The following is a 230,686-nucleotide window of genomic DNA, read 5'->3' on the forward strand; positions in this document are numbered from 1 at the left end:
TGCTGTGAAATTTTTAGGTACTGCAGTGATGGGGGTATTAGAATCATATGTTTTAGAAGAGATTAGCGGCGATATGCAGCAGGTAGCTAAACAGGTTGGTGAAATGATAAGCACGCACTTATCGTACGGTTTTTGAACATGTCCGGATATTGATTGTTATTTTTAGCACACTATTCCCATCATGAGGTGACATTTTTATGAATAATGGATGATGGCAGATATATGTTACTAGGTAGATGGTATAATATATTTGTAGACAGAGCATATTTACGAGAAGGGGGAGAAGAACCCTTCCATTTTATGAAAGTAAACTCTGCCTTTCACAATTAATGAAAGAATGGGAGTGGAATTTTTATGAAAGCAGCCAGAATTTATGCGGAAAAAGATGTCCGTGTGGAGGATGTTGATGTAAAAGAAGTCGGAGCCAAAGACGTAAAGGTAGAAGTCGCTTGGGCAGGAATCTGTGGTTCAGATTTACACGCTTATTCTCACTTTGTCGGTATCCCTACAGAAGCGCACCCAATATCAAATAGACAAGTTCCGTTAACATTGGGACATGAGTTTAGCGGGACGGTAACAGAAGTTGGAAGCGATGTTACCTCATTTAAACCAGGTGATCGAGTTTGTATTGAGCCTAACCTTCGCTGCGGGGAATGTACAGAATGCCGTGAAGGAAATTATCATTTATGCAGAAACAGTAATGCTGCCTTTATTGGTCTTGCAGATGATGGCGGATTTGCAGAATACTGTGTATTCGAGGAACAACACTGTCATCGTATCCCGGATAATATGACATTGGAACAGGCAGCTCTTGTAGAGCCGACTGCAGTAACGTACCGCGGTGTCGAATTAGCAAATGTGAAAGCGGGCGATGCGGTATTGGTAACTGGAGCAGGTCCAATTGGGTTATTAACTGTGTTAACTGCACGGGCAGCCGGTGCAAGTAAGGTTTTTATCAGTGATGTTTCCAAAGAACGTTTAGCATTAGCAGAATCGTTTGGGTTTGTAACAACCTTAAATCCTGCGGAAGACGATGTGATTGGAAGAATCATGGAAGATACAAATGGAGACGGTGTTGATGTCGCTTTAGAATGCGCAGGTGTGCAGCCGACATTTGATACGTGTCTGGAAGCAATTAAACGCACAGGTACAGTTTGTGTGCTGGCTATTTTTGGTCAAAATCCGGAGATAAATGCATTTGCTTCTACCATTAAAGAAGCAAATATTAAATTCTCTCTTGCTTATTCGAATATCTACGATCGTGTTATCAATTTAATTGCAAGCGGACAAGTTCCAGCTGAAAAAGTAGTGACGAATAAAATAAATTTGGACAATATCGTAGAAGAAGGCTTTGAATTATTGCTTAATGATAAGAGCCAGTCTAAGGTTTTGGTTAGTGCAAAATAAAAGAATGATGGAAATGAAAGGCCCACAGGTGTATCGCATCTGTGGGCTTTATCGATTATTTTACTTCAATAGCTGGATTTTTTTGTAATAAATGCTGAATAAAAGTTTCCTTATCTTAATATATCCTTCTTCATCAATAGCAAATCAGCAATTACCTCAAGGAGCACGTCCATACGGGCAAGCTCTTTTTTTAATATCTTAAAGTGAAGGGAGGAAAGTCACATGGCGAAAATTTACTTGGACCCCGGACATGGCGGAAGTGATACAGGAGCGGCAGGGCAGGGATTACAGGAAAAAAGAGTAACGTTGGCGATTGCTTTGAAGATAAGAAATATCCTGAATAATCGTTATCAGGGGCATCAAATCCGGATGAGCCGTACAACCGACCGGACAGTGTCATTGTCTGCACGTACCAATGATGCAAATCAGTGGGGTGCCGATTACTATGTATCCGTTCATATTAATGCAGGGGGAGGCAGAGGGTACGAGGATTATATCTATACCAGCCTTTCTAACCGAGGAACAACAGGAAGATACCGGCAGATGATGCATGACGAGATTATGAAGCAGGTGAACTTTCAAAATCGAGGCAGAAAGCAGGCCAATTTTCATGTGTTGCGGGAAACAGCAATGCCAGCTGTTTTAACAGAAAATGGTTTTATCGACAATGCGGCGGATGCGGCAAAGTTAAAATCAGATTCCTTTTTAGAACAAATTGCGTTAGGTCATGCAAGAGGTATTGCGAAGGTACTTCAATTATCTTCTAAAAGCAGTTCCGGTTCTTCGGGTAATTCCAATAATAACCAAGGAAACGCTTCTAGTGGAGCAAATCAAACGAATTCCATTGTTGATTATTTGAAATCCATCGGAGAAGATTCCAGCTTTTCGAATCGTTCCAGGCTGGCCAGATCTTATGGTATTCAGAATTATACGGGGACTGCTGCGCAAAATACACGGTTATTAAGAGCAATTCGATCTGGAGGAACTTCTGGTAATACGTCTTCCAGTTCATCAGCCAAGCGAGTTCATCTACCAGCTTCTGCGTCTACATGGCGCACATATCGGTTAAATGTTACCCCTGTGAAGAAAAACAGTGACTGGAAGTTAACTCCAGCAGCATTTGGCGGCTTGACCTATGATATTTTGGCAGAGCCATACCCCAATGTGGTAACAATTCAAACAGGAAGAGGAAGACGTAATATTTATATTGGACCGGATACGAGTGCGCGCAGATTGTAAAGTGAAACGTCATTCAGCTCCTTAGCTGAATGACGTTTCGTTTTATCACTATTCTTCTTGGTCCAGGAAGTATTTTTTAGCAGGTACCAAATCATCATCTAATTCGTAAACAAGCGGTACGCCTGTAGGAATCGATACATCCGAGATATCCTCATCACTGATATTTTCAAGGTATTTCATCAGACCTCTTAAACTATTTCCGTGTGCTGCAATAATGACGCTTTTACCCGCTTTGACAACGGGTTTGATTTCTTCTTCCCAGTAAGGGATAACCCGCTCAATAGTGGTTTGTAAGCTTTCACCGAGAGGAATGTCTTTCTCTTGCAGTTCGTTATATTTCGCTTCATGACCTGGATAGCGCTCATCTTCTTTTTCTAACAGCGGAGGAGCTGTGTCGAAACTGCGGCGCCAGATATGCACCTGCTCATCGCCGTATTTTTCTGCTGTCTCCTGTTTGTTTAATCCTTGTAAAGCACCATAATGGCGTTCGTTTAACTTCCAGGATTTAAGAACAGGGATCCATAAGTTATCGGTTTCCTCTAATACATAATTTAGTGTCTTAATTGCTCTTTTTAAATAAGACGTATAAGCCACATCAAACTGGAACCCATGCTGTTGTAAGGCTTGTCCGGCATGTCTTGCATCGGCAGCGCCATGATCAGTTAAATCGACATCTGTCCAGCCGGTGAAGAGGTTGGATAAATTCCATTCACTCTGTCCATGTCTAATCAGTACAAGTTTCATATATCATCCCTCACAATCTTTATATATATATAACATACCACTGGACAGAGAATTTTACACGTCATGCAAGGTGATATTTCCTATAAAAGGATGTTCAAAAAAACCAATACGAATGGAGCGGTGAATTCTTTAGTTGACGTGCTTGTTCCGACGGGGCGGAGACGTCGCGTTCTTAACCGGTTTGGTTCTATTTAACGGACTTTTTGAAATTTTTTTGTTATTTTAACAGAACTAGAACCAATGAACGATTCAAAAACCGTTCATATATTAGTGATGGATAAAATGCATTTGCAGAAAGTGGAGAATGCAGATAAGCTAATAAAAAAAGATTTGGAGGTGATGCTGATGATAAAGTTAAATTCAATAGAAAAAATACGGAAACAATTTGATACGATCCTATTAGATGGCGCATTAGCTACGGAGCTGGAAAAGCTGGGCTGTAATCTGGAAGATCCTTTGTGGTCAGCCCGTGTGTTACTTGATGAGCCGGAAAAAATCAGAAAAGTTCACTATGCTTATTTTAAAGCGGGTGCTGATATTGGTATTACGGCAAGTTACCAAGCAAGTATAGAAGGCTTCAAACAGCGCGAAATCAGTGAAGAAGAAGCAAAAACGTTAATAAGAAAGACTGTAGAACTTACGCAGCAGGCGCGGTCTGATTATTGGCAGGAAAATGCGGATATGAATCGTCCCTATCCATTGGTTGCTGGATCTGTCGGGCCGTATGGAGCTTATCTTGCAGATGGTTCCGAGTATGTTGGAAATTACGGGGTTAGTGATCGGCTTTTATACGATTTTCATAGACCTCGCATAGAGGCACTCGTGGAAGCAGGTGCGGATTTATTAGCTGTTGAAACGATACCTTCCCTGCAAGAAGCGAAAGTGGTCAGTGAATTGCTGCAAGAATTTCCGGATATAGCAGCATGGGTGACATTTACGCTGAAAGATGCTGCACATATTAGTGAAGGGAATGCTTTAAAAGAATGCGCGGAGATTTTAAACGATTACAGTCAGATTGTTGCGCTGGGTGTGAACTGTGTGTCAACAGAATTGGTCCATGATGCTGTTCAGGAATTAAAAGAAAATACATCAAAACCTGTTATCATTTACCCGAACTCTGGTGAAGACTATGATCCAGAGACTAAGAATTGGTATGGAAGCAAGCCTATGCAAATAAATACAGCAGCTGCAGATTGGGCTGTAGCAGGGGCAACCATTATTGGCGGATGTTGCCGGACTGGGCCAGAAGATATTCGAGAAATTCGCAAAATGATACGAAAAAAGTAACCTATTTGAATATCCTCTCATAGCAGTTTTCTGCGGCTGCTATGAGAGCTAATCATCCGCTTTTTCATGACACCTCTTGACAGCAGGATAAATAAGCTGTATAGTTACCTAGGTTAATAATTACCCAAGTTAATCAAATACGGAGGTCAGCAAATGGAAGGATTATTTCGGCACTATATACGTGTACATCGCCTGTTAACCAAGCATTTAAATGATCTTTTGGAAAAATATCAGCTTTCTTATTCTTTGTGGCAAGTGATTATTTATCTGGAAGATAGCGGGAAGTCAACGCTTGTTGATATATCTAATTATTATCAAGTCGAAAAGCCAGGTATTACAAGACGTGTGCACCGACTGCAGGAGACAGGATTGATTAGAGAAGTTCCAAGTACAAACCGGCGAGAGAAAGTGATTGAACTGACCTCGGAAGGAAAGCGTGTGTATCAAGTGTGCAGAAAAGAAATCACCGCATTGGAACACAGTTTTACCCAAGGGTTAACAGAAGAAGATAAGCAAATTGCTTTTCAATTTTTAAGGAGAATTGAAAATAATATTGAACGTAAAGAAGGGTTTCGTAGTGAGTAATGAATCGAAGTTATGGACAAAAGATTTTATTATCGTGTCCGCTATTAATTTTTTATTGACGTTAGTTTTCTATCTGCTTGTTGTGGTAATGGGTGTTTACGCAGCAGAAGAATTTAATGCGTCTGCAAGCCAATCAGGGTTAGTCGTCGGTATATTTATTGTCGGGGCGCTTGTCGGACGTCTAGTTATCGGCCGTTATATTAATAAAATTGGTCAGAAAACGACTTTATTTATCGGAGTTATTATATTTATTTTAGCTACCTCGTTATATTTCTTTAATTTTGGAATTGGCTTTTTACTAATTAACCGATTTATCCATGGTATTGGACTTGGATTTGGAAGTACAGCAACCGGTACGATTGTGGCACAAATCATTCCCGCTGAACGAAAAGGCGAGGGAATCGGTTACTATAGTATGAGTGCGACGCTGTCCACTGCATTAGGGCCGTTTGTTGGTTTGTATATGAGTCAGCATACCAGTATGCAAGGTATCTTTCTGCTTTGTTTAGCCATCGCTATATTCAGTTTTCTAACCGCCTTCTTCGTGAGAGTGCCAGTTGTTCATGAAACCGAAGCTGAAAAAGAAGAGAAAGGATTCCAAATTTCACATTATGTAGAGCCTAGGGCTGTGCCAATTGCGATTATTACGCTTATTTTGGCTTTATGTTATTCCAGTGTGCTGTCCTTCCTCAACTCATATGCAATTGAGTTAGACCTTGTCAGTGTTGCCAGTGTATTCTTCCTTGTTTATTCGATTGCGGTATTGTTGTCTCGTCCATTTACAGGCCGCCTGATTGATTTAAAAGGTGCTAATATCGTGATGTACCCGGCATTTGTTCTGTTCACGATTGGTATGATTCTGTTAGGTTTTGCTGAGAGCGGGTTTACCATGTTATTAGCAGGAGTTCTAATCGGGCTTGGCTTTGGTAATATGCAATCCTGCACGCAGGCCATTGCAATCAAGATGACACCGACGCATCGTATGGGGTTAGCAACATCCACTTTCTTTATCTTCCTGGACGGCGGATTAGGATTTGGACCATATTTACTCGGATTTGTCACACCACTTACAGGATACAGCAGTCTTTATATTATATTAGGTATCGTTGTACTAGTAACGACCGGATTATATACCATGTTACACGGTAAAAAAGATTCTCAGGAGCAACAAACATTAGCATATTAACTAATAAAGAAACTTCATTCTGCGGATATTTTCTCTGCAGAATGAAGTTTCTTTGTAACTGATATATTCATATTATGAATTTAATCTCTTTTTCTTAAATTCAATGTATAATTATGTAAGGTTTTATAGTATAATGAACTCAAGAAACCTGTTTACTGCTATATAGAAATAAATCCTTACAGTTGTAGGGAGGTATTGTTGTTTCTTGCGTAGAAATTAGAAAATTCGGATATTATATCTGAATTTAAATAGATGGCTTGCATAACAACTGAAGAGGACAGGCTTTATTTCAAAGAATTATATCATCCAATCGTAAACATCGCAGACGTGTTATCACTTATAACATGGAACCATTCCATATATGAACAACATATAAAGATGGGGTTGAAGCGGTGTTTTTTTATATATCCATTTTCCGATACGAAAGAGGATGGACGGATTTGATTCTTATTAGCAGTAAGCCAGTGCGTTGTTTAATGTTGAAGGAGGCGTGTTTATGTCATTTCAAAACACCTATGAACAATGGAAAAAGGAAGAGTCTCTGGACAAAGAATTGAAAGCAGAGCTGGAAAGTTTATTAAACAATGAGGCGGAATTAGAAGACGCTTTCTCAAAACCTTTAGAATTTGGAACTGCTGGTATGCGTGGCATATTGGGGCCGGGAATTAACCGGATGAACATTTATACGGTGCGGCAAGCTACAGAGGGTTTGGCCCGGTTTATGGAAAGTACTTCAGGAGCGAGCAAATCGAGAGGAGTGGCGATTGCTTATGATTCCAGACACAAGTCACCTGAATTTGCGTTGGAAGCTGCTAAAACACTTGCAAATCATGGTATTCCATCCTACGTATTTGAATCATTACGGCCGACGCCAGAGCTGTCCTTTGCGGTGAGGCACTTGAATGCTTTGACAGGAATCATGATTACGGCATCGCATAACCCGGCAAACTACAATGGTTATAAAGTTTATGGCGAAAGCGGAGGACAGATGGCGCCAAAAGATGCGGATGCATTGACATCGTATGTACGCGCTGTAGAGAATCCATTGCAGATAGACGTATTGCCGGAAGATGAGGCAAAAGAAAAAGGATTGCTGCAAATTATTGGCGAAGAAGTAGATAATGCTTACTTACAGGAAATAGATACGGTAACGATTAATAGAGAACTGGTAAGAGAAGAAGGAAAAGATTTAAAGCTTGTTTTCACCCCGCTGCATGGTGCTGGGAAAATGCTCGGAGAAAAAGCACTGGAGCAAGCCGGCTTTACCGGATTTTCATTTGTTCCGGAACAAAGCGTTGCTGATCCGGATTTCACTACAGTTGAATCTCCAAATCCGGAAGAGCATTCCGCGTTTGAATATGCTATTGCAACAGGTGAAAAAGAGGGAGCGGATTTGCTGGTTGCAACTGATCCGGACGCCGATCGTATGGGCGTCGCTGTCAAAATGCCCGATGAAACATACAAAGTGCTCAGCGGGAACCAAATTGGGGCGTTAATGCAGGATTACATTTTAAAAGCACGGCAAGAAGCAAGGACATTGCCGGAAAATGCCGTGGTATTAAAATCTATTGTTTCCAGTGAACTTTCTACTGCTATTGCTGAAAAATACAACACCAAAATGGTGGATGTGCTTACGGGTTTTAAATTTATCGCTGAAAAAATTCAAGCATACCAGGAAGACGGCTCACAAACATTTTTATTTGGTTTTGAAGAGAGTTATGGCTACCTGGTAAAACCGTTTGTCAGAGATAAAGATGCGATTCAGGCTCTTGTGCTGATAGCGGAAGTAGCTGCTTACTACAAACAAAAAGGTGAAAACTTGTATGATGCACTGGGAGACATTTTTGAAGAATACGGATACTTCCAAGAAAAAACCATTTCTATAACGATGAGCGGCTTGGAAGGGTCAGCGAAAATAGCAGCCTTAATGAAGCAGCTGCGCGAAGAACCTCCGACAACTTTCGGCGGTGCAAATGTGGTTAGTACAGAGGATTATAAATTACAGGAAAAAGTATATGCAGACGGAACAGTGACAACGATGAATACTCCTTCCTCCGATGTATTAAAGTACTTCTTGGAAGATGATAGCTGGATAGCTGCACGTCCGTCCGGGACAGAACCTAAAATTAAATTCTATATCGGTGTAAAAGCTGGAAGTGACGAAGCGGCAGAAGAAAAAATCAAAGTTTATTCAGCAGCCATTTCTGAAATAACCAATGTAACCAACTGAAAATAACTTTAGGAACAAGTTTTAATGGGTGGTGAATGGAGAAATGCAAACAAACGAGTATTTGGAATTGGAAATAGAGGACGCAGTAAAAAGATTCCATACAGGTGAAAATTTTTACAGCCAGCATATTTTTGGATATCACCAGATCGAGCAGGACGGGGAGACAGGTTTTGTCTTCCGCGTCTGGGCTCCGAATGCACAACAGGTATGGCTGGTCGGAACGTTTAATGATTGGGACGAATCTTTGCCGATGCAAAAAAATGAATCCTATGGCTATTGGGAAGTGTTCACCGTGAAACCTGCCGAAAATGATTTATACAAATACAAAGTCCGGCAGGCAGATGGAAGGGAAGTTCACAAAATTGATCCATTTGCATTTGCATTCGAGAAAAGACCGGGTAATGCAGCTGTTATCCATCATGTCCAGGAGAAAAAATGGAAGGACGGCTTATGGTACGGAAGAAAAAAACGTTCTAATTATTTTAAGCGTCCCATAAATATTTATGAGGTACATGCCAGCTCCTGGAAACATCATGAGGATGGCACGCCTTATTCTTTTGCAGATTTAAAGAAAGAATTAATTCCTTACGTGAAGGAAATGGGGTACACCCATATTGAATTTATGCCATTAATGGAACACCCTCTTGGAGCTTCTTGGGGGTACCAATTGATAGGTTATTTTGCTTTAAGTTCTTATTACGGTAAACCAGAAGAATTTCAGGATTTTGTAGAGGAGTGCCATAGAAATAATATAGGCGTGTTTGTGGATTGGGTTCCCGGCCACTGTTGTATTAATGATGATGCTTTGCCGAAATATGACGGCACACCGCAATTTGAATACGAAAATCCGGACCGGGCAGCAAATATCCGCTGGGGATCGGTTAATTTTGACTTAGGCAAACCAGAAGTACAATCCTTTCTTATTTCCAGTGCGCTGTTCTGGTTAGAGATGTATCATATTGACGGTATTCGTGTGGATGCTGTGTCCAGTATGCTTTATTTAGATTATGATGATGGTCCTTGGGAACCGAATCATGAAGGTGGAAACCGGAACTATGAGGGCTACTATTTTCTGCAGAAACTGAATGCAGTTGTCAAACTGGCCCATCCAGAGGCAATTATGATTGCAGAAGAAAGTTCATCCGATACGCAGATTACCGGATTAGTTGAAACAGGTGCGCTAGGTTTTGACTATAAGTGGAATATGGGGTGGATGAATGATGTGCTTACATTCTATGAAATGGATCCAGTTTTTAGAAAAGATCATTTTAACTTAATTACCTTCTCTTTTATGTATATGATGCAGGAAAACTTTATTTTGCCCCTTTCTCACGATGAAGTTGTTCATGGGAAAAAGAGTTTGATGCATAAGATGTGGGGAGACAGATATAAACAATTTGCACAATTGCGTAATTTGTATACGTATAAGATGACACATCCAGGAAAAAAACTTTTGTTCATGGGCAGTGAGTGGGGACAATTCTTAGAATGGAAATATGATGAAGAATTAGAATGGCGTGATTTAGATGACACGCTTAACAAAAGCATGCAGCATTTTACTTCCAGTTTAAATACATTGTATAAAGAGCAACCGGCATTGTGGGAGCTGGAAGAAAGTTATGACACCATTTCCATTATTGATGCAGACAATCGAGACGAATCTGTCCTCAGTTTTATTCGAAAAAGTAAGAAGAAAAAAGATTTTCTGATTATTATTTTGAATATGACACCTGTAGAGCGTCATGATTTTCCTATTGGTGTCCCTTTTGAAGGGAGCTATAAAGAAATATGGAATACAGAAATGGAAGCATTTGGAGGGACCTGGGAAGTGCATAATCCGGATCAACTGACAGAGGAAGTTCGTTTTAAAGAGTATCCATATCGAATTAAAACCGTTGTACCGGCACTGGGCGCATTAATTTTACAGCCAGATACTATCAAAATACCGCGAACACGCCCATCTGCTAAGTAGTTTTTCATCATGGAATATATCCTTTTTAGCGGCTCTTAATCGGGTTGCTAGAAAGATATTATATAGAAACCAAGATTTACTTTTGCAATCCGTTTGGAAGAAGGAATCGAAAGGGGGAAAGGTGAAAGGCTGCTTTCACCGAATATATGAAAAATGAGATGCTAGCAATGATTCTTGCGGGAGGAAAGGGATCGCGATTAGGAAAACTGACAAAAAATATCGCAAAACCGGCCGCACCCTTTGGAGGAAGATATCGTATTATTGATTTTACCTTAAGTAACTGTGCCAATTCCGGTATAAAAAATGTAGGGGTGGTAACACAATACCAGCCGCTGGCGTTAAACAATCATGTCGATAATGGGACAAGCTGGGGGTTGGATGGAATCAATTCTGGCGTAACCATTTTGCAGCCCTATGCCGGGTCAGAAGGCGGTAAATGGTTTGAAGGGACAGCACATGCTATTTATCAGAACATTGCTTATATTGATGAGATGAACCCCGAATATTTGCTTGTATTATCCGGAGATCATATTTATAAGATGGATTATGAAGAAATGCTGGAGACGCATAAGGCGAATGATGCTGCTTTAACCGTCGCTGTGCTGGAGGTTCCTGAAAAAGAAGCATCCCGTTTTGGAATCATGAATACAGATGAGAATGACCGGATTATTGAATTTGAAGAAAAGCCGGAAAATCCGAAGAGTAATCTGGCATCCATGGGCATCTATATTTTTAACTGGGCCAGGTTGCGTGAGGTTCTGTTAAGCAGCTATTCGAAAGATGACCATATGCTGGATTTTGGGAAGCATGTTATTCCTTCTTACTTAGAAGGCGGAGAAAATGTATTTGTGTATCAGTTTTCTGGTTATTGGAAGGATGTCGGAACGATTGATTCACTCTGGGAAGCAAACATGGAGTTTATTAATCCGGAGATGAATTTGGATATTCGTGATAAAACATGGCGTGTATATTCCAGAAATACGATTTCGCCTCCAAATTTCTTAACGGATACAGCTTCTGTCACAGATTCTTTAATTGTAGACGGCTGTTATGTGGCAGGACATATTGAAAATAGTATTCTATCCAATGACGTACAGGTGAAAGAGGGTTCGAGTATTATTGATAGTTTCGTTATGCCGGGAGCAAGTATCGGAAAAAATGTGAGCATCCGCCGGGCAATTATTGGAGAAGATGCCGTTGTCGGTGATAATACGGTAATTGACGGCACAGATGAGGTTGGGGTAGTAGGCTATTCTGAAGTGATTGGAGTGACGAGAGATGAGGACTAATAAAATTTGTGCCATTTTAGGGAATATTCAACGCTATAATGCTTTACTTCCATTAACCAATGAGAGACCATTAGCAACCCTGCCGTTTGCCTGTAAATACAGATTGATTGATTTCCCGTTGTCCAGTATTGTGAACGCCAATATAAATACGGTATACATGATTTTTAATGAAGGGGAGACGCAATCTGTATTTGACCATATCGGCGGAGGAAAAGAATGGAACCTGGATGGTGTCCATAATCGTTTTTTTATCCATCTGTACCAGGACTTTTTGAAATTAAAGGCGCATAATCAGAGTTATTACCGCCCGCTGATCGATTATCTTGAAAAGTCTAAATCCGAATATACCGTATATATGAGCAGTAAAATGATTTGTAATATTGATTTGCGTGCTGTTTTAAAAATTCATCAGCAGCAAAACAATGAAATGACCATCGTTTACAAAAAGGTGGAATCAGAAAAAATCTGCCAGACAGATGCTGTATTATCCCTGACAGATAATGGCCAGATTACGGAAGTGCGCCCATATATGGAGCATCTGCAGACTGCGGAACAAGAGAATCTCTGCATGGATATTTATATTGTGCAGACAGACTGGCTGATTCGGGAACTAAAAGAAGGACAGCATGAAGGAATGCCTGCGGATATTCAGGATTTCCTGCGCAAAAAAATTCATACTGTCAAAAGTTCCAGCTATGAGCATACCGGTTATCTAAGTAATATATTTGATATTCATTCATACTATAACGCATCACTTGATATGTTGAATCAGCAAAAGTTTAGTTCCCTTTTATATTCGAACCAAAAAATATATACAAAATTAAAAAATGAAGTACCAACGTATTATTCAGAGTCTTCAGAAGTGAATAACAGCCAATTCGCAACCGGCTGCATTGTGGAAGGGAAAGTGCAAGGCTCCTCTATTTCCCGAGGCACCGTAATAGATAAAGGAACAGAAGTGATCGATTCGATTGTTATGCCAAGTGCAAAAATATGTACGGGGGCAAAGATAAAAAATGCCATTTTGGATAAGGAAGTTGTCGTCGATCCGGGCGTACAAATCATCGGAACTAAAGACAACCCAATTGTTATTGAAAAATATCAGCATGTGACCAATGATATGCTTGCTAACGGAGTAGCAGTCAGTGATTTAGAGAGATAAGAAGGAGGAAAAGTATGAAATTATTATTTGCCAGTGCGGAGTGTGCTCCTTTTTTCAAGACAGGCGGACTCGGAGATGTAATTGGTGCGCTCCCAAAAGAATTAGTAAAAAAAGATGTGGAAGCGGCAGTTGTTCTGCCGCTTCATAAAAGCATGCCGGATAAATATAGGGAGCGCCTCGAACATATAGCCTCTTTTTCTATTGATGTAGGATGGAGAAGCCAGTTTTGTGGCGTTGAACGCTTAGAATTAGACCAGGTCACCTACTATTTTATCGATAATTTATACTACTTTAACCGGGATGATCTATATGGTTTTTATGATGATGGCGAACGTTTTGCTTTCTTTCAATTGGCATTGATTGAAATGATGGAAGTGATTGATTACATTCCGGATATTATTCATGTGCATGATTTTCATACGGCGATGGTGCCATTTCTCTTGAAAGAAAAATATCATTGGGTAAAAGCTTATCAAGACATCCAAACGGTTTTAACGATTCATAATATTGAATTTCAAGGACGCTATCATCCGGAAGTGCTGTCTGATTTATTCGGAGTCGGCGACAGGAAATATCAAGACGGAACGATTCGCTTTGAGGATGACATTAATTTTCTGAAATCCGGTATTGTATATGCGGACAAAGTAAATACGGTCAGCCATTCTTATGCAAGAGAAATTCAAACCAGTGAATTTGGGAATGGTTTAGAAGGCATACTCAGACAAGAACGGCAAAAACTGTCCGGTATTGTAAATGGGATAGACTATGACATGAATGATCCAGAAACTGATCCGGCACTTAAACTTCCTTATTCTGCGGCGGACTTAACAGGTAAAAAAGCTTGTAAGAAAGAGCTGCAGGAAATAATGGGGCTTCCTGTGAAGGCGGATGTTCCGATTATTGCTGTAGTCAGCCGTTTGACCCACCAGAAAGGTTTTCACCTTGTCCTGGAAGAATTAGAGAACTTATTACAATATGACGTCCAATTTGTGCTGCTGGGAACTGGAGATCCTTCCTTAGAACATCCATTTCAGTTGGTTTCTGAGTGGTATCCGAATAAGTGTGCGGTAAATATTACATTTGATGTGACACTGGCACAAAAAATATATGCGGGTGCGGATATCTTTCTAATGCCTTCGAAATTTGAACCATGCGGATTATCACAGCTTATTTCGATGCGCTATGGCACGCTGCCGGTTATTCATGAAATAGGCGGTCTGAAAGATACAGTAGAACCATATAATCCCATTGAAAAAACAGGAACTGGGTTTGGCTTCTCTTTATTTACGCCATACTATATGATGGAAGCTTTGAAAAAAGCAGTGCATGTTTTCCAAGAGGAGCAGGATGTATGGGAGAACCTTGTGCAAACTGCGATGGTGCAAGATTTCAGCTGGGAACTTTCAAGTGATAAGTACCATTTGCTTTATAAAGAACTTTTATAAAGCAGCGTATGTGCAAAAAAGGTGCGATTTTAAATGGGCTAAAAACATATCAGCATCGGTTTAAGTGCGATAAGTGACTTTTCCAAGAAAAAAGCCAGAAGCAGGATTAGATTTTTGTTTTTGGGGTAGAAGTACTTAAAGTGTCACTTAGATAATGCAGAGAAGGAGCTTAATACATGGCTTTAGATAAAGAAACGTTTAAAAAAGAGTTAAGACAGAGGTTAAGAGAGAATTATGCGATGGAGCTGGAGGACGCGGCAAAACAGGAGATTTTTTATACGCTGGGAGCTTTGGTAAAAGCACGCTATGCAGATGCTTGGGGCGATACATGGAAGGAATATGTGGACAAAAAAAAGAAACAGGTTTATTATTTTTCGATTGAATTTCTGCCGGGGAGAATGCTGAAAAATAATCTATTAAATCTAGGTATGTTAGATACAGCGAGAGAAGCTTTGGCAGAGCTGGGAATAGATTTAGACAATCTGGCAGAAGTAGAAAAAGACATGGCATTAGGAAATGGCGGCCTTGGAAGATTGGCTTCTTGCTTTATGGATTCTATCGCTTCCTGTGGACTTCCGGGAAACGGAAACGGTATTCGTTATGATTATGGCCTTTTCAAACAACGTTTTGTGGATGGCTATCAGGTAGAACTCCCTGATGAATGGTTACAGGGCGGTAATATTTGGGAGATTCGCAGAGAAAGCAAGGCAGTAGAGGTCCGAGTCGGCGGACATGTTTATTTGGCTGACAATGGAAGAGGTAAATTGAAACCGATATATGAAAACGAGCAAATCCTTCGAGCTGTTCCTTATGATACTGGAATGGTCGGCTATGAAAACAATGTTGTGAACACATTGCGTTTGTGGTCTGTAGAAATTCCTGCTTCGGAAGAGGATAAATATCAAAGTATACAGGGACGCAGAGAGTTGGAAGATTTAACAGCGGTGCTGTATCCGGATGATTCCAATGAGCAGGGGCGGTTAATCCGGCTTACACAGGAGTATTTCTTTGTATCAGCAGGAATCCAAAGTATTATCCGCCATTATAAAAAACGGATACAGCAGCCGATTTCGAAGCTGAGCGAATATGTCTCCATTCATATCAACGATACCCATCCTGCTTTATGTGTTCCAGAGATGATGCGGATTTTAATTGATGAAGAAGAATTGTCCTGGGAGCAGGCTTGGGATGTTACGGTTAAAGTTATGAGTTACACTAACCATACCATTTTAGCAGAAGCATTGGAAAAATGGTCGATAGATCTGATGAAACGTACTTTGCCGCGTATGTATCAAATTATAGAAGAAATTGATGCGCGATATGTACACACTATGCAGGAATTACATCCGTATGACTTGGTAGAAAATACGCGGATTATTCGTGACGGGCAGGTGCATATGGCACACTTATCTATTATCGGAAGCCATAGTACCAATGGGGTGGCAAAATTGCACTCGGATTTATTAAAAACAGTTGTTCTGCATGATTTCTATATTATTTATCCAGATCGGTTTAATAATAAAACGAACGGGATCGCGCAGCGCAGATGGTCACAAATTGTGAATGAACCAATGTCACACGTGCTGGATGAAGCAATAGGCAAGACATGGCGAAAAGATCCAGGTGATTTGAAGTTGTTGATGAATTATCAATCGGATCAGACTGTTCTGGAAAAATTAGCGCAAGCCAAGAAAATGAACAAACAAGCATTGGCTGATTATATTTTGGAAACAACGGAAATTGATGTTTCCGCAGATGCTATCTTTGATGTACAAATTAAACGGCTGCATGCATATAAACGTCAGCTATTGAATTTATTGCATATTATCAAGCTGTATCAGGATTTAAAAGAGAATCCAGATTTAGATATGCAAAAACGCGTGTTTATTTTCGGAGCGAAGGCAGCACCAAGCTATCATTATGCGAAAGTAATTATTAAATGTATTAACGAAGCTGCACAGTTAATCAATAATGATCCCGACGTGAATGATCAGATAAAAATTGTTTTCTTGCCGAATTATAATGTCAGTTTAGCAGAGAAAATTATCCCGGCGGCAGATGTCAGTGAACAAATCTCGCTTGCATCGAAGGAAGCTTCCGGTACAAGTAATATGAAGCTGATGTTGAATGGCGCCATTACGCTCGCTACGTTGGATGGAGCTAATGTGGAAATCCGGGACGCAGTTGGTGATGATAATATTTATATCTTCGGACTCACAGAGAAAGAGGTTTATGCATATTATGAAAACCAGGAATATTCTGCCCAGAGAATGTATGATGAGAATCCGGTTATCCGTCGTGTGTTAAACGCATTTATTGATGGTACCATTCCAAACATTGTTTATGAAGGCAGAGAAATTTTTGATTCGCTCATTAAGTATAATGATGAATACTTCCTTCTGCGAGACTTTGATTCTTATGTGAAGGCACAGGAAGAAATAGATAAAGCTTACGGAGATCAAACTTTCTGGCAGCAAATGAGTTTGATTAATATCGCTAATGCCGGCAGGTTTTCTTCTGATGAGACTGTCCGTCGTTATGCGGAGGATATATGGAAGGTTGAGCCAAAAGATTCATTTGTGACAGAGGATGTTCAAAAAGTTCAACAAAAATGACACGGCGAATTTCTGCGTTGACGCATTTTTTCCGATACTCACGTATTAAAAGGCATAGAGGAACTTCTGTTAAAACCGTCCACGTCCTGTGGACAACACAGAAGTCATCACATCACGCGCAAGTCCGTTCGTAAAAAATGCATCGCCTTGAACTTCTTAGTCATTTTTATCAAACTTTTTGAACTTGTATTTAACAGAGAAAGGATAGGACTATGCCGCATGTTTATTATAATTCATGGTTAAGTGCGTATAAAAAACCGTTTGGAGCAGTTCGGCCTGAAGATCAGGTTTGCTTTCAGGTGGACGTCCATGAAAATCAAGTAATCGATGTACAATGCAGGATTCGAAAAGAAAATGGAACACAGGAGGAAAAAATCTATTCCATGAAAGATGCGGGGGATCATTGTTTCTCCTGTATCTATACGCCCCATGAAGGAAAAGGTCTTTATTTTTACTATTTTTCGATAACGTGGAAAGAAGATAACGGTGAGGAACTGACCGCATTTTGGGGGGCAAGCGAGGTAAAAGGAGAAGGGAAGCTGTATGAGGAGCAACACGAAGTTATTCCCTACCAGCTGACCTGCTTTGAAAAGAAAGAAAAAACCCCTGATTGGTATCGGGAGGCTGTCTTTTATCAGATTTTTCCCGATCGTTTTTATAATGGTAATCCAGATGGGAAAGTAAATGCCCCGAAGCGGAATAGTTTTATTTATGGAGATACCCGTGATACGCCATTGTATGTTCGCGGATTAAAAGGAGAAATTCTCCGCTGGGATTTCTATGGTGGAAATTTAGAAGGAATTCGACAGAAGATACCTTATCTAAAAACGTTAGGTATCAATGCCATCTATTTAAACCCAATTTTTCAAGCTGCAAGCAATCATCGTTATGATACAGCAAATTATATGAAAGTCGACCCGATGCTTGGCGATGAGACATTATTTCAGGAAATTATAGACAACCTGCATGCAGAAGGAATTCATGTTATTTTGGATGGCGTGTTCAGCCATGTAGGAAGGAACAGTGTCTATTTTAATTACGACGGCACTTATGGTGAAGATAAAGGAGCGTATCGAAACCGGAACAGCCGTTATTATCCTTGGTTTACATTCAGTGAATATCCTGATAAATATGCATCGTGGTGGGGCATTGATGATCTGCCGGAAGTGGATAAGTTCAATCAGGAATTTCAAGATTATATTTATCGAGAGGATGATAGTGTTCTTGATAAATGGAGTAAACTGGGTGTAGACGGCTGGCGTTTGGATGTTGCCGATGAACTTCCGGATGCATTCATAGCCGGCATTCGCCATAAGCTGAACCAATATCCAGAACAAGTGCTTATCGGGGAGGTTTGGGAGGATGCTTCCAATAAAATTTCCTATGATGAGCGAAGAGAATACATTTTAGGGAATCATCTGCATGGTGTGATGAATTATCCTTTCCGAAACACAGTGTTAGACTTGCTGCAATTGGAAAAATCCCCCAAAGAGCTTGCGCAGAGATTGACACAGCTGCATGAAAATTATCCGGAAGATATTTTCTTCAATAATCTGAATAATATTGGCACGCACGATACAAAACGAATTTATACATTTCTGGGAGAAGATAGGGAGAGATTGAAGCTTGCCCTAAGCTTTTTATTGATTGCTCCGGGTATCCCTTGCCTTTATTATGGCGATGAAGCTGGTTTGACTGGAGAGCAGGATCCGGATAACCGTAAATTTTTCCCCTGGGAAGATATAGATCAAGATATTTTTAAGCATTGTCAAAAATGGGTTACGGAAAGAAAACAAAATAACACATTAAAATATGGTGATTTTATTCTTTTCCATACGGAGGATGTATTGGGAATCCTTCGTTTTACAGATGAAGCATATACCATCTACGTGATGAATCCGCATGATGAAGCGAAATCTTGTCATTTTAACGATCTTCACTTTTTACGGGAGATACCGTTAACGGATGAAATGGTACAGGATATTTTTAAAGATATCATGATAGATGGAAAAAGTGATTTTTTTGTAACGGGGAAGAGGTAGAGGAATAGATAGAAGCCGGCTGTATAGATGTTATTCTTACAGCCGGCTTTGCTAATTACTCTTTTACTTGTTCAAATCCTTGTTCTTCCAAAGATTCTACAGCATCATCAAGTTTTAAATTTTCTTCTTCATTGTCTATAACTTCATCTAGCCCTGGAAGCTCAGAAAGGTCAGCGCCTGCGAAATCAATTGTAATTGTTTCAATAAATTGATCTTCTTCAAAATCGAGATTATATTCCAGACCTTCAATGCCTTGTAAAGGTTCGGCAGAAGGAACAAGGAGAGCTTCTGCTTCTTCTTGTGATTCAATGCCTTCGATACTGTCGTAGGAAGTGACACTCCGGCTGGACTGTTCGGTGATTTCGCCATCATCTGCAACAAAGGTTGTTTCAATCGAATTATTGCCTTCCTCTAATTGATACGTTACCGTTTCTTGATCAGAACTACATGCTGTTAAGATAAGAGAGAATATCAATAAGACAATCAGACCGGTTGCGATGAATCTATTTTTCTTTGCCATTTTCGTTTCTCCTATTCTTATGTAATTAAGGCAATCGTATCGGATTAAAACAGGAAAGTCAAAAGGAGAAGTAAGGAATAGAAGGAGAACATAATGAAAATGACTGCCGTTATAATTCAGACAATAAATCAACTGCAGCTATAATTATTTTTATGTTGCAAAAGAGAATCATTTATCAAACCATAAAAAGCAGAAAACCCGTATCTGTATGAAGGTACGGATTTTCTGTTTTATTATGACTGTTTCAAAATCTTTTTCTTATTATTAATATAGACAGCGTGCAGAATAATAGGAAAAGGCAAAGCAGCGTCAGCTCATTAAGAAGGCAGTTTAAGCTGTTCTTTGACAATCTGTTTGTGTCGATTTTATTGAAAAGTCCTTGTGTGAAGTTATTGTAAGTTATTTAAATAGAAGATGAAGTATTGGTAAGGATTCAGTAAAATCGCTCCATTCTTAAAAGAAGTATGTTTTAATGTAATGGAAAGAAGGGAGGAATCCTTTGGATTAACAAGACTCTCTGAATTGGGAAAAGTATACTCATATAGATGATTACCGGACTGGAAATCTTAGATTAACTTCATTTCAAGGAGGGGCTTATATTGACAAAAGTATTTGGACACCGCGGTATGATGGGAGTTTATCCAGAAAACACGCTGCTAGGCTTTGAGAAGGCGCTAGAAGCTGGTGTAGATGGGTTGGAAATAGATGTACACTTGACCAAAGATGGCGAATTTGTTGTGATGCATGATGCAACATTAAATCGGACCACAAACGGAAGCGGGCCTATATCAGAATATACCTTTTCAGAAATTCGGGAATTACAATGGAACGATTCCTATTTTTCATCCTTTCCAACTTATGAGGAATGTTGGGAGGAAGAGAAAATTCCCTCCTTAACGGAAGTACTTGTGTTAGTTTATTCCTACCCAGAGGTTGCGTTGAATATTGAATTGAAAACATATGCATATTTGTATGAAAATATAGAACAGAAATTAGTTGAAGAAATTACTAAGTTTCCTGATATGAAGAATCGGGTGATTTACTCCAGCTTTCACCTGCCAACATTGATTCGTTTGCGTTATATTGATCCAGAAGCACGGCTGGCATGGATTTTGAATCAGCCGGTCTCCCATCCGGAAGATTATATGGATATGCTTGGATTGGAAGCTTTACATGTGGATGTAGAAATGTTTTTAAAACATATTTATCATTGGCGTAAGTGGAAGAAGTTATTGCGTGTATGGACTGTCAATGATAAAGACACTTTGAAACAATTATTGGATGTAAAAGTGAAAGCCATTGTGACAGACTTCCCTGATCGTGCTATTTTTTATCGGTGTGAGCGCTATGCTATGGCGTAGAATCTTACTTGGTGCTGTCATTGCTGTATTTATCCTGTCTGGTTTTTTTGAAGCTGAACCGGAGATACAGCAAACGAGAGCTCCGTATGAAGCAGATCCGTTGTATGTCAATGCAGCAGGAATACCGGAAACAAGCGCTGCAGCTGCAGATGTAGAAATTATTGCACGTCGAGGGGCGAATAATATCTTTAATGAACATACTTTGACTGCTTATGAAATTGCTGCGGATGCGGAAGTGGATTCGCTGGAGATTGATTTGCGGATGACGAAAGACCATGAATTAATTGCACTTCATGATGCTGCCTTAGACCGCACAACAACAGGAACGGGACCTCCAGAATCACGGACATTGGAGGAAATAAAGCAATTAAATACCGTAGCTGTGTTTGGGGAGGAAACGTATACTGAACCTGTCCCTGCTTTGGAAGAAATATTTGCGAAGTTTGAACAAAAAGAGCATTACTATATTGAAACACGTCTGGTAGATGGCGACACGAAAATGGAAGAACCGTTTATTGACTTGTTGCAAGAGCATGATTTATTGAATCCGGAGTATGTAAGTTTTCAGTCATTTTCTAAGAGAAGTCTTCAAAAAATGCAGGAACTGGCACCGGAAATTCGAACAACGCTTTTGTATAACGCAAACAAATTTAATTTAAAAGATGCACTGGCAGCTGATGCAGATGTGATTGGGCTAGAATCAAGAAATGTTACACGGGATAATGTGGATGCACTCCATCAGCAAGGAAAAGAAGTGCATGTGTTTTTCACAGATGAAAAAACACAGCTTGCGGAACAGCAGCGTGTTATCGCGTATGGGGTGGATGGTGTTTTTACGGATGATATTGATTTCACAAAGCAGGTAGTCAATAATGCGGCACAAGTTTTGTTACACAGTCGTTAGCTGTGATATAGAAGGAATTTGTAGCTAATGGCTATTGGTTTAAAGTGAAAGCGATTTATATTTTTTGGACAGGAATCCAGATTTCCGTTTTGTATCAAGGATACTTTTATAATCTTATAAGCTTCAACAAGCTCTTAACTAGATATTGGGAACCATTCTGTATAAACCTGTCTCCATGGTAAGTGTCCCAGATTGTCGTATTAAAATCTCCACTCTCCAAGTAAATGACTTCTTTGTACTCTGCAACGTAAAAACCATCTTTTTCGACAAAACGATATTTTATTTCAAGATCTTTCTTAATTGAATTTTGGAAAATAATCCTTAGATAAGTTTTGAGAGAATCCCCCCATATATTTTACTGTACTAGGGAAGGTATGATGTAAGTCCTGAAAAGCTCTAGAGTACAAATTAGGAGATTGGTAACTATATTTTAATACTGTATCAATGACTTTTGTTACTATCCCGCAGTTCGAATGCTGCTAATGTTGATTGACACCTGTGCGTGTACATATTCACACAGAGGAGTGTCAGCAAGGAAGGAAACCATCCGTTAAAAATGGTCCCCTGAGGAACAAGCAATTTATGTTTCCTAATGATAATTCATTTCTTTATCTAAATGCTCCCTAATATAATCGATAGCAGCATTCATTAAATTAAGCGTATCCATGCAATAACCACCTCTTCTTATGAAGAATAGCAATTAAAATGATCTGTTACCCGACAATGTAAATTCCGTTTTAACGATAAAGGCAGTGAAACAGTTTGTTATTCAGAAAAAGCATCCGAATATTGAACAACACCACTAACCTGATTTAGAGCACCCTTTTTCAATTCCAATGCCATAAATGCTTCATCAGGAACTTCGAAAGGTGCTTTAATTTCCCATAAGCTGGTTGGTTTAAAGCCGAAGCGAGGATAGTAATTGGCATGCCCGAGTACAATGACAGAGTGGTAACCGACTGCTTCTGCTTGCTCTAATCCTTCTTCCATCAACATAGACCCCACACCCCTATTCTGATAATCTGGATGAACAGAGATTGGCGCTAGGGCTAGAGATGCTGTTGTTTGTTCTTTGTTCTCAATACTTATTTTTGAAAAAAGAATTTGACCAATGATATCGTTTTGTTGATTGACTGCGACGATAGACAGTTCAGGGATGAAAGCATTGGATTTGCGAATACGATCTACAAGAAAATGCTCCTGGTGATCGCTCATTACCTCGTTTCGGAAAGTTTGTTCAATAAGTGCTTCTGTTTTTGGATAATCTTTTGGTTGTTCTTGGCGAGTTTTAATATTCAAGGGAATCCCTCTTTCTTATAGAATCATTTGTAAGTATAATTTATTATATATTTTGCGGAATAAATAAGAAAGGGTAAATGATGGAGAGGGGCTGGTAAGGTGGAAAAATATCGGGGACTCCAATACGGGTTTCCTCTTTTTTACGTCACTTCATTCAAGAAATAAAGCAAGTCACAGGTGAGCGATTTGTGGACTGCTATTTGCACGGCTCTTTAGCGATGGGGAGTTTCCAACCGGCAAATAGTGATATTGATTTATTAGTGGTGTTGAATAAGACATTGAATAAACAGCAAAAGCATCAACTGACTGCGTTATTTCTTCGCAGATCAAATCATCCTTATCCGGTGGAAATTAGTTTTTTATTAGAAGGTCAGCTAAAGGAATGGCGGCATCCTTTTCCGTATCTATTTCACTTTAGTGAAGACTGGAGAGAACGGGTGGAATTATATAAAGACCAAGTGATAGAGGATAATGCGGGAGTGGATGCAGATTTAGCTGCCCATATAGGTGCTCTTTTGAAAAGGGGAATGACGTTGGAGGGTCCTCTTGCAATAAGTATATTTCCCGAAGTGCCAAGAGCTGATTATATTTCATCTATACAAGCTGATTATAGAGAATGTCTCCTGAGTTATATCGATAAACCTGTCTATGCTTTGCTGAATATGCTGCGCTTCTACTGGTATTTAAAAGAGGACTGTATTTTATCGAAACAGGAAGCAAGAGAAAGAGCGTATGGAATATTTCCGGAGAAGAAGCGTTCAACATTAAAAAGTCTGCTGCATCATTAGGCAGAGGAAGCGGATAAACGAACGATAAAGAAACAGGAATTAATGGCTTTAAAAGATGATGTGGAAAAAAGAATTACAACGTTGATGGGAAGATGCCATTTGTGATAAATTCAAAGACAATGTGATGATATGAGATATTCTGTTGGCGATGCTACATTTAATTAATTACGAATGAAAGTCAGGCATAGGAGGAATATTTGATGAAAGAACAATATCCAGTAATAAAAGGTGCGGAGCCTTTTCAATTTGAGGGAAGCCGTACAGGTATTCTTGTCAGCCATGGTTTTACCGGAGCGCCGCAAAGTATGTATCCTATTGGAAAAGCTTTTGCAGATGCAGGATACACAGTGTGTGGTCCAAGGTTAAAAGGACATGGAACTGCTCCGGAAGATTTAGAAAAATGTACGTATCAGGATTGGGTAGCGTCTATCGATGAAGCATATGCTTGGCTTCAAGAAAGATGTGATCAGATTTTTATGCTTGGTTTATCCATGGGAGGCACATTAACCCTTCATACAGCGGAGAAATACCCGCTTGCCGGAATCATTCCCATCAATGCAGCCATAGATGTTCCAGCAATGTATGAAAACCAAAGTGTGCGTTTTATTGATGATGATGGTCCAGATATTAAAAAAGCAGATGTTATGGAGATAACGTACGATAAAATGCCGGTTCAGTCTGTTGAAGAATTAAAAAAATTGGCCAAGGTAACGAAAGACAATTTAAAGGAAATAACCTGCCCGGCACTTATTTTTGTATCTGAAGAAGACCATGTGGTGTCTCCGGATAATTCCCGGGCGATACTGGAAAACATCTCTTCCCGACAAAAAGAAATGATTACATTGGAAGAAAGTTATCATGTAGCGACATTGGATAATGATCAAGATGTCATCATTTCGGAATCCTTGCGTGCATTGCAGTCATGGTTGTAAAGATTTTCAACGTAAGTACGTTACTTTATTGAAAAACGGATGACTCCGGCTAGGAGTCATCCGTTTTTACGATCTTAAAAGCAAATGTTTGTGCATTCGCATTTTAAGACGATTGCGTTTGATTCTGTCCTCCGCTATTACTTTGATTCATAGCTTGGCCGCCTGCAGAAAGCATGTCCTGCAATGGTTCAGCCATGTTTTTCATAGTGGAGCTATTCATGGAATTGGAAAGTTTTTGTGACATGTTTTGAAATGATCCATTCTGTACGCTCCTGCTTATTCCATAAGCTGCTGCGCCTGCTACACCTGCAGCAATTAGTGATGAGGTCATTCCTTTTTTATTATTCATCATTTATTATCATCCCTATCCATTTAGAATGTGAATCAACAACGGTACTTAGTTTTGGGTTTAATTTGAAAAATATACGGGGGCTTTTGATTTTATTTATATTTCGATTATAGGTTGTTTATATCGGGTATGAGGGGAAATGATTTTTTAGGAAGTGGTTAAATAACGCACGAAAAAGAACGTTTGTTTGATTTCCGTTTAATTCTATGTTATTCTAATTACAGAACATACATTCGATTAAGTCATCAAATCCACTCTGTGAAAGGACTTGATTACCTTGCAGATTCAAAATCCGCATGATAAGATTTTTAAAGGAACGTTTTCTAATGTGGACGTTGCCAAAGATTTCATCACTCATTTTTTACCTCCAGTCGTTCACGAAAACATGGATATGACATCCATTCAACCCCAGAAAGACAGCTTTATCAGTCCGGATCTTCAAGAATATTTTTCTGATTTATTGTTCAAGACGAAAATCCATGATTAACCCGCTTATGTATATTTTCTGTTTGAGCACAAAAGCTATCACGATTACTATACTTCTTTGCAGCTGCTGCGCTATATGGTGGAGATATGGGAAACCAAACAGGATAACAAATCAGAAAATAAACTGCCCATCATCCTGCCGGTTGTTTTGTATCATGGCATAGCAGATTGGCATGCCGGCACTTCTCTTCATCATCTTTTGGAAGGATACCAGAGTTTCCCGCCAGAACTGCAGAAATATGTTCCTGATTATACATTCTTTCTGTATGATGTATCCGATTATGAAGAAGAAGATGTTCAATTGAATGTGTTCCTAAACATTATTCTGATGGTGTTTCGGGATATCCGGGAAGAGGATGTCCAGGTTTTATTGAATACCATTTATCAATCCATCGATTATTTGCAGCAATTAGAGGACCAACAGACAGCAATGCAATTCCTTGAGACATTGTTTTATTATATTTTCCGTGTCAACCGTCATCTTACAAAGAGACAATATTATGATATAATCAACCATATAGAAAACACTTATCAAGAAGGGAGCGAATTGGCAATGACGTTAGCAGAGATTTTTCGGAATGAAGGGAAAGAAGCAGGTAGAGCAGAAGGAAAAGCAGAGGCTCTGGCTAGTACTGCTGTTCAATTAATTGCAAAATTTGTAGCTCCACTTTCAGAAGATATCCAAAAACAGGTATACGAACAGGAAATAAGTACGCTGGAAACAATCATAGATCATATTGATGAATTGGAAACATTAGAGGATGTTCAACAATATTTGAAATAAAAAAACACGGGGGCTCCCGTGTTTTTTATGAAGTTCGCTGGTTCTATTCGTCAAAATAATAATAGGAATCTGCTGGCAAGATGTTTCAAATTGGCAGTATTCTAACAGATCCTGTCAGCAGAAGGAGTCCCTTGGTTTTGGTACGGAAAGACCAAATAATGGACGTAAAAATAAAGCAAGGAAGGTTCCTGCAAGAGCCACTACGCCCCAAATATAACCATGTGCGCTAAAGGAAGCAATACCGCTGAAATAAGCACCAATATTACAGCCAAATGCTAGACGAGCTCCGTATCCCATCAAAAGACCGCCAATAATAGATGCGGAGGTGTTTCCTATCGTAATCTTCGTAAATTTAAATAGTCCGCCTGCTGCAGAGGCAATAAAAGCTCCTAAGATAACACCGAAATTAAGAACGGTTGTCGTATCCGCAAAAATGGAAGCATGGAGCGCTTCTGTATTGCCAGCCCAGTAGCCCCAACTTTCTACGTTAAAGCCAAGTGCTTCTGCAGCTTTTGAACCCCACAGTGTAAATGCTGCTGTTACACCCCATGGACTGTCGCGAGTAAGCAACGTAAGCGCGTTTAAAATAGCTAATGCAGCAGCCGCTGCAAATAGAGGCCAAGACCCCCGGAAAATGCGTTTCCATCCTTTTTCAGAAGGAAGTGCCGCCATTTTAGGAGGCTTCCGTTTTTTCTCAATGAAAATCGTTATGCCGGCAATAACGGCAAAAATCAATAGAGAAACGGCCCATGCGCCACCATAACCAAGTCCGGTGGAAGTTGCAAGGGAAAAAGGTTCTGCTGCTGGTAAATCGTCCATCCAGAATGTGAAGTGAGCAGCACCGATAGTTGATCCAATAATGAAAAACAGTAACGTGATAAACATAACAGTTCTACCGCCACCAACCGCATAAAGTGTGCCAGAAGCACATCCGCCTCCTAACTGCATGCCAATGCCGAACATAAAGGCGCCGACAATCAGGCTAACGCCAATCGGTGAAATATTACCTTCAGGCGTTCCACCGAAAAAGGAATATCCTAATGCTAAAATAGGTGCAAATAATGTACATGCAATTGCCAGCATGAACATATGTGCCCGAAGAGATTGCCCGTTACCTACCGAAGCTAGTCTCCGGAAAGCAGAAGTAAATCCGAAACGTGCGTGAAACAATGTATATCCAAGGAGTAAACCAATCAACAGCAACAGTGGTTGCACGATATGTTGTGTAGCTGCTAAATAAATTGTCAAAATGAATGTAACAATAAGACCGCCTGCAACCAGTTTTTTCTGTGGCTGGTTCAGTTTAGGTGCTTCTTCCGTTGTTACCGATTGTTCCGAAACGGGCTGTGCCAAAGTAGACATATACAACACCTCTAATTCCTATCAGTTTAGTTAGTTATGATTTTATAGTGTATGCTTTTTTATGAGAAATGTCAATAGACTAGTTTTATTTGGAGTCAGGTGGAGGAAATTTTCAAGTGTTTTAGGGAGGATTAGCTAGAATGAGGAAAACACTGATGGATGGAATTAAATAATAAAGGTACATTTCTATCATTGTATACAAAGTATCTTTATAACAATAATCACATACACTTGTGAAACAATGAGCATAATAAACGTTGGGTTGAAATTGAATTTACTATAGAGCCAGCATAGCCTAAAATAGTATGTATTAGGAGGCGAACAAGTAATGCATATCGATGAAAGAAGTAATCAACTGCTACAAGAATTAATTAATAATCCGGAAGCAACAGCAAAGTCACTTGAATCTAAGATGGGTATTAATCAACGACAAATAAAATATAGTCTTGAAAAAATAAATACCTATTTAATGGCTGTCTATCATGTGCAAATTGAACGTACTCCTAAAGGGCAATTTATTATACCAGGGGAAATCACAAACATGTTTTCATCAGAAAACAGTGGTCTCTCTTATGTGTTATCAGAAAATGAAAGGGTTCACATCCTACTGATCATCATTTTAAACCGTTCACAGGATTTGTCACTTACGCATTTAACAGAGGTACTAGATTTTAGTAAAAATACAATATCAAAAGTTATTAAGCAAGCCAAAGAAAAACTTAAACCTTATCAAATCGAATTGAATTATTCGAGGATAGAGGGCTATCAGTTTATAGGAGGTGAGTATGAAAAAAGGCGTTTACTATTTGATATTATTCAACAGTACGTAAAAAACAGAAAAGACAGGGAACTGTTAGAGCAGTATGGAGAAATTGATTCAGAAGATGTGAATGTATATTACCGTAAGTTAGAGCAATGCGAAAAAACGCTCGGTTATACTTTTTCTGACAATATGATTACGACAGTAGCATATTGCTTAGCAGTTTGGCAAAATCGTGTGAAGCAAGGAAAGACAGTGCAAGCAAATGAAATGAGTAAGTTTGATTTAGCGGATACAAAAGAATTTTATACCGTAGAGAAAGTATTTCATGAGCTTCGCTTTATTAATGAAAGTGAACTGCATTATGTAACACTGCAGCTGATGATTATGAATGTGTTTTCTGCTAACAGCTTTTATACTAGCGAATCGATGAACACCATTAAACATGCATTACAGGAAATGTTAGATGAATTTGAAAGAGTGAGTGTTATTGACGTTCCTCACAAGGAATTATTGGTAGAAAAATTATATATTCATATGAAACCTGCATACTACCGTATTAAATATGATCTTATAGATAATTCGTCATTAGCTCTAAAATTTGATCAGAATCTTACCAATATTCATCGCGTTACAAAATTAATTGTTGAACCAATTGAAAACGCTTTAAACAAAAAAGTTCCAGAAAGTGAAATGGTTTATTTAACCATTATTATTGGTGGCTGGCTGAGACAACATGGGATTGACTTTAACAAAAAGATTCTGGCAGCTGTAGTTTGTCCGAATGGTCATTCTGTTTCCGCTATGATTCATGTAACGTTAACATCCATATTTAAAGAGTTTCTATTTTTAAATCCGATGTCGATTCGGGAATTCTCTAATTATGAAGGAGAAGTAGATATTGTTTTTACAACAGATAAATTGGATACCGATGTAAAACAATTCCTGGTAGAACCGATTATGGGTGAAGCGGAGATTAGAAAATTACAATCAACTGTTTTCAACGATTTGTATGGGTTCTCCTTTTCAAATATTGATATGGATTCCATTATGAGCATCATTGAAGAACATGCGGATATAAAAAATCGAATGAAACTCATGGACAGTTTAAATAAATATTTACTGGAGCAAGATTCAACTGCTGCTTCATCCAATCGTTATGATACAGAAAAGACATTAGATGATTTATTAACTGCTGATACCATCCAATTGGATGACAGAGCAAAAACGTGGGAAGAAGCAATCTGGCGGGCTGCTGAACCGCTTTTGGACAGCAGGTATATCGAAAAGCCCTATGTGGATGCCGTTATGGAGAATTGCAAAAGAAATTCCGACTATATAATGCTGGCCGGTCAAATCGCAATTCCTCATGCCAAGCCGGAAGAGGGTGTGTTGAAACTCGGTATGAGTCTATTAAAACTGAAAGACCCTGTCGAATTCCCCAATGGGAAACGTATCAATTTGATTTGTTTTATTGCCGCAGAGGATAAAGAAAAGCATATTAATTCATTACTTCAGCTTAGAAGACTTGCAGAGGACGAGGTTATAGTCAAGCAAATAAAAAAGGCAAACTCTGAAGAAGCCATAGAAGGAATGATTAACCATTTTGTAAACGAGGTGATTTAGCGTGACACAAGTTATAAATATATCAGAGAATGCCGTTTTTACAGAATTAAAAGCATCTGACAAAGAAGAAGCTTTAAAAATAATGGCTCGGGCTTTTTCCGAAAACGGATTTGTAAATGAAGGATATTATCAAAGTATTTTAGATAGAGAAAAGAAAGCTCCTACAGGAATAGAAGCGTATGATTATGGTATTGCGATACCACATACGGATCCGCGATTTGTGAACCAGGATTCTATAGGGGTGGCTGTTTTAAAAGAACCTGTCATTTTTAACAATATGGTCAATGTAGATGAAATGATAGAAGTAAAAGTAATCTTTTTATTAGGATTATCAAAGAGTACAAAACATTTAAATATACTACGCCAGATTATGGATTTAATCAAAGAGGAAGGCGAGTTAAAGAAAATGATCGCCATGCCTCAAGATGAGCTTTATAACTATTTACAAAATCATTTAAAATCAGAATAAAATTGGAGGAATCTAAAATGAAAAAAGATATTATTTTTGCGTGCTCAAGCGGGATTGCAACATCAACAGTAGTGGCTGAGAAAGTACAAGAGTTTTGTAAAGAACATGGTATTGACGTGAATGCCCGGCAAGCTACAGTAGGTGAACTGTCTGGATTAGATGGTTCTGTTGACGTATTTGTAGTTACTTCCGATGTTGGAGGCGGTTATAATACACCAATTGTGAATGCGCTGCCTATTCTTACCGGAGTAGGGGAACAAGAAGTGTTGGAACAAATTGTTTCTATCCTAAAAGAACAATAGAAAAATGAAAATAAAGGTCAACGCTAAAATCTATGATTAAAAACAGTATAAACACGGAAATGAAACAAGTTGGCGAATGGTTTTTGAAAACAGCTGTTTACATTGAATTCACATCCAGTTTATCAATCATAGATTTTAGTAAAAACCTGATAAAATACGCAAGAATATAGCGTTATAATGGTATGTAATTGCTTGTAATTGGTATTTTGAGGTTTTAATTCAATTTATTTCCAAAAAGGTTTTTTAAAAAAGGAGATGAAAATGATGGGACAATCAATAGTCGATGCTTTTCAATACATTCTTAGTTTTGGGCCTGAAGTTATGTTACCGATTATTATATTCATTATGGGTATTGCTTTTCGGGTTAGTTTCGGTAAAGCATTGAAATCTGCCTTAACGATTGGAATTGGCTTTGTAGGGATATTTTTAATACTGGATTTGCTGACAGAAAGTCTTGGCCCAGCAATCGAAGCGATGATAGATAACTCGGGAGTCAATCTTCCTGTTATGGACACAGGCTGGCCTCCACTAGCAGCAATTGCTTTTGCATCACCAATTGCTCCGATTGTTATCATATTGACCATCGTTATCAACGTAGCCATGTTGTTATTGAAATGGACCAAAACAGTTGACGTTGATTTATGGAACTATTGGCATTTTGCTTTTGCTGGCTCCTTAGTTTATATAGCGACAGGAAGTATTATTTTTGGGTTGCTTGGTGCGGCAATTGCTACTATTATCACTTTTAAACTCGCAGATTGGTCTGCTCCGTATATTCATAAAAGAATGGGGTTACCGGGAGTCTCCTTACCGACACTATCATCCGCAATTTATTTCCCGGTCGGAATTTTAGGAGATAGAATTATTAATTCAATCCCTGGTCTTAACAAATTAAATGCGGATCCTGAGTCTATTAAAAAACGTTTTGGTGTATTTGGAGAACCAATGATGATCGGGGTCATTTTAGGTATTATTATTGGAATAATCGCACAGTTTGAAATTAGAAGTATTATCGAATTGGGAATCAATTTAGGGGCGGTTATGTTTATTATGCCTCGGATGGTTAAAATTTTGATGGAAGGGTTAATCCCGTTATCAGAAGCTATACGTAACTTTTTACAGAAACGATTCCCTAATCAAAAAGATTTAAATATCGGTCTTGATATCGCAGTTATTATTGGTAACCCTGCTGTTGTTTCTACTGCTCTTTTGCTGGTACCGATTACGATATTATTAGCCGTTATTCTTCCAGGTGTCATCATCATGCCATTAGGAGATCTACCATTCATTGTTGTTCCATTGGCAATGGTTCTGGTTGCTACCAATAAAAATATCATACGGTCAGCCATTATCGGTATACCAATGATTATCGTCTCTCTCTATTTTGCATCTAATTTAGCTCCACTTGTTACGAATGTAGCAGAAAGTATTCAATATGAGTTTCCAGAAGGTGCAACATCCATGATTAATAGCTTTCTAGATGGAGGAAATCCGGTTCGGTACTGGCTTGTTATGTTAGCACAAGGAAGTTGGATTGCTATTATAACTATCCCCGTTGTAGCAATTATCATCTGGTGGATATATAAATTAACCAGAAAAGATTTTGATGAAAACGGTGAGCTGAAAGAATAGAAATGTATTCATAGCAAGAAAGTTATTTGAAGAGGAAAGGAGATATGACCATGAAAGCATCTGTTTTTTATGGAAAAGATGATATTCGTTTTGAAGAAGTAGACAAGCCGGAGATAGGCACTAATGAACTGCTGATTCAAATGAAGACATGTGGACTTTGCGGTACGGATATTCATAAAGTATTGGAAGAATCCGTGCCTTCAGGTTCTGTATTGGGGCATGAATATGCAGGGGAAGTCATTGCAGTTGGAGAAGAAGTGTCTGATTTCGCCTTGGGAGATCGTGTGACCGGCGGGATTCACGTTCCTTGTTTTACGTGTGAACAGTGCTCCAGAGGGCATTATACCCTATGTCCGGAATTCAAAAAGACAAATATTGATCCGGGCGGATTTGCAGAGTATGTCCGAATTCCAGAAGAGCATGTAAAAGATTTACTTTATAAGATTCCAGAAGGCATGAGCTATGCTGAAGCTTCACTGACTGAGCCGGTTGCTTGTTGTATTCACGGACAGAAGGCAGTGGATATTCATGCTGGGGACAGCGTGCTGGTAATGGGAGCAGGACCAATCGGTTTGATTCACTCACAGCTGCTAAAAAATAAATTAGTGAAAGAAGTGGTGGTAACCGATGTCTCTGATCATCGCCTGAATAATGCTTATGATTTCGGTGCCGACGCAACTATCAATACAGCAGAACATGATCTGGAAACGTATCTGCAGGAACAAAACCATCCGGGATTCAATATCGTGATTATTGCTGCAGGCGTATCGGCGTTGCTGTCTCAGGCAATGAACGTGCTAAAAAGAGGCGGAACAGTGGTTTGTTTCTCTCCATTTGGCGTAAAACCAAATGTGGAAATTGATGCGAGCATGTTTTTCCGGGATGAGAAATCGATTGTGGGAACTTATAGTGTTTCTCCATATGAATTTGAAGAAGCTATCTTGGCAATACAACAGGGCGTGATCGATTCAGAAGCATTGATCACCCATCAAATGCCTTTATCAGATTTAGGTGAAGCAATTGCATTAACACAAGATAAAACAGAGAACGTTCTAAAAATTGTATTAGAAAATAAATAGAGAGGGGATTGTATATGGCTTATCAAGCAATGGATACATTTTTAAAAGCATTAGAGGAAAGGAATTTTGTTGCTCCGGCAATGAATACGACGAATTTAGAAATGACAATAGCAATTGTGGAAGCAGCGGAAGAAACAGGCTGTCCCGTCATGGTTCAGATTGCGCCAACCAATGTAAAGCTATCAGGTTATGACTATATTGCAGAAATTGTCAAAAAAGCTGCAGAGAACGTATCGGTTCCAGTGACATTGCATTTGGATCACGGCATGAGTTTCGAGGATGTGAAGAAGGCTGTCGATGCAGGATTTGCTTCTGTTATGATTGATGCATCTACTTTAGACTATGAAGAAAATATCAATCTAACAAAAGAAGTTGTGGAATATTGTCATCAGCGCGGTGTTCTGGTAGAAGCTGAATTAGGAGAACTGAGCGGGAAAGAAGACGACCATGTGGCAGAAGATGCCGCACAAACAGATGCTTCATTATGTAAAGACTTTGCAGAAAGAACAGGGATTGATTTGCTGGCTGTTTCCATTGGAAATATTCATGGTATTGATCAGGCTCCAGAGTTGAATTTCCAATTACTGCAGGAAATCAAAGATAATGTAGAAGTGCCTTTAGTCATCCATGGCGGCTCCGGAATCCCTGATGAGGCGCTCGCTAAATTAAAAGACTACGGTGTAAGAAAAGTAAATTTAGCAAGCGATTTGCGAAAAGCATTTATTACAGCTGTCGGGAAGCGTTATGAGGCAAATAACAATGAGTATAATTTAATTTCCGTGTTGTTAGATGCACAAAAAGCTGTTAAAGAAACAGCGGTACCTAAATTCAAGGCGTTGAATGGGTAAAGAAATGTATATTGTTAGCATTGATGTTGGGACAACCAATACAAAAGTTTGTTTATATGAGCTTCCCGAGTTTCGTTTGCGAGAAATCGAGAAATTTGCGACGTCTCAGACGTTTGAAAACGGCCAGACAGATGTTGATGCTGAACAAATTTGGAGTGAAGTGCTTCAGGCATTAAAAAATTTAAGTAATAAAGTAGAGAATCCGCAGCAGATTAAACAGATTACGGTTTCAAGCTTTGCGCAAACAGTTGTGCTGCAAGACAGCCAAGGAAAGGTGATTACACCGACGATTGCCTGGTTTGATCCCAGAACCAAAAAGGAAGCGGAAGAAGTGAAGGACACCTTCGGGGAAGAAAAGCTGTATCATCGAACGGGGATTAATGCGCATTCCAATCAAAGTTTAACCAAATTATTATGGCTGAAGCATCATAAGCAGCTTGCTTTTCAAAGGATGGATAAATGGACCTGCATGTCAGGCTTTATCGCATCCCGGCTAACAGGTATTTGTGCAACAGATTGGAGTTTAGCTTCCAGAACACTGCTTTTCGATATAAATGAGAAAGTGTGGGCGGACGATCTTATAGAAACGTTTGGTTTGGATAAAGAAACTTTTCCGGAGCTGGTAGAATCGGGAGCTCAGATTGCTTCTATAAAGGATTCTATTTCGCAGGAGACCGGCTTATCAAAAGATGTGAGCATTTCCATCTCTGGGCATGATCATATGGCTGGATCGATTAGTACAGGTCTGCAGAAGAAAACAGAGATATTGAATTCGACTGGAACGACAGAAGGATTGCTGCTGCTTGGAGAAGAGCCTCATTTATCGGATGCGTTTCGAAATTTTGCCATTTCAAATGGAAGTTACGTAATCGATTTGGAGTATACACTGTATGGATCGATGCCGACTGCCGGTCAAAGTTTTACTTGGATTGCCAATGCATTGAATCGAAGTTTGGAAGATATTCCTGGTATGTGTCAGGAAATCCTGGAGGAATATGAGAACGATTTTGCTGCCATGATGGATAGAATGCAGGTTTTTATTCCTCATTTAAGAGGAAGCGGTCCACCAATTCGAAGCAGTACTTCTAAAGTCATGATTTATGGTGCTACGGATCAGACAACAGACCATGATATTCTTTTTTCCATGATAGCCGGGCTGTGCTTTGAATTAAAGCAATTAAAAGATGTTTATGAAACGCATGCAGAATCCAATATCCCTCGAATGAAAGTGATTGGCCCTGCAGTGAAAAATCCGCTTTGGCTGCAGCTGAAAGCAGATATTCTGCAATCGGATATCCTTGCGTATGAGATTGAAGAAGCTGTTGCCAAAGGGGGAGCCATGCTAAGTGCATCAAAGCAGGGGCTTGTTGATACGCTGCCGAAACAAGAAACAAAAACGTACACACCGAATAAAGACAGGGAAAAAGCGCTTGAGGATTTTTACAAACAGTTTTATTTACCGCTCTATCATTTAAAAAATCAGTTTGAAGGTAAGGGATGACGGAATGGAAGCTTTAACTTTTTACGGTATGGAAGACCTTCGTTATGAGCAAAGAGAGAAACCAGTGCTGCAAAAAGAAGATGAAGTGATAATAGAAGTCAAGTATGCGGGGATTTGCGGATCCGATTTATCCAGGTACAAAAAGATTGGTCCACTGACTCCGGGAAATATTTTCGGGCATGAATGTTCAGGCGTTGTTACGGAAACAGGAAGAAAGGTAACAAATGTACAAGCAGGAGATCGTGTTGCGGTATGTCCGCAATTGCCATGTGGGAAGTGTGAAGCCTGTCAATCAGGATACTTCGCAGCATGTCCGGATTTACTCGTGATAGGAGCGAAAAAGCCAGGCTGTTTTGCATCTTTTACAAAAATGCCTGCGGAGAATGTGTTAATATTACCGGATCATGTTTCTTTTGAGGAAGCAGCTTTGATAGAACCATCCTCCGTTGTATTGCACGGTCTTTTCCAAACCCGAATGCAGCCTGGGAAAACAGTGGCTGTTTTTGGCTGTGGTAATATTGGATTACTTGCTTGTCAGTGGGCTAAATTATTTGGAGCAGATAAAGTTGTAGCCATTGATATTGATGCAGATAAACTGCAATTAGCTCAAGAGCTGGGAGCGGATGAAATTATCCAACCTGACAAAAGTGTGTCCACTTATGCGCAATTAATGCAACTTACGAATGACGCTGGCGTTGATTTAGCGATGGAAGCTGCCGGCTCCGTTCAAACGTCAGAAGAAGTATTTGCAGCACCCAAAAAAGGTGGAGAGGTTTTATTCCTTGGTATTCCGTATAGTGATATTATGTTAAAAAGATTTTATTTTGAGCGGATTGTCAGACAGGAATTAACAGTACGAGGAGCCTGGAATGCAGTATCAGCACCTTTTCCAGGAAGAGAGTTTACAACAACACTCCAATTTCTTAGAGAAGGAAAGTTGAAAACCAAACCGATGATATCGCATTACTTGCCTTTACAAGAAGGACCGGATATTTTTCACAAAATAACTAGCGGTAAAGAGAAGGCGATGAAGGTTTTGTTTGAAGTAGGGAAGTAGATGGATAGAAAAGTGGTGAAGTAGAAAAGTTTATTTTTATTTCACCACTTTTTTTATTTATCACGGAGAACCGCCCGTAAAACTCCCGCCTCAAAATAAAGAGCGAAAATAAATTTATTTAGGCGGGGGATAACGGGCGCTAACTCCCTGAATCACTTAGGCTAATTCAGTGGGAGAAGAGCGAAGACTCTCACTGAATGAAGTTTCGTTTTATAATGACGATACCTATTTCCATGAACAAGAAAATATTCAAAGTATTATCGCGAATTTAATAAAATGCTGGTTTAAAAAACATTTTAAAACTATATTTCTAAAGGAAAGGTGATTGGATGTTTGAAAGAATACATGAGGTCGTCATAGAAGCTGGAGAATATATAGTAAATAAAGTACATTCAGATTTCACTGTTGAAACAAAAGAGAGCGATATTGATTTAGTTACGGAAATAGATAAACAAACGGAAGAATTTATTACGAACGAAATAAAAAAGAATTTCCCTGCTCATGCTGTTTTTGGAGAAGAAACAGTAGAAGATATCGGGCGTGATAGAATGATTGACATGTTAGCAACACACCCCAATCTATGGATAATAGATCCAATTGATGGAAGCCCAATTATGTACATGGACTGCCAGGATATACGATTTCGGTAGCCTTATATTGTGAAGGGATCGCAGCTTACGGCATTATTTACGACCCTGTAGCAAAAGAATTATTTGTTGCTGAACGTGGAAAAGGAGCGACGTTGAATGGGGAAGTAATTGCTGTAAGCGAACATTCTTCTTTAACGGAAAGTCTTGTTTCAACAGCGCTTCCAGCAAATAACTTAAAAGCCCGTAATAATGGGTTGAAAGAACATATGAAAATAGCCCCTATTACGAGGGATATCCGTATTTTAGGTTCATCTGCCTTGCAGTGTGCTTACGTTGCTGCTGGAAGGTTGGATGCATTTTGGGTTTGGGGAGTAAATATTTGGGATATTGCTGCAGGCAGATTGATAGTAGAAGAAGCAGGGGGAAGTATCTATCAATTGAATGGAAGCGAGATTCGATTTGAGTTTCCGCATTTCACCTGTACCAATGGAGAGATTGATAAGGAATGGAAGGAAACGTTTGCTTCTATACATGATTTTTGAGGGCTGCAGGAAACGTGGCTCATATCTCAATTCATCTGTTTTGAACAGGACAATTGTTTAAGTAGAAGTAATTGTGATTATTAATTACTATTGAGGAGGCAATGTTTTGAAAAAGCAAATTTTAAAAACACCATTTTTGGAAGAAATAATCAATGTTTGTAGTACGATTTACAAACTGGGTTGGGCAGAGAACCATGCTGGTAATTTAAGCTATAGAATGACAGCTCAAGAAGTGGAAGCTTATATAGGTAAAGAATGGGGAGGTACTAGAAAATATAATCTTGAAAAACCATGTTCAAAGCTCGGGAATCAATTTTTCTTGGTTACTGCTTCGGGGAGTCCTTTCAGAAATGTAAGGCATGATCCTGAGGTACATTTGGGAATCATTCATCTTAATGAAAAAGGAAGTACCTATGAGATTATTTGGGGATTCCGAGACGGGCGGCAACCGACAAGTGAACTACCGACGCACCTCCTCTGCCATCATGAAAGGTTACAAGTAGATCCAAATAATAGAATTGTTCTTCACTGTCATCCAACCTATACGATTGCGATGACATTTATACACAACTTAGAACAGGAAGCCTTCATTAAAACGATGTGGTCGCTAAACTCTGAATGTGTCCTAGTCTTTCCAGAAGGAATTGGTTTACTGCCATGGATGGTATGCGGAAACGGGCAAATTGGATGGGAATCGGCAATGAAGATGAAGGAATTTCGTATTGTTCTTTGGCCGCATCATGGTATCTTTGCATGTGGACAATCAACTGATCAAGCATTAGGATTGATTGAGACTGTTGAAAAAGCTGCACATGTATACATACTAACAGAAGGGAAAACGAATCAATGCATGACAGATGAACAAATTGTAGAATTAGCTCATGCATTTGACTTAAAGCCGCGAGAAGGGATTATTGAAGAGAACAAATAATGGTTATTTATATTATATCAAATGCGAAAGAATTTAAATTTTAACGTAGAAAAATAACGCGTGATGAAGAGAAAGCGATGAAAGTAAGTGGATAGAAATAAGCCAGAGAAATGGAATATAGGCCCCTAAAAGGATGAAATGTCTTCTTTTTTTAGGGGCTATTTTAATGGGATAACTGTGGTTTCTTTTCTATTGATGACCTTAATAGAATCTAAGCCAGCAATAATCGTTTTTTCAATACGGTAGTGCAATTAGACAAAAGTTTTCACTAATTTCCCTTCACTGCCAACCATTTTGATTTTAGAAATTACCATTTCTATTGCAGCATCTTTTGCTTTTTGTAAATATTGTCTTGGATCTAAATGGTCAGGATTTTCTTTGAAATGATCAGCAATTGCTTGGGAATAAGCGTTTTTCAGCTCTGTAGAAACATTTACTTTAGCCATTCCAAGTGAAACACAATGACGGACATCTTTATCAGATACTGCTGATCCACCGTGTAATACCAAAGGAACATCGACAAGCTCTGCTATTTGTTGGATACGCTTAAAATCAATATCTGGATCTCCTTTATAGATGCCGTGTGCTGTTCCGATTGCTGGAGCGAGTGTAGGTACGCCTGTTTGTTCAACGAACGTAACACATTCTTCAGGCATTGCTTTTTGAGCGTCTTTTTCGTCTACAACGATATCATCTTCCACGCCGCCGACTTTACCTAACTCTGCTTCAATGTTCACTCCCAACGATTTAGCTAGATCAACCACTTCTTTCGTTCTTGCTATATTTTCCTCAAATGGATGCATGGAAGCATCAATCATGACAGAAGTATAGCCTGCACGGACGCATTGTTTAATTAACTCATAATCTGTGCAGTGGTCAAGATGTAAACCAACTGGTACCTCATAATAGTTCGATGCAGCTGTTGCCACTTCGACAATATTTTTTGCGCCCAATGATTTCACTGTCCCCATTGTTGTTTGCAAAATCACAGGTGAATCTAGCCGTGCTGCACCTTCCAGCACCCAAAAGATACTGTCAAAAGAGTGGACGTTAAATGCAACAATACCATAACCTTCTTTTTTTGCTTTATTTAACATTGGTGTTGTAGAGTATAAAGTCATAGAAATCTCTCCTTCATGATTTTTTTAAAGTTCTTCAAATGTAACTTGTTCTTGCAGTTTTTCAGCGTCGTTCCTGTCAATATGCGGATACCAATATAAACAATTTGAAGCGGCAAAACTACTTGCCTCTACTAGAGCTGTTTTGATGTCTTTATGCGATTGAAATGCTTCTAACAATTTGCCAAGAAAAATGTCCCCGGAAGCTGTTGCATTCTTTGCTGTTATTTTTGGTAAGGTAATGCGATAGCTTTTTCCATCAATTTTTGCAATCGAACCGTCCCCGCCTAATGTAATAATGATATTTTTCAAGGACGTATCATGCTTTAAAAGGTTAATAATGTCTTCTGTCGTATCTGCTGTTTTCTTTTTGAGCTCTAAATACTCGGATTCATTCACTTTTAACAACCACGGTTTTGCTTCGACACTTTGAGATAAAGCTTCACCACTGCTGTCTACCACACATTTTGCTCCTTTTGCCTGCAAAGAAATAATTAAATCCTGATAAAAGGATGGAGGTAAACCATCTGGAAGCGACCCGGAAAAAACAACATAATCTTCTGATTTTACCGATTCCAATAAAGATTTTTCAAATGCTTGTTTTTCAGATGCAGAGATAGCCGGTCCTTTTTCATTAATTAAGTGCGCATGTCCTTTTTCGTTATCGACAATAATGGAACAGATACGTGTATTTTCTTTAATAGGTGTTACGGTCGTAGAGATATGCTGGTCATTTGCCAAGGTTTGCAAATGTTCGCCAATATAACCTCCCAAAAAAGCATGTGCTGTGAAAGCGCTGTTTGGATTTTGAAAAGAAAAAGAACGAATCACATTAAATCCTTTTCCTCCTAATAATTCCTTTGTCTGATGTGACCTGCTGACACCGTTAACATTAAATTTATCTAAAAAGATGGTTCGGTCTAATGCCGGGTTCGGACAAACAACATGTAACAAACGATCACCTCAATTTCATGTTTGATAAGTTTATCATACGATTTAATGCAAAAAAAAGCAAAGAAAAAATTAAATGAAGCAAAAAAATAATTAAAAAATATTTGCATTATTTTGCTTTGTGTCTTATAATCATTATAAAGCGTTTGCAAGGAAGAATCCTTTAGGAGGTGTTTACATGCTCTCACAAGATCGCCAAGAAATTATTATGCAATATCTGCAAACCAATAAAAGTGTAAGAATTGCAGATTTAAGTAATGATTTAGGAGTAACTCGCGAAACCGTCCGCAAGGATCTCTATGAAATGGAACAAGAAGGCGTTGTTCGAAAAGTTCATGGAGGAGCGATACTCAATAAAGCCAATTTAGAAACAAAGTATGTAACAAGAAAAACAGTGAATGAAGAGGAAAAGAAAGCAATCGCTAAAAAGGCCGCTGATCTTGTAGAAGATGGGGATACCATTTATATAGACTATGGAACAACTGCTTTATACTTTTCCAGAGAAATCAATAGCAAAAAAGATTTAACGATTATTACAAATTCTCTGCCGATTGCCCAGGAGTTGATTGATTACTCTGATTTTGAAGTGATCATTATTGGAGGAAATGTAAGAAAGAATGAAAACTCTTTATTCGGGCCAATTGCCTATCGCGGTATAGAAAAAATCTTCGTAGATAAAGGATTTTTTGGTATAGGTGGTTTAGATTTGCAGGCAGGTTACACCAATATGCATATGGGAGAATCTGAGGTTTCCAGGTTGATGATGAAGCATAGCCAGATAAAAATAATGATGGCGGATTTCTCTAAATTTCACTCTACTTCTATGAACCAGGTAGCCGCTATTGATGAAGTCGATATTTTGATTACAGACACATCGTCTGATACAGAAATGGTAGAAACCATCCAATCACTGCAAACAAAAGTCTATACGATTGAAGCTGAGGAGAGTGATACAGATGAATAATTACCTTGATAAAGAATTAATTTTGCTAAATAGCAGAGCAGATTCCACACCTGCTATTTTTGAAGAGATTGGAAGCGTTATGATAAAGCAAGGCTATGCGAACAGCGACTATGTAGAGGGATTAAAAGCAAGAGAGAAAGAATTCCCAACAGGAGTTCCGACAGGCGTTATTGGGGTAGCACTTCCGCATACAGACGCAAGCTATGTAAACGATAGCAAAATCGGTTTAATGACGCTTGAGAATCCGGTTTCTTTTCGGATTATGGGGAGTGATTCGGATGAGATTGAAGTGAAAGTCGTCTTTTTACTGGGATGTTCCGATGGAGAAGAACATATTCAAGTACTGCAAAAGATAGTAGAACTGGTGCAGCAGCAAGCATTTTTAGATCAATTATTGCAGCTTGAAACAGTAGATGAAGCGTATCAATTACTTGAAGCAAATTTAGATTTGTAAAAAATATCATTTAATAAAATTAGGAGGAATTTCAAATGAAAAAAGTATTAGTAGCATGTGGTGGAGCAGTAGCAACTTCAACGGTAGCAGCAAATAAAATCAAAGCATTATTAAAGGAAAATAACATTGAAGCAGATGTATCACAATGTCGTGTAAGTGAATTAGGATCAAAAGTTAATGGAACGGACCTGATTGTGACAACAGCCAAGGTAGATAAAGATTATGGCGTTCCGGTTGTTCATGGATTGGCATTTATCTCAGGAGTAGGGTTAGACAAAACAAAAAAAGAAATTTTAGAGGTTCTGCAGTAGAGCAATCTCTTCACTAAAAGGAGGAAGTTCCGTCCATGCAAATCTTACAGTATATACTAGACCTTGGTCCGACCGTTATGCTTCCGTTAGTTATTTTTATATTGGGAATTTGCTTAAAACAGGGTATTGGTAAATCCCTTCGTTCGGGGATAACTATTGGTGTCGGGTTCGTCGGAATTAATTTGGTCATCGGTCTCTTAACAGATAATTTAGGTCCAGCTGCACAAGAAATGGCAGATCGCTTTAATTTAGGTCTTTCCGTTGTTGATGTCGGCTGGCCTGGAGCTTCTCCGATGGCGTGGTCATCAACAATTGCAATGATTGCTATTCCTGTAGCTATCCTTGTAAACGTACTGATGCTTGTAACGAAAATGACACGTGTAGTCAATGTCGATATTTGGAATATCTGGCATATGACGTTTACAGGAGCTATTATTTTGACGGCAACCGGAAACTTTTGGTTTGCCATTGTGGGTGTTGTAGTTCACGCCGCCTTTATTTACAAGTTAGGTGATTGGTTTGCACCAACCGTAAATAAACACTTTGGCTTGGAAGGTATAGCGATTCCGCATGGTTCTGGGACATGGTCCGCTCCATTTGCAGTCGTTATTGACGCGATTATCGAAAAGATTCCAGGGTTAAAGAAAGTAAATATCAATTCCAATAAGATTGAAGAGCGTTTTGGTGTTGTTGGAGAACCCGTTGTTATTGGTGCTGTATTAGGTGTCGTTATTGGATTTTTGGCAGGCTATCCTGTATCAGACGTATTGCAGCTTGGTATTCAGATGGCAACTGTTATGGTATTGATGCCGACCGTTGTTAAATTTATTATGGAAGGTTTAATGCCGATAGCGGAAGCTGCGCAGGCTATATTGGACAAACGTTTCCAAGGGCAGCAATACTATATTGGTTTAGATCCAGCATTACTTTTAGGTAATTCCCAAGTGGTAGCAGCAAGCTTAATTTTCGTACCATTAACATTGGTTATTGCTGTTTTGATTCCCGGCAACCAGGTTTTGCCGTTTGGTGATTTGGCAACGATTGGTTTCTTCGTAGCGATGGCAGTGGGAGTTCATAAAGGAAACTTATTCCGAACCGTTATTTCCGGTGCATTTATTATGACGATTACCATCTGGATAGCCAATATGATGGTGGATGTGCATACGAAGCTCGCAACAGATACGGGAAACGTGACAAGTGGCCAAGTTGCTTCCTTGGACCAAGGCGGTGCGCCAATCACATTTATTTTGAAAGAATTATTCCAGCTTCAAAATTTAGTTCCATTACTCGTTATCGGCGGAATTTATGTGTTTAGTATCATCTTTACGTACGTTCAATTTAAAAGAGATAAAATATAAGGAAATTTGTAGATAGGAGATGTCGTTGAAATGAAGGCGTTAGTGCTGGAAAGTAAAGCAAACTTCTCCGTAAAGGATATGGAAATACCAGTTATTGAGCCCAATCAAGTGTTAGTAAAAGTATCTTATGTAGGAATCTGTGGTTCCGATTTAGCCCGTTATTTTGATGGGAAAGTTCATAATTACCCTACTATTCTAGGTCATGAATTTTCAGGCATTATTACAGAAGTAGGCAGCGAAGTGCAAGGATTAGTAGAAGGGAATCGTGTCGCAGTCGCTCCATTAGTTCCGTGTGAACAATGTTCCAGCTGTGCAAGCGGTCATCCGGCGCTTTGTGAGAATTATAGTTTTATTGGTTCCCGGGAGCAGGGCGCAATGGCTGAATACGTTGCAGTTAATGCCAAAAATATCCTGCCTTTACCAGAGGAGATTACCGATCAGGAAGCGGCCTTGATTGAGCCATTAACAGTTGCTATCCACGGGATTGAAAAAGTTAATATCCACGCCGGAGCAAGCGTCGTTGTTTTCGGGGCAGGAACCATTGGTATGATGTCACTGCTCGCATTACAGGCAAAAGGCGTTGGAGAAATAACAGTGATTGATATTGATAATGCAAAACTGGAATTGGCGAAAAAATTAGGCGCCACAGTAACCGTCAATTCAACAGAAGTGGATTTGGATGCATATTTTAAAGAAAATCAAAGACCGGCAATCGTGGTAGAAACAGCAGGTGTTCCGCAAACACAAGTTCAGTCATTACGTGTAGTAGAGAAGCTTGGTCAGGTCGTATATGTTGGTACAGCCAAGAAAGAGATTACGTTCCCGGCGGATGTATTTGAAAGAATTCTAAGAGCAGAATTAAAAGTATATGGTTCTTGGATGTCCTATTCCGTTCCTTTTCCGGGATTTGAATGGACTGCGGCTTTACAATATATGAAGGACGGAAAAATTGATGTCAAACCGTTGATTCATGAAGTGAACCCGCTGGAGGTCAAGGAAGAACCTTTTGAGAAAATGATTGATCCGGATAATCATTCGATTAAGTTTTTGTATGATGTGAGAGAGTAGGGAGGAGAGCCTTGAAGGTTACATTTTGTTTGTAACTTTCAAGGCTTTTAATATTAAACATGCATGTACTATTGTTTTTGGATAATAAGTCCAATTTCAAGTTCTATTAATTAGCATGCTCTGGTCGCTACATTATCATTACCTCAAAACATTGGAAATGAAACGAAAGTCGAACTATTAACTAAGAAAGGGGGGGGTTAAAACACTGGATTTTAGCACCATATTCTGTGTTTTTGGTTCTGATTCGTATTGATTTACAGCTCTGAAGAATAGAATTTTTTGAACTAAATTTCTCCCTAAAGTATACCGAATATAGAATCATATCATTAAATACCTTCATCAAATTATATAGAGCGAAGATTTTTAAATTGCTACGAGAAAAGACAAAGAGAAGCAGTGATAAAAAGAAATAGAAAAATAAAGTTGTCACAATTTTAGAAGATAATAAATTGAATTTTGTTCTGATCGCATAGGAGGATGCTTCTATCTTATTGTTCTTGGAAGTGGATAAAGACGGCACCTTTTTTTTAGAAAAACACAGTAATGTACATTAAATGTTCTATGTATTTCAATGAAAACGAATACATATAGAGATTTTAAGATGCTAGAATGAAATCAAAGGAGGGCGAGAAGTGGTACTAAGTGATCGAGAAAAAGAGATATTGAAAGATCTAATCAGTAACCCCAGTATTACTAGTATGGCATTGGAGCATAGGCACCAATTAACTCGTCGTCAGCTAGGCTATAGCATAAATAAAATTAATGAGTGGATTATGTCTCAAAATCTTCCATTAATAGAGAGAACAAGGAGAGGCCAATTTATTATTAATCAGACTGTGTTCTCCAAAATAAATACAAATTATGAAATGAGGGATTTCCAAACCAATGCATACACTAGACATCAACGTATTCAACTGATTTTGATGATGCTAATTGGTTCAAAAGAAGACCTTTCGTTAAACCATTTTGCTGTAGAAATGAAAGTCAGCAAGAACACAATAATAACGGATCTTAAAGAAGTTCAGGAGTACTTGGACAAATATCAATTAAAGTTGGTTTATACAAGAAAAAATGGCTATATTATTGATGGAGATGAACTCCAATCTCGGAATTTTTTAATTCATATAACACAGCAATTGATTCGAGTAAGTAATGGAAAGCGAGATATTCAGAAAGTTACTGGAATCCCAAATACACTGCTCGATGAATTTAATAGAAGAATAGAAAAGATAGAAGGCAGACTAAATATACGCTTTACAGATGAAAAACTGAATGCTATGCCATATATTTTAATCTTCACATTAAGGAGAATCGAAAATGGAAACACAATGGATTGCTTCTATGAAAATGACAGGGAATTGCTGGAGACAAAAGTATACCAAGTTATCCAGGAAGAATTGTCTGATTTAGAACTTCCTTTAAATGAGCAATTATTTATTGCGCTACAATTTCTTACAGCAAATGTTTATTTCTCAGAGCATGAAGCGGAAGAAATAATACCGGGTTTGATTCCAGCTATTGATAATATGGTCCGTTTATTTGAGAAAAGCACATGTATTTCTTTTCAGGATCGCAATCAATTATTAGAAAAATTATTGCAGCATATTCAACCTGCTTATTATCGCATTAAATACGATTTAAGTGAGGGTTTTGAAGCACTGGATTTCCAAAGTAAAGAGTTTATAGAGTTCCATCATTTTGTACAGCGATCTATCAACCCATTGGAAAAAGTAATTGGTCATACTATACCTGAAGAGGAAGCTACCTATATAACGATGCTTATCGGTGGCTGGATGAACAGACAGGGAGAAACTATCGAAGGAAGAACAAAAGCAGTCGTTGTTTGTCCGCAAGGGGTATCTGTATCTAAACTAATATTTAATGAGTTAAGTGAATTATTTCCAGAGTTTATCTTTTTGGATCATCTTTCAATTAGGGAATTCCAAAATTATTATTTTGATTATGATATCGTCTTTTCTACCACCATATTAGACGTTGATAAAAAAGTGTTTGTTTGTAATGTTTTTCAAAATCAGGAGGAAAAAGAAAGGTTACGTAAACAAGTAATGATGGAAATTCATGACTTTGTTGCTAGCGATGTAGATATGAATTATTTGTTAAACATCATTAAAAATTATGCCAAAATCCATGATGAGAAAGCATTAAAGGTTGAATTAAAAAATTATATCGATCGTGATGATAATGAAAAAATTATGAAACGGGAAATATTGAAAGATGAAATAAATTTAAATGAATTAATTGTTCCAGACCATATTATCCTAAGAAACATTGCAGTTTCTTGGGAGGAGGCGTTGGAAATCGCAGCTGCTCCATTATTAAAAAAGAAGTATATTACCGAAGAATATGTACAAGCAATGATTGCAAATACAAAGGATCCTTATATTGTAATTAGTCCGAATGTAGCGATTCCACATGCTTCGCCAGAACAGGGAGTGAACAAGTTGTCTATGAGCTTGTTGCTGATTCGTAAAGGAGTCACTTTCTTAGATAAATATGTGATTCATGCGATTGTTGTGATTGCTGCAGTTGATAAGGAACAGCATATTCTTCCTTTATCACAGCTAGTCAAATTTTTAGCAGACCCAGTACGAAAAAAAGAATTTTTTCAATGTAAAACAAAGGCAGAGGTAATGAAGCTTTTAAATCATTTCCTTCAATCATCTCAAAAAGGTTAACATGACTAGGTTTATGAGTGGGGATGATGGAAGGGAAGGGAATCTTGAAATGTATTTTGAAGGAGAGAATGCGAATGGTTGAGTTAATTGTAAATACAAAATTAGATGCAAAAACAGATGAGGAGGTTATTAGTTCATTAAGTCAGCAAATGGAAAAGAAAGGATACGTAAAACCTACTTATAAAAACGCTGTGCTTGCAAGAGAACGGGAGCTTCCTACAGGGCTTAAAGGTGAAAGTATTGGAATTGCGATTCCCCACACGGATAATAACCATGTGAATCAATTATCCGTTTCTATTGCAACGTTAGCTAACCCTGTAACATTTCAGTTAATGGAAGACCCGTCACAAAATGTAGATGTAGAAGTTGTTTTTTTATTAGCTGTTAGTGAACCTAAAGATCAAACCATGTTACTAAAAGCAGTTATGGGAATTTTAAAAGATAATACATTGTTAACAAGCATTAGAAATGCTGAAAGTGAAGAAACACTAAAAGTATTATTAGACCAATCTATTTTAGCAAAAAAATAAATAAGCGAGGGATACATGATGAAAATATTTAAAGTATTATCAATTTGTGGGTCAGGAACAGTAACATCGTCGATGGTGGCATCTAAAATTGAAGATGAGATGGAAGAAAGAGGTATTAAAATTACAACAAATACTGGAAAGCCAACCGAAGCACTTGGCTACGCACAAAGTGGGCAATATGATTTGATTGCTCATACTAGTCCATTGCCAGATGGCGATTATGGAATTCCAACCATCAGTTCTATTAGCTGCTTAACAGGGATGGGAGAAGAAGAATTTTTTGACGAAGTAGAAGAAGCTTTAAGAAAGCTAGGTAACTGATTTGTTGATTCAGTATTTCTAGCAACTGATATTCTTATAAAGAAACATTGGGTAAGTATAGATAATAGTCTTGTCCATAGAGTTTATAAGCTGACATTATATGAGGAAATTATCCTTACAGAATAAAGCTTTCCATGTATTGAGAAAATCGTTTGAAGAAAGGAAGTTAGTAATATGTTAGAAACAATTCAAGCTGTTTTTGATGCTTTTGGTGCTCCGGTATTTGTACCTATCATCATCATTATTATTGCAGCACTATTGAAGGTACCTTTAAAGAAAGCCTTCATGGCTGGTTTGTATGCAGGTATTGGACTCCAGGGCTTTATGTTAGTAATTAATTCATTTACACCAATAATTGCTCCTGTTATCCAGAGCATGGTAGAAACAACAGGTCTAAATTTGCCAGCATTTGATGTCGGTTGGCAGGCAACGTCTATTGTTGCATTTTCTACGCAACCGGGGATGTTATTTCTTGCAGTCGGTTTGATATTACAAACTGTATTATTCTTAGTTAAATGGACAGATGTATTTCAGCCATCTGATTTATGGAATAACTATTCTTATGCAATTTGGGGATCCATGGTTTATATTGTAACAGATAATATGGTATTAGCCTTAGGATGTATGATTTTACTAAATCTGTATAGCTTACTGAATGCGGAAATAATGGCACGCAGATGGTCTACTTATTATGGTTATCCTAATACAACCATAATTGCTATGCATAATATTGAATCTACAATATTTGGAATTGTGATTGACCCACTATTAAATAAATTAGGTTTTAACAAAGTGAAAATTAACCCACAAACATTACAAAAACGATTAGGTGTGTTTGGAGAACCGATAACTTTAGGGTTTTTCCTTGGTACATTTATTGGAATATTGGGAAATATCCAAAGTTTATCATCGATTGATTCATGGGGATCTATCTTGATTACAGGTATTGCAACAAGTGCAGTTATGGCGATATTCCCTAAGGTTGCAGGAATTTTTTCCAATGCATTCACACCAATCACAGATGCTGCAAGAAAATCGACAATGAAACGTGAGAAAGGTTCTAAACGTGAATGGTATTTAGGTATTAACGATGCTGTTGGTTTTGGTGAACCAGCAACATTAACTTCAGGACTTTTACTCATACCTATAATTGTTGCAATGGCTTTAATTCTTCCAGGAAACGAAGTAATTCCAGTGGTGGATTTAATTGCAATTCCATTTATGGTTCAAGGTCTTGTATCTATCACAAATGGAAATATGCTTAAAGTTGTTTTCAACGGAATGATTTGGTTCAGTTTAGGTCTGTATATGTGTACTTATACAGCGTCATTATTCACAGACATTGCAACGGATGTCGGTATTTCGCTTCCAGCTGGAGCATTGTTAATTACCAGTTTTAACATTTTAGGTAAACCATTGATGGGATTAATTTTCCTAGCTTTCTTATCTCAAAGTATTCTTTGGATTACTGTAACAGTGGTCGTGTACTTTATTCTATGGTTCTTATTCAAAAAGAACAAAACAGCTATCTATGATTATTTAGATCGTCAAGCTGTAAAAAATGATCCAGTAGAAACAAACAATACCTGATGGATGAATGAATAAGTCGTAACTCAGGTGGATGAAAGGAATGAAAGACATTGAGAAAAAAAATGAAAGCAGCAGTATTACATTCTTTAGGTGTCATCAAAACAGAAGAGATTGATGTTCCTCAAATTAATGAAGATGAAGTTTTAATTAAGGTGAAATATACAGGAATATGTGGTTCAGATGTACCTCGGGCAATGATTAGCGGAGCCAGAAAATATCCTCTTGTTCTGGGACATGAATTTTCTGGAGTTATTGAAGAAGTTGGTGAAAATGTCACTGAATTAAAACCAGCTGAACGTGTCGTTGTTGCTCCTTTAGTACCCTGTGGAAAATGTGATCATTGTAAAGCTAGCAACTACGGTCTTTGTAACAATTACAATATTATTGGTACAGGAAGTAATGGTGGATTTGCAGAGTATGTAAAAGTTCCACAGGAACATGTGCTGAAAATTGATGATTCTTTGAGTTTTGAGACAGCAGCAGGCATTGAACCGGCTACTATTGGGTATCATGGTTTGCAAAAAGCTAATATTCAGCCTGGTGAGACAGTTGTTATTATGGGCTGCGGTTCTATTGGGCAATTGACAATGCAATGGGCAAAGATTTTTGGTGCATCTACAGTAATTGTTGTCGATATCTTTGATGATAAATTAGAGACAGCTAAAGAACTTGGAGCAGATATCACTATAAATGCTAAAGAAGTGGATGCTGTAGAAATAATCAGGGAAATGACGAATGGAGGAGCAGAGGTTGTTGTTGAAACTGCCGGGACAGTAATTACCCAACAGCAATCCATTTTAATTTCTAAGAAAAAAGGACGCATTGTTTTTCTGGGTATTACCCATAAAGGTCTGGAATTATCCAAAGAGGCGATGAATCATATTATGCGGGGAGAGTTAACAATTCAAGGCTCCTGGAATTCGTATACTCCGCCGTACCCAGGAATTGCATGGAAGGCAACACTTGATTTTATGACTAGTGGCGAGCTTAAATTCAAAGAAATGATATCTCATAAAATTCAAGTAGATGAACTGGGAGATTATCTTAAACAGATGGCAGACCGTACACTAGAATTTAATAAAGTACTCGTATCTTTTGAAGATGAAATAATAAGTTACAAAAGGAGATAGTGAATATGCTAGAGAGATTAAAAGAAGAAGTTTTGGAAGCAAATCTTGGATTACCGAAGCATAATTTAGTTACTTTTACTTGGGGAAACGTCAGTGGTTATGATCCTGAAACGGGTTACGTTGTTATTAAACCAAGTGGTGTAGAATATGAAAAGCTGGCATTAAATGATTTAGTTGTACTTGACTTAGATGGAAATATTATAGAAGGAGATTTGCGTCCATCCTCTGATACCAATACACATTTGATTTTATACAAAGAATTCCCAGAAATCGGTGGTATTGTTCATACGCATTCTACTTGGGCTACCAGTTGGTCACAAGCCAAAAAGGATTTACCTGCATTTGGAACAACGCATGCAGATACATTTTATTCAAAGGTTCCATGTACAAGGAATTTAACAGCTGAAGAAGTAGAGCGTGATTATGAATTAGAGACAGGCAATGTAATTGTAGAAACATTTAAGGAAAAAAATATTAATCCTCTTGAAGTACCAGCAACACTTGTGCACAGTCATGGTCCGTTTGCTTGGGCAAAAACACCGATGAAAGCGTTGGAAAACGCAGTAGTTTTAGAAGAAACATGTCGTATGGCGTTTAATACTTTGATGTTAGATAAGAATACAGGAGAAATAGAACAATATTTACTAGACAAGCATTATTTGCGGAAGCATGGAGAGCAAGCTTATTATGGTCAATAAATATAGCTTGAGATGTGTTATTAAGCGATAGTTGCAAGAAATTTGCTTACTGAATTTATGAAGAAAGGAGGAAATTTGTATGCTGTTAAAAAAAGAAAGACAGCAAATTGTAGAGTATGGAATAAAGCTGATTAAAAGCGGATTGACGACTGGTACAGGTGGAAACATCAGCATTTATAACCCAGAGGAAGAGTTGATGGCAATTAGCCCAAGTGGAATTGATTACTTTCGAACAAACCCTGAAGATATTGTTGTGGCAAAATTATCAGGGGAAATCGCTGATGGTGACAGGAAACCATCTAGTGAATTGAATATGCATCGTATTTTTTATCAGAAGAGAAAAGATATTCGGGCAGTTGTTCATACGCACTCCACATACAGTACAACATTAGCAACCTTACGCTGGAATTTGCCAGCATCGAATTATTATTTAGCTATTGCAGGAGGAAATAATGTTAAATGTGCTGAGTATGCATCATTTGGTACCTGGGATCTTGCAGAGAAGGCTTATGAAGCGATGCAAAATCGATATGCTTGTTTTTTAGCAAATCATGGCTTGTTAACAGGATCTAAAGATTTATCGAATGCTTTTTCCATTGCTGAAGAAATTGAGCGTTGTGCAGAAACGTATTATCGAGCGAAATCAATTGGTGAGCCCGTACTGTTAAGTGATGAAGAGATGGAATTTATGCTGGAGAAATTCCCGACATATGGACAAAAGACATCTCAAATATTGAAGTAAGGTAGTACATTTCAACTGCTGTATTATCTTACAGTTAAATCACATCTAATAATCCGCTCTTTCTCAGATATGGATCGGGTTATTAGAATGTTGATTATGCATCAGGCTGATGAAAAGTTACATTTTCTTTGTTAATATAAATACAGAATTTATATTCGAATAAGTCCCCTAATTCGACCTATAAAAGGACTTACTAATCTTGCAAATGCAAAATTAATGTGATAGTTTCTTTAAAGCAATATTTTTCTATCTCTTTCCGTCCACAAAATCATTGATGTGATATTCATTCAGCCCCAAAAAGACAGCTTTATCGGTCATGAGCTTCAAGATATTTCTCTGATTTGCTATTCTAAACGAAAATACAGCATGAATCCGCTTATGTGTACCTTTTTCGAGTAGAAAAGCTATAATGATTAATTTATATGGCTATGGCTACTGCGATATATGGTCGAGATATGGGAAATCTAACAGAATCAAGACAAACCTGTCACGTTACCGTTTGTTGTCCTAATTGTTCTATATCATGGCAATATAAATGACGTGTTGCTGTTTCATTCAGTAATTTTTTACCTCAAGACTTGAGAAATATGTACCTGAATTGCCTATATGATGTATCTAATTAACAAGATAAAGATGTGCAATTGAATGTGTTCTTGCGAATCGTCCTGCTGGTATCCAAGTCGTATTGAATATCATTTATCAAGACGTCGATTATCGAGACTTCCCTATTTTTCTATCTAACTACACTTTTCCAAGCCCTTTACAGCAACTCACTTAAAAAATTAAATTAACTAAATCACTTATTTTAAATAAAATTCGTACCTTTGAACCGATATCATGAGAAAAATAGTAAAAGAAACAAAACTTACTCCTCCGACAGTCAGCAGTATTGTCAAGGAATTAATTGAGAAGGGGTTTGTTATTGAAAAGGAGCTGGGGGCTTCTCAAGACGGGAGAAAACCAACCTTGCTCTACGTGAACAGCAGTGCGTTTTATGTCGTGGGAGTAGGCGCAGGACTAGAAACAATCCGCGGAAGCTATCTATGAACCTGCGATAGCAAGTGAACAAGAATATATTGAGTTTTTTCAAGAAATTGCGGAAATCACAGGCATTGGTTTGACCAATTTAATTCATGTTTTGAAACCGGATAAAATGCATACGCATCAGGAATACGATGCCATTATTTATGATTTAGATTCCACCTACAGGTATGAGTAATTCAGGTAGACACTTCATTTACTGCATTTTAAGATAAAATATAGATATAGTCTCTTATCAACTCTTTAATTTCAGAAAGGATGAAGCAAATTGGAAAAAATAATCGAAAATGATTGGTTAAAAGTTGAGGTAGAAAGCAAGGGAGCAGAAATACGTGCAGTAGAACATAAAAAGAATAATTTAAATTATATGTGGACAGGTGACAGTGCTTATTGGGGGCGCGTTGCACCAGTATTATTTCCAATTGTTGGACAATTAAAAGGAGATCAATATCAAGTAGATGGAGAAAAATATAACATGTCTCAGCACGGATTCTTAAGAGATGTTGAATTTGTGCTAAGCTCCCATTCAAAGGAGTATGTTTCTTTTGAGATAGCTTCGGAGGGACATTTTCAAGATGTTTATCCATATGAATTTAAAGTGACAATTACGTATACACTTCATCGGGATGCTCTAACAGTTGATTGGAAAATAGAGAACAAAAATAGGGAAGAGATGTATTTTTCGGTTGGTGCACATCCTGCTTTTCGCATTCCTCTTGTCGAAAATGAAGGATTAAAAGATTACCAATTGAAATTTAAACCAGCTCCAAATAAAGATGTAGTAGAATATGGGCTGGAAAATGCTTTAGTTTCTGAAAAAGGAATACTTAATCAGCTTCCTGATATTACACTTCAGCCGGATTTATTTGCCAATGATGCAATCATATATAGTAATATTGATAGCATAGAACTTACTTCCATAAAGTCTGGTTACGGTGTAGAGATAGTGTTCCCTGGCTTTCCCTTTGTAGGAATCTGGTCTAAATATAATATAGAAAATAATACAATAGCGCCCTTTGTCTGTGTGGAACCTTGGTATGGAATTGCGGATATACATGATACTACAGGTGATTTAAAAGAAAAATTTGGCGTGAATCGATTAGATGCCAATGATGTTTTTCAAAAGGCATATTCGATAACGTTTAAATAAAATAATTGAACATAACGGGAATCCCCAACTAAAGGAAATTTCACTTTATCATAAGAGGAAACAAAAAATGCATGAATAAGCATCCAGCTTTATTTCATGCGTTTTTGTATAATATTATACGTTTAGTATCGGGTAACTTTCCATTTTTTCAATTTCTCATAGCTTTTTTACTTCTATTCATGTAAAATAAATACAATTACTTTTTGTTACATTATTGTGAAAAAACAGACTTTAAAACAAAGGGGGATTGAAGAGAATGGAAAGAGTACAGGTGATTGTTGATGCGATTAATAGTGCAGTATGGGGACCGGTTACACTCATATTGATTGTAGGGACAGGGATCTTTTTAACTTTTCGACTCGGCTTTATACAGGTAAGAGAATTGCCTTACGCACTTAAGTTAACTTTTAAAAAAGGTGATAAAAGCCAAAAAGGGGATATATCCCATTTCCAGTCATTGATGATTGCTATGGCAGCAACGCTCGGGATAGGTAATATGACCGGCGTGGCTTCCGCTATATTGCTCGGTGGAGTAGGTGCTTTATTTTGGATGTGGCTGGCTGCTTTTTTTGGTATGGCTACGAAATATGGGGAAGCCATTTTAGCTGTGAAGTATCGTACCGTGAACCATAAAGGAGAAATTTCCGGCGGGCCGATGTATTATATTGAAAAAGGTTTAGGATGGAGATGGCTGGCTGTCTTATTTGCAATGTTCGGTTTTCTGGCATCCTTTGGAATAGGGAATATGACACAATCAAATACTGTTGCCGGTTCCTTGCAAGCTACTTTTAATATTAACCCATGGGTTACTGGTATCGTATTGATGTTGCTTACAGCTTTAGTTTTGCTTGGTGGAATTAAAGGAATTGGAAGGGTTACTGCCATATTTGTACCTTTTTTGGCTTTATTCTATCTAATCGGCGGACTTATCATTGTGGTTTTAAATATTACCGAAGTTCCTGCTGCGTTTGCTGTGATTTTTGAAGCAGCATTTAACCCGGAAGCTGTCGGCGGCGGAGCTATTGGTTTAGCGATTCGATATGGTATTGCCCGGGGGGTTTTCTCCAATGAAGCTGGCCTTGGATCGGCTCCAATTGCAGCGGCGGCAGCGAAGACGGATTATCCTGGAAGACAAGCGTTGGTATCCATGACGGGAACATTTCTGGATACGATTGTTGTTTGTACCATTACAGGCCTTGTTATCGTGATGAGCGGGCTTCATTTACAATTTGGCGGAGATGCAGCACCGGTGATTACTGGAGAAGCATTTGACTTTTTCTTGCCGGGAGTAGGTAACTATATTGTTGTATTCGGCCTTATTTTCTTTGCTTATTCAACTATTCTTGGCTGGTCTTATTATGGAGAGAAATGTTTCGGTTATATTTTTGGTGATCGAAATACCATCTATTATAAAATTATCTTTTGTCTTATTGTATTGTTTGGTGCGGTTCAGTCAGTGCAATTAGTATGGGATATTGCAGACATTTTCAATGGATTAATGGCAGCTCCTAACTTGATAGCGCTTTGTTTATTATCAAGCGTGATTGTATCAGAAACAAATAAGTTTAGAGAGGTACGGAAAAAAGAGAAAGAGGAAGAAAAGGAGCGGAAGTTGGCTAGTTAACAGCTACAGTTATAAGTGTTGAATGATAAATTGATAGTAATTTTTTACCGGCCATATAAATGAAAAAAACTATAGTAAAATCAATGAGTACAAGAAGTGACTTCTAGAGCTGTGGGAGTCACTTTTTATTATTAATATTTAAGTTAACTTGATTTGTAATCCTTATAATCATATTGGCACTATAATACAAAAAAGAGGCATCAAATTATAAATATTTATCCTGTTTTTTGATTTAAACTAAAAAATAACAATAAATTAACAATAAGATAACAATAACTTATTTTAATTTTTATGTTAAAAATTTCTTTAACAATAATGCAAGCGCTTTAAATAAAATGTATTATTGGGCTTAAAAGTGATATTTTGCTTATTGTCTACAAGGAGGGCGAAAAAATGAAACTCTGTTACAACCAAGCTACAACATTAGAGAATTCCAATCTTGCCAAAGATCTCGAATACTGTGAAAAGCATGGCTACGACTATATCGAAATACGCACGATGGATAAATTACCGGAATACTTACAGGAGCATTCGATGGAAGAATTACAAGATTATTTTCAAAGCCACCATATTAAACCCATTGCTTTAAATGCGCTGGTATATTTTAATAACCGCGAGGGCGAGGAACAAGTCATCGAAGAATTTAAAACGATGGTGGATAATGCAAGTAAGCTAGGAGCTGCTTATGTGGTCGTGGTGCCGTTAGTAACTGATCAAGCGCTTCTTAAGGAGGATATTAAAACGAGTGCAGTCAACATGTTGAACCAATTCGCGGATATAGCAGAAGTACAAGACGTGAAGGTGGCATTGGAATTTGTTGGACATCCGGAATGTACAATCAATACCTTTGAACAGGCTTATGATATTATTGATACGGTAGATAGAAAAAGTGTTGGTTTAGTATTTGACTGTTTTCACTTTCATGCAATGAATTCAGATTTTGAATTTTTGAAGAAGGCGGATGGAGAGAAAATCTTTATTTTACATATTGATGATACAGAGGATTATCCTGTCGGAGTACTTCGAGACGAGCACCGTGTCTGGCCGGGTGAAGGTATCATTGATTTGGAGAAGTTATTGGAGACAGTAAAAGAGATTGGTTACAAAGAAGATATTGTTTCTGTTGAATTGTTCCGTCCGGAGTATTATCAAATGCCTGCGGAGGAAGTGATTCGAAAAGCAAAAGAAACGACACTGGAATCTATCGCAACTAGCATTCATTCATAGATTAGATGAGGAGGAGTATACATGGTACAAAAAGTGCAGATTGCAAAAACAGATTTAGTTGTTAACCCAATCGGATTAGGTACTAATGCAGTTGGAGGTCATAATTTATACCCGAATCTTAAGGACGAACAAGGAATGGATATGGTTCGAGATGCCATCAATCATGGCGTCGATTTTTTAGATACTGCTTTTATTTATGGACCAGGTTATTCGGAAGAGTTAGTAGGAAAAGTTGTCAAAGATATGGGCAAACGTCAAGATGTAGTGATTGCGACAAAGGCTGCTCATAAGTTTGTAGATGGAGGGGTACAGTTTGATAATTCCCCGGCATTTTTAAAACAAACTGTAGATGATGCATTAAACCGCATGCAAACAGATTATATTGATTTATTTTATATCCACAATCCGGATGAAAATACGCCTAAAGATGAGGCCGTTGGTTCATTGAAAGAATTAAAGGATGCAGGGAAAATTCGGTCGATTGGTGTTTCCAATTTTTCATTGGATCAATTAAAAGAGGCAAACAAAGATGGATATGTTGACGTCGTCCAAGATTTATATAATTTGATCCAACGAGATGCAGAGCAAACATTTTTTGATTACACAAAAGAAAATGATATCTCCTTTATTCCATTTTTCCCGCTTGCTTCTGGATTATTAGCAGGCAAATATAATGAAAATACGACGTTTCCGGAGGGGGATTTACGTAATGGTTTTGATCATTTTCAAGGAGAGGCATTCCGTAAGAACCTTGCTAGGATAGAGAAGCTGCGAGAGATTGCTATAGCTAAACAGGTGGAAATTCCTCATTTAGTATTAGCTTGGTATTTGGCTAATGATGCCATCGATATCGTTATTCCTGGAGCAAAGAATGGCTCACAAGTGCAAAATAATTTACAAACATTAGATGTTGCTATTTCAGATGAAGAGTATAAAGCAATTAGTGATATTTTTGCTTTATAAGCTGCTGGATGAAATAAACGGCTGTTACTTATCAATTAGGTAACAGCTTCTGTTTGTTCTTATATAAAAGGATAGAAATCTTGTTATCAAAATGAACCGTGATATTTTTAAATTTGCTTGACGACACTTGAATCCAGTTGCTATTAAAACGTTTCTTGTCTTTTTATTATGTGCTCCAGATCTTTTTGACTGAATGGGAAAGGTTGTATAAAAGGATGAAAAATCTATTTGAAGGAAAAAAAGATTTAAATAAATATGTTACTTCTATTTCAATATATGGAGCGGAATTTCGAGTTTACTATTGGGGCGGGTGGCAGCGTCATTTTGGTACTAAAGCGCATGTACACAGCTTTTTTGAAGTATCTTATGTCCTTGGGGGAACTGGCAAATACCAGGAAAGAGAGGTTAGTTACTCACTGGCTCCGCACTCCCTTATTTTGACGCGGCCTAATCATGAACATAAACTTTCCAGTGAAAAAGGAATGTATTATTTATATTTTGCATTTGAATTAAAAGAAAGTGAATCAGTTAATGAATGGAGGAACTATATACAAGATTTACAGCAAGAAGCGCAGCCTGTCATCCATTCTCAAGCAGAAACGATCCATTCTTATTTATGGAAAGCCCTCTATCAGTCTGCGATAGATGTAGAACATAGATGGAAAGAAGACATGCTTAAACAACTTGCTTCTAATTTATTGCCTGCTATATTCGATTCCTTTTACCCATTACCAAAACAGGAATCCGGTTTAAAAGATGATGATGATTTTGATGAAAGAAAGGTTTTAGTCTATCGAGTGAATCTCTATATAAAGGACAATCTGCAAAAAAATCTCAAAATATCAGAGGTTGCAGATGATTTTTATGTTTCTAAGCGCCATTTATCCCGTTTAGTCAGAGCGGAGACTGGGAAGACATTCACAGAAATTTTACAGGAAGAACGTCTTAGTTTGGCTACGGAATATTTACGAGGGACCAACATGTCGATTAAGGACATTGCAAGAGAATGTGGGTTTTCCAGCCTGCACTATTTTACAAAAGTATTTACGCAAATTATACGAACTCCTCCTGCTAAATATAGAAAAATATATCAAAGTACATTAGAAACTGAATTTAAAGAAAACTAGTCAAGTTAATAAAAACCTTCATTTTATAGATTTTTAGCCATTGTTGTTCGTTTGATCCAATTTAATACAGATGATAATGAAAATGGTTAGCTCCGTATTTTCTCTGTGATTCCCCTGACTAACATGTCATAGCGATCATATTAACTTGGTAAAATTATTGTTTGAACATCCGCATGCAGAAAACCCCATAGACGGTTATTATTCTATGGGAGAACTTTTTCTTTGCCAATATTTAAGTTTAGGAAGGTTTTCTTTCAGCATCATTCGTACTTGATTTTCTTGATATGCAGGATTGATTTGAAGCATATTTTTCACACATTCATCAACTAGTTCATCAAAATTATCTTCATTATATTGATGGACTCCTTCTAGAAAACACCATTTGCAAAAGTCTTCGTTGAAATGACCATTTTCATCTTTACTAATGTATTTATCTTCTTCCAGAGGAATTCCGCATACTTGACAGATAAGTGCTCTAGGCGATCCTAAAAGTGTATTAATTGAAATATTAAAAGTCTTTGAAATCAGTTTAAGCGTTTCAATATTCGGTTCAGTCTCCCCATTTTCCCATCTACTGATAGCCTGTCTTGTGATCATTAACTTTTCAGCCATCTCATGCTGAGTTAGGTTATGAGTAATTCGTAAATCTTTTAATCCTTTATTTATTTCCATAGTGATGCCTCCTTCTTCTTTCTTAACATAAGTATACTATTTCAATAGACAAATAAAAGCAACTAACAGTGGCATGGACAAAAATTCTCTCACTTCAAAATAGAAAGTAAAAATAACCTATTTGTTTTAGTTATGAATATAAATTCGCTTTCTGTGTGTCCTAAAAATGCAAAAGAATGGCTGAATTATGCAAATACAATTCTAATTACTTTCTCTATAATATACCAATACACATGATTACTTGATGGGTATATATTTGTCATCTATTAGTTACCAATTTTAAATTAATAATCGATTTCAAGTAGAAAGACAGTATATTCTTAGTAAAAAGAAACGTACCACTTATTAATAAAAGATATGAATTTCTTTTATATAGTCTTTGAAATTGGAAGGGTCTGCTTTTGGTTTTGTGAACAAGAGTGAGGTAATTTTTTTATAAAAAGAAAGCGCATTCAATTTAATATAATGTTTTTCAATACGAAAAGATTTCATAAGTGGTATTTCTGAAAGTAATCAATATGTTAATCCAATATATGAAGGGTAGGTCACTTTTATGGTATTAAGAATAGGGATTATTGGAACAGGAGCAATTGGTCAGGATCATATCCATCGAATCACGTATTCTCTGACCGGTGGTGAAATTGTTGCTGTAACGGATGTAAACAGTGAACAGGCGCATGCAGTTGTAGAACGCGAAGGTCTTCAAGCGAAGGTGTATGAAAACGGTCATGATTTGATTCAAGCGAATGAGGTAGATGCATTATTAGTCACATCTTGGGGACCGACGCACGAAGAGTTTGTGCTTTCATCTATTGCAGCTGGGAAGCCTGTTTTTTGTGAAAAACCGCTTGCTACAACAGCTGAAGGTTGTAAGAAAATTGTTGAAGCGGAAATAGAATATGGGAAGCAACTGGTACAGGTAGGGTTTATGAGACGGTTTGACAAAGGATATCGTACACTGAAACAGGCTGTCGAAAATAATAAAGTTGGTAGACCATTGATGTTACATTGTGCACACAGAGCACCTTCTGTTACAAATTTTAATGGGGATATGGCAATTACGGATTCTTTTGTGCATGAAATTGATGTTTTAAGGTGGTTGATTCAGGATGATTATGTTTCTACACAAGTTATCCAGCCAAGAAGAACAAATCTCGCTGAGGAGGGATTGCAAGACCCAATTATTATCTTATTAGAAACAAAGAAAGGAATTCGGATTGATACAGAAATTTTTGTTAACTGCCAATATGGATATGATATCCAATGTCAAGTTGTTGGAGAGACAGGTATAGCTAATTTACCAGAACCGTTGAGCATCCAAACACGTAGTCAGGCTAAACTTTCTACAGATATTCTAGTGAATTGGAAAGAACGTTTTATGGAAGCATATGATGTCGAACTACAAGAGTGGATCAATTCTACAGTAAAAGGTGAAGTCCACGGTCCGTCTGCATGGGATGGCTATGTAGTAGCAGTAACAACGGATGCAAGCATTGAAGCTCGAAAAACAGGAGAAATCATTCCAATAGAAATGCCAGAACAGCCTGCTTTTTATCAACACGCTAACACAAAATATACTGTTTAAGGTTTAGAAAAGAAAAAATATTAGCTTATATTTTTTAACCTCCTTATTCAGCGGATATTTTCCTTCTATGTTTTAAGATGATGAAGTATCAAATAATGTATATAAGAAATATATCTTAAATAGAAAGAGGAGGAATTTTATTTGGATTTATATAAATTTGTTTCGGGGAAAAAAGTGTTAAATCAAAATGCTCACCATTTAGTGTTAAACGAAGCGGCATTTCATGTTCATTATTGGGGAGTAGTACCAAAACATTATAATACTTCTTTGCACAAACATTCTTTTTTGGAAATTTGCTATGTAATGGGTGGAGAAGGCATTTATCTAGAGAAAGACTGTGTATATACACTGTATAAAGATACTATCTTCTTTTCAAGACCTGAAGTATTGCATCAAATCAAAAGTGAAGAAGGGTTAGAGCTTGTATATGTTGCATTTGAACTAATTGAATCGGAATCAAGTGAAGCTTGGACGGATATGATGGAGAAAGTGAAGCGTTGTCAACAATCTGTTATCGAGATGCAGGAAGATACCTCAGCTAATCTTCTCTGGAGAGCGTTACTTATTGAAGCAATGAAACCAAAAAACGATTTTACGGAAAATATGTTATCTAATATAGCTGCTTCACTTATTATCTCTTTATTGCAAATGTTTGCTCCTAATACGCAAGCGAATAGTCAAATAGATATTTCTGAAAGTTCCTCTTCTTTGCTTACTCAAGCAAAATTATTTATTAAAGATAATTTTGCTAATGATTTAAAGCTTTCGCATGTTGCAAATCATCTACACATATCAGGGAGACACTTGTCTCGGGTATTTGTATCAGAATTAGGTGTTAATTTCTCCAAATATGTTCAAAAAGAACGAATGAAGCGAGCTGCAACATTATTAAAAACAACTGATTTATCTATCAAAGATATTGCTAGAGAAACAGGATTTATCGATATACATTATTTTACAAGAGTCTTTACCGATACGATGCGAGAGCCTCCAGGTCGTTTTCGGACACTGTATATGGACTCTGAAAAAGTAATATACACGGATAAATAGATTGTAGTATAGCTTATCATTTGTATAGAAAAGGAGATGAATATGTCTTTAAAATCCAAAAATAATACAAAAGTAGTCTGGATAATATAAAGACATGCATCATTTATTATCTTATAATGACAACTGTTAATCACTTTTTGGTTACTTTTTGGTTGCTTTTTAGTTATCTTGAGATGTTGTTTTATTTATTTGAAAAAATAATCAATGAATATGAGGAGGTAAGTAAACATCACTCATTTGGAATGAAAGGAGGGCAGTGTTTCATTAAGTATAAAATGTAGTTTCGAAATGATAACGCTTTAATATATTTAATATAAAAGGAGATGAATAACATGCGTTTAGCATATGATCCATCACACTATCGGGATAATACCAATTTGCGAGATACAATTGAGAATGTTGCTAGATTAGGTTATGAGTATGTAGAGTTATCACCTCGTCAAGATTTTATCTGGTTTAATGAATATCCGAAAGTTGATAAGCATTTGATTAAAGATTTAAAGAGATATTGCTCAGATGCCGGTGTGAAAATTTCCTCTGTACTTCCGGTTCAGCAATGGTCTTCTCCTATAGAAGAAGTGAGGGAAGCAGCAGTGAGGAATTGGAAGCGCTGTATTGAGATCACCTCGGAATTAGGTGTCGATTTAATGAATACGGAATTTGCAGGAGATAAAACACGTCCAATAGAAAGTGAAGCAGCATTTGTGAAATCAATGGATGAGCTTATGCCAATTTTTGAAAAAGAAGGGATACGTTTAAATTTGCAATCGCATCCCCATGATTTTATTGAGTTAAATACGGAAGCAGTCCGTATGATCCGTGCATTGGATAGAGATTGGATCAAATTGGTCTATTCTGTGCCTCATGCTTTCTTTTATGATGATGGTATTGGGGACGTAGAGCAGCATTTGGAGGAAGCTGGTGATTTACTGGATCATATATTAATTGCAGATACGCTTAATCATAAAGCGGCATTTGGTTTGCGCTATATTGTAAATCCCCCAGGTGCTAATGTAACAGTTCACCAACATTTGAATCCTGGTGAAGGAGAAGTAGATTTTGATGTGTTGTACAAGAAATTAAGAGAAATGAAGTTTGATGGTATTGTAACAAATGCGGTATTTTCTTATCCTGATCGGCCTGAATGGTCTAATGAAGTAACTTTAAAATCTATTAAAGAAGGTTTAAACCTTTAATTACTTAAACTCTACTAAAGTTTAAAAGAGATTTATCAAAGTTTTATTCAGTCGGGAGAGAAGACCCGACTGAATGAAGTTTTACCTTATTATTGTAAGCGCAAACAAAATTAAAAAAGGTGGGAGAGAAGGAAAGTTCCTTCATCATTTATGTTAAATAATAATCGCTCATATATTGTATTTATCGCAATGGTAGCTTCTTTAGGAGGACTTCTTTTCGGGTACGACACGGCAGTAATTGCCGGTGCAGAACAATCTATTCAATTGTATCTGATTGATAGTCTAGGATTAGGGTCGTTAGCTCATGGATTTACTGTTTCCAGTGCCTTGGTAGGGTGTATCTTAGGTGCATTGCTATCCGGATGGTTATCTAATGGAATCGGACGACGTAATACGCTTGTTATTGCAGCTATTTTATTTTTCCTATCCGCATTGGGATCTGCTTACCCGGAATTAATCTTTTTCACGGCAGGAGAGCCAAGTCATGCATTATTAGCTACATTTAATTTTTATCGAATCATTGGCGGTGTCGGAGTTGGTTTAGCATCAGCGATAGCACCAGTTTACATTAGTGAAATGAGCCCTGCAAATATCAGGGGGAAGATGGTAATTATTTATAATATGGCTGTTGTATTTGGACAAACAGTTGTATATATCGTTAACTGGGCAATTGCTAATGGTCAAACCGCGGCATGGATAAATGATACAGGCTGGAGGTTTATGTTTGCCTCGGAATTAATTCCAGCTGCATTGTTCTTCCTACTGCTGCTATTTATCCCAGAAACACCTAGATATCTAGCTTTAAATCATGACTATGATAAGGCTTATAATATATTAGAAAAACTAAATGGTTCCAAACAAATAGCTAGCGAAACACTACAAGATATAAAAACATCATTAGAAACCAAAACAGAAAAAGTTGGACTATTTTATTATGGTAAACGCGTTTTAATTGTTGGTATGACGATTGCAATGTTATGTCAGTTTATCGGTATAAATATTATTCTGTATTATGCGCCACGTATTTTTGAAAGTCTTGGTGCAGGTCAATCAGCTGCGATGCTGCAAACGATATTTGTTGGGGCTATTGGCATTGTCGTTTCATTTATTGCTATTTGGCTTATTGAAAGACAAGGCAGAAAATTCCTGTTGATGTTCGGTGCTGCAGGGTGTGCCATTTGTTTAAGCGCAGTATCTATCCTTTTCTTTGCAGGAATTGAAGGAGTAAGTACATTACTATTTATTCTAGGATTTGTTGCTATATTCCAAATGACTTGGGGACCAGTTGCTTGGGTGATGGTTTCAGAGATTTTTCCAAATAAAATCAGAGGAAAAGCTGTTGCAATTTCAGTTATGCTACTGTGGACTGCTAACTGGATAGCTTCTACGACTTTCCCGCCGTTAAATGATATGTTTGGTCCTGGAGCATTTCTCATTTATGGGTTGATAAGTACGTTTGCTTTCTTCTTCATGTGGAAATTTGTTCCTGAGACAAAGAATAAATCGTTAGAAGAAATTGAAGAAATATGGACTGGTAAGAAAAATGATAACCTGAAAAATCAGATAAATTAAATATTAGGAATGAATAAAATATACAAGGAGTGTGTAAAGATGATTAATGGAGAAAATAAGATTTCTAGACCTTTACGTTGGGGAATGGTAGGCGGTGGAAGAACAGGACAAGTAGGATATAAACATCGTACTGGCGCATTGCGGGATAAGACCTATGATTTAGTTGCCGGAGCTTTTGATATTGATGCAGAACGTGGAAGAGATTTTGGGGTGAATCTTGGAGTGGATAGTAACCGTTGCTATCCAGACTTTCAAACCATGTTTGCTGAGGAAGCTAACCTGAATGAAGGAATAGAAGTGGTTTCCATTGCAACGCCAAATGGCACGCATTATGAAATCACAATGGCAGCCCTGCATGCTGGTCTTCATGTAATCTGTGAAAAGCCATTGGTTTTCACAACGAAAGAAGCAGTAGAGATAAAACAGTTAGCTGAAGAAAAAGGGCTAATTGTTGGAGTAACCTATGGTTTTTCAGGAAACATTATGCTCCTGCAAATGCGTGCCATGATTGAGCAAGGTAAAATTGGAGACATTCATTTAGTAGATTTACAGTATACACATGGTTACGCTGCAACCGGTGATGGAGATAAAAAGAATGCAGCACAAAAATGGCGTGTTGATCCAAAAATTGCTGGACCAAGCTTTGTTCTCGGGGATCTTTCTACGCATACGTACTACATGTCACAGTTGATTATGCCAGAAATGAAAATTAAAAAGCTATTATGTGACCGTCAAAGCTTTGTTGGAAGCCGCTATCCATTAGAAGATAACGCCTATGTATTAATGCATTATGAAAATGGTGCTGTGGGAAGAATGTGGACATCTGCTGTCGATGCTGGATGTATGGACGGACAGCGTATTCGTATTGTTGGTTCGAAAGCGAGTTTAGAATGGTGGGACAGTAAACCAAATGAATTGCGTTATGAGTTGCAAGGCGAACCAATCCAAACATTGGTACGGGGAACAGAGTATCTAGATGACTTAACCAGCGAATATGAGCGTTTAGGAACTTTGCATCAGGAAGGATTATCCGATGCCTGGGCAAATATTTATTTGAGAATCGCAATCGCCATTGACGCGAAAAAACGAGGCGATGAAGAAATATTAGATAAACTAATTTATCCGGATATTGATGCTGGAATAGCCGGAGTTCAATGGATTGAAAATTGTGTACGTTCTGCTGATAATGGATCCGTTTGGGTTGAATATGAAACAGAAGAAAGTGTACATGCATAATTAATGATAGTCATGAAAAATGAAGAAGTGCATATAAGTAATAGATTTTCATTTAAAAAGAAAGATATGGTATTACACCTATCTTACGTGACAAGTTGTTTAGGCTATTTCAATTTGAAAAAATATTAGATAGTGTATAGTGATACAGAAATGGTGCTGATGAAACGGGAAGCAGGTAGCTGGTTACCTGTTTCCCGTTTCAATTTAAAGTATATATCATTCAAACGAAAATGAAGGAAAAATTGAGATGAAGAAAGGGAATTATATATAATGATGAAATTAGCGTTATGTACGGATGTATTGGGCGATTTATCTTTTACGGATATGTTGGATAAAGTGAAGGAGTATGGAATAGAAGCAGTAGAATTGACTGCAGGAGGCTGGTCTCCTTGTCCACATGTCCCTACAAATGAATTATTGGAAGATGAAAAAAAGTTAGAGGAATTTAAACAGGAATTAAAGCAACGTCATATTGAAATCGCTGCATTGAATTGCTCAGGTAATCCTCTTAGCCCTGGCGAGTTAGGAGAAAATCATACAAAAACAACCTACCAGACGGTTGATTTAGCTGAAAAGCTTGGTGTGAAAAAAATTGTAATGATGAGTGGGTTGCCAGGCGGCGGCCCGGAAGATAAATTCCCGAATTGGATTACTTCCACGGTTTCGTGGCCTGAATATATGCCGTCTGTATTAGAATATCAATGGAATGAAGTCGCTATTCCCTGGTGGAAGGAATTTGCCGACTATGCTCAAAAACATGGAATAGAGAAGATTGCATTAGAAGCATTCCCCAGCCAATTAGTTTATAGTGCTTCCACCTTGTTAAAGTTAAGGGGAGCTGTTGGGGATATTATTGGGATTAACTTGGACCCGTCTCACTTATTTATCATGGGTGCGGATCCGATTGCGGCTATTCGTCCGCTAGAAGGGGCTATTTATCATGTTCATGGAAAGGATGCCCGGATTGAGAGCAGATTAGCTGATGTAGATGGTTTATTAGAATCACTTCCAGTTACAGCGACAAAGGACAGAACGTGGAATTATGTAGCGGTAGGCTGTGGTCATGATCATCAATGGTGGAAGGAATTTTTCTCTAATCTAAGTATGGTAGGCTATGAAGGGTACGTTTCGCTGGAAATGGAAGATTTAACGATGAGTGTGGATGCTGGTCTTCGTACGTCGATTGATTCCTTGGAAGCAACTCTAATAAAATAAAAAATATGTACTTTTACTAAAACTGGATAAACATGTAATTCAAGACATACAAAATAGGATAGATACCTGATTACAATTGAAAGAGCTGGTTTTTAGAAATCGAGTTGAAAAACTGGGTGGATAAGACAGTTTTTAACAGGCAAAGTTAAAGTGAATCCGAATATGAAAAGCTGTTCCTAAGAAATCTTGTTGTGAAACTTGATGGATAGGACAGCTTTTTTGATAATTATTCCGAAGCATGTGGGGTAAATAGATTGATTCACATAATAAATAAGGATCAAATTTGATTAGTCATGTTTATTATCTTGCTTTTAGATGTTGACTGTAGAATCCAAAAAAAGGTCAGCAAATTATAAATACTTCTAGACACTCTTCTTTTAAACTGAAAATAGAGAAATCTGTTTCATATAACTTCCATATTTAGCTGTCTGTAAAATTATAAAAAGATAATTGGAAAGTAGGTTATCAATGACAAAATCAATGAATAGGAATAAAAATTTATTTATGTTGGTTTCATTTTTATTATGGTTTCCACAGTTTATGTATGTTCCTACGTTATCTCCGTATATGGAGCATACAGGGATACCATATTCTTTTATTGGAATCATTTTAGGTAGTTACGGATTGACCCAATTATTGTTTAGACTGCCAATCGGAATAACATCCGACATCATAAAATTAAGAAAGCCATTTATTCTTTTTGGTATGTTCATCAGCATGCTTAGCTGTTTTATTTTTCTAACGATGGACGGGGCTGGCTGGTTATTGTTTGCACGTGCGTTGGCTGGACTTGCAGCTGCGTCCTGGGTTGCATTTACCGTCTTATATCCTATTTACTTTTCAGAGGATAAGGTTCATGTAGCAATGGGGAGTATTTCCTTTATTGTCGTGCTGGCTCAATTTCTAGGAATGAGCTTTAGCGGTTATATTGTAGAAGCGTGGGGATGGAAAGCACCATTTTGGATTGGCAGCGTGTTCAGCGTGATTGGATGGGGGCTTGCCTTCTTTATTTATGAACCGAAAAATAAAAAAGTCTCTGAACCAATGAGGGTAAAAGGGTTAATACATATTATCCGCGAAGCCTCGTTATTGAAAGTGTCGCTGCTCTCTATACTGGCTCATAGTATTATTTTCTCGACGATGTTTGGATTCACATCAACTTTTGCATTACAGGCAGGTTTTGAAGCAAGTGAGATTACATGGATCGTAGCTGCATTTATGGTGCCGCATGCGATTGCGACGCTTTTTATGGGGAATATTATTATCCCCCGCTTAGGAGAGGGAAAATCCTTGATGGCTGCCTTTATGCTTGTAACGATATCTACCGTGCTTATTCCATTTGCACAGCTAAAGAGTCTCTTTTTGATTAACCAGGGGCTACAAGGCTTTTCCTTAGGAATGATTTTCCCGTTGCTATTAGGTATGTCGATACAATCAATCCAACCTGCCAAAAGAGCAACAGCAATGGGAGCGTACCAGTCCATCTATGCAATAGGTATATTTGTTGGTCCATTTTTAGTAGGAATCGTTAATTCACAGTTTGGTATTTCGTCTGGATTCTATTTTGCAGGCGGATTTGGACTGGTAGCTACGTTGCTTGTCATCATTTGGTATAGAGAAAAGATATTTACTCGTCTTTCAATAAAAAATAAAGAATCAAAGAAACACCATGCTATTTAAAATCACTAGTATTCTAAGATAGGAGGTAGAAAGAATCATGACCATAAAAATATCAGGTGCACCATGCTGCTGGGGTGTAGATGATCCTAAAAATCCTTATCTTCCAAATTGGAAAGATGTTTTAAGAGAAGCGCATCTCGCTGGTTTTTCAGGGATTGAAACAGGACCATACGGATATTTACCTTTGGATAAAACTATTTTAAAAGAAGAATTAGAAAAAAATCAACTCACCATTGTAGCAGGAACTATTTTTGATGATTTAGTTTCAGAGACTAATTTGCCGAATCTGCTTAACCAAGTAGATGATATTTGTACGTTGATGACACAACTACCGCAAGATCAAGCGGAAGTTAATCAAAAGCTGAAAACACCCTATTTAGTTGTTATCGATTGGGGGCATGAAGAAAGGGATTATGCAGCAGGTCATCCGGAGCGGGCGCAACGATTATCAAATTACGATTGGCGTACCATGATTTCTCATATTATCCAAATTGCTCGTAAAGCTGCAGAAAAATATGGTGTTCGTGTAGTGGTACATCCACATGCCGGGGGCTATATTGAATTTTCGGATGAAATTTTGAAATTGACGGAAGATATCCCGTATGAAGTTGCTGGTCTTTGTTTAGATACGGGACATTTATTATATTCAAAAATGGATCCGGCGGAATGGCTGGAAAAACTATACCACCGCGTAGACTATATTCATTTTAAAGATATTGATAGGGATGTTTATCAACAAGTTATGAATAAGAAAATTCGCTTCTTTGATGCTTGTGCAGAAAATGTGATGTGTCCTATAGGTGAAGGGGTTATTGATTATAAAGAGATATATGAGTTATTGGCTGTCAAATTAAAATATGAAGGTTCTATCACAATTGAGCAAGAACGTGATCCTCGAAATGCAGGCAGCAGTTTAGCGGATGTGAAAAAAAGTGTCGCATTTTTAGAAGAGGTTGGGTTTAATAAATAAAAAAGGATGTTTTCAAAGTAACGATAGTAAAAAAGCGTATGAACTTGAAATCCAAGTTCATACGCTTTTTATAGTTGAAATGACTACCCTCTATGACAATAATATTGTTTTGATGTAAAATTAACGAAGCTCACTCAACTCAACCGTCCGATTTTCCTGCCAAGAAAGCTTAGCAGCTTTTGCCAATAGCTCAGCCTGCAATCCGTCTTCAAATTTTGCTACTACGGCTTTATCTTCTAAGATAGATTGTGCAAAATCGTGAATTTCAGCAATATATCCTTCATTATAACGTTCAAGGAAGAAATACATTGGCTTATCTTCTGTCACTGCATCATTGGTGCTAACTTTTACATTGGTCGGTTTCTGGTTTTCTACTTGAACCATGCCATCATTGCCAAATACTTCGATACGTTGGTCATAGCCATACACTGCTTGACGGCTATTATCGATCACTCCCAGTGAATCATCAGCAAAGGTAAGCGTAATAATTGCTGTATCAACGTCATCATTACGAGCAAAACGATCATCTACCAAAGAAGACGCTTTGACGGTGATGTTTTTCACATCTTGTCCAGATAAGTAACGGATCATATCAAAATCATGAATTGCCATATCGATGAATAGACCACCGGAACGTTTTACATATTCTTCTGGTGGAGCTTCTGGATCACGAGAAGTGATTTTAATAACATGCGGCATACCAATGTCCCCATTGCGGACAACATCATGTGCTTTTCTGAAATGTGTATCGAAGCGGCGGTTAAATCCTACTTGGAATTTCACGCCTGTTTCTTTAATCACTTCTAAGGTTTCTTTTGTTTTCTCAATATCAAAGCTGATCGGTTTCTCGCAGAAGATATGCTTGTTGTTCTTTGCTGCTTTGGTAATAAAATCAATATGTGTATCCGTACTTGAGCAGACAAAAACAGCATCAATTTCTGGATCATTTAGAATATCATCTGCATGCTGTGTGATAATCGGAACTGCTTTTAAATAATCTATCTCTTTTAAATGATCGGTGTGTACATCAGAAATTGCTTTTAACTGATAATTATCGGATAACAGAATATTTTTAGCATGCAGCTGTCCGATACGTCCGGCTCCGATGATTCCTACAACTACTTTTGTCATCTTCAATCCTCCAATGTAATAATTGTCTATATCCAAAGACAATTCTTCTTATTTGCAAGGTTTTTATGCTTTATTAGAAGAACCAAATAATTGCATCTTCTCTATCACTACCTTTTCAATCGCATCCATCCCTGTTGTCATTATTTCTGGGACTTTATGTGAATCGGGATATTGTTGCAAATATTCACGTACTACTTGTGTCCATGCCTGATTACATTCTGTGTTTACATTAATTTTTGCATGACCGTATTCAATGGCTTTTACAATTTGGTGAGAAGGAATACCGGACCCTCCATGCAGAGCCAGAGGTACTTCGTTTAGATTGTCTGAAATCTCCTGCATTAAATCAAATGCTAATTTCGGTTCTCCTTGATAAACCCCATGAACAGAGCCAAGCGCTGCTGCAAGCAGATCTACGCCAGTTTCTTCTACAAGCCGGTAGCACGCTTTTGGATCAGCGTATTTAATACCGGAAGTTATACCGTCCTCTGTACCCCCTACAGAACCGATTTCTGCTTCAACGGACACATTTTGTTTGTTTGCATAATTTGCAACTTCTTTGGTATTGGCAATGTTTTCTTCCAGAGATAATTTGGAACCGTCATACATAACCGAGCTATAACCAGCATCGACCGCTTCTTTACAGCGTTCTACCGATAATCCATGATCGAGATGGAGAACGACAGGTACGGTGATTTCCATTTCTTCCACCATTTTTTTGGTTGTTGCAGCAATCAACTTAAAACCGCCAAGATAATCAACGATACGATCTGTAGAAGCTATAATAACGGAAGATTTTTCTTTTTCTGCCGCACGTAAGGTTGCTTCTGCCCACTGGAACGTATTCATATTAAATTGTCCAACAGCATAGTGGTTTTTCTTTGCCTCAGGCATTAGTTCTTTTAATGATACGAATGTCATTCTTTCACCTCTATTCTTTTTATGGTTGGATTAGTACTAATGAAGATGTTCACTCTAAAATCGGTATTTTAAAGTGAACATTCTCCTAAAAAATGATTTCTTAGTTCAATACGTTCTCGTCAATATGCTTGCGAGCCATTAACGCATATTCGAGCGGATGAGCAATTTCTGGATCTTGCTCCGCTTCAATCACAATCCAGCCATGATAATTATTTTCCAGCAGTTTATCGTATACTTTTTTAAAGTCGATATCTCCATCTCCAGGAACAGTAAACATCCCAGCAAGAAAGGCTGAGCGGAATGATATGCCATTTTCTTCACTCATTTTCATAACATCATCTCGAATATCTTTGAAATGGACATGTTTGATTCGATCGATATGCTTCTCTAATAATGGCATATATTCTTTATCAGAAGCATAAATGTGACCTGTATCATATAGTAAATGAACAACGTTTGGATTCGTATTTTCCATTAAGCGGTCAACTTCTTCCGATGTTTGTACAACGGTTCCGAGATGATGGTGATAAACAAGCTTCAACCCATAACTGGCAGCTATTTCACCAAGTACATCAAGGCCTTTCGTAAATTGATTCCATTCTTCATCAGTAAAGACTGGTTTATCAGCAAAAACATTTTTGGACAAGCCCTGAATGCTGTAGGTTTGCTCGGAAACAACAGCAACGGCAGCATCGACTTCTTTTAAATAGGCACAATGTTTATGGAAATCCTCCGATGCTTTGTCGATACCCTCTTGTACAATAAAACTGGAGAACCATTGTCCGGCAATTTTTAAATTGCGAAGTTCGATTTCTTTTTTCAATGTTTTGGCATCCGGGAAGAAGCCGCCAACCTCAGTACCATCAAATCCTGCTACAACGATATCGCTTAACAGATGCGATAGGGTATTCTCTTTTCCAATTTCAGGCATATCGTCATTACGCCAGCCGATTGGGGCAATCCCCCATTGGATATCTTTTCCCATAAGTGATCACGTCCAACTTCGATTAATATTGTCTTGCATTATCGAGAATTTGTTGTCTTTCTGCAGAAGCTTGTTGTACACTCTCTTTGTCTGAAACTTCCGCTACGCCGACATTCCACCAGCTTCCATCATAACCATCAGTCATTGTTTTTGGCAGAACTTTTATTTCAATTAATGTGGATACTGTTTGTTTCTTAGCATCTTCTACAGCCGCAGTTAAGTCCTCTAGGTTATTTACAGAATACGTTTTTAAACCATATCCTTCGCCAATTTTACTGTAATCAATGTTCATGATTTCGTTATTCACATTGCGGAATTCTGTACCGGTACTGTCATTTCCATGGTCCATTTGTAAATTGTTGATACAGCCAAATCCGGAATTATCGAATAACAACAAGTTAATTTTTTTATCGTATTGAAGTGCAGTTACAATCTCGGAATGAAGCATTATAAAGCTTCCATCGCCGACAACAGCATATGATTCTTGTTCAGGCTTTGCTAATTTAGCTCCTAGAGATCCAGCTATTTCGTATCCCATACTGGAATAGCCATATTCCAGATGGAAGGTATTAGCTACGTTCGCATTCCAAATACGCTGCATATCACCTGGAAGAGAGCCAGCGGAAGAAATCACAATGGCGTCGCTATCAACGGTATCATTGATTTTAAGCAATGCTTCTGTTTGCGTTAGTTCTGTTTTTAACGCATCTGCATAGTCATTTAAAACTTCTTGGTTAAAATGATCAGCAATTTCTGGTTTGAAATCATTGCGGTTAAATACAGTTGCTGCTAAACGATTGCGTTCATTTTCCCATTCCTGTTTCAAGGAAGTTATTTCGTCTCCATAACTGGATTGATAGTCATCAATATGCTGGTTGATTGACTGTAATGCAGCTTTTGCATCCGCTACCACCTGAAAACCATCAAATTTATACGCTTGACCTCGATTCACATTGATATTCAAAAATTTGGTGTTATCAAAGTCGAACAATGTTCGTGATGACGTAGTAAAGTCTGTATATCTTGTACCAATGCCAATGATTAAATCTGCATTCATCACTGCTTTATTTGCAGCGGAAGTGCCTAAAATACCATTCCCGCCCAAATTATTTTTATGAGTGAATTCAACGGTTGATTTTCCGGCGTGCGTTTCTACGATGGGAATGTTGGCTTTTTCAGAAAGCGCCACGATTTCATCTTTCGCTTCTGAATATTTTGCACCACCGCCAACTAATAGAACAGGACGTTTACTTTGATTAATAGAGGCAATTGCTCCATCCAATTCACGCTGTGTAGGCAATTTACGGTCGATATAGTGCACACGTTTATGGAAAAAGCTAGCTGGATAATCATAGGCCATCGCTTCCACGTCTTGAGGCAAGCAAATCGTTGCTGGACCGGTTGTTGCTGGATTTGTTAATACTTCAAAAGCTCGCAACAATGCACTCATCAGCTGTTCAGGCCGGTCAATACGATCCCAATATCTTGATACTGCTTTAAATGCTTCATTGGTTGTCAAATCCGTACTGTGCTCATGTTCTAGTTGCTGTAAAACAGGATCTGGCTGTCTGGTTGCAAATGTATCTGCCGGCAAGAATAAAACCGGGATATTATTTGCAAATGCAGTTGCAGCTGCTGTCACCAGATTCGCTGAGCCGGGTCCTGCAGATGCGGAAACAGCAAAAATCTTTTGACGGAGATTTTGTCTTGCAAAAGCATTTGCAGCATGAGCCATACCTTGTTCATTTTTTCCTTGATAACTTTTTAAGTTCCCTGGATTATTTTCAAGCGCTTCTCCTAGCCCTAAAACATTACCATGTCCATAAACATGGAAGACACCTTCGACAAAAGGTGTTTCCACACCATCTACAGAAATATATTGCTGATTTAAAAACTTTAGTAGTGCTTGTGCAGTTGTTAAACGGATTTTTTCACCCATTTTATTCAACCTTCCTTTCACTTCATAATTAAGTTCGAACACATATTGTTAAGAACGTTCACGAATCAATTGTTCAATTTCTTCTACTGTTGGCATTGCTTCTGAAGAACTATGCTTGCTAACAACGATAGAAGCAGAGGCGCTTCCGAATTTCAGCGCGGTTTCGTAATCTTTTCCTGTAACAAGAGCATAAAGAAATGCAGATGCATAGGAATCTCCTGCACCAAATGTCTTTAATACTTTTGTTTTGTAAGCTTCCCCTTTATGAACCGTACCATCTGGCTCATATGCGTAAGAACCGTCAACGCCGTGCTTAATAACAACAAGTTCGGTGTTGTGCTGGAATAAGTGCTGGACTGTTTTTTCATTATCTCCTTCACTATCTAGATTCTCCATCACATCGTATTCATCACGTGTACCGATAACTACATCAGAAAGCTCAGCGACAAGTGAATAGTAGACAGCTGTTTCTTCAGCTGATTTCCATGTGTATGGACGATGATCTAATTCAAAAATAACTTTCACGTCATTCTTTTTAGCGTATTGAATGGCCAGCAGTACCGCTTCACGGGAAGGGCTTTGTGCTAAAGCAGTACCGGATACAAGAAGAATTTTCGCTTTTTTAATATAATCTTCATTTACTTCTGTAGAATCTAAATAAAGATCGGCTACTTGATCACGATACATTAAGATACTGCATTCTTCCGGACTTAAAATTTCTGTGAACGTAAGTCCCGCTTTATGGCCTTCTGTATCATAAACCATATTGGAAGTGTCAATTTCTTTTTCTTCCATATATTGTTTAATAAAATTTCCGTGCTGATCTTTGGAAAGTTTTCCGATAAATCCTGCTTTCAGCCCTAATTTTGAGCTGCCAATCGCTATATTAGCTGGTGAACCGCCAACATATTTTGTAAAAGTCATCGTTTCTTCCATTGGACGATTGTATTCGTTTGCATTTAAATCAATCGCAGCGCGACCAATCGCAATAATATCGAATTCTTTATCTTGGTTAAATGTCAGTGACATGCGTTTCGCTCCTTTTCTTTATACAAGTAAGTACATCGTTTTATTCACTTTTATAGGGGGAATCGTCCGCATCTTGTTCTATGAAAATAGAATAGAGAAGGGACGATTCCATATCTGTTACTCTCTATCAAGAATCCATTCATGATCTTTGTCATTATGAAATTTCCAAATGCGTTCTGGTCCGGCCATAACATTTAAATAGTATTCAGAATAGCCGTCTGGTACACCTACAGGATGGTAGCCTTTTGGAACAAGTACAACATTTCCGTTTTCGACTGTCATGGTTTCATCTAAAGAACGGTCTTCTGTATACACACGTTGAAATACAAATCCTTGTGGCGGATCCATCTCATGATAATAGCTTTCTTCTAGGAAAGACTCTTCTGGTAGATTATTCTGGTCATGCTTATGTGGTGGATAACTTGACCAGTTCGCTGTCTCTGTGAACACTTCTACAACAAGCAAGCTGTTTGCAGAAGGATCAGAGTCTGGCAAAATGTTGTGCACCTGACGTTTGTTATTGTACTTGCCGCGGTGTTCTACGCCATTATCTTCTGCTTTGATCAGCTTGGTCGGCAGCTCCTTATCGGATGGAGCAAAACATAAGGCTACACGAGCTTTTGTATTCGCTGTAATCGTAACGGTTTTATTATGAGAAACATATACACTGTCTGTTGGCTTTCGTTCAAACACACTATCGCGTGTACCAATTTCAGTAAAGTTTTGATCTCCATCTGTAACGGTAATTTTTCCGGTTAAAGCGACAGCACATAATTCTAAATTCGTCAGTTTTTCATCATAGCTGGCGTTTGGTTCCAAATCAACAACTTTAAAACCGACATAATGTAGATCAGAATTTTCTTCTGTTACTTCATGAACGAGTGTTACCCCATCTGCCAGTTTATTATTTTCAGGTTTTCTTAGTAAATGACTCATAATGAACTCCTTTCTATTTTGGAAGGAGACTAGGATAGAAATAGACACCCAGTCTCCCTTTTTATTTGAAACTAGCAATCTAATATAATTATGAAAAATCAGGTTCTGGGTAACGAGCTGTTACTACTTTTTTACGAGTATAGAAATCTACACTATCTTTTCCGTTAGCATGCAATGTGCCATAGAAAGAAGATTTCCAACCAGAGAATGGGAAAAATGCCATTGGGGCTGGCACACCTAAGTTAATTCCTAGCATACCTGCATCAATATTCTCACGGAAGTAGCGTACTGATAATGCACTAGTAGTGAATAGGCAAGCGCCATTAGCGAACTCAGACTGGTTAGCGACTTCAACAGCTTCTTTTAAGTTTTTAACACGTACAACAGATAATACGGGAGCAAAAATTTCATCTTGCCAGATGGTCATATCTTGAGATACACTGTCAAAAATAGTTGGACCGACAAAGTAACCTTCCTCTGGCTGCTCATCACGACCGTCACGAACTAATGTAGCACCTTCTTCAATCCCTTTTTCGATATAACCAAGTGTACGTTGTTTAGCATCATCACGGATAACTGGTCCTAAGAAGACACCATCATCCAAGCCGTTACCCATTTTAATGTTGTCTGATGCTTCTTTTAATTTAGCGATAAATTCATCAGCAACGGAATCTTCCACAGTTACAACCGCACAAGCCATGCAACGTTCTCCCGCTGAGCCGAATGCAGCACTGATCACTTCTTTTGTTGCCAAGTCTAAGTCAGCATCTGCCAGTACGGTAGAGTGATTTTTTGCTCCAGTTAGTGCTTGAACGCGTTTTAGGTTTTCACTTCCGCGTTTATATACGTATTCTCCCACTGGTTTAGAACCTACGAAAGATACAGCTTTAACAGTAGGGTGATCTAAAATGCCATTAACCACATCATGTGCACCATTAACAATGCTGAATACCCCTTTAGGAAGACCAGCTTCATCGAGTAATTCTGCAAGTCTAGCTGCAAGAACAGGCGTTTTCTCAGATGGTTTTAGAATAAAGGAGTTACCTAGAGCGATCGCCATTGGGAACATCCAGCAAGGAACCATCATTGGGAAGTTAAATGGAGCAATCCCGCCAACAACACCTACAGGATAACGATAGTTTGTTGCTTCTACATCGGTTGCGATTGTTGCAAGAGAATCACCCATCATTAATGTTGGAGCGCCAGCAGCGAATTCCACGTTTTCAATACCGCGGCCAACTTCACCTAATGCTTCACCAACACTCTTTCCATTTTCCTGCGTAATTAATTTTGCTAATTCTTCTTTATGCTCTTCTAATAGATTTTGATATTTAAATAGAACACGAGCTCGTTTTGCTACAGATACCTTTTTCCATTTATCTTGAGCTGCTTGAGCTGCTTGTACAGCATCTTCAAAATCTTCCGAAGTAGAGATTGGTACTTGTGCTATTAATTCTTTTGTAGCTGGATTGTAGACATCTTCATACTTATCCGTTTTACTTTCAGTCCATTCACCGTTAATAAAATTCTTTAATTTTTTAGACATATAGTATGTCCTCCTTTTTCATGTTCATAGATTTTTATATTTTTACTCTCTAAAATTAGAGGAAATAGATAACATGTTAAAAAATACTATAATTCTCCGTTTAAAAATTGTGCTTTCCCAAATCCAAAGCTCCATTCTCCAGCACCATTTGTGACAAAGGTAATCATGATATCTTTGGGATTAATTTGACATTGTTTTTCTAATTGTTCCGTTAAAAGGCGATAAAAGTCTTTTTTCATCTTATCTGTCCGTTGCGTACTGATAACGGTAAACAGGATAACATCATCACTTCTTTCAAAGCCTAGCCCAGTATCTTTCATAATCATTTCATAAGGTTCATGCTGTGTCACAACTTGGTAACGATCACCTTCAGGGACTTGAAACGCTTCCAAAACAATCTGATGCGCTACATCTAAAATTTGTTTAATTTCTTCAGGTTCTCTTCCCTTGATTAAATCAACTTTGATTAAGGGCATCTCTACACTCCTTCATTTTGATTTGCAATAACAAGCTCGATATTGTACTTCTGACAATAGTCGATATACGCTTGGCCAGGTGTCTGATCCGTAACCAGATAATCCAATTGGTTTAAACTGCAATACGTAGTTAAGGCAACCTTATCGAATTTTTGATGATCAACCAACAAAAACTTCTGCTCAATCTGTTCCGCTATATAAGACTTTAATTCGCTTTCCATAGGAATAGAGCTCGTTACACCATTTTTGATAGAAATCGCAGTAGCTGCTAAAAATGCTTTGTTAATATTGTAATTTCTAAGAATCTTCTGTGCTTGAATGGTTGTAAATGCCTGTGTTCTACGGTCGAGTACGCCGCCTAAACTATAAACAGTAAGATTCTCATAAGGCAGCGTTCTAAGGATAAAGTCAATATTATTGGTGACAATCGTAATTTGTTTTTCCTGCATATATTCAATCAGTTCCAATACGGTTGTTCCCGTATCGATAAAAATAATGTCTCCATTTTGAATATAGTCGGCAGCTTGTTCCGCAATCCATTGTTTACTTGACTGATTCTTTGTCTGCCGGTAAGTAAAGGATGTTAAAGGCTTCGTAATATTCTTGTTCGGCTTTTTTTCTTCAGCAGGTAATTTGACAGCTGCTCCGCCATGAACTTTGATAATATCACTCGTCTTACATAATTCTTGCACATCATTACGGATTGTATTTTTAGATACAGCAAATTTGTCAACGAGTTCATCATAGGAAGCTCTTTGTTTGAGCGTAATATATTCTTGTAACGCAGCGATACGCTTCGATTTGATGTTGATCACCTCTTTTCTTGGATCAAGTATAACACAAAGAACTCAAAAAGTTAACAAGAAATAACCAAAAGTTTATAAGTTTTTGGTTATTTCATTGGAGTATTGATGTAACAGTGTTTATGAAGGCGTTTTCTTATAAGGTAAGTGTTTTATATAACGTAGGATATTGAAATTAATTCGCATTAAAATACTCTCTTTTAAATGTATAACCTTTAAAAGAGAGTATTTTTTGCTTATTTATTCATATACCGATGCTTTTTCCGATAAGCAGAAGGAGACATTCCATAAATAGATTTAAATGTATTGCTAAGGTGTGCTGCAGAATTAAAGTTAAGCTTTATACTAATTTCCTCAATACTTTCCTCTGAGTCTGTCAACATTTTACTAGCTTCTCGAACCCTTACTTTTGTAAGGTATTCCGTTGGCGAAATACCATACGCTTTTTTAAAAATGGTACTAATATAAGAACGATGAAAATTCATATGCTGTGCTAATTCTTCCATTCGAACGGGTCTTAAGAAATTTTCATCTAAATATTTCAATGCTTTTGTTGCTAGGTCAATTTCAGATGGAGTTAGCTTGGCAGCTTGAATACCTTCACTTTTTTCGAAATAGAATGCAAGCAGACTGATACACTCTAATATCCTGGCATGCAGATGCAAAATTTGGATACCAGAGTTCATTCCTTCAATATAAGCATCCTGACTTAATTGATTCGATTTTTTTTGGCTTTTGATGTGAAAGTCAATAATTAATTTATCTAGCCATTCAGAGAAAGAAAGGTGATTATCCATGGTTTGGTCTTTTCCAATCAATGGATTTTTCACTTGGTTAAATAACGAATAAATGCCAAATATATCGATATCAAAATGAAAAACCAAATATTCCGATGGCTCGACTGCAATGGATTTATGTTCTTTATATGCACAAACCAAAATAGAATTGCCTTCAGTTAAGTCATATAATTCATTGTCGATCCATTGCTGCAAGTGACCATGTTTACAGTAGATAAATTCAAAATAAGGGTGTTCATGCCAGTCGAAACTCCACCCTTCCTCGACTAAATCAAGTTGTATATCCATCACTTTTAATGAGCTGTGTAAAGAAGATAACTTATAGGTTTCCACTTTTTGAACCCTCCAACATACTAACAAATCTATAAATTTAATTATCAAAATGATATATTTTCATTTTTAAATGTTTGTTAGTCTAATTTTATTGACATCAAGAGAAGATGTATTGCACATTTTCAAATGCTTTTTAAAGGAGAGATTTACAATGAATAAAACGATTCATGTAGCCATTATTGGATTGGGTCGTTTAGGTATGGTTCACCTAAATAATATCACAACGTATGGCAAAGGAATAGAAGTAGTTGCTGTTGTTGACAAGATTAACGCAAGGGCTAAAGAAATTGCAAGCGAATACAATATTGAGCTATTTTCTGATTCTCCAGTAGCTATTTGTAAAAATTCTAAAGTAGATGCTGTAGTTATCACGACACCAACAGATACACATGGAGAATTGATTATGGAAGCAGCACAAAATAAGAAACATATTTTTGTAGAAAAGCCAATCAGTCATTCTCTGGAACAAACAAAAGCAATCTTGGAAGCGGTAGAAGAGAATGATGTTTTATGCCAGGTCGGCTTTATGAGACGTTTCCATCCGAAATTTATGGAAGCAAAACAAAAAATTGATCAAGGTGCTATTGGCAAACCAATTTATTTGAAAGGGTTTACTAGAGATAATCCGCCTGATAAATATGCCATGTCACCAAAAAGAGATTTCTTAAAGACTAGCGGAAGAATTTTCTTAGACTTAGCCATTCATGATTTTGATTTAGCTAGATATTTACTAGGCTCTGAAGTGAAAGCGCTTCGGTCATCCGGAAAAATTATCTGTAATCCATTTATGGAGGAATATGGGGATGTCGATCAAGCAAGTACCTATATCGAGTTTGAATCAGGTGCTGTTGCGGATATTGAATCTAGCAGAAATTCTCCATATGGTTTTGATTCTGGGGTTGAAATCATTGGAACAGAGGGAGCCATTCAAATTCCAACGATTCGAGATTATGAAGTAAGTGTTCTTACAGCAACAGACAGATCAGAATTAGGAAGTATTTTTCCGGCGAATATGGAACAATCCTATCTCAATGAAATCATAGAATTTATCCATACGATTCATAATAGGAAGGAATCTCCTTGTTCCGCGGCCGATGGCGTGGCTGCATTGGAAATTTCAGTGGCTGCTCAAAAGTCAATGGACACGGGAGAAACAGTATCTATTTCACCTGAAAAAAGTGTTCAATCCTAGTATTACAGAAATTATAGAGATTTGGGGGATATCAATGAAAATTGGATTGGTAACAGATGGCGTTGGTCATCAGTCCTTTGATGACATGCTCAGCTGGTGTCAAAAAACAGGCGTACAGGAAATCGAACTTGCTTGCGGAACATGGTCGGATGCACCACATTTGGATCTTGATCGCTGGCTTGAGGATAAGACTTTTCGTGAAGAAAATGTAAAAAAGATAAAAGATCATGGTTTATCTATTTCTGCCTTAAACTGTTCTGGAAATCCGTTATTTCCTTTTAAAAAGGGAGAAGAAGATAGAGAAGTAGTAAAGAAAACATTCCAATTATCTCATGAATTAGAGTTGGATACCGTAGTGATGATGTCTGGATTACCAGGCGGCGGGCCAAGAGATGAATATCCAAATTGGTCTATTACCTCCTGGCCGCCAGTAACTCATGAAATTGTAGCTTATCAGTGGGAAGTTGCCATTGAATACTGGCAAAAAGCAGTAGAACAAGCAAAGGAACAAGGTGTAAAGAAGATTGCTTTAGAACCACATGGTTTTCAGCTAGTGCATAATGTAGAAAATTTCCGGAAGTTAAGAGCGCATACAGATCAAACGATTGGATTTAATTTAGATCCAAGCCATCTATTTTGGATGGGGGCGGATCCATTGTTAGTTGCTTCTGAACTTAAGGAGGCTATTTATCATGTACATGTGAAAGATGTGCGCCTTGAAAAAGAATCTGCTGCTAAGAATACATTACTTGATACCAAGCATGTATTAGAAGTAGCTGATCGGTCATGGAATTTTGCAATCCCGGGGTATGGACATACGGAAGAATTTTGGAGGAATTTCGTGATTCAACTGAAATTAGCCGGTTATGACGGTGTGTTAAGTATAGAGCATGAAGATTATACCATGGAGACCGAATTAGGAATTAAAAAAACAGTGAATTTATTGAAGGATATTGTCGTTTAATTCAATTCATTTGTTTAACAGTAGAAAAATAAAGCAATATCGCTTTATTTTTTGGAAGAATCAGGTGGAGGGTGAAAAGTGAGTATTTTTAATATCATTAGCTTTGCCTTTATTTTAATCTTTATTTCCGTTTACGCATTCTATAAAAGTAGAGGTGTTGATAGAAAAGAATCTGAAGGTTATTTTCTCGGCGGGCGTTCATTAGTTGGTATGACATTAGGTATGTCGATTATTATGACAAACCTGTCTACGGAACAATTAGTAGGTCAAAACGGACAAAGTTATGCAGCGGGTATGGAAGTAATGGCATGGGAAGTGATGGCTTCCATCGCAATTGTACTTTGTGCATGGGTGTTCCTGCCGAAATATTTAAAGTATGGAATTAATACAATTTCTGATTTTATTGAAATTCGTTATGACACTATAACGAAAAGAATTGTATCTATATTATTTATGTTCACGTATGTGATTAGCTTTATGCCAGTGGTTTTATACTCAGGAGCATTGATTTTTAATGATTTATTTAATATTGAACAGCATTTAGGTATCAGTACTACTACGGCAGTTATTATCATTTCCACAGTAATCGGCGTTGTTGGAGTTATTTATCTATTTACAGGTGGACTTTCTCTGATCGCCCATAGCGATTCCTTATTTGGAATTGGGTTATTAACTGGAGGAATGATTATTGCTGTACTGGGTGTGATTTATTTAGGTGACAACAGCTTTATTCAAGGACTGGACAGATTTTTAACCAATCATCCAGAAAAATTAAATGCATGGGGAGCAGTAGATTCACCAATTGTACCATGGCCAGCCTTGTTTTTTGGGATGTTCTTTAACTGTTTGTATTTCTTCTGTACCAACCAGATGATCGTCCAAAAAGCTCTTGCTGCTAAGAACTTAAAAGAGGGTCAAAAAGGATTAATGCTAGTTGGGTTCTTCAAAATCTCTGGCATGTTTTTCTTAGTCATTCCCGGGGTTATTGCATATCACATTTTTGGGGATGGCATGCAGATGGATCTTGCCTATCCGGCACTTGTATCCATTGTCCTTCCTGATTGGGCAGGCGGTATTTTTGGAGCAATTATTTTCGGGGCAATTCTAAGTTCTTTTGTTGGTGCTCTGAATGCGACGGTAACGCTGTTTAGTTACGACTTTTATAAACCAATCATTAATAAACAGGCAACAAATCAACAAATTGCAAAAATGGGAAGAATTTTAACGCTAGTCATTGGAGCAGCTGTCATTTTGATTTCACCGTTGATTTCTTTATTCCCGCAAGGATTATACGCTGTTATCCAAGAATTTAATGGCCTATATAATATGCCGTTATTAGCGATTATTTTGGTTGGTTTCTATTCTCGGAAAACGTCAGCACGTGGAGCAAAAGCAACTTTGATTTTCCACGTCATTACTTACAGCTTATCAAAAGTAGTTATTCCAGATATTCACTACTTATATGTATGGAGTGTTTTATTCTTGATCGATATAGGGATTCTATATGCATACAGCAGACTAAAACCAGATCATGATGATTTTGAATTTGATAAATATCAAAGCAAAGTGGACATGACTCCATGGAAACATTCAAAATGGGTTGGCACGGTTGTTTTACTTGCGGTAGTAGGAGCTTATGTTATCTTCTCACCGCTTGTATTAGCTCAATAAAAAATGATATCAGCGAGGATTTAGAAAATCTTCGCTGATATAAAAATTCACTTTATCTTAAGAACATATTGGGGGAGATAAAATGGGGAAATTAAGTAGTAATAGCTATATTCTTACCGTTGTTCCAATTATCGCTTTAGCTGGTTTACTTTTTGGATATGATACAGCAGTGATTGCTGGAGCAGAGCAATCGATTCAAAGGTATTTGATTGATCCATTAGGACTTGGATCACTTGCACATGGATTTACTACATCAAGTGCATTAATAGGCTGTGTTATTGGCGGACTGATATCTGGCTTTTTAGCAAACAAGATTGGCAGAAAGAAAACGCTGATTCTTGCAGCTATTTTCTTTTATGTATCCGCTTTCATGAGTGCTTATCCAGAGCTGCTATTCTTTACAGTAGATGAACAGACAATTGGATTATTAATCATGTTTAATATCTACCGTGTTATTGGAGGCATTGGTGTGGGAATCGGTTCAGCCATTGCGCCGGTATATATCAGTGAACTGACTCCGAAACAAAGCCGAGGAAAATTTGTTGCGACGTACACATTATCTGTTGTCATTGGGCAATTGATTGTCTATATTGTGAATTTGAATATTGCTTCTGGCCAAACATCTGCGTGGATTGATGATCTAGGCTGGAGATATATGTTTTTATCTGAATTAATTCCAGCGTTATTGTTCTTTTTCCTGTTATTCTTTGTTCCAGAAACACCGAGATATTTGGCTTTAAAACAAGATTACAGTAAGGCAGCATCTATATTAGAAAAAGTAAACGGTTCCAAAGAGAAAGCTCAGGATATTCTGGCAGAAATCAAAGCGTCTGTGAAAATGGAAACTGGTAAGAAAGTCAGCATCTTTGCATATGGAAAACTTGTGCTCATTGTTGGTATTGCGGTAGTTATCTTTCAACAGTTAATCGGGATTAATGTGATTCTTTATTACGCACCGCGGATTTTTGAAGAATTAGGTGCAGCAGGTCCGTCTGTATCCATGTTCCAAACAGTTATTGTGGGAATAGTCAATGTTATCTTTATGGGATTGGCCATTTTGTTCGTTGACAGTATTGGAAGAAAGCCAATGTTAATTGGTGGATCAGTTCTTTGCGCTATCAACTTATTCATGGTTGCTATTCTGTCATACCTTGGAATTTTCGGTATTTCCACTTTGATTTTCATGTTGTTATATGTAGCTGCTTTCCAATTAACATGGGGTGGAGTTACATGGATTGTTATTTCTGAAATATTCCCGAATCGTATTCGCGGTCAGGCTGTATCGATAGCAACAGCATTACACTGGTTGGCTAACTTAGGTATTTCAACCAGTTTTCCACCGATTCATGATGTATTAGGCGGAATGACTTTTGCGATTTATGGGGCGCTCAGCGTGGTTGCTGTATTCTTCATTTGGAAGTTTGTACCAGAGACAAAAGGAAAGACATTGGAAGAATTAGAGCAAGTTTGGGTTGAGAAAAAAGTCGGTTAAAAAGGCTATATTGTAGATTGAAAAATAAACAAAATATAAAACAAAGCAAACACCTCCTTTACTAAGAGAGGTGTTTGCTTTCTAAATAAATCAATTAGCTAATACAATCGGAGAAAAGACAATATAAGATGCTGCAACAACAACTAAGATTAAAATACCAACCCATCTAACATGTTTCCAAGGAGTGATATCCACTTTGTTTTGGTATTTGTCGAATTGGAAGTCTTCTTGAGATGGTTTCTTTACGCTATAGAAATAGAGAATAGCTAAATCTACCAAAAAGAGAACACTCCAAACATATAAATAATGGATATCTGGAATAACCACTTTAGACAATGCATACACAACGATGTGGAAGATCAGAGTAACCTTTGCACCAGTTGCGGATGTCTTTTTAGAATAAAAACCAACTAAAATAATTGCCAAGAGTGGCATACTATACAGTCCATTGAATTCTTGAATAACTGCATACAGTCCTTGCGGAAATAGAGAAATTAATGGTGCGACAAGAACAACAATAAACCCAATCACAATAGTTAAAACTCTTCCTGCTTTCGCAATTTGACGGTTGGTTGCTTGTTTATTAATGACCGGCTTATAGAAGTCTAAGCTGAATAAAGTAACGGTTGCACTTAATGATCCGACAAAAGAACTCATGATTGCTCCGAATACCACTGCTCCAAACAGACCAGTTGCCCAATTAGGCAACACTTCAGCTACTAATGCAGGGTAAGCAAGATCCATTTGCATGCCATCTCCAAACATATTGTATGCGATAACACCAGGGATAACTAAGAAGAACATACCAGAAATTTTAAAGAACCCAACAATCATGGCCCCTTTTTGCGCTTCTTTTAAACTTTTGGCGGCTAATGCTTTTTGCACAATCATTTGGTTGGTACACCAGAAATATAAGTTATTGAATAACATTCCTAAGAATAATGTTGGCCAGGGTACAATTGGTGAATCTAAGGCTCCCCAGGCATTCAATTTCTCTGGATGACTTGTTAAAAATCGGTCTAATCCAGTAAAAAAGCTATTTTCACCCAAAGCAATAAGTCCTAAAATCGTAATCGTCATGCCACCAAGCAACAGACCAATACCATATAGTGAGTCACTATGCGCAATCAGGGAAAGGCCTCCAACGAACAAATAGGTAACACCAACCAAACCAATAACTGTAGAAATTATAATAACAGCTGTCATACTGCTGACACCTAAATATTGCTCAATGCCAAATAAATCATTAAAAATTAATGCCCCGGAATATAAAACAACAGGCATAAAACTGACAATATAAGTGAATATAAAGAGAATCGATACAATTCTTTTTGTAAATGTATCGTAACGGATTTCAATGAAATCAGAAATGGTATTTACACCATATTTAAAATATTTTGGTAAAAATACCCATGCAAGCATAACAATAGCAACAGCAGCAGTTACTTCCCAAGCCATCACTTCCATACCAGCTGCATAGGCTTGACCGTTTTGACCAACTAATTGCTCCGTTGAGAGATTGGTCATAATAATTGTCATACCGACAGTAGTTCCGACCAGTGAACGTCCACCTAAGAAGTATCCCTCTGAATCCTTTTTATCGATCTTTCTTGTACGATAAAAAGCATAGAGATAGATGAATACAAGTACAGCGACAAAACTAATAATACTAAATAAATTCAATATTCTCTCCTCCTAAAAATACGCAAATGATTATTAGTATTGGATATCAACTAACTTATTTGTATCGAATGACTCTTGGCATGCTAATGCTACTTCTGTTCCGCGTAAGCCATCAAGCGCAGTTACTTCAGGATGTTGATTTTCACGAATGCAGTGGACAAAATCTTTCAACTCATTTACATATGCTTCGGCAAATCGTTCAGGAAAATGCTGAGAAGATGGGCGGACTGCGCCGTGTTCATTAAATACAGATACTTTATTTTTTTCAGGAGATGCAGCGATTCGCAGCATTCCTTTAGTTCCGATAATTTCAGTTTCTACATGGTATCCATGTGAAGCTGTGCGCCCGGCAACTAGTAAAGCGGTTACATCGTTGTCTAATCTCATCGTTACCGTGCCTAATTCCAGTTCGTTCAGCTCATCCAATTCAGGTGCAGCTTTATTCGTTCCTGTTGCCCATACAGTTGAAATCTCAGATTTTGTCAACCATCTAATCACATCAATATCATGTACACTCATATCAAGGAATAACCCACCACTTGGACTTTTCTTAGCAAAGTTAACAAAGCTGTCTAATCCTTGAATGGGATCAATACTATAAGAGCGAATTAAAGAAATATCTCCAATTTGTCCGCTATCTATCATTTCCTTCGCATATAAATAATCACTATCAAACCGTCTCATAAATCCGAGATGAAAAATACGGTCACTTTTCTCAATTTCATCTATCGTTTGTTTAATGTCTTCTACGTCTAAACCAATTGGCTTTTCACAAAAAATATGCAAATTTTTTCTCAAAGCTAAACGAATATGTTCGGTATGGAATCCAGAAGGTGTCACGATACAGACTGCATCTAACTCAGATTGTTCCAGCATATCCTCATAATTTGTATAAACATTTGGTACTTTATATTTTTCTTTTATCTGTTTATTTACTTCTTCATCTAAATTAGAAATCGCTGTCAATTCAACTCCTTTTAGATGATAGATATTTTCTGCATGGATTAAACCTAGTCTTCCTAATCCTGCCACACCAATTTTAAGCGTTTTCATATAAAAGTCTCCTTCGCTGAAATTATAGATATGTTAACTTGAATTATTTCTATGTTACATACTATTATAGAAATTAATATTTAGTCAAGTGTTTATTAATTTATTATGAATTTATTGTTATGTTTTGTAATTTATTTGATTAATCTATATATAGACTTATTCATAGCTCTCATATTTTCATAAAAAAATCCTGCGCTAGGATATACCAGCTACAGGACAATCATTCAGTATTATTCTTTTTTTAAATGAAGCTCTGCCAATTCCTGTGCCATATCACAAATCATTTGTGCATTGGTTACATGATCCATCGCATGAATGATATAAACGTTAATGTCTATTTGCTGTTCACGTCTGTTTAATTGTAAGAGTTCAGTTTGTTTTTTGTGAGCAGCTATCAAATGCTTTTTAGCGTCTGATATTCCTTTTTCATACCCTTGTATATCTTTTTCTTTTGCTTGACCTAATGCTTGATAAGCCAAGGTTTTTGCTTGACTAGCTTCTGTAATTAAAGGCATGAACATCTCTACATCCATTGTCATTATTATGCCTCGCTTATTTGTTCAAAAATGCTGTAAACATTCATTGTATTATAGTTGTCTACGGAAATTTTAGCAACTTTAGCATTGGTTGCCTCTTCATATTTCTCAGCGATGTGATGAATTTGCGGCCCTAATAATACAACATCAACACGATGTTCTTTAACATAGTCTAATCCTTCTTCGAGACTTTTGGATTGAATGTCAACTTCTTGTCCTTTTTCTTGAGCAAGATCGTTTAATTTTTTTACCAATAAACTTGTTGTAATTCCTGCTTCACATACTACAATTACTTTTTCCATAAATGACACACCTCTATTTTCTATTTATATTCGTCACACTGTTTTAAGCACTTGGAATATAAAAAAGAAACCTTCATGATTGTGCATTTTTTCACAGTGTGAAGTTTTATTTTATCCTAACCAGTTTTCCCTAGGAATGCAATTCTTCTGCATAAAAAATATTTTATTTCATGAGTTTATATTAAATATCTTGTGGATAGATTACTTCATATTGATGCTGTTCGCTATGTCTTATATATTCTTGTGGCGGTTCTTGATTGGTTATCAAATAATCAATATTGTCAAAATTACAGTAGGTGGTTAATGCGTACTTATCAAATTTTGTATGGTCTACAAGAATAAATACTTGCTCACTTTTTTGGATTACTTTTGCCTTTAATTGTGTTTCTAATGGAGAGGAATTAGTAATCCCTTTATCTAATGAGAGCCCGGTTGAAGCCATAAATGCCTTATTAAAATTATATTTTTGAATAATTTCCGCACTCTCTGTTCCAACATAGGATCTGGTAGAGCGTTCGAAAACCCCGCCTGTTGAATAGATATTTAAATTCGGATAAGCACTGGCATCCAATGTGAAATCGAGATTATTAGTTACAATAGTAATGTTTTTATATTTGATAAAATCAAGCAATTCCACTGTAGTAGTTCCAGAATCGATAAAAATAATATCTCCGTCATCAATAAATTTCGCTGCTAATTTGGCAAGCGTTTGTTTTTCGTGAAATTGCTTGATTTTTCGATCTTGATAAGGAACGGTTAAAGGTTTTGAAATGGACACTCCGCCGTATACTTTTATTAATTGTTCTTCATCAACCAGTTCCTGAATATCTCGTCGAATCGTATTTTTAGATACATCAAACCGATCTACGAGTTCATCAAGTGATACCGATTCTTTTTCTTTCACGTATTCAAGTATTGCAGTTACTCGTTGTGCTTTCATCATAAATAAACGATCCTCCTAAAAATATGTATAAGTTTGAAAAATGATATTCCCATTTTAACCATGCTCATTATTTTTTTCATATTTCTGTTTCTGCATATAATACTTCTTATTTTACAATATCTAATACTAGTGTGTCATGACTGATATAAATAAAACATGCTTGGATCTTTCTAACTTAGTAATAATCATGCTAATTCTTAAAAATAGTTATCTATTTATTATCTATCGTTTACTTTATTATATCTTTAGTCAACAAATATGCAAAAGTTAATTACAAGATACCATTTTGTAACCCTTTTCATTATGTTAATCTAATTTTTATATGGAGAAATGAAATAATTAAAGAAGGAGTTGTATAGAAATGAACACAGTTAAATGGGGTGTGCTTAGCGGTGCTGAAATAGCAGTAAGACAAGTAGTGCCTGCTATTTTAAAAGCTCCAAATGCAGAAGTGGCAGCTGTCGCCAGCGAGAGTGGAAAAGAAGTGAAACTGAAAGAACAGTTTAATGTTTCGAAAGCTTATTCATCTTATACAGAACTTTTAAATGATCCAGAAATTGATGCTGTTTATATCCCTCTCCCAAATGGATTGCATGCGAAATGGGTTAAAGAAGCTGCAAAACATAAGAAACATGTACTTTGTGAAAAACCAGCTTCTCTGACATATCAAGAAGCTGTTGAGATGATGCAAGTCTGCGAAGAAAACAACGTTATATTTATGGAATCCTTTATGTACCAATTTCACCCGCAGCATAATAGAGTGAAGGAAGTGATTCATTCTGGAGAAATTGGTGAGGTGAAACATATGAATTCGGATCTTTCCTTTGTGTTACACAGCTTGGAGGGTAATATCCGCAGTGATCGTAATCTAGGCGGAGGTAGTTTATATGATTTGGGCTGCTATCAGATTCACGCTATTCGTATGATTCTTGGAGAAGAACCGGTTCGTGTTTTTGGGATGGAACAGTTATATGATTCATATGATGTCGATCAGGCAGCAGCTGTCACAATGGAAATGGAGAGCGGTTTGCTTGCTTCGTTTAATTGCAGCATGAATATGGCAGGACGTCAAACCTATGAAGTAGTTGGAACGAAAGGTAAAATAACTGTTTCAAAAGCCTATGTTCCGCATGAAGATGGAATTGGGAAATTGACGGTTGATCGGGAAGATGGTCACCACAGAGAAGAGATACTGGAAGGGTATTTTTATGAAATCGGAGTGGAACATTTATCTTCTCGTATTCTGGAAGGGAGAGAACCTGTCAACACTGCAGAAAATACAATACAGAATATGCGTGTGCTGGAGGCTTGTCTTACCTCGATGCAGAAAAAGCAGCCAGTGGAAGTAACAACGAAATAATAACGATATAAAAAGGAGAATGTTTCATGATGAATAAAGTAACAGTCGCTGTCATTGGTGCGGGTCGTATCGGTCAGCTGCATATTGGAAATATTTTAAAATCGAGTCTTTATCATTTAAAAGCTGTAGCGGATGTTTATATTGATCATTTAAAAGGAAGTCAATTGGAAGAGGATGGCGTACTTATTACTGCAGATACAGCCGATATTTTTCAAGATCCGGAAATTGATGCCGTTTTCATTTGCTCAAGTACAGATACACATGCCGGATATATTATAGAAGCTGCACAAGTAAAAAAACATATTTTCTGTGAGAAACCGGTCAGCTTTAATGTAGAAGAAACAAGGAGCGCATTAAAAGAAGTAAAGAAAAATAATGTAAACTTGCAAATTGGCTTCAATCGTCGTTTTGATAAACACTTTTCAAAGGTTCAAGATGCTATGATGGAAGGAAATATTGGTACACCGCAAATTATTAAAATTACATCTAGAGACCCACAAGCTCCAGTAATTGAGTATGTCAAGCGCTCTGGAGGAATGTTTATGGATATGACGATTCATGATTTTGATATGGCCAGATATTTAAGTAATAGTGAAGTTATCGATGTAACGGTTAAAGCAGATAACTTAATTGACCCGGAAATTGGAAAGTGTGAGGATACGGATACAGCTGTTATACTTTTAACCTTTGAAAATGGAGCGATTGGTGTTATTGATAACAGTAGGCAGGCTGTTTATGGATATGATCAGCGAATTGAAGTTTTTGGAAATAAAGGTTTGGTATCGGCGGATAATGAAGAAATAACAAATGTGCGAGTTGCTAATGAGGCAGGAACATCAATTGACCCATTAAAGAATTTCTTCTTAGATCGATATCATGAAGCATACGAACAAGAAATAGAATGTTTTGCTGAATCTATTTTACAAAATAAACCGCTCGTTTGTAGTGGGGAAGATGGTCAGAAAGCAGAGTTGCTGGCAAAAGCTGCAAAAATGTCGCATTTGGAACAACGGACTGTGAAGCTTACTGAATTGGAAGAACAGACAACAATATAAACATAAGTAGGGTGTGAGGTAGTTTCCCACACCCTATGCTTAAATTTTTTATATGGATTTACTGTACTGCTTTTTTCTTTGAAGAGCTGCTATCATCAAGCCAAATTTCTTCTAATTCTTCTAATGTCTTTCCTTTTGTCTCCGGTACAAATTTCCAGATAAATAATGCAGCAAATAGACTTAATACTGCATAGATAGAAAATGCCATCCCACCTAAAACATCTTGAATTGGAGGGAAAGTAGAAGAAACTGTTAAATTTGCAATCCAGTGTAATGCTGTTGCTATTGATACAGCTTGCCCACGAATTTGATTTGGGAATATTTCTGATACCACTACCCATGTGGCGACTCCCCATGTTAACTGGAAACTGGCAGCAAATAAAAGTATAAAAATTAATGTAGAAATACCAAAAATTTCAAAGTATGCAAGGACGGCAACCATAAATAAGTTAAAGGCACAAAGGATAGAACCGCCAATTAACATTGGTTTTCTACCAATACTGTCGATTAGAAGAATAGCTAGAGCTTGGAAAACCACATTAACAATGCCAACAATTACTGTTTGCAACATGGAAGCGGATTGACCTGCTCCCAACTCCGCAAAAATACGAGGAGCATAGTATAGAATCACGTTGATTCCTAGAAACTGTTGAAAAATTGCAATCATTATACCGACAAATAATACAAGTTTACCATATGCAAAGATGCTGATTTTTTTATCTGATTCGAAGTGAACAGAATTTTTGATATCTGTTAATATAGATTGTGCTTTTTCTTTGGAGCCGTTTACTTTCTTTAGTATCGTTGCTGCCTTATTGTAATCTTGCTTTAATGCCAAGTATCTTGGTGTTTCTGGTACAAAGAATAACAAGAGAAAGAATAGGAGTGCCGGTACTAACTCCGAAGCAAACATATATCTCCAGCCTAGATCATCAATCCAAGCAGTGGTTTGACCAGAAGCGATATTCATATTTACGATATAAACAATAAGAGCTCCAATTCCAATAGATAAGGTATACAAAGCAACATATTTACCACGGCTTTGCTTCGGTGTTAATTCACTGATGTACACTGGTGCAATAGCTGAACCGATTCCTACACCAATGCCTCCAATAACACGGTAGATATTAAACATGATTAATAATCCAATTGTCTGCTCATCTACTGTAAAGAATAACAGTTCTGGATAAGCACTAGTGAAGGCGGATACAGAAAATAAAAGCGCGGCTAGAATTAAGGTCTTTTTTCTACCGATTTTATTTGCTAGAAATCCCGACATAAATCCTCCGATAACACAGCCTATTAGTGCGCTTGATACAGTAAATCCATGTGCAAAGGATCCTAGCCCTAGCGAATCAATCAAATATTTTTGCACGGATTGTTCTGCTCCAGAGATAACAGCTGTATCATATCCGAATAATAACCCTGCTAATGCGATAATCGGAACAATTGAAAGGATATAGCGGTTACTATTCTTTGTTTTACTCATTTTATTTCCTCCCATTTTATAGCTATTAAATGAGAGATACCATGAAGCAAACTCTTTTCTTAATCTTCATGATATCCCTTTCTCTAAAAATAACTTCTCTCTATTTGGTCAGTGTGTTCTTTTGAATCAACCCATCTACATAATCATACGTTCTTTTCGCAATAGAGTAAGGTTTATCAAACGGGGCAGGGTACATATCCTGCTCAACAACTGCCCATCCGTTAAAATCAATATCCTTTAAGACATCAATAAATGCTTCAAAGTCAACAACACCTTTTTCCGGTTCGCACATGATATCTTTACTAACTGCTTTGGCAAAAGACCAGTTTTCCTTCTGCATTTTTTCTCTTACTTCTAAATCGCAGCTTTTAATGTGAAGATATGGAATACGTTCATGGTGTTTACGCATAAATTCAACTGAATCACCGTCCATATAGGCATGATGCCCAGTATCCAGGCAAAGATTCACGTCACTGTCCTGCAGCAATCTTTCAATTTGATCTTCTGTTTCGACATGACTTTGTGCATGCGGGTGGAAGACGACTTCTAAGTCATACTTGTTCTTCGCATGGTCTTTAATTTTATCTATATTGCTGACAAATTGTTTCCACGCTTCATGATTTAATTCTGGTGAGCGAACGAGTTCACCGGTAAATAAATCCGTATAACAATCATCAATTAAAACAACATACTCTGCCGTTGGGAATTTTAATTGCAGTTCGCTCATTTTATCCAGCTGTTGGATTAATTCATCCGTTCTCGCTTCGGAAGTTAGATCGCCAACCAGCGTGGTTGCTACTAAGTCTAAGTTACGCTTGTCCAATTCCTCTTTTAACTTACTGTATTCGTTTGGAAGGTACCCCCACGGACCTAACTCCAAGCCGCTGTATCCAGCATCGGCCATCTCATCTAAGCAACGCTCCCATGGTGTCTGTTTTTCATTTTCTGGAAACCATACTCCCCAAGAATCGGGTGCGGAACCTAATTTAATATTCATAGATCATTCCTCCTTAAATCTTAAACTTGAACCCAATTTTGTTGTTCTGCTGATTTTAAAATAGCACTTACTGTTTTATCAATAGTTGCCCCGAATGCAAAATCACATGTATATTCAGTTTTTTTAGTGATTGCAGATAATAACTCGTGTGCCTCCAATATTTTCATATCATTAAATCCCATAGATATTCCAGCAGCTGGATAAAAAGCGCTATATCCTTTATGTTTAGGTCCTAAAAATATAGTACGAAAACCACGATCTGCTTCATTATCTGAAGTGAAATAAACGTTTACTTCATTCATTCTCTCCAGTGAATAATGTACAGATCCTTTTGTGCCCTGTATTTCATAAGCCAAATAGTTCTTACGACCAGAAGCAATTCTACTTGAAGAAATCGTTCCAATAGCACCGTTTTCATAGTTTGCTAGAAGTGAAATAATGTCATCGTTCTCTACTTCTTGTAAATCATCAGAACCTTCTTTGGTTGGACGTTTTTTTATAACTGTTTTTGATAAAGCATTTACACTTTCAATGTTCCCTAATATAATTTGCGAAACGCTTAGTAAATGTGATCCTAAATCCCCGATTGCACCGGAGCCGGAAAACTTATTAATATGTCTCCATGAAATCGGGATAGATTCATCCAATAAAGAATCTTGATCATAAGTTCCAGTAAATTTAACAATCTTGCCAAGTTTTTCTGATTCAACAAGATCCTTAATATAAGCGGTTGCAGGATTCATTACATTATTGTAACCAACGTAATTGACTACACCTTTTTCGTTTGCCAGTTCAGCTAATTCAAGAGATTGTTCGGCAGTTAATGTTAAAGGCTTTTCACAATAAGTATGTTTTCCATTCTCTAAAGCAGCTTTAGCAATTTCATAATGAAAAGCGTTAGGTGTTGCGATATCAACTATGTCAACATTTTCATCTGTAACAATATCTTTCCAGTCAGTTGTATATCTTGAAAAGCCAAGCTGATTGCAGGCTGTCTGTGCTGCATCCTTGTTTACATCAGATACGATTTCAAATATTGGTTTACCATATTCAGGACCGAAAGCCATTAAAGCGTTTACAAATGAATTGGTATGAGTTTTTCCCATCCAACCAGCACCTATAAGTCCAATTTTTACATTCATTTGAATTACCTCCTATAAACTTTTGATTAATTTTTTATTAACTTTGATTGCATTTAGAATTCTATTATAGTTTTTAGGACAAGTCATTAGTTAATATTGCTATAAAATTTAAGTATCTTGCTTTCGTTTGTTTTATGGATTATTCTGATGATATCTTTTACAATATTTTTAAACCTTTTATTTATTAAAGAAAATAGATTGGAGGGAGGAACTTATGCACATAAAAGATGAAGGTGTTTTAAAGCCATCTCGACAGTATTTTGCTATGACAAACGATTTTGCCAAAAGAGCTCTATATTATGTAATTAATTCAGGTAGGTATTACTCTACAAAAAAATATCAAGTTAAACGAGAAGGGTTGGCAAGCTTTATATTTATTTATATTAAAGAAGGTCAATTCTACCTTCAATATAAAGACCGTTCGTATATTGTCCCAGAAAATTCTTTTATCTTTTTAGATTGCCGCTATCCCCATTTGTATAAAGCAAATACTGATAATACAAAATTTGATTGGTTCCATTTTGCAGGTAATGCTAGCAAGGAATATTTTGATTTGCTTTATGCGAAAAATGGTTGTATTTATCATCTTTACGATCAGCATATTTTACTGAATCTGATGGAGAGAATTATTAAAATGACGGAGGAAGGTAATGTAGAGGAGCATCTCGCTTCGATATATATTCAACAAATTCTATATGAATTGAATCAGTATTCTAATTCGTCTGATCAGCTGTTAGAAAATAAAATAAAACAAGCAATTGCCTTTATAGAAGATACATTTCAAAAAGATATAAAGCTGGAGGATATTGCGAATCATGTATATTTAAGTCCGTATTATTTTTCAAGGATGTTTAAAAAATTGATGGACAGTTCCCCGATTCAGTATTTGATAAATTATCGGGTGAACCATGCGAAGAAGTTGTTGCATAATACGAATCTACCTATTGAAGAAATTGCAGCTGGATGCGGATTTAACAGTGCTTCCCATTTCATAACAACTTTCAAGAAAAATGTGAATATGTCTCCAAAACAATTTCGAGCGATCTTTTTTTAAAACAGAAGAACGGTGTATAGATAGTATATGATGATAACAATCTATTATAACTGCAATTAACACCTCAATGTGTTATACTATTTAAAATAATACCGCATAATTCAAAGGGGGACTTTGAAGGTGGATACAAAATACCTTGACCTGTTAGCGGAAAAATTTGATAGTGAAGAAAAAGTAGTGACAGAACTTATCAATTTAGAATCGATACTGGATCTGCCAAAAGGAACAGAGCATTTTGTAAGTGATTTGCACGGAGAGTACCAGGCTTTTCAACATGTTTTACGAAATGGTTCCGGGAAAGTAAGAGAGAAAATACATGATATTTTTAAAGATACCTTATCAGAAGAAGACATTAATGACTTTGCGGCGCTTGTCTATTATCCGGAAGATAAGCTGAAGCTCATTAAGCATCAATTTAATTCCAAGCAGGATTTGGATGATTGGTATGCAGAGAAAATCCAGCATATGATTCATCTGATTGCTTATGCTTCTTCCAAATATACTCGTACCAAGCTGCGAAAGGCGTTGCCGGAGCAATTTGTATTTATTATAGAAGAGCTTTTGTATAAGACGGATGAATATACAAATAAGAGACCTTATTATGAAAAAATTATTGAAAAGATTATCTCGCTTGGACAGGCTGAAAAACTGATTATCGGCTTATCGTACACAACACAGCGTCTGGTTGTAGACCACTTGCATGTGGTTGGAGATATTTATGACCGGGGACCGGAGCCGGATAAAATCATGGATACATTGATTAACCATCATTCGGTCGATATACAATGGGGAAATCATGACGTATTGTGGATTGGTGCATATGCTGGTTCCAAAGTGTGCCTGGCAAATATCATCCGAATTTGTGCGCGTTACGATAATCTGGATATCATAGAAGACGCTTATGGCATTAATTTGCGTCCATTACTTACTTTAGCAGAGAAATATTATGATGATAATGCTGCCTTCCGTCCGAAGAAGAATCCGGATCAGGAAAACTCTGATCAAGAAAAAATGCAAATTACCAAGATTCATCAGGCAATTGCTATGATTCAATTTAAATTGGAAAGTCCGATTATTAAACGCCGGCCTTTTTTCAATATGGAAGAGAGACTTGTCTTGGAGAAGACGGATTACGAAAAACAGGAAATCACGGTTTATGGAAATACGTATTCATTGGAAAATACTTGTTTTTCCACAATTGATCCAGATAACCCTGCCAAACTGTTGCCGGAAGAGGAAGAAGTTATCGACAAGCTGTTGCTTTCTGTACAGCAATCAGAGAAGCTGAAAAGGCATATGAATTTCTTAATGAAAAAGGGAAATCTATATCTTAAATACAATGGTAATCTGTTGATTCATGGCTGTATGCCAGTCGATGAAAACGGCGATATGGAACCGATGTGGATTGAAGATCAAGCGTACAAAGGAAGAGAATTGCTGGATAAATTTGAATCCTATTTGCGTGATTCTTTTGCAGATAAAGAGACAACGGATGATTTGGCGACAGATATGGTTTGGTATTTATGGACAGGAGAATATTCTTCTCTCTTTGGAAAACGGGCGATGACTACCTTTGAACGTTATTTTATTTCCGATAAGGCGGCTCATAAAGAGGAAAAAAATCCATATTATTATTTACGTGAAAATGTAGAGATGTGCCGAAAAGTACTGGAAGAATTTGATCTGGACCCGGATCAGGGGCATATTATCAACGGGCATACGCCAGTAAAAGAAATTGACGGAGAGGATCCAATCAAAGCAAATGGGAAAATGATTGTGATTGATGGCGGATTTTCAAAAGCGTATCAATCTACCACAGGAATTGCCGGCTATACCTTATTATATAATTCATTTGGTATGCAGCTCGTTGCCCATCAGCATTTTAATTCCAAAGAGGATGTCGTTCTAAATGGGGCAGATGTTTTATCTGTCCGCCGGGTTGTGGATAAAGAAATGGAACGGAAAAAAGTACGGGAAACGAATATCGGTGCTAAGCTGCAAGAAGAAATTGACATGTTGAATCAGTTGATGAACTACCGTTATATTAATTGAGAAAAGAAAAAAACCAGATGGTCTAAGGGAAATTGTTTAGACCATCTGGTTTTTTGTGCAATTTAAATCAAAACTTATTTGCCTGCTGCTCCTTCTGATTCAAAAGAAATTTTTTCATCTTTCCCTGCGATTGTCCCAAGGAAAGCAATACATAAAGCTGCAGCCATTAAAATGATAAACGGCACAGCCCACCCTCCAGTTTTGTCAGCAATTGTTCCGAGGAAAAGCGGGCCTAAAGAGGCAACTATATATCCAACAGATTGCGCCATACCGGATAATTGTGCAGATTCTAACGCAGAATTGGTACGCAGAACAAAGAACATCATGGCTAAACTGAATGTAGTTCCGGCGCCAATACCAGCTAAGATAAGAAAGGCAATAATCAAATAGGACGATGTGAAAGCAATGCCCAGTAGGCCAAAGAAAAATAGCAGTCCGGAACTGCAGCCCAGCAGCCGTTGACTTTTCATTCGGCCTGCAAGAATTGGTGCAATAAATGTTGTAGGAATAAGTCCAACTTGATAAATGGCAATTAACCATCCGGCTTCACTTTCGTCAAATCCTTTTGAAATAAAAATATCAGGGAGCCATGTAAATAAACTATAGGGTATCAATGATTGCAGCCCCATAAAAAAGGTAACAGCCCAGGCAATTTTTGATTTGTAGATTGCTTTAGAAGGCTGACTTTTTACGTTGACAAACACTTTTTTGTCACCTGAACGTGCAGCAGGAAGCCGCAGTAATAAAACAATGACAGCTGCAATGGAGATAAGACTCCATATCTGCATGGAATGCCGCCAATCGAATCCGGATATAGAAGCAATCGGTACGGAAATACCAGAGGCAAGTGCTCCGAATGCATTCATCGAAACAGAATACACTCCTGTCATCAGCCCCATCCGATAAGGGAAGGTTGATTTAATGAGTCCCGGCATCAGTATATTCCCAACTGCAATAGCCATTCCGATCAAAAGTGTACCAAAAATCAAGATCTCTATTCCGCCACTCGCCCGGATAAATATACCGACAGACAGAAAAGCCATTGCAATTAATAATGTTATTTCCATCCCAAGTTTGCTTGAAATTCTTGGTACAAATGGAGAAAATAAACCGAAAGCAAGCAGTGGCAATGTATTAATTAAACCGATTACGGCATTGGAAGCATCCAATTCTCCACGGAAAAGAGGGATGAGCGGTCCAACAGACGTGATCGGTGAACGCAATGTTGCTGCAATCAATAAAATAGCCAAAAGCAGCAAAAATATATAATATCTTTTGAAAAAAGCTTTTTTGGAGAGACGCATAAGTACAACTCCTTTGTGATGTATTTTTTAATATAACAAGAGATTATTCTATCAAAGAGAGAGAGCCAATGTAAATACATTTTTAACATTATTACAGTAATCCGGTCCGTCTAATAGAGGAACATGTCTGATGAATAAAAGGTACCTGCATGAAGCAGCTCATTTGCTTAATATGATAGACATTGTGTGTTGTTGCGTTGTTGAGTAATACCTAAGTGAATAAAGACGAATATATTCCTGCGCATAAAAAGAAACATGGTGTCATCAACCATGTTTCTTTTCGTCTTATAAAAAACTTAGAGAAGAAATTTAATTTCATTATCCTCCGAAAAATAAATCAAAAACGTTACTAGCTGTAGAGCTTTCTGTATTATAAAACTCGGAGTAACCGCAATTTTTGCAGAATACAACCGTAAAACGATTATGTTGTACATCAAATACCTTAGATAACCCAGATCCAGTCATAGAAACATCTTTTGAATCTGCGTTTTGGCTGCCACATTTCATACAACCTTCATTATTTTTCATTTCTATCACCTCTTTCATATATTTACGTGTGAATGTACTCCTTTGTTTCACCGAATGTAAATATATTTATTTTAATGGTTGTACCATTGCTTGTTTGAATTCAATTTCAATTAAAAACACTTTGCATGATTATCCATTCTTTACCTTCATAACATTTGAGTTTGAAACAGAGAAGCGTATAATAATTAATATTGAAAAAAATGTATTTACAAGGTTATTTTATGTGAAATAAGGAAATCTAAGACTGAAAAGCAATCTAAACTTCAACCCAGCCAGGAAGGGAAGTAACGGTGAAGCAAATGAACGATTATTCTTATTTCACACAATAGCAACAATGCAATAGAAAGAAGGAAAAAAGGATGAGCAAAGCACAATCGAAAATATCGAGAAAGACAATGATTTTTTTAAGAGGACTCATTATTGTTATTGGCGGGTTTATTACAGCTTATGGGCTGGAAGCGGTACTGATTCCGAATAGTGTTTCAGATGGTGGTGTAACGGGCTTGAGTATCGTTGGATCGCAATGGACAGGATTGCCGCTAGGCGTTTTAATTGCTATCTTAAATATTCCATTTATTTACTTAGGATATAAACAAATTGGCAAAGGTTTTGCGTTGTTTTCCGTTCTTGGAATTGCCTCCTTAGCTATCAGTACAAGTATGATGCATCATATCCCGACGATAATAGGAATTGAAGGAGACACCCTTCTGGTGACAGTGGTCGGCGGGATTATTATTGGTTTTGGTATGGGACTTGCACTCCGTAATGGCGGTGCATTGGACGGTATTGATATGTTAGCAGTGCTGTTATCGCGCAAGCTGCCTTTTGGAACAAGCGATTTGATTTTATTTCTTAATTTATTTGTGTTTATTGTTGTATCAACAGTGTTTGGTTTACGGGGAGCATTAATGTCAGGCATTGCTTATTTTATTGCTTCGAAAGTAATTCATTTAATTGAGGAAGGTTTGAGTAGCACCAAAGCAGTATATATTATCACCGGCTATGCGGATGAAATGATTAAAGAGATTAGAGACCGTTTAGGGCGCGGTTGTACTGTGCAGCATGTAGAGGGCGGATATTCGAAAAAAGAATTTCGGCAAGTGAAAAGTATTATTACCCGTTTGGAAGAAAGCAAGATGAAAGAGATTATTCAAGATGTTGATCCGGAGGCTTTTATCACGGTTCATGAAGTGACGGAAGTACGGGGCGGTAATTTTGATTAATAAATGAAAAGAAACAAGGCAGCCAATCGAAGTGCATTGGCTGCCTTGTTGTATATGATGCATTAAGATCTAGATCTGAACAAATCCGCGATAGCATGAGAAACCTCAATACCTTGATAAGTGAACACGGATAATGCGGTCAGAGCAAAGAACCCAATAACGATAAATCGCAAAATAATCATTTTGTCAGCCTCCTCTTTTGAAAGTAGTGTGGATTTCAAAAGAGAATTAAACCACGAAATTGGATTGATAGAAAACGGGTGTCATCAGCTGTTTTGTACGGTTGATACGGACAATCATCGTAAATAAACTGAACGTTCCCAGTAAGAATAAAGTAATGACTAGAGCTGTGTATACGGTGAATGATTTATCCGTCTGATCATTTCCGCCAATACCCAAATCTTGAGTCATTTGTGTATCAACCAGCATCTCCTGTTCGGTGAGCACGTAGCTGTGATGTACACCTGAAGATAACTGTGTGATTGGTAAAATGATAATCATGATAACAATCATTAAATAGCGATTCATCATCTACGCCTCCTCCCGTTTTTATCACCGTTTATTTGATAGAAAAACTTAATTATACCAATATTGAAGTGTCATTTCAATATATCTTCATTGATTGGTAAGGATGTAAAGTGTATTATAAGCTTATTTTTCAAAGCTGTCTATACTTTTTGAACATTTTATGACTTTTTATCTGTCATATCAATATACCCAAATGTGGCTGATTGTTAAACGTATGTTGAGGAGAAGTAATGATATAAGACTAGAAAATTTTAAAAAATTCTTATTGACAAAGAATTCAAATACATATATAGTTGTTTACAACAAATAAATAGCAATACATTTTCTTATCCAGAGAGGTGGAGGGACTGGCCCTTGGAAGCCTCGGCAACAGACTTAAAAAAGAACTGTGCCAATTCCAGTAGCATGAAGCTAGCAGATAAGGAGAGACATTGATATCGTACTCAAACCTCTTCTTTCTGAAAAGAAGAGGTTTTTCGTATTTATATCAATTTTTTAGCAGCGAATGAAAAGTAAAAATTTACAGGAGGAATGGAGAAATGGCGAAAAGAAGTTTAGAAGAACGTTTAAAACAGGGGACAGTTATTGCAGGAGAGGGATACTTATTTGAACTGGAGCGCAGAGGTTACTTACAGGCAGGATCCTTTGTACCCGAGGTGGCACTGGAGAATCCGGAAACGCTGAAGGCAGTGTATCGTGATTATATGAATGCAGGGTCAGATGTGGTGCTTGCTTTTACATATAATGCACACCGTGAAAAAATGCGCATCATCGGTAAAGAAGATTTATTGGAACCTTTAAATCGAAATGCGATTAAATTGGCGAAAGAAGTAGCGAAAGAGCACCCGACAGAAGAAGCTTTGGTGGCAGGGAATATTTCGAATACCAATATTTTTAATCCGGAAGATCAGGCGTCCAAAGATAAAGTGAGAGCGATGTTTAATGAAATGGTTTCATGGTGTAAGGACGAGGACGTTGACTATATTAACGGAGAAACGTTTTATTATCATGAAGAAGCATTGATTGCGTTAGAAGAAATTAAAAAATATGACTTGCCGGCAGTAATCACTTTGGGATTAATGGGTGAAAATATCATGCGTGACAGTTACAGCGTGGAAGAGTCATGTAAGATATTAGAGGATAACGGCGCTTTAGTTGTGGGAATGAACTGTTTCCGCGGACCGGATACCATGCAGCCGTATCTGGAGAAGATTTGTGATCATGTAGATGGTTATGTAGGGGCTTTGCCGATTCCATATCGGACAACAGAAGAAAATCCGACATTCTTTAATTTGCCGGATGGTGGATGCAGCTGTCATTTGCCGACTGAAACAACTTTCCCGACTTCACTTGATCCGCTTTATCATAACCGTTACGAGCTGGCGGAATGGGCTAAGAAAGCACATGGCATCGGTGTTAATTATATTGGCTTATGCTGTGGAGCTTCTCCGGCGATGTTGCGTGCTGTGGCTGAGGCTGTTGGAATCGAAACAATTAATTCCATCTATTCCCCGGATATGCATAAGCATTTCTTATTTGGTGAAGATGAAACGTTGCAGGATCATATTACGGATTACAAAACAAAAGCTTAAAGCAATAGATAAGGGGGCAATTTACCATGACAGTTACAAGAGAAAATGAGGTCTTACAAGCGCTTGATATACTGAAATCAAAAACATGGGTAGACTTAACGCATACGTTTGGTCCAAGTTCCCCGCATTTCGCAGCTTTTAAAGATGCTGAGTTTGAGACGTTATACACACATGATGACGGGTTTTTTGCACAGCAATTCAGTGTTTCGGGCCAATACGGCACGCATATTGATGCGCCGATTCATTTTGTTCGTGATCAACGCTATTTAGAAGAATTGGATTTACAAGAAGTGGTCCTCCCGCTGGTTGTGATTGATAAATCGGAAGCAGCAGGAGAGAACCATGATTATATTTTAACACCAGAAGATATTTTAGAGTTTGAACAGGTACATGGAAAAATTGAAGCGGGCACATTTGTTGCTTTGCGAACAGATTGGAGCAAGCGCTGGCCGGATAAAACATCTTTTGAGAATAAAGATGCAAATGGGGACAGTCATATACCTGGCTGGGGACTGGATGCGTTGAAATTCTTGTTTGAAGAAAGACAGATTAAAGCGGTAGGACATGAAACATTTGATACCGATGCTGCGATTGATGCTAGAAAAAACGGTTCTTTAATCGGTGAGTACTATGTACTGGAACAAGATACGTTCCAGGTGGAGCTTTTAACAAACTTGGATCAATTACCAGCTAAGGGTGCGGTGATATTTAATATTAGTCCAAAGCCTGAAAAAGCAAGCGGTTTTCCAGTTCGTTCATTTGCAATCTTGCCATAATAACGCATCATTACCGAAAAAGAGGAGCATCCACCCATCACGGTAATCTGTTGACGGAGGAAGATCAATGGAACAAACTAAAATATATTCTAGATACGGCCAAGGAAGTTTGGGGAGAGTAAAAAGAAGCCAAGCGTAATCACATTGTATGGAAATAAAAGAAACATCAAAACAGGCGGAGGGAGATTGGAACCCTTTAGCCTGTTTTTTATGTCGGTAAAACGCAAGTTAATAGATAAAAAGATGGAAATAGTGCTAGAATAGAAGTAATGAGAAAAATAGTACGAAAGTGGGGAAATGGCATTGACAGAGATTTGTATGATACGGCATGGGGAAACAGATTGGAACAAAGAAAAAAGAATTCAGGGAAAGACAGATATTCCTTTAAATAAAACAGGGGAATCACAAGCGCAAGTTTGCTGCGCCGCTGCAAAGGAATTTGAACCGACTGTACTCATTACCAGCCCTTTAGCGCGTGCAAAGGTAACAGCGGAAATAATTAATATGGACTTAGAACTGCCTTTACACGAAATGCCTGATTTTGTAGAACGTTCTTATGGAGATGCGGAAGGGATGAACATAGAGGACAGAAACCGGTATTTCCCTGACCGTGAAATGATTCCGAATGTAGAAACCTTTGAAGCATTAAAAGAAAGAGGGATTAGAGGACTAGAGGCAGTTCGTGAAAAGTATGCCGGAGAGCGCATTTTGATTGTTTCACATGGTGCATTAATTAATGCTCTTTTATCCATTATTTCAAAAGGAGAGTTAGGAACAGGAATAACGTTTCTTCAAAATACATCCATCACCACGTTTGCTTGTGAAGACAATGGTGACTGGCGTGTAGTGGATTATAATAATACAAATCATCTTGCAGCTGTGAATGAGTAGTTGCTGTATAAAAAATACATTCTTTTAGATAGAAAAAATGCTGAAAAAGGGAGGGGATATGGATGAAAATTGATTTTGTAAAGGTAGAAGTGCTGATTGCCGAAGAATATATTAGTGTTTTACGGGAACACCTCCATGAACACGGATTTTTAAACTATGGCAACCAGGATAACGTTCTTTCTTATGCAAAATACAAACATTATTCCCGCCCTTTAGAATTTGCATCTTTGGAAATGCCTGTCCCCATTGAAAGCGAATGCTTGCAAACAGTTTGCAAAGTAGAGTTCCGCTGCATGGTTCACCAGGTTGAGAAGGTAAAGAAAATCATCCATGACCTCCACCCGAGCGAATATCCCGTTATGTATTTTATTCCTATACTTGATGAATGAAAAGCAGCCGTAATCGTTGAGATACGGCTGCTTTTCGTACATAAAAGAAATCTTAAATGTTTATTTTTGGCGGAAAAGAAGTTTCAATGGTCACTTCAGTTATTATCTGTACACAATTCCGCCATCTGTGATAATAGCTTGTCCTGTAATATAATCGGAATCATCAGAAGCCAAGAAAGATACAAGGTTTGCAACGTCCTCTGGTTCTTGAGAACGTCCGAGTGAGATGCCATCAACAAACTGTTTATAAGCATCCCCGCGTTCCATATTGTCATAGTATTTTACCATTTCTTCATCAATACGATCCCACATGGATGTGCCTGCTACACCTGGGCAATATGCATTAACACGAATATTATCTGCTGCCAGCTCTTTGGAAGCCGTATGCGTGAAAGAACGGACAGCATGCTTGGTAGCAGAATAAGTACCTAGCATTTCATACGATTCATGCCCGGCAATACTGCATGCGTTAATCACTTTTCCTTTTGTGCCTTGTTTAATAAACTGTTTTGCTGCAGCTTGTGTGCCAAAGACAGTTCCATTCACGTTGACTGAAAAAGTTTTATTGAGTTCATTTTCATCAATTTCAAGGAATGGAGAAACAACGTCAATCCCTGCATTATTTACAAATACATCCAGCTGTCCAAACGCATCTACTGCTTCTTTAACCAGATTAAACTGGTCATCACGCTTAGACACATCACCTGCAACGGCAATGGAATCAACACCGGCGTCCTTGAATTCTTTTAATGTACTGTCCAGCATTTTTTTATTAATATCATGCAGAACAATTTTGAAGCCATCTTCACTAAGGCGTTTTGCTATTCCTTTTCCCAGTCCTCCTGCAGAACCAGTTACAATTGCTACTTTTGACATAATAAAATCCCTCCAAGTTCATTTTTCATTGAATGTATGACTGACACTCCTATTATCATTCCCTTTTTAATATTATTAAAACAAAATAAGGCAGCGTTAGTTCATTATTTTCGCAGAATTGAAGACGGGATTGCTAACACTTAAATATATCTTTATCCACACTTATGCAGGAAGAAAAACGAAACTTTCTTCCTGCATAAAAAACGGGTAACTTGCTCGTTTTGCTTACACATTAATCTTTAAGTGATTTACGAAGCGTTTTTACTTCTTCAAGATGAAGCCTGGTTAATTCAGATATTTCTTCATCTGAATAATTCCGATTTAACAACTGTTTAGCAAAATATTGCTTCTCTTCTAGTCTTCCCTGTTCTATACCTTGTTCTATACCTTGTTCTATACCTTGTTCTATGCCTTGTTCTATGCCTTGTTCTATACCTTGCTCTATTCCCTGTTCGATTCCTTTCTCCAACCCTTCTTTGGTTGCTTTTTCTTCAATTTCTCTGTACAGTCTTCCGAACGTGGGGGTATCTCTCAACTTTTCTAAACCCATGATTTTTTTCTCCTCCTTTTCATCTTGTGCAATGGGTAATGTTTCATACAATTGTTCCTGCAGGTCCGGTGGAATCAGCATGATATAATCAATAAAATATAATAAAGCTGCAAGATAGTTTGTGCGATGCGAATATTTTTTAAATGTCAGGTTGAGCAGCTGCTGTTTAAATTGGTACCTTTTTTGGTTGTCTTCGTCTGTCTTCTTCTTGTTCTGACTGGCATAAATCCCGGCAAGCACGGCTAAAGCAAATGGGTTATCTGATTTTTTCAGTTCTTCCGGATCTTTTTCATGAAAAAGATAGGTATTATAGGCATAGGTTAATTCCGTGCCGTAAAAAGCGTAATGGAATGCTTCTTTATGCTCCTCTTGGCTAGCGTCGGTCAACAGAGCAATAGAGTAAATCGGGCGTTTCGTCTTGTCGTAAATCCGGTAAAAATATTTAAACATGCGCTCGGCAAATTCATCTTTGCCGGCCGCCTGCACTTCGATATGAATGAAGATATATTTTTCCTCTCCGTTCTTTAGTTGAACTTTGACGATTTTATCTGAATACTTTGTTCCTTTTTTGTATTTCATTACAAATTGAAAAAGCTCTAGATTTTCGAAATGCACTCCTCGTTCAAAATCAATTTCCGGCGATAAATCCGATGCGAAAAATTCCATAAATTCTTGAAACAATGCTTCAATTAAATTTTTCCAGAGTCCATCATAATCGGGATTCTTTGCACGATAACGGTTTGTATTTTCTTTGACTGTGTTTAGCACTATTTTACCACATCCCCTAGCAATAATAAATTTGTATTTATCCTATTGGTTTTATGCAGGGAAAGCAAAGTGGTGAAATTGGATTTTTATTGTGAAAAACAGAATGAAATACGTATTTTTAATTCCGTCTTTTTGCGTTTTAAATCATCTAATGCGATGCATATTTGATTTTTAATGTATTTTAGCAAAAATTTACCGTGATTAAATTCGAGCAAATCCCGATAGCTTTTTCATCCTGTTCAACACGGCTTACTCATTTCTGTAATGATTTTAGCCATTTCATCTACAGATTCTTTCATCTCGTTTTCCAGCCAATATTCAATCACGGTGATACTGCCGCTGATGGAATAAATCGTAAGGTATTTAGCAGCTGTTTCGCTCATTTTATATTCTGGTCCGTTGAAATTATTCATAATATGTGTCTGAGCAGCATACATGACTTTATATGTGAATCGTTTATTCCCATGTTCACTGAAAAGAATTCGGAAATGTTCGTGACGACTGTAAACATACTCAAGCAGATATTTTAACATCGCCAGCGCTTCTTTTTCCTGTGTATAGTCATACTGCAGCAGTGCCTGATTCAATTCGTCGATAATTTCATCTTCAATATGGGTCAATAAATCATATTGATCTGCATAATGGCTGTAAAAGGTAGAACGGTTGATGTCCGCATGCTCACATATTTCCTTTATAGTCATCGAGGAGATTGGTTTTTTCTTTAAAAGCTCCATCAGGCTGTTTTTAAGAACGGTTCTTGTGTAGCGTTTTCTGCGGTCAAGTTTTTGAGACATGGTTCATTACCTTCCTTTTATGAATAAAATATGAAATTTTATCTGTTATCCAACAGATAAGGAGATTATGTTGCGGAACGTACATATTTTACGCAACTGTTTGTTGTCTAACTGACAGTGTGTCTTTATAATAATAAATTATATGAATGTAATCAGCAAGGTAGTGAGGAATGACTGTGGCAAATTTAATTATTCGTTTTAAGAAAACAATTGTAACCCTTTTTATAACGTTGATGATTCTTTCCTTGGCAGGGATGCTGTTTGTTGATGTCAATTATGATATGCAGGATTATCTGCCGGATGAAGCAGAATCGACACAGGCTTTAGAGATAATGGAGGAAGAATTTGATAGTGGCATTGCGAATGCAAGGGTCTTGGTCGGAGACGTCTCGATTCCGGAAGCAATCGAATATAAAGAAGCATTAGAAGCCATAGACGGTGTGACAGAAGTTCTTTGGCTGGATGATGTCATGGATATTCAGACACCAATCGAAGTGTCAGATACAGATACAGTGGAGACGTATTATAAAGATGAAAATGCGCTTTTTTCCGTCACGATTGTAAGTGGGCAAGAAGTGGATGCTACGAATGCTATTTATGATTTGATCGGGGGAGAAAACGCTGTTTCCGGCGAAGCAGTTAATACCGCTACCGAGCAGGAAATGACCGGAACAGAAAGCATGTATGCTGCAGCGCTTCTGGTACCGATTATTATCATTATCCTGATTCTGTCTACAAGATCCTGGATGGAGCCGGTGTTTTTCCTGACTGCGATTGGTGTTTCGGTCTTAATTAACTTAGGAACGAACATTTTTATTGGAGAGATTTCGTTTGTTACGCAATCGGTAGCTCCGATATTACAGCTTGCCGTATCTTTGGATTATGCTATCTTCTTACTGCACAGCTTTCAAGATTACCGGAATAAAGATTATAAACCGGAAGCTGCGATGAAGTCTGCTATGAAAGAGTCATGGCCGGTTATCGGCGCTAGTTCTCTAACCACGATATTCGGGTTTGCAGCACTATTATTTATGCGTTTTGAAATTGGCTCTGACTTAGGATTGAACCTGGTCAAAGGTATTATATTAAGCTTAATCAGTGTCATGATTTTCCTTCCAGCCTTTACACTTGTATTTTATCGCTGGATTGACCGTACGCAGCACCGTCCATTTGTGCCAGCGCGTTTTGAAGGTTTAGGAAAAAAACTGATGAAATTAAGGCTGCCGGTACTGATTTTAGTACTTCTTCTGCTTGTTCCGAGCTTTTTGGCGCAAAGCAGTACAACATTCACATATGGAATGGGAGAGACACCGGAGGATACACGTTTAGGTGCGGATATAAGGCAAATTGAAGAAAGCTTCGGGGAGTCAACTTCTATCGTATTACTTGTTCCGAACAATGATGTTGGAAAGGAACAGGAAATGGTTCAGAGTTTGGAGAATGTCAATCATGTATCCTCTGTCATCAGTTATGCAACTATGGTCGGCAGTGTTATCCCGCAGGACTTTTTAGATGACGAGGCGACGGAACAATTTCTGTCTGAACATTACAGCCGGATTATTGTGAATACAGAAGCAGGAACAGAGGGAGATCTTCCTTTTGCTATTGTAGAAGATGTACGGGATATTGCTTCTTCCTATTATGGAGACGAGGCAGTGTCATTAGGAGAAAGTGCATCGCTGTATGATATGAAGGAAATTGTGTCCCAGGATAACCAGCTGGTGAATCTATTAACCATTTTGGGAGTAGGGATTGTGCTGTTATTTAATTTCCGTTCCATTTCTTTTCCAGTGGTATTACTGTTGGTTATTCAGGCGGCGGTCTGGATGAATTTGGCCATTCCATATTTTACAGGAACACCGCTTGTCTTTATCGGTTATCTGATAGTCAGTACGGTACAGCTGGCGGCAACAGTGGATTATGCGATATTATTAACGGAAACATATAAAAATTATAGAAGGTATATGTCAAAATGGCAGGCAATCAAAACGACATTGGATGATAAAATCTTCTCCATTGCTGTTTCTGCGTCGATTTTATCCATCGTCGGATTTGTTTTATGGATGACTTCTTCCAATCCAGTTGTCGGCTCTATCGGCTTACTGTTAGGAAGAGGAGCGCTCTTGGCATTTATTCTTGTTATCACCTTATTGCCTGCATTGCTTGTATACGGTGATACATTGCTTCAAAAGACATCATTAGGAATGAAGTTTCGCAAGGAGGAAAAACATGAGGACAGCAACTAAATGGATTTGGCTCGCTCTGGCTCTATTCTTTATTCCATGGATGAATACAGCTTTAGCGGAGTCTTCAGAGAATACAGACGGAGAAGCGGAAGTGGAAGAAAAGAATGAGGTTATCTATGCAAATTTAGCAACGGGCGGCGCATTAGAAAACATCTATGTAGTTAATGGGTTTGAGCTCAATCAGATTGGGACGATAGAAGATTACGGAAACTATGAATCTGTTAAAAACTTAACGGATACAGGTGACATGGAGCAGGATGGAGATAAAGTCCGTATGGAAGCAACAGAGGATAACTTTTATTATCAGGGGAACCTTTCAAGAGAATTGCCTTGGGATTTTTCCATTAAATATTATCTGGATGGAGAAGAAGTAGATCCGCAGACGGTAATTGGCGAGTCGGGTTCGGTAGATATTGAAATAGAAGTAGAAGAGAACGAAGAAGCGGAAGAGAATGCTTTCTTTGACAATTACATGCTGCAAATATCCCAGCCGCTTAATACAGATTACTTTTATAATGTAGAAGCAGAAGATGCAACGATAGCCAGTTCCGGAAAAGATCAACAGATAACATTTACCGTGATGCCGGGAGAATCGGAAACATTAACCATTCACGCAGATACCGATCAGTTGGAGATGGAAGGAATGGAGATTTCAGCATTACCATCGTCCTTTTCTGTTGAAGGACCTGATACGGATTCTCTTACAGAAGAATTTCAGAGTTTAACCAATGCGATTGATGAAATAAATCAAGGTGTGGGTGAACTTGGCGATGGCATCAGCGGATTATCAGGCGGCTTAAGTGATTTGGAAAATGGTTCTTCCGAGTTTCAGGGTGGTTTAAATGAATTGAATCAATCCAGCGGTGAATTGACAGGCGCATCGGAAGAGATCAATAATGCCTTTCAAACGGTGCAAGAAGAAGTAGGCCAAATTACAGGCGTTGATGGAATAGAAGAATTAAGCGGTATGACAGAAGCTGCTTCGGACATGGCTTCAGAAATGGAAAACTTAGCTGATGAATTAGATACATTGTCAGCTGGGTATGGGGACGCGAAAGAAGCGTTGAAAACAGCTATGGATGACATACCGGAAGCAACTCTGACAGAAGAGGATTTCCAAGCATTATATGATAGTGAACTGGATTCGGAAATGGTTGATGAATTAGTGGACACCTATGAGGCTGCTCAAAATGCTTTAGCTGTTTATAATGAATCCGTGGAATCTTTTGATGCTGTGGAACCGACGCTGGATGAATTTCAAACTTCTACCAGCGATATTGCTGCGAACATCCGTGAATTTGCCGATGAATTAGATCAGTCTGTAGGAGAAATGGATGTCGATGAAGGACTGGATGAATTTATAGGAAGCGTAGATACAATGGCGGAAAATTATAATCAATTCCACGAAGGATTGGTTTCCTATACCAATGGAGTAGGTGAACTCAGTACTTCTTATGCGGAGATTCATAATGGAATTGGCGAATCGGCATCAGGCGCCGGTGAACTTGCAAATGGAGCGGATGAACTGCAGGATGGAACCAGTGAGCTGTATGATGCTACACAAAATATTCCTGATGACATGCAAGAGGAAATTGACAAGATGATTTCACAATATGATAAATCTGATTTTGATCCTGTATCTTTCGTATCGGAAGAAAATAATGATATCACTAACTCTGTCCAGTTTGTCATTCAAACAGACAACATTCAGCCGGAAGAAGATACGGAAGACGCAGAAGAAGAGGAAGAGGACGAAGGATTTTGGGATAAGTTATTGAATTTGTTTTAATGAGAGAACCGCATGAGCTGAGTCATGCGGTTTTTTCCTTTCGCTGTAACAGTACCGCAGCAATAACAATAATCCCTTTAAACGCATCGCGAAGCAAGGGAGGGACCCCAAATAGATTAAGCAGATTGTTCAGTACAGATATAATTAATACCCCGTAAACGGTTCCGAGGATAAAACCTCTTCCGCCCATCATACTAGTACCTCCGACGACTGCTGCGGCGATAGCGTCCATTTCCATACCGCGTCCTGACCCGGCAAAATCCATTGAACCAATCCGGGAAACCTGAATAATGGCAGCAATGGCTACCAGCATTCCAGATAGGGCGTAGACGCGATATTTAACTTGCTTCACATTAATTCCGGAAAGTCTGGCTGCTCTTTCATTGGAACCGACAGCAATAATCTGTCTTCCAAAGGTAGTGTGTTTAGAAATATAATACATTACAGCTGCGATGACAGCCCAGTAGATAATAGGCATAATCATATAGTCTCCGATTTTAAAGTTGGCAATTTGTAAAAACGCAGACGGAACGCGTGGAGCGGAGCCTTGCATGAAATGCTGTGTTACACTGCGGAAAACCATCATTGCTCCTAAAGTGGCAATGAATGGCGGAACCATTCCCCGTGTGACCGTCACGCCAATGACGGACCCCAGTAGATAACCAAAAAGAATAACAAGCATGATAGTAACCAGAATAGCGAGCCATCCGGTGATACCGATAGCATGTAAGAGACCGCTTGCTCCAATATCAAGCAATGTCATCGTCAATGCGCCTGTGGCTACAAGTGTTGCGCCTACTGCTAAGTCGATACCGCCTGTCATAATAACAAACGTCATTCCAAGGGCAACAATAGCTACGCTGGCATTGTTTCGTAAAATATTAATCCAGTTATTTACCCAGGAAGTAAACCATTCTCCAAAGGAAGGGTAATCAAACCCCAATACAATTGTTTGTAAGATAATCATAGCAATAAGCGCTATAAAAATACTGAATAACGGACTGGCGGCCCATCGATTTTTAAACCAAGTGATAAATGCATGAAAATGACTGTTGCTTTTTTCTGTCAAAAGGTTACACCCCTTTTCGTTATGAAATAAAAAGAAATCTATACAGCGGAACTGCTGCTTTCGTTACATATTGGCCGGATAATAGGAAAGCGGTTTATTCAAAACGTTCAAATAAAAGCATCTCCACCCGTAGCCAGCTCCATAATAGCTTGTTCGTTCATGTCTTCGGCTTTCAGTTCTCCTTGCAGACGCCCGTGATACATGACATACGTACGATTGCAAAGTCTTAATATTTCATTTGCTTCACTGGAAAGAATAATAATCCCGACCCCTTTGTCAGCTAAACGCAGGATAATATCATACATATCTTCCTTTGCGCCGACATCCACTCCTTGTGTCGGATTATCTAAAATCAGGATGCGGGGATCTGTTGAGAGCCATTTAGCTAAAACGATCTTTTGCTGATTTCCTCCAGAGAGATTCAATATATTGTTGGAAGCATTCGTCATCCGTATCTTGAGTTGTTTTTGAAAGACCTCCAGCTTCTCTTTGTGAATGGAATGTTGGATAACTCCCCATTTTGCATGTCTTTTCCAAGAAGCAATGGCACTATTTTCAAGAATGTCCATATCTTTAATAATGGCATTTTCTTTTCTATTTCTTGGAAGGTAGGCAATACCATGTTTAATGGCATCCATCGTGGTGTGAATATGAATCTCTTTGCCATAAAGGAACAGTTTTCCCGATGAAATATCATGTGCACCAAAAATAGATTGAAACAGCTCGCTGCGGCCGTCGCCTAAAAGACCGGTAAATCCGACTACTTCGCCTTGATGAACAGAAAAAGAGACATTGGAAAAGGCTGCGGCATCCGTCAGTTTGTCTGCGCGCAAAATTTCTTTACCGCGCTCCCGCTGTTGAATCAGTTGGTCTGTCCGAACATCATAGCCTACCATAAAGCGGGCAAGTTCCTTTGTTGTTACATCGCTTACCTGTCCTTGAGAGACAAGGTTGCCGTCCCGAAGTACCGTATAAGTGTCGCAAACTTCGATGACTTCTTTTAATTTATGCGAAATAAAAATGATACTGACTTGCTGGTCTCGTAAATGTCTCATCATGCTAAATACACGTTCGATTTCAGAATCTGTGAGCGATGTTGTCGGTTCATCCATGATAATGACAGAAGCATGCATTGTAATTGCACGGCAGATTTCAATGATTTGTTTATAGGAAGAATCTAAATCTTTCACAAGCGTGCGGGGGTCAAGATCTACCTGCATGCGTTCGAAAATTGCCTTTGTTTCTTGAATCATTTCCTGGTGTGGGACACGTCTGAACCCTTTTGTATAATCCCTTTCTAAAAACATATTTTCATAGATAGGCAGATCATTGATTAAATTTAGCTCCTGGTGGATAAAGGAGATTCCCAGCTTAATGGATTGCTCGGGAGCAGTGAATCTAACCTCTTTCCCGTCTGCATAAATACTGCCTGCATCCGGCCGATGAATTCCTCCTAAGATGTTCATCAGGGTGGATTTTCCGGCGCCGTTTTCCCCAAGCAAGGCACAAATTTCACCTTCTTTTATGGAAAAGGAAATATCTTTCAGGACATGATTTTTACCAAAGGACTTTTGAATGTTTTGAAATGCTATATGCATGTCATCACCTCTGCGCATTGGGTGAGCAGGGGGCAGGTTTTCCTGCTCCCCTCTCTATTAATATGGAGAATTTTCATCCAGGAATTCTTCGTAGTTATCCCGGTCAACAACGGTGGTTGGAATGATAGTTTCTTCCGCTACATCCTCCCCGTTAAGAACGTCTATCGCAATATCAACAGCATCTTTTACCATAACAGGGCTGTATAATGCCGACTGAATCCAGATATCTTCATTTTCCGGCATCATTTCAAAGTATTCCTGCATGCCACCGCCGCCGGTGACGACTTGAATGTCTGTTCTTCCAGCTTCTTGAATAGCCTGCAAGACACCGACAGAAGTTTCATCATCAATCGAATAAACGGCATCAATGTTCTCAACAGAAGTTAAAATATCAGCGAAGTCAGCTAAACCGTCTTCCCGAGTAAATTCTGTTGCATACGTCATCACGTTCATATCCGGAGCAATCTCTGCTATGGTTTCCTCGAATCCTTTTGTCCGTAATTCGGATACAGACCCTGAGGAAGGCACTTCGAGTACAACAACATTTCCTTCCTCACCAATTTTATCTGCGATGTAGTTCGCTCCCTGAACTCCCATATCTTCATTATCTCCTGCAACCCGGTAAACGCCTTCCACATCAATCGCGATATCAAAGTTAACGACGGTTATTCCGCTGTCAATGGCATTTTGGATGGGGACCTCCATGCCTTCCCATTGCGGGAAAGCCACAATGGCATCTGCTCCCCAAGTTGTTAAATCATCCAATTGAGAAGTCATTTGTTCCGCATTACTGCTGGTTTGAATTTGATAATCGACTTGATCGCCTAATTCTTTTACGCGTTCTTCAGCATGATAAGCAACTGCGGCAACCCAGCCATGTGTTACTTCTGGAGCCAGAATTCCGATTTTATATTGTTCTTCCGTTCCCTCGCTGCTATTTCCGCCATCTGCATTACTGTCTTCTGTCTCCTCACCAGAACCATTTCCCGATCCACAAGCAGCCAGCAGGAGCATGAGAAAAGCAATGATTAAAAAGCCCAAACTTTTTTTCTTCATAGGAAACCTCCTCGATTTTTTAATGAATCTTATTTCACTTTGGGTCTATCTTTTCATAGAGATTAGAACAGAATGATCGTCTGCAATCAGCTTCCAAGGATAATATAGAACGTCATCAACTGGATGCGGGAAACGCCCCCTTTCTTTTCCATAAGACATGAGATAGCTTACTGTGTTATGAGAAAAGGTCCTCTAATTACAGCAGCATGTTTGCTTTATGAAATCCATTACATACCGTTATCTTTCTGTCGCAAAATTTCTTCCAAAAGCTGTAATGACTTTATTGCATCTTCTCCGCTGACAATGGGTTTTTCATTTTCTTGGATACAATGGATAAAGGCATCGATTACGCCTGAGTTGGTTTGTTTTGTGTTGGTTTGAATCGCTTCCAAAGCATAATAGATTTTTTCGCCATTCTTCTTTTCAATAAGAAGCGGATAATTCGTATTTTGGTATAGCTTTAGGATCCCTTTTTGACAGTAAATTGTTGTAGAATTATCTTCTTCGCCGTAATAAGTCCAAGAGAAAGCAGCGGTGCCAATCCTTCCTTTCTCTGTTTTTAAAATACAGACCACATTGTCATTTACTTCAATGGGATGATGGTTTTCATCTGTTTTATCTAAGGTGGCTGCATAGGAATGAATGTCTGTTATTTCGTCATCCAGCAGATAGAAGAGCAAATCTAGCTTATGAATACCTAAATCACCTGCTGCTCCGGAATGGGAACGGCCTTTTTTAAAAAACCAGGTTGCGTTTGATTTCGTCGCTCCCCAATCTTCCGGACCGCTATGGCCAAAAGTGGTCTGAAAGGTAAGAATGTCGCCCAGTTCTTTTGTTTGGAGGACGGCACGTGCTTTTTGATGTGCTTTTGTAAAACGTTGGTTGTGGTCAACCATTAACAGCTTGCTGGCCTTTTTTGCTGTATGCACCATTTCTTGTGCCTGTTTCACAGTAGCAGCAATTGTTTTCTCACATAGCACATGCTTGCCAGCAAGCAAAGCTTTTGTGGTATGGAAGTAATGTACTTCATTCGAAGAACAGTCGCTAATGGCTTCAATGGTTGGATCTTGAAGCAATGCCTCCAGTGATGAAGCAGTTCTTCCGCCGAATAATTGCACCATTTCTTCTGCACGTTCTCGATTCCTGTCATAGAAAACAATCTCCTCAACGGATGGATTTGCTGTATATTCTGGCGCATGCCTGAAACGTGTAATGGATCCGCAGCCAATAATACCTACAATCATTTAGAACCCCTCCTATCCCAGTGTTGATTCTCGAATAATCAACTCATAATCCATGATGACATTGTCAACAGATGCTCCTTGAATACGGTCAATGACCATTTTTGCTGAGCGGTAGCCCATTTGGTAGGTTGGCTGTGAAACGGTTGTCAGCGCAGGCGTCGTCATGCTGGAAAAAGCAATATTGTCAAATCCGATAATGGCCATTTCTTCCGGAACTTTTATTCCATGGGCGTGTAATTCTTTGATGGCTCCAATTGCTAATGTATCTGAAATGGCAAATATAGCAGTGGGACGATCCTTTGAACGCAACATGCGCCGCATTGTTTCTACGCCATCTTGAAAGGTTAATCCGTCACTATGTTGGATCCATTCATGACAGATGGGCAATTGATATTCGTTTAATGCCTTCTCAAATCCAATTCGTCGCTGCTTTGCATAGAGCAGTTTTTCATTAAAATTTATCAAGCCAATTTTTGTATTCCCCATGTTAATCAAATATTTTACTGCCCGATAAGCAGCAGTGGTATTATCAATCGCAATATAAGGAATATTGGTATCTTCATAATAATCACTGCAAAGCACAACGGGATGAGACTTTGAAAGTTCTTTCAGTTTATTAACATGAACTGTTGGATTCATGGAGATAATCCCGTCAGCTAACTTATTACGGACCATATTGATGAATATATCTTCACGCTGCTGGTTATTATCTGTTTCGCAAAGCAGAATATTATAGTTGTTTTCAATGGAATAATCTTCAATCCCGTTTATGATTTCTGTGTAGTAAGGGTTTGAAAAGGTATGAATAAGCACGAGAAGTAACCGGCTTTCTGAGTTTCGTAAGTTTCTTCCCAGCATACTGGGAGCATAATTTAATTCTCGGATAGCTTTTTCTACGTTGTAACGTGTTTTTTCAGAAACCTTGGATGTATTATTTAGCACCCGTGAAACAGTGGCAATGGAGACCCCAGCTTGTTTAGCAACATCCTGTATATTAGCCATGACACAACCTCTTTCACAACGAATAATAAAGCAACTGATGAGGAATTTTGAAAAAATAAATATTGTAAACGTTTTCTGTAAGGTTTAAAAATAAAATGCAACGATCTGCGTCTAGGTAAGGAAGAAAATGAGGAGTAAATAATTCCTCTTTATAAAAGTACGTTTAGTCAATAGGTAATATTCATAAAATGAGCACGGTATTTTAAAACATGTTGTGAAAATGAATCGAATAGTGTAATGGATTTCATAATAGGGCATTGTTCCAGAAGGAATTTTTCGGTCGATTCCCCTGTGAAATATTTTAAAATATGCAGGATTGTGATTTATCGAAAAATATTTCAAAATTCGTCTTGAAATTAGAAAAAATATCAGATAATATGTATAGATAAGGTCATCAGATGACCTTATCTATACATATTATCTGAAAGCGCTTCATTGTATAAGGGGGAATTTGTTTGTAATTTCACGGATGTCTGAAATGAAAGGGGTATCATGAAGTACAGTACTTAATACCTTTAGCTTGTCAGTTTGATAACAGGAGGACTTTAAAAACCTTTGGGAATGGATTAAAATAGATTCACGAACCAGAGGAGTTGACAAAATGGAGTATAAGCGTATAAAAACCGAAAAAATATATGAACAAGTGGCAGATTCATTGATAAGTATGATTAAAGATGGAAGATTGAAGCCAGGAGATAAACTGGATTCAGTAGAGCAGCTGGCAAAAAGCTTTGGTGTCGGTCGTTCTGCAATCAGGGAGGCGCTCAGCGGACTCCGCTCGATGGGGTTAATAGAAATGCACCAGGGTGAAGGCACGTATGTGAAAGCGTTTGATGCAGAGCGTTTTACCTTGCCTGTCAGTACAGCCTTTTTAATGAAACAGAATGATGTCAAAGAGTTATATCAGGTCCGTAAAATTTTGGAAGTAGGCACAGCCGCGTATGCTGCGGAAAGTTATACAGATAAGGATCTGGAGAAAATGGAAAAAGCGTTACAAATGATGATGGATGCAAAAGGAAATGAACAGCTTGCCGAGCAGGCGGATGCAGATTTTCATATGGCTGTCGCACAGGCAACACAAATGGATTTACTGATTCATTTAATGGGAAGTGTTTCCGAGTTAATGTCGGAAACGATTCGTGAAACAAGACGGGTTTTATTGTACACAAAAGACCGGTCACATATTTTATATGATGAGCATGAACGTATCTATCAAGCAATCAAAAATAGGCAGCCCGATGAAGCCAGAGAAAAAATGTATGAGCATTTGGAGAATGTGGAGCAATTGCTATTTCAGGAACTTGATAAGAAGTAACCCCTTCGTTCATGCCACGCTTAAATAGAAGAGGTGGAGAAAATGAAAGTATCTTTGTTCATAACATGTGTCAGTGATATTGTTTTTGCAGATGTTGGTAAACATACTGTGGAGTTGTTAGAGCGTTTGGGTTGTGAAGTAGATTTTCCGGCAGCACAGACCTGCTGCGGACAGCCTGCCTATAATAGCGGATATTTAAGTGAAGCGAAAAAAGCGATGAAGCAGATGATAAAGGCCTTTAAAGATTCGGAATATGTTGTTGGACCGTCCGGTTCTTGCGTTGGCATGCTGCGGGAATATCCCAGTATATTCAAAGACGATCCAAAATGGGAACAGGCAGCAATCGCGTTAGCTGATAAATCGTACGAGGTGACACAATTTATTGTGGATGTATTAGGCGTAACGGATGTGGGCTCTACGTTCGAGGGAAAAGTGACTTATCATCCTTCCTGCCATATGACTCGGATATTAGGCGTGAAAGAAGCGCCGTCTAAGCTGCTGCAAAACGTGAAAGGAATTGAGTTTGTAGAACTGCCGGTGAAAGAGGATTGCTGTGGATTTGGCGGTACATTTGCTGTGAAAAATGCAGATATATCAGAAGAAATGGTAAAAGAAAAATCACAGCATGTATCAGAAACAGGAGCAGAGTATCTTGTCGGCGGCGATATGGGTTGTTTGATGAATATTGGCGGCCGTATGCGCAGAGAAGGAAAAAACGTGCAGATTATGCATATCACAGAAATTTTAAATACACATGCCAAGGAACAAGGAGGAGTGAAAGCATGAGCATAAAAATTAGTGAGACTCCTTATAAAGAACGGATTGAACAAGGGATTGACAATGATTTTATGCGGCAGGCAGTTTCTTCTGCTCAAGGAAGGTTCCGGAATGGCCGGCTGACACAGGCAGAAGAGCTGGGGAATTGGGAAGATTGGCGTCAGCTCGGTGCAGAAATTCGAGAACATACATTAGAAAACATCGATTATTATTTATATCAACTCAGTGAGGAAGTGGAAAAACGCGGGGGAAATGTCTTTTTTGCAGAAACGGCAGAAGAAGCAAATGCATACATTGAGAATGTGGTTAAAAAGAAAGAAGCGAAAAAAGTAGTTAAAACGAAATCGATGGTTACGGAAGAAATTGGTTTAAATCAAGCATTGGAACACACGGGAGCAGAAGTGGTGGAATCTGATTTAGGAGAATGGATTCTGCAATTGGATGAGGATCCGCCATCCCATATTGTAACTCCTGCCCTGCATAAAAATAGACAGCAAATCCAAGATACTTTCCGGGATAAGAAAGGCTATGAACAATCAGATACGCCGGAAGAATTAGCTTCTTTTGCCAGAGAACAACTGCGGCAGGATTTCTTATCCGCAGATGTTGGTATTACCGGCTGCAACTTTGCTATAGCAGAGTCTGGTTCTGTGACGCTTGTGACGAATGAGGGCAATGCAGAAATGGTGACTGCTTTACCGGATACGCAAATCAGCGTAATGGGGATGGAGAGACTTGCTCCAACGTGGGAAGATATGGAAGTGTTAGTCAGTTTGCTGACAAGAGCTGCTGTCGGCCAGAAGTTGACCAGCTATATTACAACCATCACAGGTACACGGATGGAAGAGGAAATTGACGGACCGGACGATTATCATCTAGTGATTGTTGATAATGGCCGTTCTAAAATTTTAGGAACAGAATTTCAATCGGCGCTTCATTGTATCCGATGTGCAGCTTGCATTAATGTATGTCCTGTGTATCGTCATGTCGGCGGACATGCTTATAATTCTATTTATCCAGGCCCAATTGGAGCCGTATTAACGCCGCTCTTGGACGGCTATGAGGATCATAAAGAATTACCATATGCCTCCTCTTTATGTGCAGCCTGTACAGAAGCATGCCCTGTGAAAATCCCATTACATGAACAATTAATCCGTCATCGTGAAATTATTGTAGAAGAAGAGAAAAAATCGCCGGTTTCCGAAAAATTCATGATGAAAGGATTTGCCCAATGGGCTTCGAACCCGGCGGCATATAAATTAAGCACGAAAGTCGCAAGAACCGCGTTGAAGCCGTGGACAAAAGAAGAATATGTTGAAAATGGACCGGGACCATTAAAAGGATGGACAGATTCCCGCGACTTCCCAGCACCAGAAAAGCAAACTTTCCGCAGCTGGTGGAATCAACGTCAAAAAGGAGGAGATGCATAATGGCTATTCAAAATCGAGACTCCTTTTTAAGCAACCTGGCAGCAAATCTTGGCAGACCGCAAAAAAGAGAAGGTGTGAGCCGGCCGGAATATAGTGTACAGCCACAGCATGAGGTCTTTAAAGACTATTCGACCGAAGAACTGATTGAAGTGCTGAAAGAGCATTGTAACGTGATTCATACCGATTTTGTCCGTACAGATAAAAGTGATTTGCAAGCGACACTGAAGAAAGTATTAGATGGCTATGAAGCAACGTCGATAATTACTTCAAATGATAAACGGAATCAGGAATATGGACTGGATAAGGCGTATGAAGCATTTGCCAAAGAAGCGGATGTACACGTGTGGGATGCAAGTATTAGCAAAGAGAATCAGGTAATTGCCGAAAGAACAGATGTCGGTATTTCTTTCAGTGATATCACGCTGGCAGAATCAGGTACGGTGGTACTGATGACCAATAAAGACAATGGCAGATCGATTAGTTTAATGCCAAGATGTTATATTGCGATTATTCCGAAAGAAACGATTGTTCCAAGAATGACACAGGCGGCAGAGAAGATTCATCAGGATAGTGAAAAAGGTATCGTTCCCTCTTCCAGTGTTTGCTTTGTAACAGGTCCGAGTAATAGCGCAGATATTGAAATGAATCTGATTGTTGGTGTACACGGTCCTGTAAAGGTAACGTATATTGTAGTGGATGACTAGCCGGATCATTTTCATTGTTTCATAGAAAAGCTTCTTCCGATGGGGAGAAGCTTTTCTATTTAGGAATAAAATACAAAATAACCCTGTAAAAATTCAAAAATCAAGGTATAATTAGGAAATAAGAGTCTGGTCTAAATACCTATACATTTTGAGTGATAAACATGAGATGTAGGAGGTATGATTTAAAAATTACTACAAATGGACTGCGCATTTTATCTATCTTGATTTAATAACAGGGAAAGAGGTATCTTTATGAACGAAAAAGAATATACGGGGTTTTGGGATGGTCAACTATTAGAAATTATCAATGCGGATGAAAAAATGTATTTCACACAGCTGATTCGTAACGAGGCGGAATTAATGATTCAACGGCCAGTAAATAAACAAAATGTACCCATGCTCATTGAAAATGGCATGCGTGTAACGGTTTGTTTTTATGAGGAAGAAAAAGGGTTGTGTCAATTTGAAGCCGCCATACATTATCAAAATGGGAAGACATCCATAACGAAGCCTGACAAGGATAGGATAAAATTTGTGCAGCGCAGAGAGTTTTTCCGGGTGAAAGCAATGGAAAAAATGCAGGTAACGCTGCTTCCTGCAGAAGAAACAGATGTGCATTTGGAAGAAAATAAAAAGGAAACAGTCAACGTTACGACACATGATATAAGCGGTGGCGGAGTTGCTTTTCTTACACGTTCTAAATTGGCGGAGACAGGTGATAAGGTAACTGGAATATTATTTTTGAAAACGAGACAGGAATCGCAAACAATTACGTTTCATGGTAAAATTGTAAATGTTATGAAACAACCTAATGGCATGATGAAACATGCTATTGAGTTTATAGAAATGAGAGAAGGAATAAGGTCAAAGATTATACAATTTTGTATCTCTAAACAAATAGAAATTCGAAATAAATTAAAAGAATAATATATTGTTTTCAGAAGAATATTATTTTTTTAACGTAAAAGAAGGAATTTTTCATTTTCGTGTCGAATATACAAAGAAAACGAATATAAGGAGGACTGATTTATGACGTTAAAAGTAGGATCGATTAATCAGGAGTTGGACGTCTATATTGCACAAAAGGAAGATATGAAAGCCATACTCCGCCTGTTAAAAGGTGTGACAACATGGTTGAAGAAAAGCCGATTAAAACAGTGGGAATTTCTGGATCAAGATGAGGAAGATCCGGAGGTAAGACAGTCCGTTGAAGACGGTTCTACTTTTGTTGTAAAAGAAGGCGAGGAGATTATCGCTACATTTACTTTAAATGAAATGCAGACTCCTTGGGATAAAAATATTTGGGGTCAATCCAGCGAAGATGCCTTTTATATGCACCGTCTGTCTGTAGATTATGATCATATTGGACGGGGGTTAGGCAGGCCGATTGTCGAGTGGATGGAAGCTTACACCAAGACACAGGGGATGCGCCGTATCCGCTTAGACTGTGTAGAAAGCAATACCAAACTGAACCAAATTTATAGAGACTTCGGCTATGAATATAAAGGCACAAATCATGATCATTGTAAATATGAAAAGATTCTGTGATTGGTAATTTCTGATTATTATCCACACTAATCTCTTCTGTTAGTTATTTAGAAATGTCTTCACTAGATTCAGTCTGACTGTATACCTTGTTTTTTCATAAGGTTGCTGTCAGATACATAGTTTTTTAGGATAAAGCATGTTTTTATAAATATGCTTTTTTTCAAGCCGACCACTGGAGAAAAGGGAAGTGATTTATTGAAACAGAATAAGTATGATGAGCATCCTTTCTTTGAAGCATATGCGGACATGGACCGTTCCAAAAAAGGATTGGAAGGAGCGGGAGAATGGCATATCTTAAAAAATATGCTCCCGGATTTTCAAGGAAAGCATGTCTTAGATTTAGGCTGCGGTTTTGGATGGCATTGCCGTTATGCGAGAGAGCAGGGAGCAGCATCTGTGACAGGAACCGATATATCAGAGCGGATGCTTGCCAGTGCAGAAGAATTGACCGATGATTCCGGTATTTTGTATGTGCAGCAAGCGATGGAGGATATGGATTTTCCGAAAGCGTCATTCGATATCGTAATCAGTTCGCTTGCATTCCATTATATTGAATCATTATCCGACATATTTGAAAATATTCATCGCGTTTTGAGACCGGGCGGAAGTCTGGTTTTTTCTGCTGAGCATCCTATTTTCACATCAAAAAAAGAACAAGACTGGATTTATGACCACACAGGAGAGCCTGTCTATTGGCCGGTGGATAATTATCAGGTTGAGGGAGTAAGGGAAGCGTCTTTTTTAGATGAGACAGTGATAAAGTATCACCGTCCCGTATCTGTTTTTATAAATGAGGTTATCCGGGCGGGGTTTGATATTTTACGAGTAGAGGAGTCAGTGCCGTCTGAAGAAATGCTTCAAAAGGTGCCGGAGATGAAGCATGAATGGCGCAGACCAATGTTTTTGATGATTGCAGCGGAGAAGAAAGAAGTTTAACAGGCAAGCATGAAAGAAAAAAGCAGAAATGATAAGCAAAATGCCGATTGGGAAGATATTTCAGATATCTTCTTTTTTTTTATTATAGAATTATCCATTTTTTGTTCCGTTTTAAAATGATGGTCATATGCTGAGAGGAGATTAAGGAAAGGTAGGTAACAGACCAAATATGTATTATCATCCTTTTTATCAGCAGCAGATGCATCGAAGAAATCCAAATGCCCATCAAGGAAATCCGTATGATGAACAGACAGCCGCTATGATAGAAGAAACGTTGCATCGGGAGGCAGCATTGCTTCCATTGTATTTTCATGCAGTAGAATCGTTCAGGCAGGATGCAACTGCACAAGATCTTGTGTATGCGGTACAATCCAAAAATCAAATAGCTGCAGGTCTGGAGCAGACTTATCACTATTTTACCGGACAGCAGCTGGATACGAGACAGCAAGAGCTTGTACAAGAGAGAAACGAAAGCATCGACACATTGTATCAGCATGCGGTGCAAAGCTATGAGGAAAACTATCGGAAAAGTGAGCAAGTGCAGGAGCCTTACTCCCGTCAATTGCTTTATCAGCTGGCAATGACAGATTACCAAATTGCCAACCATTTAGCAGGTATTTTAGAAACCAATCAAGAAAATCCAATGTTTTCCCGTATTACCGATCATGGAGGAAATCCGTTCATTATTGATATTGAAAATGCTGCGGAAAGCAATACTAATTACCGCACTGCTCTATGGACAGGAGAACATTTGCAAGTTACGTTGATGAGTATTCCGGTAGGTGGAGATATCGGCTTAGAAATGCATCCGGATACCGATCAATTTTTACGTATTGAAGAAGGGGAAGGGACGGTGCAAATGGGGAATCGGCAGGATAATTTGACGATTCAGCAGCACGTGGAAGAGGATAGTGCAATTATGGTTCCTGCAGGTACGTGGCATAATATCACGAATACAGGCGATGAAGCTTTAAAACTATATACGGTTTATGCCCCGCCGCATCATCCGTTTGGTACGGTTGAAAGTACAAAAGAAGCGGCAATGCAGACAGAAGGATAGAGACACCTTTTCGTGTGAATAAAAAATAAGAGCAGACGCACATAAAAAATGTTCGTCTGCTTTCGTGTGTTGTCATCTCATCCAATCCAAAAAGTGGACAGCCAAGCTATCAAGGGTATCGTACCCAAAGCTAGCAATGTGGAAAATACCGACGTAATGACGGCTTCCTGCTCATTATCCGTATAGCGGGAAAATAGAACGGCAGAAAGCATAAAGGTTGGCATGGAAGCAAGGATGACCAATATATTTTTAAGCAAAGTCTCTATTGGCAAGAAAGCTAGCATGATTATCATCAGTACTGGCAGAATGAGCAGTTTCCATATTAATGGCATCCATAATTCACGGAAAAATAAAGCCTGTTTACTGCGGAAAAGGTCCGGCAGGCTGAATCCGACATAAAGCATCGCCATAGGAGCGGCCAAAGCAGAGAGCATGCCGGCCAAATCCTTCATTAAAACAGGAGCTTCCCAACCGCTGAAAGCAAAAATAAGGCCAAAGCTGATAGCAATCAATGGCATATTCACCAGGGCTTTTAGATGCCTCCATTCAAATCGGTCTTCACTTTGCAATAAATAGATTCCAAGGGAAAAGACAACAACATCCAGCCCCGCATCAAAAATAGCGGCAAGCAAACCGCCGATTGGTCCGAAAATAGCAGCGCATAATGGAATGCCAATAAAGCCAGAATTACCGATGGCGGCAAGCAGAGAAAGTTGTTTCGATTTTGGTAAGGAAAAGCCGATTGTTTTCGCAAAAAAGAAACAAATACCGATAGCAGAAACATTAAAACTGACACTGAAAAGAAACATCAGGACAACCTGATGCAATACATCATCTGTTAATTCGGTGTTAAAGACCCCATTTAAAATAATAAATGGAACAGCAACATTGATAATGACACTCATGAACAGTTGTTTTGCTTCATACGTAATCGTGTTTTTTAAGGCAACTAAAGCACCGATAAATAAAATAATTCCCATCATAATGACTGTTAAGACAACGGTAGTGACATCCATAATAATCTCCTTTGAAACGGATAAGTTGGTATATTGTATTTTGGTGTATAATTTCTAATATTAGAAGAATCACAAGAAAGAAACAAGTCTATTTTTAATAAGGAAGTGAAAAATGATGATTCATCAGCTGTCTAGAGAAGAAGCATTGCCTATGGAATTATTACTGCTCGCGGACCCATCGGAAAGGTTAATCCGTGATTATACTGCCCGGGGAACCAGCTATGTATTGGAAAAAGACGGGAAGGTCATTGGGGTTTACGTTCTGCTTCCGACCAGGCCGGATACAGCGGAACTTGTTAATGTCGCTGTGGATGAAGCTTATCATGGACAAGGATGGGGGAAACAACTGGTTTTACATGCTATTCAGGAAGCAAAACAGCAAGGATACCGTACGCTGGAGATTGGAACGGGAAATTCAGGTGTTAATCAGTTAGCACTGTACCAGAAATGGGCTTTTCGAATGGTTTCCATTGATCGCGACTTCTTTTTGCGCCATTATGAAGCGCCGATTTTTGAAAATGGCATCCAGGTTACAGATATGGTGAGGCTGGAAATGGATTTGGTGTAGAAAATACGGTAAACTAATGAAGAACAAAAAAACGTTCATCTCTAAAACCATTGGCTGTTCCCGGTTCGTGTATAATCATTTTTTAGCACTGTGGAACGAAACCTATTCTACAACTGGAAAAAGATTAACCTATCATGTTTGCTCAGCTATGCTGTCGCAAATGAAAGAGAGGGAAGAAACTATTTGGTTGAAAGAAGTTGACAGCATTGCCCTTCAATTATCCGTCATGCATCTGGCTGATTCGTTTTCCCGTTTTTTCAAAAAACAAAATAACAAACCGCAATTCAAAAGTAAAAAGAATCCAGTGCAAAGTTATACCACTAAAAATGTGAACCACAGTATCGCTATCTTGGGTAATCGGATGAAATTACCGAAGCAATGAAATTATTTAGAATAAGGTAAGTGTAGCGAAGGTTGTTACCCAAAAAGATGGTAACAGCCTTCGTTTTCTTATACGATTTAAAAAAGTCTTGACCTTAACGCTGCGTCAATCTCTATAGTGAGTATGGAAAGGAGGGAAAACAATGAAGTATCCTATCAAACAAGTAGCCGACATGTCTAATGTCAGCACACGCACGCTACGGTATTATGATCAGATTGATTTGTTAAAACCTGCAAGCTATTCTGAAGCAGGATATCGGCTGTATGGGGAAGAAGAAATCAATCGGCTGCAGCAAATTCTTCTTTACCGTTCGATAGGGATGAAACTGGAACAGATTCAATCGGTGCTGGATGATCCGGCTTTTAATACCTTGGATGCTTTAGAAGCGCATCAGCGCAAATTAGAAGCGGAGAAGCAAAAAATCAATCAATTGCTGACGACAGTGGAAAAAACGATTCAATATACAAAAGGAGAGATTACGATGACAGCAGAAGAAAAATTTGAAGGATTGAAGAAAGAACGGTTGAAGGAAAATGAAAAGCTGTATGGAGAAGAAATCAGAGAAAAATATGGCGAAGAAACAGTTGAACAATCGAATAAGAAGTTTATGAATCTCAGGGAAGAAGATGTTCAGGAAATGCAAAGGATAGAACGTGCGCTATTTGCGAAATTAGAACAATTAGCAGAAATAAAAGATCTGGATGCGCCGGAAGCCAAAGAGGCATATGAACTTCATAAACAATGGCTGATGTACACGTGGCCCCATTATTCCGCAGAAGCACATAAAGGGTTGGCACAGATGTATGTAACGGATGAACGGTTTGCAAAATATTATAATGAAGGTGCCGGAAAAGAAGCGACTCCATTTCTTCACGATGCCATTGTCAAATACGCGGAAGATTAATTACAAGCCAAGCGGGAAGGGGAAACTCTTTCCGTTTTTTGATGTGATGAAATTTTTCATTTCTCCTTGACGTATGCATTGTTCCGAACAAACCAAATGAATAGTCCCTGCCTTATTTAATATTCTTATATTTTTGGTTATAATATTTCGAAAATAAAAATGATTTATTATGTTATCATTTGGAGGGGATACTATATGCTGGAGGAAAAAGAAGTCTGCTTTTATAAAAAAACAGGCTAAAATGGTCAAGGAAGGAAATCCTAATATAAAACGAAACTTCATTCAGCAGGAGTTTTGCAGGTGGTTATTCGAGATGAAAGCAGGTAAATGAGCTTTTCCATAAAGGTTTGCAGTGGACAAAAGAAGGGAAAAAGCATGACAGGTAGTTGTTTGAGAAGGCTGAGCTCAGGACCCATAGAAAGCATCGTGTTTTTTATGGAGCGAATGCCAAAAGGCAAAATCTTTACTTCAACTTATATATCAATTATATTGTATCTTTCACTGTTTGGTAATAAAATAGAAAGCGATAAACTACGGGAGGAAATCAAAATGAACTATATAGATGACAGTTTAATGTTGCATACAGACCTTTATCAAATAAATATGGCTGAAACGTATTGGTATGATAATATACATAATCGTAATGCAGTGTTTGATTTATACTTTCGCCAGCTTCCGTTCGGCAATGGTTATGGACTTTATGCCGGTTTAGAAAGAATTATTGAGTATCTGCAGAATTTCCACTTCAGTGAAACGGACTTAACGTATTTAAAAGAACTGGGCTATCAGGAAGATTTTTTGTCGTACTTACGTGAGCTTCGATTTACAGGTTCTTTGAAATCAATGCGGGAAGGAGAAGTTGTTTTTGCAAATGAACCGATTGTCCGTGTGGAGGCGCCATTAGCAGAAGCGCAATTGCTGGAAACGGCACTGTTAAATATCGTGAACTATCAAACATTGATTGCTACTAAAGCTTCGCGTATCCGGCAGCTGGTAAGGAATAGTCCGGTAATGGAATTTGGCACAAGAAGAGCGCAGGAAATGGACGCGGCTGTCTGGGGAACAAGGGCCGCATACATTGGCGGATTCAACGCGACAAGTAACGTCCGTGCTGGGAAATTATTCGGCATTCCGGTGTCAGGAACACATGCACATTCGATGGTACAAGCTTATCGTGATGAGTATGCTTCCTTTAAAAAATATGCTGAACGTCATCGGGATTGTGTGTTTTTAGTTGATACATACGATACCCTGAATTCAGGTGTCCCTAATGCGATTAAAGTAGCCAAAGAATTAGGGAATAACATTGATTTTAAAGGGATTCGGATTGATAGCGGCGACTTGGCTTATTTGTCAAAAGAAGCGAGAAGAATGCTTGATGCAGCAGGATTTACGAATACGAAAATTTACGTTTCGAATGATTTGGATGAATATACCATTGCCAGTCTGCAAGCCCAACACGCTAAAATTGATGTGTGGGGAATAGGAACCAAATTGATCACAGCATATGATCAGCCGGCACTTGGCGCAGTGTATAAACTGGTGTCCATTGAAGATGAACAAGGAAACATGGTGGATACAATTAAATTATCAGGCAATCCAGAGAAGATGACCACACCAGGGAAGAAAAAAGTGTACCGGATTATCAACAGATATAATCGTCATAGTGAAGGGGATTATCTGACGTTAGAAGAGGAAGAGCCTGAGAAAGAAGAGGAAATTATGCTTTTCCATCCGATTCATACGTATTATAAAAAAATGGTTTCTAACTTTGACGCAATAAACCTGCATCAAGATATTGTGGTGGATGGCGAAATCGTTTACGAAAGTCCTAACCTGCTTCATATACAAAATTATGCAGTGAATCAGCTCCAGTTATTCTGGGATGAATATAAACGTACAAACTATCCGGCTGAATATCCTGTAGATTTAAGTGTAAAACTATGGAATAGTAAAATGGAGCATATTGAAACGGTCAAAAAACAAGTAGGAGAAAATCAGCACCGTTAGATTTTAGGATGAAACGTATCTGTTAAAAATGTTGCTGTACTAAAAAGGTGGCATGATTTCTAAAAAAGGGGTGTCTTTAAATGAAAGAATTGCAGCAATCGATTATCCAAGCACTGCATGTAAAACCGGAAATTGATCCGAAAGATGAAATTCGCAACCGGATTGATTTTATGAAAGATTATTTGCTTAAATTTCGTTTTGCAAAAGGCTTTGTTCTTGGTGTCTCTGGCGGACAGGATTCTACATTGCTTTCGAAACTGGCGCAAATAGCGGTTGAAGAATTAAATGAAGATGAGGAAGAAAATACGTATCAATTTATCGGCGTTGAATTACCATATGGAGAGCAGGGAGACGCGGATGATGTGGCAGATGCGATTGAATTTATCCAGCCTTCCACGATGTTTACCGTGAATATTAAAGAAGCAGTAGATGCAAGTGAAAAATCATTACGCGACGCTGGTGTCGTTATCAGCGATTTTCTAAAAGGAAATGAAAAAGCAAGAGAACGTATGAAGGCACAATATAGCGTTGCAGGGAAATATAATTGTTTTGTATTGGGTACGGATCACGCAGCAGAAGCAATTACCGGATTTTTTACCAAGCATGGGGATGGCGCTTGTGACCTGGCACCGCTGGAGGGATTAAACAAGCGTCAAGGAAAACAGATGTTGAAAGAACTGGGATGCCCAGAACATCTCTACTTAAAAAAACCGACTGCTGACTTGGAAGATGACCGTCCAGCATTAGCGGATGAAGAAGCATTAGGTGTCACCTATGAAGACATAGATGCTTATTTAGAAGGAAAAGAAATATCTCAGGAAGCGAGAGAAGTTATTGAAGGTCATTATATTAAAACAATGCATAAGCGGGAGCCGATTGCATCTATTCATAATGATTGGTGGAAATAACAACAGAGGGCGGATAGTGTATTCGTCCTTTTTTCGTTTATATTAGAGGGAAGATTTTTTAACCTGTTGAGGAGAGGATGGACCAGAAATGAAGTATGTTATTGGTGTTGATTTAGGAACGAGTGCTGTAAAATTACTACTGATTAATCAAAAAGGACAATTGGTTCACGAAGTATCGAAAGAATATCCTTTAATGCAAGAAAAAGCAGGATATAGTGAGCAGAATCCGGAAGACTGGGTGGAGCAGACAATTTCCGGTTTTTCCGAGCTTACAGACAGTTTTTCTGGTGATGTAAGGGATATTGAAGGAATCAGCTTTTCCGGGCAGATGCATGGTCTTGTTTTGTTGGATGCCAATAAAGAAGTTATTCGCCCGGCTATTTTATGGAACGATACACGTACAACCGCAGAATGTCAGGAAATTACAGAACGTGTCGGGAAAGACCACCTTTTACAAATACCTAAAAATATCGCCTTGGAAGGATTTACATTACCGAAAATAGAATGGGTCAAAAAACATGAACCTGACAATTACGCGCAAGCAAAGCTATTTTTATTGCCAAAGGATTATTTACGTTTCCGTTTAACTGGAGAACTTCATATGGATTATTCGGATGCTGCCGGTACGCTGATGTTAGACATGGAGAATCGTTCGTGGAGTGAAGAAATCTGTGAAGCTTTTGATATTTCCCCTGATTTTTGTCCGCCGCTGGTTCCTTCTCATGAAATGGTTGGAAATATCAAAAAAGAGATAGCAGAGCAAACAGGATTGCCCGGAAGCATAAAAGTGTTTGCAGGCGGTGCGGATAATGCGTGTGGAGCAATTGGAGCCGGGGTTTTGCAAGAAGGCCAGACAATGGCCAGTATCGGTACTTCCGGTGTTGTTGTATCCTATGAAGAAAACGGTGATAAATCGTTTGCAGGAAAAGTGCATTACATGAATCATGCTGCTCCAGATGCGTACTACACGATGGGAGTTACACTTGCTGCCGGTTATAGCTTATCGTGGTTTAAAAATACGTTTGCAAAAGACGTGTCGTTTGACGATTTGTTAGATAAAGCAGCAGATGTACCGGCAGGCGCAAAGGGTCTTTTATTTGCGCCATATCTGGTTGGGGAGCGCACGCCTCATGTTGATTCCGCCATCCGCGGCAGCTTTATTGGTATAGACAGTGCTCATGAAATCAAACATTTTACAAGAGCTGTGCTGGAGGGAATTACATTTTCTTTAAATGAATCCGTAGAAATTTTCAGAGAAAGCGGAAAGGCTATCGATCGTATTATTGCTATTGGCGGCGGGGCAAAAAGCGATATATGGCTGCAAATACAGGCCGATGTATTTAACGCCACGATAGTAAAGCCAAACAGTGAACAAGGACCGGGAATGGGGGCTGCGATGCTGGCTGCTTATGGGACAGGTTGGTTTGCGTCTCTTCAGGAATGTGCTTCCGTTTTTCTGGGAAATGAAAAAACGGTGGAACCTATTCCGGAAAACGTGGAGAAGTATAAGGAACTTTTTGCATTATATCAATCGGTTTATACAGCAACTAATCAAATCAATAAGGAGTTAATGAAATATCGGAATAATGAAGAAGTATAGTCGGCTATCACATGTTTCTCACGCTACGCATATCCTGTAATGGTATGTGAAAAAGGAAGGTGGAGGGGCATGGATACATTATGGACACTGGCATACGAGATTGGTTCATTGTATATTATTGTTGCAATCGGCTGGCTGATTCGGCGGAAGGGTTTAATCTCGGAGCAGGGTCAGCGTGCGGTGACAACATTATTATTATATATCGCTTTGCCTTGTCTGATTATCAGTTCCATGCATATGCCTTTCCAATATGAACAGGCTTATGGTGCTTTTATTATGTTTGTCCTTTCCATTTACATCATGGGAGGGACTCTTTTTTTAAGCCGCTTTATTACCAGAAAGCTGATATTACCGATGGATCGGAAGGCAGTGTTTGAAAATGTCATCCTGTTTGGAAACCAAGGTTTTATCGGCATGGTAATTATTTTGCAGCTGTTTGGGCAAGAAGGTGTCCTGTTTGCTTCGGTGTTTAATCTGATTTATTTTATTTTGATATGGACCTATGCGATTTATATTATGAATCCAGAAGGAATTCCTGTTTCCAAAGCAATGTTTATTTTCAAAAATCCAGGTTTTTTAGCAACGGTATTTGGTTTTATTTTATTTATCTTTCCTGTTCAAATTCCCGCTTTTATCATGGACCCTATAGAGACGATTGGCCAGATGACCGTGCCGTTATCGATGATTATGATTGGCATGATGATATCCAGCGTTACTTTTTCTAAGGTACTTGTATATATGAAAGATATATTTGTTTATCTTGCTGTCGTTATTCGTTTATTCATTTATCCGCTCCTCTTTTTTCTGCCATTATTATTCTTTCATATGCCGTTTGAATTATTTATGATCGCTTGCCTGCTTTCTGCTACACCGAGTCCGGCAACGATAAGCATGTATGCACAACTATATGGGGGAGATGTAGAATTTTCGGCAGTAGTTGTGTTTTTTTCTACGTTGTTGTCAGTGGTTAGTATTCCGATTATTTATTTGGTGTTTTTGCTGCTGATGTAATGTGAAATTGCAACCAAAAGTTTGCAGAGAATAATACTTTTTCTCTGCAAACTGATTTAATGAATTCTATGCATTTCGGTATGCCATCTGTTCTGTATTTATTTGTTTGGTAGATTGGTAAACAGATTTATATTGCTGAAAAAGTACTTGATATCTTTTTGCATTTTTTTGTATAGGGTGAAAAGCTGTTTGTTCATGCAGAAAAGAATCAGCACACTCTTTTAAAGAGGGGAACCAGCCTGACCCATAAGCTGCAAGCATTGCAGCCCCCATTCCCGGACCTTGCTCGCTGCTTAGTTTGATAACTTTCGTGTTAAATATATCTGCTTGCAACTGTAACCACATATTACTTTTGGATCCGCCCCCTATGGAAATAATGGAGTCAATTTGTTTGCCGTTATCTCGAAATATATCCACCGATTCATTTAACGAGAATGTTATTCCTTCTAATATCGCTCTAGTAAAATGTTTCATTTCATGTTTACTATCGATTCCTATAAAGCTTCCTCTGACAGTAGAATCAACATGCGGAGTTCTTTCTCCCACTATATATGGGGTGAAAAGCAGTCCATTTGCTCCAATAGGAACATCGTTTGCTTTTTCAATTAAGGAATCAAAACTTTCTTCTTCAGCAAATATGTCTTTAAACCAAGAAAGACTGTGTCCGGCAGCTAATGTCACTCCCATTGTATAGTAAGCGTCTGGTGCAGCGTGAGTCATATAGTGCACTTTTCCACCAAATTTTTTCTTTCCACTTTCTTCATAAGATAATACGACTCCGGAAGTTCCAATACTTACCATCGTTTTTCCCTCTTCTAATATACCCGCACCAATCGCACCGCAAGCATTATCTGCTCCTCCAGCAAAGACTTTTGTTGTACTACTAAGTCCTGTCGTATCTGCGAATGATTTGGAGATGGTTCCAACATTGTCAGTAGAAGAAACAAGCGGAGGGCATAGGTTAATATCAATATCCAATACATGGCAGATGTCTTCACTCCATTCGCGATGTTCAACATTTAAAAGAAGTGTTCCAGCAGCGTCAGAATAGTCCATTTGTAATTCTTCTGTCATACGAAAACGGAGATAATCTTTCGGTAATAAAAATAGGGACGCCTGTTGAAAATTAGCTGGTTCATTTTTCTTTACCCATAATAGTTTTGTAAGTGTAAAACCTTCTAAAGGGATATTTTTAGTCGTTTGTAGCAATTTGTCCCAGCCTACACTTTCGGTTATCTCTCGGCATTCTTCCGTTGTACGCGTGTCATTCCATAAAATGGCCGGCCGAATCACTTGATGATTTTGATCCAGTAAAACTAAACCGTGCATTTGTCCTGAAAAACTGATTCCTTCAATATCTGACACATTTCCGTCAAATTGACGAAGCAGGGTTTGTAGACCGGAAATTGTTTGCTGGATCCAGTCTTCCGGATTTTGTTCACTGTACCCGGCTTTTTCTTGTATCAATGGATATTCTTTCGATATTTCTTGAACCACTGTTCCTTCCATGTTTACTAATAGTAGCTTAACTGTACTTGTTCCTAAATCGATTCCAATCACATATTTCATCTTACATCTCCTTTCTGTGTGTTATTTCATTTATAAAATAGTGAATTATTCATAAGAGATATGATGCCCGTTCTCAAAAAAGTGTGTTAATGCAACAGCAATTGCCCCAATAATGGTTGAATCAGAGCCTAATTCAGAGAATAAGATATCCAAGTCTCTGTTGTGATCAGGTAGAACATTGGATCGAAGTGTTTCATTTAAAGCAGGTTCCACCCATTTTTTTAGTTTTGTAATATCACCTCCTAATAAAACATTTTTTGGGTTAAAAATATTTACAAGGCTTATAAGACCAATAGCTAAATATTTGCCTGTCTCTTCAATTTCTCTTATTACTAATTTATTATCCTGATTAGCCAGTGTGTCTACAAATTCAAGTGTGAGACTGGTATCTAATTGATCTGTAACTGCCGTATGTTTAGAGATTTTTTTTAGTAAGGCGTTAGAGGAAGCATACATCTGCCAGCAACCTTTACTTCCGCAAGTGCATTTTTTACCATTGTATTTAATTATAAGATGACCCGCCTCCCCAGATAACCCATTATATCCGCGAAATATTTCATTATTAATCGTAGCAGCGCTGCCAATACTGTTACCAACACTCACATATAAAGTGTCTGTTAATTTATTATCCTTATCAAACTGCTTTTCTCCAATAAGACCTATTCGAGCTTCATTATCTACAACACATGGAATATGAAAAGTATCAGAAATAATTTGTCGCAAATCTACAGTATTCCATTTTAAAGAAGGAGCCTTCAAAACTGTACCATTTCCATCAATCATACCGGGGAATCCAATGCCAATACAGGTGATTTGAAATATACTTTCTTGGACATAATGTTGCATTTCTTTAATGGATTCAATAATTTTTTTAATAATAAATTTTGGTGTTTTACTGGTCATCTCTTTTGTAAAACGTCGAACTATATTGCCATTTAAATCAGCCAAAGCTACTTCTAATAGTTTAGATTTCACTGTAATACCAACAACAAAACCGGAATCCGCCTTTATGGTGTACATAGTTGGTTTTCTTCCCCCTGAGGATGCACCTTCACCCAATTGTTTAATAATAGAGGATGATTCAAGCTCATTGACTAATCGTGATACGGTTCCACGATTCAGTCCGGATTTAGTGACAATTTCTGGTTTTGAAAGGGGAGAGTGCTCTCTTATAATACGTAATATCAATGCTTTATTAATTTTTTTGACCAAATACTGGTCGGCTGTAATAGTTTCCACTATAAAATCATTCCTTTCAATTTGATGTAAGATTCTTAACTCACTTGAAATATTTGTAATTTTCATAATATATGGTTTAAGATAAATGAACTTAATCTTATGTTTAAAAACGAATTATTCTATATAACAATTATATGCATTTTTTAATCATATTTACAATAAAATTATTAATTTAATTTATGAAAGCGTTTAAAATAATAATTATAAAAAAATAGAAATCCCTATATATAAGTATTTAAGGAGAATAAATAAAAAAAACATATTAAAAATAGTTTTTCCTATGGAAAAACAAAGTTTAGTGTGTTAATATAAATCCACTGAATCATTTCATGTTAAATGAAAACCTTTTCTTTGTTGACGTGAAAGTTTTAAGAAAAATTTAAGGAGGTTAATTATGATAAAATTTGGTTGTCATGGTTCTACTTGGCAGTTAGATTACGATGTAGAAAGTGATCGAATGCCTGAAATTTTAGATGCAATTAACAAAGCGGGCTTTAAAGGTATTGATGCACAGGTGAAATTGTTAGGAAGGTTTCAAAATCAACCACTAGCTTTTAAAGAAGAATTACAAAACCGAGGATTAGAATTAGCTGCATTAACTTTTCCTTTTAGTTGGGAAACAAAAGAAATAAAAAAGCGGGAATTAGAACTTGCTGAATATTATATTGATTATCTGCAATATTTTCCTGGAGCTAAATTGAACATTGCTCCTCGTGTTCATGCAGAAAGAAAAAATGTAGATGAAAATCATCAGAAAATTATTATATTAGCGAACGAAATTGGTGAATTAGCAAAAGAAAAGAAGATACTAGCTTCTTTCCATCCGAGTTCACCGCCTGGATCATATTTTAGAAATTCACAGGATTATCAATATATGTTCGATAACTTGAATTTTGATACACTTAGTTACACTCCTGATGCAGGTCATATAGCTTTTAGCGACATTAATGTATTAGAAATATTTAAAAATAACTTGCACCGTATTAAACATGTTCATTTCAAGGATGCATCCTTAAATAATGAATGGAAAAAAATGGGGGATGGCGATATTGATTTTCCTGCCATTGTCAGTTTGTTACAAGATAATGGATATGATGGATGGATAATGGTTGAGGAAGAGACGAAGCAATCGGAAATGAACCCGAATCAAGCAATTATGGATATTGGGCAATATGTTGAAAAAAATTTAATTCCAGAGGTTAAAAATAATGTATAAAAATAAAGGATTTATTCCATCTGTATTAATACCAGAAATCTTTAAACCAAGTTTAGATAAGGAAGATTATCTTCCCGAATTAGTTGATAGCTTAAGTGAAGAAGGATTCTATTGTGCTTTGGAAATAGCACCTGTATATGATTCAAATAACAGAAAAAAAATTAAACAGATTGTAACGACAAAAGAACTTACTTTAGTAATGTGGATGACAAATATCATTGATGAACATCAATTGGATTTATCTTCGCCTGATAAAAAAAGAAGGGAAAAAGATGTAAATATATTTCTTGAATATATTAATTTAGCTACAGAATGTGGCGCACATAATATAGCATTAATTAGCGGGCCATTCCATGGAGAAGAAAAATTAACTGAATCTATGTCTGGCTTCATTGATAGTTTAATAACAATCTGTAAAGAAGCAGCTAAAAATGATTTAAAAGTATTGGTGGAACCGTTAGACAGATCGGCACATAAAAAGAAATTTATGGGTCCAACAACTGAATTGGTAGAAATTATTAAAAAAGTACGCAATGAACAGCCGAATATAGCAATTGCATTTGATACAGCGCACGCAGCATTAAATAGTGAAAATATTGAAAGCGCTTTATCATCGGCTTTTCCTTATACGGAGCAAATTCATTTATCTAATGCTGTGTTGGATAAGGAGAACAGGATGTATGGGGATCACCATATGGTTATAGATAATGAAGGATTTCTGACACAGCATAGAATAGAAAAGTTTTTAAAAAATGCAAATCAGAACGGATATTTAAATAATGGAAAAATGCGAATTTCAGTTGAAATGAGAACACCTGAAGATCAAGATTCTCACTATTATGAGAATATAGCAAAAAATATCTTAAAACAAGGACTTCAAATTTTAAAATAAATTGACTAGAGAGAGGAATCAAAATCATGCATAATATAAATTTAGAAAATGTCGAATTATTAATCACGGATAGTTTGCAGGCAGTGGGATTAAAGGAGGAGGAAGCGAAAATATGTGCAAAAAATATTGCCTTTGCAGATCAACAAGGGACAGACACACATGGAATTATGCGTTTACCTATCTACATTGAAAGGTTAAAAAACGGGCTTTTCAACTCAAAACCAAATACGCAATGGGTGAGGGAAAATGAAACGAGTGCTGTTTTAGATGGTGATAATGGAATGGGGCACTATTCAGCTCAACTAGCAATGGAAAAGGCCATAAAAAAAGCAGAAGAAAAGGGTATAGGAATCACTACATTATATAATGGTAATCATATTGGAGCAGGAGCCTGCTATACAAAAATGGCTGCTGAAAAGGGAATGATTGGTTTTTTAACAACCAATGCTGGGCCATTAATGGCTCCAACTGGAGGAACAGAAAGATTATTAGGTAATAATCCAATTTGTTACGCCGTGCCAAGAAGAGAAAAGGATCCCATTGTTTTGGATATAGCGAATAGCATTGTCGCCGGCGGGAAATTACAATTGGCTAGCTCTAAAAGTGAAGAAATACCTTTAGGATGGGCTTTAGATAAAGAAGGAAAACCAACTACGGATCCTGATAGAGGTTTGGAAGGTGTATTACTGCCAATTGGGGGACATAAAGGTTACGGTCTAACTTTAATGATGGATATTCTAGCAGGAGTTTTGTCAGGAGCAAGCTATAGTAAAAATATACCTCATTTAGATGAAGAAGGTAAAACTGGCGTAGGGTGTACGATGATTGCTTTTAAAATTGAAAATTTTATGGAGTTAGAACATTTCTATGATAGGCTAGACGACTTTACCAGTTTAATTGTTGATTCCAAAAAAGCGCCTGGTTTTGAAAGGATTTTATTACCTGGTGAAATAGAATCAGAAACAAAGGATAAACGTTTGCAAGAAGGCACGCAGATCAGTGATAGTTTACGTCAGGAGTTAGTAACAATGTTAGATGATTTACAATTACAAACGGACAAATATGGATTATGAATAATTTTAAAAGGTGGGGGAGTAATAATGAGTAAATCAAAGTGGGCATTCATGGTAATTTTAGTGGTGGGAAGTATTCTCTTCATTGCTGGCTGTGGTGAGGGTTCGGATGGGGATGATGGTCAAGCAGATGGGGCTGATGGAGAAGACGTTGTGCTGCAATTTGGGACGAACCTTCCGGAAAGCCACATTATGGCACAAGGTTATCAAAAGATGGCAGATGAAGTGGAAGAAAACTCGAATGGCAGACTGAAAATTGATATGTACTATTCTGATCAATTAGGAAATGAAAGAGATGTTACAGAAAGTATAGCACAAGATATTGGAGGTATGGCAGCGATTGGTACAGGAGAAATGGCAAGAAGAGATGACACACTTTTGATTTTCGATGCACCATATGTGTTTGAGTCTCTTGAACATATGTTAGATTTTGCAAACGGAGAAGAAGGACAAAAAATTTGGGATGATTTTGCAGAGGAAACGAACATTCGAAATTTAGGGTTGATGTATTATGGCGCCAGACATGTGACTACAGCGAATACAGAGGTTCACACACCAGAAGATCTAAATGGAGTAAGTTTGAGAGTACCAGATCAACCGATGCCGCTAGCCTATGGTGAAGCATTAGGAGCAAACGCTACTCCAATGGAACTTGGCGAGCTTTACTTGGCACTGCAACAAGGCGTTGTGGACGGTCAGGAAAATCCGCTACCTACAATTCATGGAAATGGTTTTAATGAAGTGCAAAATAATGTGATATTGACCGGTCATGTTATTGCTGCTACAGGATTTGTTATCTCGGAAGAAAAGTATCAAAATTTGCCAGAAGATTTAAGAACAATCCTAGATGAGGCTGTAGAAACAGCGGTTGAAGATATCTCTGCTGATGTGGTAGCTACTGAAGCAGAAATATTGGAAGAATTTGCAGAGCAGGGTGTCAATATCATAGAACCAGATTTAGATGCTTTCAGAGAAAGCTCGGAATATATTTATGATGAATATGAAGATGTTTGGGGAGAAGGTCTGTACGAGACTATTCAAGGTGTAGCAGAATAACAAAGTCGTAAGGGTTCCATTTAATAATGTGAACCCTTACATCAAATACATGAGGTGAAAATTATGCGGATATTAAAAAATATAACAGATAAGCTAGAAGAATATTTGCTTATTATTATCTTGTTAGTCATCTGCAGCACGATGGTAGTACAAGTGTTTTATCGATATATTCTAAACGATCCTTTAATGTGGTCAGAAGAATTTGCGAGATTTTTATTAGTGTGGTTAACCTTACTAGGAATGGGATACGGAGTAAGAAAAGGAATTCATATTGAAATGCCGTTCTTTTTTGAAAAATTCTCTTATAATATGCAAAAAGTATTACAGATTGGAATCAATATATTGGTGCTTGTGTTTTTTATATATCTGATGCCATATGTATTAGAATATACAGAAACACAGCAGATGATAACTTCAACTAGTTTAGGTATTCCAATGAGCTATTTATATTTATCATTAATTACAGGAATAGTGATCGTGGTGATACGTTTGGTAGAGCAAATAGTTCATATAATTATATCTATGGTAAAGAAAACAGAGTTAAGGGGAGGAGAAAATAGATGACACTTTTACTAATAGCTTTTCTTATTTTATTAATGTTAAAAGTACCTATAGCTTTTTCCTTATTTATAAGTTCAATGTTATATTTTATTGTGTATGATGTTTCGCCAATTATGGCGGTTCAAGAAATTGTATCATCTGTTAATGCTTTTTCTTTACTTGCTATCCCTGGTTTTATATTGGCAGGTACATTAATGAATTCTGGTGGTATAACAGAACGTATTTTTGATTTTGCTAATAAATTGGTTGGGCATATACGGGGAGGTTTAGGACATGCCAACGTGTTTGCTAGTCTCATTTTTTCTGGTATGTCTGGTGCAGCTGTTGCTGACGCAGCGGGTTTAGGGAAGGTAGAGTTACAAGCAATGAAAAAGGCGGGATATTCGGAAAAGTTCTCCTTAGCTGTAACAGGAGCTTCATCTATGGTTGGCCCGATTATACCTCCAAGTATCCCTGCAGTGATTTTTGGTGTAACTGCGAGTGTATCAATTGGGCAGTTGTTTATTGCTGGTATCATTCCTGGTTTAATTATGGCATTTGCTATCTGTGTGTATATTTATTTTTACGCCTTAAAACATAGAGATACGTTCCCTTTGCCAACTAAATTGTCAGTGAAAAGTATTTTTCATTCATTTAGACATGCTTTTTTTGCTTTAATGTCTCCTGTAATTATTTTAGGCGGTATAATGACAGGTATTGTAACACCTACAGAAGCAGCGATTGTTGCAGTTGTTTATTCGATTATTTTAGGGGCATTTTATAAATCATTAACGATACGCTCTTTTTTTGAAAGTGTTCGCGAAACAATGGAAACTACTATTTCAGTTATGATTATTGTTGCTATGGCAGCAGTGTTTGGCTGGATACTGGCGAGTGAGCAGGCTGCGCAGCAATTATCAATGCTACTCCTAGATAGTATAAATAATAAATATATTATTTTGTTAATTATTACTGTTATTGTATTAGTAGTCGGTATGTTTATGGAAACGATAGCTGCAATAACTATTTTAACTCCAGTACTATTACCTGTTGTTACTCAATTCGGTATTGATCCTATTCATTTTGGTATTATAATGATTCTGAATCTAATGATAGGTTTACTGACGCCGCCGGTTGGTATGGTATTATACGTATTATCTGCTATATCGAATATTTCATTTTTAGAAATATCTAAAATGGTTCTTCCTTATCTAATATTATTAATATCGATATTGTTGATTTTTACGTTTGTACCAGGAATAGTTACTTTCTTGCCGAATTTCATTTTTGAATAAGAATATATAAGGAAATAACATTTTGTGCAGTTTGAATGAAATGATAGATCATATATTCTTGATAATGTGAATAGGTTAAGTTTATTTTAATTGTAAAAAGTTGAATTAAAATATAAGTAGTAATAAATGAGATTCTACTTTTAAGATAAATCTTAAAATATAGGAGTGTAGTACAAAATGCTCGAAAATTTAAAAAAAGAAGTTTATAAAGCTAACATGCTTTTACCCAAATATAACTTAGTCATGTTTACTTGGGGAAATGTAAGCGGAATTGATAGAGAAAATGATTATGTCGTCATTAAGCCAAGCGGAGTTGAATACGAACAGCTGTCACCAGCAGATATGGTCGTGGTGGATTTTAAAGGTCATATCATTGAAGGAGATTTAAAACCATCCAGTGATACGTTAACTCATATTGAATTATATAAAGCTTTTCCAAACATAAGAGGAGTTGTACATACTCATTCAGAATGGGCTGTTTGCTTTGCGCAAGCAGGTAAGGATATTCTGGCAGCTGGAACAACCCAGGGAGACTATTTCTATGGTTCTATTCCTGTAACTCGAAAAATGAGAAAAGAGGAAATAATAGAACAATATGAAAAGCAAACAGGTTCGGTCATTATTGAAACCTTTAATAAAAGACAGATAGAACCAGATCAAGTTCCAGGTGTATTGGTAAATGACCATGGTCCTTTTACTTGGGGAGATTCTCCTGAAAATGCTGTTTATAATTCAGCGGTGTTAGAGCAGGTAGCAAAAATGACTTATCACACGATGCAAATTAATCCAGATGAAATAGAAATGAGTCGAGATTTATTGGATAAACATTATTTAAGAAAACATGGAGAGAACGCCTATTACGGACAAGAGTAATTTGAAATATGAAGCAGAGCTAAAAATCTTTGCTCACATATTAATAATCTAAGATGAAACCATACCGTGATCCTTTTGACAATTGGTATAAGATGAATAAGCGTAGTAATGCTTTTAGGTATAAAAACTATTACTAAAAATTGCTTTTATCAAATTACTGGTAAGGGGGACAAAGCATGACAAAAACTGAAATTAACGCTGATCAGACAGCTTTAGGGATAGAATTGGGGTCTACAAGAATTAAAGCAGTATTAATTGGAGCTGATTATCAAACGATAGCAAGTGGAGAGTTTGAGTGGGAAAATAGCTTTGAAAATGGTTTGTGGACGTATCATGTAGAAGATGTGTGGAACGGTTTACAAACTGCTTATCAAAAATTAGCGAATGAGGTAAAAGTAAAATATAGAACAACATTGACTAAAGTCGGTTCTATAGGAATTTCTGCTATGATGCATGGCTATTTGCCATTTGATTCAAAAGGGAATCAATTAGTACCTTTCCGAACATGGAGAAATACAAATACGGAGCAAGCTGCTGTTAAATTGACTTCTTTGTTTCAATTTAACATACCATTAAGGTGGAGTATTGCACACCTTTATCAAGCGATATTAGATAGTGAAGAACATATTAAACATCTTGATTTTTTAACAACCTTATCCGGGTATATACATTGGAAACTAACGGGACAAAAAATTTTGGGGATAGGAGAAGCGTCAGGAATGTTTCCAATTGATTTCGAAACAGGAAACTTTAATCTATCAATGATAGAACAATTGGAAAATCTTATCACTTCCTTTAATTATGAGTGGTCATTACGAAAAGTTCTTCCTACTGTGCAAAAAGCAGGAACGCAAGCAGGAAATTTAACGGAAGAAGGAGCAAATTTATTAGATATAACAGGTAATTTGAAAGCTGGTATTCCACTTTGTCCACCGGAAGGAGATGCTGGGACGGGAATGGTAGCTACCAATAGTGTTAGGAAGAGTACAGGAAACGTTTCGGCCGGAACTTCTATTTTTGCAATGATTGTTCTTGAAAAAGGATTATCTGATTATTATCCTGAGATAGATATGGTAACGACACCAGATGGAAAACCGGTAGCGATGGTTCATTGTAATAATTTCACTTCCGATGTAAATGCTTGGATGAAATTATTCTCGGAGATATATGATATTCTTGGAACGAAGGCAGATACGGAACAATTATTTACTGCTCTATTTCAAAAAGCAATGGAAGCGGATGCGGATACAGGAGGTTTAGTTAACTGCAGTTATTATTCGGGAGAGCCCATCACTGGCTTGGACGAAGGACGTCCATTACTTGTTAGGTCACCTGATAGTAAGTTGACATTATCTAATTTGATGCAATCGCTGATTTATTCCGCTTTAGCAACATTGAGAATTGGAATGGAAATTTTGACAACAAAAGAGAAAGTGCAAATTAACTATATCTTGGGGCATGGAGGATTTTTCAAAACAGAAAAAGTAGGTCAACAAATGATGGCAAATGCACTGGAAACTCCGATTTCTGTTATGGAAAATGCAGGAGAAGGCGGGCCATGGGGAATGGCTGTACTTGCGGCGTATTCTGTACAGAAAAAGAATCAGTCACTCATCGATTATCTTCATCAAGAGGTATTTGTAACAGAAAAAATAAAAACAATCAATCCGACAGCAGCTGGAATTAAAAGTTTTGAGGACTATTTAAATCGATTTCATTCAATGCTGGAAGTTGAACGTGTAGCAGTTGATCAATTAAAGTAAAATGATAGGGAAATGTAATAGATAATTATTTAACTTTGTAAAAATAGAAAAAGGGATTATTGCACAATTAGGTAATTAATTGTGCAATAATCCCTTTTTTAGTTTGTTAAAACTCTTCATAAACAGCTGGATCCTGATCTTTTAAACGTCCATCCGGTTTTGTAAGGCTATTAATCATTGTCATCTCTTCATCGGTCAATTCAAAGTCAAAGATAGAGATATTTTCTTTTTGGCGAACCGGAGAAGCTGATTTTGGAATGGCAACCGCAGCCAGTTGATAATGCCAGCGGAGAATTATTTGCGAAATTGTTTTATGATGCTTTTCAGCAATTTTTTGCAATATCTCATCTTGCAACAGGTCGCTTGCTCTGGATAAGGGACTCCAAGATTCTGTGACAATACGATTGTTCGTGTCCCATTTCAGCTGTTCTGACTGATTGAACCGCGGATGCAATTCAACTTGATTCACAGTTGGCAAGACACCTGTCTCGTTTTCCAGCCGTTCTAAATGTTCTGGTAAGAAGTTGCATACACCGATGGAACGGATATAACCAAATCTTTGTGCATCGATTAATGCTTGCCATGCTTCCACATAGTTATCCTGAATTGGATTTGGCCAGTGAATTAAGTAAAGATCATAATAATCCAGATTCGCCCGGAGTAAAGATTCCTGGATGGTCACAATCGCATCATCATAGTGATGATAACGTCCAGGCAGTTTGGATGTGATAACTAATTCTTCACGCGGAACAGAGCTTCTGCGGACGGCTTCTCCGACAGTCGCTTCATTTTCGTAATTGTATGCTGTATCGAGTAAGCGATAGCCGTTTGTAATGGCTGTATTAATTGCCTGTACGCCTTGCTGTCCTTTCAGCTTGTACGTCCCGAAGCCGACAGCAGGAATACGAATGCCATCATGTAATGTGATTTCTGGAATTTGGTTTGTCATCTGTATATACTCTCCTTTCGCTTATACTTAAAATCCTACCCGTCTAATGAGGAAAATTCAAATAATTTGATTTTTTATTTCGTATAGGTATTCCCACCGTTTCTTTAAAACCGTTGCTATTTTATGAAAATCTCCGCCAAAAATAGAAAGAGCGTATCCATTTCAGTTTGCTGTATCCTTTTATAGCCATTGTTTTATCAGAAGTCTGCGGATGAACATAAATCTTACACTACATTCTCTGGGAAAAGTTGCATGAAGCACAAAATTTCTATATAATGAATATAATTTACGAAAGAAACGGAGGTGTAGAGATGTTTTTAGGACTTGAGAAATCGTGCGGAGACTGGATGGAATTCTTATATTACTGCCGTGCGAAATTTGCACTATTTGCTGCCTGCGGGATACGTCTGTCCTTTTTTAGCAATGTAATAGCAAATACGAAAGCAAAAAAGCATCTCTGCATCGGATAAAGCATGGTGAACGGAAATAAAAGTGACGTCTGAAAGCACACAGGGAGATATGCTCTTTGTGTGCTTTTTTACTGTCTTTATCTTCGGCAGAGAAGATAAAGGAGAATGAGAATGATTTGTCAATTGAATCATGTAAAGAAAATGTACGGTGGAAATATAATTTTTGAGGATTTATCGATGGAAGTAAAAGAAACGGAACGTATCGGCATTGTCGGGAGAAATGGCGGAGGAAAGACGACGCTGTTGCGATTAATGGCGGGAATCACGAAACAGGATGAAGGAAATATTCATTGGAAGAAAGAGACGACGGTCGGCTATTTAGAGCAAATCCCTGATCCGGGAGAGGGAATGCATGTATTCGATGTGTTAAAACAGTCTAATGAAGAGATTATCGCACTGGAAAAACAAATGGAAAACTTAGAGCAGATGATGCAGCATCCGGTATCAGAGCAGGAAATGATGAAAAGCGTCAAGGCATATGGAGAGGCGCAGGAGCGCTTTACGGTCCTTGGTGGATATGAATTAGATGCAAATATTAAGCGGATTGCGACTGGTTTGCACATTCATGGGTTGTTGCAGATGCCCTTTGATCAAATTAGCGGCGGTGAAAAAACAAAAGTCGGTTTAGCGAAAATCCTTCTCCAAAACCCGGATTTATTGTTATTAGATGAGCCGACAAACCATTTAGATTTACAGGCTGTAGAGTGGCTTGGAGAATTTTTGAATACCTATGAGGGAACGGTTGTCGTTATCTCCCATGATCGTTATTTTCTTGATGAAGTCGTGGAGCGGATTTTAGATTTAGAAGATGGGGAGCTGGCTGTGTATCATACGAATTTCTCTGGTTATGTGAAGGAAAAGGAAGAGCGGCTGCTCCGGGAGTTTCAGGAATATGAAGAGCAACAAAAGAAAATAAAGAAGATGAAAGAAGCCATCAAACGGTTGAAAGAGTGGGCTAATCGGGCAAATCCGCCCAATGAAGGGCTGCATAAGCGCGCAAAAAATATGGAACGTGCACTGGAGCGAATGGAAAAAATAGATAAGCCAGAGTTAAACCGGAAAAAGATGCAAATGGATTTGGAAAGTTCGGATCGAAGCGGGAAAGATGTGGTCATGATGACAGATGTGCGGAAGCAATTCGGAAAAAAACTGCTTTTTGAGCATGTAACGATGCATGTCCGTTACCAAGATCGTGTTGCGATTATCGGAGAAAATGGAACAGGAAAATCAACGTTAATCCAATTGATGCTGGGTAATCTGGTTCCGGATCAAGGGGAAGTTATAATCGGCAGTAATGTGAAGGCAGGTTACCTATCACAGCATGTTTTTCATGACATTGACCCAGATCAGACGGTGCTTGAAACCTTTCGCGAAGTCATTTCAGTTACGGAAGGAAAAGCAAGGCAGGTTTTGGCGAAGTTTCTCTTTTATGGAGAGCATGTTTTTCGTAAGGTAACGCAATTAAGCGGCGGTGAAAAAATGCGTCTGCGGTTGGCGCAGCTGATGCATCAAGATATCAATACGTTCATTCTTGATGAGCCGACGAATCATTTAGATATTGATTCACGAGAAGTATTAGAAGAAGCGCTCTCGGAATTTGCAGGAAGCTTGATTGCTGTGAGTCATGATCGTTACTTCTTGGATAGACAGTTTGATTATCTGTATTGGATAGAAAATAAGCAGATAACAAAATATCTGGGGAATTATTCATGGGCAAAAGAAAAACGGAAAGAGCAATTATCAGAAAAACAGGAGGAATCGGCTGTTTTCCATAAAAAAACGGGCAATCATTCGAAAAAATCGTATAGAACCATAGAAAAACCGTCAATAATAATAGAGAAACTGGAAAAGCAAATTGAAGCGATAGAATCGGAAATGTATGCGATAGATCTGGAGATGGCAGAAACGATAGATATAGAAGCATTGCAGCATTTGCAGAAGCAGAAAGCGTATCAAGAGGAAGAAAGACAGAAAGCCTATGAAAAGTTGCTAGTTTTAGAGAATAAAGCGAAAAAATGAGGAGCCGGGTAGAGATTCCTGTCGTTTTTTACGATATAATAGAGGTAACTTAGAATTTTTGGAAAAAAGAAGGTGCTGCATTGAAATCCGTTAACGATAAAATAGACTTATTTAAACGTTTTTTCTTAAATAACCGCTTTGTTGTATTTTTAGTCATCTTATTGTTAATTGGCTTAAACATACTTATTTTCACACATATTTCATTTGTGTTTACGCCATTTGTAGTGCTTTTGAAAACGGTATTGCTGCCAATTATTTTATCAGCCATTCTATATTATTTGCTGAATCCGATTGTGAATTATCTGGAAAAGAAAAATGTAAAACGAATCTATTCTATTTTTGGATTATATCTGGTTATTATTGGAATTTTAACGATATTGATCAGTTCGGTCTTTCCTTTTTTAAGAGAACAGATTACGAGTTTCATCATGAGTCTGCCCCCTTTTATTTCTGATATTGAGACAATGGTTAATAACTTTATAGGCGGAAACTTTGTAAACCAATTTCAATTAGTGGAATATATTGATCTGCAGGGATTTGCAACGCAATTATCTGACCGGTCGCTGGATATCGTAAACAGTGCTTTTTCCAATATCGGCAATGTTATCGGTGCTGTTACCGATATTGTTTTAGCGATTGTAACACTGCCGTTTATCTTGTTTTATTTATTGAAAGATGGTGAAAAGCTGCCAGGATACTTTATAAAATTTTTACCAGTAGCAATGAGAAAACCGACGTTTGTTATCCTGAAGGAAATGAATCATCAAATCAGCAGCTTTATTCGCGGGCAGATTATTGTTGCATTTTGTATTGGCGTACTGATGTATATCGGTTTTACCATTATCGGATTGGAATATGCGCCGGTGTTGGCGTTAATTGCTGCTTTTACAAATGTCGTGCCTTACCTGGGGCCTGCGATCGCCATTACGCCTGCTTTAATTATTGCGATTGTGACTTCTCCGTTTATGGTGATTAAACTGATTATTGTTTGGACGGTTGTACAGCTGATAGAAGGAAAGTTTATCTCCCCGCAAATTATGGGAAGGAATCTGCGTGTACATCCTATTACCATTATCTTTATTATTCTGACATCCGGGAAGTTATTTGGAATTGTCGGTATTCTGTTGGCAGTGCCTGGTTACGCACTTCTAAAAGTATTTGTGACACACGTTTTTGAGTTCTTTAGAATTCACAGTCATTTATACGAAGCGGATTTGGAAAAAGAGAAAGACGAGGAAAATAATACGCAAAAAGAATAAGCTGTTCAAAAGTTTAAATATATTTTTTAGTTCCCCCAGATTTTAAAAGTCTTGGGGGGATTAATATATCCAATAAAATCCATTTGCAGGTCTATATCGTCTTCAGATATTTAGAATTTGGCTTCAAGGAATTTATAAAAATATAAATAAAAATGAAGAGCTTAAAAATCCTGTAATAGCACTATTTTACAACGGATTCTTGTATTTAATTAAGGAATCCTGCCAGATGAATGAAAAAATGAAGTTATTGACAGCGTTTTATTTTTGGTATAAGGTGTTCATTGACAAGTTAAGGGTTGTGTCGGAGATAAAGTTCACACAGTAAATCGTTTTCACGAAAAAGAAAACGTTTATATCTGTGTGAACTTTTTTATTTGTCATGTATTCTTAAAATGCTTGTTAAAATCCATAGATTATTTTATTTAGCAAAGGGGACGAAAGACCATGACTGAATTTTTGGCTGAGTTAATTGGCACAATGATTCTTGTTATCCTAGGTGTCGGTGTTGTTGCCGGGGTAGAATTAAAAAAGTCAAAAGCAGAAGGCGCCGGATGGGTATTGGTTTCCATAGCATGGGGGTTAGCTGTCATGCTGGGAGCTTATGCAGCAGGAAATGTATCTGACGCACACTTAAATCCTGCGGTAACATTAGGGTTTGCCGCAATTGGCGACTTTCCTTGGAACAAAGTGCCGGCGTATATATCCGGGCAGTTAATCGGTGCGATTATCGGTGCAATTATTGTTTACTTCCAGTATCTTCCGCATTGGAGAGAAACGGAAGACAAAAGTGCTAAATTAGGTGTGTTTGCGACAGGACCGGCTGTAAGGAGTTATCCTGCCAATTTAGTAAGTGAAATCATCGGAACCTTTGTATTGGTTCTGGGTTTATTATTTATTGGCGCAAACGAACTTGCGGAAGGGTTAAATCCTGCAATTGTCGGTTTATTAATTGTTGCTATTGGTATGTCTCTAGGCGGGCCGACCGGTTATGCGATTAATCCAGTCCGCGATTTGGGTCCAAGAATTGCACATGCTATTTTACCGATTATCGGTAAAGGTGATTCAGACTGGAGCTATGCATTTATTCCAATTATTGGTCCTGTTGTGGGTGGTGTATACGGTGCATTTTTCTATAGCGCTATGTTTGAAGGAAATATAGGTGCAGGTTTTTGGATAACATCTGTTATCGTCATCATTGCACTAATTGCAGCATTCTTCAATGAACAGAAACGAGTGAACCAGACTGCTTCATCATAAAGAATAAAATAAGTTATTTTAGGGTAAGTAATAAATATATAAGATGAATTATTAAATCTATTTTATCTAACATTATAATCAATCATTCATTATGTGGTTAAAACTGTAATCAGCGAAGGAAAACATGAAGCCGATCCCATGGAAAGCGTCGTGTTTTTCCGGAGCGAATGCCAGAAGGCAAAATCTTAAATTAAAAATGGAGGAATCAGGGATGGCAGAGAAATATATTCTTTCAATTGATCAAGGAACAACCAGTTCACGTGCAATTGTATTTGACAATAAAGGGGAAATTGTCGATACAGCACAAATAGAATTTAAACAGTACTTTGATAAACCAGGCTGGGTAGAGCATGATGCCAATGAAATTTGGACTTCTGTCCTTGGCTGTATTGCAGAAGTATTAAATAAAACAGGTATTGAAGCGAAACAGATAGAAGGGGTCGGTATTACCAACCAACGTGAGACTGCAGTTGTGTGGGACAAAAATACAGGCCGTCCGATTTATAGAGCTATTGTCTGGCAGTCCCGTCAAACAGAGCCTATTTGTAAGGAATTAAGAGAACAAGGTTACGAGGATACTTTCCGGAGTAAAACAGGTCTCTTGATTGACCCTTATTTCTCAGGAACCAAAGTAAAATGGATATTGGATAATGTAGAGGGAGCAAGAGAAAAAGCAGAAGCTGGCGACCTGATATTCGGTACAATTGACTCATGGCTTATTTATAAGTTTTCAGGCGGACAAACCCATGTGACCGATTATTCCAATGCAGCCAGAACATTGATGTTTAATATTTATGACTTAGAATGGGACGAAGAGCTGCTCGACATTTTGGGTGTGCCGAAATCAATGCTGCCAGAAGTTCGCCCATCTTCCGAGGAATATACGAAAACGGTATCCTATCATTTCTTTGGTGCGGAAGTTCCGATTGCCGGTATTGCGGGTGACCAGCAAGCAGCTCTGTTTGGACAAGCTTGTTTTGAACAGGGAATGGCGAAAAACACATATGGTACAGGCGGCTTCTTATTAATGAACACAGGAGAGAAGCCAGTTGAATCCAAAAATGGACTGTTGACTACGATCGCTTGGGGTGTCGACGGCAAGGTAACGTATGCACTCGAAGGAAGTATTTTTGTAGCTGGTTCTGCTATTCAGTGGCTGCGTGACGGTTTAAGAATGATTGAATCCAGCCCGGAGAGTGAAGATTTTGCAACACGTGTAGACTCAACGGATGGTGTGTATGTGGTACCGGCTTTTGTTGGTTTAGGAACGCCATATTGGGATAGTGAAGCACGTGGATCTGTTTTCGGTTTAACAAGAGGAACCAAAAAAGAGCATTTTGTCCGTGCGACATTAGAATCGCTAGCTTATCAGACCAGAGATGTTATCGAAGCCATGGCAACAGACTCCGATATGGAATTAAAAACGCTTCGTGTCGATGGCGGAGCGGTGAAAAATGATTTCTTAATGCAGTTCCAAAGCGACATTATGGATGTAGACGTAGAACGTCCTGTGATTCAAGAGACAACAGCGCTCGGATCTGCTTATCTGGCCGGATTGGCTGTCGGCTTCTGGGATAGCCAGGAAGAGATTGCTAAGCAATGGAAAGTCGAGAAAACATTCCAGGATAAAATGGATAATGAAGAAAGTGATAGACTGTATAAAGGATGGCAAAAAGCTGTCGAGGCGACACGTGTGTTTAAATTGGAAGAATAGAATATAAAACAACGGTATTATGCGAAAATGTAAGTAACATGAACAGTGTACGTCCTAAGTTTTCTATATCATGGAAGGCTTAGGGCGTTTTTTATTGTTGAAAAAAGAAAAGAAAGATGTTTTAATATGTACATATTGTTTATAAAGTATATATACACTGTTGGAAAGGGTGAATGATGAAGTAATCTTGCAAATGCAGCATTTGTATGGAGTATAGCTTGACAATATTATTCAATACTTCCTAAACTGTGTATAATGAAGATATACAATCAGATAAATGAGGTATGGACATGCAAATTATCATATCAAACAGCTCCAAGGAGCCGATTTATGAGCAAATTTTAAAGCAAATTCAAACAGCAATCTTGTCTGGTGATCTGGCGGAGGGAGAAGCATTGCCTTCCATTAGACAGTTGGCGAAGGATTTGAAAATAAGTGTGATTACGACAAAACGGGCTTATGAAGAATTGGAAAAATCAGGATTTATTTATTCGATAGTGGGTAAAGGCTCGTTTGTTGCTGAACAAAATTTAGATGTGATTCGGGAGAAGAAATTACGAGTGATTGAAGAACAGCTGAGTGCAGTTATTTCCAATAGTAAGGAGATTGGTTTGCCTTATGAAGAGCTGCAGGAATTATTAAAGCTGTTGTATGAGGAGTGATGGGAATGGAAAATATAATCGAACTCCACGGTGTATCCAAAACTTTGAAAGCATTCACGATAGATAATATGAATCTGCGCATAAAGCAGGGATTTGTAACGGGATTCATTGGGGCGAATGGCGCCGGAAAATCAACAACCATGAAGCTCATAATGAATCTGCTGCAGCCGGATAATGGAGATGTAAGTGTATTTGGACTGGATTACACCAGTCATGAAAAAGAAATAAAAGATCGTATCGGATTTGTTTATGACAGTAATATATTCTATGAATCACTGAATTTAAAGGATATCAGCAAGATTGTTGCACCGGCATATACGCATTGGGATCAAAATCAATTTAAAGCGTATGTGGACCAATTTGAGCTCCCTTTAAATAAACCTATCAAAAAATTCTCCAAAGGGATGCAGATGAAAGCATCGATTGCGATGGCTCTTTCCCATGATGCAGAGTTAATTATCATGGATGAACCGACAGCAGGTTTGGATCCAACATCTCGCCGGGAGTTATTAGATATTCTTCAGGAGGTCATGGTAGATGGAAGAAGGACCATTCTCTTCTCCACCCATATCACAAGTGACTTGGACCGGATTGCCGATTATATTGTTCTGATGGATGAAGGGGAAATTCTCTTTGATAAACCTGTGTATGAGCTGCAGGAGCAGTACGCCATTGTAAAGGGAAGCACAGAATTACTGGATGCAGATACAGAGGCGTATTTTATAAAAATAGAACGTTTGCCCAACGGATTTCAAGCTTTGACAAAAGATGCGTCAAAAGTAAAAGAAGTATTCGACGACCATGTAGTGATTGAAGAAGTATCGTTAGAGGAAATCATGTTTTATATGAAAGGAGCAAATCATTCATATGACTAATTTAATCAGAAGAGATTTAATTATACAGAAATTTCAACTGTATATATTTATTCCGTTCATACTTTTCTTTATTTTTGCAGGCTCGCATATGTCAGCTTTTATTATCTTTGTATTTGCTGGATTTTTTATTCCAATTAATGCCTATTCGTATGATGAAAAAGTAGAAACAAATATATTACTGAATTCGTTGCCTTATTCCCGTACGCAAATTGTTGCTTCCAGGTATATTGGAGCCATTTTTTATATGGCTGTATCTATTGGGATTACCATAGCACTTTTCTATGTATTTAATCGTCCTTTTACTTGGATGGATGTTGCTATCGGAGCAGGGATTACCCTCTCTATGTTTGCTTTTGCTTTTCCATTGTTCTATTTATTGAAACCGGGACATATTGGAACAGTGGTTACAATAGGCTTTGTTTTAATTGTTGTGTTAAGTGGTCCGATAATCAGGTTTATTGGAGAGTACGTCACACCAATTGTTGATTTCTTCTCCAATACATCGACTGTTGCCATTTATGGAAGCGGTGCAGGGATCATTGCCGTATTATATGCAGCTTCTTGGTTATTCAGCCAAGTAATTTATCAACGGAAAGCTTTTTAAAAACGTAATCTTAATATGGAATAAACACCGTTTAGAGATCTTAAGCACCTAGCTGAGGTCTCTTTTTTTGTGAAAAATCATTTCACCATTGCAAAGTAACGAAAGGAATGTTTTAATAATGTATATAGTGTTAATATAGTATATATACAATAAACAATATAAATATAAAATTCAGGAGAGGAGAAAATTGTATGGAACATATCGTTGAATTTAAAAATGTAACCAAACGGTTTAAGGATTTTTCCTTGGAGAATATCGATTTGCAAATTAAACAAGACCATGTAACTGGATTTGTTGGTGCCAACGGGGCAGGGAAATCGACTACAATGAAGCTGATGATGCATCTGCTGCAGCCGGATGAAGGAGAAGTGAAGATCTTTGGGATGAATTATGCTGGTAATGAGAAACAAATTAAAGAGCGCATGGGCTTTGTTTATGACAGTAATGTGTTTTATGAAAGTTTAAATTTAAAAGACATCAAGCGAATTGTGGCTCCGGCTTATAAAAATTGGGATGATAAAGTATTTTATAACTATATCAAGCTATTTGAGTTACCGTTAAATAAAGCAATTAAAACTTTTTCGAAAGGAATGCAGATGAAAGCTTCTTTGGCTATCGCATTATCCCATGATGCAGAATTTATTATGATGGATGAACCGACTGCGGGATTAGACCCGGTTTTCCGGAGAGAACTGCTGGATATATTACAGGAGATGATGGACGACGGAGGACGCACCTTATTTTTTTCGACGCATATTACCAGTGATTTAGAGCGGATTGCGGATGATGTTGCATTTATTCAGAAGGGAAAAATGCTTTTCCATGATTCGATGGAAGATATGCAGAACCGATATGCTTTGGTCAAGGGAAGTATTGATTTGTTGACTAGGGAAACAGAAGATATATTTATAAAGGTGGAGCGTTCTGCTTCTGGTTTTCAGGCTTTAACAGATGATGTCAGAGAGGTCCAAGCATTACTTGGCGATCGTGTCGAGATGGAAGCAGCTACGTTGGAAGATATTATGTTTTATGCAAAAGGAGCGAGGCAACAGCATGTTTAATTTAATAAAAAAAGACATTATTATTCAAAAAAATCAGCTTCTCCTATTTGTACCACTCATTATTTTTCTAGTTTTCTTTGCGCAAAATCTCAGCCCGATTCTGATTTTTCTGCTTGCCAGCACGTTTATACCTGCAAATGCTTATATTTACGATTCTATGACAGAATCAAATATGCTGCTTAATTCCTTACCCTATACACGTAAAGAAATTGTTGCTTCCAGATATCTTGGGGCCATTGTATATATGGTTATATCGATTGCGTTGGCCGGGGTAGTACTATACCTGACTCGTTTTGGTTTTGGATTGGAGGATATGACTATAGCGGCATTGTTATTCTTTATTCTTGCAGCATTCGCGTTTCCCTTATTCTATATTTTAAAACCTGCTTATATTGGGATAGCGGTTTTTATTGGGATGATAGTTTTAGCAATAGGTTTTCAACCGGCTTCCCGTTTTCTGGCAAAGCATCTCACAACGATGACAGATTTTATTGCAAGCTTATCAACAACGACGCTTTATTTAAGCAGTGCAGCTATAGCGATTGGCTTATACCTCTTCTCTTGGTTAGTCAGCCAATTTATTTATCAACGTAAAGTATTTTAATACTGAAACCTGCAGGGGTAGCATAAATAAAGCAGGCTGAAGCTTTAAAACTTCAGCCTGCTTTATAAAATCCTTAATCGTCTACCTCTACATGCAGTTGTTCTCCAGACTCTGCATCAATATACACATCTACTTCTTGAGAATCCATATCTTCAAAATTCACTTCATATACCGGGCTGCCATTTTCAAATTCTAATGACCAGCTTCTTGCAGTAATGCCTTCTGCTTCAGGAGCTTCTGATGCTGTAGATAGTGCTTCTTCAGCAGAGATATAATCACCGAGCACTAATTCATTATTTTGCTCATCCGATTCCTTTTGCTCTCTTTCGTCTGATATAACATCTCCATTTTGATCTATTTCAGCAGAATATTCCAGTGTGTCATCATAGCCTTCTATATCATAGACAAGCTCGCCGTTTTCTTCATCTAATTGAATAGAAGTAAGGTTTGAACCAGGGAAATGATCAAGAAAAGCTTCATTCGCATCTTCTGTGCTTAAGGAAACACTAGTTAAGTCCGCATCGCCATTACTCTCCGTTGTATCATTGCTATTATTCGTATCTGTGTTCTCATTTTCTATATTTGCATCCTGATTATTATCATTGGCATCTTCACTAGAGTCAGGCTCATTGGCTGTCCCGTTTTCTGAGCCGCTGTCATCACTTGTCCCGCATGCTGCTAAAGTAATGGAAAGAAGCAGTGTAAAGCATAAAAGTAATATTTTTTTCATATTTATTCACCCTTTCCAGTCTCTGTTAAAAAAATTTATCTAAAATCATAATACCCAATTAAAAAGAGAAGCAAACCATATTTATATAATTCATTGAATGTATTTAAAAAGGTATTGCAATTTTTTTACTTATAATAACGAAATAATAGATTTTCCTATTTGTGTGGAAACGTTATAATAGGAAAAGAAGGAAGGGAATTATATGATATTTTTATTCCTGAGAACGATGGCAATTGGTCTCTTAGGAGCTTTTATCTTTTCAGTGATCGGACTGCCGTTACCTTGGCTGCTTGGACCAATGATTGTAACATTATTGTTCCATTTAAAATCAACTTGGAGAATGGCCTGGGATGCCACTTTTCGAAATATTGGGCTGGTCATTGCCGGGTATACGATTGGTTATGCTTTTACATTAGAAGCACTGCAGGATATGATAAACTATTTTCCGATGATGATTATCATTAACATTATCTTTTTCATTTTGTTTATGGGTATCAGTTTTGCAGTTTCGAAATGGGCGCGGCTGGATATCGGAACAGCAATGGCGTGTTGTGCTCCGGGCGGATTACAGCAGGTTGTTGTCTTTGCAGAAGAGCAAAAGACCTTGAATATAACAGTTGTAACGTTCTACCAAGTCATGCGGCTGCTGGCGATTATTACACTGGTTCCGTTTATTGTTTCCAGTAATAATGGCAGTGCAGCATCTGATAATACAGGAGAAAGCTATTCACTAGTCTTATTCGGATTATTGATTCTATGCTACATAGTGGGAATGGCCTGTAAGTTAATCAAAGTACCTACTGCCTATTTATTAGGACCTGTTTTCTTTATCATGGTTTGTAATCTATTATCGATTCAGGTCCCGGTCATGCCGGATAATTTACTGCATATTGCGCAACTTTTTATTGGGATTTATGTAGGCTTATTGTTGGAGCGGGATAAGCTGAAGAAAATGAAATCACATATTGTGTATGCTATTGGTTCGTGTGTCATATTAATCAGTGTGGCTTTTTTCATCAGTGAATGGATGGCGCATTATTTTATGGATTTTGCGACCAGCTTTTTAAGTGTTGTTCCGGGCGGTGTCGATCAGATGGGAATTATCGCTGCATCGATTCAGGCGGAAGTGACGGTGGTAACTTCTTTCCAGCTGTTCCGGATTTTATTTTTATCCATTATTATTATTCCATTTGTTAAATATATGGTGCGGCGGGATCAACGCAAAGTAAGGGAGTAGTGTAAGAGAGGTGTTTAAAGTGATTCAAATTGGTTTAACAGGATGGGGAGACCACGATTCGATTTATGCAGATGATACAAAAGCGCATGAAAAATTACAAGAATACAGCAGTCATTTTCCAGTGGTAGAATTAGACGCCTCCTTCTATGCGGTACAGCCTATTCGTAATATGGAAAAATGGGCGAAGGAGACACCAGAGAATTTTCAATTTATCGTGAAAGCCTATCAAGGGATGACGGGGCATGATCGAGAGGAGAAGGAAAATCCTTTTGAAACGAAAGCAGAAATGTTCCAGGCGTTCAGGGAATCCATTGAGCCGCTTCAGAAAGCAGGAAAGCTGGGAGCTGTTCTGTTTCAATTTCCACCGTGGTTTGATTGCAGGACAGAGAATGTACAGTATATCCGTTATTGTAAACAGCAAATGAAGGATATTCCAGTTGCATTGGAATTTAGGCAGCAGTCCTGGTACGAAGAAAGATTTCAGCAGCAAACGCTGGATTTTATGAAGCAAGAGGGCTGGATTCATGCGATTGCGGATGAACCGCAGGCTGGTGAAAAATCTGTGCCATTTGTACCTGTTGTAACCACAAAAGATAAAGCACTTATCCGATTGCATGGAAGGAATGTGCACGGATGGAATTATTCAGGTAATGCAAATTGGCGAAAAGTTCGCTACTTATATGAATATAACGAACAAGAATTAACAGCTATCGCTGAAGAAGTGAAAAAGCTGGAAAAACAGTGTAAAGAAGTTATTATTTTGTTTAACAATAATTCGGGTGGACATGCGGGCGGTAATGCGAAACAGCTGCAGCAAATGTTGGGCATTGAATTTGATGGATTGGCTTCGCAACAGCTGGGCTTGTTCTAAGAAGATGAAGAGATAACCAAAACGTATGGTGGGTAGTAATGCCGCCAGCGTTTTGGTTATTTTTAACGTTCATTAATTCCAAGTATTCTTGATCCATATAAAAAAGGGATTAACGCATCATAGGTTAGTCCCTTTTTCATTGAAATAACTTGTGCCGAATCTTTTTTGCGTATTTATGAAAAATACTGCTTTTATCCAGTTTACGTTCTTTGGTTAATATGCGGAAAGCTTCTTGTTTTTCAGATTGATCCGCTTGCTTTTCGCCGTCTGTTGCAATTTTCATTAAATCACTGTGCGATATATACTGTTTTTGATTTTCCTGCTCCTTTGATAGATAACCTGCCCGTTTTAAGATACGGAAAGATTGTTTCACTTCTTCAGGCAATCCTGCAAATTCATCACGCAAATCTAATTGTTCTCCCTTGCCAGGCAAATGCTCGAATTCGCCATCATCCACTGCCTTTTTAATTTGCTCTTCTACAAAGTGATACATAACGCCCCTCCCTTATGCCATCTCATTTTTAGTATGCTGGATGGGATGGAAAAGTTCAACTAAAGATTATTATCGATATGATTGATGATTTGCTGTACAGCTTGTTCTCCCTTGCACTTCCAGTAATGGAAATCCTGTTGGTGAAGTGTGTTTTGAAATGAATTGGTATCCTGGCAGGCTGCGGACGGGACAATCTGTGGATTTCCAAATTCAATTTGAGCAGATGGTTGATCCTGTTCTTCATGCAATATTTGAAAAGGGAGAGATAAGTACAGTTTCTCTGTGGCCTTGCTGGAAAGCATTCCATGAAAGAAAGCATGATGTGTATTCTTTCTATTTATATGAAAGCCAAGCTCATCTAAATGAATCTGTAATTTTCTCAAAAAACCTCTTTTTCCAGGCATGTTGGTATCTAATACAATCATTTTTAACTGCTCCTTTATGATTTTTAGGAAAATGGTAGCTATCATATTTTAATATTAGTAAATTTATGATTAGTTTTACCAAATAAGGAGCGGAGCATACGAGAAGATGAAAGAAGTGGGGTAGAAAGCAACGTTGTTTTAAGAATCACCATCTAAAATGGAAAAAGAAAAAAGAAGTAAAGAAGGAGAAACTGCATGGAGAAAGCGGCAAATTGGTTGTTGGAGCAGAGGACAGATATAAAGCGCATGTTGATAAGAAGAGGGGACAACATGCGCTTTTATTAAAAATGAAAACGCCGTACAATCTCGTTTTTCATTGTTTTTTCTGAAAATAATACCATTCCAATTAATGTTAACAGCGCATATAAAGCAGTAGTAGCGCTCGGCCATAGCACTGTGGACCACGAACTTAAGAATAGAACAACAGGAAGAAAACCGAGAATGACCATGGTTGACATATACCCAATGTACTCCCGCCATTTCATTGGTTTTCGCAATACAATAATCGTTACAAGTACTGTAGCAAGTGTAACAAGAAAGGGAATGACATAATGTATGGACCACTTTGAGCTTCCGGATGCTGCATCCAAGATAAACAACATAACAGATAGAGCGATAACTTGCAGAATGACCTTAGAGCCGACATGTGCTCTGGAAAGAATGGTATGGTTTATTGTTAGTAATCCGTACAGAACAGGACTTAACACATACAAAAACCATAACCTTTCCGGATTGGTCAGTAAATTAATGAGTAAACTTATACTGACAGCAGAGATAGAAATAAATAAGACAAGTCTTTGGGCGAAACGTCGTCGCTGGATTTTGGTATCATAAATAGGATAATATGTATTATCCCCCGTTTTATGAGAAAGCTTATGCTTGCATAATGGACAGTATTGCTGTTTGGTATAGGTTTTGCAATTTGTGCAATAATGTTGCATTGTTTTCACCTGCTGTCATTGGAGTATACTTCGATATCCAAATGATATGTCTTTGAAAGTTCCCTGAAAAAAGTTCGAATAATATCTGCTTCTTGGATCATTCTCGCAAATGAAATCACCAATTCGTCCCCGACAGCAACCATTGCTCCGTTAATCGGACTTTTTTTTGTCGGATATAAAATGAACTCCATATGAGAAATATGTGATTCCATCGATTCAGAAAGATGTACCTTCCCTAGATTTGTCATCGTCATCGTTTTGGTACGTTCACTGAAACTTCTATATCCATAACGTATTGCGTGGTATTTCAATGGAAGCGGGATAAATCTTGCTGCCAGTCTTGTCTGCCATTTCACCCGATCATTAATCGTTTGCTGCAAGCTTTCTTTCCTTATTTTTTCTCGTAATTGTTTGGATATTTCTGAGATGATTTCTTCTAAAGTTGTTTTCTCTGTTACAGCCATACCAATATTGACGATACCAAAAAAATTACGAAGTGTATTGGAAGGGAAGAGATTTCTTAAATTAACAGGAATAGCAATTTTTATTTCTTCCTGGTAAGCCCGAAATTTAAGTCTTTCTCTGTAAATAGCTGCAATAAGCAGTGCAGAGGTAAAAGCAGTAATGGTTGTTCCGTGTGCTTTGGCAAGCTGATGTACGCTTTCTGCACTCATTTTCCCGTGCACAACTACAGTTTGATCTATTGCTCCGCCTCGAATTTGATAGGAGGATGCTTCTTTGAATTTTTCCGGCTTTTCATCAGTGCCATAGTTTTGATAACTGTCGTCTCGCTCGAAATAGCTCGGTTCATCTTTGATATTAATTAGTTTACTTTGGTAACTGACATCTTCACCCAACCGAATGAGATAATGATACACAAGCGCATTAACAAATTCTAAAGCACCTGTGCCATCTGTTACAGAATGAAAGAATTCTACAGCAATTCTTTTTTTATAATACATCACACGCATCAAAAACCCATTCGTTTCGATCGGATCAATCGGTGCACATGGATACTGGTTTTCGTATTGTACAAAAAGCTTCTCTTTATTTTCTACAAGAAAATCCCAAAACACACCCTTGCTAAGCTTTACTGCAAACATTGGCAGGCGCTTGATAACATCATCAAGTGCAAGCTGCAGCTTATCAGGCTGTATAGTTTCTTTCATGACAGCAGCAAGCCGAAAAACCGAAGAATTTGTCGGTTTGGATACAGCATGAAACATTTTTCCTGCATTATCAAGTTTGTACCATTCTGTCATCTTTTGAACCCCTCTTGCGACTATTTTCTGCGTGTTTATTTATTGGTTAATTGAAGTACATCCATACGCTTTTAAAGTTATATTCTTTACTTTAACAGATGGCGGTATTTTTTACACTATGAAAAGACACATATGGAAAAACAAGCTATATTTTAAAAGAAGAAATGTCTTATGCTTGTTTATAAAATGATTAAAAAGCATTCCTGTAATAAATAGAAAGAGGAGCAACATGATGTGCGCCTCTTCGTATATCTCTTTAGACCAATGTTATTCCTACGCTGCCAATATCTTTGTAGCTGGCCAGGTATTTCCCTGCTTCTGCTTTAAATGGCGGGATAAACGTTCCTGAAGAAACCACCATGTCTTTTCGTAGGGACTGGTTATGCTCAGCTAATTTCTGTACGAGCCATTTGACAGCATATACAGGATTACCTAATACAGCATCAGAACGTCCAGTATGTGTCGTTTTACCATTGAACTGTAAATCTAGTTCAATCGCACCTAGTATCTCCAATCCGGGTGAAGGGACAGTATTACCAACAACGATTCTGCCTGTTGCGGTATTGTCAGATAGTAAATCAATCAATGAAAAGTTAGGGAACCAGTCGATATATCTTGCATCAGGAATTTCAATACCTGGAGCAACCGATGTTTTCTCGATAATTTCCTGCTCATCAGCGTTCCTGGATATATCTTCATGAATGAAAAACATCAATTCCGGTTCAATCAAGGGAGAGAATAAGCGGGATAAGTCATATTCAGAACCTCCCTGCAGCACCTGTGATGTCAGAATCGTTCCATAAGCAGGCTCATGGGTGCCGGCAATGGCTTGTGTATCTGCGCTAGTCATACTGATTTTATAGCCAGCAACCGCATCCCCTTGCTGAACACGGTTTTGGATAAAAGCATGCTGTACATTGTATGCTTCTTCTTCGCTGATCGTATACTTATTACGAATAAATGAAACAGGCTGTCCGGTCCGGTAAGCTGTTTCAATGTGTGTTAAAATATCAGAAATAACGCTCATCATTCTTATCTCCTTTTCGCTTCCTTTTGGTTTACTTTAAAATAATTGAAGTTTTTCAATCCGGCGTATGGCTTCACGAATTCGTTCATTTTCAACCAGTAATCCTACCCGGATAAACCCTTCCCCTGTCTTTCCAAAACCATTTCCGGCTGCAACAGCTACATCGGCTTCCTCTAATAGATAATCAGCAAATGCTTCGCTCGTAAAACCTATTGGCACTGGGAGCCAAGCAAAAAAGGAGCCTTTTGGCGCCGTGACATTCCAGCCGATGCGCCTGCACTCTTCCATTAATGTATCCCGACGCTGTTCGTAGAGAGCTACAAGAGAAGTTACAGCGTGCTGATCGCCCGATAAAGCTTCTGCGGCAGCTTTTTGAATCGCTGGAAAAAGGCTGACAAACAAGTGGTCTTGCAGAATTTGAATGGCTTCAATCATATCTTTATTTCCGGCAGCAAAACCGACACGCCATCCTGCCATATTATAGGTTTTAGAAAGGGTGTACAATTCCACACCGACATTTTTTGCGCCTTCTGTCTGCAGGAAGCTCATTGGCTTATATCCGTCAAAGCCGATGGCTCCATATGCAAAATCATGTACAATGCCAATGTCATGTTTTTCCGCTAATGCAACGGTTTCTTCAAAAAATGATTTCGTTGCAACTGCTCCAGTCGGATTATTTGGATAATTCAAATATAGCAGTTTAGCAAGTTTCTTTTGCTCCTCTGTTAATGCAGCATAGTCCGGTAAAAAATGATTCTCTTCTAATAAAGCAAAGGTGTCATACGTAACATCTGCTAAAGATATACCAGATAAGTAATCTGGATAGCCTGGATCAGGCAACAGCATTAATTCGCCTTTATCCATGACCGCCAAAGGGAGTTCTACCAGCCCAATCTTGCTCCCAAATAGTACAGCAATCTCGGAAGCGGGGTCTAAATCAACATGATATTCTCTTTTATAAAATTGAGCGGCAGCTTGCTTAAATTCATCCGTTCCGCGGAAAGGAGAATATTTATGTGTAACAGGATCTTCCACGCTTTTCTGAAGAGCGCGGATAATATGTGGCGGTGTGGGCTGATCGGGATTTCCTTGTCCTAAGTTAATAATATCTCTTCCTTCTTTGACGGCAGCGGCTACTTTACCTGCCAGAGATGCAAAGAATTGAGAAGGAAGCTGTTCTACACGACGGGATAATTTCATCATTTATCGACCTCTTTATACAATTTTGTAAAATTTGTACGTATCTTAATGGTATAAGCTAGAAGAGATAATGTCTATATGAAAAAAAGAAACTATATAAGTTGAAGTAAAGATTTTGCCTTCTGGCATTCGCTCCGGAAAAACACTACGCTTTCCCATAGGAGTCTCCGTATATTTCCTCCGCTTATTACAGCATATAACAACATAATTAATGAATGATTACGTTAGAAAAATTAAAAAGATAGATTTAATAATTCAACTTATATATATTTAGAAGGGCACTGTTTGAACCCTCGTCATTTGCGGAAAAGTAATTAAAAGAGTAACGCCAGGTTAGAACACTTTTGTACTTTGTATAAGGAGTGTATGGCGATAAACTAAAATCGTTTTTAACCGTTTTTACTGCATACGTAATTTCCCATTCTTTCCATTGCAATTTATTTTTGAAAGTAGTAAGATTGCTTTTGTGTCAAATTACGTAAAATAATTAGATAATTCCAAGAATTTTCGGTTTGGAGATAGGAGGAATAAAATGAATACCAAACTGCGACCAGGTAATTACTTAGCAATTGCATTTATGTTATTTGCGTTATTTTTTGGAGCAGGAAATCTGATTTTTCCAGCTCAGTTGGGGCAATTATCCGGAGAAAATATTACCCCGGCTACGATTGGCTTTTTAATAACCGGAGTGGGGCTGCCATTTCTCGGTATTATGGCAATGGGCTTTTCTGGAAAAAATAACCTTCAGGAGCTTGCAAGCCGTGTGCACCCTGTTTATGGACTTGCGTTCACAGCCCTCCTTTATTTAACCATCGGGCCATTTTTCGCGGCACCAAGAACAGGTACAGTTGCTTATGAGGTTGGGATTGCGCCTTACGTAAGTGAAGGATCACAATCTATGGTTCTATTGATTTTTACAGGAGCATTTTTCTTGGTTGCGCTACTGTTCTCGCTGTTTCCATCAAAAATAGTTGATAATCTTGGCAAGTTTCTGGCGCCGGTTCTTGTCGTGTTACTGCTTATTCTATTAGCAGTTGCTCTTTTCAATCCGATGGGGGCTATCCAATCACCAGAGGAAACATATCAATCGTCTGCCTTCTTTATTGGATTTTTAGAAGGATATAATACAATGGATGCTTTAGCAGCATTGGTATTCGGAATCATTATTATTAATGTGATAAAAAGTTTTGGAATTACAAACAACAATCAAATTTTGTCCGCTGTTACGAAAATTGGCTTAACGTCAACAGCTTTACTCGTTATTATCTATGTAGGTATCTCTTATTTAGGTGCAACCAGCGTGACAGAATTGGGTATATTTGATAATGGCGGACCAGTATTAAGCGGAGCAGCAGAATATTATTTTGGCACATTGGGATCTGTTTTGCTGGCAGCAATTATTATTTTAGCCTGTCTGACTACAGCTATCGGATTAATTACCGCAAATGCGGAATATTTCCATTCATTGATTCCTGCGATTGCTTATAAGCCATGGGTGTTTTTCTTTGCTATTTTAACATTTGTCGTAGCTAACTTTGGTTTGGAAAATATTATTGCATTTTCTACGCCGGTGCTGATGTTCTTATATCCGCTGGCGATGGTGTTAGTTTTATTAACATTTGTATCCCCATTTTTTGATCATTCACGTCTCGTATATGTTCCAACGATTGCCGTTACATTTATTTTCGGTATCATCGATGGCCTGGTAGCACTTTTTGAGTCATTGGAGCTTGATTTACCAGGTTGGTTAAACGCGATTTTAGAAACACTGGATGTCCTGCCGCTTTATGCAGAAGGGCTGGGCTGGCTGATACCGGCCGTTGTTGTAGCAGTGATTATGATTATTGTTGCAAAAGTGAAAAATAAATAAAAGCAAAACAAAACCTGACTGACAGATGAAAAATCTTTCAGTCAGGTTTTGTTATTCTTATTGGGATGCTGGGGTGAAAAAGGCGTGATATAGAAGGGTAATAGACAATATTCATTTTACACCGAATTCAGAAATTGTTAATGTATATATAGTTTCTGAATTTTTTTGCAGATACGAAAGGATAACTTTTCGTATCTGGGGCTGCGATTACTAGCCTCACCGTAGTGATTTGTATAAGTCTAACTAGAATTATAACCTAGAGGTCTGGTGACAATTAAAAAAAAGCATGAGTTAAAGGGGGAAGGGTATGTCTGAACGTATCATTAAAAAGGGAAAGGCAAATCTCTGGAAACAATACGAAGCATCGGGAGGCACCTTATTATTGACGGAAAAGGAATTAACACACCGTCCGCATGGAGTAAACATTCAGTCGAATGTAGTATCGATTGGTTTAAAAGAGATTGAACAAGTAGAACTATCAGTAAATAAACTTTTATTTATTCGAATTCCGAATGGTGTCACAGTCACTTTAAGAAATGGAGAGATATTTAAATTTGTCGTTTTTGGCAGGCGGAAATGGAAGGAAGAGATTGAGCATGCGATAAAGCAATTTGTTTAAATTGATTTAAGAGAGAGGGAAATGAGAGACATAGTATAGGAAAGGATTTGCGATCAATCATCAAGTAAATGTAGTTGGGATTATATATACATCAAAAAAGTGACATACATACCTCGCTGCCTTTATAATAGAATTACAAAAAATTAGAAAAACTTGAAGCGGAGGGGTTTGGATAAGGTGCTGATACTAAATCTTTCCTGCAGGTTTTGTATAACGAGGAGAACAGCAATATGTTTCATTTTCATAAGCCGTATAGAATGGAAAACGGGGAACCTAAAGCAACATTTGGTTTAAAAAGTAAGATGATTCTCCTGATCAGCTTGCTGATTTTGGGAATTTTTATTCTTTTTACGTGGTTTCTCCATTCGTTTATTTCTAACACTATTGAAGACCAAGTCGGGAAACGTGCGCTAAGCGTAGCGCAAAGTGTCGCCAATACACCAGAAATCAGTTCGGCCTTTGAGTTAGATGATCCTTCTGCGGTCATTCAGGAAATTGTTGCTCCGATTCGGGAAGAAACGGGTGCTGAATTTATTGTTGTAGGAAACGAGGAAGGCATTCGTTATTCTCACCCAAACCCGGAAAGGATCGGGGAAAGGATGATTGGAGGAGACAATGCCCGTGCTTTACAAGATGGAGAAGCTTATGTGTCTCGAAGCGAAGGGTCCCTTGGATTATCAATTCGCGGAAAGGTGCCAGTAAGAGATGAAACAGGGAATATTATCGGTGTGGTGTCTATAGGCTTTCTAAATGAGGATGTCCAAAGCATTATAGCGAATCAGAGCAAGTCTCTGTGGCTTACTATGATAGGTATTGTTATATTAGGAATTGCAGGCGCCATTTTTATTGCCTATCATATAAAAAAGTTATTATTCGATATGGAGCCAAAGGATATTTCTTATTTACTGCTGCAAAAGGAAGCGATATTGCAGTCCACGCATGAAGGCATGATAGCGGTTGATCATCATGGAATGATAACCATGATGAATAAAGCAGCAAAACAGATCTTATTTCGTGAGGATCAGCAGTATGAGCATGTTTCCGGAAAATCAATTGATCAATTCATTCCTAATACAGGTTTATTTGAAGTATTGAAAAGCGGAGAAAGTCAGTATGACAAGGAAATGATATTCGGTGAATCCATTGTTTTAGTAAATCAAGTACCTGTTTATATGGAAGGGGAAATAGCCGGCGCTGTTTCTACTTTCCGGAAAAAAACAGAAATAGAACATGTGACCCAGGAGCTTCAACAAATCAAACAGTATGCAAATGCCCAACGTGCTCAAACACATGAATTTTCCAATCGTTTATATACCATTCTCGGTTTGCTTCAGTTAGAAGAATATAAAGAAGCCATCGAATTTATTAAAAAGAAACGGAATATCCAAGAGAAGCAATCGCAAATCTTAACGCAACATGCAGCTGATCCAGTAGTTCAAGGGCTCTTGCAAGGGAAAATCAACCAAGCGAATGAACTTGGGGTGACTATCTCCATTCACCCGGACAGTCAACTCGATCGCGTTTACCACGGGGATAAGCAGGAGGCATTACTAACTGGTATCGGAAATATGCTCGAAAATGCGTTGGAATCTGTGAAAGGTAATCCGGAGAGAGAGCGGCAAATTAGTCTCTTTTTCACGGACATCGGGGAAGATATCGTCGTTGAGGTGGATGATTCTGGTCAGGGTATATCAGACGAGGTGGCAGACCATATCTTTGAACAGGGATACTCCACAAAAGGAGAGAAAAATCGCGGTATAGGGTTAGCGTTGATGCAACATGTTGTCCGCAAACAAGGTGGTCAAATTATGTTGGAAGAAGGAGAAATGGGCGGTGCTTGTTTTGTAATGATTATACCTAAAAATGGGGGGTGAATCGGATGCATGATAGTATCCAAACGCTTATTATCGAAGACGATTTTCGAGTGGCTGAAATCAATCGAAAATATGTAGAGAGGGTAGAAGGATTTATGGTACAGGAAGTAGTAAAGACAGGGGAAGAAGCTCTTGCCTATCTTAAAAAGTGCACTTCTCGTCCACACTTGATACTGCTTGATATTTACATTCCTGATGTACAAGGGTTAGAGCTGCTTTGGCAAATACGTCATCTGTATCATGAAATCGATTTGATTCCAGTTACTGCTGCGAATGAAACAGTAACCGTTGCAGAAGCATTTAGGGGAGGAGCTTTTGATTACATTGTAAAACCTGTCGATGCGGAGCGTTTTGTTCAGTCCTTGGAACGGTATAAGGCATACCGGGAATTTATTGCTGCTCAAGAAACGGCCGGACAAATGGAAATAGACGCTTTTATAGGTGTTACAGACAGCAGTTACCCGTCTTTCTCCAGCAGCAGTACAAATACGAATTTGCCTAAAGGGATTGATTCGATTACATTGAATGATATCAAACAGCTCTTAGAAGCAAATAAAGGGAATGGAATCACCGCTGTGGAATTGAGTAAGAAAATCGGGACAAGCAGGTCTACATCACGCCGCTATCTAGAGTATTTGGTGTCCACGAAAGAGGTTCATACGAGGTTGAAATATGGAACGGTCGGCAGGCCAGAACGAGAGTATATGCGTCGTGAAACTTATGAACAAAATGATTAATATAAGAAATAAACAACTTATGAGAAGAAGGTTCCCCCTTCTTTTTTTTCATGCTATTTTATTTATTAGTCGTAAAAAATTCTTTTTTTTAAAATTGTATTGTTAACGCTTACAATATAATGGAACTAGTTAGCAATCATACGAAATAGTAAAAAGTATGGAATAAGGGGAGATAGGGATGTTAAGTTTAATAGGGTTTCTAACTATACTGGCAATTGTTATTTTATTGATTAGAGGCAAAGTACAGCCAATCATTGCGATGGTATTAATACCTATATTAGGTGCATTTATTGCTGGTTTTGGTTTAGGAGAAATTGGCGAATTTTTTAATGAAGGAATTGCTACTGTAATGGATGTTGCTGTTATGTTCATTTTTGCAATTCTATTCTTCGGGGTGATGTCGGATGCTGGATTATTTGATCCATTAATTAATAAGATGGTGGCGCTTTCTCGGGGGAATGTTATTGCTGTAAGTGTAGCTACGGTATTTATTGCAGCTGTTGCACAGTTGGATGGTTCTGGAGCGTCGACATTTCTTATTTCGATTCCGGCACTGCTGCCGTTGTATAAACGATTGAATATGAACCCATATTTGCTGCTTCTTTTGATTGCAGGGAGTGCAGCTATCATGAATATGATTCCATGGGCAGGGCCTATAGGGCGTGCTGCTTCTGTGTTAGGTATGGATATTACGGAATTATGGTATCCGCTTATTCCAGTCCAAATCATTGGGATGGTCTTGATGATTGGTATAGCCGTATTTCTTGGATTTAGGGAAAAACAGAAAATTGAACAGCGCTATGGAAAACTGGAGGGTGCTGCTGCAATGGAGAAAGTTGCAAATGCTGACAGCACTGATGATGAGAAGCTTTCTTCCAATGAAAACCCGAATGCGCGCCCGAAATTACTTTGGGTAAATACAATTATTGTAATAGGTGTTATCACGCTGTTAGTAACTGGGGTTATCCCAGCTGGTCTTGCGTTTATGATTGGTCTTGGTTTTGCTTTGCCAATCAATTATCCAAAAATGAATGATCAATCGGAAAGAATTAAAGCACATGCATCAAGTGCCCTGACGATGGCAACCATTATTTTGGCCGCTGGAACATTTTTGGGAATTTTAACAGGTACGGGAATGCTGGACGCTATCGCAGAAGATGGTGTGTCCATCATGCCTGAAGCTGTTGGGCCATATTTACACCTGGTAATTGGTTTCTTAGGCGTACCTCTTGACTTACTGTTGAGTACTGATGCGTATTACTTTGGATTGCTTCCGGTTGTCGAACAAATTGCGTATGGTTTTGGCATAGAATCTATATCTACCGTATATGCGATGATTATTGGTAATATCGTAGGGACATTTGTTAGTCCGCTCGCACCAGCAGTTTGGCTGGCACTTGGTTTATCAGGCTTAGAAATGGGGCGTCATATTAAGTATTCGCTGCCTTGGTTATGGGGATTAAGCATTGTTTTAGTAATCATTGCCGTAGTTATTGGTGTTATATAAAAAGGCTATACTTTTTACTTCCGCCAATATAGGTAGGATGATAAAAAGCGAAAATAGCAAATGTAATATTGTGTTTATTGAAAAGCTGCTTCCCGGTTTATTGCCGGGGAGCAGCTTTTCCTTGTATATGTTATTAACGATAAACGTCTAATTGGAATAGTATAAATAACTGAATATGATTTGAATCGAGAGGTTGAGGTTAAATGGATAAAAAAACGAATAAGCATTCTATCCATTCAGAACAAGAAGACATTCAGATTTCTTACAGTTTGATATTAGCTTTAGTTGGGGGATTGCTGGCTACTTTAGGGGATGCTATAAGCACTTATGCTGCGGGGTTGGCGATTGATGAATTTATACAGGAAACGGAAGACCAAAATGTTAAAGACAGGCAGCTGGAAGAAAGACTTGCATCAATAGAAAGAAAATTAGATGAGTTTCAGAACAACACGTAATAACTGAATAACAGACGGTTACTTTTGTCGGCAATGAAATAATCACAGGGGCAGGAAATTGAATATGGATAATCATTGGAAAGCATTATTCGGATCATGGGACGGGGCTATAGGTACGCTGCTTTCTGCTATAGCCAGTACGCCTGCTTCTAAATTAAATGCAACATTGCAAAAGCATTTGGATGTATTAGGAAATGTGATGCAAGCTACTGGAAGTGCTTTAGCGTCAGACAGCGAAAAAGAGCTTACTTTAAATAAAATCGGAAACCAAGTACAAGCAATTGGAAACACCTCTGTGATTAGCGGAATAATCACTCCATGGAATGAAGAAACAACGAAAAAAATAACTATACAAAGAAACTTATTTCAAGCTGTTGGAAGCAGTATGGCTCTTCCTGGTTTATTAGATACAAAGGAGATGTACTTGGATACACTGTATGACATTTACGGTGCGCTGCTTCAAGCAATTGGAAATGCTTTGCAGGGTTTATCGGTCATTATGGAGCTGCAAGGGAAAAGAGGAGAAAATATTGATTTTGCAGGCAGTTGGATACAAACCATTGGAGCCTTTATCCAAGCTCTGGTACAAAGCAAATCATAATGTATTGACTAAGAAAAGACATTTCCGGAGTTTACACATTCAGTGCGATTAACTTGGATTTCTATCAAAGGTGAAAGTCTGGGATATATTCTTCTCCATGAATGGAAATGGTTAGAGATATATGTTTTTTCTTGTTATAGTAGATAAAAAGAAACTCCGTGAACGTGTTAAACATGACATAGGCATAATGGAAAATAGAGAAGCTGTGATAATGGGCATCTTTCCGAGGCGGATGAAAATGCAATAGCCTGAGATGTTTTGCTGTTTTGTTATCCATAGCTTGTATAAATAAGAGGAAAGTTTAGTATGCTACTATATAAGTTGAACGAATAAACCTGTCTTTTGTGCTTAAACAATGAAGTTATTTATTTTAGGATTAAGCATAATAGCTCGCGTAGTGTTTTTCCGTAGCGAGCAGCCAGAGGATAAAATATTAATTTCAAGTTATATAGAAAAAGAAATGAATCGATTTCTTATAAAAGGATGATGACAATGATTTCCGCACAACCAGCTATTAACCGAAAAAGTATTGTGATGCTATTACGTTTTGTTGCCGTTGGATTTTCCAGTATAGCAGCTATTTTATCGACAGTTTTGCCGCTTTTATTGTATACGGACTTGTCCGCAGGTACTGTGATGATCGTTGCTTCTGTATTATTAATCGGCGCTGTATTTATTCATGGCATGCTGACGCACACATTGAATGATATTGCAGATTATCAGTCAGGAACAGATCAACACAGTCCCGGTGTGCTTTCTGGAGGCAGCAAGGTACTAAAGACAGGCACGATGACTATGGGAATGTTGAAGCAATTGGGCATCTGGATGACTGTTTTTCTATTGCTGATGGCTGGTCTGTTTGCTGCGCTTGGGCTTATCGAATTTGCGGTATTAACTTTGGTTGGCATCTGGGGAGCAGTATCTTATTCATTGAAACCATTTCAATTAGCTTACTATCCATTTATAGGGGAATGGCTCAGTCTATTTCCCACGATGCTGATGCTGGGAATTGCTGCTCCTTGGGTTCTGCTTGGACAAGTTCCTGTCTGGACATGGCAAAATGCACTTGTCAATGCCATCTGGTGCATGGCATGGGTTATGGTTCATCATATCCCTGATCGGCATGCTGACCGAAAAGCGGTGCCCTTAAAGCAAACTTCCGTTGTGTGGGCGGAGAATATTTTTGGAGCAGTTGGTGCTAAATTCCCTGCCGTACTTTATTTTATCCTTATTGGTTTGCTGTTACTTTGGACAACTTTCACACGGCCGACCGGGGCAATTGGAGCTGGGATTCTATTGATGTATGCAATCTATCTCGTTGTCAAAATGGATATTGACAATGTAGAAAAAGTCACCAATGCTGAGAAAAAGCTGCTTATCCTTGCTTTTGCTACAGCTATATGGCTTGGGGTATTTATATAAACAGTGGGATTATCACATTCTTTTGCAAGCATAACGAACACCTTGATCATTAATATTACGGCAATGCACTCCTTTCTATAAAATAGGCAATGGATGTTTTTCATTAAAAATAGGATGAATGTTTCCGTTTTCCTAGTATAATGAAATATAAGGAGTGTTACAGAATGGAGAAGAGAAAGTACGACAGATCAGATTTTTACTTTTGGAAAATTACCTTCTGTTTAGCGGCGGCTTCTTTTTTTATATTTGCAAGCCTTTATGTGGTTCAACCGTTATCCCCGGTTTTTGCCAGAGATTTTAATGTGTCTGTATCAGAAGCAACGTTACCTTTATCCATGAATGTTTTTGGTTTAATTCTTGGATTAATTATCCTTGGGTTTTATTCGGATCGAGTTGGCAGGGTTTCCCTTATTAAATGGTCCTTGGCTATTTCCGTTATCCCGTTTCTTTTTATTGCTATGACGGATTCATTTGCTTTACTTATTGTGATGCGATTCATCCAGGGGTTTGCTATGGCCGGTTTGCCTGCAGCTTCCCTTGCCTATATCAATGAGGAAATCCAGCCTTCGAGTGTTGGCATTGCGACAGCTCTATACATAGCCAGCAATGCTTTTGGAGGGATGGTGGGAAGGGTTCTAGCGAGTTATTTAGTGGAAGATATGGCATGGCAGACGGTATTTTATATTTTTGCAGGGGCAGGCGTGTTTATTGCAGCATTGGTAATCATGTTTCTTCCCAAATCTCAATTTTTTGAACACAAGTACCTTCCGTTCCGAAAAGACATTGAAGGAATGATTTTTCATATAAAAAATCCGGTCATGCTTTTGTTTTTTGGTATGGGAATTATTTTTCAAGTTTCGTTCACATCTGTTTGGACTTATTTGCCATTTTATTTGGAAGGCGATCCATTCTTTCTTTCCCCACAAGCGATATCTTATACATTCCTTGCATATGGGTTTGGAGTTGTCGGGGCGCCGGTTGCTGGGTGGCTTGCCGGTTCTTTGGGGCTGAATCGAGTTCGAATCGCAGGAATTATAACACTATCTGCAGGTATTCTCATGACAACGATTGTATCACTGCCATGGATTATTGCCGGTTTATGTGTGATTTGTCTGGGGTTTTTTACAGCCCATTCTTTAACGGCAACGTTTGTAACAGAACAGGCAACGCATCATAAGGGGAGTGCATCCAGTTTATATCTTGTGTCCTATTATATTGGTGTAGCATTCGGAAGTACGGCAGTGGGGCCTATTTGGAATCAAGCAGGGTGGCATGCCCTCGTATGGCTCGCAGGGATATTGCCGATAGGTTATTTAATTTTTGTTACACTTGTGCAGAAAGGAATAAAAAAATCAGCTTCCAGTAGTTAATGCACCTCAATTGGATAAAAGCAGCGTCGTTGAAAGTAGAATATGTAGGAAAAAAACCGGACAAAAATCGAATGTCCGGTTTTTTGATTATCTGAAGCTTTCTGGATAACTTCCTATATCAATTCCTAAGAATAAAGGAACCAATACATAAACGGTTAGAGTAATTAAAATAATACCCAGAATATTTAAGGAAAATCCTGCTTTGGCCATCTCCGGAATACGAAGATATCCGGATCCGAAAACAACGGCATTTGGCGGTGTAGCTACAGGAAGCATAAATGCACAGGATGCAGCTAATGAGGCAGCGAACATCAAGACAAACGGGTGTACATCAATGGCAGCTGCCAGCGCTGCCATAATTGGAAACATCATCGTCGCTGTTGCCGTATTGGATGTGATTTCAGTTAAGAAATTAACGAGAGCAGTTACAGCCAGAACAATAATGATCAAGTGGATTCCCTGTAATGCTGTTAATTGTTCTCCGATCCAATCGGATAGTCCGGATGAAGTGAATCCGGCAGCAATAGACAACCCGCCGCCAAATAGAAGCAAAACACCCCAAGGCAGCTTGGCGGCACTGTTCCAGTCAATCAAATGGTCTCCTTTTTTATTCTTGGCAGGAATTAAAAATAAGATAATGGCACCTGTCAAGGCAATGATAGCGTCATCAATATTCGGATTTAATTTATCAAGGAAGAACGAACGGGAAATCCAAGCTAATGCCGTTAAAATAAAAATGACAAAAACAGCTTTTTCTTCATAGGATGCAGCACCGAGTTTCTTCTTCTCGTCGTCTATTATTTTCTTTCCCTCCGGCAGTTGTTTCGTTTTTAAAGGGAAAGCAATTTTTGTTAAATAGTACCAGGCGATAAAAATAAATATCCATGCAAAAGGTACGCCAAATAACATCCACGAAGCAAAAGATAAATTAACGCCATACATCGTATTTACTGAACCTGCCAATATGGCATTTGGCGGTGTTCCAATTAATGTAGCCATTCCGCCAAGGGAAGCAGAATAAGCGATACCTAGCATCAATGATTTTCCAAATGCAAAGTTCTTTTTGGAAGATTCCACACCGGTTTCTTGCTTGATTGTATCAGAAACCTGGTAAATAATAGCTAGCCCGATAGGCACCATCATCATGGCTGTTGCGCTATTGGATATCCACATCGATAAAAATCCGGTGGCAATCATAAAACCGAGTACGATACGGTCAGTGTTTGTTCCCATGACAGAAATAATATTAATGGCAATCCTTCTATGCAGATTCCATTTTTCCATCGCTAATGCCAGTACAAACCCTCCCATAAATAAGAAGATGGTGTCATCCCCGTAGGCAGAGGTTGTTTCTCCAAGCTCCAAACCATTTGTTAAAGGAAATAAAATAATAGGCAGTAATGCTGTGGCTGGAATTGGTATGGCTTCTGTCATCCACCATACAGCAATCCAAATCGTACTGGCTAAAACCGCTTGTCCTTCTTCGGATAATCCTTCAGGAGATACAAATAATAAAGTAATAACGAATAATAAGGGACCAGCAATAAGACCTATGATCTGTACCGGCGAATAAGGGCGTTTTTCTTTATCCTCCTTATCATTGTTATCGCCATTGTTATTGTTCCCTCCGTTTGCTTCATCAGGCTTGTTCCATTTTTTCTGTTCCATGATTTTTCCTGGTTTCATGAAAAATCGGAACATATCTTTTACCTGATCATGTTTTTCCCAAAGCCAATTCCAAGTAGTATGAATCATCCTTTTCACCCCATTTAAGTATAAATCTACTGAAATTGTAAACGTATTCATTTTGTAAATCAATGAATACAAAAGGAGTTTCGAATTTTCTTTCAACCCGTTTCCCTCTAATTAAAAGAAATTGGGAATAAGTGGCGCCGGTGAATTCCTTTTTAAATTACGTCAGATGGGAATAATGAAAAGTGTGAAAATGAGGGTTAAATCATGTTGTTGCTTTTTTGAAAACGTATCTTTTGTCTAAAATGTGTAATGTGCTAGTTGTTTTTGTCAAAAATGGACAATGTTATTTGCTTGTTTATAACCTACAATTTAATTAAGAAATCAAATATATTTATTATAAAAGGGAGCGTGTCATATCATGGATAAAACAAAAAAACATGATCCAAATTATTATAAAAAGATAATTGTGGCATTGTGTTTAGGGTGGGTAGCTATCTGGATATATCGTACAATCCTTACGCCAATATATCCACAGATACAAGAATCACTCGGTGACGTCGGCAATACGGAAATGGGGCTTGTTGCTTCTATTTATTTCTTTGCTTATACAGGAATGCAGATTCCTTCCGGGGCGCTTGTTGATAAATTTGGGCAGAAAAAGGTATTAATTCCTGCATTTATAATCTTTGCGCTGGCTGCTGTTGTCATTGGTACAAGTACAACGATTATGCAAGTTTATGCTGGTGCGCTATTAGCGGGACTGTCTACAGGTTCTTACTATGGTGCAGCCTTCTCCCTATCGGCAAAACATACACCAAAAGACAAGAAAAGCTTTGCTAATGCGATTATAAACAGTGGTTCCGCATTAGGTATGGTTATTGGACTGATTGGTGCTTCTGTTTTAGTAGGCGGACTGCAAATTCAATGGAACTATATGCTTTACATGACTGCTGTCATTGCAGTGGCTGTAACATTTGTATTTGTCTTGTTTATTAAACAAGACAAAAAAACAACTGAAGATGATGGAGAAGAGGAAGAAGGGGAAGAACCTGCTCCAGATGTAGGTTCTGCAGCAAGTGCAGGTCTATTTTCTCTTAAACAATTGGTTATTTATTTTGTTTATTTTGCAACGTGTTACGGTTACTACATGATTGTTACATGGTTACCATCATTCCTGGTCTCCGAAAAAGGATTTGAACAGGGCTCTGTAGGTTATGTATCTGCATTGGTTGCAATTGCGGCTGTACCTGGTGCGTTGATATTCACGAAATATATCGACAAAAATGCACATCACCGTCTGCCGTTAATTTTCTTCTTGCTTATTGCAGCAGCTGCAACAATCAGTTTGACTGTATTTTCACCAAACCCTATCGTGCTTTATATCGCTCTGATCTTATATGGCTTGTTAGGTAAGCTTGCAATTGACCCAGTTCTAATCACTTATGTTTCTGACTCTGTACCTGGAGATAAAGTTGCCAGAGCGCTGACACTCTTTAACTTCTTCGGTATGAGTTCATCTGTTATTGCTCCGGCATTAACTGGTTATATTGGAGATGTGACTGGATCACAAGTATTGGCATTCTATATCGCAACCATCCTTCTTGCTTTAGCAGCAGTGCTATTTTTCTTCTTGGTTATGTTAAGACAGAAAAAAACACCAGCTACCTAATAAGATGGAAAACAAAAAGGAGAACTTTTAATGGTTCTCCTTTTTGTTATAAAGTTATTTTCTCTGAGGCAAATAAAGCTAACCGAATACCCAAAGATGTTTCCGGCGATTCGACAGATTGCCCTAATATTTCCTCGCATTTTTTGATGCGGTATTTCACCGTATTACGATGAATAAAAATTTCCTCCGATGTCTTTGTCAGGTCACACTGATTTTCCATGTAGACATTCAACGTATCTTTCAATTCTTTTCCTTTTGTTGTTTTGGGGTAGGCTAAAGAACCCAGCGTATACATAATAAATGGCTTTAATTTATTTGCCGGTATGAGTTGCAGCAATTCTTCTACGCTTTTGGACTTATACAGCTCAATAAATTCATGTTCGCCTTTTTCATATTTATTATCATAAGCTTCATTTGCTTCGAAAAATGACAATGGCAGCTGCGAAAGTTCGGAAACTTCATTGCCAATACCAAAGGAAAGCGTGCTGTCGAAGAAGTGTTGATACTCTTTTTGAATATATTTACAGTATTCGTAGTAGTAGTGATGCCCTGTTTGTAAAAGAATTGTAAATCGACGCTGTCCAGTAGACATATATATGCTGATGGAAGGATCGATATTATGAAACATATGTTTCAGCCATTCAAATGTCATTTGGTATAACTCATTCAAGTAGACACTGTTTTCGATGTTCTTTTCCCTGTCGATTCCGCAAATAATCACTTGGTAGAAGTCAGAAGACTGGATATGATATTTTTTCAACAGATCGGTGTGTTGTGTCAGCGAAATAAGGTTATTTGGCTGTTCAGACATTAATGATGAGAAAAAGTGATCCGTGTCCCGCTGTTCTGCTTCTTTAATTTTACTGTTTTTGTAAATTTCAAGACTGAGTATATTTACTGCTTGTTCGATTGTCAGTAAACTAATCGGATAGTTGAGCATATTCACATTTGAGATAATTAAATAGTATGGAAAGTATTTAAAGGCGGGAACTTTAAATATGGCATAGTCTTCCTGAAAAACGGTTTTATGGTTTGCATTGTTTTGCTCTGAGTTTAAATATCTTCTGAAATAATTAAGGTTTTTTTGAACCAGCTCCGAGTGCTGGTGAAAGTGCTGGCTGTGTGACTCCACTTCATGGAATGGATTAATCAGCATGACGGGAACTTTTATAAGCCTGCTTAAGCGTTCAATCATCATGTCCAGGTTCAACCCTTGAATAAGCATGTCATTTAATTCCTGCTGCGTATCTAAGGCAAAATGCAATTTTTCTGTTTCTTCGTCCATAATAAAGGATGATATATGGTGCGTAATGGAACCTAGATTCCAGCTTTCCGGAATTTCGATGATGGGAAATTGCAGTTTGTTTGCAAATGCTAATACGTCATCATCTATTTTTTTTAAAAATCGGGATAGTTTAATTCCCAGACCTGCAACTTGTATATCATTTAACTCACGAATAAGACTGATAAGTCCGGATTGGTTATCTTTATAATTCATCCCTGTAGTGACAATGAATGAATGTGGTGTTGTAAAATCCTTGATATCAGGCGTTTCTGTAATATCGACCATTTCTACCGTGCGTTCGAGGTCACCTTGCTTATTCAGCAATGTTAAATCTGAAAATTGAAGTACAGATAATATATCTTTTAACGTTGTCATAAAAACTGCCTCCTCAACTTTGTTCGTAAAAGATAAAATAAAAGTAAAATATGTCAAATGCGACAAAGTTAACCTGCTTCTTGGAGAGTACACTATCTTTGAAAGTTATTATACGTATCGTCCTCTATAAAAGGAGAATTATTATGCTTGAACAAGCTCAAGGTAAGCAACGTAACCCTTCATTTTATGAAAAGCGCGGTTATAATAAGAATATCATGCCAAAGACACTTGAACAAAGAAATACATCCGCGTTTTAATTTCTTTACATTGTGGGTAGGATCTGTTTATAATATTCCAAATTATACAGCAGTCCGCGGTTTTTTGCTCTTTATATTAAATAGGTTTAAAAAATAGGGGAGGATGATTTGATGAATTTTGATGCGATTATTAAAAACGGTATTGTTATTCTGGAAAATGAAGAACAAGCAGTAGAAGTAGGAATTAAAGACGGTAAAATTGCAGCAATCGGTAATAATTTGGGTACGGATGCGGCAATCATTGATGCGAAGGGGACTATCGTGTCGCCAGGTATGGTTGATGCGCATGTGCATATCACAGAACCGGGCGGCGGTTATCGAGATGAATGGGAAGGTTATGATACAGGGACCCGCGCAGCAGCGAAAGGCGGTGTCACCACAATTATCGAAATGCCTTTAAATCAAGTGCCGGCTACAGTTAACCAAGCGTCTATTCAGGAAAAGTATGAAGCCGGCGAAGGAAAATTATCTGTAGATGTTGCCAGTTATGGCGGTTTAGTTCCGTTTAACTTAGATGGTGGTATTCAAGAGTTAGATAATAATGGTGTTGTTGGCTATAAATGTTTTCTGGCAACATGCGGTGACCGTTCAATAGAAGGCGACTTCATGAATGTGGATGATTATTCTCTGTATGAGGGGATGAAACAAATTGCAAAAACGGGAAAAATATTATCGGTTCATGCTGAAAATGCAGCCATTACGGATAAGCTGGGAGAAATAGCAGCCAAAAATGGGGAGACCTCTTTACGTGCTTATGTGGATTCACGACCCGTATTTACCGAAGTGGAACCAATCCAGAAAATTATTTTGTTTGCTAAAGAGACAGGATGCCGTGTCCACATCGTTCATGTAGCTTGTGAAGAAGGTGTCGATGAAATTATAAAAGCACAGCAGGAAGGTGTTGATATCACCTGTGAAACGTGCACCCATTATTTATATTTTTACAAAGAAGAATTGGATGATATTGGCCCTGTTGTAAAATGCTCTCCGCCAATCCGGGAGCAGTCACGCTTAGAAGGAATGTGGCATCGCGTATTTGATGGAGATATTTCATTTATTACATCAGATCATTCCCCGTGTACACCTGATTTAAAAGATACCGATAATGCGTTTGAAGCATGGGGAGGTATCGCTGGTTTACAAAACAATGTCGATGTCTTATTTGATGAAGCGGTACAAAAACGCAACATGTCGCTAAGTCAATTTGCAGATATTATTGCAGCAAACCCAGCGAAGCGTTTTAACCTGGATACGAAAGGAAGTATCACTGTAGGAAAGGATGCAGATTTCGTATTTATTAAAAAAGATGCTCCATATGAAGTGAAAAAAGAGAACTTAGCTTACCGAAATAAAATCAGCCCATATGTCGGTCGTGAAATTAATGCACAAGTCGTAAAAACAATACTTCGCGGCGTGGAAATATATGACAAGGAAAAAGGGATTTCGGATGAAAAAACAGGGACATTTATAGATTGATTCAAGAGAACTTCCCCATAAAAAATGAATTCTATATGGTTCGCAAAATAAAGTGTGGAATCAGGTTAGAAAAATCAAAAATGGGGAAATTATTTTGTAAGAAAAGAATATATCCTGTCAGGAGTTGTCTGCACGACGGCAAAAGCATTATTTTGGGTACAATGCTTTGTTAAAACATGCATTTGTGAATAGTGCATAAAACAAACACCCAGAATTGTTGTTTATGTCAATGATTGGTTTTGCTTAGGATTTTATAATGGAAATAGATAAAAAAAGGGAGTGAACAAGGAATGGATATTCAATCAACCTTTGAAGCGTTAGACAAGAAATTTACAAGTTTCGGCGGGTTGGATCAAGGCGGTATCACTCGTCTATTGTATTCACCTGAGTGGAATGAAGCGGTTCGCGAATTGGAATCAACCTTTAAAGAAGAAGGTTTAGAAGTTAGTTTTGATGATATCGGTAACTTATCCGGACGCCTTGTAGGGAGCAAGTATCCTGAAGAAACCATCTTATCAGGTTCGCACATCGATACAGTAGTCGAAGGCGGTCACTTGGATGGACAATTCGGTATTCTATCTGCACTGATTGCAGTGAAATACTTGAAAGAAAAATACGGCCAGCCATTGCGTACTCTGGAAGTATTATCACTTGCAGAAGAAGAGGGAAGCCGTTTTCCGTATGCATTTTGGGGAAGCAAAAGCCTCTTCAATTTAGCGAATAAAGCGGATGTTGAAACGATAGCAGATGCAGAAGGAATTAAATTCGAAGACGCTATGCGTGAATCCGGTTTTGATTATCGTCAAACGGAAAAAGTCCGTGACGATATTAAAGCATTTGTGGAAGTGCATATTGAACAAGGAAAAGTCTTGGAAACAGAAGAAAAAACCATTGGCGTAGTAAATGGGATTTTCGGTCAAAAACGCTATACAATCAATTTAAAAGGCGAAGCAAACCATGCAGGTACAACACCAATGTCACTGCGTAAAGATACAGTTGTTGCATATAGTGAAATCGTCAACGATTTAACAAAACGGGCAAGAGAAATCGGGGAACCGCTTGTATTAACGTTTGGTCACGTCACTCCTGTTCCAAACACTGTCAATGTTGTCCCTGGGGAAATCACTTTTTCCGTAGATACCCGGCATATTGATGAAGCGGCCTTGAATGATTTCGCAAAAGAAATTGAAGCTAAAATCCAATCTGTAGCAGAAGCGAATGATATGTCCTATGACATTAATTTGTGGATGGATGAAGCACCAACATTAATGGATGAAAAAATCATTAATACAATCGAACAGGCTGCCAAGGATAATGTAGGGGAAGCCTATAAAGTTATGCCTTCTGGAGCTGGTCATGATTCTCAAATTTTCGCAGATTTTGTTCCGACAGCTATGCTGTTTGTTCCTTCTATTGATGGCATCAGCCATAATACAAATGAGGAAACGGAAGTAAAAGATCTTGTGAAGGGAATTGAAGTACTGAAAGACGTACTGTATGAATTAGCTTATAAAGAATAATTATTATATAAAGGAGCTAGATACTCTTGAGTTATTTGAATCATAATCAAGGATATAGAGAAGGTTTACTAGAAACACGTTCTGTTATCAAAAAAGACAATTATGCGGTCATTACGCCGGATGGTTTAGTTAATAACGTGGTGCCAGGTTTTGACGATTGTGATGTATCTATACTGGGTTCTCCACGTTTAGGTGCAAGATTTGTTGATTATCTGGTAACTGTTAAAAACCAAGGCGGAAATAAAACTGGTTTTGCCGGTGATGGCGTACAATCATTTGTCTATGTTGTATATGGAAAAATCAATGCCTATGCTGACGGTAAAAAATATGAATTGACTCAAGGCGGCTATTTATATGTACCTCCACATTTACAACTGACTTTTGAAAATAACAATAATGGTGAGGACAGCCGTTTATTCTTATACAAAAAACGTTATCAGCCAATTGAAGGACATACTCCGGAAGTTGTTTCGGATAATGTCAACGATATGAAACAAGAAGCTTATGAAGGCATGAAAGAAGTGCTCATTCAAGATTTATTACCAAAAGACATTGCATATGACATGAATATTCATATTCTTTCTTTTAAACCTGGAGCTTCCCATGGTTATATCGAGACTCACGTTCAGGAACATGGTGCTTATGTATTAAGCGGCCGCGGTATGTATAACTTGGACAATGAATGGATGCCGGTTGATAAAGGCGATTATATTTTCATGGGCGCTTATGCACCACAGGCAACTTATGCAATCGGACTGGATGAGCCGTTCGCATATATTTACTCAAAAGATGCGAATAGAGATATTAATTTATAAAAAGGGGTAAGTTTAATGACTGAACCATTAGTGTATGTAGAACGTGATCGTCTCCGGACGCTAATGAAAGATAAATTAGTGAAAGCTGGGTTACCTGAGGAGCAGGCAGATAAAACAGCAGACTTACTCATTTTTGCAGATGAACGAGGTATTCACTCTCATGGTGCAGTAAGAATGCAATACTATTCAGAGCGCGTAGCAAAAGGTGGATATAACCTGAATCCAGATTTGAAATTTGAACAAACAGGTCCGGCAACCGGGATTTATCATGGAGATAACGCGTCTGGACATTATGTAAGTTATGAAGCGACGAAAAAAGCGATTGAACTGGCAAAAACATCCGGTATCGGAGTCGTAGGTGTCAAAGAAATAGGGCACAGCGGTGCTATCGGCTATTATGCACGTCAAGCAGCCTTGGAAGGCATGGTGTCCTTAACAGTATGCCAATCTGACCCAATGGTAGTTCCATTTGGTGGCTCTGAACCGTATTTCGGCACCAATCCGATTGCTTTTGGAGCCCCTAGAAAAGATGATGAACCGATCATCTTTGACATGGCGACAACCGTACAAGCCTGGGGCAAAATATTAGATGCAAGAAGTAAACATCAATCTATTCCTGATACTTGGGCAGTAGATGAAAATGGTGCCCCTACAACAGATCCATTTAAGGTGAATGCACTATTGCCGGTCGCAGGGCCTAAAGGATATGGATTAATGATGATGGTGGATATTCTGGCGGGAAGTTTACTTGGTTTGCCGTTTGGTAAGCATGTCACTTCCATGTACAAGGATTTAACAGAATATCGCCGCTTAGGACAATTTCAAGTTGTCATCAATCCGGAGTATTTTGGAGGCAAAGAGCAATTCCTTGAAAATATATCCCAAATGGTTGAAGAATTGCATGCCAATCCGCCTGCTGAAGGGTTCGATAAAGTGTATTACCCGGGTGAGATTCAAAATGATGTAATGAAGCAATATCAAGAAAGTGGTATTCCGGTTACGAAGGATATTTTTGATTATTTAGAGTCTGATAAGATTTACTGATCATTTTGATGAAAGGGAGTAGTCAGATGCGTGTAAAAAAGCAGGAACTGTTTGATTTAATGAAGCAGAAGTTTATGAAGGCTGGATTAAATGAGGAAGCAGCGCACGATGTTTCGGATGTATTGACTTTTGCCGATTATCGGGGTATTCATTCACATGGTGCTGTCCGTGTGGAATATTACGCGGAACGAATCGCAAAAGGCGGTATTACCGCAAATCCGAATTACACGTTTGAACAAACAGGACCGGCATCTGCTGTTTTTGATGGAGACAACGGTCCGGGTCATCAGGCAGCAAAACAGGCGATGGAAAAAGCCATTGAGATGGCGGAATCATCCGGTGTGGCTGTTGTGGGAATGAAACATATCTCACACAGCGGGGCCCTGGGCTACTTTGTTGAAATGGCAGCAAAAAAAAATATGGTTGGCTTAAGTATGTGTCAATCTGATCCGATGGTGGTACCGTTTGGAGGAACAGAACCGTATTTTGGTACGAATCCAATCGCATTCAGCGCCCCATCTGCCGATGAGCGGTTGATTACATTTGATATGGCGACAACGGTTCAGGCCTGGGGAAAAGTATTGGATGCGAGAAGTAAAGATGCATCCATTCCGGACACTTGGGCGGTAGATGCATCCGGCGCACCGACAACGAATGCTAGAGATGTGCACGCCCTTGTTCCCATTGCTGGCCCGAAAGGATATGGATTGATGATGATGGTGGATATTTTATCAGGCAGCCTTCTCGGTGTTCCGCATGGTGTCCATGTATCCTCGATGTATCAAGACTTGACCAAAGGCAGGGACCTTGGCCAAATTCACATCGTAATCAATCCGGCATACTTTACCGATTTAGATGCTTTTAAGAAACAGATTTCTACGATGCTTGATGAACTAAAAGCACAGCCGGCAGCAGAAGGCTATGGAGAAATTTTTTACCCGGGTGAACGCGCAAGATTAAGAAGTGCAAAGTATGATAAAGATGGTATTGAAATCGTGGATGATATTTACAATTATCTGGTATCAGACGATGTTCATTACGACCGTTACCATGGGAAGAATAGATTTGCAGAATAATTCAAATGGAGGAACATTATGTTATATACAATTATAAAAGAAAACACGTATCAGGATTCTATTGTGTTAATGCTTTTATCAAACAAATTATCTGCAATGGATGGTGTAAACAAAGTATCCATTATGATGGGAACACCAGCTAACAAAGATATTTTCAAATCTTCAGGTTTGGGAACAGATGAATTGGAAAAAGCAAACCCGAACGATATTGTCATTGTTGTAGATACAGACCAAGAAGAAAAGGCGTCTGAGGTAGAAGCAGAAGTCGATGCAGAATTAAAAGGTGATTCATCTTCACAAGAAGCATCAAAAGATCAGGAAGCACTTAACTGGAAACGTGCAATGGAGCTTGCTAACGATCCGAATTTAGCATTAATTTCCATTCCAGGACAATATGCAGCATTAGAGGCAGAAAATGCACTAAATGAAGGACTTCATGCGTTTATCTTTAGTGATAACGTCCCTAAAGAAGACGAAGTGAGATTGAAACAAAAAGCAAATGAAAAAGGCCTATTGGTAATGGGACCAGACTGTGGTACCGGAATTATTCACGGCCTGCCGCTTGCTTTTACGAATGTTGTAAATGAGGGAGATATTGGCGTTGTTGGTGCTTCCGGCACAGGAATCCAAGAGGTGACAACCATTATCGACCGTTACGGCAAAGGAGTAACGAATGCTATCGGAACTGGCGGTCGCGATTTATCCACAGAGGTTGGAGCAATCACGATGTTAGATAGTATCAAAGCGTTAAACCAAGATCCGAAAGTTAATGTGATTACTGTTATCTCTAAGCCGCCTGCTGAAGAAGTACAGCAAAAAGTGTTAAACGTGTTAAGAAACATTGATAAGCCGGTTGTTACGCTATTTTTAGGCGACAAACCATCTTATCAAGAAGAAAATATTTATCACGCTTATACACTGGAAGAAACAGCGGTTGTATCTGTTCAATTATCTAATGGTGACAAACCAAACTTCGAACCGAAAATCGTTGAAGATGCTAATGTATCTCTAAAAGATTCACAAGTTGGCATTAAAGGCTATTATTCCGGCGGTACGTTAGCTTCTGAAGCAGCAATGTTATTAAAAGAAGCATTTCAAGATGAAGTACCTGAGGAAAAGAAAGAAGCTTATATCTTAAAAACCGATCATCATGAAATTATTGACTTGGGCGATGATATGTACACGCAAGGCAGACCGCACCCGATGATTGATCCGGAAAAACGTATCGAAATGCTTGAGACATCTGGAAATGATCCAGAAACAGCAGTTATTATGCTTGATAATGTGATCGGCTACGGCAGCCATGACGATATGGCAAATGAATTAGCACCGACCATCAAACGTGTATTGGACAGTGCAAAAGAAGACGGTCGTGAGCTTGCAGTACTTGCAACAGTAGTAGGTACAGAGCAAGATCCTCAAGGTTATCAAAAACAAATTGATACGCTGAAAGAAAGTGGCGCTATCCTTTGCGAAACAAACGATCAAATGGTTCGTACAGCGATCAATCTTGTGGGCGGAAAAGCAGAACAACCGGTTCTTGACGTGCAAAAAGTGGAGCATACACCTGAAGACTTAGCTGTAGATGAAAAAATTATGTCCTTAATTAATTCTAACCCTAGTGTTATCAATGTTGGACTGAAAAGTTTCACTGAAGCAGTTAAGGAAAACGGTTCTGAGTGTGTTCAATTTAACTGGCGCCCAATTGCCGGCGGTGACGAGAAGTTAATGAAAGTAATTCAATTTCTAAACTATTATGAAGGAGATACATCTAATGGGTTACAAAACAATTAATGAAGCAAATGAAGCTGTTATCCAGAAGATAGTAGCGGCTGCACCATTCTTAACGGATGTAGTACCTGCTAAATCTGTTATTCCTGAATTGGAAGAGCATGTGCTGCTGCACGCAGGACCTCCAATTAAGTATGAAAATATGACAGACCCTATGCAAGGTTCTTGTATCGGAGCTATTCTTTTTGAAGGATGGGCAGAAGATGAAGAAGGAGCACGTGAACTGCTGGAAAATGACAAAATTACGTTTATTCCATGTCATCATGTGAATACCGTAGGACCAATGGGCGGTATCACGTCTCCAAATATGCCAGTACTTGTTGTTGTGAACAAAGAGTCTGGAAATGAAGCTTACTGTCAAATGAATGAAGGCATTGGCGCTGTATTGCGTTTCGGTGCTTATAATGATCAGGTAATCAACCGTCTGCAATGGATGAAAGATGTGCTGGCTCCAGTATTAAGTAAAGCATTGAAAACCATGGATGGCGGCTTGAACGTGAATGTTCTGATTGCGAAATCTATCGCAATGGGAGATGAGTTCCACCAGCGTAATATTGCAGCATCATTGGCATTCTTAAAAGAAGTAACACCAGCTATTTCTGCTTTGGATGGTGTAGAAGAAACACAAAAAACAGAAGTCATTCAATTTTTAGCTGATACAGATCAATTCTTCTTAAATGTTGCTATGGCAACAGGAAAAGCAATGATGGATGCAGCAGCAACCATTGAACATGGTACAGTTGTTACAGCAATGTGCCGTAATGGTGAAAACTTCGGAATTCGTATTGCAGGTATGGGAGACCAATGGTTTACCGCTCCTGTTAATACACCGCAAGGATTATATTTCACTGGCTATTCAGCAGAAGATGCCAATACAGATATTGGTGACTCAGCGATTACAGAAACAATCGGTGTGGGCGGTGTAGCAATGATTGCTGCCCCAGCAGTAACACGGTTTGTTGGTTCAGGCGGATTTAGCGATGCGCTTGAAACAAGTGATCAAATGACAGAAATCTATATTGGCGAAAACCCGAACTTTGCAATTCCAACATGGGATTTCAAAGGGGCATGCTTAGGTCTTGATGCAAGAAAAGTTGTTGAAACAGGTATTACACCGGTTATCAATACTGGTATTGCGCATAAAGTTGCTGGTTACGGACAAATTGGTGCCGGTACGGTTAACCCGCCAATTGAATGTTTTGAAAAAGCAATTACGGCATATGCTGAAAAACTAGGTTTTACAGAATGATGATAGAGGCGAGTGCGATTGGTTCAATCGCACTCCAACTCTTGATTGAAGGGAAGAAGTTCACAGTCCATAGTATTTTTGAAAAAGGCTTGAATATTGTTGACGATAATGGTGAATTGATATTCCTTGGTACGAATGAAAATGGAACTTTTCCATTTGGAATTTTATTAAATCCACAAACGAAGCAAACGGTGAAAGCAAGTATTGAAATTGGAGATACCTTCATTGTCCACAATAAACATCTTTCCCACAACCGCTTTGACATCACGTTTCATCATACAAAGGTGCTTCCGTTACATACGGATTTTGAGAGTGCCAATATAAATAAATTAAAAGAAAATATGCAGCAAATTTCATTTGAGTCGTATGAGAATACGGATTTTGAATTAAAATATGCCTCAGCGTTGATCCAAAAATTAAAAGATTCTTCTGAGAAACTGGAAGATGATTTCAGGTACTTCATCGGGCGCGGCCAAGGATTAACGCCAACTGGTGACGATATACTGGTTGGTATATTATATGGTCATTTTATAAATCCTTTTATTGCACCCAATCATCTTGAGACTTTGGAAAAACTGCTGAAAGAACCTTTAACAACGATTGTCAGCCAACGTTTTTTAACTTGTGCGATAGAAGGTTTATTTAGTTCAAAAATCACCAATTTACAATATGACGCATCTTTAGAAAGCTTGAACAGCCTGATTGAAGTAGGCTCTTCTTCTGGGAAAGATACATTATACGGAATTTGCATGGCTTTAAATAAGGAGTGAAAGAATGGGTAAAAACGTCGTTATTGCATTAGGAGGTAATGCAATTTTACAACCAAATCAAGAAGCAACCTATAACAATCAATTAAACAATGTGGTATCAGCAACAGGCCATATGATCGAAATTAGAGAAGCTGGACACAATATTGTGATTACACATGGAAATGGCCCGCAGGTGGGTAACATTATCGTACAGAATGAAGCTGCGAAAGATACAGTTCCAGCATTTCCAATCGATGTGTGTAATGCAGAGTCACAAGGTTTTATTGGCTATATGCTGGAGCAATCGCTGAAAAATCATATCAGCAAGCGACAAATCAGTGCTAATGTGGCTACATTATTAACTATGGTAGAAGTGGACAAGAATGATAAAGCATTCCAAAATCCAACGAAACCAATCGGCGTATTCTTCTCTGAAGAAGAAGCAAAGCAAATGGAAGAAAAAGGCTTTACCATGTCAGAAGATGCAGGCCGCGGTTATAGAAGAGTTGTTCCTTCTCCGGAGCCAAAAGTAATACATGGAATTGACGAAATTCGCCAGTTAATTGACGAAACGATCGTTATTTCTTCTGGCGGCGGCGGTATCCCTATCTATCGCGATGAACAAGACCAAATCCACGGTGTAGAAGCGGTTATTGACAAAGACCGTTCTGGATTAAAACTTGCTCAACAGGTTGATGCAGATGTTTTCATGATGCTGACAGATGTACCGAATGTGTATATCAATTTCGGAAAAGAAAATGAACAAAAACTGAGCCAGGTTTCGATTGAAGAAGCAGAACAATATGTAGCGGAAGATCAATTCCCTGCTGGAAGTATGCTTCCGAAAATTCAAGCAGGAATAGAAATGGCAAAATTAGGTAAAGAAGCGATTATCTGTTCATTGGATCAGGCGGTAGATGCTTTAGAAGGTAAAGCAGGTACACGTATTTCAAAATAAGATAAGCGGAGAGGGAGGAAAATGCACCAATATCCTCCCTCTTTTTATATAAAACGAAACATCATTCAGCGGGAGTTTTCCGTGATAAAGTCAACTTCTTTTTCGGAATTATTCGTCTGTTTCGGATAGATTGATTTTTACATTTTTATACAATAAAATGTAAAAATACATATGCATATAACTTGAAATTAATATTTTACCTTCTGGCGTTCGCTCCGGCCAAGCCCTCCGCTTTCCGACGTCCTGGGACTGCGGTTACTCGCCCCATCAAAACCGTTGTACGTCGGAAAGCAAAACGGTTCGCCGCAGCGGTCGCCTTACACTTTACCTTCTCATCTTTGTCAACAGATGTATAGAAGAAACGATCTACCCCTATTCCTATGGAAAGGAAGTTACTTTTTAAAGTGTGTAAGTTGAGTAAAGAAAAAAACAGGTTTTTTAATTCAATTTATACAATTGAAAGAATATGCTTGATTTTTAGTTAAATTAGCCAAAAATCCATATTTAATTCTACAATTATGTTCATGTTTAAAAAAAATACTTGTTTTACAATGTGACTACCATTTGTATATACCTATAAGTACCACATGGCAGAGTGAAAAACAGGAATACATTTTTTGTTGAGCATGACATGATGCTTGAGAGGTAAATGTAATGAACGTTTTTGGAAACATGTTTGAGCAAGAAAGGTATTGTTTAAGAAAAATGATAAAAAATGGTGAAGAATGGACAGACTATGAAAAGGTGAAAGTTACTATTTAGATCAAAATAATACATGTTACAGAAAATAATTGGTCCATGTAAGATTTGCTGCTTTACCGGTATATTATTTGCGTTGAAATCAGCGTGAAGAAGTCAATTACTGTTCATATTTCCTAAATAATAATGTTGAAAAAAGGTATCTGAATGCTGATAAAGGTATGAAATGAATTTGCTTCATGAGGAGGACACTGAGAATGAATAGTTACCAAGAAATGAATACCCCGCTACGAACAATTATGACACCGGGACCTGTTGAGGTTGATCCAAGGGTGCTTCGTGCAATGAGTACGCCTATTCTCGGGCAATTTGATCCGGTTTTTACAGGAATGATGAATGAAACAATGGAAATGCTCCGAGAAGTTTTTCAAACGAAAAATAAATGGGCTTTTCCGATAGATGGGACATCCCGTTCTGGAATTGAAGCCTTATTGAGCAGTGTTATTGAGCCGGGCGATAAGGTGCTCATTCCTATTTATGGAAGATTTGGTCATTTATTAACGGAAATTGCGGAAAGAAATAAAGCTGAAATCCATACAATCCACTGTGAATGGGGAGAAGTTTTTGATCAGGAAGTAATTATTGAAGAGATGAAGAGAGTGAATCCTAAAGTTCTCGCTGTTGTACATGGAGAAACTTCTACAGGGTGTATGCAGCCGTTAGATCAAATAGGGCCGGCTTGCCGGGAAGCGGATGTGTTATGTGTTGTAGACGCTGTTGCAACCATTGGCGGAGTACCGGTAAAAGTAGATGAATGGCAGCTGGACGCGGTCATTGGCGGGACACAGAAATGTCTGTCAGTTCCTTCCGGGATGGCACCTATCACATACAATGAACGTATTGAGCGCATTCTTTTTTCCAGAAAAAAAGTAGAAAAAGGAATAGCTACTGCGGATGATGTTTATGCAGGAGAACCGATTCAAAGTAATTACTTTGATTTAAGTCAGCTTCAGGACTATTGGGGACCTAGAAGATTGAATCATCATACAGAGGCAACCACTATGCTGTACGGATTGCGAGAAGGTGTAAGGATTGTTTTACAAGAAGGGCTGCAAGCTCGATTTGACCGTCATAAACTTCATGAGAAGGCGCTTATGGAAGGAATAAAGGCAATGGGGCTTGAGTTATTCAATGAAGTTTCTTGGAAACTGCCCGTGGTAACTTGTATAAAAATTCCAGATGGTATTGATGGGGATGCTGTCAGAAAAATGCTTCTTGACCAATTTGGAATTGAAATTGCCAGTTCATTTGGACCTTTACACGGAAAGATATGGCGTATCGGAACAATGGGATTCAGCTGCCGGCAAGAGAATGTATTGTTTGTTATTTCCGCGATGGAAGGCGTATTAGTGCGTCATGGAGCTCAGTTGAATACCGGAAAAGGACTGCAAGCTGCCCTCGATGTATACGATTCTGCTGAATAATCTGTGCACGGCAAGTCAGATGCACAAATTGTAAAATGAATAAAAAGAACACGAAAAGTGGTTTGACATAAATCGAAACATCATTTTGCTGAAGTTTTCGGATGTTTCTCCATGTTAAATTGAAACCACAGAACAGTCTGCCCAGTAATTCGGGAACAGGCTGTTCTTTTTTGAACATCCTCTATAATTGATTTCTATGTGTATGTCAGTATATTCTTCCGTAATCGTTTGTTTTGTGCGGATAAGAGTTAACTTCTGCGCGATACTGTGATAACGTATATATACGTGCTTGTACAGATGTGGTAAAATAATATAGCGTATAGCGAGATTTTATGTGTGTGTATATTGGCATAAAAATGGTATTTCATATAGAATAATGATGGTTTTCTATTACCGTATAGGAAAACATATAGCCAAGCAATATGTTAACTTCGAAAATGACAATGAATACGTTGATGTTGATAATCCAGAAATTTTCTAGGCAAAACTACATACTATCTGTTTGTGGAATTTGAAAATAGAGGTAAACGTATAAACTGGCTTTCAATGTAATTGAAGGAGGATATAATGTCTGAGCAGAAAGAATCTGAAAATAATCTGAATCCTGATAAACCAAAGAAAAAAAAGTTTACCATGCCTCATATCTATGTTATCTTGTTTATCTTTATCATCTTGGCATCTATAGCTACTTATTTTATTCCTGCCGGGATGTATGACAGGGTTCCTGGACCAGAGGGGCGGGAAACCATTGATCCCAATTCATTTCAACATGTTGAACAGACACCAATTGGAATAATTGATTTTATGACTGCTATCCCCAGAGGATTAATTGAAGCTGGAGAAATTGTATTCTTTACTTTTATTATAGGCGGTTTATTTGCAGTTATTAAAAAGACCGGACTTATTGAAATTGGCGTAGATAAGCTGACAAGAAGATTTTCGCATAACAGTATTATGGTTATTCCTGTCTTGTTTATCTTATTTGCGACAATATGTGGTTTAATAGGAACACAAGAGCTGAGTCTGGTGTATGTTCCTGTTATGCTGCCTTTAATGATCGCATTGGGATATGACTCCATCGTCGCTGCAGGAGTTGCTCTGCTGGGTACTGCTGCCGGATTTACGACAGGCTTTCTTAACCCGGTCAATACCGGACTGGGGCAAAAAATATCCGGCTTGCCGGTTTTCTCAGGTATAGAATTGCGTTTAATCGCTTTTGTGGTGTTTATTGCTATCGGATTGACCTATCTTCTCCGTTATGCACAAAAAGTAAAGAAAAACCCGAAAGCAAGCTTGGTGTATGAGGACGATACGGAGAAGAGAAAACAATACCTGGAAAAATCAGAAACAGGAAGTCCGCGTAAAGCAAACACCAGACAAAAAATAGCGTCTGTTTTTATTCTTTTGTTCTTTTGTCTGTTAATCTACGGCGTGATTACGCAAGGATGGTTTATGATAGAAATGGCCGGCCTGTTTATACTCATGGGAGTTGCCGTTGGCAGAATCTCCGGATTAAACTTCACGGAAATCTGTGAAGGGTTCAATGATGGCTTTCGAGAAGTATTAATTGGGGCGTTTATTATCGGTGTCGCCCGGGCAGTGGCAGTGGTCATGGAAGATGGTATGGTAATGGACACCATTGTTAATAGTCTCGGCAGTCTTGTCGGAGAGCTGCCGGCCGTTTTTGGGGCAATTGGCATGGCTGTTGTGCAAATGCTGTTTAATTTCCTTGTACCTTCCGGAAGTGGCCAAGCTCTAGTGACGATGCCTATTATGGCACCTTTATCTGACTTAATTGGTGTAACACGCCAGACAGCTGTATTAGCATATCAATTTGGAGATGGCATTGGAAATCTGTTATACCCAACTTCTGGTTATTTTATGGCGACTATCGCTTTAGCTGGTGTTTCATGGGAGAAATGGGTTCGATTTTATTTACCGCTGTTCTTTATGTGGTTTGGAGCTGCGGTCGTTATCTTAATCATTGCTCAAGTAATTCAATGGACCTGATTATACAATTTGGCAGCCAATTTATTATTTGCAGCAAAGAGAAATGGCAACATAAAAAGACAGGAAGGGACACTAAGGTGTTTTCCTGTCTTTTTCCGTATCTGAAAGTATATAGAAAGATATGATCAGAAATTAATCAAGCTGCTGCTTCAAAAATTGAATCACTTTTTCAAATGCGTCGATAACTTGCGGGTCTTCCATATCTTGATCAAATGAATGTTTTCCGCCGGATATTGTTATTAGTTGATTAACAACTCCTGCTTCATCCAATACTTGTTTCATATGAACGGATTCTTGATATGGTACATCTTCATCCGCGTCGCCATGTAATAATAAAGTCGGTGGATAGTTACTGTCTGCGAGACGAGCAGGACAGTATGAGCTTAAGGAAGATAGATCTTCTTTGGAACTTTTGCCCGTTACATAATCAATCCATTTTCCTTGCTGCCGGCAATATAGATAGATGGCATACCTTTTTTCAATTGGAGAAGCAGCTATTTCCTTATCCATAATCAGCTGTTTGGCAAGCATTTCTGGAGCAGCAGGCATTTTTGTAAAATGTGGACTGGGCTCTGTATACCACTTACCTGTAATGTCCCCATAACCGTAGAAGGAAACAATTGCTTTTGGATGAGTTTGTAGTGTCCCGGACATTAATGCTAGATAAGCACCAGCAGAAGAGCCGATGACAGCAATATTTTCTTTATCAAAGTCACATTGTTGGCTTCCTTCTTCTGCCAGCCATTCAATCGCATCGCGTATATCTTCTATAATTGCCGGTAATTTCGTTTCCGGAGCTAGTCGATAGTCGATGGAAAATACATTAAACCCAGCATTGGTGTACAACTCAATCTGTTTTTTATCCAAATCATCTCTGGTACCCCATATTAAACCGCCGCCATGAATATACATGAGCAGCGGTGCTTGTTTTTCTGTCGTCTCATGCAATGTTCCGTTTATTTCACAGTCATGGCTTACTTTATACGTATATGTTTTCATGTTCGTCACTCGCTTTCATAATGAATATGATATCGGCATGTTATTGTGATGTCAAATGAAACTATACGATTTTCACTTGCCCCTTTACCCCTATTTTGAAAGAGAGAGATTTGTTGTAAAAAATGCGAGTAATGCTGCATTTTGTCTTAATGGTATTATTTCACTTCCGATTTCCGAAAGATAAGGAAACTGGCAAGATAGAAAACGAATATAAATAATAAACAGATGATGACACTTTTTGCTATAAATGCACCGCTCATTGCGATTGTTAACCGGGATAAATCAATTCCATAAGGCGTATAAGCCATTATAGAATGCACCGTTTCATTCAGGCTTGAGATAGGTCCGAGGATTAAGCTGGTTATATACGTGGCAGCGATGACTAGAACAGCCTTTTTAAGTAGGAACATATAGAAAATGCTGATCATTAGCTGACTGATAAAAATGAGCAAGGATACACTGTTTGTCAATAGGATGTTACCAAATAAATCAGCTGTAAATTCCCGGGTAGTTGCTTCTGATAAAATATTTAAGGTTGGTGTTGGAATAAAACCACTGAATGCTGTATCCGAAAAAGCAAAAATCATCGTGATGATGATGTAAGGCAAATACAACAACGCCATTAAAATAAAAAAGGAAATCATTTTATGGATCATAATCGCATTTCTGCTGTGTCCGCCAGTAATGGCATTTTCAATGATTTTATTTTCAAAGTCGGTTGTCAGGCAAATGCCTGCAGCGATACTTCCTAATAATGCCATCATCTGCGTTTCGGAAAATAGAGACAAGCTGCCTGACGCAGTTTCTACACTTAAACGGCCTGTCGCTACATAATGAGAGCAGGCAGTAAAAATAATCGCACTGACCATAGCTAACATAAATAGTACCCATGGGGAAATCGATTTGCTACATTTAAAGAAATCGGCTTTTAATAGTTGCATCAGCTTGCCCTCCTATTAAATGAAGATAATAGCTTTCTAAGCTTTCTTCCTGGGTTGCGAAAGTGGTTACGATAATACCATGTTCGATCAAAGTTTTTGATAATTTTTCTTTTTCATCGGTGAAGTCGTATAATTTCACGCTTTGATCAGGCTGTACAATAAAATTTTCTGTATGAAGGGATTCTCTCAGCACTTTCGGCAGCTTTTCTGGTTCATTGCAATCAATCAGAAGATGCTTATCAATTTGTTGTTCTAATGTGTTATGGCTCAGTGTTTTCAGGATTTTCCCTTCATTCACAATAATGAATTCATCTGCCGTTTGATGAAGTTCTGCTAAATGGTGGCTGGACAACAGAATCGTCATTTGGTGTTTGGCGGCCAATTTTTTTATAAGCTGTCTTATTTCCGCAATGCCGCTGGGATCGAGCCCATTAACAGGTTCATCAAGCATTAATATCTCTGGATTACCTAACAGGGTAATAGCAATGCCTAAGCGTTGGCGCATTCCTAAAGAAAAATCTTTTGCTTTCTTTTTCCCGGTATGTCCTAATCCAACAATCTCGAGTACTCGTTGCTCTGTATTTTCTTCTTTGATCCCTTTCATGATTTTATGGACGCGGAGATTATCACGTGCATTCATGTTGTCGAGGATACTTGGATTTTCAATCATACTGCCCATCTGCTTCCGTCCAGCCTGCAATGCTTTTTGACTGGATTGGTGAAATAAATATAGCTCTCCGGAAGTGGGGAAGGACAAGCCGGCAATAATCCGCATGAACGTTGTTTTGCCGGCTCCATTTTGACCAATCAAACCATAGATTTTTCCTTTTTCCAAGGATAGCGATACGTTTTCCAATGCTTGAAAACCGTTATAGGTTTTGGAGATATTTTTTGCTTCCAGAATATAATGCTTCATTTTTTAATATCCTTTGTATCATTCAAGATTCCCTGTGCCATGGTTGTAAAAAAATCTGCCGGTACCAGAGCAATACCAATGCTTTCCGGGTTTTCGTCACCTAACACCATAAACTGGTCACCTTCTTGCATGTGGACCATCTTCAAAGCCTTTTCCGGCAATTGAACATAACCCCCTTTTTCTAATGGCGTTGTGTTAAACATATGCTTTCCCTTTGGAGGGATTGGAAAACCGCTATCTTTTTGATCGTAATGAATGAAATTGTCTAAAGAGACATCAAATAAGGAGGCAAGGGCATCGCAATGGATAATGTCCGGTAAAGACTCGCCGTTTTCCCACTTCGCAATAGATTGTCTGGTGACACCAATTTTTGCGGCTAATTCTTCTTGAGAGTAGTTATTTTCACTTCTTAAAAAAGAAAGATTTCGTGCTAAAGTAATTTTTTGCATGTTATGCATCCCTTTCATTTAGGTATACTTTTATTTTACCCTTTAATGAAAAGGAAACAACCAACGCAGGATAACCATTTATGTTAACGTCAGTTACGTATCCAAAATACAAGTTGTCTCTTGCGCCTAACGTAACGTGAAGTGATATGATAAAAGTATCCATTGAGAGGGGATTGGAGCGAAAATGAAAAATGAAATGTTCTCAATCAGCGAATTTGCGAAAGCGACAAACGTATCTGTACGAACACTGCATTATTATGATGAGAAAAATATATTAAAACCAAAACGGGATGAAGATACGGGACATCGAGTGTATGAAAAAGAAGATATGATTCAGCTGCATAAAATTTTAACGATGAAGTTTTTAGGAATGAGCTTAGATGACATCAAGGATTATATGCAGCTGAATACGTTTGATTTGAGTTTTATCGATACGTTAAAACTGCAAGAATCAAAATTAATCAAGGATAAAGAACAGATTGATATTGCTTTGGAAGCTATCCAGCGGACGGTCCATCTTTTAGAAAATGAAAAGGAAGTCGATCAAGCTGTACTTGTCAGTTTGCTGGCTAATATGCAAAACGAAAAGAAGCAGCAGGAACTGTCAAAAGGAATCATTAAAGAAGACATTATGAAGAAAATGTTTCCGCAGACTGTGAAGGAGAAGATGCTTTTTGAACAAGGAATACTGACATTCTATAAACGGGTTAAGAAATATTGCGGGAAGTCGGCAGATCATCCAGAGGTGAAACAAATGCTGGAGGACTTTTATCATTTAATCTTAGCGATATTTGAAAAAGATTCTTTAGAAGAATTGCCCGATATTTTTTCTTTAGATATGGAAGACAGAGAGAGCGAAAAACAGCTGGAGGCCTATATTCGAGAAGTTGAGCGTCTTATCCCTACGCCGATTACGGAAGAGGAAGAAGCATGGCTCGAGCAAGTAACACTAGATTATATGAGTCCATTATGGGATAAGGAAGAAGGAGAAGATTAAATGGAAACATCAAAACAATCATCTAGTAATTTTATCAAGTTATTATTATCAACAAGGATACCAAAGCTTGTTTTAATATTAGGATTAATAGGAAGTATCTTGACTACCTTGGTCGGGCTTACGATTCCGCTGCTGACAAGGGAGCTTGTAGACGGATTTTCCCTTGCTGATTTAGATTGGCGTTTTATTGTCATTATTGTCGGTGTCTTTATTGTGCATGCGCTGATAGATGGATTATCCGCTTATGCTCTGGCTTATGTAGGGCAAAAGGTGGTGGCGCGACTTCGGGAAATTTTGTGGAAAAAGTTGATTCGCTTGCCGGTTCCTTATTTTCAAAAGCAGCCAAGCGGGGAATCTGTCAGTCGTGTGATTAATGATACGGGAATCGTAAAAGATTTGGTTTCCCAGCACTTCCCGCAATTTATTTCTGGTCTGATTTCCATTATAGGGGCAGTTATCATTTTGCTTTTCATGGACTGGAAAATGACATTAATCATGTTTATTGCTGTCCCAGTCACGCTAATTGTGATGTTACCGCTTGGAAGAAAGATGGCAAAAGTTTCGCGCAGTCTCCAAGATCAGACAGCGAATTTCCAGGGAGAAATCCAGCAGACGGTCAGCGAAATCAAACTGATGAAATCTTCTACCGCAGAACAACAGGAAGAGAAGCGGGGCTTGCGAGGGATTTTTAAGCTATTGCGAACAGGTTTGAAAGAGGCGAAGATTTTCTCGGTTATTGCCCCGTTTATGTACATGATTGTGATGCTTGTCATTGTGATGATTATTGGCTACGGCGGTATTCGCGTAGAGCAGGGGACGATGACGACAGGGTCGCTTGTTGCTTTTCTGTTGTATTTATTCCAAATTGTTATGCCGCTCACTACCTTTGCAATGTTTTTCACGGAATTGCAAAAGGCAAAAGGAGCGACCGAACGAATCTCGGAAATTTTACAGGAAGAAGAGGAAGAGGTATTACCTGGTTCTGTAAAACAAATTAGCGAGCTTCCATTGGCGTTTAAAGAAGTCAGCTTTTCTTATGAAGCAGGCGAACAGGTCTTAAATAACATTTCATTTTCGGCATCACCAGGGGAAATGATTGCCTTCGCAGGGCCAAGCGGGGGAGGCAAAAGTACAGTATTTGGGTTAATTGAACGTTACTATAAGCCTGATGAAGGTGTTATCTTGCTTGGCAGCGAACCGATTCAGGATATTGCTCTTGACTCTTGGCGGTCTCAACTGGGGTATGTATCACAGGAGAGCTCGATGATGTCGGGAACGATTCGGGATAATTTAACATATGGCTTAGAAAATGCAGAAGCAATTGCGGCTGAAAAACTTTGGGAAGTAGCAGAAATGGCTTATGCTGCTCAGTTTATTCAAGAGCTGCCAAATGGTATGGACACGCAAGTCGGCGAGCGCGGTACGAAATTATCAGGTGGACAGCGGCAGCGTATTAATATTGCCAGAGCTTTCTTGCGTGATCCAAAGATTTTATTACTGGATGAGGCAACGGCTAGTCTCGACAGTCAATCGGAGCAAGTGGTACAAAAAGCATTACAGCGATTAATGGAAGGAAGAACGACATTTGTGATTGCGCATCGTTTGGCGACGATTATCGATGCAGATCAGATTATCTTTATTGAAAATGGGGAAATCACTGGAAAAGGAACGCATCAGGAACTATTGGAGTCACATGAATTGTACCGTTCTTTTGCAGAGCAGCAGTTGACGTAGAAAAAGGGCAGAGCATATCTATTTCATATGTTCTGCCCTTTTCTTCCATTTTTTAGTGGAGCAGCAGTAAAATCACACTTTTACTGTTATATCTCTAATTAATCGATAATTCATTCCGTAAAGAGCGACAACTAATACAAGACTTAACGGGATGGTAACAAAGGTTGGTAAATAAAAGACATGGGAGAAGAAAGAGAAAAGTGTTATCTCCATAAGAATTCCTGTTATTGCTAAAATGAAGAGGCTGAGCACAATGGATAAAAGGCCATAGAGCCAGCCCGAACGATAAAAAGTCAACCCTATCATCCAGCCAATTAAATAGTAAATAAGATGCACAATGGAAAAGCTGCTTAAAGTATAAAAAAAGGCAGAAAGGCTACTCGTGAAATCAACCTCTGGAGCTTGTATATTCCATCCTGCCCAACCAGATATAAATTGGAGAATGAAAGCTAACAATATCAAGATGACAGTTATTGTAATTGCTAGTAAGACTGAAGCTATCAGTGTGCCGAAAAAGAAATTTTTTCTGGTAACGCCTTGCAGCATATAGTAATAAAAGAAGGAAGACGTGGTAAGAATACCAAGAACGAACATATAAATAGATGATGAACCGTTGGTGAAGTTTGCTAAATCTACAAAGCTGGAGTGTGGACCAGAAGCCAAACTTACGACGACAATGTAAATGACAAACATAAAGGAAAGAAACCATATCGTCCATTTCGCTTGTTCCATAAACAAGAAGGTTCCGATTTTTTTAGGTGTTAAGATAATAGAATTCATTCTTCTTCCCCCTTCGTTAAGTGCACAAATAAATCATGCAGCGAGAGCGGCCCAATTTCGAGTCCAACTTGATTGGCAGCATTTCTTTGCTGTTCCGTTAGTTCGCCATATACCATAACGGATTTTGTGCCGCCAAGTACCTGGCTGTTTAAAACCTCTAATGCTTTCGTAAAATCGTCCACCTGCTCCGATGAACCTGTAATAGAGAATCCTTTGGAAATAACCTGTTCATTCGTATCTTGCAACAGTACGTTTCCTTGATGAATGATCAGCACCTCATCAAACAGATAATCTGTTTCCGAAACAAGATGGGTCGAAAAGATAATGGTTCTTGGATGCTCCTCTTGATCATTTAACATTTCGTTATAAAACAATTCCCTTGTCGGCGCATCCATGCCTAAATACACTTCATCAAAAATCGTTAAGGACGTTCTAGATGCTAAACCAATAATAGCTTGAAATGCTGACTTTTTTCCTTTCGACAGCTGATTCACTTTTTTATTTAAAGGAAGTTTGAACTTTTCAGCTAGATGGAGAGCATAGGATTCGTCGTAATGTGGACGAAAATAAGCCATTTCTTTCAATGTTTCACCAACTTTGTCATAGCTGTATTCCAAATCTTTGTGTTGGTCGAAAATAAAGATGGTATCTTGCATTATTCTTGGATTTTCAAAAGGGTCTTCCCCGTCAATAGTAAGACTCCCTGCATCTGCTTTCCGAAAAGCGGCCAAAACAGAGAGCAACGTTGTTTTTCCTGCTCCATTTCTTCCTAATAAACCATGAATTTTTCCAGGTGTGAGCTGAAAACTGACCTGATCGATAGCGGTGAAATCTTTATATTGCACACGGACATTTGAAGCTTCAATGGCATAACTCATGCGTTATCCCCCTTTCTTGCTTTTTTAATTAAATCAATGATTTCATCCTCTGTGATACGAAGCTTCTCTGCTTCTTGGACTAAGTCGATAACGTAATCTTCCATAAAGTCTTGTTTTCGTTTTTCAACGAGTTTTTGTTTTGCTCCTTCTGCGACAAACATGCCGACACCTCGCTTTTTATATAAAATGCCCTCATCTACAAGCTGTGTAACGCCTTTGGAAATGGTGGCGTGATTAATTTTATAAAATTGAACCAGCTGATTGGTAGAAGGGGCTTGTTCTCCTTCCTTGAGCTGCTCATTAACAATCTGGTCTTCAATCTGTTCCCGGACTTGCACAAAAATAGGTTTATCACTTCGAAATTGTGTGGACATGATGCGTTTGGCCTCCTTTCTGGCAGATTTTTATAATCGAATAGGTGCGTTTTTGGTCAAATGGTAGATAAAGCCAATTAAAATAACAATCATGACTAAGAATATGGCGTAGAATACGATAATCGTTGACTCAATCCAAATATGGTCCTGTAAAAATTCTGCCATCCCGATAAACGGAGAAGAAATCAAAATAAACAATAATCCAATTTTCCAGCGGAAACGATAAAAACCAATTCCTATGAACCAGCCGATTAAAAGATAGAAAAAATGGCTGATAGAGTAATCAACTATACTTTGTATAAAAGGTAATACCCCGCTGCTTATCAATAAATCTGTCCATGGAACAACAAAACCTAAAGCTGGAGCGACTGTCTCAAATAAACCAATCATGAGACTCATAGCAAAAGCTAATATAACAGAAAGCAAAACGGATGCGAATAAAGAAGCTTTAAAAAACTTTTTACGGGAAATACCCAACTTAAAGTAGTAGTCTAAGAACCCATAAGAATAAAGCAAACCGATAATTAACAAAAACACATTCGATGTTGTACTGCTAACATCAAGGTTATCCAAGATTCCCCAATGATTTGCTAGGATAATTGCAAATGTCAAAATAATCATAATGCCGTAAAACCAAGCCGCCCATTTCATCTGTTCTGCGAATAAAGATCTGCCTAATTGAGTTTGTTTCATGCTTTGCCACCTTCCTTTGTTAAATGAATAAATAAATTATTCAAGGATAATGTGCCTATTTCTAACCCAAGCCCAGCTGCCTCATGCTGTTTTTGTTCCGTCAATTCTCCATAGACCATAACGGATTTTGTTCCGCCGAGCGTTTTCTCATGAATCACTTCCAATGTTTCCGTAAATGAATCGACATCTTCTTTGGGACCGGTGACAGAGGAACCTTTTTCAAGAAGATGCTCACTTGTATCCTGTAACAGAACCTTCCCGTTATCGATTATAAGCACTTCATCAAAGAGATACTCCATTTCTGAAACAAGGTGTGTAGAAAACAAAATGGTACGTGGATGTCTTTCCTGCTCTAATAGAATTTCTTTATAAAATAACTCTCTGGCAGGCGCATCCATGCCCAGATAAGCTTCATCAAAAATCGTAAGCGGTGTTCTGCTTGCCAGACCAAGAGTGACTAGTAACGCCGAGTATTGTCCTTTGGATAATTGATCCGCACTTTTATCCATCGGAATGTGAAACTTTTCCGCTAATGTTCTTGCATAGGTTTCATCAAAATTCGGACGGAAATAAATCATGTTTTTTATGATCTTATTAATCTTATCGTAATCATAGGTGTTATCTTTATCGTAAATAAAAGAAGTTCCCTGCAAAATCCGGTCATTTTCAAATGGGTCTTCCCCATCAATAACAATCGTTCCGTGTTTTACTTTGTGAAAAGAAGCAAGGTACATTAATAAAGTGGTTTTCCCGACACCATTTCTCCCTAATATGCCGTGAATTTTACCCGGAGAAAGAGAGAAGGTTATGTCTTCTAACGCTTTAAACTTCTTATAATGTACCGTTAAATTACGGACTTCAATGGAATAAGGCATATACATTCTCCTTTTTAAATAAATATTGAAAACTTATACTGATATGGTTATATAGTTATGTATATAACCATATCAGTATAAAGGTGAATTGTCAATAAACATAGAGAGATTTCTGAAAATAGACTGTGATTAAAGGAAACATGACTTTTTACGAAAATATAAAATTTACAAAGAGATTTATTTGAAACGTATGATATATTAGAAAGTAAGTTAAAAAGATAATAAGCGAAACACTGCAAGAAACTTGTGGGATGGGCAAAGGACACGGATGGAAAAAGCGAGTTGCTATTTAAATTTGATAAAGAATGGAGGATGTATATGATGACAGAAGCATTAAACGTTAAAAACGTAACGATAGGAGAGGGGAAACCGTGTATTTGTATCCCTTTAACTGCTGCAACAAAAGAAGCTCTTATTGAAGAAGCTGGACGCTGTCAACAGGAGGGGGCAGAAGTTGTAGAATGGCGTGCGGATATGTTTGCGGAAGTAGAAGATCATTTAGTCGTAGAGCAAGTTCTAAAAGATCTCACAGCTGTTTTAAAAGGAATTCCGCTTATTTTTACCTTTCGGAGTCATCAAGAGGGGGGAGAGAAGGAACTTTCCAAAGCAGATTATGTGTCCCTGAATCAATTTGTTATCGAGACTGGGCTGGTAGATTTAGTGGATGTTGAACTCTATCAAGGAGAGGAAACAGTACATCATCTACTTTCTGCAGCACATCAACGCAATACATACATAATCATTTCCAATCACGATTTTCAAAAAACACCTCCCCAAGCAGAAATAGTGCAACGTTTAAAGCAAGCAGATGAGCTTGGCGGTGATGTATTAAAAATAGCTGTCATGCCAAAGGAGATAGATGATGTGTTAGTGTTGCTCTCTGCAACCAATGAAATGCAAAAAATAACAACAAAGCCAATGATTACAATGTCGATGGGTCCGCTCGGAGTGATTACCCGATTATCCGGTCAGGTATTTGGTTCTGCATTAACTTTTGGAGCAGGAGAAAAAGCTTCTGCCCCGGGGCAAATTCCTGTCGGGGAAATGCGGCAAGTACTGGATGTGCTGGATAAATCAACAGGAGCTTGATACGAGTTTTTTTAATAAAACGCATGATAATTGCAGGAGGAAAATAAATGTCAGCAACGTTAGAAAAAGCAGCGAATGGATATATAGCAACATATGAACGTCAATGGGAAAAGACGATAGAAGAAGTGTGGTCTGTTCTTACACAAAATGATAAATTACAGCAGTGGATGCCGAATTTAGAAGTGGTAGACTTGCGTAAAAACGGAACGATGACATTCCATATGAATGATGGGATAGGGAGCTCTTTCAGTATTTCCATTTTAGATTTTCAAGCCTATTCTTATTGGCAATTTGAATGGGGAGATGGATCTGTCCGGTTTGAATTGGAACCTGTAGAAGAAGGGTGTAAGCTTATATTAAAAGAATATATTCCAGCGATGAGTAATCATGTTCCCAAAGATTTAGCAGGATGGTATATCTGCTTAGATATGTTTCAAGCAGTCTTAGAAGGAAAACCAATGGATTTCCCAAAAGAGTCATGGAAAACACATTATGAAGCATACAAGAAACAAGCCGCTCCTTTTTTAAGTGAAGATAAATAAAAAACAGTGCCTCAAAAGCTGATGCTTTCGTAGGCACTGTTGTTGTCTATTAATATGGATCTGCATCATGTCCTAGCTCTTCCGCGCGCTTTGGAGCCTGTTCGGCATCCGATGCGCCTAACGGATTCTGGCTGGTGCCGTGCTTTTTCGTCTGCTCTAATCCTTCTCGCAGGCGGCGTCCATATTCTTCATCCGCTTCTTCTGCTAATGCAATCATCTTATCTTGAATTTTCTTGTCACAGGTTGATAAATCGCCAATCAGATTAGACAGTAATTCATCTTTTTCCCAGTCTTCAAACTGACGGAAGGTTTCGCCGGCTTGTTTGGTATTATCATTGCGTTCAATGGATTCGCGTACAAGGTTTCCTTCTGCATGAGGGGTATACTCTTTTCCAGTCTGCTTTGCCTCTTCCAGACCGCCAAGTACAGACGGCTCGTAATTGACATGTGGGTTCTGGCCGGGTGCTTTATCGTTTTGCTGACGTAATTGTCCGCCTTCTTGATTGGTTGCCACCCGTTTTTTTGCTGCATTAATCGGTACTTGCAAGTAGTTGGCACCGACACGATAACGCTGTGTATCGGAGTAAGAGAAGGTACGGCCCTGCAGCATTTTATCGTCTGAAAAATCCAGCCCGTCAACTAACACACCGGTACCGAATGATGCCTGCTCTACTTCTGTAAAATAATTCTCTGGATTTTGATTTAATACCATTTTACCGACCGGCAGCCATGGAAATTTATCCTCCGGCCACAGTTTGGTATCATCTAACGGATCAAAATCAAGCTCCGGGTGATCATCGTCTGACATGATCTGTACCAGTAATTCCCATTCCGGGTAATCGTCGTTTTCAATGGCATCATATAAATCTTGTGTCGCATGGTTGAAATTCTCGCCTTGAATTTCTGTAGCTTCTTTCATGGTTAAATTTTTAATCCCTTGTTTCGGCTCCCAATGATACTTCACAAGAACAGCTTCTCCATCTTGATTGACCCATTTGTAGGTATTTACTCCAGAACCCTGCATCATACGGTAATTTGCAGGAATTCCCCATGGCGAATAAATAAACGTCACCATATGAAAAGATTCCGGCGAGTTGGCACAAAAATCAAAGAAGCGCTCAGAATCTTGAATGTTCGTGACTGGATCCGGGCGGAAAGCATGAATCATATCCGGAAATTTCATCGCATCACGAATAAAGAAAATCTTTATGTTGTTGCCGACAAGATCCCAGTTGCCATCTTCTGTGTAAAATTTCACCGCAAAACCGCGCGGATCGCGGACCGTTTCCGGAGAATGGGTGCCATGAACCACGGTTGAGAAGCGGACAAATACAGGTGTCTGTTTTCCTTTATCCTGAAAAACTTTTGCTCTCGTATATTTAGAAGCAGGGTCATCTCCAACGGTTCCATAGGTTTCAAAATACCCGTGCGCTCCGGCACCGCGGGCATGAACAATCCGTTCCGGTACTTTTTCACGGTCAAAATGACTTATTTTTTCAATGAAATCATAGTTCTCCAACGTTGCGGGGCCACGATTACTGACAGTACGGATATTTTGATTGTTGGTTACAGGATGACCTTGGCGGGTCGTTAAGGTTTTATCATTTTCAATGTTGGTTTGATTGGTGGATTTTTCTTTTTCAGACATGTGTTTATCCTCGTTTCTTTTGTAGATTTCTTCTTATTAGGATAGCCAATTCAGATGAAATTAACCGGTTTTTAGTGAATTTCTCAAAGAAGCAGGAAAAAGAAATGTATTATTTCTCTGGAAATATGGATGGAAAGGTTGACCTTTTCTAACAAGCGTTTAAAATAGGGATAAACTCATTTTTTGGAAAAGTTAAATTAGATAGAAGAAAGTGATAAATAATATTTAAAAAATAATGAAGTTTTACAAATAAAAAGTGGAGGTAGCAACCATGCCAATTAAAATTCCTAGAGAGTTACCGGCAAAAGAGATTTTAGAAGAAGAGAATATCTTTGTGATGGATGAACAGCGTGCTGCTTCACAGGAAATCCGTCCGCTTAGTATTCTTATTCTTAATTTAATGCCGGAAAAACAAAAAGCAGAAACACAACTGTTACGATATTTAGGGAATACACCGCTGCAAGTTCGGATTTCTTTTTTAAGGATGGCTTCGCATGAATCAAAGACAACCAGCAAGAACCATCTGGATACCTTTTATAAGACGTTTGAAGAAGTGCGGGATAAAACCTTTGATGGCATGATTATTACAGGTTCTCCCGTCGAACATCTAGACTTTGCTGATGTTGATTATTGGGAAGAATTGCAAGAAATTATGGATTGGACAAATGACCATGTGACCTCTACGCTCCATATTTGTTGGGGGGCACAGGCAGCTTTATATCATCATTATGGCATTGATAAGCACCCGCTTTCGAAAAAATGTTTTGGCATCTTTGAGCATGACGTGTTGACACCAAAAGAACGGCTGGTGAGAGGGTTTGATGAAGTATTTCTAGCACCGCATTCCCGCTACACAACGGTGTCAGCAGAAGAAATTAAGAACCATCCGGATTTGCAGCTGGTTGCGGAGTCTGAAAAAGCCGGCGTATTCTTGCTTGCTTCCAAGGACGGAAAGCATATCATGGCAACGGGGCATTTAGAATATACAGCATCGACATTGAAAGAAGAGTATGAAAGGGATCATGCCCGCGGTGTGAATACGGAAATACCGGAAAATTATTATCCGGATAATGATCCGGACAGGCGTCCGAAGCATCGGTGGAAAAGCCATTCGAGTCTGCTGTTTTCGAATTGGTTGAACTATTATGTGTATCAGGAAACCCCGTATGTGTGGGGAGGAGAATAAAAATAGAAGAAATTGCGGTGTATTACTGCGATATGCATGGAAGGGGTTCGGATCAGTCCGGACCTTTTTAATGGAAAAATAAGGCCAGGAATCATCCTGCCCTTATTATTTACTAAACGCCGCCACCAGTTATGTTGCGGGTTTGATCCATATCGTTTTTGATAAAACAGAAGCTTGTTCATAAGCATCAATTAGACCCTGTTGTTGGATGTTTGTTTTCGGTATGCGTTTATATTTCAGAACGATAGCGAACGCGGATGAAAAAGGGAAAGGATCCATAGTAACTGTCTCCGTATCTGCCCAGCTGATAGAAAAAGCAGATGGCAATGCAGAAGCGTTGTTTGATACAGCTAATCCTTTTCTGAAAAATGGATGAAGGTCTTCATCTGCAGCTCCAGCTTCATTCAAACATACAAACAGAGACAGGGTATCAGAAAATTGTAAAAGCGCATAATCCGCCGCAAACTGCTCCTTGTCAAAATCTTTCATCATGCTGATCAGCCATTCCTGCCGCGCTGCTTCTTGCTGAACGAATGTTTTTGCTTCCTCCGCAGTTACTTCTGTCAGGAACTGTTTATAATGTTCACTGCAGAGCAAAGCCGCATAGTTGTTCTGTTCCTGGACCATATTGATTCCATGCGTGTATAATACCGTTTTGGGAATTACCGGGAAATCCATAAAGGAATACGGCTGATTTGCCTGATCATTCCAAAAAGGCTGACGGTCAAATGCTTCCCATCCGGAATCATGCTGATAAGCGGCGTAGATAACGGCATCTTTATAAGGCGTATGCTCAAAGTAAACAGGGGCTAACTGTTCCAACATTTCTCCTGATAATAGAGCATGATCCACTTGCGATATGAATATAAAATGTTCCCCTTGGTCTCGGATAATCATCTAAAGCCTTCCTCCCGCCATAATGGTCGTTTGTAATTGCTTCACAGGTTTGGTCTATATGCAATGATAAAATGCGTCTTTCCATTGTAAAAAAAAGACGATGACTCTTATCCATCGTCTTTTTTTACTTTATATCATTTTATCAAAGTGGATCCGTTTATATAAAGCATAAAAAATAGGGATACCTATCAGTAATACAATAAATTCACTGGCTGCAGTTGTGAGCCAAGTAAATAAAAATGGCAGCTGTACAGCAATATTCAACATAAAGGCAATGATAAACATATTAAAACTGAAAACCAATGTATTCAGAAAGAATAGCAATAATGTGTTTTTAATATATTTTTTCAAGAAAATGATAATGCCTAAAGATATAGCAGTGTGTGCTGTCCCGAAAACGAGGTCCAGGCCGCCTGCCATAGAAAATAAATTAGAAGCAAATACACCAATTGTAATCCCGAAAAAATAACGTTTATCAAAGATAATTAAATGGTTGAACATCTCAGATATTCGAAATTGAATCGCCCCAAATGCAACTGGCGATACCAATAAAGATACGGCCACATATAATGCTGCAATAATGCCATTCACCACAAGTGTCTTGATATTCATATTCTGTTTTTTCCTCCTAGTTTTTTATCGTGGGATGGTTACGAACCACGTTATGCATAGAGTATCATATCAGGATTAAAGAAGGAAAACAACAGATGTTGCTCAGGTGCAAAGCAATATCCAAATAAGAAGTTTTGACCAATTATCATTCGTCGGTTACAATTAATTACATAAAGTAAGTTTGTTATTTTTAGTTAATATTAATGGAGTGAATCAGATTATTACAGTGTTCTGTCTCCTGCTTAGAATATTCAACTTACCTCTGCTTTTGAGGTGGCAGGCTACAGTTAGCTACACTACAATAAACAGTCCAAAAAGGGGATGACTGAAAGATGGAAAATAAATTTTTTGAAACACAGGCCATGCATGTATCAGATATAACGATGCAAGTAACTGATCTGCAGCGATCCATTGCTTTTTATCAAGACTTCCTAGGTTTTCAAGTGATGGAGAGAACAGCGCATAAAGCAATGTTTTCAGCGGATGGAAAAAAAGCTTTGATCACACTGGAACAGCCGGAAAATGTGGTGGCAAAACAACGAAGAACAACAGGCCTTTATCATGTTGCTATCCTTCTTCCGTCAAGAATTGATTTAGCAAATTTCTTAAAACATTTGCTGCAAGCTGGCAGAGCATACACGTTGCAGCTGGGGGCTGCTGATCATTTAGTTAGTGAAGCGCTCTATTTTTCTGACCCGGATGGCAATGGAATCGAAGTAGCAAGCGACCGCTTATCTAGTACCTGGAATTGGTCGGGAGAGTTCGTGCAGATGAGCACAGACCCGCTGGATGCAGATGGACTTTTGGAATCAGTAACAGCGGATTGGAATAAGATGCCTGAAAAAACGCTTATTGGACATATTCATTTACATGTGAATAATTTGCGGGAAGCAAAGGAATTCTATATAGAAGGATTAGGCTTTCAAGAGGTAATGGCTTTTTCAGGGGCTTCTTTTTTGTCCGATAGAGGGTATCATCATCATGTTGCTATTAATACATGGAATGGGACAGATGCGCCAATTCCTGATTCCAATGAAACAGGGCTGCATGTTTTTACGATAGCTTATCCAACCAAAGAAGAAACAGAAAAAGCAAAGCAAAGGCTCGAAGCTTTGGGTTATTCGGTTAATGAAGATATGGTGAAGGACCCTGCAGGAAACCAAATCGTTCTATCTTTTAACTGATTCCGTAAAGAAAAAATCAGCTGCCTGTAAATAGTGGATAGACAAATACAATTACGGTAGAATATAAACACAAGAGCAGGAAAAGATAGGGAGTATTTTTATGGAATATATTTTATTAATTGTAGGGTTTATTTTATTAGTAAAAGGAGCGGACTGGTTTGTAGACGGTTCTGCTAATATATCCAGACTGTTGCGTGTTCCCCCGGTATTAATCGGATTAACCATTGTTGCTTTGGGAACCAGTGCGCCGGAAGTGACAGTCAGTCTTATTGCGGCAATCCAGGGAACGGCAGATGTGTCGGTCGGGAATGTCGTCGGAAGTAATATTTTTAATATAACGATGGTTGTAGGTATTGCAGCGGTTATCTTTCCGCTTCAGGTGAAAAATGAAATGATTGTGAAGCAGATTCCTTTTACATTACTGGCTTCCTTAGCTTTAATAGCATTGGCTGGAGACGTGACATTACAAGGATCTGCAGAAAATATACTTAGCAGAAGTGACGGGTTTATATTCATCTTGTTTCTGTCTATTTTTATGTACTATATTATCGAGGTAGGTTTAAAAAGCAGGAAAGAAACGAAACCCATTGGAGATTCGAATGTAAAGTGGGGGAAAAGCACGCTTATTACGGTGATTGGTGTTGCAGCCATTATTATAGGCGGCCAGTTTGTTGTAAATAATGCAACAGAAATTGCGCTGGCATGGGGGATGAGCGAGGCTTTAGTCGGCCTGACTATTGTTGCTGTCGGAACATCACTCCCGGAACTGGTTACATCGATATCTGCAGCGTTGAAAAAAGAAAGTGAGATTGCCATGGGGAACGTGGTTGGCAGTTGTATCTTTAATATACTATTTGTTTTGGGTACCACTTCATTAATTTCCCCATTGTCGATTAATCCTGTTATTTTTACAGATATCTGGATTATGATTGTATTGACGATTTTATTACTTATTTTTTCAAGGACAGGTTTTCGGATCGGGCGCAAGGAAGGATTCATTCTTTTCCTTATGTATGTCATCTATATGGTTTATATTATTATGAGAAATTAAAAAATCCTAGAAGGACTGTATCTTTTGATACGTTTTCAAACTTGTTTATCGAGTTTTTAAAGTAAAGGTATAAGGTTATATAGAATGGAATGTAAAACAGCTATAAAAAATACAAAGAAGGATTTAGGAGGAACGATGGTACAAAAAGGAAGAATCCTCTTATCAATAGTTATTATTGTGTTGGCAGGATATAGTATGATAACCCAAAATTTTGGACTTGCTCCTTATTACTTATTTCTATTGGGTGTTGTCATAGTGATTACAGGAGGAATAAGTATTCAACAATCTAAAAAGGATTTCTGGGGATATATTTGCATTATTGCTTCTCTGTTTGTGTTTTATGTTTCCGTACAGGGGTTCTTATTTCATTAATAGATATAACATATTTATAAGAGAAAATAAAAGAGAGGCGCTCCCCTCTCTCTTTTATTTTGATAATAATCTCATCTACATGCTGTTAAAAACACAACTTTTTTCTTACTGAGCATACCAATTTGCTGCAGCTTTTACTTCCGTCATCGTGAGCTGGTGCCCATTACTTTCCCAATGGATATCCACTGCAGCACCGGCGTTTGTGAGTAATTGCTGTAACTCTTTTGCCTCTTCCGGCGGACACATTGGATCATTATCTCCAGCTCCAATAAATACGTCTGTGCCTGTTAAATCAGGAAGTTCAATCCCTTTGCGAGGAACCATCGGGTGATGGAGAATGGCTTTTTGCAGTGAATCTTTATAATGGAATAACAAGCTGGCAGCAATGTTTGCGCCGTTGGAATAACCGACAGCCGTTACTTGTTTTCGGTCAAAACCGTTTTCCTGACTAGCTTCATCCAGAAATGCATGTAATTCTTCTGTTCGTTTGATTAAATCTTCTTCGTCAAACACGCCTTCTTCCAAGCGCTGGAAAAAACGCAGCATACCATTTTCTGATACGTTTCCGCGCACACTTAAAACATTGGCATCAGGATCAATAAGATCTGCTAAAGGTAATAAATCACTCTCTGTTCCGCCTGTCCCATGCAGGAGGAGCAGGGTAGGACTATTTGGACCGCCTTTTTCTTCGTAGATATATTTCATGGGTTTCATCCTTTCTTTACAATGAAATGTTTTTTGTTACCGTCTATTCTTTTTCTGCAGCTCGATGGCCAACTGTTTTTAATACGTCAATAACGGTCTGTTTATCCTTTTCGGAAATACCTTGAAACAGTTCTTCGATCACCTGCTGATGTTTTGGGAAAATATCATCCATGATTTCTTTTCCCTTATCCGTAATTTCTAAATAAACTACTCTGCGGTCATCTGAGCAATTGACCCGGGCCAGCAGTTCTTTTTTCTCCAATTTATCAATTACATAGGTTATCGACCCGGTACTGATTAATACAGATTCCGAAATGTCCCGGATAGTCTGTCTGCCTTTATGATACAAAACTTCTAAAATAGCGAAATCAGATGTGCGCATACCATGCTTTTTGATATCTTTTTTAGTGACTTCTTCCAAAGCTCGAGAAGCTTTCATGGTAATGACAAAGGATTTCAATGATACATTTTCAGCCAACATTCTCACCCTTTCTATCGATATATATGAAAAAACATTTTAATTAAAGTATATTTAATTAAATAATAATGAATTATATTTATTTTGTCAATGTGACGGGAAAGGTCTATCCATGTGTTATCCGGTAACCTTAGTTCTCTTCGTCCATCTTGGTTTTTATCAGTTGCATCCGCTCATTGAAGAGGGAAGGATAGGAGAGAAAACCAAGCATAATACTTGTAATAGCAGCTGTTGTCAATAAAAGAAAGAGAATCAACAGCTGGAATTGAACTGCTTGTATTGGGTTAGCTCCAGCAATAATCTGGCCGCTCATCATTCCTGGCAGTTGAACGAGACCAATTGTTTTTTGACTTTCAATGGTAGGAATCAAACTTGCTTTAATAGACTGAATCAATGGCATATGGACAGCTTGCTTTGGCGTTCCTCCTAAAGAAAGCAGGAGCTCTGTTTCTTTTTTCTGCGTTTGCATTTCTGCTGTGAAACGGTTCAGAAAAAGAATGGAGAGCACCATGGAATTGCCGACTACCATCCCGCTGATAGGAATAATATATTGTGCAGTTGGCGGTGTAATTTGAAACCCTAACAGAATACCTTGCGTCAATACTTCAATGAAAACAAATGTTAAAATGAGTTTCCATATAATCCCTTTAATTGACACGCCTTTTTTCTGGGCATTATGTGTTGCTGCTCCAATCATGAGAGCAATCATAAGGGTAATAAAAAGATAACTTTCCGATTCAAATACAAAGGTTAAAATAAACCCGACAGCGATGAGCTGGATAATCGAGCGAACAGTTGCGATGATGGTATCTTTTTCTAAGCCGAGATGTAATGTTTTGGAAAGCAGCAAGGGAATAAGGACAAAAATAAGCGATAAGGCGAGCGTCAGATAACTCATTGCCATTCCCCCTTCACAAATTCTTGTACACGAGGGTTCGTTGAGTTTTTCAATACTTCTGTCTCTCCTGCCTCAATCAGTTCACCGTTCATCATAATCCATGTATAATCACCGATATGTAAAGCTTGTTCTAAATTATGAGTAATCCAAGCAATCGTTACTGTAAACTGTTGATTAATATTCTGGATTAAATGTTCAATATCAGCTGTAGATACACGATCCAGGGAAGAGGTGATTTCATCCAGCAACAATATTTTCGGTCGATTGACAAGTGTACGTGCAATCGATACTTTTTGCCGCTGACCGCTTGATAAATCAGTGATGTCCCGATAGAGGAAAGAAGCATCTAATCCTACTTGTGTTAATAAATGTTCCGCTTCTTCCTTTGCTAATTCCTGGTTTTGAAGGGTTTTAGGCATAGCCAGATTTTTATAAACGGTGCCATGCAGCATCGTTGCATCTTGCAGAGCTATGCCGACCGTGCGCCGTAATGCAGTCGGTTTTATTGCTTGAATACTTTCTCCAAAAAGACGGATATCACCTTTGTTTGGAGAAATCAATCCGTTTAATAAGCGGAATATCGTTGTTTTTCCAGCCCCAGAAGGCCCGATGAATGTGGTGATCTTTCCGTTGGGAAGAAAGCCGGAAACATCTTTAATAATATCTAAACCTTCATCTGAATAACTGACATGATCGAGTTCCATAGCTGATTTATCGGTTTGTTCTGTTGCTTGTTGCATAATCAGATTCCTTTCTTAGATGTTGTTAACAGGAACAGCAGGAGAGAGCAGCTCTCCTGCTGACAAACCTTATTTTATCATTCTTGCTGTTGATTTAATAGAACCCGCTTTTGCTGGAGCAGCTTTTGAAATTCTTGATCTAATTCATCCGAGGGCTCCATGCTGAGTTTGCTTAAGGTTTCTGTTATTTTTGTTTCAATTATCATTAACTGCTGTTCCGTAGAATCGGATTGTGCTTCTTTTTCCGCCGGTTCTTCATGAAACTGTTGTATCGTTCCGTGGAAGAAAGTAAGTTCTTGATTATTTATTTCAATTATCTTGGCAGCGATATTTTCTATAAACTGCCGGTCATGGGATACTAATAAAACCGTACCTTCATAACTCTGCAGCAAACCTTCTAATGCTTCCACAGCCTCAATGTCCAGATAATTGGTCGGCTCATCGAGGATCAACATATTGATATCACTGACGAAAAGCTTTGCAAAAGCTACTTTGACGCGTTCTCCGCCGCTTAGTACGTGAACAGGTTTAAACACATCATCACGATAGAAATGCAGTCTGGCTAAGACAGTCCGGATGAGTGTTTCATCCTGCTTAGAGGTTTCCTTGACATTTTCAAGAATCGATTTTTCCGGATCCAATGTAGATAAATCTTGTTTAAAATAACCAATTTTTACAGACGGATTTAAAGTGATACCAGCTTCTCCCTGCATTATTTTTTGAACAAAGGTTGTTTTTCCTGCGCCATTCGGGCCGATGATACCGACCTTATCACCACCTTTTATATGCAAGTTGGCTTTTTCCCATAATTGTTTTCCTGGAACCTTGCCTTCTACGTCTTCTATCCGTAAAATTATTTTTTGTTGTAAGCGGTCCTGGTGGGGGAGTGCCATTTTCACAGGAGGTGTTTCTTTCACCTTTTCCACTTTTTCCAGGTTCTCTAACCTTGTTTCCAAAGCTTTGGATGTTTTCTGCATCTTTTTTTGTTTTTTAGCAAAGTAGGGCTTCGCTCCTTTAAGATTTTCTTCTGGCGAGCCGATCTTCCCCTTAGGTGTTTTCGTTGCTCGCTGCGCTTTCTGTTCTTTTTTCTCAATAGCGCGTTCAAGCTGTTCTTTTTTCTGTTGATAATGCAGATAATCCTGGCGTTGTTTTTCGATTGCTTTATCCTTTTGTTCACGGTAGGCTGAATAATTACCTGTATAGATATGGAGGCTTTCTTCATCTATTTCCCAAATTTGCTCACACAATGCATCTAAGAAATGTCTGTCATGGGAAACAATAATAAATGCTCCTTGCCAATGGGAAAGTTGTTTTTCGAGCCATTCTATATGAGCTGTGTCCAGATTGGTTGTCGGTTCGTCGGCAAGGAGCAGACCAGCTTGTTTCTTTAAGGCCTCCACAAGATAAGCCTGTGTTACTTCGCCGCCGCTTTTTTGCTCTCTTTTCTCTTTTAACTGCGGTAATAAGGCGACAGTCGTGTCTATTTGAATCGTTCCTTGTTCTGGCTGCATGTTCCCGGCAAGCAGGTGAAGCAATGTTGTTTTTCCTGAACCATTTTTTCCGACTAAACCAATTCGGTCTTTTGCTTGCATAGCCAGATGTTCGATGGAAAATAAAGTTTTTTCCTTAATACTATGCTTCATGTGATGCGCTTCTATAATCGTCATAAAATCATCTCCCTGATTATATAGAGTGAATAGGGAGGTTAACCAAATAAAAAACCCCTATTCTTTAATCAGAACAGGAGTCGCCTGGGTAGAAACAAATATATACGAGAATGTTCCCAAAGATACGGAGCGGTTTCTTTGGGAACACGTATCATAATACTTATTTCACGCGGATGTCAAAAAACATAAAGGCTAATCCTGTTCTGAAATCGTTCGATAAAAGCATGCCAAATAGTACAGCTATATAGCTGTTGTTGTGCTTTTATGGAATTCAATCTTTAGAAAAAACAGGATTAATACTTCATGTTCTTTTTGTTCACCCTTTCGATAATTGTTGGTTATAGTATAACGGAAAAAACAGCGTTTGTCATTAAAAGGCAGATTAACCTTTCGAATTTTTCAATAAGATGTATATTCACCATTGCAAAGAAAAAACCGGGAACGTTTTATTCTGTTGGCAGAAAAAGTAAACATTGTCCGGTTTTTCTGTATATATACTACAATGCTTTTGGTGACTGGTGCAACGGATTTTCCTGCATTGCATCTTGAATCAAACAGTTTCCCCGCCCGTGCGGAATACACATAGGCGTTCCGAAGATGGGATCGCGGGCGATATTGCAGTTCATGCGGAAGACGGCGGAAACAAGTTCTGCTGATATTGTTTCTTCCGGCTTTCCTTGCGCATATACTTTTTTATCTTTAATCGCAATAATATGATCTGCATAGCGGCTTGCCAGATTTAAGTCATGCAATACCATAATAATGGTACGACCGTCTTTTTCGTTTAATTCAAACAGAAGATCCAGTACATCAATTTGGTGCATTAAATCAAGGTAAGTTGTCGGCTCATCCAGAAGAATAATTTCTGTATCCTGAGCCAGAGTCAACGCAATCCAGGCGCGTTGCCGCTGCCCGCCTGAAAGGGAGTCGACAGATTGATCCTTGAGGTCAGCCATATTGGTATCTTTTAATGCTTTCTGTACAGCTTCTTCATCTTCTTCGGACCATTGCTTCATCATTTTCCGATAAGGGTGTCTGCCTTGCTTGACCAGCTCATAAACTGTTAGTCCCTCTGGGTTTGCTGGTGCTTGCGGCAAAATAGCTAAATTCTGTGCAACGTCTTTGGTCCGCATTTTAGAAATGTTTTGCCCGTTTAATACAACAGAGCCTTGCTTTGGCTTTAATAAACGTGCCAAAGAACGTAAAAGTGTTGATTTTCCACAGCCGTTTGGGCCGATAAATACAGTGATTTCTCCTTTAGGAATAGAAATATCTAATTCATCTATAATTATCCGGTCGCCAAAACCGAGTGTTAAGTTATTTGCTGTTAATGAGTCCAATGTAAAACGCCTCCCCAGCCTAAAAAAGGTGCGTATAGAATACTACTTTTATTCTAGTCCTCCATCAGCTAATAGTCAATGATAATCGTTTTCAATTAGAGAAGAAGGAGATGTTTCAAAATTGGCAGCATTGCAGTTATACGGTTTTATATTGCAAAATCAACAATAATTTGAACAGAACAACGTATAAAAAGACACAAAGCTGCATCCACTGCCTTGTGTCTTTAAAAAGGTGTTATTTAAATAAATCAACAAACATTTCGATTGTTTGTTCTGATGCTACGAAACCGTTGTTGGTCCAGTTACTTTCATCTTCCAAGTAGTATACCTGATCATTTTGCACTACATCGGTATTATTCCAGACGTTGCTGTTTTCCAATGCCTGAATTCCTTCGTCATCTTCATTTCCTAAAATAATCAAATGATCTGCATCCATTTCCGAAAGCTTCTCTAAGGAAATAGGGTTCCAAGCTTCTCCACCTTGTCCAAGTTCTTCTACAATTCCGGGAACTTCCACATCCATTTCATTGTAAATCATGTTTGCAGTGTGACGATTTTCTTCAAATAAGAAGTATTCCCCGCCAGTAACCCACATCATTGCGACGCTTTCGTCACCTAATGTTTCATCAAGTTCTTCTTTGGCCTGATTCACTTTTTCATCATAATCTGCTAAGGTTTGTTCCGCTTTATCTTCTTTTCCAAGAATTTCTCCGAATTTCTGTAAGCGTACTTTCCAATCACCTGTCTCTTCTTCGGATAATACATAGGTCGGGGCAATTGCTGCATAATCGTCATAAGAGCCTTCATAATTATCCAGCGTGTGATCCAGAATAATCAAATCCGGTTCGATGCTTAGAACTTGTTCCAGCGGCAGCGTCCATTCAATGGTTTCTATATCTGCCAAGTCTTCTTCTAAATAATCCTGAATACTTTCGCCGATTGCCCATTTTGCAACAGGTGTCTCGCCGAGTGCGATTAATGTATCTTCATTGTAGGGAGCAACGATTTTTTCCGGGTTTGCAGGAACAGTCACTTCTCCCATATCGGAATCAACGGTAATTTCGGAAGATTCGTCGTTCTCTCCGGATGTATTTGAATCATCTGAACTGCTGTCATCATCACTGCCGCAAGCGCCAAGAAATAATAAAGCTATAAACAGGAACATAAATAAGTATTTTTTTTGCGTGAATGTGTACATCGCTTTTTCTCCTTTTATGTTATAATAAACATCTATCGATAATGATAATCACTTTCAATTAGAAAGTCAATATGCTATTTTATTCGAAAGTGTTACTATAGTATTTGGTATTTTAAAAGAAAACTTAGGAGTATACAAGTCATGAAATTTTTTTCACGTTCTTCGCGAATAACAAAAGGGTTGATAAATATCCTTGGAGTTAGTCTTGTTCTTTTTTCGATTGGCATGTCTATCTCTTATGGTGCAACAAATGTTGATTTACATACGGTGTGGCAGGCAATTTTTCATTTCAGTGAAGGAGAGCAGGCGCATCAGGTTATTTGGGAACTGCGCATTCCGCGGGCATTGGCTGCAGTATTCGTCGGAGCATTTTTAGCTATGTCTGGAGCAGTGATGCAAGGAATGACACGTAATCCGCTGGCGTCTCCATCCATCATGGGCGTAACAGACGGCGCTGCATTTATGCTGGTAATTATATTAGCATTTTATCCGGCAGCTTCCAGTGTCGGCTTAATGTTTGCTACTTTCCTCGGAGCAGGTATAGCAGTAACCTTGGTATTTCTGGTCGGCTCTTTTTCCAGCAGCGGATTGACACCTATTAAATTGGCGCTGGCCGGTGTTGCTATTGGGACGTTATTACGTTCTATTTCTTCCATTCTTTCGCTGCATTTTCAGTTGGAAAAAGATATGGGCTTTTGGCTGGCCGGCGGATTAGATGGTGCAACCTGGGAGTCTATAAGCCTTCTCCTTTTCGCCGGAGTAATCGGGGTGATTTTGGCATTGTTTATTGCGAAATCCATTACCGTCCTTAGTTTAGGTGATGATTTATCTACCGGACTGGGACAGAATAATACACTGATTAAAATTACTGGCATCGTTGTTGTTTTAATATTAACTGGTGCTGCTGTTTCTGTTGCCGGTGCTGTCGGATTTGTGGGACTGATTATTCCGCATATAACCCGGTTTATTGTCGGAACAGATTATCGTTGGATTATACCGACTTCTGCAGTGCTTGGAGCCTTATTATTAGTGAATGCAGATCTTATTGCGCGGCTGATTAATGCCCCATTTGAAACACCTGTGGGCTCTATTACATCCATTATCGGAGTGCCATTTTTCCTCTATTTAGCCAGAGGCAGCGGGGGTGATAAAAAATGAACACGGTAGAGAAGCAAAAGCGGCTTCGGTTTTGGATAATTATTGGCATCCTTATTATCGGAATGATTATAATTTCCTTTGTCAGTTTAAATTTAGGAGCTATTTCTATTTCCCCGAAAGAAGTAATACAAACACTGATGGGACAGGGGTCAGACAGGCAGGAACTGGTATTGTTCAACTTTCGGATGCCTGGAATTATTTTGGCTCTATTAATTGGAACAGGTCTGGCTGTTTCTGGAACGATTCTGCAGGGAATCACGCAGAATGGACTTGCAGATCCGGGAATTTTAGGTATTAATTCAGGTGCAGGTTTTGCGATTGTTTTATTCCTTTATTTCTTTCAGGGAACGATTCCGGCAGACAGCGCATTAAACAACTATATGCTTCCTTTTGTTGCTTTAATAGGAGCATTTACGGCGGCTGTTTTGATTTATACCATTGCCTGGAAAAGAGGCGTAACACCAATTCGTCTTGTTTTGGTCGGAATTGGAGTGAATGCAGCATTTAGTGCGCTTATGACAATTTTACAACTGCGAATGGATCCGCAAAATTATCGACAGGTAACCATTTGGTTATCAGGAGAGATTTGGAATGAAAGCTGGAATTTTGTTTTTGCTTTATTGCCATGGATGCTGATACTGATTCCAATTGCGATTCAAAAAGCAAGAAGCTTAAACGTCTTCCATTTAGGAGATGATGTTGCTTCCGGTCTGGGGACATATGTAGAAAAAGAGCGGGGGCTCTTGTTATTAATTGCTGTTGCATTAGCTGGTGCTTCTGTAGCGGCAGGGGGAGCGATTGCCTTCTTAGGATTGGTTGTTCCACATATTGTCCGTAAACTGGTCGGCCCGCTGCATCATTATGTGATTCCGATATCTGCTTTGCTGGGAGCGTTTATTCTAGTAACTGCAGATATGGTTGGAAGTAATATTCTAGCGCCGACAACGATACCGGTAGGGATTGTTGTTTCCATTGTGAGCGCACCTTATTTTGTTTATCTGTTGATGAAAACCAATTAATAATAGAAAGGAGCTCGGAGAATGATGAATGAGGAAATATATGATGTCACGATTATCGGCGGAGGTCCAGCCGGGTTATTTGCTGCTTTCTATAGTGGCATGCGGGAGATGAAGACAAAGATTATTGAATACCTTCCTTATCTTGGCGGGAAAGTACCTTACTTTTATCCAGAGAAAGTGATTCGTGATATTGGAGGAATTGCACAAGCTACCGGGGAAGAAGTAACGGATCAGCTCGTGGAACAAGCGATGACATTTGATCCGGAAGTGGTTTTAGGCGAACAGGTTGTAGATATGGAGCGAATGGATAATGGCCATTTTCAGCTCCTGAGCAGCAACGGCAATATCCATTATTCGAAAACAGTTATACTGGCAACCGGTTTTGGAACATTGCATTCCGTAAAGCTGGATCATCCGGAAGCAGTCTATTATGAAGAGAAGAGTTTGCATTATACAGTCAGAAAGCTGGCGGATTATTATGACCAGCATGTGCTTATTTCCGGCGGGGGCAACAGTGCGGTGGATTGGGCGCTGGAGCTTGAAAATATAGCCAAAAGTGTTACGCTCATTCATCGCCGCAATCAGTTTAAAGGATTGGAAAGCAGTGTGACCAAGTTAAAAAACTCCGAAGTCAATGTCATGACGCCTTATGAAATAAAAGCATTGTATGGAACGGATGGACAGGTCGAAAAGGTAGTACTTTCTCACTTAGAGGATGAAACAAAGGAGCAAGCGCTAGAGATCGACCGATTAGTTGTTAACCATGGATTTCAAATCAATCTGGAACCGATCACCTCGTGGGGGTTGGAAATGATAGATGGTATGATTGCCGTTGATTCCAGTATGCAAACATCTGTGGAAGGTGTTTTTGCTATTGGGGATATTGCCCATTACCCAGATAAGCTTGGGTTAATTGCCGGGGCTTTTAATGAAGGACCAATTGCTGCTAATCATGCGAAAAAAATTGCTGATCCGGAAGACCCTGTGCAGCATTTATTCTCTACGAATTATGCTGGATTTACCGACGAAGAATAGCTTAGGACGCATAGTAGTTGAAAAGGGGAATAAGCAGGAAACTTCTCTTGCTTTCATATATTGACAAAACAGGCAAGCGCCTATACAATTTCCACATTGAAGTAACTTTAAAATCTTATCATATATACTTATCCAGAGCGACTGAGGGACAGGCCCAATGACGTCCGGCAACCTCTTTATGAAAAGAAAAGGTGCCAATTCCTGCAAAATAAGACATGTTTATTTTGGGAGATAAGGCGAATGTAAAAACAGCCTTTTTCTTGTGGAAGAGGCTGTTTTTAATAGGTTTATAACATAAGATTTTTACATAGCAAGGAGGAGAGATTTCTGAAAAGCGTTAGAAATAACGGATATACTTATTTAAAAGCAAGAGGAGCGTAAATATGAAGAAGAATCACGATAAAGAAAAGAAAAAACTATTGGATCGCATTCCGCATCCGCTGGCGTTGTTGTTTTTTATTGTTGTTGCAGCGGCTGTTTTGACCTATATAATACCATCCGGCTCTTATGAAAGAGAGACGATAGACGGGACTACTCGAACGGTTCCTGATTCATTTCAATACATAGAGAACAACCCGGTCGGTATCATGGACTTATTTACGGCAATCCCTGAAGGATTCCGGGAAATGGCTGATATCGTCTTTATTACTTTTGCCGCAGCTATGATGTTCGGGCTTTTGGAAAGGACGGGGATGCTTGAAAATACAGTCGGTACACTGGTTCGCAAAGTCGGATTAAAACGACGTTTCCTTATTGTTGCGATTATGACATTTGTCTATGGATTTTTTGGGATGTTTGTCGGGCTTGAAAATAATATTGCCCTTATTCCAATCGCTGTTTTATTAAGTGTTTCCATAGGCGGTGATGCTGTACTTGGTGCGGGTATTGGAATAGGAGGAGTACTTGTCGGATTTGGTCTCTCTCCATTCAATCCTTATACGCTGGGGGTAGGACATCGAATAGCAGAAATGCCGCTATATTCAGGATGGTTTTTAAGAAGTATTTTGGTGGTTATCGTTTTATCTTTATTAGCCTATTATAATATTCGATATTTTAAAAAGATATTACAAGACCAGAAACATAGTTTGGCATATGGTATTGATACACAGGATATGAAATTGAGCCAGCCGCTTGAATCCTATCGGATGCGCAAAAAAGATATTGCGATGCTACTTGTGGTGATTGCAGGATTTGTGGTCATGCTGACAGGAATATTTATGAATGACTGGTATATTAATGAAGTTGCAGCGATATTTCTTATGATCGGTATTGCCTGCGGGATTATTGCAGGTATGAATGCCAATCAAATTGCGGAAGCTTTTTCAAAAGCACTTGAACCCAGCGCATTAGCAGCTATTTTGATCGGTGTTGCCATGGCGACTCAAGTGGTCATGAACCAAGGCAATATCAGTGATACGATTGCTCATGGGCTTGTTTCTGTGATGGAAGGTTTACCAACAACGCTGGCTGCCGTATTCATGACTATTTCCCAGTCGATTATTAATATTTTTATTCCAAGCGGCAGCGGCCAGGCATTAGTTACATTGCCAATTATGATTCCTGTTGGGGACATGTTAGACATTACACGGCAAACGACTATCTTGGCATTCCAAATCGGCGATGGTATTACCAATATATTTTCACCGACCTTAGGCGGTTTAATGGCGATGCTCGGTTTGTGTAAGGTGCCTTATGGCAGGTGGATTCGTTATATTTTTCCGTTTGTCATGATGGCTCTTGTTGTGTCTTGGATTGCTTTGGTGATCAGTCATTTAATTGGCTGGGGCGGATCGATTTAAGCGGATTTTAATGGTATATAATCAAAGTTTATTAAGATGATGGAACTTCCTTATAATCAGAAGTTGGCAGAGACTTGTCATTTCCTGATTATAAGGATTTTTTTATAAAGTGAAACTTCAATCAGTGGGGGTTTTCTTTTTATCCCCCACTGATTGTTAGTTGAACGAATCGGGCCGTTACTGGCTGTTGAATCTCCCACTTAGAAATAAAATTTTCACTCATTTCTTGAAGTGGGAGTCTTACAGCCAGTTACACTGCGATAAATATTTTTGAAAAAGTTCGAGAAACTTCTCCCGGTCTTCTTCGGTTAATGCTTTTGGGCCTTTGGTGTGTTTTCCGCTCCGTCGCTCTTTCGCACTTAAATAACGGGATTGCAGCAGTTGGTCAATATTATTATTCGTATAAGCGAACCCTTTATGATGCAGGACATGGCATCCTTTTGCCAGCGCGAGAGAAGCAAGTCCATAATCCTGCGTTATTACTATATCTCCTTTTTCCACAAGCTTCATAATCCGGTAATCTGCAGCATCTGCACCGGTATCTACATAAATGGTCTCCACCCAGTAAGGATATTCTTGTAATGAAAAATGGGAGATACTCGTAACCAGAATAACCGAGATATTCTTTTTACCTGCTTCTTGTATGATTGTATTTTTGACAGGACAGGCATCAGCATCGACGTAGACTTTCATGCATTCACTTCCTTTATGTACGTTTTTTAATATATTGTAGCAGATTGCTGTAGAACTTGTCTTATCCACTGGAATTCCCTGCGAAAACCATGTAAGATATAAATCACTATTTACCGTGA

At 38.3% G+C, this 230,686-nt stretch carries 205 protein-coding genes, 3 pseudogenes and 3 riboswitches (1 of these 211 running past the window's edge); of the genes and pseudogenes, 138 read left to right on the forward strand and 70 right to left on the reverse strand.

The window, feature by feature from the left end; translation table 11 throughout:
• The 3 genes and pseudogenes from ACFQ19_RS02485 to ACFQ19_RS02495 all read left to right on the forward strand — a co-directional run.
• Positions 1-136: the final stretch of a TetR/AcrR family transcriptional regulator gene (locus ACFQ19_RS02485; RefSeq protein ID WP_379590386.1), read on the forward strand. It extends 422 nt beyond the left edge of the window; only the last 136 of its 558 coding nucleotides appear in the window; its start codon lies beyond the left edge, outside the window; its stop codon occupies positions 134-136.
• A gap of 218 nt (positions 137-354) precedes the next feature.
• Positions 355-1,407 carry a 2,3-butanediol dehydrogenase gene (locus ACFQ19_RS02490; RefSeq protein WP_379590387.1) on the forward strand — a complete coding sequence of 351 codons (1,053 nt, stop codon included), beginning with the start codon at positions 355-357 and terminating at the stop codon, positions 1,405-1,407.
• Positions 1,408-1,629: 222 nt separating this feature from the next.
• Positions 1,630-2,184: pseudogene (locus ACFQ19_RS02495) on the forward strand (N-acetylmuramoyl-L-alanine amidase family protein); the annotation flags it as partial.
• A gap of 510 nt (positions 2,185-2,694) precedes the next feature.
• Here the strand turns inward: ACFQ19_RS02495 and gpmA are convergent.
• On the reverse strand, positions 2,695-3,390 hold the full coding sequence (gene gpmA, locus ACFQ19_RS02500; protein WP_379590388.1) for a 2,3-diphosphoglycerate-dependent phosphoglycerate mutase: 696 nt from the start codon (positions 3,388-3,390) through the stop codon (positions 2,695-2,697).
• Positions 3,391-3,732: 342 nt separating this feature from the next.
• On the opposite strand from gpmA, the gene mmuM reads away from it, so the two are divergent.
• The 10 genes from mmuM to ACFQ19_RS02550 all read left to right on the forward strand — a co-directional run bounded on the left by mmuM (position 3,733) and on the right by ACFQ19_RS02550 (position 19,203).
• Positions 3,733-4,677: a homocysteine S-methyltransferase gene (gene mmuM / locus ACFQ19_RS02505; protein WP_379590791.1), complete on the forward strand. Its 945-nt coding sequence runs from the start codon at positions 3,733-3,735 to the stop codon at positions 4,675-4,677.
• A 153-nt stretch (positions 4,678-4,830) separates the two neighbouring features.
• The gene (locus ACFQ19_RS02510; protein WP_379590389.1) at positions 4,831-5,262 is read left to right on the forward strand and encodes a MarR family winged helix-turn-helix transcriptional regulator; all 432 of its coding nucleotides are present in this window, start codon (positions 4,831-4,833) and stop codon (positions 5,260-5,262) included.
• On the forward strand, positions 5,255-6,448 hold the full coding sequence (locus tag ACFQ19_RS02515) for an MFS transporter (RefSeq protein ID WP_379590390.1): 1,194 nt from the start codon (positions 5,255-5,257) through the stop codon (positions 6,446-6,448). The genes ACFQ19_RS02510 and ACFQ19_RS02515 overlap by 8 nt, the downstream gene beginning before the upstream one ends.
• 496 nt (positions 6,449-6,944) lie before the next feature.
• A complete protein-coding gene (locus ACFQ19_RS02520) occupies positions 6,945-8,678 on the forward strand; it encodes a phospho-sugar mutase (protein WP_379590391.1) in 1,734 nt (577 codons plus the stop codon).
• A gap of 43 nt (positions 8,679-8,721) precedes the next feature.
• Positions 8,722-10,650, forward strand: coding sequence for a 1,4-alpha-glucan branching protein GlgB (gene glgB / locus ACFQ19_RS02525; RefSeq protein WP_379590392.1), 1,929 nt, complete (start codon positions 8,722-8,724; stop codon positions 10,648-10,650).
• 146 nt (positions 10,651-10,796) lie between these two features.
• Positions 10,797-11,939, forward strand: coding sequence for a glucose-1-phosphate adenylyltransferase (locus ACFQ19_RS02530; protein WP_379590393.1), 1,143 nt, complete (start codon positions 10,797-10,799; stop codon positions 11,937-11,939).
• Positions 11,929-13,101 (forward strand): glucose-1-phosphate adenylyltransferase subunit GlgD, encoded by a 1,173-nt coding sequence (gene glgD / locus ACFQ19_RS02535; RefSeq protein WP_379590395.1) that lies wholly within the window; start codon positions 11,929-11,931, stop codon positions 13,099-13,101. Before ACFQ19_RS02530 ends, glgD begins: the two co-directional genes overlap by 11 nt.
• Before the next feature lie 14 nt (positions 13,102-13,115).
• Positions 13,116-14,546, forward strand: a complete 1,431-nt coding sequence (gene glgA, locus ACFQ19_RS02540) for a glycogen synthase GlgA (RefSeq protein WP_379590396.1) — start codon at positions 13,116-13,118, stop codon at positions 14,544-14,546.
• Between the two features lie 176 nt (positions 14,547-14,722).
• Positions 14,723-17,161: a glycogen/starch/alpha-glucan phosphorylase gene (locus ACFQ19_RS02545; RefSeq protein WP_379590397.1), complete on the forward strand. Its 2,439-nt coding sequence runs from the start codon at positions 14,723-14,725 to the stop codon at positions 17,159-17,161.
• A gap of 212 nt (positions 17,162-17,373) precedes the next feature.
• Entirely contained in the window at positions 17,374-19,203 is a 1,830-nt protein-coding gene (locus ACFQ19_RS02550; RefSeq protein ID WP_379590399.1) for a glycoside hydrolase family 13 protein, read from the forward strand.
• Positions 19,204-19,258: 55 nt separating this feature from the next.
• On the opposite strand, the gene ACFQ19_RS02555 is transcribed toward ACFQ19_RS02550, so the two are convergent.
• Entirely contained in the window at positions 19,259-19,723 is a 465-nt protein-coding gene (locus ACFQ19_RS02555) for a DUF1307 domain-containing protein (protein WP_379590400.1), read from the reverse strand.
• A 599-nt stretch (positions 19,724-20,322) separates the two neighbouring features.
• Here ACFQ19_RS02555 and ACFQ19_RS02560 point away from each other — a divergent pair.
• Together ACFQ19_RS02560 and ACFQ19_RS02565 are read left to right on the forward strand one after the other, a co-directional pair.
• Positions 20,323-21,084, forward strand: coding sequence for a glycerophosphodiester phosphodiesterase family protein (locus ACFQ19_RS02560; protein WP_379590402.1), 762 nt, complete (start codon positions 20,323-20,325; stop codon positions 21,082-21,084).
• A complete protein-coding gene (locus ACFQ19_RS02565; protein WP_379590403.1) occupies positions 21,071-21,988 on the forward strand; it encodes a glycerophosphodiester phosphodiesterase in 918 nt (305 codons plus the stop codon). Before ACFQ19_RS02560 ends, ACFQ19_RS02565 begins: the two co-directional genes overlap by 14 nt.
• Positions 21,989-22,753: 765 nt before the next feature.
• Here the strand turns inward: ACFQ19_RS02565 and ACFQ19_RS02570 are convergent.
• A complete protein-coding gene (locus ACFQ19_RS02570) occupies positions 22,754-23,287 on the reverse strand; it encodes a GNAT family N-acetyltransferase (RefSeq protein ID WP_379590405.1) in 534 nt (177 codons plus the stop codon).
• 161 nt (positions 23,288-23,448) lie between these two features.
• On the opposite strand from ACFQ19_RS02570, the gene ACFQ19_RS02575 reads away from it, so the two are divergent.
• Both ACFQ19_RS02575 and ACFQ19_RS02580 read left to right on the forward strand, forming a co-directional pair.
• Positions 23,449-24,075 (forward strand): aminoglycoside adenylyltransferase domain-containing protein, encoded by a 627-nt coding sequence (locus ACFQ19_RS02575; RefSeq protein ID WP_379590792.1) that lies wholly within the window; start codon positions 23,449-23,451, stop codon positions 24,073-24,075.
• Between the two features lie 200 nt (positions 24,076-24,275).
• Positions 24,276-25,007 (forward strand): alpha/beta hydrolase, encoded by a 732-nt coding sequence (locus ACFQ19_RS02580; RefSeq protein WP_379590407.1) that lies wholly within the window; start codon positions 24,276-24,278, stop codon positions 25,005-25,007.
• Positions 25,008-25,110: 103 nt separating this feature from the next.
• On the opposite strand, the gene ACFQ19_RS02585 is transcribed toward ACFQ19_RS02580, so the two are convergent.
• Positions 25,111-25,359: a hypothetical protein gene (locus ACFQ19_RS02585; RefSeq protein ID WP_379590408.1), complete on the reverse strand. Its 249-nt coding sequence runs from the start codon at positions 25,357-25,359 to the stop codon at positions 25,111-25,113.
• A 274-nt stretch (positions 25,360-25,633) separates the two neighbouring features.
• On the opposite strand from ACFQ19_RS02585, the pseudogene ACFQ19_RS02590 reads away from it, so the two are divergent.
• Positions 25,634-26,626, forward strand: a pseudogene (locus ACFQ19_RS02590) (Rpn family recombination-promoting nuclease/putative transposase).
• Between the two features lie 114 nt (positions 26,627-26,740).
• On the opposite strand, the gene ACFQ19_RS02595 reads toward ACFQ19_RS02590, so the two are convergent.
• A complete protein-coding gene (locus ACFQ19_RS02595) occupies positions 26,741-27,988 on the reverse strand; it encodes a YeeE/YedE family protein (protein ID WP_379590409.1) in 1,248 nt (415 codons plus the stop codon).
• Between the two features lie 328 nt (positions 27,989-28,316).
• On the opposite strand from ACFQ19_RS02595, the gene ACFQ19_RS02600 reads away from it, so the two are divergent.
• The 11 genes from ACFQ19_RS02600 (at position 28,317) to rhaD (ending at position 39,325) form a co-directional block, all read left to right on the forward strand.
• Entirely contained in the window at positions 28,317-30,374 is a 2,058-nt protein-coding gene (locus tag ACFQ19_RS02600; protein WP_379590410.1) for a BglG family transcription antiterminator, read from the forward strand.
• A gap of 1 nt (position 30,375) precedes the next feature.
• The gene (locus tag ACFQ19_RS02605) at positions 30,376-30,843 is read left to right on the forward strand and encodes a PTS sugar transporter subunit IIA (RefSeq protein WP_379590411.1); all 468 of its coding nucleotides are present in this window, start codon (positions 30,376-30,378) and stop codon (positions 30,841-30,843) included.
• A gap of 17 nt (positions 30,844-30,860) precedes the next feature.
• A complete protein-coding gene (locus tag ACFQ19_RS02610; protein ID WP_379590412.1) occupies positions 30,861-31,145 on the forward strand; it encodes a PTS sugar transporter subunit IIB in 285 nt (94 codons plus the stop codon).
• A gap of 264 nt (positions 31,146-31,409) precedes the next feature.
• A complete protein-coding gene (locus ACFQ19_RS02615; protein ID WP_379590414.1) occupies positions 31,410-32,777 on the forward strand; it encodes a PTS galactitol transporter subunit IIC in 1,368 nt (455 codons plus the stop codon).
• 50 nt (positions 32,778-32,827) lie between these two features.
• Positions 32,828-33,856 (forward strand): alcohol dehydrogenase catalytic domain-containing protein, encoded by a 1,029-nt coding sequence (locus tag ACFQ19_RS02620; RefSeq protein ID WP_379590415.1) that lies wholly within the window; start codon positions 32,828-32,830, stop codon positions 33,854-33,856.
• Between the two features lie 14 nt (positions 33,857-33,870).
• Positions 33,871-34,704 (forward strand): class II aldolase, encoded by an 834-nt coding sequence (locus tag ACFQ19_RS02625; RefSeq protein WP_379590416.1) that lies wholly within the window; start codon positions 33,871-33,873, stop codon positions 34,702-34,704.
• 4 nt (positions 34,705-34,708) lie between these two features.
• Complete coding sequence (locus tag ACFQ19_RS02630) at positions 34,709-36,205, forward strand: FGGY-family carbohydrate kinase (protein ID WP_379590417.1); 1,497 nt, start codon at positions 34,709-34,711, stop codon at positions 36,203-36,205.
• A gap of 4 nt (positions 36,206-36,209) precedes the next feature.
• Positions 36,210-37,262, forward strand: coding sequence for a galactitol-1-phosphate 5-dehydrogenase (locus ACFQ19_RS02635; RefSeq protein WP_379590418.1), 1,053 nt, complete (start codon positions 36,210-36,212; stop codon positions 37,260-37,262).
• Positions 37,263-37,591: 329 nt separating this feature from the next.
• Positions 37,592-37,912: an inositol monophosphatase family protein gene (locus ACFQ19_RS02640; protein WP_379590419.1), complete on the forward strand. Its 321-nt coding sequence runs from the start codon at positions 37,592-37,594 to the stop codon at positions 37,910-37,912.
• 17 nt (positions 37,913-37,929) lie between these two features.
• A complete protein-coding gene (locus ACFQ19_RS02645) occupies positions 37,930-38,394 on the forward strand; it encodes an inositol monophosphatase family protein (RefSeq protein WP_379590793.1) in 465 nt (154 codons plus the stop codon).
• A 106-nt stretch (positions 38,395-38,500) separates the two neighbouring features.
• Positions 38,501-39,325: a rhamnulose-1-phosphate aldolase gene (gene rhaD / locus ACFQ19_RS02650; RefSeq protein WP_379590420.1), complete on the forward strand. Its 825-nt coding sequence runs from the start codon at positions 38,501-38,503 to the stop codon at positions 39,323-39,325.
• Positions 39,326-39,576: 251 nt separating this feature from the next.
• Here the strand turns inward: rhaD and ACFQ19_RS02655 are convergent, their stop codons facing one another.
• Both ACFQ19_RS02655 and ACFQ19_RS02660 read right to left on the reverse strand, forming a co-directional pair.
• Positions 39,577-40,446: a class II fructose-bisphosphate aldolase gene (locus ACFQ19_RS02655; protein WP_379590421.1), complete on the reverse strand. Its 870-nt coding sequence runs from the start codon at positions 40,444-40,446 to the stop codon at positions 39,577-39,579.
• Positions 40,447-40,470: 24 nt separating this feature from the next.
• Positions 40,471-41,397, reverse strand: a complete 927-nt coding sequence (locus ACFQ19_RS02660) for a 1-phosphofructokinase family hexose kinase (protein ID WP_379590423.1) — start codon at positions 41,395-41,397, stop codon at positions 40,471-40,473.
• 175 nt (positions 41,398-41,572) lie between these two features.
• On the opposite strand from ACFQ19_RS02660, the gene ACFQ19_RS02665 reads away from it, so the two are divergent.
• The 18 genes from ACFQ19_RS02665 to ACFQ19_RS02750 all read left to right on the forward strand — a co-directional run bounded on the left by ACFQ19_RS02665 (position 41,573) and on the right by ACFQ19_RS02750 (position 60,388).
• Entirely contained in the window at positions 41,573-42,358 is a 786-nt protein-coding gene (locus tag ACFQ19_RS02665; protein ID WP_379590425.1) for a DeoR/GlpR family DNA-binding transcription regulator, read from the forward strand.
• Positions 42,351-42,812 (forward strand): PTS sugar transporter subunit IIA, encoded by a 462-nt coding sequence (locus ACFQ19_RS02670; RefSeq protein ID WP_379590426.1) that lies wholly within the window; start codon positions 42,351-42,353, stop codon positions 42,810-42,812. Before ACFQ19_RS02665 ends, ACFQ19_RS02670 begins: the two co-directional genes overlap by 8 nt.
• Before the next feature lie 35 nt (positions 42,813-42,847).
• Positions 42,848-43,123: a PTS galactitol transporter subunit IIB gene (gatB, locus tag ACFQ19_RS02675; RefSeq protein WP_379590428.1), complete on the forward strand. Its 276-nt coding sequence runs from the start codon at positions 42,848-42,850 to the stop codon at positions 43,121-43,123.
• A gap of 35 nt (positions 43,124-43,158) precedes the next feature.
• Entirely contained in the window at positions 43,159-44,481 is a 1,323-nt protein-coding gene (locus tag ACFQ19_RS02680; protein ID WP_379590430.1) for a PTS galactitol transporter subunit IIC, read from the forward strand.
• Positions 44,482-44,511: 30 nt separating this feature from the next.
• Positions 44,512-45,549 carry a galactitol-1-phosphate 5-dehydrogenase gene (locus ACFQ19_RS02685; RefSeq protein ID WP_379590431.1) on the forward strand — a complete coding sequence of 346 codons (1,038 nt, stop codon included), beginning with the start codon at positions 44,512-44,514 and terminating at the stop codon, positions 45,547-45,549.
• Positions 45,550-46,181: 632 nt separating this feature from the next.
• Complete coding sequence (locus ACFQ19_RS02690; protein ID WP_379590433.1) at positions 46,182-48,245, forward strand: BglG family transcription antiterminator; 2,064 nt, start codon at positions 46,182-46,184, stop codon at positions 48,243-48,245.
• 74 nt (positions 48,246-48,319) lie between these two features.
• Positions 48,320-48,775 carry a PTS sugar transporter subunit IIA gene (locus tag ACFQ19_RS02695; protein WP_379590434.1) on the forward strand — a complete coding sequence of 152 codons (456 nt, stop codon included), beginning with the start codon at positions 48,320-48,322 and terminating at the stop codon, positions 48,773-48,775.
• A gap of 18 nt (positions 48,776-48,793) precedes the next feature.
• Positions 48,794-49,096 (forward strand): PTS fructose transporter subunit IIB, encoded by a 303-nt coding sequence (locus tag ACFQ19_RS02700; protein WP_379590435.1) that lies wholly within the window; start codon positions 48,794-48,796, stop codon positions 49,094-49,096.
• 174 nt (positions 49,097-49,270) lie between these two features.
• Positions 49,271-50,686, forward strand: a complete 1,416-nt coding sequence (locus ACFQ19_RS02705) for a PTS galactitol transporter subunit IIC (RefSeq protein WP_379590436.1) — start codon at positions 49,271-49,273, stop codon at positions 50,684-50,686.
• Between the two features lie 50 nt (positions 50,687-50,736).
• Complete coding sequence (locus tag ACFQ19_RS02710) at positions 50,737-51,816, forward strand: galactitol-1-phosphate 5-dehydrogenase (RefSeq protein ID WP_379590437.1); 1,080 nt, start codon at positions 50,737-50,739, stop codon at positions 51,814-51,816.
• A gap of 5 nt (positions 51,817-51,821) precedes the next feature.
• Complete coding sequence (locus ACFQ19_RS02715) at positions 51,822-52,514, forward strand: L-ribulose-5-phosphate 4-epimerase (RefSeq protein WP_379590438.1); 693 nt, start codon at positions 51,822-51,824, stop codon at positions 52,512-52,514.
• A 79-nt stretch (positions 52,515-52,593) separates the two neighbouring features.
• On the forward strand, positions 52,594-53,256 hold the full coding sequence (locus tag ACFQ19_RS02720) for an L-fuculose-phosphate aldolase (protein WP_379590439.1): 663 nt from the start codon (positions 52,594-52,596) through the stop codon (positions 53,254-53,256).
• An 837-nt stretch (positions 53,257-54,093) separates the two neighbouring features.
• Positions 54,094-54,303: a MarR family transcriptional regulator gene (locus ACFQ19_RS02725; protein WP_379590441.1), complete on the forward strand. Its 210-nt coding sequence runs from the start codon at positions 54,094-54,096 to the stop codon at positions 54,301-54,303.
• A gap of 262 nt (positions 54,304-54,565) precedes the next feature.
• Positions 54,566-55,447 (forward strand): aldose 1-epimerase family protein, encoded by an 882-nt coding sequence (locus ACFQ19_RS02730; RefSeq protein ID WP_379590442.1) that lies wholly within the window; start codon positions 54,566-54,568, stop codon positions 55,445-55,447.
• A gap of 256 nt (positions 55,448-55,703) precedes the next feature.
• Positions 55,704-57,071, forward strand: coding sequence for an alanine/glycine:cation symporter family protein (locus tag ACFQ19_RS02735; RefSeq protein WP_379590444.1), 1,368 nt, complete (start codon positions 55,704-55,706; stop codon positions 57,069-57,071).
• 393 nt (positions 57,072-57,464) lie between these two features.
• Positions 57,465-58,298: a sugar phosphate isomerase/epimerase family protein gene (locus ACFQ19_RS02740; protein WP_379590446.1), complete on the forward strand. Its 834-nt coding sequence runs from the start codon at positions 57,465-57,467 to the stop codon at positions 58,296-58,298.
• Between the two features lie 21 nt (positions 58,299-58,319).
• The gene (locus tag ACFQ19_RS02745) at positions 58,320-59,261 is read left to right on the forward strand and encodes an aldo/keto reductase (protein WP_379590447.1); all 942 of its coding nucleotides are present in this window, start codon (positions 58,320-58,322) and stop codon (positions 59,259-59,261) included.
• 215 nt (positions 59,262-59,476) lie between these two features.
• Positions 59,477-60,388: an AraC family transcriptional regulator gene (locus ACFQ19_RS02750; protein WP_379590448.1), complete on the forward strand. Its 912-nt coding sequence runs from the start codon at positions 59,477-59,479 to the stop codon at positions 60,386-60,388.
• Between the two features lie 198 nt (positions 60,389-60,586).
• On the opposite strand, the gene ACFQ19_RS02755 is transcribed toward ACFQ19_RS02750, so the two are convergent.
• Positions 60,587-61,060, reverse strand: coding sequence for a zinc ribbon domain-containing protein (locus ACFQ19_RS02755; protein WP_379590449.1), 474 nt, complete (start codon positions 61,058-61,060; stop codon positions 60,587-60,589).
• A gap of 553 nt (positions 61,061-61,613) precedes the next feature.
• On the opposite strand from ACFQ19_RS02755, the gene ACFQ19_RS02760 reads away from it, so the two are divergent.
• The 8 genes from ACFQ19_RS02760 (at position 61,614) to ACFQ19_RS02795 (ending at position 71,564) form a co-directional block, all read left to right on the forward strand.
• Entirely contained in the window at positions 61,614-62,645 is a 1,032-nt protein-coding gene (locus ACFQ19_RS02760; RefSeq protein ID WP_379590450.1) for a Gfo/Idh/MocA family oxidoreductase, read from the forward strand.
• A 141-nt stretch (positions 62,646-62,786) separates the two neighbouring features.
• Entirely contained in the window at positions 62,787-63,695 is a 909-nt protein-coding gene (locus ACFQ19_RS02765; protein WP_379590451.1) for an AraC family transcriptional regulator, read from the forward strand.
• A 332-nt stretch (positions 63,696-64,027) separates the two neighbouring features.
• Positions 64,028-64,891, forward strand: a complete 864-nt coding sequence (locus ACFQ19_RS02770) for a sugar phosphate isomerase/epimerase family protein (protein WP_379590452.1) — start codon at positions 64,028-64,030, stop codon at positions 64,889-64,891.
• Between the two features lie 150 nt (positions 64,892-65,041).
• Positions 65,042-66,463 carry a sugar porter family MFS transporter gene (locus ACFQ19_RS02775; protein ID WP_379590454.1) on the forward strand — a complete coding sequence of 474 codons (1,422 nt, stop codon included), beginning with the start codon at positions 65,042-65,044 and terminating at the stop codon, positions 66,461-66,463.
• A 39-nt stretch (positions 66,464-66,502) separates the two neighbouring features.
• A complete protein-coding gene (locus tag ACFQ19_RS02780) occupies positions 66,503-67,699 on the forward strand; it encodes a Gfo/Idh/MocA family protein (protein WP_379590455.1) in 1,197 nt (398 codons plus the stop codon).
• Positions 67,700-67,972: 273 nt separating this feature from the next.
• Positions 67,973-68,914 (forward strand): sugar phosphate isomerase/epimerase family protein, encoded by a 942-nt coding sequence (locus ACFQ19_RS02785; RefSeq protein ID WP_379590794.1) that lies wholly within the window; start codon positions 67,973-67,975, stop codon positions 68,912-68,914.
• A 468-nt stretch (positions 68,915-69,382) separates the two neighbouring features.
• Positions 69,383-70,594, forward strand: a complete 1,212-nt coding sequence (locus ACFQ19_RS02790) for an MFS transporter (RefSeq protein ID WP_379590457.1) — start codon at positions 69,383-69,385, stop codon at positions 70,592-70,594.
• 37 nt (positions 70,595-70,631) lie between these two features.
• Positions 70,632-71,564, forward strand: coding sequence for a sugar phosphate isomerase/epimerase family protein (locus ACFQ19_RS02795; RefSeq protein WP_379590458.1), 933 nt, complete (start codon positions 70,632-70,634; stop codon positions 71,562-71,564).
• Between the two features lie 120 nt (positions 71,565-71,684).
• Here ACFQ19_RS02795 and iolG (ACFQ19_RS02800) read toward each other — a convergent pair whose 3' ends face one another.
• The 10 genes from iolG (ACFQ19_RS02800) to ACFQ19_RS02845 all read right to left on the reverse strand — a co-directional run bounded on the left by iolG (ACFQ19_RS02800) (position 71,685) and on the right by ACFQ19_RS02845 (position 82,460).
• On the reverse strand, positions 71,685-72,695 hold the full coding sequence (iolG, locus tag ACFQ19_RS02800; RefSeq protein WP_379590459.1) for an inositol 2-dehydrogenase: 1,011 nt from the start codon (positions 72,693-72,695) through the stop codon (positions 71,685-71,687).
• A 63-nt stretch (positions 72,696-72,758) separates the two neighbouring features.
• Entirely contained in the window at positions 72,759-73,616 is an 858-nt protein-coding gene (gene fba / locus ACFQ19_RS02805) for a class II fructose-1,6-bisphosphate aldolase (protein ID WP_379590460.1), read from the reverse strand.
• Between the two features lie 100 nt (positions 73,617-73,716).
• Entirely contained in the window at positions 73,717-74,601 is an 885-nt protein-coding gene (gene iolE / locus ACFQ19_RS02810; RefSeq protein WP_379590462.1) for a myo-inosose-2 dehydratase, read from the reverse strand.
• Positions 74,602-74,623: 22 nt separating this feature from the next.
• Positions 74,624-76,540 (reverse strand): 3D-(3,5/4)-trihydroxycyclohexane-1,2-dione acylhydrolase (decyclizing), encoded by a 1,917-nt coding sequence (iolD, locus tag ACFQ19_RS02815; RefSeq protein WP_379590463.1) that lies wholly within the window; start codon positions 76,538-76,540, stop codon positions 74,624-74,626.
• Positions 76,541-76,588: 48 nt separating this feature from the next.
• A complete protein-coding gene (gene iolC / locus ACFQ19_RS02820) occupies positions 76,589-77,569 on the reverse strand; it encodes a 5-dehydro-2-deoxygluconokinase (protein ID WP_379590465.1) in 981 nt (326 codons plus the stop codon).
• Between the two features lie 117 nt (positions 77,570-77,686).
• Positions 77,687-78,505, reverse strand: a complete 819-nt coding sequence (gene iolB, locus ACFQ19_RS02825) for a 5-deoxy-glucuronate isomerase (RefSeq protein WP_379590466.1) — start codon at positions 78,503-78,505, stop codon at positions 77,687-77,689.
• 88 nt (positions 78,506-78,593) lie between these two features.
• Entirely contained in the window at positions 78,594-80,051 is a 1,458-nt protein-coding gene (locus tag ACFQ19_RS02830) for a CoA-acylating methylmalonate-semialdehyde dehydrogenase (protein ID WP_379590467.1), read from the reverse strand.
• 86 nt (positions 80,052-80,137) lie between these two features.
• A complete protein-coding gene (locus ACFQ19_RS02835; protein WP_379590468.1) occupies positions 80,138-80,527 on the reverse strand; it encodes a tautomerase family protein in 390 nt (129 codons plus the stop codon).
• A gap of 2 nt (positions 80,528-80,529) precedes the next feature.
• Positions 80,530-81,342, reverse strand: a complete 813-nt coding sequence (locus ACFQ19_RS02840; RefSeq protein WP_379590469.1) for a DeoR/GlpR family DNA-binding transcription regulator — start codon at positions 81,340-81,342, stop codon at positions 80,530-80,532.
• Positions 81,343-81,566: 224 nt separating this feature from the next.
• Positions 81,567-82,460, reverse strand: coding sequence for an AraC family transcriptional regulator (locus ACFQ19_RS02845; RefSeq protein ID WP_379590470.1), 894 nt, complete (start codon positions 82,458-82,460; stop codon positions 81,567-81,569).
• A gap of 151 nt (positions 82,461-82,611) precedes the next feature.
• Between ACFQ19_RS02845 and ACFQ19_RS02850 the strand changes: the two genes are divergently transcribed.
• The 4 genes from ACFQ19_RS02850 to ACFQ19_RS02865 all read left to right on the forward strand — a co-directional run bounded on the left by ACFQ19_RS02850 (position 82,612) and on the right by ACFQ19_RS02865 (position 87,779).
• Positions 82,612-83,652, forward strand: a complete 1,041-nt coding sequence (locus tag ACFQ19_RS02850; RefSeq protein ID WP_379590472.1) for a Gfo/Idh/MocA family oxidoreductase — start codon at positions 82,612-82,614, stop codon at positions 83,650-83,652.
• A 34-nt stretch (positions 83,653-83,686) separates the two neighbouring features.
• Positions 83,687-84,616, forward strand: coding sequence for a sugar phosphate isomerase/epimerase family protein (locus tag ACFQ19_RS02855; RefSeq protein ID WP_379590474.1), 930 nt, complete (start codon positions 83,687-83,689; stop codon positions 84,614-84,616).
• A gap of 78 nt (positions 84,617-84,694) precedes the next feature.
• Positions 84,695-86,287 (forward strand): solute:sodium symporter family transporter, encoded by a 1,593-nt coding sequence (locus ACFQ19_RS02860; RefSeq protein ID WP_379590475.1) that lies wholly within the window; start codon positions 84,695-84,697, stop codon positions 86,285-86,287.
• An 82-nt stretch (positions 86,288-86,369) separates the two neighbouring features.
• Positions 86,370-87,779, forward strand: coding sequence for a sugar porter family MFS transporter (locus ACFQ19_RS02865; protein ID WP_379590477.1), 1,410 nt, complete (start codon positions 86,370-86,372; stop codon positions 87,777-87,779).
• Between the two features lie 90 nt (positions 87,780-87,869).
• On the opposite strand, the gene ACFQ19_RS02870 is transcribed toward ACFQ19_RS02865, so the two are convergent.
• The 5 genes from ACFQ19_RS02870 to ACFQ19_RS02890 form a co-directional block, all read right to left on the reverse strand.
• Positions 87,870-89,462, reverse strand: coding sequence for a solute:sodium symporter family transporter (locus tag ACFQ19_RS02870; RefSeq protein ID WP_379590478.1), 1,593 nt, complete (start codon positions 89,460-89,462; stop codon positions 87,870-87,872).
• A gap of 33 nt (positions 89,463-89,495) precedes the next feature.
• On the reverse strand, positions 89,496-90,515 hold the full coding sequence (locus tag ACFQ19_RS02875; RefSeq protein WP_379590479.1) for a Gfo/Idh/MocA family oxidoreductase: 1,020 nt from the start codon (positions 90,513-90,515) through the stop codon (positions 89,496-89,498).
• Positions 90,516-90,745: 230 nt separating this feature from the next.
• Positions 90,746-91,054: a PTS lactose/cellobiose transporter subunit IIA gene (locus ACFQ19_RS02880; protein WP_379590480.1), complete on the reverse strand. Its 309-nt coding sequence runs from the start codon at positions 91,052-91,054 to the stop codon at positions 90,746-90,748.
• A 2-nt stretch (positions 91,055-91,056) separates the two neighbouring features.
• Entirely contained in the window at positions 91,057-91,353 is a 297-nt protein-coding gene (locus ACFQ19_RS02885; RefSeq protein WP_379590481.1) for a PTS sugar transporter subunit IIB, read from the reverse strand.
• 181 nt (positions 91,354-91,534) lie between these two features.
• Entirely contained in the window at positions 91,535-92,296 is a 762-nt protein-coding gene (locus tag ACFQ19_RS02890; RefSeq protein WP_379590482.1) for a DeoR/GlpR family DNA-binding transcription regulator, read from the reverse strand.
• Between the two features lie 361 nt (positions 92,297-92,657).
• Here ACFQ19_RS02890 and ACFQ19_RS02895 point away from each other — a divergent pair, with 361 nt between their 5' ends.
• A complete protein-coding gene (locus tag ACFQ19_RS02895) occupies positions 92,658-93,656 on the forward strand; it encodes a Gfo/Idh/MocA family protein (protein ID WP_379590484.1) in 999 nt (332 codons plus the stop codon).
• 29 nt (positions 93,657-93,685) lie between these two features.
• Entirely contained in the window at positions 93,686-94,711 is a 1,026-nt protein-coding gene (gene iolG, locus ACFQ19_RS02900; RefSeq protein ID WP_379590796.1) for an inositol 2-dehydrogenase, read from the forward strand.
• Between the two features lie 58 nt (positions 94,712-94,769).
• Here iolG (ACFQ19_RS02900) and ACFQ19_RS02905 read toward each other — a convergent pair whose 3' ends face one another.
• The 3 genes from ACFQ19_RS02905 to ACFQ19_RS02915 form a co-directional block, all read right to left on the reverse strand.
• The gene (locus ACFQ19_RS02905; RefSeq protein ID WP_379590485.1) at positions 94,770-96,200 is read right to left on the reverse strand and encodes a sugar porter family MFS transporter; all 1,431 of its coding nucleotides are present in this window, start codon (positions 96,198-96,200) and stop codon (positions 94,770-94,772) included.
• Between the two features lie 100 nt (positions 96,201-96,300).
• A complete protein-coding gene (locus tag ACFQ19_RS02910; RefSeq protein ID WP_379590486.1) occupies positions 96,301-97,197 on the reverse strand; it encodes a sugar phosphate isomerase/epimerase family protein in 897 nt (298 codons plus the stop codon).
• A gap of 20 nt (positions 97,198-97,217) precedes the next feature.
• Entirely contained in the window at positions 97,218-98,339 is a 1,122-nt protein-coding gene (locus ACFQ19_RS02915) for a Gfo/Idh/MocA family protein (protein WP_379590487.1), read from the reverse strand.
• Between the two features lie 214 nt (positions 98,340-98,553).
• On the opposite strand from ACFQ19_RS02915, the gene ACFQ19_RS02920 reads away from it, so the two are divergent.
• A complete protein-coding gene (locus ACFQ19_RS02920) occupies positions 98,554-99,393 on the forward strand; it encodes an AraC family transcriptional regulator (protein WP_379590488.1) in 840 nt (279 codons plus the stop codon).
• A 120-nt stretch (positions 99,394-99,513) separates the two neighbouring features.
• Entirely contained in the window at positions 99,514-101,445 is a 1,932-nt protein-coding gene (locus ACFQ19_RS02925; protein WP_379590489.1) for a fructose-1,6-bisphosphatase, read from the forward strand.
• 74 nt (positions 101,446-101,519) lie between these two features.
• Here ACFQ19_RS02925 and ACFQ19_RS02930 read toward each other — a convergent pair whose 3' ends face one another.
• A complete protein-coding gene (locus ACFQ19_RS02930; RefSeq protein WP_379590491.1) occupies positions 101,520-102,749 on the reverse strand; it encodes a CynX/NimT family MFS transporter in 1,230 nt (409 codons plus the stop codon).
• A gap of 318 nt (positions 102,750-103,067) precedes the next feature.
• Entirely contained in the window at positions 103,068-103,277 is a 210-nt protein-coding gene (locus tag ACFQ19_RS02935) for a zinc ribbon domain-containing protein (RefSeq protein ID WP_379590492.1), read from the reverse strand.
• A gap of 359 nt (positions 103,278-103,636) precedes the next feature.
• On the opposite strand from ACFQ19_RS02935, the gene ACFQ19_RS02940 reads away from it, so the two are divergent.
• On the forward strand, positions 103,637-104,500 hold the full coding sequence (locus tag ACFQ19_RS02940; RefSeq protein WP_379590493.1) for a YitT family protein: 864 nt from the start codon (positions 103,637-103,639) through the stop codon (positions 104,498-104,500).
• A 228-nt stretch (positions 104,501-104,728) separates the two neighbouring features.
• On the opposite strand, the gene ACFQ19_RS02945 is transcribed toward ACFQ19_RS02940, so the two are convergent.
• On the reverse strand, positions 104,729-105,031 hold the full coding sequence (locus ACFQ19_RS02945) for a hypothetical protein (protein ID WP_379590494.1): 303 nt from the start codon (positions 105,029-105,031) through the stop codon (positions 104,729-104,731).
• Between the two features lie 320 nt (positions 105,032-105,351).
• Positions 105,352-105,453, forward strand: a riboswitch (SAM riboswitch).
• Between the two features lie 114 nt (positions 105,454-105,567).
• On the opposite strand from ACFQ19_RS02945, the gene ACFQ19_RS02950 reads away from it, so the two are divergent.
• The 4 genes from ACFQ19_RS02950 to ACFQ19_RS02965 all read left to right on the forward strand — a co-directional run bounded on the left by ACFQ19_RS02950 (position 105,568) and on the right by ACFQ19_RS02965 (position 108,676).
• Positions 105,568-106,620, forward strand: coding sequence for a homocysteine S-methyltransferase family protein (locus tag ACFQ19_RS02950; protein ID WP_379590495.1), 1,053 nt, complete (start codon positions 105,568-105,570; stop codon positions 106,618-106,620).
• A gap of 26 nt (positions 106,621-106,646) precedes the next feature.
• Positions 106,647-107,396 (forward strand): cyclase family protein, encoded by a 750-nt coding sequence (locus ACFQ19_RS02955; protein WP_379590496.1) that lies wholly within the window; start codon positions 106,647-106,649, stop codon positions 107,394-107,396.
• A 297-nt stretch (positions 107,397-107,693) separates the two neighbouring features.
• On the forward strand, positions 107,694-108,287 hold the full coding sequence (locus ACFQ19_RS02960; protein WP_379590498.1) for a histidine phosphatase family protein: 594 nt from the start codon (positions 107,694-107,696) through the stop codon (positions 108,285-108,287).
• Positions 108,288-108,349: 62 nt separating this feature from the next.
• Entirely contained in the window at positions 108,350-108,676 is a 327-nt protein-coding gene (locus ACFQ19_RS02965; RefSeq protein ID WP_379590500.1) for a cytochrome C biogenesis protein, read from the forward strand.
• Positions 108,677-108,778: 102 nt separating this feature from the next.
• Here the strand turns inward: ACFQ19_RS02965 and ACFQ19_RS02970 are convergent, their stop codons facing one another.
• From ACFQ19_RS02970 to ACFQ19_RS02980, 3 genes are all read right to left on the reverse strand, one after another.
• The gene (locus tag ACFQ19_RS02970) at positions 108,779-109,552 is read right to left on the reverse strand and encodes an acetoin reductase (RefSeq protein WP_379590502.1); all 774 of its coding nucleotides are present in this window, start codon (positions 109,550-109,552) and stop codon (positions 108,779-108,781) included.
• A 232-nt stretch (positions 109,553-109,784) separates the two neighbouring features.
• Positions 109,785-110,870 (reverse strand): Rpn family recombination-promoting nuclease/putative transposase, encoded by a 1,086-nt coding sequence (locus tag ACFQ19_RS02975; protein ID WP_379590503.1) that lies wholly within the window; start codon positions 110,868-110,870, stop codon positions 109,785-109,787.
• Between the two features lie 239 nt (positions 110,871-111,109).
• Positions 111,110-111,664 carry a TetR/AcrR family transcriptional regulator gene (locus tag ACFQ19_RS02980; protein WP_379590504.1) on the reverse strand — a complete coding sequence of 185 codons (555 nt, stop codon included), beginning with the start codon at positions 111,662-111,664 and terminating at the stop codon, positions 111,110-111,112.
• A gap of 170 nt (positions 111,665-111,834) precedes the next feature.
• Here ACFQ19_RS02980 and ACFQ19_RS02985 point away from each other — a divergent pair, with 170 nt between their 5' ends.
• Entirely contained in the window at positions 111,835-113,910 is a 2,076-nt protein-coding gene (locus ACFQ19_RS02985) for an efflux RND transporter permease subunit (RefSeq protein ID WP_379590506.1), read from the forward strand.
• Positions 113,894-115,699 carry a YhgE/Pip domain-containing protein gene (locus ACFQ19_RS02990; protein ID WP_379590508.1) on the forward strand — a complete coding sequence of 602 codons (1,806 nt, stop codon included), beginning with the start codon at positions 113,894-113,896 and terminating at the stop codon, positions 115,697-115,699. The genes ACFQ19_RS02985 and ACFQ19_RS02990 overlap by 17 nt, the downstream gene beginning before the upstream one ends.
• Before the next feature lie 22 nt (positions 115,700-115,721).
• On the opposite strand, the gene ACFQ19_RS02995 is transcribed toward ACFQ19_RS02990, so the two are convergent.
• From ACFQ19_RS02995 to ACFQ19_RS03015, 5 genes are all read right to left on the reverse strand, one after another.
• Positions 115,722-116,768, reverse strand: a complete 1,047-nt coding sequence (locus ACFQ19_RS02995; RefSeq protein WP_379590509.1) for an ABC transporter permease — start codon at positions 116,766-116,768, stop codon at positions 115,722-115,724.
• Between the two features lie 107 nt (positions 116,769-116,875).
• A complete protein-coding gene (locus ACFQ19_RS03000; protein WP_379590511.1) occupies positions 116,876-118,366 on the reverse strand; it encodes a sugar ABC transporter ATP-binding protein in 1,491 nt (496 codons plus the stop codon).
• A gap of 57 nt (positions 118,367-118,423) precedes the next feature.
• Entirely contained in the window at positions 118,424-119,422 is a 999-nt protein-coding gene (locus tag ACFQ19_RS03005; RefSeq protein ID WP_379590512.1) for an ABC transporter substrate-binding protein, read from the reverse strand.
• A gap of 227 nt (positions 119,423-119,649) precedes the next feature.
• Positions 119,650-120,666: a Gfo/Idh/MocA family protein gene (locus ACFQ19_RS03010; RefSeq protein ID WP_379590514.1), complete on the reverse strand. Its 1,017-nt coding sequence runs from the start codon at positions 120,664-120,666 to the stop codon at positions 119,650-119,652.
• 12 nt (positions 120,667-120,678) lie between these two features.
• On the reverse strand, positions 120,679-121,668 hold the full coding sequence (locus tag ACFQ19_RS03015; RefSeq protein ID WP_379590515.1) for a LacI family DNA-binding transcriptional regulator: 990 nt from the start codon (positions 121,666-121,668) through the stop codon (positions 120,679-120,681).
• Positions 121,669-122,269: 601 nt separating this feature from the next.
• Between ACFQ19_RS03015 and ACFQ19_RS03020 the strand changes: the two genes are divergently transcribed.
• From ACFQ19_RS03020 to ACFQ19_RS03055, 8 genes are all read left to right on the forward strand, one after another.
• Entirely contained in the window at positions 122,270-122,983 is a 714-nt protein-coding gene (locus ACFQ19_RS03020) for a FadR/GntR family transcriptional regulator (RefSeq protein WP_379590517.1), read from the forward strand.
• Positions 122,984-123,025: 42 nt separating this feature from the next.
• On the forward strand, positions 123,026-123,769 hold the full coding sequence (locus tag ACFQ19_RS03025; RefSeq protein ID WP_379590518.1) for a (Fe-S)-binding protein: 744 nt from the start codon (positions 123,026-123,028) through the stop codon (positions 123,767-123,769).
• Complete coding sequence (locus ACFQ19_RS03030) at positions 123,766-125,190, forward strand: LutB/LldF family L-lactate oxidation iron-sulfur protein (protein WP_379590519.1); 1,425 nt, start codon at positions 123,766-123,768, stop codon at positions 125,188-125,190. The genes ACFQ19_RS03025 and ACFQ19_RS03030 overlap by 4 nt, the downstream gene beginning before the upstream one ends.
• Positions 125,190-125,894 (forward strand): LutC/YkgG family protein, encoded by a 705-nt coding sequence (locus tag ACFQ19_RS03035; RefSeq protein WP_379590521.1) that lies wholly within the window; start codon positions 125,190-125,192, stop codon positions 125,892-125,894. Before ACFQ19_RS03030 ends, ACFQ19_RS03035 begins: the two co-directional genes overlap by 1 nt.
• Before the next feature lie 252 nt (positions 125,895-126,146).
• The gene (locus ACFQ19_RS03040) at positions 126,147-126,821 is read left to right on the forward strand and encodes a flagellar brake protein (protein WP_379590522.1); all 675 of its coding nucleotides are present in this window, start codon (positions 126,147-126,149) and stop codon (positions 126,819-126,821) included.
• A 102-nt stretch (positions 126,822-126,923) separates the two neighbouring features.
• Positions 126,924-127,442, forward strand: coding sequence for a GNAT family N-acetyltransferase (locus ACFQ19_RS03045; RefSeq protein WP_379590523.1), 519 nt, complete (start codon positions 126,924-126,926; stop codon positions 127,440-127,442).
• 195 nt (positions 127,443-127,637) lie between these two features.
• A complete protein-coding gene (locus ACFQ19_RS03050; protein WP_379590524.1) occupies positions 127,638-128,378 on the forward strand; it encodes a class I SAM-dependent methyltransferase in 741 nt (246 codons plus the stop codon).
• Positions 128,379-128,547: 169 nt separating this feature from the next.
• Positions 128,548-129,438 (forward strand): cupin domain-containing protein, encoded by an 891-nt coding sequence (locus tag ACFQ19_RS03055; protein ID WP_379590526.1) that lies wholly within the window; start codon positions 128,548-128,550, stop codon positions 129,436-129,438.
• 77 nt (positions 129,439-129,515) lie between these two features.
• Here ACFQ19_RS03055 and ACFQ19_RS03060 read toward each other — a convergent pair whose 3' ends face one another.
• Positions 129,516-130,454: an AEC family transporter gene (locus ACFQ19_RS03060; protein ID WP_379590527.1), complete on the reverse strand. Its 939-nt coding sequence runs from the start codon at positions 130,452-130,454 to the stop codon at positions 129,516-129,518.
• A gap of 112 nt (positions 130,455-130,566) precedes the next feature.
• Here ACFQ19_RS03060 and ACFQ19_RS03065 point away from each other — a divergent pair, with 112 nt between their 5' ends.
• From ACFQ19_RS03065 to ACFQ19_RS03095, 7 genes and pseudogenes are all read left to right on the forward strand, one after another.
• Positions 130,567-131,022: a GNAT family N-acetyltransferase gene (locus tag ACFQ19_RS03065; protein WP_379590528.1), complete on the forward strand. Its 456-nt coding sequence runs from the start codon at positions 130,567-130,569 to the stop codon at positions 131,020-131,022.
• A gap of 16 nt (positions 131,023-131,038) precedes the next feature.
• A pseudogene (locus ACFQ19_RS03070) lies at positions 131,039-131,398 on the forward strand (helix-turn-helix domain-containing protein); the annotation flags it as partial.
• 148 nt (positions 131,399-131,546) lie between these two features.
• Positions 131,547-132,308 carry a MerR family transcriptional regulator gene (locus tag ACFQ19_RS03075; RefSeq protein WP_379590530.1) on the forward strand — a complete coding sequence of 254 codons (762 nt, stop codon included), beginning with the start codon at positions 131,547-131,549 and terminating at the stop codon, positions 132,306-132,308.
• Between the two features lie 549 nt (positions 132,309-132,857).
• On the forward strand, positions 132,858-134,318 hold the full coding sequence (locus tag ACFQ19_RS03080) for a nicotinate phosphoribosyltransferase (RefSeq protein ID WP_379590531.1): 1,461 nt from the start codon (positions 132,858-132,860) through the stop codon (positions 134,316-134,318).
• Between the two features lie 80 nt (positions 134,319-134,398).
• Positions 134,399-135,226: an ammonia-dependent NAD(+) synthetase gene (gene nadE, locus ACFQ19_RS03085; RefSeq protein WP_379590533.1), complete on the forward strand. Its 828-nt coding sequence runs from the start codon at positions 134,399-134,401 to the stop codon at positions 135,224-135,226.
• Positions 135,227-135,314: 88 nt separating this feature from the next.
• Positions 135,315-136,826 (forward strand): xylulokinase, encoded by a 1,512-nt coding sequence (gene xylB / locus ACFQ19_RS03090; RefSeq protein WP_379590534.1) that lies wholly within the window; start codon positions 135,315-135,317, stop codon positions 136,824-136,826.
• Positions 136,827-136,895: 69 nt separating this feature from the next.
• The gene (locus ACFQ19_RS03095; RefSeq protein WP_379590535.1) at positions 136,896-137,837 is read left to right on the forward strand and encodes an AEC family transporter; all 942 of its coding nucleotides are present in this window, start codon (positions 136,896-136,898) and stop codon (positions 137,835-137,837) included.
• Positions 137,838-137,903: 66 nt separating this feature from the next.
• On the opposite strand, the gene xylB (ACFQ19_RS03100) is transcribed toward ACFQ19_RS03095, so the two are convergent.
• Both xylB (ACFQ19_RS03100) and ACFQ19_RS03105 read right to left on the reverse strand, forming a co-directional pair.
• Entirely contained in the window at positions 137,904-139,406 is a 1,503-nt protein-coding gene (gene xylB, locus ACFQ19_RS03100) for a xylulokinase (protein ID WP_379590536.1), read from the reverse strand.
• 45 nt (positions 139,407-139,451) lie between these two features.
• Positions 139,452-140,645: an ROK family transcriptional regulator gene (locus ACFQ19_RS03105; protein WP_379590537.1), complete on the reverse strand. Its 1,194-nt coding sequence runs from the start codon at positions 140,643-140,645 to the stop codon at positions 139,452-139,454.
• A 394-nt stretch (positions 140,646-141,039) separates the two neighbouring features.
• Here ACFQ19_RS03105 and ACFQ19_RS03110 point away from each other — a divergent pair, with 394 nt between their 5' ends.
• The 8 genes from ACFQ19_RS03110 to ACFQ19_RS03145 all read left to right on the forward strand — a co-directional run bounded on the left by ACFQ19_RS03110 (position 141,040) and on the right by ACFQ19_RS03145 (position 149,353).
• Entirely contained in the window at positions 141,040-141,861 is an 822-nt protein-coding gene (locus ACFQ19_RS03110; RefSeq protein ID WP_379590538.1) for a sugar phosphate isomerase/epimerase family protein, read from the forward strand.
• On the forward strand, positions 141,854-142,753 hold the full coding sequence (locus ACFQ19_RS03115) for a sugar phosphate isomerase/epimerase family protein (RefSeq protein WP_379590539.1): 900 nt from the start codon (positions 141,854-141,856) through the stop codon (positions 142,751-142,753). The genes ACFQ19_RS03110 and ACFQ19_RS03115 overlap by 8 nt, the downstream gene beginning before the upstream one ends.
• 26 nt (positions 142,754-142,779) lie before the next feature.
• Positions 142,780-143,826, forward strand: coding sequence for an Ldh family oxidoreductase (locus tag ACFQ19_RS03120; protein WP_379590540.1), 1,047 nt, complete (start codon positions 142,780-142,782; stop codon positions 143,824-143,826).
• 27 nt (positions 143,827-143,853) lie between these two features.
• A complete protein-coding gene (locus ACFQ19_RS03125) occupies positions 143,854-144,882 on the forward strand; it encodes a DctP family TRAP transporter solute-binding subunit (protein WP_379590541.1) in 1,029 nt (342 codons plus the stop codon).
• A gap of 63 nt (positions 144,883-144,945) precedes the next feature.
• On the forward strand, positions 144,946-145,446 hold the full coding sequence (locus ACFQ19_RS03130) for a TRAP transporter small permease (protein ID WP_379590542.1): 501 nt from the start codon (positions 144,946-144,948) through the stop codon (positions 145,444-145,446).
• Positions 145,443-146,717 carry a TRAP transporter large permease gene (locus ACFQ19_RS03135; RefSeq protein WP_379590543.1) on the forward strand — a complete coding sequence of 425 codons (1,275 nt, stop codon included), beginning with the start codon at positions 145,443-145,445 and terminating at the stop codon, positions 146,715-146,717. The genes ACFQ19_RS03130 and ACFQ19_RS03135 overlap by 4 nt, the downstream gene beginning before the upstream one ends.
• Before the next feature lie 177 nt (positions 146,718-146,894).
• Positions 146,895-147,590, forward strand: a complete 696-nt coding sequence (locus tag ACFQ19_RS03140) for an L-ribulose-5-phosphate 4-epimerase (protein WP_379590544.1) — start codon at positions 146,895-146,897, stop codon at positions 147,588-147,590.
• A 176-nt stretch (positions 147,591-147,766) separates the two neighbouring features.
• Positions 147,767-149,353, forward strand: coding sequence for a xylulokinase (locus tag ACFQ19_RS03145; protein ID WP_379590545.1), 1,587 nt, complete (start codon positions 147,767-147,769; stop codon positions 149,351-149,353).
• A gap of 106 nt (positions 149,354-149,459) precedes the next feature.
• On the opposite strand, the gene ACFQ19_RS03150 is transcribed toward ACFQ19_RS03145, so the two are convergent.
• Positions 149,460-150,302 carry an aldo/keto reductase gene (locus tag ACFQ19_RS03150; protein WP_379590546.1) on the reverse strand — a complete coding sequence of 281 codons (843 nt, stop codon included), beginning with the start codon at positions 150,300-150,302 and terminating at the stop codon, positions 149,460-149,462.
• Between the two features lie 347 nt (positions 150,303-150,649).
• Here ACFQ19_RS03150 and ACFQ19_RS03155 point away from each other — a divergent pair, with 347 nt between their 5' ends.
• The 10 genes from ACFQ19_RS03155 to ACFQ19_RS03200 all read left to right on the forward strand — a co-directional run bounded on the left by ACFQ19_RS03155 (position 150,650) and on the right by ACFQ19_RS03200 (position 160,827).
• Complete coding sequence (locus ACFQ19_RS03155; RefSeq protein ID WP_379590797.1) at positions 150,650-150,772, forward strand: RAxF-45 family protein; 123 nt, start codon at positions 150,650-150,652, stop codon at positions 150,770-150,772.
• A gap of 111 nt (positions 150,773-150,883) precedes the next feature.
• Entirely contained in the window at positions 150,884-152,791 is a 1,908-nt protein-coding gene (abc-f, locus tag ACFQ19_RS03160) for a ribosomal protection-like ABC-F family protein (RefSeq protein ID WP_379590547.1), read from the forward strand.
• Between the two features lie 80 nt (positions 152,792-152,871).
• A complete protein-coding gene (locus ACFQ19_RS03165; protein WP_379590548.1) occupies positions 152,872-154,050 on the forward strand; it encodes an AI-2E family transporter in 1,179 nt (392 codons plus the stop codon).
• Positions 154,051-154,494: 444 nt separating this feature from the next.
• Entirely contained in the window at positions 154,495-155,307 is an 813-nt protein-coding gene (locus ACFQ19_RS03170; protein ID WP_379590549.1) for an MIP/aquaporin family protein, read from the forward strand.
• Between the two features lie 211 nt (positions 155,308-155,518).
• Positions 155,519-157,021 (forward strand): glycerol kinase GlpK, encoded by a 1,503-nt coding sequence (gene glpK / locus ACFQ19_RS03175; RefSeq protein WP_379590550.1) that lies wholly within the window; start codon positions 155,519-155,521, stop codon positions 157,019-157,021.
• A gap of 290 nt (positions 157,022-157,311) precedes the next feature.
• Positions 157,312-157,683: a GntR family transcriptional regulator gene (locus tag ACFQ19_RS03180; RefSeq protein ID WP_379590551.1), complete on the forward strand. Its 372-nt coding sequence runs from the start codon at positions 157,312-157,314 to the stop codon at positions 157,681-157,683.
• Positions 157,684-157,688: 5 nt separating this feature from the next.
• Complete coding sequence (locus tag ACFQ19_RS03185) at positions 157,689-158,558, forward strand: ABC transporter ATP-binding protein (protein ID WP_379590552.1); 870 nt, start codon at positions 157,689-157,691, stop codon at positions 158,556-158,558.
• Positions 158,551-159,162: an ABC-2 transporter permease gene (locus ACFQ19_RS03190; RefSeq protein WP_379590553.1), complete on the forward strand. Its 612-nt coding sequence runs from the start codon at positions 158,551-158,553 to the stop codon at positions 159,160-159,162. Before ACFQ19_RS03185 ends, ACFQ19_RS03190 begins: the two co-directional genes overlap by 8 nt.
• Before the next feature lie 191 nt (positions 159,163-159,353).
• Entirely contained in the window at positions 159,354-160,223 is an 870-nt protein-coding gene (locus ACFQ19_RS03195) for an ABC transporter ATP-binding protein (protein ID WP_379590555.1), read from the forward strand.
• Positions 160,216-160,827: an ABC-2 transporter permease gene (locus tag ACFQ19_RS03200; RefSeq protein WP_379590556.1), complete on the forward strand. Its 612-nt coding sequence runs from the start codon at positions 160,216-160,218 to the stop codon at positions 160,825-160,827. Before ACFQ19_RS03195 ends, ACFQ19_RS03200 begins: the two co-directional genes overlap by 8 nt.
• A gap of 73 nt (positions 160,828-160,900) precedes the next feature.
• On the opposite strand, the gene ACFQ19_RS03205 is transcribed toward ACFQ19_RS03200, so the two are convergent.
• A complete protein-coding gene (locus ACFQ19_RS03205; protein ID WP_379590557.1) occupies positions 160,901-161,557 on the reverse strand; it encodes a PepSY domain-containing protein in 657 nt (218 codons plus the stop codon).
• Between the two features lie 202 nt (positions 161,558-161,759).
• Here ACFQ19_RS03205 and ACFQ19_RS03210 point away from each other — a divergent pair, with 202 nt between their 5' ends.
• Both ACFQ19_RS03210 and ACFQ19_RS03215 read left to right on the forward strand, forming a co-directional pair.
• The gene (locus tag ACFQ19_RS03210) at positions 161,760-162,794 is read left to right on the forward strand and encodes an AbrB family transcriptional regulator (protein ID WP_379590559.1); all 1,035 of its coding nucleotides are present in this window, start codon (positions 161,760-161,762) and stop codon (positions 162,792-162,794) included.
• A 19-nt stretch (positions 162,795-162,813) separates the two neighbouring features.
• A complete protein-coding gene (locus tag ACFQ19_RS03215; protein ID WP_379590560.1) occupies positions 162,814-163,665 on the forward strand; it encodes a DUF72 domain-containing protein in 852 nt (283 codons plus the stop codon).
• A 136-nt stretch (positions 163,666-163,801) separates the two neighbouring features.
• On the opposite strand, the gene ACFQ19_RS03220 is transcribed toward ACFQ19_RS03215, so the two are convergent.
• The 6 genes from ACFQ19_RS03220 to ACFQ19_RS03245 all read right to left on the reverse strand — a co-directional run bounded on the left by ACFQ19_RS03220 (position 163,802) and on the right by ACFQ19_RS03245 (position 169,013).
• On the reverse strand, positions 163,802-164,158 hold the full coding sequence (locus ACFQ19_RS03220) for a DnaJ family domain-containing protein (protein ID WP_379590561.1): 357 nt from the start codon (positions 164,156-164,158) through the stop codon (positions 163,802-163,804).
• Between the two features lie 59 nt (positions 164,159-164,217).
• Positions 164,218-164,583 (reverse strand): YugN family protein, encoded by a 366-nt coding sequence (locus ACFQ19_RS03225; protein WP_379590562.1) that lies wholly within the window; start codon positions 164,581-164,583, stop codon positions 164,218-164,220.
• A gap of 281 nt (positions 164,584-164,864) precedes the next feature.
• Positions 164,865-165,524, reverse strand: a complete 660-nt coding sequence (locus ACFQ19_RS03230; protein ID WP_379590564.1) for a DUF6320 domain-containing protein — start codon at positions 165,522-165,524, stop codon at positions 164,865-164,867.
• A gap of 5 nt (positions 165,525-165,529) precedes the next feature.
• Positions 165,530-166,786 carry a phthiocerol/phthiodiolone dimycocerosyl transferase family protein gene (locus tag ACFQ19_RS03235; RefSeq protein ID WP_379590565.1) on the reverse strand — a complete coding sequence of 419 codons (1,257 nt, stop codon included), beginning with the start codon at positions 166,784-166,786 and terminating at the stop codon, positions 165,530-165,532.
• A 256-nt stretch (positions 166,787-167,042) separates the two neighbouring features.
• Positions 167,043-167,813 carry a 2-keto-4-pentenoate hydratase gene (locus ACFQ19_RS03240; protein WP_379590567.1) on the reverse strand — a complete coding sequence of 257 codons (771 nt, stop codon included), beginning with the start codon at positions 167,811-167,813 and terminating at the stop codon, positions 167,043-167,045.
• Positions 167,814-167,849: 36 nt separating this feature from the next.
• Positions 167,850-169,013 carry a pyridoxal phosphate-dependent aminotransferase gene (locus ACFQ19_RS03245; protein WP_379590798.1) on the reverse strand — a complete coding sequence of 388 codons (1,164 nt, stop codon included), beginning with the start codon at positions 169,011-169,013 and terminating at the stop codon, positions 167,850-167,852.
• A gap of 532 nt (positions 169,014-169,545) precedes the next feature.
• Between ACFQ19_RS03245 and brnQ the strand changes: the two genes are divergently transcribed.
• The 9 genes from brnQ to ACFQ19_RS03290 all read left to right on the forward strand — a co-directional run bounded on the left by brnQ (position 169,546) and on the right by ACFQ19_RS03290 (position 179,468).
• Entirely contained in the window at positions 169,546-170,883 is a 1,338-nt protein-coding gene (gene brnQ / locus ACFQ19_RS03250) for a branched-chain amino acid transport system II carrier protein (protein ID WP_379590568.1), read from the forward strand.
• A gap of 307 nt (positions 170,884-171,190) precedes the next feature.
• Positions 171,191-171,502: a hypothetical protein gene (locus ACFQ19_RS03255; RefSeq protein WP_379590569.1), complete on the forward strand. Its 312-nt coding sequence runs from the start codon at positions 171,191-171,193 to the stop codon at positions 171,500-171,502.
• A 230-nt stretch (positions 171,503-171,732) separates the two neighbouring features.
• The gene (locus tag ACFQ19_RS03260; RefSeq protein ID WP_379590570.1) at positions 171,733-173,376 is read left to right on the forward strand and encodes an ATP-binding protein; all 1,644 of its coding nucleotides are present in this window, start codon (positions 171,733-171,735) and stop codon (positions 173,374-173,376) included.
• A gap of 5 nt (positions 173,377-173,381) precedes the next feature.
• Positions 173,382-174,113, forward strand: a complete 732-nt coding sequence (locus tag ACFQ19_RS03265; protein ID WP_379590571.1) for a response regulator — start codon at positions 173,382-173,384, stop codon at positions 174,111-174,113.
• Positions 174,114-174,291: 178 nt separating this feature from the next.
• Positions 174,292-175,620 carry a CitMHS family transporter gene (locus tag ACFQ19_RS03270; RefSeq protein WP_379590572.1) on the forward strand — a complete coding sequence of 443 codons (1,329 nt, stop codon included), beginning with the start codon at positions 174,292-174,294 and terminating at the stop codon, positions 175,618-175,620.
• A gap of 203 nt (positions 175,621-175,823) precedes the next feature.
• Entirely contained in the window at positions 175,824-176,075 is a 252-nt protein-coding gene (locus tag ACFQ19_RS03275) for a hypothetical protein (RefSeq protein WP_379590574.1), read from the forward strand.
• A 64-nt stretch (positions 176,076-176,139) separates the two neighbouring features.
• Positions 176,140-176,676, forward strand: a complete 537-nt coding sequence (locus ACFQ19_RS03280; protein ID WP_379590575.1) for a DUF6944 family repetitive protein — start codon at positions 176,140-176,142, stop codon at positions 176,674-176,676.
• Positions 176,677-177,168: 492 nt separating this feature from the next.
• On the forward strand, positions 177,169-178,098 hold the full coding sequence (locus ACFQ19_RS03285) for a prenyltransferase (protein ID WP_379590576.1): 930 nt from the start codon (positions 177,169-177,171) through the stop codon (positions 178,096-178,098).
• Between the two features lie 164 nt (positions 178,099-178,262).
• Positions 178,263-179,468: an MFS transporter gene (locus ACFQ19_RS03290; protein WP_379590578.1), complete on the forward strand. Its 1,206-nt coding sequence runs from the start codon at positions 178,263-178,265 to the stop codon at positions 179,466-179,468.
• 87 nt (positions 179,469-179,555) lie between these two features.
• Here the strand turns inward: ACFQ19_RS03290 and ACFQ19_RS03295 are convergent, their stop codons facing one another.
• Positions 179,556-181,223, reverse strand: coding sequence for an SLC13 family permease (locus ACFQ19_RS03295; RefSeq protein ID WP_379590579.1), 1,668 nt, complete (start codon positions 181,221-181,223; stop codon positions 179,556-179,558).
• A gap of 358 nt (positions 181,224-181,581) precedes the next feature.
• Here ACFQ19_RS03295 and ACFQ19_RS03300 point away from each other — a divergent pair, with 358 nt between their 5' ends.
• Complete coding sequence (locus tag ACFQ19_RS03300; RefSeq protein ID WP_379590580.1) at positions 181,582-182,832, forward strand: MFS transporter; 1,251 nt, start codon at positions 181,582-181,584, stop codon at positions 182,830-182,832.
• A 46-nt stretch (positions 182,833-182,878) separates the two neighbouring features.
• On the opposite strand, the gene ACFQ19_RS03305 is transcribed toward ACFQ19_RS03300, so the two are convergent.
• Positions 182,879-184,492, reverse strand: coding sequence for a PucR family transcriptional regulator (locus ACFQ19_RS03305; protein WP_379590581.1), 1,614 nt, complete (start codon positions 184,490-184,492; stop codon positions 182,879-182,881).
• 368 nt (positions 184,493-184,860) lie between these two features.
• On the opposite strand from ACFQ19_RS03305, the gene allB reads away from it, so the two are divergent.
• The 11 genes from allB to ACFQ19_RS03360 all read left to right on the forward strand — a co-directional run bounded on the left by allB (position 184,861) and on the right by ACFQ19_RS03360 (position 199,620).
• Positions 184,861-186,225 carry an allantoinase AllB gene (gene allB, locus ACFQ19_RS03310; protein WP_379590582.1) on the forward strand — a complete coding sequence of 455 codons (1,365 nt, stop codon included), beginning with the start codon at positions 184,861-184,863 and terminating at the stop codon, positions 186,223-186,225.
• A 290-nt stretch (positions 186,226-186,515) separates the two neighbouring features.
• Positions 186,516-187,745 (forward strand): allantoate deiminase, encoded by a 1,230-nt coding sequence (gene allC, locus ACFQ19_RS03315; RefSeq protein WP_379590583.1) that lies wholly within the window; start codon positions 186,516-186,518, stop codon positions 187,743-187,745.
• Positions 187,746-187,771: 26 nt separating this feature from the next.
• Entirely contained in the window at positions 187,772-188,560 is a 789-nt protein-coding gene (gene allE, locus ACFQ19_RS03320) for a (S)-ureidoglycine aminohydrolase (protein WP_379590584.1), read from the forward strand.
• A 15-nt stretch (positions 188,561-188,575) separates the two neighbouring features.
• Positions 188,576-189,604 (forward strand): ureidoglycolate dehydrogenase, encoded by a 1,029-nt coding sequence (allD, locus tag ACFQ19_RS03325; protein WP_379590586.1) that lies wholly within the window; start codon positions 188,576-188,578, stop codon positions 189,602-189,604.
• 26 nt (positions 189,605-189,630) lie between these two features.
• Entirely contained in the window at positions 189,631-190,680 is a 1,050-nt protein-coding gene (gene allD, locus ACFQ19_RS03330) for an ureidoglycolate dehydrogenase (RefSeq protein WP_379590588.1), read from the forward strand.
• Between the two features lie 18 nt (positions 190,681-190,698).
• Positions 190,699-192,474, forward strand: a complete 1,776-nt coding sequence (locus ACFQ19_RS03335) for an acyl-CoA synthetase FdrA (protein ID WP_379590589.1) — start codon at positions 190,699-190,701, stop codon at positions 192,472-192,474.
• A complete protein-coding gene (locus ACFQ19_RS03340) occupies positions 192,455-193,720 on the forward strand; it encodes a YlbE family protein (protein ID WP_379590591.1) in 1,266 nt (421 codons plus the stop codon). The genes ACFQ19_RS03335 and ACFQ19_RS03340 overlap by 20 nt, the downstream gene beginning before the upstream one ends.
• Positions 193,717-194,490, forward strand: coding sequence for a DUF2877 domain-containing protein (locus tag ACFQ19_RS03345; protein WP_379590592.1), 774 nt, complete (start codon positions 193,717-193,719; stop codon positions 194,488-194,490). Before ACFQ19_RS03340 ends, ACFQ19_RS03345 begins: the two co-directional genes overlap by 4 nt.
• A 4-nt stretch (positions 194,491-194,494) precedes the next feature.
• A complete protein-coding gene (gene arcC / locus ACFQ19_RS03350) occupies positions 194,495-195,427 on the forward strand; it encodes a carbamate kinase (protein WP_379590593.1) in 933 nt (310 codons plus the stop codon).
• 956 nt (positions 195,428-196,383) lie between these two features.
• Positions 196,384-197,610, forward strand: coding sequence for a pyridoxal-phosphate-dependent aminotransferase family protein (locus ACFQ19_RS03355; protein ID WP_379590594.1), 1,227 nt, complete (start codon positions 196,384-196,386; stop codon positions 197,608-197,610).
• A 567-nt stretch (positions 197,611-198,177) separates the two neighbouring features.
• The gene (locus ACFQ19_RS03360; protein ID WP_379590595.1) at positions 198,178-199,620 is read left to right on the forward strand and encodes a YfcC family protein; all 1,443 of its coding nucleotides are present in this window, start codon (positions 198,178-198,180) and stop codon (positions 199,618-199,620) included.
• A 132-nt stretch (positions 199,621-199,752) separates the two neighbouring features.
• Here ACFQ19_RS03360 and ACFQ19_RS03365 read toward each other — a convergent pair whose 3' ends face one another.
• The 4 genes from ACFQ19_RS03365 to ACFQ19_RS03380 all read right to left on the reverse strand — a co-directional run bounded on the left by ACFQ19_RS03365 (position 199,753) and on the right by ACFQ19_RS03380 (position 202,925).
• A complete protein-coding gene (locus ACFQ19_RS03365) occupies positions 199,753-200,619 on the reverse strand; it encodes an alpha/beta hydrolase (RefSeq protein ID WP_379590596.1) in 867 nt (288 codons plus the stop codon).
• A 155-nt stretch (positions 200,620-200,774) separates the two neighbouring features.
• Positions 200,775-201,560, reverse strand: coding sequence for a hypothetical protein (locus ACFQ19_RS03370; RefSeq protein ID WP_379590597.1), 786 nt, complete (start codon positions 201,558-201,560; stop codon positions 200,775-200,777).
• Positions 201,532-202,476: an ABC transporter ATP-binding protein gene (locus tag ACFQ19_RS03375; protein ID WP_379590598.1), complete on the reverse strand. Its 945-nt coding sequence runs from the start codon at positions 202,474-202,476 to the stop codon at positions 201,532-201,534. The genes ACFQ19_RS03370 and ACFQ19_RS03375 overlap by 29 nt, the downstream gene beginning before the upstream one ends.
• Positions 202,473-202,925, reverse strand: coding sequence for a helix-turn-helix transcriptional regulator (locus tag ACFQ19_RS03380; protein ID WP_379590599.1), 453 nt, complete (start codon positions 202,923-202,925; stop codon positions 202,473-202,475). Before ACFQ19_RS03380 ends, ACFQ19_RS03375 begins: the two co-directional genes overlap by 4 nt.
• Before the next feature lie 184 nt (positions 202,926-203,109).
• On the opposite strand from ACFQ19_RS03380, the gene ACFQ19_RS03385 reads away from it, so the two are divergent.
• Together ACFQ19_RS03385 and ACFQ19_RS03390 are read left to right on the forward strand one after the other, a co-directional pair.
• The gene (locus tag ACFQ19_RS03385; RefSeq protein ID WP_379590601.1) at positions 203,110-203,922 is read left to right on the forward strand and encodes a MerR family transcriptional regulator; all 813 of its coding nucleotides are present in this window, start codon (positions 203,110-203,112) and stop codon (positions 203,920-203,922) included.
• Entirely contained in the window at positions 203,923-205,656 is a 1,734-nt protein-coding gene (locus ACFQ19_RS03390; protein WP_379590602.1) for an ABC transporter ATP-binding protein, read from the forward strand.
• A gap of 72 nt (positions 205,657-205,728) precedes the next feature.
• Here ACFQ19_RS03390 and ACFQ19_RS03395 read toward each other — a convergent pair whose 3' ends face one another.
• The 5 genes from ACFQ19_RS03395 to ACFQ19_RS03415 are packed head-to-tail and all read right to left on the reverse strand — an operon-like array spanning position 205,729 to position 209,256.
• Positions 205,729-206,436 carry a hypothetical protein gene (locus ACFQ19_RS03395; RefSeq protein ID WP_379590603.1) on the reverse strand — a complete coding sequence of 236 codons (708 nt, stop codon included), beginning with the start codon at positions 206,434-206,436 and terminating at the stop codon, positions 205,729-205,731.
• Positions 206,433-207,314 (reverse strand): ATP-binding cassette domain-containing protein, encoded by an 882-nt coding sequence (locus ACFQ19_RS03400; RefSeq protein WP_379590604.1) that lies wholly within the window; start codon positions 207,312-207,314, stop codon positions 206,433-206,435. The genes ACFQ19_RS03395 and ACFQ19_RS03400 overlap by 4 nt, the downstream gene beginning before the upstream one ends.
• Positions 207,311-207,688, reverse strand: a complete 378-nt coding sequence (locus ACFQ19_RS03405) for a GntR family transcriptional regulator (protein WP_379590605.1) — start codon at positions 207,686-207,688, stop codon at positions 207,311-207,313. Before ACFQ19_RS03405 ends, ACFQ19_RS03400 begins: the two co-directional genes overlap by 4 nt.
• Before the next feature lie 30 nt (positions 207,689-207,718).
• The gene (locus ACFQ19_RS03410; RefSeq protein WP_379590606.1) at positions 207,719-208,381 is read right to left on the reverse strand and encodes a hypothetical protein; all 663 of its coding nucleotides are present in this window, start codon (positions 208,379-208,381) and stop codon (positions 207,719-207,721) included.
• The gene (locus tag ACFQ19_RS03415) at positions 208,378-209,256 is read right to left on the reverse strand and encodes an ATP-binding cassette domain-containing protein (RefSeq protein ID WP_379590607.1); all 879 of its coding nucleotides are present in this window, start codon (positions 209,254-209,256) and stop codon (positions 208,378-208,380) included. Before ACFQ19_RS03415 ends, ACFQ19_RS03410 begins: the two co-directional genes overlap by 4 nt.
• Before the next feature lie 321 nt (positions 209,257-209,577).
• Here ACFQ19_RS03415 and aroD point away from each other — a divergent pair, with 321 nt between their 5' ends.
• On the forward strand, positions 209,578-210,345 hold the full coding sequence (gene aroD / locus ACFQ19_RS03420) for a type I 3-dehydroquinate dehydratase (protein WP_379590608.1): 768 nt from the start codon (positions 209,578-209,580) through the stop codon (positions 210,343-210,345).
• 47 nt (positions 210,346-210,392) lie between these two features.
• Positions 210,393-210,887: an SRPBCC family protein gene (locus ACFQ19_RS03425; RefSeq protein ID WP_379590609.1), complete on the forward strand. Its 495-nt coding sequence runs from the start codon at positions 210,393-210,395 to the stop codon at positions 210,885-210,887.
• Positions 210,888-210,936: 49 nt separating this feature from the next.
• Here ACFQ19_RS03425 and ACFQ19_RS03430 read toward each other — a convergent pair whose 3' ends face one another.
• Positions 210,937-212,535 carry a catalase gene (locus ACFQ19_RS03430; RefSeq protein ID WP_379590611.1) on the reverse strand — a complete coding sequence of 533 codons (1,599 nt, stop codon included), beginning with the start codon at positions 212,533-212,535 and terminating at the stop codon, positions 210,937-210,939.
• Between the two features lie 271 nt (positions 212,536-212,806).
• On the opposite strand from ACFQ19_RS03430, the gene metA reads away from it, so the two are divergent.
• Positions 212,807-213,721, forward strand: coding sequence for a homoserine O-acetyltransferase MetA (metA, locus tag ACFQ19_RS03435; protein ID WP_379590613.1), 915 nt, complete (start codon positions 212,807-212,809; stop codon positions 213,719-213,721).
• A 129-nt stretch (positions 213,722-213,850) separates the two neighbouring features.
• Here the strand turns inward: metA and ACFQ19_RS03440 are convergent, their stop codons facing one another.
• Both ACFQ19_RS03440 and ACFQ19_RS03445 read right to left on the reverse strand, forming a co-directional pair.
• Complete coding sequence (locus ACFQ19_RS03440) at positions 213,851-214,618, reverse strand: DUF3891 family protein (protein ID WP_379590614.1); 768 nt, start codon at positions 214,616-214,618, stop codon at positions 213,851-213,853.
• 129 nt (positions 214,619-214,747) lie between these two features.
• On the reverse strand, positions 214,748-215,230 hold the full coding sequence (locus ACFQ19_RS03445) for a QueT transporter family protein (protein WP_379590615.1): 483 nt from the start codon (positions 215,228-215,230) through the stop codon (positions 214,748-214,750).
• A 10-nt stretch (positions 215,231-215,240) separates the two neighbouring features.
• Positions 215,241-215,285: riboswitch (PreQ1 riboswitch) on the reverse strand.
• A gap of 277 nt (positions 215,286-215,562) precedes the next feature.
• Here ACFQ19_RS03445 and ACFQ19_RS03450 point away from each other — a divergent pair.
• From ACFQ19_RS03450 to ACFQ19_RS03460, 3 genes are all read left to right on the forward strand, one after another.
• Positions 215,563-216,414 (forward strand): VOC family protein, encoded by an 852-nt coding sequence (locus ACFQ19_RS03450; protein WP_379590616.1) that lies wholly within the window; start codon positions 215,563-215,565, stop codon positions 216,412-216,414.
• Positions 216,415-216,514: 100 nt separating this feature from the next.
• Positions 216,515-217,465, forward strand: coding sequence for a calcium/sodium antiporter (locus tag ACFQ19_RS03455; protein WP_379590617.1), 951 nt, complete (start codon positions 216,515-216,517; stop codon positions 217,463-217,465).
• A gap of 135 nt (positions 217,466-217,600) precedes the next feature.
• A complete protein-coding gene (locus ACFQ19_RS03460) occupies positions 217,601-217,837 on the forward strand; it encodes a DUF3953 domain-containing protein (protein WP_379590618.1) in 237 nt (78 codons plus the stop codon).
• A gap of 105 nt (positions 217,838-217,942) precedes the next feature.
• Here ACFQ19_RS03460 and ACFQ19_RS03465 read toward each other — a convergent pair whose 3' ends face one another.
• The 7 genes from ACFQ19_RS03465 to ACFQ19_RS03495 form a co-directional block, all read right to left on the reverse strand.
• Entirely contained in the window at positions 217,943-218,542 is a 600-nt protein-coding gene (locus tag ACFQ19_RS03465) for an alpha/beta hydrolase (RefSeq protein WP_379590619.1), read from the reverse strand.
• Between the two features lie 43 nt (positions 218,543-218,585).
• Positions 218,586-219,020 carry a MarR family winged helix-turn-helix transcriptional regulator gene (locus ACFQ19_RS03470; RefSeq protein WP_379590621.1) on the reverse strand — a complete coding sequence of 145 codons (435 nt, stop codon included), beginning with the start codon at positions 219,018-219,020 and terminating at the stop codon, positions 218,586-218,588.
• 130 nt (positions 219,021-219,150) lie between these two features.
• Positions 219,151-219,918 (reverse strand): ABC transporter permease, encoded by a 768-nt coding sequence (locus ACFQ19_RS03475; protein WP_379590622.1) that lies wholly within the window; start codon positions 219,916-219,918, stop codon positions 219,151-219,153.
• A complete protein-coding gene (locus tag ACFQ19_RS03480; protein WP_379590623.1) occupies positions 219,915-220,658 on the reverse strand; it encodes an ABC transporter ATP-binding protein in 744 nt (247 codons plus the stop codon). Before ACFQ19_RS03480 ends, ACFQ19_RS03475 begins: the two co-directional genes overlap by 4 nt.
• Before the next feature lie 77 nt (positions 220,659-220,735).
• Positions 220,736-222,325: a Vga family ABC-F type ribosomal protection protein gene (locus tag ACFQ19_RS03485; RefSeq protein WP_379590625.1), complete on the reverse strand. Its 1,590-nt coding sequence runs from the start codon at positions 222,323-222,325 to the stop codon at positions 220,736-220,738.
• Positions 222,326-222,822: 497 nt separating this feature from the next.
• Positions 222,823-223,665, reverse strand: a complete 843-nt coding sequence (locus ACFQ19_RS03490) for an ABC transporter ATP-binding protein (protein ID WP_379590626.1) — start codon at positions 223,663-223,665, stop codon at positions 222,823-222,825.
• A gap of 235 nt (positions 223,666-223,900) precedes the next feature.
• Positions 223,901-224,863, reverse strand: a complete 963-nt coding sequence (locus ACFQ19_RS03495; protein WP_379590627.1) for an iron-hydroxamate ABC transporter substrate-binding protein — start codon at positions 224,861-224,863, stop codon at positions 223,901-223,903.
• A gap of 141 nt (positions 224,864-225,004) precedes the next feature.
• Here ACFQ19_RS03495 and ACFQ19_RS03500 point away from each other — a divergent pair, with 141 nt between their 5' ends.
• The 4 genes from ACFQ19_RS03500 to ACFQ19_RS03515 all read left to right on the forward strand — a co-directional run bounded on the left by ACFQ19_RS03500 (position 225,005) and on the right by ACFQ19_RS03515 (position 229,874).
• Positions 225,005-226,021 carry a FecCD family ABC transporter permease gene (locus ACFQ19_RS03500; protein ID WP_379590628.1) on the forward strand — a complete coding sequence of 339 codons (1,017 nt, stop codon included), beginning with the start codon at positions 225,005-225,007 and terminating at the stop codon, positions 226,019-226,021.
• Positions 226,018-227,040 carry a FecCD family ABC transporter permease gene (locus tag ACFQ19_RS03505; protein ID WP_379590629.1) on the forward strand — a complete coding sequence of 341 codons (1,023 nt, stop codon included), beginning with the start codon at positions 226,018-226,020 and terminating at the stop codon, positions 227,038-227,040. The genes ACFQ19_RS03500 and ACFQ19_RS03505 overlap by 4 nt, the downstream gene beginning before the upstream one ends.
• A 24-nt stretch (positions 227,041-227,064) precedes the next feature.
• Positions 227,065-228,075 carry an NAD(P)/FAD-dependent oxidoreductase gene (locus tag ACFQ19_RS03510; RefSeq protein ID WP_379590799.1) on the forward strand — a complete coding sequence of 337 codons (1,011 nt, stop codon included), beginning with the start codon at positions 227,065-227,067 and terminating at the stop codon, positions 228,073-228,075.
• A gap of 125 nt (positions 228,076-228,200) precedes the next feature.
• A riboswitch (SAM riboswitch) is annotated at positions 228,201-228,313 on the forward strand.
• Between the two features lie 145 nt (positions 228,314-228,458).
• On the forward strand, positions 228,459-229,874 hold the full coding sequence (locus ACFQ19_RS03515; RefSeq protein ID WP_379590631.1) for a YfcC family protein: 1,416 nt from the start codon (positions 228,459-228,461) through the stop codon (positions 229,872-229,874).
• 240 nt (positions 229,875-230,114) lie between these two features.
• On the opposite strand, the gene ACFQ19_RS03520 is transcribed toward ACFQ19_RS03515, so the two are convergent.
• The gene (locus ACFQ19_RS03520; protein WP_379590632.1) at positions 230,115-230,567 is read right to left on the reverse strand and encodes a YaiI/YqxD family protein; all 453 of its coding nucleotides are present in this window, start codon (positions 230,565-230,567) and stop codon (positions 230,115-230,117) included.
• Positions 230,568-230,686 lie beyond the last annotated feature (119 nt).

Origin of the sequence: Oceanobacillus locisalsi (assembly GCF_042675985.1) — a bacterium.
Lineage (GTDB): Bacteria > Bacillota > Bacilli > Bacillales > Amphibacillaceae > Oceanobacillus > Oceanobacillus locisalsi.

Excerpts from the sequence above, each read along its gene's own strand:
- ACFQ19_RS02490 (WP_379590387.1), top strand. The coding sequence starts at position 355 with ATGAAAGCAGCCAGAATTTATGCGGAAAAAGATGTCCGTGTGGAGGAT.
- gpmA (WP_379590388.1), bottom strand. The coding sequence starts at position 3,390 with ATGAAACTTGTACTGATTAGACATGGACAGAGTGAATGGAATTTATCC.
- ACFQ19_RS02510 (WP_379590389.1), top strand. The coding sequence starts at position 4,831 with ATGGAAGGATTATTTCGGCACTATATACGTGTACATCGCCTGTTAACC.
- ACFQ19_RS02520 (WP_379590391.1), top strand. The coding sequence starts at position 6,945 with ATGTCATTTCAAAACACCTATGAACAATGGAAAAAGGAAGAGTCTCTG.
- glgB (WP_379590392.1), top strand. The coding sequence starts at position 8,722 with ATGCAAACAAACGAGTATTTGGAATTGGAAATAGAGGACGCAGTAAAA.
- ACFQ19_RS02530 (WP_379590393.1), top strand. The coding sequence starts at position 10,797 with ATGAAAAATGAGATGCTAGCAATGATTCTTGCGGGAGGAAAGGGATCG.
- glgD (WP_379590395.1), top strand. The coding sequence starts at position 11,929 with ATGAGGACTAATAAAATTTGTGCCATTTTAGGGAATATTCAACGCTAT.
- glgA (WP_379590396.1), top strand. The coding sequence starts at position 13,116 with ATGAAATTATTATTTGCCAGTGCGGAGTGTGCTCCTTTTTTCAAGACA.
- ACFQ19_RS02545 (WP_379590397.1), top strand. The coding sequence starts at position 14,723 with ATGGCTTTAGATAAAGAAACGTTTAAAAAAGAGTTAAGACAGAGGTTA.
- ACFQ19_RS02550 (WP_379590399.1), top strand. The coding sequence starts at position 17,374 with ATGCCGCATGTTTATTATAATTCATGGTTAAGTGCGTATAAAAAACCG.
- ACFQ19_RS02555 (WP_379590400.1), bottom strand. The coding sequence starts at position 19,723 with ATGGCAAAGAAAAATAGATTCATCGCAACCGGTCTGATTGTCTTATTG.
- ACFQ19_RS02565 (WP_379590403.1), top strand. The coding sequence starts at position 21,071 with ATGCTATGGCGTAGAATCTTACTTGGTGCTGTCATTGCTGTATTTATC.
- ACFQ19_RS02580 (WP_379590407.1), top strand. The coding sequence starts at position 24,276 with ATGAAAGAACAATATCCAGTAATAAAAGGTGCGGAGCCTTTTCAATTT.
- ACFQ19_RS02585 (WP_379590408.1), bottom strand. The coding sequence starts at position 25,359 with ATGATGAATAATAAAAAAGGAATGACCTCATCACTAATTGCTGCAGGT.
- ACFQ19_RS02595 (WP_379590409.1), bottom strand. The coding sequence starts at position 27,988 with ATGTCTACTTTGGCACAGCCCGTTTCGGAACAATCGGTAACAACGGAA.
- ACFQ19_RS02600 (WP_379590410.1), top strand. The coding sequence starts at position 28,317 with ATGCATATCGATGAAAGAAGTAATCAACTGCTACAAGAATTAATTAAT.
- ACFQ19_RS02610 (WP_379590412.1), top strand. The coding sequence starts at position 30,861 with ATGAAAAAAGATATTATTTTTGCGTGCTCAAGCGGGATTGCAACATCA.
- ACFQ19_RS02615 (WP_379590414.1), top strand. The coding sequence starts at position 31,410 with ATGGGACAATCAATAGTCGATGCTTTTCAATACATTCTTAGTTTTGGG.
- ACFQ19_RS02620 (WP_379590415.1), top strand. The coding sequence starts at position 32,828 with ATGAAAGCATCTGTTTTTTATGGAAAAGATGATATTCGTTTTGAAGAA.
- ACFQ19_RS02625 (WP_379590416.1), top strand. The coding sequence starts at position 33,871 with ATGGCTTATCAAGCAATGGATACATTTTTAAAAGCATTAGAGGAAAGG.
- ACFQ19_RS02630 (WP_379590417.1), top strand. The coding sequence starts at position 34,709 with ATGTATATTGTTAGCATTGATGTTGGGACAACCAATACAAAAGTTTGT.
- ACFQ19_RS02635 (WP_379590418.1), top strand. The coding sequence starts at position 36,210 with ATGGAAGCTTTAACTTTTTACGGTATGGAAGACCTTCGTTATGAGCAA.
- ACFQ19_RS02640 (WP_379590419.1), top strand. The coding sequence starts at position 37,592 with ATGTTTGAAAGAATACATGAGGTCGTCATAGAAGCTGGAGAATATATA.
- ACFQ19_RS02655 (WP_379590421.1), bottom strand. The coding sequence starts at position 40,446 with ATGACTTTATACTCTACAACACCAATGTTAAATAAAGCAAAAAAAGAA.
- ACFQ19_RS02665 (WP_379590425.1), top strand. The coding sequence starts at position 41,573 with ATGCTCTCACAAGATCGCCAAGAAATTATTATGCAATATCTGCAAACC.
- ACFQ19_RS02670 (WP_379590426.1), top strand. The coding sequence starts at position 42,351 with ATGAATAATTACCTTGATAAAGAATTAATTTTGCTAAATAGCAGAGCA.
- gatB (WP_379590428.1), top strand. The coding sequence starts at position 42,848 with ATGAAAAAAGTATTAGTAGCATGTGGTGGAGCAGTAGCAACTTCAACG.
- ACFQ19_RS02680 (WP_379590430.1), top strand. The coding sequence starts at position 43,159 with ATGCAAATCTTACAGTATATACTAGACCTTGGTCCGACCGTTATGCTT.
- ACFQ19_RS02685 (WP_379590431.1), top strand. The coding sequence starts at position 44,512 with ATGAAGGCGTTAGTGCTGGAAAGTAAAGCAAACTTCTCCGTAAAGGAT.
- ACFQ19_RS02695 (WP_379590434.1), top strand. The coding sequence starts at position 48,320 with ATGGTTGAGTTAATTGTAAATACAAAATTAGATGCAAAAACAGATGAG.
- ACFQ19_RS02700 (WP_379590435.1), top strand. The coding sequence starts at position 48,794 with ATGAAAATATTTAAAGTATTATCAATTTGTGGGTCAGGAACAGTAACA.
- ACFQ19_RS02705 (WP_379590436.1), top strand. The coding sequence starts at position 49,271 with ATGTTAGAAACAATTCAAGCTGTTTTTGATGCTTTTGGTGCTCCGGTA.
- ACFQ19_RS02715 (WP_379590438.1), top strand. The coding sequence starts at position 51,822 with ATGCTAGAGAGATTAAAAGAAGAAGTTTTGGAAGCAAATCTTGGATTA.
- ACFQ19_RS02720 (WP_379590439.1), top strand. The coding sequence starts at position 52,594 with ATGCTGTTAAAAAAAGAAAGACAGCAAATTGTAGAGTATGGAATAAAG.
- ACFQ19_RS02725 (WP_379590441.1), top strand. The coding sequence starts at position 54,094 with ATGAGAAAAATAGTAAAAGAAACAAAACTTACTCCTCCGACAGTCAGC.
- ACFQ19_RS02735 (WP_379590444.1), top strand. The coding sequence starts at position 55,704 with ATGGAAAGAGTACAGGTGATTGTTGATGCGATTAATAGTGCAGTATGG.
- ACFQ19_RS02740 (WP_379590446.1), top strand. The coding sequence starts at position 57,465 with ATGAAACTCTGTTACAACCAAGCTACAACATTAGAGAATTCCAATCTT.
- ACFQ19_RS02745 (WP_379590447.1), top strand. The coding sequence starts at position 58,320 with ATGGTACAAAAAGTGCAGATTGCAAAAACAGATTTAGTTGTTAACCCA.
- ACFQ19_RS02750 (WP_379590448.1), top strand. The coding sequence starts at position 59,477 with ATGAAAAATCTATTTGAAGGAAAAAAAGATTTAAATAAATATGTTACT.
- ACFQ19_RS02755 (WP_379590449.1), bottom strand. The coding sequence starts at position 61,060 with ATGGAAATAAATAAAGGATTAAAAGATTTACGAATTACTCATAACCTA.
- ACFQ19_RS02760 (WP_379590450.1), top strand. The coding sequence starts at position 61,614 with ATGGTATTAAGAATAGGGATTATTGGAACAGGAGCAATTGGTCAGGAT.
- ACFQ19_RS02770 (WP_379590452.1), top strand. The coding sequence starts at position 64,028 with ATGCGTTTAGCATATGATCCATCACACTATCGGGATAATACCAATTTG.
- ACFQ19_RS02775 (WP_379590454.1), top strand. The coding sequence starts at position 65,042 with ATGTTAAATAATAATCGCTCATATATTGTATTTATCGCAATGGTAGCT.
- ACFQ19_RS02780 (WP_379590455.1), top strand. The coding sequence starts at position 66,503 with ATGATTAATGGAGAAAATAAGATTTCTAGACCTTTACGTTGGGGAATG.
- ACFQ19_RS02785 (WP_379590794.1), top strand. The coding sequence starts at position 67,973 with ATGAAATTAGCGTTATGTACGGATGTATTGGGCGATTTATCTTTTACG.
- ACFQ19_RS02790 (WP_379590457.1), top strand. The coding sequence starts at position 69,383 with ATGACAAAATCAATGAATAGGAATAAAAATTTATTTATGTTGGTTTCA.
- ACFQ19_RS02795 (WP_379590458.1), top strand. The coding sequence starts at position 70,632 with ATGACCATAAAAATATCAGGTGCACCATGCTGCTGGGGTGTAGATGAT.
- iolG (WP_379590459.1), bottom strand. The coding sequence starts at position 72,695 with ATGACAAAAGTAGTTGTAGGAATCATCGGAGCCGGACGTATCGGACAG.
- fba (WP_379590460.1), bottom strand. The coding sequence starts at position 73,616 with ATGACATTCGTATCATTAAAAGAACTAATGCCTGAGGCAAAGAAAAAC.
- iolE (WP_379590462.1), bottom strand. The coding sequence starts at position 74,601 with ATGGGAAAAGATATCCAATGGGGGATTGCCCCAATCGGCTGGCGTAAT.
- iolD (WP_379590463.1), bottom strand. The coding sequence starts at position 76,540 with ATGGGTGAAAAAATCCGTTTAACAACTGCACAAGCACTACTAAAGTTT.
- iolC (WP_379590465.1), bottom strand. The coding sequence starts at position 77,569 with ATGTCACTGACATTTAACCAAGATAAAGAATTCGATATTATTGCGATT.
- iolB (WP_379590466.1), bottom strand. The coding sequence starts at position 78,505 with ATGAGTCATTTACTAAGAAAACCTGAAAATAATAAACTGGCAGATGGG.
- ACFQ19_RS02830 (WP_379590467.1), bottom strand. The coding sequence starts at position 80,051 with ATGTCTAAAAAATTAAAGAATTTTATTAACGGTGAATGGACTGAAAGT.
- ACFQ19_RS02835 (WP_379590468.1), bottom strand. The coding sequence starts at position 80,527 with ATGCCCTTAATCAAAGTTGATTTAATCAAGGGAAGAGAACCTGAAGAA.
- ACFQ19_RS02850 (WP_379590472.1), top strand. The coding sequence starts at position 82,612 with ATGAATAAAACGATTCATGTAGCCATTATTGGATTGGGTCGTTTAGGT.
- ACFQ19_RS02855 (WP_379590474.1), top strand. The coding sequence starts at position 83,687 with ATGAAAATTGGATTGGTAACAGATGGCGTTGGTCATCAGTCCTTTGAT.
- ACFQ19_RS02865 (WP_379590477.1), top strand. The coding sequence starts at position 86,370 with ATGGGGAAATTAAGTAGTAATAGCTATATTCTTACCGTTGTTCCAATT.
- ACFQ19_RS02875 (WP_379590479.1), bottom strand. The coding sequence starts at position 90,515 with ATGAAAACGCTTAAAATTGGTGTGGCAGGATTAGGAAGACTAGGTTTA.
- ACFQ19_RS02880 (WP_379590480.1), bottom strand. The coding sequence starts at position 91,054 with ATGACAATGGATGTAGAGATGTTCATGCCTTTAATTACAGAAGCTAGT.
- ACFQ19_RS02885 (WP_379590481.1), bottom strand. The coding sequence starts at position 91,353 with ATGGAAAAAGTAATTGTAGTATGTGAAGCAGGAATTACAACAAGTTTA.
- ACFQ19_RS02890 (WP_379590482.1), bottom strand. The coding sequence starts at position 92,296 with ATGATGAAAGCACAACGAGTAACTGCAATACTTGAATACGTGAAAGAA.
- ACFQ19_RS02895 (WP_379590484.1), top strand. The coding sequence starts at position 92,658 with ATGAACACAGTTAAATGGGGTGTGCTTAGCGGTGCTGAAATAGCAGTA.
- iolG (WP_379590796.1), top strand. The coding sequence starts at position 93,686 with ATGAATAAAGTAACAGTCGCTGTCATTGGTGCGGGTCGTATCGGTCAG.
- ACFQ19_RS02905 (WP_379590485.1), bottom strand. The coding sequence starts at position 96,200 with ATGAGTAAAACAAAGAATAGTAACCGCTATATCCTTTCAATTGTTCCG.
- ACFQ19_RS02910 (WP_379590486.1), bottom strand. The coding sequence starts at position 97,197 with ATGAATATTAAATTAGGTTCCGCACCCGATTCTTGGGGAGTATGGTTT.
- ACFQ19_RS02915 (WP_379590487.1), bottom strand. The coding sequence starts at position 98,339 with ATGAATGTAAAAATTGGACTTATAGGTGCTGGTTGGATGGGAAAAACT.
- ACFQ19_RS02920 (WP_379590488.1), top strand. The coding sequence starts at position 98,554 with ATGCACATAAAAGATGAAGGTGTTTTAAAGCCATCTCGACAGTATTTT.
- ACFQ19_RS02930 (WP_379590491.1), bottom strand. The coding sequence starts at position 102,749 with ATGCGTCTCTCCAAAAAAGCTTTTTTCAAAAGATATTATATATTTTTG.
- ACFQ19_RS02935 (WP_379590492.1), bottom strand. The coding sequence starts at position 103,277 with ATGAAAAATAATGAAGGTTGTATGAAATGTGGCAGCCAAAACGCAGAT.
- ACFQ19_RS02940 (WP_379590493.1), top strand. The coding sequence starts at position 103,637 with ATGAGCAAAGCACAATCGAAAATATCGAGAAAGACAATGATTTTTTTA.
- ACFQ19_RS02945 (WP_379590494.1), bottom strand. The coding sequence starts at position 105,031 with ATGATGAATCGCTATTTAATGATTGTTATCATGATTATCATTTTACCA.
- ACFQ19_RS02950 (WP_379590495.1), top strand. The coding sequence starts at position 105,568 with ATGGCGAAAAGAAGTTTAGAAGAACGTTTAAAACAGGGGACAGTTATT.
- ACFQ19_RS02955 (WP_379590496.1), top strand. The coding sequence starts at position 106,647 with ATGACAGTTACAAGAGAAAATGAGGTCTTACAAGCGCTTGATATACTG.
- ACFQ19_RS02960 (WP_379590498.1), top strand. The coding sequence starts at position 107,694 with ATGGCATTGACAGAGATTTGTATGATACGGCATGGGGAAACAGATTGG.
- ACFQ19_RS02965 (WP_379590500.1), top strand. The coding sequence starts at position 108,350 with ATGAAAATTGATTTTGTAAAGGTAGAAGTGCTGATTGCCGAAGAATAT.
- ACFQ19_RS02970 (WP_379590502.1), bottom strand. The coding sequence starts at position 109,552 with ATGTCAAAAGTAGCAATTGTAACTGGTTCTGCAGGAGGACTGGGAAAA.
- ACFQ19_RS02980 (WP_379590504.1), bottom strand. The coding sequence starts at position 111,664 with ATGTCTCAAAAACTTGACCGCAGAAAACGCTACACAAGAACCGTTCTT.
- ACFQ19_RS02985 (WP_379590506.1), top strand. The coding sequence starts at position 111,835 with ATGACTGTGGCAAATTTAATTATTCGTTTTAAGAAAACAATTGTAACC.
- ACFQ19_RS02990 (WP_379590508.1), top strand. The coding sequence starts at position 113,894 with ATGAGGACAGCAACTAAATGGATTTGGCTCGCTCTGGCTCTATTCTTT.
- ACFQ19_RS03000 (WP_379590511.1), bottom strand. The coding sequence starts at position 118,366 with ATGCATATAGCATTTCAAAACATTCAAAAGTCCTTTGGTAAAAATCAT.
- ACFQ19_RS03005 (WP_379590512.1), bottom strand. The coding sequence starts at position 119,422 with ATGAAGAAAAAAAGTTTGGGCTTTTTAATCATTGCTTTTCTCATGCTC.
- ACFQ19_RS03010 (WP_379590514.1), bottom strand. The coding sequence starts at position 120,666 with ATGATTGTAGGTATTATTGGCTGCGGATCCATTACACGTTTCAGGCAT.
- ACFQ19_RS03015 (WP_379590515.1), bottom strand. The coding sequence starts at position 121,668 with ATGGCTAATATACAGGATGTTGCTAAACAAGCTGGGGTCTCCATTGCC.
- ACFQ19_RS03020 (WP_379590517.1), top strand. The coding sequence starts at position 122,270 with ATGGAGTATAAGCGTATAAAAACCGAAAAAATATATGAACAAGTGGCA.
- ACFQ19_RS03025 (WP_379590518.1), top strand. The coding sequence starts at position 123,026 with ATGAAAGTATCTTTGTTCATAACATGTGTCAGTGATATTGTTTTTGCA.
- ACFQ19_RS03030 (WP_379590519.1), top strand. The coding sequence starts at position 123,766 with ATGAGCATAAAAATTAGTGAGACTCCTTATAAAGAACGGATTGAACAA.
- ACFQ19_RS03035 (WP_379590521.1), top strand. The coding sequence starts at position 125,190 with ATGGCTATTCAAAATCGAGACTCCTTTTTAAGCAACCTGGCAGCAAAT.
- ACFQ19_RS03040 (WP_379590522.1), top strand. The coding sequence starts at position 126,147 with ATGAACGAAAAAGAATATACGGGGTTTTGGGATGGTCAACTATTAGAA.
- ACFQ19_RS03045 (WP_379590523.1), top strand. The coding sequence starts at position 126,924 with ATGACGTTAAAAGTAGGATCGATTAATCAGGAGTTGGACGTCTATATT.
- ACFQ19_RS03055 (WP_379590526.1), top strand. The coding sequence starts at position 128,548 with ATGTATTATCATCCTTTTTATCAGCAGCAGATGCATCGAAGAAATCCA.
- ACFQ19_RS03060 (WP_379590527.1), bottom strand. The coding sequence starts at position 130,454 with ATGGATGTCACTACCGTTGTCTTAACAGTCATTATGATGGGAATTATT.
- ACFQ19_RS03065 (WP_379590528.1), top strand. The coding sequence starts at position 130,567 with ATGATGATTCATCAGCTGTCTAGAGAAGAAGCATTGCCTATGGAATTA.
- ACFQ19_RS03075 (WP_379590530.1), top strand. The coding sequence starts at position 131,547 with ATGAAGTATCCTATCAAACAAGTAGCCGACATGTCTAATGTCAGCACA.
- ACFQ19_RS03080 (WP_379590531.1), top strand. The coding sequence starts at position 132,858 with ATGAACTATATAGATGACAGTTTAATGTTGCATACAGACCTTTATCAA.
- nadE (WP_379590533.1), top strand. The coding sequence starts at position 134,399 with ATGAAAGAATTGCAGCAATCGATTATCCAAGCACTGCATGTAAAACCG.
- xylB (WP_379590534.1), top strand. The coding sequence starts at position 135,315 with ATGAAGTATGTTATTGGTGTTGATTTAGGAACGAGTGCTGTAAAATTA.
- ACFQ19_RS03095 (WP_379590535.1), top strand. The coding sequence starts at position 136,896 with ATGGATACATTATGGACACTGGCATACGAGATTGGTTCATTGTATATT.
- xylB (WP_379590536.1), bottom strand. The coding sequence starts at position 139,406 with ATGAAATATGTGATTGGAATCGATTTAGGAACAAGTACAGTTAAGCTA.
- ACFQ19_RS03110 (WP_379590538.1), top strand. The coding sequence starts at position 141,040 with ATGATAAAATTTGGTTGTCATGGTTCTACTTGGCAGTTAGATTACGAT.
- ACFQ19_RS03115 (WP_379590539.1), top strand. The coding sequence starts at position 141,854 with ATGTATAAAAATAAAGGATTTATTCCATCTGTATTAATACCAGAAATC.
- ACFQ19_RS03120 (WP_379590540.1), top strand. The coding sequence starts at position 142,780 with ATGCATAATATAAATTTAGAAAATGTCGAATTATTAATCACGGATAGT.
- ACFQ19_RS03125 (WP_379590541.1), top strand. The coding sequence starts at position 143,854 with ATGAGTAAATCAAAGTGGGCATTCATGGTAATTTTAGTGGTGGGAAGT.
- ACFQ19_RS03130 (WP_379590542.1), top strand. The coding sequence starts at position 144,946 with ATGCGGATATTAAAAAATATAACAGATAAGCTAGAAGAATATTTGCTT.
- ACFQ19_RS03135 (WP_379590543.1), top strand. The coding sequence starts at position 145,443 with ATGACACTTTTACTAATAGCTTTTCTTATTTTATTAATGTTAAAAGTA.
- ACFQ19_RS03140 (WP_379590544.1), top strand. The coding sequence starts at position 146,895 with ATGCTCGAAAATTTAAAAAAAGAAGTTTATAAAGCTAACATGCTTTTA.
- ACFQ19_RS03145 (WP_379590545.1), top strand. The coding sequence starts at position 147,767 with ATGACAAAAACTGAAATTAACGCTGATCAGACAGCTTTAGGGATAGAA.
- ACFQ19_RS03150 (WP_379590546.1), bottom strand. The coding sequence starts at position 150,302 with ATGACAAACCAAATTCCAGAAATCACATTACATGATGGCATTCGTATT.
- ACFQ19_RS03155 (WP_379590797.1), top strand. The coding sequence starts at position 150,650 with ATGGAATTCTTATATTACTGCCGTGCGAAATTTGCACTATTTGCTGCC.
- abc-f (WP_379590547.1), top strand. The coding sequence starts at position 150,884 with ATGATTTGTCAATTGAATCATGTAAAGAAAATGTACGGTGGAAATATA.
- ACFQ19_RS03170 (WP_379590549.1), top strand. The coding sequence starts at position 154,495 with ATGACTGAATTTTTGGCTGAGTTAATTGGCACAATGATTCTTGTTATC.
- glpK (WP_379590550.1), top strand. The coding sequence starts at position 155,519 with ATGGCAGAGAAATATATTCTTTCAATTGATCAAGGAACAACCAGTTCA.
- ACFQ19_RS03180 (WP_379590551.1), top strand. The coding sequence starts at position 157,312 with ATGCAAATTATCATATCAAACAGCTCCAAGGAGCCGATTTATGAGCAA.
- ACFQ19_RS03185 (WP_379590552.1), top strand. The coding sequence starts at position 157,689 with ATGGAAAATATAATCGAACTCCACGGTGTATCCAAAACTTTGAAAGCA.
- ACFQ19_RS03190 (WP_379590553.1), top strand. The coding sequence starts at position 158,551 with ATGACTAATTTAATCAGAAGAGATTTAATTATACAGAAATTTCAACTG.
- ACFQ19_RS03195 (WP_379590555.1), top strand. The coding sequence starts at position 159,354 with ATGGAACATATCGTTGAATTTAAAAATGTAACCAAACGGTTTAAGGAT.
- ACFQ19_RS03200 (WP_379590556.1), top strand. The coding sequence starts at position 160,216 with ATGTTTAATTTAATAAAAAAAGACATTATTATTCAAAAAAATCAGCTT.
- ACFQ19_RS03205 (WP_379590557.1), bottom strand. The coding sequence starts at position 161,557 with ATGAAAAAAATATTACTTTTATGCTTTACACTGCTTCTTTCCATTACT.
- ACFQ19_RS03210 (WP_379590559.1), top strand. The coding sequence starts at position 161,760 with ATGATATTTTTATTCCTGAGAACGATGGCAATTGGTCTCTTAGGAGCT.
- ACFQ19_RS03220 (WP_379590561.1), bottom strand. The coding sequence starts at position 164,158 with ATGTATCACTTTGTAGAAGAGCAAATTAAAAAGGCAGTGGATGATGGC.
- ACFQ19_RS03225 (WP_379590562.1), bottom strand. The coding sequence starts at position 164,583 with ATGATTGTATTAGATACCAACATGCCTGGAAAAAGAGGTTTTTTGAGA.
- ACFQ19_RS03230 (WP_379590564.1), bottom strand. The coding sequence starts at position 165,524 with ATGCAACATTATTGCACAAATTGCAAAACCTATACCAAACAGCAATAC.
- ACFQ19_RS03235 (WP_379590565.1), bottom strand. The coding sequence starts at position 166,786 with ATGACAGAATGGTACAAACTTGATAATGCAGGAAAAATGTTTCATGCT.
- ACFQ19_RS03240 (WP_379590567.1), bottom strand. The coding sequence starts at position 167,813 with ATGAGCGTTATTTCTGATATTTTAACACACATTGAAACAGCTTACCGG.
- ACFQ19_RS03245 (WP_379590798.1), bottom strand. The coding sequence starts at position 169,013 with ATGAAATTATCCCGTCGTGTAGAACAGCTTCCTTCTCAATTCTTTGCA.
- brnQ (WP_379590568.1), top strand. The coding sequence starts at position 169,546 with ATGAATACCAAACTGCGACCAGGTAATTACTTAGCAATTGCATTTATG.
- ACFQ19_RS03255 (WP_379590569.1), top strand. The coding sequence starts at position 171,191 with ATGTCTGAACGTATCATTAAAAAGGGAAAGGCAAATCTCTGGAAACAA.
- ACFQ19_RS03260 (WP_379590570.1), top strand. The coding sequence starts at position 171,733 with ATGTTTCATTTTCATAAGCCGTATAGAATGGAAAACGGGGAACCTAAA.
- ACFQ19_RS03265 (WP_379590571.1), top strand. The coding sequence starts at position 173,382 with ATGCATGATAGTATCCAAACGCTTATTATCGAAGACGATTTTCGAGTG.
- ACFQ19_RS03270 (WP_379590572.1), top strand. The coding sequence starts at position 174,292 with ATGTTAAGTTTAATAGGGTTTCTAACTATACTGGCAATTGTTATTTTA.
- ACFQ19_RS03275 (WP_379590574.1), top strand. The coding sequence starts at position 175,824 with ATGGATAAAAAAACGAATAAGCATTCTATCCATTCAGAACAAGAAGAC.
- ACFQ19_RS03280 (WP_379590575.1), top strand. The coding sequence starts at position 176,140 with ATGGATAATCATTGGAAAGCATTATTCGGATCATGGGACGGGGCTATA.
- ACFQ19_RS03285 (WP_379590576.1), top strand. The coding sequence starts at position 177,169 with ATGATTTCCGCACAACCAGCTATTAACCGAAAAAGTATTGTGATGCTA.
- ACFQ19_RS03290 (WP_379590578.1), top strand. The coding sequence starts at position 178,263 with ATGGAGAAGAGAAAGTACGACAGATCAGATTTTTACTTTTGGAAAATT.
- ACFQ19_RS03295 (WP_379590579.1), bottom strand. The coding sequence starts at position 181,223 with ATGATTCATACTACTTGGAATTGGCTTTGGGAAAAACATGATCAGGTA.
- ACFQ19_RS03300 (WP_379590580.1), top strand. The coding sequence starts at position 181,582 with ATGGATAAAACAAAAAAACATGATCCAAATTATTATAAAAAGATAATT.
- ACFQ19_RS03305 (WP_379590581.1), bottom strand. The coding sequence starts at position 184,492 with ATGACAACGTTAAAAGATATATTATCTGTACTTCAATTTTCAGATTTA.
- allB (WP_379590582.1), top strand. The coding sequence starts at position 184,861 with ATGAATTTTGATGCGATTATTAAAAACGGTATTGTTATTCTGGAAAAT.
- allC (WP_379590583.1), top strand. The coding sequence starts at position 186,516 with ATGGATATTCAATCAACCTTTGAAGCGTTAGACAAGAAATTTACAAGT.
- allD (WP_379590586.1), top strand. The coding sequence starts at position 188,576 with ATGACTGAACCATTAGTGTATGTAGAACGTGATCGTCTCCGGACGCTA.
- allD (WP_379590588.1), top strand. The coding sequence starts at position 189,631 with ATGCGTGTAAAAAAGCAGGAACTGTTTGATTTAATGAAGCAGAAGTTT.
- ACFQ19_RS03335 (WP_379590589.1), top strand. The coding sequence starts at position 190,699 with ATGTTATATACAATTATAAAAGAAAACACGTATCAGGATTCTATTGTG.
- ACFQ19_RS03340 (WP_379590591.1), top strand. The coding sequence starts at position 192,455 with ATGGGTTACAAAACAATTAATGAAGCAAATGAAGCTGTTATCCAGAAG.
- ACFQ19_RS03345 (WP_379590592.1), top strand. The coding sequence starts at position 193,717 with ATGATGATAGAGGCGAGTGCGATTGGTTCAATCGCACTCCAACTCTTG.
- arcC (WP_379590593.1), top strand. The coding sequence starts at position 194,495 with ATGGGTAAAAACGTCGTTATTGCATTAGGAGGTAATGCAATTTTACAA.
- ACFQ19_RS03355 (WP_379590594.1), top strand. The coding sequence starts at position 196,384 with ATGAATAGTTACCAAGAAATGAATACCCCGCTACGAACAATTATGACA.
- ACFQ19_RS03360 (WP_379590595.1), top strand. The coding sequence starts at position 198,178 with ATGTCTGAGCAGAAAGAATCTGAAAATAATCTGAATCCTGATAAACCA.
- ACFQ19_RS03365 (WP_379590596.1), bottom strand. The coding sequence starts at position 200,619 with ATGAAAACATATACGTATAAAGTAAGCCATGACTGTGAAATAAACGGA.
- ACFQ19_RS03370 (WP_379590597.1), bottom strand. The coding sequence starts at position 201,560 with ATGCAACTATTAAAAGCCGATTTCTTTAAATGTAGCAAATCGATTTCC.
- ACFQ19_RS03375 (WP_379590598.1), bottom strand. The coding sequence starts at position 202,476 with ATGAAGCATTATATTCTGGAAGCAAAAAATATCTCCAAAACCTATAAC.
- ACFQ19_RS03380 (WP_379590599.1), bottom strand. The coding sequence starts at position 202,925 with ATGCAAAAAATTACTTTAGCACGAAATCTTTCTTTTTTAAGAAGTGAA.
- ACFQ19_RS03385 (WP_379590601.1), top strand. The coding sequence starts at position 203,110 with ATGAAAAATGAAATGTTCTCAATCAGCGAATTTGCGAAAGCGACAAAC.
- ACFQ19_RS03390 (WP_379590602.1), top strand. The coding sequence starts at position 203,923 with ATGGAAACATCAAAACAATCATCTAGTAATTTTATCAAGTTATTATTA.
- ACFQ19_RS03395 (WP_379590603.1), bottom strand. The coding sequence starts at position 206,436 with ATGAATTCTATTATCTTAACACCTAAAAAAATCGGAACCTTCTTGTTT.
- ACFQ19_RS03400 (WP_379590604.1), bottom strand. The coding sequence starts at position 207,314 with ATGAGTTATGCCATTGAAGCTTCAAATGTCCGTGTGCAATATAAAGAT.
- ACFQ19_RS03405 (WP_379590605.1), bottom strand. The coding sequence starts at position 207,688 with ATGTCCACACAATTTCGAAGTGATAAACCTATTTTTGTGCAAGTCCGG.
- ACFQ19_RS03410 (WP_379590606.1), bottom strand. The coding sequence starts at position 208,381 with ATGAAACAAACTCAATTAGGCAGATCTTTATTCGCAGAACAGATGAAA.
- ACFQ19_RS03415 (WP_379590607.1), bottom strand. The coding sequence starts at position 209,256 with ATGCCTTATTCCATTGAAGTCCGTAATTTAACGGTACATTATAAGAAG.
- aroD (WP_379590608.1), top strand. The coding sequence starts at position 209,578 with ATGACAGAAGCATTAAACGTTAAAAACGTAACGATAGGAGAGGGGAAA.
- ACFQ19_RS03425 (WP_379590609.1), top strand. The coding sequence starts at position 210,393 with ATGTCAGCAACGTTAGAAAAAGCAGCGAATGGATATATAGCAACATAT.
- ACFQ19_RS03430 (WP_379590611.1), bottom strand. The coding sequence starts at position 212,535 with ATGTCTGAAAAAGAAAAATCCACCAATCAAACCAACATTGAAAATGAT.
- metA (WP_379590613.1), top strand. The coding sequence starts at position 212,807 with ATGCCAATTAAAATTCCTAGAGAGTTACCGGCAAAAGAGATTTTAGAA.
- ACFQ19_RS03440 (WP_379590614.1), bottom strand. The coding sequence starts at position 214,618 with ATGATTATCCGAGACCAAGGGGAACATTTTATATTCATATCGCAAGTG.
- ACFQ19_RS03445 (WP_379590615.1), bottom strand. The coding sequence starts at position 215,230 with ATGAATATCAAGACACTTGTGGTGAATGGCATTATTGCAGCATTATAT.
- ACFQ19_RS03450 (WP_379590616.1), top strand. The coding sequence starts at position 215,563 with ATGGAAAATAAATTTTTTGAAACACAGGCCATGCATGTATCAGATATA.
- ACFQ19_RS03455 (WP_379590617.1), top strand. The coding sequence starts at position 216,515 with ATGGAATATATTTTATTAATTGTAGGGTTTATTTTATTAGTAAAAGGA.
- ACFQ19_RS03460 (WP_379590618.1), top strand. The coding sequence starts at position 217,601 with ATGGTACAAAAAGGAAGAATCCTCTTATCAATAGTTATTATTGTGTTG.
- ACFQ19_RS03465 (WP_379590619.1), bottom strand. The coding sequence starts at position 218,542 with ATGAAATATATCTACGAAGAAAAAGGCGGTCCAAATAGTCCTACCCTG.
- ACFQ19_RS03475 (WP_379590622.1), bottom strand. The coding sequence starts at position 219,918 with ATGAGTTATCTGACGCTCGCCTTATCGCTTATTTTTGTCCTTATTCCC.
- ACFQ19_RS03480 (WP_379590623.1), bottom strand. The coding sequence starts at position 220,658 with ATGCAACAAGCAACAGAACAAACCGATAAATCAGCTATGGAACTCGAT.
- ACFQ19_RS03485 (WP_379590625.1), bottom strand. The coding sequence starts at position 222,325 with ATGACGATTATAGAAGCGCATCACATGAAGCATAGTATTAAGGAAAAA.
- ACFQ19_RS03495 (WP_379590627.1), bottom strand. The coding sequence starts at position 224,863 with ATGTACACATTCACGCAAAAAAAATACTTATTTATGTTCCTGTTTATA.
- ACFQ19_RS03500 (WP_379590628.1), top strand. The coding sequence starts at position 225,005 with ATGAAATTTTTTTCACGTTCTTCGCGAATAACAAAAGGGTTGATAAAT.
- ACFQ19_RS03505 (WP_379590629.1), top strand. The coding sequence starts at position 226,018 with ATGAACACGGTAGAGAAGCAAAAGCGGCTTCGGTTTTGGATAATTATT.
- ACFQ19_RS03510 (WP_379590799.1), top strand. The coding sequence starts at position 227,065 with ATGAATGAGGAAATATATGATGTCACGATTATCGGCGGAGGTCCAGCC.
- ACFQ19_RS03515 (WP_379590631.1), top strand. The coding sequence starts at position 228,459 with ATGAAGAAGAATCACGATAAAGAAAAGAAAAAACTATTGGATCGCATT.
- ACFQ19_RS03520 (WP_379590632.1), bottom strand. The coding sequence starts at position 230,567 with ATGAAAGTCTACGTCGATGCTGATGCCTGTCCTGTCAAAAATACAATC.